This is a genomic window from Arenimonas daejeonensis, from assembly GCF_007993735.1.
Lineage (GTDB): Bacteria > Pseudomonadota > Gammaproteobacteria > Xanthomonadales > Xanthomonadaceae > Arenimonas > Arenimonas daejeonensis.
In genome coordinates this window covers 1-226,641 of record NZ_CP042453.1, presented here as the reverse complement: position 1 = coordinate 226,641, position 226,641 = coordinate 1, and the positions used below count along the sequence as shown (strand labels likewise).

The window sequence follows — 226,641 nt, the reverse complement described above, 5'->3', positions numbered from 1 at the left end:
ATTCTTTTCCTGTGCGAACGCCCAAAACAAAACGCCCCCGGGGCGGAACCCGAGGGCGTTCGCGAGGCCTCGGGAAATCGGGGTGACCGATCTCCCGTGCGTGGGGATCAGTCTGGAATGACGCCGTCCAGCGACCGGCGATGGTTCGCCGGGGCGCACTCGTCCGCGCCGAAGCTTTCGGGCTTCGGAAGTCGCAGGTCGGCGATGTGCGGGCTACGGAGGGTCATGTGTGTTCTGCTTTTTTCTTCGCCGTCATTGGCGAAGGTTGCGCACGATACGCCTTTGTATCGCGCTGTCAATAGGTTTCGGAAAAAAAGTTTCCGGTTCAGAGCCGCTCGATCGCTTCGGCCTTGCCGTCGCGCAGCGCCTGGTCGATCAGGCCCAGCGTTTCGCGGTTGGCGGCGTCGCTGAGGATTTCCATTTCCTTGCCCAGCACTTCCATCTGCGCACCGAGGTCCTCCATCGGCTTGCCGGCGAGTTCCATCTCCTTGCCCAGGGCTTCCAGCGGTGCATGCGCGGCCTCGAGTTGTGCCCCCAGGGTTTCCATGCGTTCGCCCAGTGTCTCCATCTGCGCGCTCACCTGGTCCATCTCTGCACTCAGCCGGTCGCGCTCGGCGTCGTTATCGGCACGCAGCATCGCCTCGGTCAACGGCTCGATGCGTTCGCCCAGTGCGCCCATCTGCTCGCCGAGCTTTTCCATCTCGGCGCTGATCGGTTCGCTGCCGGCAGTGGCGCTTTCCATGCGTTCGCCGATGGCTTCCATCTTCTCGCCGTGCACTTCCATCTGGTCGCCCAAGGCGTCCATCTTGTCGCCGACCGGTTGAGTCGGCTGCCAGGCCTGGCGCGCGCGGGCCACCAGCGCCGGGTCGCGGATGACGTAGGCGCGGCCGTCGCGGCGGAACCAGATGAAGTTGCCGCCGAGCTCGCGGCGCAGTTTGCGCACGTCGGTGATCTGGTCGTAGTGGCCGGTGAACTTGATCGAATCCTCTTCGTTTTCACCGACCACGGCGTAGTCGGTGCCCTGCCCGGCGCGCAACGAAATACGGGTCGGCTCTTCCGCCTTCGCGACGACGTCGGCGGCAACGGCGGCATGGCCCTGCGCGAACACCGTCATGCCGGCGGCGCTGAGCGCGAGGATGGGCAGGGCGAGTTTCCAGCTGAGCGTCTGCTTGCGCGGACGGACAAGGCGTTGGATGCGGGACATGAGTTGACCTCCATGGGCGGCGGGCGCCAGATGCGGGGTGGGGGCGCGGAATTGCGCCAGTTCGTTGAGCGCGAGCGCGAGCCGGCGCGGTTCGCCCAGGGCCTGGGCGGCCAGGTCGTCGGCGATCTGCTCGCGTTCGATGCGGATGCGGCGCGACAGCCACCACACGACCGGGTGGTAGAACAGCAGCGCTTCGACCGCGCTCTGCACCAGGTTCACCAGGTAGTCGTGGCGGCGCACGTGCGCGAGTTCGTGCGCGAGCAGGGCCTCGAGCAGGTCGGCGGGCAGGCGGGCGACCAGCGCGGCCGGCACGATCACCACCGGGCGCCAGATGCGCGCCACGACCGGTCCGTCGAGTTCGTCCACCACGCGCAGCAGCACGCGCCGCGGCAGTTCCATACGTTCGGCCAGCGCATCGAGCTGCGCCTGCCAATAGGGATGCGTGCGGCCATGGCCGGGACCGGCGGCGCGCGCGACCCAGGCCAGGCCCAGGGCCATGCGCAGCGCGAACAGGCCGGTGCCCAGCGACCAGAGCGCGACGATGCCGGGAAGCCAGGGCTGCAGTCGTACGCGCCATGCGCGGCTGTTCTCGACGATCGGCTGGCGCAGGCGTTCGACCACGCCTGCGGTGCCGGGGGCGGCGCCATCGCCCGCAACCAGCAAGACCGACGGCGCGTCGACCGCCGTCGTTCCGCGCAGTACCGTAGCCACCGGCAGTACCAGGCACAGCGCCAGCGCCGCGCAGGCCACGGCATAACGCAGCTGGGGCCGGGCATTGCCCAGCAGCGCCAGCGCCAGTGCGGCGGCCAGCCCGACCAGCAGCCCCTGCCAGAGGAAATGCACCAGCGCCCAGCCGAGCGTGGCGGTGAATCCGGAAAGCGCGGCGATCATTTCCCGTCCTCCTGCAGCAGTTTGCGGATCTCTTCCTTTTCTTCCTTTTGCTGACGTGGCCACGCAGCGCCGCCATCACCAGTTCCTTGCCGGAGCCGGAATAGGCCTTGTGGATCAGGTCCTTGAGCAGGTTGGTGCGCAGCGAATCCTGCTCGTGCGCCGGCGCATAGACATGCGAGCGTTCGCTTTCGTCGCGGACCAGCAGGCCCTTGCCGTGCATGATCTGCAGCAGCCGCAGCACGGTGGCGTAGGCCAGGTCCGGGCGCTCGCGCTGGGCGATCTCGTGCACCTGCTTGGCGGTGGCGGCGCCGAGCGGCCACAGCACGCGCAGCAGGTCCAGTTCGGCCGGGGTGGGCTTGGGCGGGGCGGGTTTGCGGGCCATGTCCATCCGATGCGTGTTGGCGACGGAAGGAAGCCTAGACCGTATAGAACAAATTGTCTAGAACAAATTGTCTATGACTGATGGCACATCCCGGCACCGGAATGCGTTGGTGGGAATATCGATCGCGCCACCGGCCTGGAGTCCGCCATGCCATCGACCAGACTGCCCGACATTCCCTTCGACCAGCTCGCACTGGAGCCCCTGGAGGGCGAGGCGCCACCCGCGCCGGTCACCGGGCGGGCCAGGTTCAGCGCCAATACCCGGGACGGCAACGATCGCCGGCATCATGAGGACCGGCGCGAGAAGCTGCGTTACCAGGCCGACCGGCGGACCAAAGAGGACCGCCGTCCGGCCAGGCGCGATTGGGGCGACAAGGGTCCGCGCTGAACCGGTGGCGGTGCCGTGCCGCCGACGCGATAAAAAACCCTGCTTTTTTGCCCTTCCGGGCTTGGCGGCGCGCTCGACTTGGCCTACATTCGCTGTGCCGGAGGGTTTTCCAGGCACCCCAATAACCCATCAAGCATCAACGGGAACAAAAAACATGGCTACCAAGAAAGCTGCGAAGAAGAAGGCTGCCCCGAAGGCCGCTGCGAAGCCGGCCGCGCCGAAGCCGATCAAGGAAGCGCTCAGCAAGTCGGGCCTGGTCTCGCACATCGCCGAGGCCACCGGTGTTGCCGCCAAGGACGTGCGCGCCGTGCTCGGTTCGCTGGAAGGCGCGGTGCACGGTTCGGTCAGCAAGAAGGGCGCGGGCAGCTTCACCCTGCCGGGCCTGCTGAAGATCACCGTCGTCAACGTGCCGGCCAAGCCGAAGCGCAAGGGCATCAACCCGTTCACCAAGGAAGAGCAGTGGTTCGCCGCCAAGCCGGCCACCGTCAAGGTGAAGGTGCGTCCGCTCAAGAAGCTCAAGGACGCCGCGGCCTGATGACCGCGCGGATGCGCGGCTGACGCCGCCGCATCGCGACAATCACGGGGCGGGTCGCGCAAGCGGCCCGCCCCGTTCCTTTTGCGGCCGGCAACGCAGAATCCCGGGCGCGCGCTTGTGGCGGGCCCGGGCGATGGGCTGCAATGGCGGCCTTCCCCCGCAGGAGATACCCCATGGAATACCGTTATCTCGGCAACTCAGGCTTCCGCGTTCCCGTGCTCAGTTTCGGCACCGGCACCTTCGGCGGCGAGGGCGAGTTCTTCAAGGCCTGGGGCGCCACCGACGTCGCCGAGGCGCGGCGGCTGGTGGACGTCTGCCTGGAGGCGGGCGTGAACATGTTCGACAGCGCCGACATCTATTCCAAGGGCGCGTCGGAATCGATCCTTGGTGAAGCGCTGAAGGGCCGGCCCCGGGACCAGTTGATCATCTCCACCAAGGCGACGTTCCGCTTTGGCGAAGGCGAGAACGAGGTGGGCTCTTCGCGCTACCACCTGCTGCGGTCGGTGGATGCCTCGCTCCGTCGGTTGGGCACCGACTACATCGACCTGTTCCAGCTGCACGGCTACGACGCGCGCACGCCGGCCGAGGAAGTGCTGTCCACGCTCGACGGCCTGGTGCGCGCCGGCAAGATCCGCTATGTCGGCGTCTCGAATTTCAGCGGCTGGCACCTGATGAAGTCGCTGGCCGTCGCCGACCGCCACGGCTGGCCGCGTTATGTCGCGCACCAGGCGTACTACTCGTTGGTCGGCCGCGACTACGAGTGGGAGCTGATGCCGCTGGCTGCCGAAGAAGGCGTCGGCGCCGTGGTCTGGAGTCCGCTGGGCTGGGGGCGCCTGACCGGCAAGATCAGGCGCGGCCAGCCGCTGCCCGCCGGCAGCCGCCTGAACTCCAAGGTGGCCACCGACAATGGCCCGCAGGTCGAGGACGAATACCTCTACCGCGTGGTGGACGCGCTGGACGCGGTCGCCGCCGAAACCGGCAAGACCGTGCCCCAGGTCGCACTGAACTGGGTGCTGCAGCGCCCGACCGTCAGCAGCGTGATCGTGGGTGCGCGCAACGAGGAGCAACTGCGCCAGAACCTGGGGGCGGGCGGCTGGAACCTCAGCGCGGACCAGGTCGCGCGCCTGGATGCCGCCAGCGAGCGGCCCAAGCCGTATCCCTACTGGCACCAGGCCGGTTTCAAGTACCGCAATCCGACGCCGGTCTGATCAGCGTTTGCGCAGGCCCGGCTCCGGGCCTGCGTTGTCCAGTTCCCAGCCCTCGGCCAGCGCCAGGGTCCAGCCTGGTCCCTGCCAGCGGTCGCCGTCGCGGGTTGCCGGTCCGGGCAGGGTGACGCCGCCCCAGCTGTCGGCGATCAGCGCGCCGTCTGAGGCTTCCAGCACGCCCCAGGCATCCACCACGCGCAGCACCGGATACACGGTGCCCTGCGGCGGCAGTGCGAACACCTGGCCGGGATCGAAGGAAATCTTCATCTGCTGGAACGGCAGGTGCACCGTGGGCCCGTCCACCAGCCGCTGGCGCCAGCGCGCGGTGGTTTCCGCCCGTGCCAGCGCGATCGCCTGTTCCTCGGCCAGCACGCCGGCCAGGCCAAGTCGTGTCGCGGTGACATCGGGCAGCTCCTGGCGCGTGGCGGGCGTATCCAGTGCCAGCGCCTGCGCCAGCATCAAGCCCAGGTCCGCATCGGCGTCGAGGCGCTGGCGCCAGCCCGGCGCGTGCCGTTCCAGCAAACGGCCGTAGGCCGGGCCGGAGCCGTAGGCGAAGCTGCGCACGAAGCTGGGCCCGCTTTCGCGGCGCTTGAGATCGGCGGCCAGCCAGGCGTCCAGGTCGTCGCGCCCGCTCAATTGTTCGCCGGTGAACTGGGCCAGGCCTTCGTTGAGTTCCAGCTGGTTCTCCAGCGCGCCGGCATCGGCGTCGAGCCGGCGGCGCCAGGCGCGCGCGGCCAGTGCGTCGGCGATCGCGAGGCGCTCGCTTTCCGGATTCGTGGCGCGCAGGGCGGCGGCCAGCGCGCGCCATTCCATGCGCATCGCCACCCGGCCGTGCACGCTGGCCAGGTGCGCGGGGTTGGGCGAACGCATCGGCAGGCCCAGCGAATCCTGGATGGCATGCCAGGACTCGTGCAGCATCAGCGACCGCCGCGACGCCGGGTCATCCGGCAGCGGCCAGACGATCATCGCCCAGCGCACGCCGTCCCAGTCCAGGGCGGTGTTGGCGATGTTGTGCTGTTCCGGCAGGCGCCCGGTGAAGACGCCGTCCTGCGGCTTCAGCGCGTCGCCCTGTCCGGCCTGGCTGGCGATGACGGTGCGGGTGACGGGGTCGGCGAACAGCAGCGGCACGCACACCTCGCGGCCCCAGAGCGCCTGGGCGTCGGCGTGACAGGTTGCCTGGGCTTCCTCGAAGGCGGCCGCGGCCAGCCGCAGGTCGGGCGGCGCGGCCAGCGCCAATGGGCCGAACCCGGCCAGGCTCAGGAACAGGGGCAGTCTGATCGGCAGTCGCATCACGGCAGCTCACTCAAGGGGGCGGGGCGACGATACGCAGCGAATCTCGTGCGTGCCCCGGTCGTTTCCGCCGGATCCGGGTGATTCCGGCCAGCATTACCAGGATGCCGGACAGCGCGAAGGCGTCGCGTCAGGCGATGGCGCCGGGAGCGTCGCAGCCGTAGACGAGCAGGGGTTCGCCACCGAAGGACTGCCGGCCCTGCGGCATGAGGCCGAGTTTTTCGAGCACGCGCACCGAGCCGGCATTCGCGTCGGTGACGATGGCCAGGATGCGCGGCAGGCCCAGGTGCGAGAAGCCGTGGCGCAGCACCGCGGCGCCCGCTTCGACCGCGTAACCCTGGCCGCGGAACGCCGGCAGGTAGGCGTAGCCGATGTCCGGGTGCGGCAGCGTCTCGCGCCGGACCAGCCCGCACATGCCGATGACCCTGCCGTCGCTGCGCCGTTCGACCCGCCACAGGCCGTAGCCGTTGGCGGCGTAACTGGCGAGGGGTCCTTCAGCGAGATAGCGCAGCGCGTCCTCGTGCGTGCGCACCTGGCGGTCGCCGATGAAGCGCAGGAAATCGGGGTCGTTGAGCAATTCCAGGATGAAGCCGGTGTCGGTGCCGGCCAGTTCGTGCAGGCGCAGCCGTTCGGTTTCCAGGATCAGGTGCGACATCGGGTCTCAGGCCAACCGCGGGTCCAGCGAAGCCGGCACGTGCACGCTGACGCGGTCGCGGCCTTCGCGTTTGGCCCGGTACATGGCCTCGGCGCACGCGCGAGCAGCATCTGGAAGTCGTAGCCGCTGTCGGCCGTGGCGGCGACGCCGAAACTGGCGGTGATGCGGAACTTGGCGCCGGTGTCGGCGGTGTCGATCTGCGCCAGGCGCCTGCGGCAATCCTGTGCCAGCTGCAGGGCCGACGCGGAGTCCGCGCCGGTCAGCAGGAAGGCGAACTCCTCGCCGCCCAGCCGCCCGAACAGGTCGTTCTTGCGGCAGACGCTGCGGCAGGCGGATCCCACCTGCTGGAGCACCCAGTCGCCCGTGGCGTGGCCGTGGCGATCGTTGATGGTCTTGAACTCGTCCAGGTCGAACATCACCAGGGCGCAGGGTCGCGCGTGCGCTGGCAGTATTCGAGTGCGATCCCCGCGCAGCGGCTGAAGTGGTGCCGGTTGCTGACGCCGGTCAGGGTGTCGGTTTCCGACAGGCGACGGAACGAAAGCTGCGTCTTCTTGGTCTTGTAGGCCCAGAAACCGATCGACGCCAGCAGCACGGCCAACAGGGCGATCAGCAGTTGCGTGTTGCGCGCGTTCTGGGTCGCGACCCTGCGTTCGAGCTGCAGCACCTCGTTCTGCTTGTTCAGCAGTTCGATGGTCTGGCTCTTCTGCTGGGTCTCGTGCCTGACCAGCTGGAATGCCAGTTCGCGGGCCTTGACGTTGTCCAGATACGCCTTGTCGGCCTCGGCGAAGTTGCGGTAGTGCTCGAGGGCAGCCACCGGGTCGCCGCGGTCCAGCGCGGTCCGGTACAGCACACGATAGGCCGCGACCAGCGGCAGCGAATGCACGATGCCATGGCTCTGTTCGATTGCCAGCCGCGCATGGTGGTCGGCCTCCTCCACGAAACCTTCCGCCGCGTTGAGTTCGGCCAGCAGCGAATGGATCTCGCCGATCAGGCGGGGGTAGCGGGTGGCCTCGATCTCGCCGAGGCGTTCGTTGAGCGTGCGGATGGCCCGCGCGCGATCACCCTGGTCGGCCCATAGCCTGGCCAGCTGGGCGCGTGCGAAATTCGCGGCAACCGGTTCGTCGACTTCGGTGCAGGCCTGCATGAGGGCGCTGATCGCCGCGTCCTCGCCGGTCAGCGGCCCGAGGTTGTACAGGGACTCCAGGCGCAGGGCGCCGGCGAAGCAGCGGGTGCGCGGGCTGGGGTTGTCCGCCAGCATGCGCTCCGCGAACTCCCTGCCCAGCTCGAACTGCCCGACCTGGTTGTAGATGACGCCTGCCGCCGACCAGCCATGGTGCCGGAGCTCGGCGTCCTGGATGCGGTCTACAAGTGCCAGCGTCTGGTCCAGGTAGCGCAGCCCTTCGGTGAACTCGCGGGTCGCCGCATACCCGTTGACGATGAGCGAGCCGGCGCGGAACTTGATGTTGACGTCGGTGGCTTCGTCGAACAGGGCCTTGGCGGCGGCGATGCCCAGGTCGAACCGGCCGGTGTAGGCCAGGTGGTAGGCCTTGAGATACTGCAGTTGCTGGCGTTGCGAGGGCGTGGCGGCCCCGACGCTGGCGTTGAGTTGTCCCAGCAGCGACTCGAACTGTGCCGGGTCGGCGCTGCGCACGTCCTCCGCCTGGCGCAGCATGGCTTCGAATGCCGGCGACGCCGCGGAACGCGGCGCCGCCAGGCAAAGGGCCATCGCCATCAACAGCAGGAGCAGGCTCCTGTGCATGTGCGCTGCGCCCCGCTTACTCAGTGGCGGCCGTACGGCTGGATGGATTCCTTCTTCTCATCGTCGCCGGGAGCGTCCTGCTGGTCGTCCTTCTTTTCGTCGCCGTCGGCCGGGAAGAGCAGGCACATCATCTTCATGCGCCCGCCCAGCAGGTCGCCGATGGCCGAGGCGTCACGCTGCAGCAGCGCCTGGCGCGGTGCGTCGTCCAGACCCAGCGCATCCACGGCAGCGGCGTAGTCTTCGCCCTGGAGTCGGCTCTTGCCGGCGTCCTGGCCCATGGCTTCGAGAAAAGCGATCACGTTCGTCATCTTCTACTCCCCTTTGCGGTAGTGGTGGATCGGAACTCAGGATGCGGCGAGGGCGTCAAGCTCGGCCAGCCGGGCCAGCATGGCAGGATTCTGCTCCAAGGGCCGGGCCGGCGGCAGCACCAGGGTGGACTGCAGCCTGAGCTCGGCCCGGGCCAGGTCGCCCAGGGCGACAGCCTCGACGCGCGGTGCATTGATCGGCAGGGTCGCGGCCTCGTAGATCGTGCACGGATGGTCCAACGGGTAGTCGGCGGCCAGCAGGTCAACCAGCAGCTGCCGGTAGGCCGCCGGGGTGGCGAACCGGCGGAAGCTGCGGTCGCCGGCGATGCCGGCCTGCCACAGCACCAGGTAGGCCGAGGGGTCGATGCGCCGCCGGTAGAACATCAGCTGGCTGGCTTCGTAGTGCTGGCAGCCGACCGTGCCCGGGTCGATGCCCAGGTCGGCGTACAGACAGTCCTCGGCCGAGATGCCGGGCTCCATGCGGGCCTCGAATCCCTCCGCACGCGCCTTCTCGATGGCCCGGTGCGGCGCCAGCGCGAACACGCCCGGGTGGCCGTAGAAGGCGCCGCAGACCGTCTTTCCCGCGCGCACCTCGGCCAGCATGGCCTCGACCATCTCGCGGTAGGTGTCCTGGCGCGATTTTCCTTCGCCGTAGTAGGGCTGCAGGCTGCGCACGTCGGCGTGCATCTGCTGCAGCCACAGTTCCACCAGCGGATCGGAGACGGCCGCGAACACCACGTCGGCCTGCTCGATGTGGCTGCGCGAACGCGGACTGATGTGCGCGCCCAGCGTCATGCCGAGGCCGACGCAGGCCAGGCTTCCCCGTTTTTCCATGATCCCCGGTGGCCGTCTTGAAAGAGGCCCGTTCAGGTTAGCGGATCGCAGTTGCCTTGTCGCCGGGCCCAGGTTTCCGGGGTCAGTGACCAGCGCTGCGGATGCGGGCCCGGCACCGGATCGCCCGGCTGGAAGCCCAGGCCCTGCATCAGACCGTGCGCCAGGCCGTGGCCGGCGGCGTGGCGCGTGTGCAGCCTTCGCAGGCCGAGTGTGCCGAAGGCGTGGTCGGCCAGGGCGGTGATCGCATCGGTGGCGTAGCCGCGGCCCTGGTGTTCGGGTGGGATCAGGGCGCCGACTTCGCCGCCGCCGGGTTCGTCCAGGTCCAGGCCCAGCAGGCCGACCTGCTCTTGCAGGACGTGGTCGTACAACACCCAGAACAGGCGCTGCGGCGGAACCTGCGCCTGCGCCGCCAGCGCGGCCCGGAAGCCACGCGTCGCCGCGTCGGGCGTCTGCGCCATCGTGATGTGCGCCATGCTCACGGGGTCGGTGTACAGGCGTACGTACAACGCCTCGTCGCCGCTCGCCAGTGGACGCAGCTGCAGGCGCGCGGTCGCGAGCGCCTGGTTCATGCCGCCGTCGCCAGCCGCACCACGCCAGGTCCACCGCCCGCCTGCCGGTCGAAAACGGTATAGCGGCCCGCGAACAGCGGCAGCCCCAGGATCGACTGCTTCGGGAAATGCGGCAGCTGCGCCATCAGCAGGCAGATCGTCTGGCCGGCGTGCAAGGCGTTGTGCGGCCAGTAGTGCGAGGCGGCGATGCGCAGCACGGTGTCGCGGCCGTCCGGCGCTTCCAGGTGCAGGTGCAGGTCGGGCCAGTGGCGTGGGTCGACGGCGTGGTTGGGCAGGCCGCGGTCTTCCCGCAGCGCGGCCTGGCTTTGCGCGACCAGGTCCGGCAGCCGCGCATCGTGCCGGCCCAGCGCCGCGAGCACGGCGGCGTACGTGGACGACTCCAGCACCAGGAAACTGCTGCCGGTATCGAGCAGGGCGTTGCTGTGACGGCTGGCGACGTCGCCGGCGTCCAGTGGCGGCACCGGGATCGGGTCCTGGCCGCCGACCCGCACCGCGCGCAGGTTCGCGTTGTAGTACAGGTCGTGCAGGACCTGCACATCGTGGAAGGCGCCGTGGTAGAGGTGCTGGTGTTCCGGTCCGCCGCCCAGCACCAGTGCGCCGCGGTTGAGCGGGTCGGCAGCCAATGAATGCGGCGAAGCGCGGTCTTCGGTGACGTGCACGACGGCGCGGCCCACGGTCAGCGCGAAACGGTCGCGCAGCACGCCTTCTTCCTCCAGTGCGCTGAACACCGGTGTCAGCGTCGTGCGGGGATGCTTGTGCAGGAAGTCCTTGAACTTCGCCAGGTCCAGGTCGTGCCCGGCGGGAAAGGGCCAGGGCCAGTTCACCGGCGGTTCGACGCCCCGCTGCTGCAGCAGCGTCGACAGGTCGTAGGCCGGATTGAGGTCGCGGTAGGCCAGGCCAAGGATGCCGTCGGCGCCGCGGAAGGGGCGGCCTTCGGACTCGATCAGCGCGAACAGCGCGTCGTCGATGCGCCGCTCGTGGTGGCCGTGGCCAAAACACAGCGCCGAGCGCAATACCGGACCGGCCCAGGCGCCGCCGCCGTAGATCACTTCCTGCGCGTACGGCGTGGCCTGCAGCGTCTCGTCACCGGACGGATCGTACGCACCCTGCAGCCTCGCCAGGCTGCTGCTGCCGGTGTCCAGCACCAGGGTTCGCCGGATGCTGCCCGCTGCCGAAGCGCATCGCCACGGTGTAGGCGCCCTGGGCATGGGCGAGGGTGGTTTCGAGCTCGATCGCGGCGGCGGTCACTCGACGATCGGCTCCGGCTTCAGCGGCATGCGTGGTTCGAACCAGCGCGTGAGGCGGTAGGCAGCCGGCGGGTCGAGATTGCTCAGGCTCACCAGCACCCAGCCCGAGTCGGGGAAGACGCGGAAGTCGGCATTCATCCCATCGGAATCACCGCCATGTCCGTAGCGGCGCAGCGGGCCCTCCCCTACGGTGATGAAGCCGAAGCCGTACCAGTTCTCTTCCATCTGCGGCGATGTGGCTTGCCTGAGCATGGTTGGCGACAACAGCTTGCCGGCCTGCAGCGCCTGCGCGAACTTCAGCAGGTCGCCTACCGTGGTGTAGCCGCCGCCCGCTGCCATGCCGCGCCAGGGCAGCGTTTCAGAGGCATCCACCCAGGTCCCGCTCCTGCGCTGATAAGCAACGGCAAGGCCCTCGACCTTCGACGATTCGGGCTCCGCTCCGGTGCGGGTCATGCCCGCGGGAGCGAAGACCTTGTCCTGAAGCAGCGTGTAGTAGTCCTGTCCGCTGACATTCTCCAGGATGGCGCCAAGCAGAACGAAACCGTAGTTCGAATAGTCAACCTTGGAGCCGGGTGGGAAGGCCGGGCCCTTCGTGCCGTGGTGTTCGAGGTAATCGGCATGCGTGCGCAGCAACTTGCGGTTGTCGGCAAATTCCGCTCCGAAGATGTCGATGCCGCCGGTGCCGCCGGTGTGGGTCAGCAGCTGGTGCAGCGTCACCTTGGCGATCTCGCGGTTCGGATAGCCGGCCAGGTAGGTGTCGACCGTGCCATCGAGTGAGAGCTTCCCCGCTTCGATCAGCTGCAGCACCGCGACCGCGGTGAACATCTTGCCGGCGGACCCGAAGCGAAAACGCGTATCGAGGGTGTTGGCGGTGCCAGCGGTGCGGTCCGCAAGGCCGAGCGCCGCCTGTGCGAGCACCCGGCGGTCGCGGGCGATCAGGTAGGCGCCTGCGAATTCGTCCGCTGCCGCCAGCGCCTCCGCGCGCGCGACCAGGCCAGCGATGGCGGCGTCCGTGTCCAGCCGCGGGATATCCAGGCTCTCCGGCATCACCGACAACAGCTTCGCCGGTTCGCCTGCGTCCACGCTCACTACCAGGCGAACCGGCGCCATGCGGCCATCGCGTTCCTGCACGCGCACGGTCAACCGGCGCGGCTCGCTGGCTTCGACTGCCTGCAGGGTGAAGCCGCCGGTAAAGTCGCGGAAACCAAGGGTGTCGTCCACCGATTCGACCTCGGTGAAGGCCTGTTGCAGGGTTTCCAGTTGCGCCCGGTCGGCCTGGTTGAAGGCCTGCAGCCAGGCGCTGAAGGCGCGGCCGGCCGGCGTGTCCGGCACCTGCGTCCGGGCGTGGGCGAAGGGGGCGGCGCACAGCAGCAGAACCAGGATCCAACGCGCCATCATCGGGTCGGCCTCCGGCAGGGAAGCCCACCCTAATGCCTGCCGGGCCTTGCTGCCAAACCTGACCGATTGCACGGCCCCCGGTTTGGCGTCAGTGTTGGCGCGTCCTGCCAACCGCCACCGCCGCCGTGACCCGCGAACACGACATCCTCCGACGTCTTGAAACCCTCAACGCCATCGGCGTGGCGCTGTCGCACGAACGCGACCTGGCGACCCTGCTCGAACGCATCCTGGAAACCGCTCGCGAATTCGCCAACGCCGACGGCGGCACGCTCTACCGCGTGCAGGGCGACGAGCTGGTGTTCGAGGTGCTGCGCAATCACAGCCTCGGCTTCATCCTGGGCGGGAAACACGGTGCGCCGATCACCTTCAAGCCACTGCCGCTGTACCAGCCCGACGGCCAGCCCAACCACAACATGGTCGTCGCGCACGCCGCGCTCACCGGCCGGACCGTCAACATCCCCGACGCCTACACCGCCGAGGGTTACGACTTCAGCGGCACGCGTGCCTTCGACGCCAGGACCGGTTACCGGTCGAAGTCCTTCCTCACCGTGCCGATGAAGGACCACGACGGCCGGGTGATCGGCGTGCTGCAGCTGATCAACTCCAAGAACGCCGCCGGCGAGGTGGATGCCTTCACCGAGTCCGAGCAGCGGCTGGTGGAGTCGCTGGCCTCGCAGGCGGCGATCGCGCTCAACAACCGCCAGTTGATCGACCAGCTCGAGACCCTGTTCGAGGCCCTGATCAAGCTGGTCAACACCGCCATCGACGAGAAGTCGCCCTATACCGGCGGCCACTGCGAACGCGTGCCGGTGCTGACCAGCCTGCTGGCCGACGCGGCGGCGCGCACCACGGTGGGCCCGCTGGCGTCGTTCACGATGGACGAAGCCGACCGCTACGAACTCAAGATCGCCGGCCTGCTGCACGACTGCGGCAAGATCACCACGCCGGTGCACGTGGTGGACAAGGCCACCAAGCTGCAGACGCTGTTCGACCGCATCGAGCTGATAGACACCCGGTTCGAAGTGCTGAAGCGCGATGCCCAGATCGCCCACCTGCACGGCGAACTCGACGACCGCACCTACGTCGAGCGCCTGGCCCAGCTCGACGCCGACCGCGAAGTCATCCGCCAGGCCAACACCGGCGGCGAATTCATGGACGACGCCAAGGTCAGCGCCATCCACCGCATCGCCGCCCGCACCTGGCGCGGCCCGGACGGCAGCGACCAGCCCTTCCTGTCCGCCGACGAGGTCGAGAACCTCACCATCCGCCGCGGCACGCTCACCGCTGCCGAGCGCGAGATCATCAACCACCACATCGTCATGACCATCCGGCTGCTGGAGGCGCTGCCCTGGCCGGCGCACCTGGCGCGCGTGCCCGAGTACGCCGGCGGCCACCACGAACGTATGGACGGCAAGGGTTATCCGCGCGGCCTGACCCGCGAGCAGATGAGCGTGCCGGCGCGGGTGATGGGCATCGCCGACATCTTCGAGGCGCTCACCGCCAGCGACCGGCCCTACAAACCCGGCAAGACGCTCAGCGAGTCGCTGGCCATCCTGGGCCGCATGAAACTCGACCACCACGTGGACCCGGACCTGTTCGAGGTGTTCCTGCGCGAGCGGGTCTATCTGGATTACGCACGGCGTTTCCTGCCGCCGGAGCAGATCGACGCCATCGACTGGAGCCGCATTCCCGGTGTCCCGCCCGAGCTGGCGGCGGAGCTGGCCGCGGCGGACGCCGCACGGTCGTAGGAGGGGCTTCAGCCCCGAAGCGGTTCGCGCGCTGCGGCCGAGCCTGATCCTGCCGCCGTGTGACGCCGGCGTTCCAGCCACCACAATCCGGCGCTGGCCAGCAGCCAGGCCAGGCCCCAGGCCAGCGTGGGCCGGGCATCGGTGCCGGCGCGCCCGTCGTGGGATCGGGCGCGGCGATGGCCAGGATCTGTGTGGCCGTGCCGATCGCCGCCGCGGCCAGGCCTGGTGTTGCCTCCGCGGCGCGCACGGGGAAGGGCGTGCGGACGTCGGCCTCGATCCGTTCGTGCCAGCCGGCCTGCGTCGGCCAGTAGGCCGCGCAGGCGCGCGTCCCGCTGGCCGGGTCGGGCACCAGCGGGGTTCGCGTGCCATCCGGGGCCAACACGCTGGCGTTTTCGCCCACGCCGCACAGCGCGATGCGTTCGCCGGCGCGTGCGTCATCCGGCACGGGCTTCGATGCCTGGCCCGAGGGCCGCGCCAGGGTGGCGATCGCTTCCGCCCAGAGGCTGCCGTGCGCCGTGCGGCGACCCGCAAGCACCAGGCGGAAGCTGTCCGACAGCGTCCACACCGCGATCCGCCCGCGGCCCTCGGGGCGCCACAGGGCCAGCGGTTCGCCGTCGGGGGCGCGGCGCAGGGCCTGGCCATCGGTGGCGCGCAGGCGCAGCGGCCGACGGCTGAGCAGGGGCGCGGTGTCGGTGGCCTGGGCTTGCGCGTCCGCCACGACGCCCGTTGGCACGCTCGCATCCGCCGATTCGCTGCCCGGCAGGCGCAGGCTGCGGGGGAGGTCGGCGGCCTCCACGGTGAAGCCCCATTCCTGCAGCAGGCGGCGATCGTTTTCGCCCGGATCGGCGGTCAGGCGCAGCAGCACGCCCAGGCCTTCGCGCACGGCGGCGCGCAACACGTTCCGACCCGGTTCGCCCAGGTCGCGCCAGCTGCGTTCGTCGAGCAGCACCAGGTCGAATCCGTGCAGCGTGGCCGGCGTCATCGCCAGCGGCGGATCGCCCAGGTCGACGCCACCGCCCACGGCCATCTGTGTGTGCAGCGCGAGACCGGCATCGCGGGCCCAGCGGCGCAGGTATTTCAGTTCCGGGCCGGGGCCGCCGGCCAGCACCCAGATCTTCAGCGGCGCACCGGCGCGCACGTCCAGCGGCACCGCGAGTTCTTCCAGCGTTTGCCCGTCTTTCGCCTTCAGGCGCAGGCGGTAATCCACGCGTCCGACTGGCCCGGCCCGGCCCAGCAGTCGGAAGCGGCCCGTGTCGTCGGGCACCGCCTGGTCGATCCGTGCGCCGGCCGGATCCAGCAGTTCGATCAGGCCTTGCGTGGCGCCTTCCGCCCGGCCGCTCAGCACGAAGTGTCGACCGCGACCTGCCTGCACCGGCGCATGGAGTTCGACCACGCCGGCCGGCAGCGGCGGCGGCGTGAATTCGATGTCCTGCCCGACGGCCGCGTCCTGGTCGCGCGCCGGCAGGCCGGCGCCGCGCACGCGCAGGGGCGTGGCGCCAGGATGCCGCCGCAGCGCCGTGGCGAGATCGGGCACACGCATGACGCCCGGAATGACGGGGGCTTCGGGCAATGCCACGACGATGCCGCCGGCCTCCGTCGCGGCATCCGCGGTTCGGCTGTCCGCGGTCAACACGGTCAATGACCGGGCACGCGGCGTGCGGTCCGGGGGCAACAGGAAACCGTGGAGCAGGACGGCGCTGGCGATCATGCCGGCCAGGCGCGGGACCGTGCGGCGCCAGGCGCCAGGTTTTCCGCGCGAAGCCATGACGATGCGCAGCCCGGCGACCAGCACGATCGCTGCCAGGACCAGCGCCAGCGCGAAACCGGTGCTCATCGGATTTCCTCCGGCGCCAGTGCATCGAGATAGGCCTGCCCGCGCGCATCCGGCGCGGGGCGCGGCATCGTCGTCGCGGCCGGTTGCGGCAGAAGCGGCCACAGTCGGTCGCGCAGGCGCTGGCGGCAGTCGCTGCAGGCCGGGTCGGCACGTACCACTTCCAGCGCGGCGACCAGGTCCAGCGGATCGGCGAGACGGTGTTCGTTGGCCTGCAGCCAGGTGGCGAAACTTTCCAGCGACGCACCCGCATCGGCGCCCGGCGCCAAGGCCTGCCACAGCGCCAGCGCCGGCACCTCGTCGGCGGTTGCGGCCACCAGGCCGTCGCGACGGTCGCCCAGCCCCTTGCGCTCGCCGCTCATGCGACGGGACTCGTCGATCGGCGGCAACTCCAGCCCGACCCGCGCCAGGTAGATGCGCGACGCCTGCTGCACCTGCTTGATGAAACCCAGCGCGCGGTAGGCATGCGGCAGCGCGCGTTCGGGCTGGCCCTGGCGCAGTTCACCTTCCGACGACCACATCGCGTCCAGCGCCTGCTTCAGCAGCGCGCGTGTTTCCGGTCGAGCAGGGTCGCCGCTTCGGCGTCGTCGTGCGTATGGCCGTATTCCTCCAGCACGTTGATGGCGCCGCCGAAGTCGGCCGGTGCTTCGGCGCCATGGTCGTGGCCGTCGTCTTCGGAATGTTCTTCGCCGCCGGCGGATTCCGGGCCGCCGACGTTCTCCTCGCCGAGGAACTGGCCGTAACGCATGCGCAGGATGCGCTGGTCCACGCCGATGCGGTCCGAGCGCCCGATGAAATCATCGGCGGCCAGCCGCGCGCGTTCGCCGACCAGGGCCTCGGTGTCGATGATGATCTGGCGCTGGCTGCGGAAATAGGCCGGCAGCGCCTTCTTCACCAGGCCTTCCATGCCCGTGGCCTCGGTGGCGGGTGGCATCGGCCAGCGCAGGATGTAGCTGGCGCTGCGGCTGGTCTGCGGGCCGGGCGTGCGGTTGTCGTCCACTTCCAGCCGCACGATCAGGTCATCACCTGGGCCAGGCCGAGTGCGGCCAGGTCGAGCCGGCGCGTGTAGCGGCGCTGCTTGCCGTCGCCTTCGCCGGCCAGTGCGAAACGGCGTTCGCTCACCGTCACCTGCTCGCCGCTGCCCTGGGCAAGGGTGATCAGCAGTCGTGCGTTGCCGAGCCCGTAGTCGTCGCTGGCCTCGAACGACAGCGCCCAGTCGCGCTGGCCGTCGGTGCGCAGCGTGAGGTTGCGTTCGGGCGTGATCACGCGCAGCTGCGGCGGCTGGTCGGCGATCGCGTCCAGGCGGTGCAGGCGGTCGTCCTGCAGCGGCAGCGGGCCGCCGGGCACCAGGCGATACAACGCGGAACGGTCGAGGCGATGTTCGCCGGTCCAGTCCTCGCCTTCGCGCACGAGCACGATCCGGCGGCCGTCATGCAGCACGATCTCGGCCGAGGGCGGCTGCGGTGCGAAGCGCAGGGTCCAACGCAGCAGGGAGCCGGTGGGCGCCTTGTCGGAGAGTTCATTGCCGTCGCGCGCGGGCAGGCCGGTGTAGGCCGGCGGTTCGATCGCCAGGCGTGCGGCCAGCAGGGTGGTGTGCGTCGGGGCTTCTTCGTCGCTGGTGACGGTGACGGGCGCGGGTGCCACCGGTGCTGGCGGCGATGACGGCCACAGCCACAGGCCGGCCGCCAGCAGCAGCGCCGGAATCCAGGCCGACAGCAGCGCGCGCCGCGGCCACGCCGTTCGCAGGTCCGGGGCGGGACCGGTGGCGAGGCGTTCGCGCAGGCGCTCGCGCTGCAGCACCTGCAGGCCGTTGAGCTCCGTGCCGGAGACGAACAGCAGGTCGGCGCTGTCCTCCATGTCGGCGCGGCGGTCGAGGCGGCGCGCGAACCAGCGGTCATCAAGTGCGCGTGCGCCGTGCCAGGCCAGCACCACGATCACGGCGGACAGCGCCAGCGCGGTCCACGCCATCGTGGCGGCCCCGCCGAAACGCCAGGCCGCCGTGACGATCACCGCGGCGGCCGCCAGCGCCAACAGCGCGACGATGCCGGCGTGCCGGCGTCGCGCGGCTGCCATCGCGTGCTGCAGGCGGGACTCGGCGCTCATGCCGTGGCCTCGGGGCGGGCGCGCGTCGCGAACCAGCGTTCGAGCGCGAACAGGGCCAGGATCAGCCACAGCAGCGGCGTGTCCAGTTCGCGCGGGCTTTCCGGGAAACCGGGACCGCCAACCATGGGGGCGTGGTCGGCGGCATCGGCGAGGCGCGGCGGTGCGGGTGGACCGTCCAGCAGCTCGCGCAGGCGCTGCGGGAAATCCGCTTCCAGCAGCGCCGGCAGGCTGGCGGGCGCCAGTGCCTGCTGCAGCTGCGTCACGCGGCCACGGCCCGAGGCGGTGGAGCGCGCCAACACGCGGCCTTCGCCATCGCGCCACACGACCACGCCTGCTTCGGGTTGGGGCCAGGTGGTCTGCGCATCGATCAGGGCATGCCCGCCCGCGGCGATCCATTCGCGCACCGTCGCGGGCAATTCGCCCGGCGCGAGCCAGACCAGCCGGGTCGTGCCGGCCGCGAGCGGGGCTTCGGTACCGGCGATGTCCACTTCGGGCGAAGCGTCATCCGTGCGCCAGGCCCGGGCGGCCGCGCGCAGGTAGCGCAGCGCGGGTTCGTGTTCAGGCGTGTGGCGCACGGCAAACGTGAAGTTTTCCGCACTGACGGGCGGGGTGGGTTCGGGCGTGCCGGCCAGCGGTGCGACGCGCCAGTCCACGGTGCGCGCCAGCTGCGGCCGTGCGCCGTCGGCGATGATCACCGCCGGCACCAGCACCGTCACCGGCGTGGCCGCGGGCAGATCGGCATCGAGCTGGCGCAGCAGGCTGGAAATGGAATCCGTGGTTTGTGGCCGCGGCGTGTCGAGCGTGGAAACCCGGCGCCAGCCAGCGCCGTTCGGTGTTTTCGGGCAGGGAAGGCGCGGCCGCCGGATCGGCGCCGGGTGCGACCAGCAGCCAGGGCGCGTCGCCCGTACCGCCGTAGAGCACGGGTCTGGCGAGCAGCAGTGCCATGGCCGCGACCAGCAACAGGCGCAAGGCCAGCAGCAGCAGGTCTTCGAAGCGCAGTTTCGCGCGTGGCTTGAGCCGCGCCGTCAGCCAGCGCAGCGCCGCGAAGTCGGTGGGGCGCTGTTCCTCGCGCCGCACCAGGTGGACCAGCAGCGGCAGCAGCAGCGCCGCCAGCGCCGCCAGGCCGAGCGGGAACAACAGGCCCAGGCTCATGCGCGCTCCGCCGGGGAGGCAGCCAGCAGGCGTCGCAGCGGCGCGTCCAGCGCTTCGTCCAGCACGTGCGTGGTGTGGCGGATGCCGCTGGCGGCAAGGCGGGCGGCCAGCGTGCGCTGCGCCGCGGCGAAGGCCGCGAGGAAGGCCTCGCGCGCCGAGGCGCCGTCGCTCAGCCGTTCGGCGCCGGATTCGGTGTCGCGGAAGCGGTGGCCACCGCGGAAGGGAAAGTCGCGTTCTTCGGCGGTGAGTATCTGCAGGCTGAGGACTTCGCGGCGTGCGGCCGAGAGGCGTTCACACAGCGCCACGGCGGCCTCGTCGAAGTCGTCGCTGAGCATCAGCACCAGTTGGCCGGCGCCGATGCGTTCCCAGAGCGGGCGCAGCGTGGTTTCCGCAGGCCAGTCGCCATCAGCGCGCAGGCCGTGCAGTTCGAGCAGGCAGCGGTCGCGGTGGCGCGGGCCGGCGCCGGGCGGCACCAGGCGCAGGCCGGCGCCACCGATCGCCGCCAGGCCGAAGCGGTCGCCCTGGCGCAGCGCCAGTTCGAAGATGCAGGCGGCGAGTGCACGTGCCGCGTCCAGGCGCGACCAGCCTGGCCGCGCCGCATCGCCCTGCGCCATCGACGCCGTGCAGTCGACGATCACCCAGGCGGTGAGTGGGCTGTCGCGTTCGGCCTCGCGCACGAAGAACTTGTCGGAGCGTGCGTAGAGCTTCCAGTCGATCTGCCGCAGTTCGTCGCCCGGCTCGTAGGCGCGGTACTGCGCGAACTCCAGGCCCGCGCCGCGGCTGCGGCTGGCGTGCTGGCCGAAACCATGCCCGCCCGTGGTCCGGCGCCCGGCCAGGCGCAGGTCCTTTAGCCGGGCACGCACCGGCGCGGGGATGAAGTCGGGGCCGGACACGGTTCGTCAGCCGGCGAAGGGCACGCCGCGCAGCAGCACGCCGACCACGTCGTCGGCCGATTTCTGTTCGGCCTCGGCGGCGAAGGACAGCAGCAGGCGATGGCGCAGCACCGGCGCGGCCAGCGCGACCACATCCTCGCGGGTGGCGGCGAACCGGCCGTGCAGCAGGGCGCGCGCTTTCGCGGCGAGCACCAGTGACTGCCCGGCACGCGGGCCGGCGCCCCATTTCACGAACTGCTGGATTTCAGGCAACGCGCCCGGCAGCGGCCGGCTGGCGCGCACCAGGCGCGTGATCCAGTCCAGCAGGTCGGCGCCCAGGTGCACCTCGCGCACGCGCGCCTGCAGGGCCAGCACATCCTCGCCGCGCATCACCTGCGGCACCTGTGCCGATTTCGCGCCGGTGGTCTGTTCGATGATGTCGCGCTCCTCGGCTTCGCTCGGGTAATCCACGCGAACGTGCAGCAGGAAACGGTCGAGCTGGGCTTCCGGCAGCGGGTAGGTGCCGGCCTGTTCCAGCGGGTTCTGGGTGGCCAGCACGAAGAAGGGCCTGGGAAGTTCGTGGGTGACGCCGGCGTAGCTGACGGTCTTTTCCTGCATCGCCTCCAGCAGCGCGGCCTGGGTTTTCGGCGGCGTGCGGTTGAGTTCGTCGGCCAGCAGCAGGTTGGTGAACACCGGGCCGGGCTGGAACTTGAAGTGGCGGTGGCCGGTGCCGTGGTCCTCTTCCGGATCTCGGTGCCCAGGATGTCGCTGGGCATCAGGTCGGGCGTGAACTGCACGCGCCGGAACTGCAGTTCCAGCGCCTGGCCCAGCGTGCGCACCAGCAGGGTCTTGCCGAGGCCTGGCACGCCCTCGAGCAGGCAGTGGCCGCCGGCCAGCAGGCCGATCAGCAGCTGTTCGACCACGTCGTGCTGGCCGACGATGGCCTGGCCGATGGCGGCGCGCAGCGGGCCCAGGTGGGCCAGTTGCTGCTGCAGGTCGGTATCGGAATAAGGCAGGTTCATTGGTTGTCCTTGGTCTCAGGCCGTCAGCGCATACATCACGATGTTGACGGCGAACTTGGTGTTGTCCTCGGCCAGCCAGCGCTTGTTGCGCCAGTCGTAGTCCCACTCGCAGCCGTAGTCCTTGTTGCTGTAGAGCACGCCCAGGCGGCCGTCGATCGTGATGCCTTTCAGGTAGTCGTGCACCAGGTCGTCGCCCCAGCCGTTGAGTTCGAAACCGGTGGCGGGCGGGCCGTCGAAGGTAAAGAAGCTGGAATAGATCGGATGCCGCGGCGGCAGCTTCTGCATCGCCTTCGGACCGAAGATGCGCGCCATCTCCTCCTCGAAGGACTTGGCGAACAGGCCGTCGATGTCGTGGTTGCAGTCGTCCACGAACACGAAGCCGCCGCTGCGCACGTAGCGTTCGAAGTTTCGGCGCTCGTCCGGGTTGAACTCCACCAGCTTGTGGCCGGACAGGTAGCAGAACGGCGCCTGCAGCATGCGCGGGTCGGCCAGGGCCAGCACGTGTTCCTTCGGGTCCACGCGCAGCCGGGTGTAGTCGATCAGCGAAGTGATGATGTTCGCGGGCATGCGCTGGTCCACGTCCCAGTCGCCCGAGTCGTACATCAGGCGCGTGAACCAGAAATCGTAGTCGGCGCTGGCCGCGTGCAGCGGGCGCGTGGCGCCGGCGGCAAGGGCGGTGGTGAGGGCGGCGAGGAAGTGGCGGCGGTTCACGGGAGCGCCCTCTCTTGCCGGCAGGTTCGGGCGAAGAGCGTCCCCTCTCCCCGGCCCCTCCCCGCAAGGGGAGAGGGAAGCAGGGCCGAAGCCCCTCTCCCCTTGCGGGAGAGGGGTTGGGGAGAGGGGGAAGTGCGGAGCGGGATTCATGGGAGAGGGCGATGTGGCTTGGCGGCGGGCCCCCTCCTCAACCCTCCCCGCAAGCGGGGGAGGGAGAAGAAGCGTCACACCGCGTCGGACAGGGAGCTGAAGGTGAAGTCGCGCAGCTTCATCGGCGGGATCAGCATCGTGAACGGCGACTCGTCGCCGCTCAGGCGGATCGGTTTGCCCAGTTCTTCGATGTTGTTGAGCATGATCACCGGCGACTCGTTGAAGCGGAAGTTCTTCACCGGGTGCTTGATCTCGCCGTTCTCGATGTAGAAGGTGCCGTCGCGGGTCAGGCCGGTCAGCAGCACGGTCTGCGGGTCCACCAGGCGGATGTACCAGGTGCGCGTGACCAGGATGCCCTTCTGCGTGCCCTTGACCAGCTCGGCGGTGGATTTCGTGCCGCCGGACATGATCAGGTTGCCGGGCTGGCCGACCGCGCGCTTGCCCTTTTCCTTGGCCCAGAAGCGCGAGTACTGCAGGTACTCGACCTTGCCGTCCTTGATGATCGGGTGCTTTTCGCGCGGCAGGCCACTGCCGTCCCAGGGCATCACCGCCACTTCCGGGTGCCAGGGGTCGGCCTCGATGTTCACACGCGGGTCGTACACCTGTTCGCCGAGCTTGGTGCCGCCGCCCTTCTTGGACAGGAAGCTGCGGCCTTCGTCGGCCTGGCGGGCGTCGAAGAAGAACATCATGAAGTTGATCAGGCCGGCGGCTGCGGCCGGTTCCAGGATCACGGTGTACTTGCCCGGCTCCAGCGCCTTGGCCTCGGCCGAGTCGCGCGCCTTCTGGATCGCGGTCTGGATGTCGTCCTCGACCTTGAACTTGCCGACGTCGGCGGCGTTGCGCGCCACCCAGCCGGAGCCGCGGCCGTCCTCGGTGCGCACCGTGCAGGTGTAGTCGAGGTTGGTGGCGCGCTGGTAGCCGAAGTTGCCCTTGGAATTGGCGAAGGCGTAGAAGGTCTGGTCATCCTGCAGGAAGCCGGCGGCGATCAGCTTGTTGTCCTTGCACGGGCCGATGGACGCCGCGGCGACCCTGGCGCGCATCTCCGGGTGATGTCGGCGGTGGCCTGCACGAAGGTCGGGCTGGGGCGGTAGGTCTGCTTGTCGAGGGCCGGCATGTACTCCGGGTTCTCCGGGGCCAGCTTCGCCAGGTCCTCGGCGCGGCGCACCACGCGTTCCAGCGCGGCGTCGTCGAACTCGTTGATGGTGGCGATGCCTTCGCGTTTGCCGTACGCGCACTGCACGATCAGCTGGGTGTCGCTGACCTTGCCGCTGGTCGAGACCGCGTTCAGCGCGAAGCGGATGTTGCCGGTGACGTTGCCGGCCAGCGTGGCGGTGCACTCGTCGGCGGTGGACAGCTTCAGGACCTTGTCCAGGATGGCCTTGGCCTGTTCTTCGGTGTAGATGCTCATGGTCAGGCTCCTGGGCTCAGCCGATGTTGCGGGCGGTGTTGAGGACGTTCATGCCGTTGAAACGGGTCGTGCTCGACCCGTGCGACACGGCCGAGATCTGGCCCGGCTGGCCCTTGCCGTCGAAGAAGCTGCCGCCCAGGCGGTAGTCGGACTCGTCGCAGATGGCCACGCAGGCGTTCCAGAACTCCGGCGTGCGGATCTGGTAGGCCACGTCCTCGAGCATGCGGGTGATCTTGCCGTTCTCGATCTCGTAGAACAGCTGGCCGCCGAACTGGGCGTTGTAGCGCTGCTGGTCGATCGAGAAGGAACCGTCGCCGACGATGTAGATGCCCTTCTCGACGTCCTTGATCATCGCGTCCACGCTCAGCGGCGTCTTGCCCGGCGCCAGCGACACGTTGGCCATGCGCTGGAACTGCACGCTGGACCAGGAGTCGGCGTAGCAGCAGCCGTGCGATTCGCTTTCGCCGATGATGTGGGCCTGGTCGCGGATGGCCTGGTAGTTGACCAGGATGCCGTCCTTGACGAGGTCCCACTTTTTGCACTTCACGCCCTCGTCGTCGTAACCGACGGCACCCAGGCTGCCTTCCTGCACCTTGTCGGCGAACAGGTTGACGATGTTGCTGCCGTACTGGAACTTGTCGCGGCGCTTGTCGAGCGTGGCGAAGCTGGTGCCGGCGTAGTTGGCCTCGTAGCCGAGCACGCGGTCGAGTTCCAGCGGGTGGCCGACGTTTTCGTGGATGGTCAGGTACAGGTTGGTCGGGTCGAGCACCAGGTCGTACTTGCCCGGCTTCACCGACTGCGCGGTCAGCTTCTCGCGCGCCTGTTTGGCGGCCGCGACGGCGTCCTCGACCATGTCGTAGGTGTTGCCATAGTTGATGACACCGTTGGGCGACACGTACTTCTTGCCGCCGCCGTCGAGGTATTCGTAGCCCATGCCCACCGGCGCCGACAGGCCGTCGCGGGTGCGGAACTTGCCACTTTCCTTGTCCACCGCGGTGACGGTGAACGGGGCCCAGATGCGGTGGATGTCCTGGTCGATGTAGCTGCCGTCAGTGGAGGCGAAATACTTCTGCTCGTTGACCAGGAACAGGGTCGAGTTGACGAAGTCGGCGCCGGCCTTCATGGCGGCGGCGTTGACCGCCAGCAGAAGGTCCACCTTGTCCTTGATCGGAACTTCCATCGCGTTCTTCCTGATCGGTGCCTTCCAGCTCACCTCGCCGACGCCCTTGACCGGGGCCAGCTGCACGGGCTTGTCCTGCAGGCTGGAGTTGGCCTTGGCGATGGCGGCGGCCTGGCGCGCCGCGGCGGCGACGCCGGCGGTGCTCAGGTCGCGGGTGGCGGCGAAGCCCCAGGCGCCGTTGGCGATCACGCGGATGCCTACGCCGGTGGATTCGGTGTTCACCACGTTCTGGACCTTGTCCTCGCGGGTGACGACGAACTGCTGCAGGTAGCGGCCGATGCGCACGTCGCAGTAGCTGGCGCCGGCATCGGTGGCGGCCTGCAGGGCGGCGTCGGCGATCGCCTTCTTGATCGCGATGTCGAGGCCGGAAACCAGCTCCTCGGCGGCGATGGCGCGGCTGTAGGGCATCATCAGGCCGGCAAGGCCGACGCCCGAGATCGTCAGGAAGTCTCGTCTGTCCATCGTGTCGCTCCAACGGGGTGGGCTGGGCCGGCGGGCGTTCGCGCCGCCGACGGAGTGAATCAAGCCCGGCCGACTCTGGGCAACACGCCTGGGAGCGTCAAGTGACGAATGGCCTAGGGATCGAGCGACGCCTGCGGTCGGGGTCTTGTTGCGGTGCCTGGCCGCTTGTTCTTGCCGGTATCGGCAGCGGGCGTCGCGGCTGGCCGCACGGCATCGCCGGACGTCGTGGCGGGCGGTGTGGCGGTTTTAGGCGGTTTGGGCGTGGTCGTGTAAACGATGGGCTGTTGCAGCACCGGCGTGACGGCTTCGGAGCAGATCGTCGAGTCCTCGTTGCAGACGCGGTAGGCGGCGGTGAGGCCAGCCTGGGACTTGTCCCGCCATGCGCCCTTGTTCGACACGTTGCCGATGAAGCTGGCACCGCGGTAGATGTCGACCCGCGACGTTCCGCCATTCCAGTTCAGCCAGAGGATGCCGGGCCGGCTCCCGGCCTTGAACAGCCGGGCCTGCAGCCCGGTCGGCCCATTGGTTTCGGGATTGCGCTCGCACTCCCAGGTCTCGAGGATGCGCGGCCCGGTGTCGAGCACGACGAAATCCTGCGGGCGCACCGGCGCCGCCGGCACCGCCTGGTCGAACAGGCGCGAACCGATGCCCAGGCTGGCCCAGGTATGGTCGGTGTAGCGGTCGCTCTCGGCGGTCAGCGCGACATTGCCGCCGTCCGACAGCACGATGCCATAGCGCTGCATGGTGCGCAGGATCACCCGTGCCGCCGGTGGATAGAGGTTCACCGGGAAGTCGGCGCGCAACCGCAGTCGCGAGCCGTAGGGCACGGCGCCTACCGGACCGGTGGGACCACCGGCATGGCTGGCGGGGCGCACGTACTGGCCGTAACGCTTGCCGGAAACGACCGTGCTGGCCATGCGCGGGTTGGGAAGGATGAAGCGGATCGCATGGCCCAGGTCGCCGTTCGCGACCTGCATGGCGGCGTGGACCTCGTCGGCATTGAACAGCAGCGGCGCGATGGGAAAACCCGCGGCATCGGCGCTGGTGCAGTGCTCGCCGCGATTGTCGGCCGGGTAGACCTGCTCGAGCTTCCACACCGCCAGGCACTGCGCCTGCAGCCCGCCGCTGCCGCTGGCATTGGCACGGTAGGCCTCGAACAGCCGGTCGCCCTGCACCACCAGCAGGTGGCAGTCGCCGTTGGCATTCGCGCAGCTCAGGCCGTCCTGGCCCTCGATGGCGGCGTCCAGGGGCACTGGCATCGGCGTGCCGATGGGTTCGCAATCCGGCGCGTAGTACTCGTCGGCCGAGGGGTAGCCGACGATCGTGCGGGTCGGCGCGCCCGCCGGCGCATGAACGATGTGGAAGCTGAAGTCGATCTGCATGCGCCCGAAACCGAAACCGCCCAGCCCGACCCAGGTGTCGATCATGGACGCCGACTGCGGATGCACCGCGGCGTCCGAGATGTCCTGGTGCCACACGGCCTGCGGCGGGAAACGCGGCGGCGGTTCGGCGCGCGCGTCGGCGGCCAGGGCCAGGCTCAACAGCATCAGGGGCCAGCGCAGGGGCGTCATGGGCGATCCGGGCGACGGGCAATGCAAAAAGAATACGCCTGCCGGGGAACCGGGAGGGTGTGTTGTGGTCGGATGAACAGCGTGTTTGGCGGAACTTCAGGCGGAAACCGCCAGCCTGTGTCCCGAACCGTGACCCGCTTCTCAATTCGAGGTGAACAATGGCCAATCGATTCCACTACGGGCCCTGGCTTGCCGGCGTGGTGCTGCTCGCCAGCGGCGCAGCCCTCTGGTTCTACTTCCCGCGTTCCACGCCGGCACCCGCCGCGGAAGCGCCGGCCGCGCTGGCCACCGCACCGGCCGAAGCGCCCGAAGTCCAGCATCCGATCGACCAGGTGCCGGTATTGCCGGAGGAAGCGGTCGAGCCCTTGCCCGCGCTGGCCGACAGCGACGCCGCCGCGCTCGCGGCGCTCGGCGCGCTGATGGGTGGCGCCGATGTGTCCACCTGGCTGGTGTCGGAATACGTCGTGCAGCGCCTGGTCACCACCATCGACAACCTGCCGCGCAGCAGCGTCACCCGCCAGGCCTACGCGGCGAAGCCGATCGCCGGCACGCTGGCGGTGGCCGAAGCCGACGGCAAGCTGTGGCTCGACGCCGGCAACTACGCGCGTTACGACACCGCCGTGGCCGTGTTCGAAGCGGTCGACTCGCGCGCGCTGGTGTCGGCCTACGTGCGCTTCTACCCGCTGTTCCAGCAGGCCTGGCGCGAAGTCGGCGCCGGCGGCGAGTTCAACGACCGCCTGGTCCAGGTGATCGACCACCTGCTGGTCGCGCCGGAAGTCGCCGGCCCGATCGAACTGCAGCGCCCCGCCAACGGCCGGCCGCGGCTGGAGTTCGTGGATCCGCGGCTGGAGGGTGCCTCCGTCGGGCACAAGGCCCTGCTGCGCATCGGGCCTGACCATGCCGTGCGGGTGAAAACGAAGCTGCGCGAACTGCGCGGCCTGCTGGCGGGCAGCGTCCGCAGGGCTGACGACACGCGGCGGACAACAGTTCCGGCCGGGTCCGCGCCTTCCGGAACCGGCGTGCTTGGGGCTGCCGGGGCTGCGTGCTTGCGTTAGGCTGTCGCCCTCACTATCGGTCGGGAACCGGCATGTCGCCGCTGCAGTATCTCGGGCGCCAGCTGGCGACGTTCCTCGCCAAGCCGCGCGATCGCAACAGCCATATCCCCACCAGTCCGTACGGGCTGCTGGCGGCGACGTTGCGCAAGGGCGATGTGGTTCTGGTCGAGGGCAGCAGTCGCTTTGCGTCGGCGATCAAATACCTGACGCAATCCACCTGGTCGCATGCCGCGCTCTATATCGGCGACACGCTGGGGCCGCCACCGGCGGGCGAGGAGCCGCGCGTGCTGGTGGACGTGGACGTGGTCGAGGGCGTGCGCACGATCCCGCTGAGTGCGTTCTCCGGGCTGCACACGCGGATCTGTCGGCCGGTCGGACTGGGTGAGGCCGAGGTGGCCGCGCTGATCCGCTTCATGCTCGATCGCAAGGGCATCACCTACGACCTGAAGAACATCTTCGACCTGGCGCGTTATTTCATCCGCACGCCGCCGATGCCGGGTTCGATGCGCCGGCGCGCACTGGCGCTGGGCAGCGGCGAACCGACCAAGGCGATCTGCTCGACCCTGCTGGCGCAGGCCTTCGCGTCGGTGCGTTATCCGATCCTGCCCGAGGTCGAACTGGTGGACGCCAGGGCGCCCGGCATGGAGCACGCGCGCCGCGAGATCCTGCACATCCGCCACCACAGCCTGTACGCGCCGCGCGATTTCGACGTGTCGCCGTTTTTCGCGGTGGTGAAACCGCGGCTCGAGCAGGGGTTCGATTTCCGCCAGCTCGAATGGCGGGCACCCGACGACGGGGCCGATGCCGCGCCGTTGCCTCAGGGCTTGCCGGAGCCGGCTTCGTCGGCCAGCCGCTTGTCCAGCCAGGACGTGCCGCCGGCGGCGTAGGCGACGCAGGATCGCGGGTCGAACATCGCCTGCGGGTCCTGTTCGCGGCGTGCGAGTTTTTCGAACAGGCCCACCGCGGAAGGATGTGCCGACACCACCAGGTCGCAAGGCAGGGCGGCAACCCTGGCGATGGAGGTGCGCAGCTGCGAAACCTGTCCCGGGTGTTCGCTGAAACGATAGTCCGGCGACGAGACCGCGGTCAGGCTGTCGGCGAACACCAGGTCGCGGCAATCGTCGCCGTCGCAGCTGCGCCAGGTCCAGGTGGTGCCGCCGGGCGTGTGGCCGGGCGTGGCGTGCATCGTGAAGGTGATGCCGCCGACCTGCACGGTGGCGCCGTCCTCGATGGTTTCGACCTCGGCGATCGGCGGATAGTCATTGGCCTTTTCGCCGAACCCGGCCTGCGGGTCGCCGTGCGGCGAATTGCCGCGGCGCATGGCTTCGGCACCGATCGCACTGGTCACCACCGGCGCGCCGGTCAGGCGCTGCAGCGCGGCCAGGCCGCCGGCGTGGTCCCAGTGCGGGTGCGAGTTCAGCAGGAAACGCACGTCGCCGAGCCTGAAGCCCAGCGACTCGATGTTCGCGGCGATCAACGGCGCGCTCTGCGGCAGGCCGCCGTCCATCAGCACCAGGCCCTTGGGCGTGGCGACCAGCACGGCGCTCAGGCCCCGGGTGCCGACGTACCAGCTGTCGCCGTGCAGCCGGAACGGGGCCTGGGGCTCGTTCCAGGCGGCGCAGTTCGAACATTCGATCGGGGTGGTGTCGACGGTGGCCGCGGCGGCGGCCAGCAGCAGGATCTCGATCATCGGAGGAAAGCGGGAGGAGGGGGCGATGATTGTGGCCCGGCCCCGCGCCCCGGCGCGACCCCCAGCGTCGGCCACCGCTTGACGGAGCTGGCGCCCTGGCCGACTGTGGCCGCTGGGCCGGTACCGCGGTGCTGGCCGCCGGGGAGAGCGATGTCGCTGGATACACCAGATACCGGAACCAGGACCGGCACACGCGACTGGCGGCGCAGCCAGGTGGTCGCCGACACCTACCAGCGCTCGAAGCTGGCGGGTTTCCTCTACCTGTTCGGTTGGGCGGTGGTGGCCCTGCTCGGCCATGCCTACGACTTCGAACCCGCGGCGACGCTGGCGATCGGCGCCGCTTTCCTGGCCATGGGCGTACTGCGGCTGCGCCTGCGGCCGCCGGGCACGACCGACACGGCGGCCAACCGGCGCTGGTTGAAGCAATACGCGCTGGTGCTGCCGCTGGCGCCGGCGCTGTGGTCGGCGGTGCAGGTGTGGATCCTGCTGGACCCGCGGTTCGACGGCAGTGCACGCCTGGTCGCGCTGATCGCCACCATCGGTTACGCCACCGTGTTCGTGAACATGTACTCGACCGTGCGCACGCTGTCGGCGATCGGCGCGGCACTGCTGTTCGTGCCGGTGCTGGTGGTTTTGTGGGCCGATCCGCTGCACCGTGCGCTGGCGATCGCGATGTCCTTCTACGCGCTGTACCTGGTCGGGGCGCTGCTGGGCAGCCACGCCGAATACCGGCGCCGGCTGGACCTGGACCAGGCCCTGCGCGAGCAGCGCGACCTGTACGAGCAGCTCAGCCGCACCGATCCGCTGACCGGCGTGTTCAACCGCCGGCACTTCACCGCACGGCTTGAAGCCGCCGCGCAGCAGGCCACGGCGGGCGGCGAGGGGTTTTCGCTGCTGATCCTGGACATCGACCACTTCAAGCGCGTCAACGACCAATTCGGCCATGTCGTCGGAGATGCCTGCCTGGTGGCGGTGGCGGACCGGCTGCAGCGCGCCTTGCCCACGCCCGGGGCCCTGCTGGCGCGGCTGGGCGGCGAAGAGTTCGGCGTGCTGTTGCCCGGCGATCCGGGGTGGCGGTGGCCACGGCCGAGGCCTTCCGGTTCGACTTGTCGCAGCGGCCGCTGGAATGCGAAGGCCGGCGCCTGGACCTCACGGTCAGCATCGGCATCGGCGCCTTCGATCCGGCGGAACACGGCGATGCCGACGGCCTGTACCGCGCCGTGGACCTGGCCCTGTATGCAGCCAAGGCCCATGGCCGCAACCGCGTGCAGGCGATCCGCGCCGACGCCTGAGCGCGCAGGGCTAGAATTGCCGCCTTTCCCGCGGAGCCCCGCCTTGGCCACGTTCGCCGACGATCCTGCCCTCGAGGTGCTGTTCCTGCCGTTCGATGCCGGCGCCCTCTCGTGGCCGGCGCCGGGTGGGACGCTGTTCCTGCGCGCGCGCGCCGGCGTGGCGCTGAACGCCGCCCGCCGGCAGCGCCCGGTCTGCGAGCAGAGCTTCAAACCCTGGGCCGAGGCACTGGAGCGCGATGGCCTGGCGGTGTCGGAATCGAATTCGGGGCGTTTCGCGCGGGTGCTGGTGCTGTCGCCGCGCCAGCGCGACGAATCGCGCGCCCTGCTGGCGCGCGCCGTGGCCCAGGCGGAGGCCGGTGGCGTGGTGGTGGCCTGCGCCGCCAACAAGGAAGGCGCGCGCTCGATGGAGGACGACCTGGTGCGGCTTGCGGGTCCGGTGCACAGCCTGTCCAAGCGTCACTGCCGGGTCTGCTGGACCGCGCCGCTGGGCGATGCGGTGGACCGCGGACTGGCGGACGAGTGGCTGGCGCTGGATGCGCCGCGCCCGATCGCCGACGGTCGCTTCCGCAGCCGGCCGGGCCTGTTCGCCTGGGACCGCATCGACGCGGCATCGGCGCTGCTGGCGGAATGTTTTCCGGCCGATCTCGCCGGACGTGCCGCCGACCTGGGCGCCGGCTGGGGTTACCTGGCGGCGGAACTGCTGGCGCGCTGCCCCGGCATCACGGCGCTGGACCTGTACGAAGCGGAAGCGCGTGCATTGGCGCTGGCGCGTGAAAACCTGTCGGGCGCGCAGGTGCCGCTGTCCTTCCATTGGCACGACGTCGCGGCCGGGCTGCCCGGCGGCGGCTATGACGTGGTCGTGTCCAATCCGCCCTTCCACCAGGGACGCGCCGACGATCCCGAACTCGGGCGCGCCTTCATCGCCGCGGCGGCGCGCGCGCTGCGGCCGGGCGGCCGCTTCTGGCTGGTGGCCAACCGGCACCTGGCCTACGAACAGGCGTTGGCGCGCGGGTTTTCCTCGATGCGCACGGTGCGGGAACACGAAGGTTTCAAGGTGATCGAGGCGGTGAAGGCATGAAACTGGTGAAGCTGATCGCCAACCTGGGTTACGGCAGCCGCAAACAGGTGGCCCTGATGTTCCGCGAAGGCCGCATCACCGACCCGCAGGGCGAGGTGCTGTATGCCGACGACGCGATCGCGCATGCCGACGTGCGCGTGGACGGCGAGCCGCTGGATCCGCCGGCGGGGCTGTTGATCCTGCTGCACAAGCCGACCGGTTACACCTGTTCGACCAAGGATCCCGGCCGCGTCGTGTACGACCTGCTGCCACCGCGCTTCCGCCTGCGTGATCCGGTGCTGTCCACCGTCGGCCGGCTCGACCGCGACACTTCGGGCCTGCTGCTGATGACCGACGATGGTGCGTTGCTGCACCGGATCACTTCACCGAAGTCGCACTTGCCCAAGGTCTACGAGGCGACGCTGGCGCAGGATTTCCGCGGCGACGAGGCCGAGGTGTTCGGAAGCGGCACGCTGCTGCTGGAGTCGGAGAAGACGCCGCTGGCGCCGGCCGGGTTCGAGGCACTGGCGCCCAGGCGCGCGCGAATCACATTGGTCGAGGGCCGTTATCACCAGATCCGGCGCATGTTCGCGGCGGTCGGCAACCACGTCGAAACACTGCACCGGCATTCGCTGGGTGGGCTGGGTCTGGGCGACATGGCGCCCGGGGCCTGGCGGAACTGGGCGAAACCGACCGCGCGGCGATCTTCGGGGCTTCAGCCCCGACGCTCCAGATCAATCCCTGAAATTGTCGAACTGCAGCGGGATCTCAAGCTCGGCCTTGCGCAGCAACGCCATCGCCTCCTGCAGGTCGTCGCGCTTCTTGCCGCTGACCCGCAGCTTGTCGCCGTTGATCTGGGCCTCGACCTTGAGCTTGGCCTCCTTGAGCGTGGCGACGATCTTCTTCGCCAGTTTCTGCTCGATGCCCTGCTTGATGGTGACCTTCTGGCGCGCACCGGCCAGGTTCACCTCGGGCTCGGCCGCCTCCAGGCAGCGGATGTCGATGCCGCGGGCAACCAGGCGCGCGCGCAGGATGTCGAGCATCTGCTTGAGCTGGAAGTCGCTGGGCGCCTTCTGCATGACCACGAAGCCGTCGAGCTCGAAGCTCGCGTCCTGGCCCTTGAAGTCGAAGCGGTTGCCGAGCTCGCGGTTGGCGGTGTCCACGGCATTGGTGAGTTCGTGTTTATCGACTTCCGAAACGACGTCGAAGGAGGGCATGGCGGCGGCGTGATAGTGGGGACGGAGACCGATTCTAAACCGCGGTCGGGTCCGGGGGCAGGCCGGTCAACCTGACTGGCGGGCAACAGTGCCCGGGACAGGAGGAGACATTCAAACCGAATTCAGACGCGGGGTGCAACGTCCGCCCCGTGGATGCAGGCCCGATCCACGGCTGACCCCGAGGTGGAAGATGAACAAGATAATGATGGCTTCACTGGGCTTGCTGCTGGCGGGCGCGACCGCGTTGCCGGTGGCTGCCGACGTCGACAAGCGCCGGGCCGGTGGCGAGCCGTCCTGGCAGGACAGCGGGCGCCAGGGCGACAAGGGCCGTCATCGCGGCGACGGCCGCGACCACCGCCAGGAAAACCGCAGCGAACGCCACGACTACCGCAACGACCGCCGGGACTGGCGCGCCGACAACCGCGACCACCGCTACGACCGCCGTGACGACCGCCGCGACGACTACAGGTATGCCCGTCACGACAACCGCGGCCACCACGACAACCGTTACCGCGACTACCGCGGCGGCCACGGCAACTACGTGCGCCACAACGACCGCCGCTGGAACGGCTACCACTGGTATCCGCAGTACCGCTATCGCGCGCCGGCGCGTTACGTCCATCCGCACGGTTACCGCCCGTACCACTGGCGCGTAGGCCACCGCCTGCCGGCGCCGTACTACCAGCGCCACTACTACGTGGACTACCGCCACTACCACCTGCCGCCGCCGCCCTACGGTTACGGCTGGGTGCGCGTGGACCGCGACGTGGTGCTGGTCGCGTTGGCGACCGGCCTGATCCTCGACGCGCTGTACGGCGTGTACCACTGATCCCGGTCGCGTCACCACGGCAGATATGAAGGGCCGGCCATGCCGGCCCTTCCTTCATCCGGAAACCATGAACGCTGCAGACCGCGGTGCGGGGATGTTCTGACCATTCAACGGCGCTAACGCAACGATTACTTTTTACTCAGCGCGGGTTGTTTTCGTTGTTGCATGGTGGCATCGAAGCCCGAGGCTTCATTCCCCCAAGCGAAAGGAGTGCGACATGAACAAGTTCAACTCGACGGCGCTTGCCGCTTCGTTGACCCTGGCCCTGTCCGGTGCCGCGTTCGCCAGCGCCACAACGCCCCCGACCGACCCGGCCATGATCCCATCGGCCCCCGCCGAGGTCACTTTCGAACAGCTCGACACCGATGCCGACGGCTACGTGAGCAAGACCGACATCCCGGTCGAGCATGAGCTGTCCCTGCAGTTCGCCATCGCCGACAGCAACCAGGACTCGCGCCTGAGCCGCGATGAGTTCAACGCCTACCAGGACCCGCCGGAAGAGGAGGAAGCCGAGGAGTAAACCGGCACACGTCCCCCACGTGGAGCACACGGGCGGCCTTCGGGCCGCCCGTTTTTTCTGGCGGCCGGTCCCGGTCAGGGGCCGAACAGTTCCGGCTGCGGCGGCAGTTCTTCGTGGCGACGGAAGTTGGCCAGGCCCACGCCGACCAGGCGGTAGCGGGTGCGCGCCGGCAGTTCGACCCGCGAACGCAGTTCCAGCGCGATCGCCACCACCTGTTCCAGCGAAGTCGGCGGCTGCTGCGGCGTGAAGCTGCGGGTGAGGATGCGGAAGTCGGAGGTCTTGAGCTTGAGCACCACGGTCCGGCCGCTGCGGTCGGTTTCGCGCGTCGCCGCGGCCCAGGCTTTCCCGGCCAGGTGCGTGATCGCTTCGGTGGTGGCTTCCAGCGGTACGTCGGTGGCGAAGGTGTCTTCGGCCGAGACCTGGGTGGTAGGGCGCTCGCTTTCCACGGCGTGTTCGTCGATGCCGAGCGAGAGTTCGTGCAGGCGCCGGCCCCAGCGGCCAAACCGCCGTTCCAGCTCGACACCGCCGTGCGTGCGCAGCTGGCCCACGGAGCCGATGCCCAGCTGCGCCAGCTTCGCCTCCATCACCTTGCCCACGCCCGGCAGCTTGCCGACCGGCAGCGGCGCCAGGAAGTCGAGCACCATCGCCGGCTTGATCACGAACTGGCCGTCGGGCTTGCGCCAGTCGCTGGCGATCTTGGCCAGGAACTTGTTCGGGGCGATGCCGGCCGAGGCGGTCAGCTTCGTCTCTTCGCGGATTGCATCGCGGATGGCTTCGGCCACCGCCGTCGCGCTGGCCAGGCCCAGCTTGTTCACGGTGACGTCCAGGTAGGCCTCGTCCAGCGACAGCGGCTCGATCAGGTCGGTGTGGCGGGAGAAGATTTCACGCACCTGGCGCGACACCGCCTTGTAGCGCACGAAATCCGGTGGCACGAACACCGCCTCGGGGCACAGCTTCTCGGCCCGCAGCGCCGGCATCGCCGAACGCACGCCGAACCTGCGCGCCTCGTAGCTGGCCGCGCACACCACCGAACGCGCACCGCGCCAGGCCACCACCACCGGCCGGCCGCGCAAGGCCGGGTCGTCGCGCTGTTCGACCGACGCGTAGAACGCATCCATGTCCACGTGCACGATCTTGCGGGGCATGAGCATGGCGGCATTGTCGCGCAGCGCGCACTGGCCGAGCGACCTCCGGCAGCACGTTCTTTCCGGCATGGGGAAGTACTGGAAATGGATCCGCCGGGTCGCGATCACGCTGTCCGTGCTGGCGGTACTGGCTGGCATGGCCTATGGCGCCGTCTTCCTTGCCGTGGAAGCCGCGCTGCAGGTGCCGGCCACCGCGCTGCTGGCGACCACCCGACTGCCGCCCGGCAATGCCGACGAAGGCGCGCGGCTGGCCCGGATACTGGGCTGCCGGGGCTGCCACCGCGACGATCTCGGGGAGGCGTGTTCGCCGAAGTCCCGTACGCCTTCCGGCTGGTGGCGCCGAACCTGACCGAGGCCAGGCATCGTTATTCCGACGCCCACCTCCTGCGCCTGCTGCGCACCGGTGCGAAGCGCGACGGCCGCCTGGCCCTGGTGATGCCCAACAAGGCCTTCCAGCGCCTGCGCGACCAGGACGTGGCAGACCTGATCGCCTACCTGCGCGCAGTGCCGGAGGTGGCGAGCGAACACCCGCCCTCGGAAATCCGGCTGCTGGGCCGTATCGGCATCGTCGCGGGCGAATATTCCCCGGAGGACATGCATGCCGACCCGACCGAGTCGCCGCCGGTGCGCGCCGACCGCAGGGAAGCCGACCGCGGCCGCTACCTTGGTCACGGTGGCCTGCACCGAATGCCACGGCATGGACCTGGCCGGCTACCCGGAGGAAGGCACGCCCGGCCTGGCGGTGGCCAAGGCCTACACGCCCGAGGAATTCGACCGGCTGATGCGCACGGGCATCACCAAGGCCGGCACGGAAAGCACCAGTGGGCTGATGACCGAGATGGGCCGGAAACGCTTCCCGGCCTTCACCGACGAGGAAGTCGCGGCGATCAAGGCCTACCTCGACCGCCGCTGAGCCCGGTCACTCCACGCGTTCACGCAGCGTGGCGCGATAGCGGCGGCTGCAGGGCAGGGTGCTGCCGTCCTTCAGGTGCAGGCGGGCGTCGCCGGTATCCAGCGGTTCGATCATCGCCACGTGGTCGAGGTTGACGATGTGGCTGCGGTGCACCCGCTGGAAACGGCCGGGGTCCAGCCGCGCTTCGAGCGCCGCGATGGTGCTGCGCAGCGGGTAGTCGCGGCCGCGCACCCGCAGGTTCACGTAGTTGCCCGAAGCCTGCAGCGACTCGATGTCGTTGGCGGCGACCAAGAATTCCCGGCCCAGCTTGCGCACCAGGGAACCGTTCCGGTCGCTCGACGGGTTCCACCGGCGGCGTGTCATCGTCGGGTGCGTCGAGCAGGCGGGCCTCGCCCTGCAGGCGCCGCAGCAGGAACCGGTAGACCTCGATCACCACCACCGCCCCGGCGAAGGTGCGGATGTCCTTGATGTATTCGTAGAGCAACTGCCGTGGCCAGGAGCCGAAGTCGTAGCTGTCGCCGGCCCACAGGTAGATCGCCTTGCGGATCGCCACCATGGCGACCACGTGCACCAGGCAATAGGCCAGGCTGGCCAGCGCGTACCAGGGCAGTTGCCGGCGCCAGGTGTCCAGGTGCAGAGGAAAGCGCCGGGTGAACCAGGCCACGGCCGGCACCAGGGCCAGGATGACCAGATTGCTGCTCCACTCCCAGATCGCCGGTTCCATGGGGTGGAATTCGTACCCGGCCCGGGTCAGCTCCATCGTCACCGTGAGGGTGTTGCCGATGGCCGACACCGCCGCGGCGATGACCCAGTAGCCGATCTCGACCCAGCGGCGGTGGGGCAGGTAACGCTCGTACAGGGAGGGGGCGTGGGACGGGGCGGGGTCGGTCATGGCGTCATTCTAGGGGCTGGGCCCGTTCGGGCCGCCTCCGTTCGTCCCTTCGGTCCGCGATTCGTCCCCGGCGGCCCGCCGGGCGTCCCTCCGCGCTGTCCGGGGCGGTCGCGCCCGGGCAGTGTGGCGCCGACTTTCCACGGAGTGACCCATGCAACGCCGCCACGACATCGACGCCCTGCGCGTGCTCGCCCTCGTCTCGCTGATCGCCTACCACTGCGGCATGTTGTACGTGACCGAGTGGGAGTGGCACCTCAAGAGCAGCTACCTGCAGGACTGGCTGCAGTGGCCGATGCTGGCCATGAACCGCTGGCGCATGCCGCTCCTGTTCCTGGTCTCGGGCCTGGCCATCGGCCTGTTCCAGCCCTGGCGGGCGCCGGCCCGCTTCGCCCTGGCCCGCACCTGGCGGCTGTTCGTCCCGCTGGTGTTCGGCATGCTGGTGACGGTTCCGATCCAGCCCTATTGCGAGGGCGTGGCCAATGGCGACCTGGCGCCGGGGTTCTGGAACTTCATGCTCAGCTACTGGGGCGTGCAGCCGTTTCCGCCCGGCCTGGAGCCGGGTCGTTATGACCTGACCTGGAACCATCTCTGGTTCCTGGCCTACCTCTGGATCTACACCCTGGTGCTGACCGCGCTGCTGCCCCTGTTGGAATCCGGGCCGGGACGGCGCGCGCAGTCCTGGGCCGGCGCGCTGCGTGGCTGGAAGCTGGTGCTGCTGCCGGCCCTGCCGCTTGTGCTCTGGCTCAACGTGCTGTTGCCGTCCTTCGGCGACGCCGACCGCAACTTCGTCGACGACTGGTTCCGCAACGCCGAATATTTCACCGTCTTCTTCTATGGCTACGTGTTCGCGCGCTCGGCCGGTTTCTGGGACGAGCTGCTGCGCCTGCGCCGGCCGCTGCTGTGGGCGGCGCTGGCGATGCTGCTGGTCTACGTGCCGCTGCTGAAGTCGGACCTCGAGTTCCCCGAACCGGCGCTGGTGGCGATGCGCTGCCTGCGCGGCCTGTTCGTCTGGACCACGCTGCTGGCCATCCTGGCCTGGAGCCGGCACGTCTTGAACCGCCCGTTCCGCTGGCTGCCCTACGCCAGCGAGGCGGTGTTCCCCGGTACGTGATCCACCAGACCGCGACGGTGCTGCTGGCCTTCTGGCTGGTGCCGATGCAGCTGGGCGCGCCGCTGGAAGCGACGCTCGTGGTCGGCGGCACGCTCGTGGCCTGCCTGCTCGGCCACGAACTCGTGCGCCGGGTCGGCGTGCTGCGGCCGCTGTTCGGCCTCAAGCGGCGGACGGCCTCAGGCCGCCCGCAGCCGGAAACGCTCGCGGTAGTCGGCGGGCGTGAGTGAGGTGGCGCGCTTGAACAGTTTGCGGAAGCTGGAGGAGTCGCTGTAGCCGCAGTGTTCGACGATCTCGTCGAAGCTCAGCAGGGTCGTCTCCAGCAGCGCCTTCGCCCTTTCCACCCGCAGGTGCTGGATGTGGCCCAGCGGCGAATTGCCGTAGTGCTGGCGGAAGTGCCGCAGCAGGCTGCGCTCGCTGGTGCCGCAGGCCTCGGCCAGTTCACCGATGCTCAGTTCGCGGTGCAGTTCCTTCTGCAGGAAATGTTCCGCCTTCTCCGACAGCGAATGGCGCGGGCGTTCGGTCAGCGCCAGGCTGATGTAGGGCGCCTGGCTCTGGCGGTCGGGGTCGATCAGCATCATGCGGCCGGTGTGCTGGGCCAGCGCCGGATCGACATGCCGCGCCAGCAGCTGCAGCACGTAGCTCAGTACCGCGGTGCTGGCGCCGGTGGTGGTGATGTTGCCGTCCTCGACCACCATGCGTTCGATGTCCACCTTCACCCGCGGGTAGCGCTTGCGGAAGGCGGCGTGCAGCCACCAGCTCGAGGTCGCCTCGCGGCCGTCCAGCAGGCCGGCCTCGGCCAGAAGGAAGGTGCCGCAGCAACTGCCCGCCAGCGGCACGCCGCGCAGGTGCATGGCGCGCAGCAGTTCGATTTCCGGACCGTAGCCGCGCAGGCGCTCCAGCAGGTCGTCGGCACTGGAGTGCATGAAACCCGGCACCAGCAGCAGGTCCGGCGTGGCGACCGGCGGTTGCACCGGTCCGATGCTCAGGCCGCCAGTGCCGCTGACCGTGGCCTGGCCGCGGGCGCCGACCAGCACGGTCTGCAGCCGCAGGGTCGTGGCCGGGTCGCGCACTTCCGCCAGCTTCTGCGCGACCCGGAGGATGTCCATCGGTCCGGTCAGGCTGGAGAGGATGCAGCCGTCCATGGCCAGCAGGCCCAGGGTGAAATGCTGCTGGGGGCGGGCGATTTCAGTCAGTGACATAGATGGTTCCCGAGTTCTGCTGCAGCCAGGCGATCAGGCCGACCGGCAGCGCGAGCACGGCCTCGTCGGCGGCGATGGGCTGGCCACATTCGACCAGCCGGATGTGGCCGGGATGACCGGCCGGGAGCGGGGTGGCGGAAGGCGCCACCAGCTGCGGCAGGCCCTCGGCGTTGCGGGTCAGCAGCCACAGGCCGCGGGGTGGCTCCAGGCCGGCCCGGCAGTGTTCGGCGACGCTGAGTTTGCGGTCGTCGCCCTGCAGGGGCAGCAGGCGCCAGGCATTCGCGCCGCGGCTGAGCACCGCGTTGTAGCGCGCGCCTTCGACGAACACGGCCTCGTCGGCGACGGGGGCGGCGGCCCGGGTGGCGGTGGAAACCAGGGTCAGGGACAGCAGGGCAGTGGTGAACAGGCGCTTCATGGGGTTCTCCATGCATTCCGGGTGGGGTCCGGGGCAGGCACAGCGTCTCGCCGGGGTGGGGCCAACGGCAGTGGCGAAAACGCCACTATAAGGGTGAAAACGGACAAACCGCCCGTCCGGGGCGATTTCCGACAGGATCCGGCCCGGCGAACGCTGCCACCAGAACCTGATTCGCCGTTTCCTGTCGTTTCCCGCCACCGGAAACAGGACGGGCCGCTTGCGCGGCCCGTCGGGAGGGGTGCGGCGGTGGCTCAGCCCGCCGGACAGCCTTCGGTGTAATGCAGGTAGGCCCGTACCACGTCGCCCACGTCCATCACCCGTTCCACCCGGCCGCAGGTCAGCACCGGCGGGTTGTCGCGGGCCGGCAGCCACAGCGGGCCGGCGGCTTCGACCGGGGTCTGGCCAGTGGCCGGGGTGACCGACTCGATGTCGCCGGTTTCCATGTCGATCAGGCAGTCGAAGCGATCCATGCCGCTGTCGCGAAGCCGCACCGTGGCCTTGCCGTGGTTCATCGGCCAGGCCGCGGTGACCGCCTCGGTGGCCACGCCGCCGTCCAGGGCGCAGCGGTCGATGGCTTCGGACAGTTCGCCCAGGTAACGCGTCCAGGCGGCTTCCCCGGCGGTGGCGGCGTCGAAAGCAGGTGCGGCCGCCAGGTCCAGGCCGAATTCGACGCTGCAGCAGCCGCTGCCTTCGTTGCCGTCGGCCAGCTTCACCACCGCGCCGAAGGGCGATGCAGGACCGTCGGCCATGGTGTCGAAACACTGGCCCGGCGTGATCATGGCTTCCACCACCGCCGCATCGTCCTCGTCGGTACCGCGGAAGGTGTAGGCGCCGGTGCCGGTGGCTTCCAGCGCGCCGATCAGCGGGATTTCCGCCTCGGGCGTCTTGAGCAGGGCGCTGGCCGTGCTGATGTCCAGCGACCAGAAGGGTTCGTTGCCGCGACACAGGAAGGCGCGTGGCACCTGGCCGGTGGGCGCGGCTTCCGGCACGGGCGCCGGGGTTTCGGCGACGGGCGCTGGCGCGGCAGGGGCGGGGGCTTCCGGCTCAGGCGCCGGTCGGCAGCCGGCGAGCGCGATCACGAGCAGCAGGGGCAGGCAGGCGTGGCGCATCGGTGGTCTCCGGGCAGGGGCGAGCAGACGATGCCGCAGCGGCGTGGCGCCGGCAAGCGCGCCGCGAGCCTGAACGGCTGCCGGCCGGCAGTGACCGCAGCGTCAACCCGACCCGCCGCCGGACGTTTTTTCCAGCACGGGCGGAATGGACCGCCTTCCACGGAGACAACCATGTTCAAGCCCCTGTTCTGCACCGCCCTGGTCCTGGCCAGCGGCGTCGCCCTGGCCCAGTCCGGCGATCCCGACCGCGAGGCGCGCCGCGCCGAATGGCAGGCCAAGGCCGACGCCCGTTTCGCCGAAGCCGACAAGGACGCCGATGGCCGTATCGACAAGGTCGAGGCCCAGGCCTTCGGCGAGCGTTTCAACAAGCATTTCGACCGCATGGACGCCAACAAGGACGGCGAACTGGACAAGCAGGAACTGGCGCAGGCGCGCCACCACGGCCGCAAGGGCCATCACCGCATGCACAGCTACCTGGCGTTCCAGCGTGGCCTGATCAAGGGCATGGACGACGACGGCGACGGCGCGATCAGCCGCGCCGAGCTGGGCGACAAGATGCCGAAGTGGAGCGAGAACTTCGCCACCATCGACACCGATGCCGACGGCAAGCTGAGCCGCGAGGAGTTGCGTGCCTCGGCACGCCAGGCGCACGAAGCGCGCAAGGCGCAGCGCGAAGCTTGAGTCCTGGGCGGGGTTGCGGGGCGGCCGGGGGGCCGCCCCGCTCTTTTTCGTGATGGTGGCCGCCCACGAAGGGTGAAATCCGCCGCAGGGAACTTGCGCGCCGTATCGGGGTCCATGACCCGGGTCACGTCCGACTTCCGGCACAGGCCGGACTGCAACCAAAGGCAGACCCTAGGCATCGGACGGACATGGCCCGCTGTCTCCACGGCCCGACGTTTCCTCTTGCGCTCGGGTTCATCACGAACCCCGCCTGGGTGCGAACAGCACGCGCACCTGATGTGTTTGCGCTCCCCAACGCCCTCCGGTACCCCACGGAGGGCATTTTTTTGCGATGTCCCCGGATGTCCTGCCGGAACGCCGGCACGACGCGCCCAATACGCCTGCGTAGGCGCAGGCCCGCGTCGGAAGCGCTTGGCCGCCGGTGTCGAACAGGGCGAGAATAGCCGCAGACTCTCTTGCGGGATCCAGGTGGAACCATGGCCGAGCTGAAGGAAGCGCGGGTGCCGGATATCGGCGACGACAAGGACGTGCCGGTGATCGAGCTGCTGGTGCAGCCCGGCGACACCGTGAAGAAAGACCAGGGCCTGGTGACGCTGGAATCGGACAAGGCCACGATGGAAGTGCCGGCGCCGTTCGACGGCATCGTGCGCGAACTCAAGGTCAAGATCGGCGACGAGCTGTCGGAAGGGTCGGTGGTGGCGTTGATCGAGCCGGCTGCAGCGGCACCTGCGGGTGACGCCAAGCCTGTGGCGCCCCCACCCCAGCCCTCCCCCGCGAGCGGGGGAGGGAGTGAGGTCGCGGCGAAGGCGGCGATTCCGGCGACGCCCGCACCTGCGACGGCAGCACCGACAGCTGCCGTGGTCGAAACGCCGACCCGTTCGCCGCCGGTCGCCTTCGACGCCGACGCGCTGATGCCCGGCAAGGTGCCGCATGCCAGCCCGGCGGTGCGCCTGTTCGCGCGCGAGCTCGGCGTGGACCTGGCCCAGCTCAGCGGCAGTGCCCGCGCCGGCCGCATCACGAAGGAAGACGTGCAGGCTTTCGTCAAGGCCGCGTTGGCTGGCGGCGGCGCACCACGCGCTTCCGGCGGTGGTGGCGGACTCGACCTGATCCCGTGGCCGAAGGTGGACTTCGCGAAGTTCGGCGCGATCGAAAGCAAGCCGCTCTCGCGCATCCAGAAGCTGTCCGGCGCCAACCTGGCGCGCAACTGGGCCATGATCCCGCATGTCACCCAGCACGACGACGCCGACATCACCGAGATGGAGGCCTTCCGCAAGAAGGGCGAAGAGAACAAGGACACCAAGGTCACGCCGCTGGTGTTCCTGATCAAGGCCGTGGTGGCGGCGCTGAAGAAGTACCCGAACTTCAACGCCTCGCTCGACGGCGACAACCTGGTGCTCAAGCAGTACTTCCACATCGGTATCGCGGTGGACACGCCCGACGGCCTGGTGGTGCCGGTGATCCGCGACGCGGACCGCAAGGGCCTGCTGGAACTGGCGAAGGAACTGGGCGAGATCAGCGCCAAGGCGCGCGACAAGAAGCTGTCGTCGGCCGACATGCAGGGCGGGTGTTTTTCGATCAGCTCGCTGGGCGGCATCGGCGGCACCGGGTTCACGCCGATCATCAATGCGCCGGAAGTCGCCATCCTGGGCGTGTCGCGCAGCGCGATGAAGCCGGTGTGGAACGGCAAGGAGTTCGCGCCGCGGCTGGTGCTGCCGATGAGCCTGAGCTACGACCACCGCGTGATCGACGGCGCCGCCGCCGCGCGTTTCACCGCCTACCTGGCCCAGGTGCTGGGCGATCTGCGCCGGCTGCTGCTCTGATGCCGCATCCGCTGCCCGCCATCCCCGGCCAGCCGCCGGCGCGTGTGCGCGTGGCGGCGGTGCAGTACGGGCAGCACCGGGTGACGGGTTTCGACGGCTTCGCGGCCAAGGTCGAGGAATTCGTGCGGGTCGCCGCTGACTACGGCAGCGACTTCGTGGTGTTTCCCGAACTGTTCACCCTGCAGCTGCTCAGCGCCGAGCTGCGTCTGCTCGACCCCGCCGCGGCGATGGAACGCCTGAGCCAGCACACCGGTGAATTCACCGCCTTGCTGCAGCGGCTGGCGAAGCAGCACCACATCCACATCATCGGCGGCACCCACCCGACCCGTACGCCTGAAGGCACGCTGCGCAACATCTGCTACGTCGCCACCCGCGACGGCCGGCTGCACCGGCGCGACAAGCTGCACATCACGCCCAGCGAAGCCGGCAGCTGGGCGGTGGACGGTGGCGACAGCGCCGGCGTGATCGAAACCGACGCCGGCCCGGTCGGCGTGATGGTCTGTTACGACAGCGAATTCCCCGAACTGGGTCGGCACCTCACCGACCAGGGAGCGTTGATCCTGTTCGTTCCCTATTGCACCGACCTGCGCAGCGGCCACCTGCGGGTGCGCTACAGCTGCCAGGCGCGCGCGGTCGAGAACCAGGTCTACGTGGTCGCGGCCGGCAATGTCGGCCATTGCCCGAACGTCGCCAACTTCGACATCCAGTACGCGCAGTCGGCGGTGTACACGCCCTGCGACACGCCGTTCCCGCCCGAGGGCATCGCCGCCGAGGCCGCGCCGCAGGTGGAACAGCTGGTCTTCGCCGACCTCGACCTGGCCGCGCTGCAGCAGGCGCGCCGCGACGGCACGGTGAAGAACCTGATCGACCGCCGGCCCGAGCTGTACGCGCAGTGGCGCGGCGAAACCAACTGACCCAGGACGGCGCGTCCGCGCGCCAGGCTCAAGGAGAACCACATGGCCAAGATCGAACTGCGGGTGCCCGACCTGGGCGACGACAAGGACGTGCCCGTCATCGAACTGCTGGTCGCCGTCGGCGACACGGTGAAGAAGGACCAGGGCCTGGTGACGCTGGAGTCGGACAAGGCGACGATGGAGGTGCCGGCGAGTGCGGCGGGCAAGATCGTCGAGCTCAAGGTTAAGTTGGGCGACACCGTGTCGGCGGGGGATGTGATCGCGATTGCCGAAAGTGATGCGGCCGCTGAAGCACCCAAAGCGGCCGCCGCGGCACCAGCGAAACCCGCGGCGAGCTCGCCCCCACCCCAGCCCTCCCCGCGAGCGGGGAGGGAGCCAGGTTGCGGTGCCTGCCGCGGCCACCGGCACGGGCCGCAAGGCCGACATCGAATGCCGCATGCTGGTGCTGGGCGCCGGCCCGGGCGGTTACACGGCAGCCTTCCGCTCCGCCGACCTGGGCATGGATACCGTGCTGGTCGAGCGCTACGCGAACCTGGGCGGCGTCTGCCTCAACGTCGGCTGCATCCCGTCCAAGGCCCTGCTGCATGCAGCCGAAGTGTTGACCGAGGCGAAACACGCGGCCGACTTCGGCATCAGTTTCGGCGAGCCGAAGATCGACCTAGACAAACTGCGCGCGCACAAGGACAAGGTCGTCGGCCAGATGGTCAAGGGCCTGTCGGGCATGGCCAAGGCGCGCAAGGTGCGCACGGTGACCGGCACCGGCGTGTTCGTGTCGCCCAATGAAATCGAAGTGTCCGGCGAGGATGGCAAGAAGCTGGTGCGTTTCGAACACTGCATCATCGCGGCGGGTTCGCAGCCGGTGAAACTGCCCGGTTTCCCGTGGGACGACGCGCGTGTGATGGATTCCACCGACGCGTTGTTGCTGGCCGACATACCGAAACAGCTGCTGGTGGTCGGCGGCGGCATCATCGGCCTCGAGATGGCCTGCGTGTATTCGGCGCTGGGCAGCGCCGTCACCGTGGTCGAGTTCATGGACCAGCTGATGCCGGGCGCCGACAAGGATCTGGTCAAGCCGTTGGCCGACCTGCTGAAGAAGCGTGGTGTTGCCGTGCACCTGGGCTGCAAGGTCGCCAAGGTCGACGCGAAGAAGGACGCGCTGCACGCCAGTTTCGAAGGCGGGTCGGTGCCGGCGAACACGAAGTACGACCGCGTGCTGGTGTCGGTAGGCCGCACGCCCAACGGCGGCAAGCTCGACGCGGGCAAGGCCGGTGTCGTCGTTACCGACCGCGGTTTCATCCCCGTGGACCGCCAGATGCGCACCAACGTGCCGCACATCTTCGCCATCGGCGACCTGGTGGGCCAGCCGATGCTGGCGCACAAGGCCACGCACGAGGGCAAGCTGGCCGCCGAAGTCGCCTTCGGCGAGAAGAAGGAATGGGTGGCGCGGGTGATCCCGTCGGTCGCCTACACGGATCCCGAGATCGCCTGGGTGGGCGTCACTGAAACCGAAGCCAAGGCCAAGGGCCTGGCGATCGGCGTCGCCAAGTTCCCTTGGGCCGCCTCCGGCCGCGCGGTCGGCATCGGCCGCACCGAAGGTTTCACCAAGCTGATCTTCGACGAACACACCGACCGCATCATCGGCGCCGGCATCGTCGGCGTGCACGCCGGCGACCTGATCGCCGAACTGGCGCTGGCGATCGAGATGGGCTGCGAAGCCGCCGACATCGGCCACACCATTCACCCGCACCCGACGCTGAGCGAGTCGGTGGGCATGGCGGCCGAGATCCAGGAAGGCAGCATCACCGACCTCTACATCCCGAAGAAAAATGAAAGACACCCGGTGCGTTGCGCCGGGATCGTTCCTGGCGATAGGCCGCCGTACGTGAGGTCGCTTTCCGGGGACGCCGTGAACCCATCCCTGGGGGCTCTTCGAAAACGTCCATGTTTTCGAAGCCCCGGAAAGCGACCTCACGCACGACGACCTGCGGACCGTCCGGGCCGGGCTATCGAGTTCGTGACGGCGCACGCCGGATAAAACGACCACGAGCACTTGATCTACTTGCGCAGCAAGCGCGTCAGTGGAAGGCGACGTAGCACACGCCGCAGAGCACCAGCACGCCGACCAGGTCCAGCACCGCGCCTTCGCGCAGCATGTCCTGCGCCGTGACCTGCCCGCTGCCGTACGCGATCGCATTCGGCGCCGTCGCCACCGGCAGCATGAAACCCACACTGGCCGCCAACACCGCCGGGAACATGAACAGCGCCGGATCCACCCCCACCGCCACCGCCGTCGCCGCCAGGATCGGCATCAACAGCACCGCCGTGGCCGTGTTGCTGGCGATCTCCGACAACAGCACCACCCCGCCGACGATACCCAGCAGCAACAGCGGCAAGGGCAGGGCGTTCAGGCCGGACAGGCTTTCCGCCACCGCCGTGCTCAGGCCCGACGTCTGGAACGCCGACGCCAGCGCGATGCCGCCGCCGAACAGCACCAGCGCGCCCCAGGGGCACCCGTTCCGCCGTTTCCCAGTCCAGCAGCTGGCTGCCGCGGCCATCGGGGATCACGCACAGCGCGACCACGGCCAGCAACGCCACGCTGGCGTCGTTGGCGCCGGGCAGGTTGAGCCAGGTGCTCCAGCCGCCGAAGGGTTCGCTGCGCAGGATCCAGGCCAGTGCAGTCAGCGCGAACACCCACAACACGCGTTTTTCACCCGGCGTCCACTGCCCGCTTTCCGGCAACACCGCCGCCGGCGCTCCGCCAGGCCGCGGCCCAGCCACCAGCCCATCAGCGGCAGGAACAGCAGCACCACCGGGATGCCGATCATCATCCAGTCGATGAAGCCGTAACGGGTGCCGGTGGTTTCCGCATACACCTGCATGAACACCAGGTTCGGCGGCGAACCGATCGGCGTGCCCAGGCCGCCGACGCTGGCGGCATAGGCGATGCACAGGATCAGCGGCGCGTGCAGGCGCTTGTCCGGATAACTTTCCAGGATCGCCAGCGCCACCGGCAGCATCAGCAGCGTGGTCGCGGTGTTGGAGATCCACATGCTGACCACGCCGGTGGCGGCGATGAAACCGTACAGCAGGCTGCGCCCGCTGCCGCCGCCGAAGGCCCGCACCATGCCCAGCGCCAGCCGCCGGTGCGCGCCGCTGCGTTCGAGCGCGCGCGACAGCATGAAACCGCCACCCAGCAGCAGGATCAGTTCATGCCCATAACTCTGGGCGACCTGCTTGGCGTCCAGCACGCCCATCAGCGGCAGTACGGCCAGCGGCAGCAGCGCGGTCACCGGCCCCTTCACCGGCTCCAGGATCCACCAGGTCGCGCACCAGGCCGTCAGGCCGACGGTGACGGCGAGCGCGTGCTCCGCACCGCGGAAACCGAGCAGCAGGTAGATCGCCAGCGCCAGCAATGGGCCGGCGGGCAGGGCGAAGCGGCGCAGGGTCAAAGTCACGGGTACTCCGCGGCGGACGGTACGGGCGGCCACCATACAATGCCGCCCCGTGGCGCCGGAACGTGCCGGCGTTTCAGCAAGCGCAATCCGCGCCTGCCGGAGCGGTAGTGCGCCCGTCTATAATCGGGACTGGTTGCCCGTCGGAGTCGCACCCCATGGCCTCGGTAAAGATCCTGTCCCAGCGCGCCGCGCGGGAATTCGCCGACTTCATGCGGCTCGAATCCTTCGGCGGCGTGCTGTTGGTGATCACCGCGATCCTGGCCCTGATCGCCGCGAACTCGCCGCTGGCGGGCTTGTACGCAGACATCTTCCACGTGCCCGTGCAGGTGCGCATCGGCGAGCTGGACATCAACAAGCCGCTGCTGCTGTGGATCAACGACGGCCTGATGGCCATCTTCTTCCTGCTGGTGGGCCTGGAGCTCAAGCGCGAGATGCTGATCGGCCAGTTCGCCGACAAGAAGCAGATCGCCCTGCCGGCGGCGTGCGCCGTGGCCGGCATGGCCGTGCCGATGGGCATCTACGCCTTCGTGAACTGGGGCGACCCGGTGGCCATGCGCGGCGTCGCCATCCCCGCCGCCACCGACATCGCCTTCGCCCTGGGCGTGCTGGCCCTGCTGGGCTCGCGCGTGCCGCTGGCGCTGAAGATGCTGCTCACCGCGATCGCGGTCGCCGACGACCTCGGCGCGATCATCATCATCGCGCTCTACTACACCAGCCACCTGTCCTTGCTGTCCCTGGGCGTGGTGATCGCCTCCATGGTCCTGCTGATGCTGATCAACCGGCTGGGCGTGACCAAGATCACCGCATACCTGCTGATTGGCGTGGTCATGTGGGTGGCGATGCTCAAGTCCGGCGTGCACGCGACCCTGGCCGGCGTGATGCTGGGCATGACCATCCCGCTGGACAGCGCGAGGAACGATGGCAAGGGCCCGCTGGAACTGCTCGAGGACGCGCTGCACCCCTGGGTCGCCTACGGCATCCTGCCCCTGTTCGCCTTCGCCAACGCCGGCGTGTCGCTGGCCGGGCTCAGCCTGTCCAGCCTGGCCGAGCCGGTGCCGCTCGGCATCGCCCTGGGCCTGTTCGTGGGCAAGCAGGTCGGCATTTTCGGCACCGCCGCGGCGATGATCGGAACCGGCCTGGTGCGCCGCCCGGACGGCGTGACCTGGGGTGGGCTGTATGGCATGTCGATCCTCTGCGGCATCGGATTCACCATGAGCCTGTTCATCGGTGCGCTGTCCTTCGACGCCAGCCACGCCGACCTGCTGGTGGCCAACCGGATCGGCATCCTCTCCGGCTCGCTGGTGGCGGCCCTGTTCGGATATGCCGTACTGGCCTGGCTGCTGCCGCGCAAGACCGGATGAAACGCTGGCTCGTGTTCGGCCTCACGGGCCAGGTGGGCGTCGCACTGCGTGCTGCGCTGGCACCTGGCGAGGCCGGATTGCTTGCCGTATCACGCCAACCACAGGCCGCGGCGCCCGGCCTGGACTGGTTGACCGGCGAGTTCGGCCCCGGACTCGATCCGGGCGAAGGGTTCGATGCGGTACTCAGCCTTGGTCCGCTAGACCGGTTCGCAAGCTGGTTCGAGGCGTGCGGTCTGGCGCCCGAGCGGGTCGTCGCGCTGGGGTCCACAAGCGTTCACAGCAAATCCGGCTCGCCCGATCCCGAGGAGCGCGCGCTTGCGGCGCGGCTCGCCGAAGCGGAGGAGCGGCTCGCCAGTGCCTGCGTGGCCCGCGGCAGCGCGCTGGTACTGCTGCGGCCAACCCTGATCTACGGGGGGCGAGCGGAGCCTGAGCCGGATCGTCGGCCTGGCCCGGCGCTGGCATTGGCTGCCCCTGCCCCGTGACGCCACCGGCCTGCGCCAGCCGGTGCATGCCGGCGACTTGGCGGCGGCGGTGCTGGCCTGTCTGAGGGCGCCGGCACCCCGGGTCGGAAGATATGACCTGCCGGGTGGGGAAACCCTGTCTTACGACGAGATGCTGCGGCGCGTCCTCGCGGTCGCGGCTCCCCGGTCCCGGCTGGTGCGGGTGCCCGGGCCACTGTTCCGGGCCGGTGTCCGGATGCTCACCATGCTGGGTCTGCGGGGGGCGGGCGAGGGCCTGCTGGCGCGATTGAACCGCGATCTGGTGTTCGACGCCGGGCCCGCCGAGCGCGACCTGGGCTATGCGCCGCGGGCCTTCCAGCCCCAGGCAGACATGTTCCGGCCCTGATGCTGCGTCGCAGCAGCGACCCCGCCGGTCGGGACCATACGCGGGAGCATTGCCATTTCCTAACGAACATTTAATATGCCTAGAGGAAATGCTCTAGAGTCTGGGGGAGCCAGAACGCCATGAAGAACAGTTCCATCACGACGCGCCCACAACCGTCGCTTGCGCCCGCCGCCATTGGCGGTGCTCCGAATTCCGCTCGCACGAACCGACCCGAGGAAGCACCCATGAAGAAACTGCACGCACACCACGGGCTGGTCGCTCGTGCCCCGCTGGCTGCCGCCGTCGCGCTCGGCCTGCTGATGGCCCCGGCCGCCCAGGCCTTCGAGTTCTCGCGTGGCGAACTGACCGGCAGCCTGGACACTACCTTGTCCTACGGGTACTCCTGGCGCGTCGACGACCAGGACCCGAACCTGATCGGCAAGTCCTGGTTCAACCCGCTGCTGTGCACCCAGAACGTCCCGCTGGGCCCGATCCCGGTCGGTCCGGGCCGCTGCACGGGCGCCGGTGGCGTGCCGGGTTCGCCGGAGCAGATCGCCGCGCCGGGCCGTTTCTCGGCCAACCGCGACGACGGCAACCTCAAGTACGACGAGGGCGACGCCATCTCCAGCGCCGTCAAGATCACCTCCGAGCTGGGCGTGAACTGGCGCACCTGGGGCGCCTTCATGCGCGCCACGTACTTCTACGATTTCGAGAACGAGGGCCGCGACGACCTGACCGAGATCGCGCAGGACCGCATCGGACAGCGTTTCCGCATGCTCGATGCCTTCATCTACAAGGACTTCGAGCTGGGTGACGACGGCGCCTTGGGCGGCACCGTGCGCGTCGGCCGCCAGGTCGTGAGCTGGGGCGAGGGCACCTTCATCCAGAACGGCATCAACGTGATCAACCCGGTCGACCTGTCCGCGCTGCGCGTGGCCGGCGCCGAGCTGAAGGAAGCCTTCCTGCCGATCGACATGGCCTGGGGCTCGATCAACCTGTCCGAGAACGTCGCGCTCGAAATGCTCTACATGTTCGAGTTCGAGGAAATCGAAGTCGATGCCGCCGGCACCTACTTCAGCTCCAACGACTTCGGCACCCCGGGCGGCACCTACGTGATGCTGGGCTTCGGCACCACGCCGCAGCCGGTCTACAACCCGGAGCGTTTCTTCAGCACCTGCTATGCCGGCCCGGCCGGTTATGCCACCTCCGACCGTTTCGGCGACCTGTCCGCCATCTACGGCCCGGCCACCGCGGCGCAGATCGTGGCGATCGGCTGCGGCAACGCCGTGGGCCGCCTCGAGGACCGGGCCGCCGACGACTCCGGCCAGTACGGCATGGCGTTGCGCTGGTACGCCGAGGCGCTGAATGAAACCGAGTTCGGCTTCTACTTCCTGAACTACCACAGCCGCGTGCCGCTGCTGTCGGGCCGTGCGGTCAACAACCCGGTCGTCGGCGCCGCCTCCGGCCGCTTCTTCGTCGAATACCCGGAAGACATCCAGCTGTTCGGCGTGAGCTGGAACACCACGCTGCCCGGCGGCGTCGCCTGGCAGGGCGAGGTCAGCCACCGCCCGAACGCGCCGCTGCAGGTCGACGACGTCGAGCTGCTGTATGCCGCGCTCAGCCCGCTGAACCCGTTCATCCCGGTGCCGGCGCTGCAGTTCAACAGCCAGCTGGGCCAGTACGCACTGGGCCAGGAAGTCCGTGGCTGGCGCGAGCACGAGATGAGCCAGGTGCAGATGACCTTCACCAAGGCCTTCGCCCAGGTGCTGGGTGCCAACCAGCTGGCCGTGGTCGCCGAAGTCGGTGCCACCGAGGTCTGGGACCTGCCCCCGCACTCCGAGCTGCGTTATGAGGGCGAAGGCACCGACACCGGCGGCGGTTGCGACGTGGCCGACGTGCTGGCGGCCGGCTTCCCGGGCGCCGGCGTGCTGCAGTTCGGCTGCATGCGCAACCCGCAGACGCTGACCGGCGGTTTCCCGACCGCGTTCTCGTGGGGCTATCGCCTGGCCGCCCGCGCCGACTATTCCAGCGCGTTCGGCACCCGCTCACGCTGTCGCCACGCCTGGCGTTCAACCATGACGTCAACGGCATCACCCCGGGACCGGGCGGCAACTTCATGGAAGACCGCAAGTCGCTGACCCTGGGCGTCGAGGCCAACTACCTCAACCAGTGGATCTTCGACCTGAGCTACACGCAGTTCAGCGGCGCCGAGCAGTACAACCAGATCCACGACCGCGACTTCGCGTCGTTCACCGTCAAGTATTCGTTCTGAAGCCACAGGGAGGCAGAGGATGAAAATCAACAAGAAGCACGCCCTGGCCATCATGGTCAGCGCAGCGGTACTCGCCACCGGCATGGCTCAGGCCAAGGTCACGGCTGAAGAAGCCGCCAAGCTCGGCACGACGCTGACCCCGGTCGGTGCCGAGAAGGCCGGCAACGCGGCCGGCACCATCCCTGCATGGGAGGGCGGCATCGTCCGTCCGCCCGCGGGTTTCCGCGTCGGCACCTTCCATCCGGATCCGTTCGCGGCCGACAAGCCGCTGTACTCGGTCACCCGCGCCAACCAGGCGCAGTACGCCAACGTGCTCTCGGCCGGCCAGAAGGCGATGTTCGCCAAGTACCCGACCTTCCGCATGGACGTGTACCCGACCCGCCGCAGCGCCTCGTTCCCGCAGCGCACGTATGACTTCACCAAGCGCAACGCCACCCAGTGCACCCTGGTGGCCGATGGCGAAGGCATCCAGAACTGCGCCGAGGGCATCCGTTCCCGATCCCGAAGACCGCGCACGAGGTCATCTGGAACCACAAGCTCAAGTACAAGGGCCTGTCGGTGATCAGCTACTCGAACCAGGCGGCCCCGACGGCCGGCGGTGCGTTCACGCTGATCAAGCTGCGCGAGGAGATCCTGGGCCTGTACTACAAGCCGGGCAACACCACCGAGAACATCAACAACATCCTGCTGTACTTCAAGCAGGAAGTGCTCGGTCCGGCGCGCCTGGCCGGCCAGGTGCTGCTGGTCCATGAAACGCTGAACGCCAAGGCCGCGCCGCGCCAGGCGTGGGTGTACAACCCGGGGCAGCGCCGCGTGCGCCGCGCCCCGAACGTCGCCTACGACAACCCGGGCACCGCGTCCGACGGCCTGCGCACCAACGACATGACCGACATGTTCAACGGTGCGATGGACCGCTTCACCTGGACCCTGGTCGGCAAGCAGGAAATGCTGGTGCCGTACAACGCCTACCGGGCCCACAGCGACAAGACCAAGGTCAAGGACCTGATCCGCCCGGGCCACCTCAACCCAGACTTCATGCGCTACGAGCTGCATCGCGTGTGGGTGGTCGAGGCCAAGCTCAAGGCCGGCCAGCGCCACATCAACAGCCGCCGCACGTTCTACGTGGACGAGGACAGCTGGCAGATCATGGCCATGGACCACTACGACGGCCAGGGCAACCTGTGGCGTTATTCCGACGCGCCGTCGGTGAACTACTACGAGGTGCCGACCTTCTGGTCCACCCTCGAGACCCACCACGACCTCAAGTCCGGCCGCTACATCACCATGCTGCTGGACAACGAGGACAAGCCGCGCGACTTCGGTTACCAGAGCACCCCGGCGAACTACTCGCCGCAGAACCTGCGCACCGCAGGCGTCCGCTGATCCGAAGCAACTGAACCACCCGCCGCGCCCGCAAGGGCGCGGCGGCGTTCCGGGCCCCGTACCATCCGGGACCAAGGAAGGAGGAAACGATGCCCAGAACCGCCCTTCGCGGCACGCGCCTGTCCGGCGCCCTGCTGCTGGCCTTGGCCCTCCGCTGGCGGCGCAGTCGCCCGAGACGACCGAGGCGGTTGAAGACCCGGCGACTGAAACCGCCGAAGCCGGCATGGCAAGCGATGATGTGGCCACCGAGGCGCCTGTCGCCGAAGCCGCACCCGCCGACCCCGCCCTGCTGGACGCCGAAATCCTGCCGCGCGCCAGCCGCTCGATGCTGCTCGACGCCGTGCGCACCAATGCCGGTTATTTCGTGGTCGGCGAACGTGGCCACGTGCTGGTCTCCGAGGACGGCAAGGCCTGGACCCAGGCCGCCATCCCGACCCGCGCCACCCTGACCTCGATCGCCAGCGCCGACGGCATGCTCTGGGCCGCCGGCCACGACGGCGTGATCGTGCATTCCACCGACGGCGGCCAGACCTGGACCCGCCGCCGCGCCGCGCCCTGGAGCTACGACATCGTCGACCCCAGCGAAGGCGTGCCGGTGATGGACCTGCTGTTCACCGACGCCAGCCACGGCTTCGCCATCGGCGCCTACAGCCTGATGCTGGTCACCACCGATGGCGGTGTCACCCGGAGCCCGCGCAGCGTGCTCGGTGATGCCGACGAGGAAGACGCGCTCGCCGACAGCGGACCGGCGGCCGACACCGGCGACGACTGGACCTTCGACGCCTCCGACCTGGAACTGGATGCCGAGGCCGACCCGCATTTCAACGCCATCACCCGCGCCGGCTCCGGCGACCTGGTGATCGTCGGCGAACGCGGCGCCTTCTTCCGCTCGCGCGACGGCGGCGAGACCTGGGAGCGCAAGCGCCTGCCCTACGAGGGCTCCATGTTCGGCGTGCTGGCCTGGGAGGGCGAGCACCTGCTGGCCTTCGGCCTGCGCGGCAACGTGCTGGAATCGCACGACCTGGGCAGCACCTGGACCGCGGTCGAGACCGGCGTCAGCACCAGCCTGATGGGCGGCCACGCGCTGGCCAACGGCGGTGCGATCCTGGTCGGCGCCAACGGCGTCGTGCTGATGCGCCCCGACGCCGGTTCACCGTTCGTGGCCACCACCTTCGAGACCGCGACCGGCGAAACGCCGCTGCTGTCGAACGTGCTGCCCGCCGGCGACGCCGGATACCTCGTGATCGGCGACAAGGGCGCCGACCTGTACCGCCCGCAGTGACGGAGAAGCAATGAGCCTGCCCAACGCCCAACCCGGCCCGTTCGCCCGCTTCGCCGAGAACATCGTTTTCGGCAACCGGCCGCTGATCCTCATCGTGTTCACCGCGATCACGCTGGCGATGCTGTATTTCGCCAGCCAGCTGAAGGTGGATGCCGGCTTCAAGAAGCAGGTGCCGCTGCAGCACGAGTACATGCAGACCTTCCAGGATTACGAGGCCGAGTTCGGCGGTGCCAACCGCGTGCTCGTGGCCGTGATCGCGAAGGACGGCGACATGTTCGACCAGGAGTTCCTGAAGACCTGGAGAACGTCACCAACGAGGTGATCAACCTCGATTCCACCGACGACGCCCGTTCGCGCTCGCTGTTCACGCCGAACGTGCGCTTCATCGAGGTGGTCGAGGACGGCCTGTCGGGCGGCAACGTCATCCCGCAGACCTTCACCCCGAACGTCGAGGGCTTCACGTCCACGCCCGAGGACTTCCAGGCCATCCGCAGCAACATCATCAAGGCCAACATCGTCGGCCGCCTGGTGGCCAAGGACTGGTCGGGCGCCATGATCTGGGCCGACCTGATCCCGGAAAGCGACGTCAACAAGGTGGACTACCAGCAGGTCGCCGACCAGTTCGAGGCGATCCGCACCAAGTACGAAGACGAGAACCACACCGTCCACATCATCGGTTTCGCCAAGGTCGTCGGCGACATCAGCGACGGCGCGCGTTCGGTCATCAAGTTCTTCGCGCTCACCATCGCCTTCACCTGGCTGCTGCTGTTCCTGTACTCGACCTCGGTCAAGCTGGCCAGCCTGACCGTGGCCGCGGCGCTGGTGTCGGTGGTGTGGATGCTGGGTGCGCTGAAGCTGATGGGCTTCGGCATCGACCCGATGAACATGCTGACGCCGTTCCTGATCTTCGCGATCGCGGTCAGCCACGGCGAGCAGATGATCAACCGCTTCCGCGGCGAGATCTTCTTCGGCGGCCTGGAAGAGGGCACGGTGGAGGAACTGCGCGCCCGTTCCAGGACGCGGTCGAACCGCTGGAAGCCGCCCGCCTGTCGTTCCGCATGCTGCTGATCCCGGGCACCGTGGCATTGCTGGCCGGCTGCATCGGCTTCGGTGCCATCATGGTGATCCCGATCGACATGGTGCGCGAACTGGCGATCACCGCCACGGTCGGCGTCGCCCTGACCATCCTCACCGACCTGGTGCTGTTGCCGGTGCTGCTCAGCTATACCCGGCTGCGCAACCTCGAGCGCAAGCGCGAGTTCCGCCTGCGCCAGCTGACCCGTTTCGACCGCGTGTGGGCCGCGCTGTCCCGGCTGTCCAAGCCCGGCCGGCGCGGCCGCGGCGGTGATCCTGGTCGGTGCGGTGGTGTGGTTCTTCGCCTGGCAGCACGGCAACAAGGTGATGATCGGCGACGCCCAGAAGGGCGTGGCGGAGCTGCGCCCGGATGCCCGCTACAACCAGGACGCGGTGCTGATCGCCGAGAAGTTCGCGCTGGGCGTGGACATCATGAACGTCATCGCCGAAGCCGGCCCGTCGGCCTGCACCACCAGCTATGCCGCGATGGAGCTGATCGACCGCTTCGCCTGGCACATGGAGAACGTCGAGGGCGTCGAGCAGGTGATCACGCTGCCGGCCGCCGCCAAGATCGTCAACGCCGGCTGGAACGACGGCTCGGTGCGCGCTGGCGCGTGCTGCCGCGCGACCCGGACACGCTGCGCCAGGCCACGCAGAGCTTCGAGACCGACTCGGGCCTGCTCAACGCCGACTGCAGCGCGATGCCGATCACCATCTTCACCTCGGACCACCAGGCCACCACCATCGACCGCGTGGTCGCGGCGGTGAAGGACTTCCGCGAGAAGAACAACGCCTACGTGGAAGGCAACCTGCAGGTGAAACTCGCTGCCGAGGCTGCCGAGACCCCGACTTCACCTCCGACCAGGTCAACCTGCGCCTGGCCACCGGCAATGTCGGCGTCGCCGCCGCCACCAACGACACCGTGCGCGAGTCCGAGCACACCATCCTGTACCTGCTGTACGCGGCGGTGTTCGTGATGTGCTGGATCAGCTTCCGCAACCCGCTGGCAGCACTGTGCGTGCTGCTGCCGCTGGTGCTGGTGACCGAGCTGGGCCACTCGCTGATGGTCGAACTGGACATCGGCATGAAGGTCAACACGCTGTGCGTGGTGGCGCTGGGCGTCGGCATCGGCGTGGACTACGGCATCTACATCTTCGCGCGCATGCGCGAGTCGATGCTGCAGGGCCGCACCGTGGCCGAGAGCTATTTCGTCGCGCTCAAGACCACCGGCATCGCGATCTTCTACACCGCGCTGACCCTGGCGGTGGGCGTGGCGATGTGGATCTTCTCGGACCTCAAGTTCCAGGCTGACATGGGCATCATGCTGACCTTCATGTTCGTGGTGAACATGATCGCCGCCATCATCTTCCTGCCGGCCCTGTGCCGCTGGCTGCTGCGGCCGCGCGAGAAGGACGACTGGACGCCCAAGCTGTAAGGGAACGACGAGCGCAACAAGAGAGCGGGCTCCGGCCCGCTTTCTTTTCTGGACTGGCTCAGAGTTCCTCGGCGACCGGCGCCGGGCGCGCCTTGGCCTGGCTGCGCAGGGCGATCACCAGGATGCCGCCCAGGGTCATGGCGCCGCCGATCAGGAGCTTCGGGCCCGGGCGGTCGCCCCAGAAGGCCAGGCCCAGGCCGATCGCGAACACCGGCGTCAGCAGCAGCCACGGCATCACCTTCGCGACCGGGTGGCGCTGGATCAGCGTGTAATAGATGCCGTGCCCGATCAGCGAGGCCACGACCGCTGCGTAGGCCACGCCGATCCAGGCGGTGCTGCTCAAGGCTGGCAACAGGGCGAAACCACCGGGTTCCAGCCACAGGCTGAGTCCCAGCAGCGGGCCGACGCCGATCACCGCCGTCCAGGCCTGCATGCCGTAGCGGTCCACGCCGGCCAGGCCACGCATCAGCACCGTGCCCACCGCCAGGAAAAACGCCGACACCAGCATCAGGCCCAGCGAGGCCGGGTTGTCCAGCACCAGCGGATCGAAACCCAGCACCAGCACGCCGCCAAAACTCAGCGCGATCGCGGTGCCGGTGCGCCAGGCGAAACGTTCCCCAGCAACACCCACGCCAGCAACACCGTCATCGGGATGTAGCTCTGCATCACGATCGCCGGCGACGACAGGTCGCCCGCAAGTTTGAGTGCCCAGAAACTCAGCCCGAAGTGCAGCACACCGGTGCACAGGGCGATCGCAATCAGCCGCGGCCATTGGCCCGGCCCCGGGCGGCGCAGGAAAGCGCCCAGCAGCATCGCCAGCAGTGCCAGGCGCAGGCCGGTGAACAGCAGCGGCGGCATCTCCCGCAGCGCCAGCGCCGAAGTGAGGAAATTTCCGGCCCAGGCCAGGCAGACCAGCAGCGCCAGCAGGAGATCGCGCAGGGGCATCGGAACGTATCGCGCCGGACAGGGGCGCACAGTGTGCCCGATCCGCCGCGACAAGGTCCGCCTTGCCCCTTCGCCGCGCCTGCGGCAAAGTCGGCGGGCGCGTTTGCGCGACTTTCACCTGGGGAAAATTATGGAAGCTGCCGGTGCCGCCATCGGGGCCATGCTGTTGATGTTCGTCGTATTCGTCGTTTTCTACCTGCTGGTCGGCGGATTGATCCTCAAGTTCTCGGTCAAGCTGATCGAGAAATTTTCGCCGTCCTACGGGCGTTCGGTGCTTGCCGTGCTGCTGGCCGGCATCATCAGTTTCGTGGTGTCGGTCGGCCTGACGCTGGTGTTCGGACTGGGCGCCGGCCTGGGCGCGGATGCCGATCCCGAGGCCGCGATGGCGGCCATGGGTGCCATGTCCCTGCTGATCAACCTGGTCAGCATCATCGTCGGCTTCGTGGCGATCGCGTTCTCGATCAACCTGCTGATCAAGCGCCCGGACGGCAGCGCCCTGGGCTTCGGCCGCGCCTGCCTGGTCGCGGTGCTCTACACGGCGATCATGATCGTGCTGTTCGTGATCATCGGCATCGTACTGGCCGTGGTGTTCGGCGCGGCGCTGGTGGGCCTGACCGGCGCGGGGGCCTGAGCAGACCGTGGTGCGCGGGCGGTTCGCCGCCCGCGCACCATCGCCGCGTCAGTGCGACCAGCCGAGCTTGCGGTAGAGCTTGTCCAGGGTCCACAGCGGCCCGACCAGCAGGTAGCTCAGGTCGGTGAAGAAGCTGGGCTTGCGGCCTTCGATCTTGTGGCCGATGAACTGACCGATCCACGCCACCACGAACACGGCCAGCGCCAACCAGCCCAGGTTCGCGCCGCCGATCGTGTCCCACAGCCAGCGGTTGAGGAAACCTAGGGCCACGAACACCACCAGCATGCCCAGCGCCAGCGGTCGCGACAGCCGCCAGTACCAGGCCCAGGCCAGGAACATCGCCACCGCCATCCAGGCGCCGGGCTGGGCGATCGCCGCGGGAATCGGGATGATCCAGAGCCCCGCCGTCACCGACCACAGGATGGCCGGCACACAGACCAGGTGGATGAGCTGGTTGGTCGGGTTGACGTGGTCGCCCGAATAACTGAACAGCCAGCGGTCGATCGGACGGCGCGGATCGTCGATGTCCGCGACTTCGTGGGTGCTTGCCATGGCCGGGCTCCGTACGGGCGGGAATGGCCCATCATAGACCCGGCCCGCGGCCGCGGCATCAGTCCAGGCGGATGTCCGCCAGCCGGTCCAGCGCCTCGGCGTATTTGAGGCGGGTGCCCTCGATCACCCCGGCCGGTACATGCGGCCCGGGCGCCGTCTTGTTCCAGTCCAGCGTTTCCAGGTAGTCGCGCACGAACTGTTTGTCGTAGCTGGGCGGGCTGATGCCGACCCGGTACTGGTCGGCCGGCCAGAAGCGCGAGGAATCCGGCGTCAGCATCTCGTCCATCACGTGCAGCACGCCGTGTTCGTCCAGGCCGAACTCCAGCTTGGTGTCGGCGATGATGATGCCGCGCTCCGCGGCATAGGCCGCCGCGAACTTGTAGATCGCGAGCGTCGCCGCGCGCAGCTGCTCCGCCAGGTCGGCGCCGATCTTTTCCACCACGGCCTCGAAGCTGACGTTCTCGTCGTGGTCGCCGACAGCGGCCTTGGTCGAGGGCGTGAAGATCGGTTCCGGCAGCTGCTGTGCCTGCTGCAGGCCGGCGGGCAGGGTGATGCCGCAGATCGCGCCGGTCTTCTGGTAGTCCTTCCAGCCGCTGCCGATGATGTAGCCGCGGGCGATGGCCTCCACCGGCACCGGCCTGAGCTTCTTGGTCACAACTGCGCGGCGTGCGTACAGCGCGGCATCGACGCCGGCGGGCAGGTTGGCGGCCACGTCCTCGTGGGTGAGGTGGTTGGGCATCAGGTGCGCGGTCTTGTCGAACCAGAAGTTGCTGATCTGGCACAGCATCTCGCCCTTGCCCGGGATCGGGTCCGGCAGCACCACGTCGAAGGCCGACAGCCGGTCGGTGGCCACCATCAGCAGGCGGTTGCCGGGCAGCTCGTAGACGTCGCGGACCTTGCCGCGGTGGATCAGGGGCAGGCCGGGCAGGTCGGAGGTATGCAGGGTGGTGGGCACGGGAGGCTCGGCACGCGGAGGAGGGCGCCATTGTAAAGGGCCGCCGGCCGGGGCGGGACCGCTGCCACCCCCGGAGTTCGCGGTCGGGGCCGGCTGATAGAATCCCGCCATGCTCAAACGCCTGCTGATCCTGCCGTTCGCGGCCGCCTCCCTGGCGGCCTGCGCCGACCCTGCCGCTCCCGCCGCCGCCGCAGCACCTGCCACGGCGCCGGAACGGCCCGCGAAGCTCGGCCTGTGCGTGGCCTGCCACGGCGTGGACGGCGCGAGCCGCGTGGCCGGCACGCCGCACCTGGGCGGCCAGGACCGGCAATACCTCGAGCGCGCCCTGTCCGATTACCGCAGCGGCAAACGCCAGCAGGTGCCGATGACGTCGCTGGCCAACAGCCTGCAGCCGGCGGATGTGCAGGCGCTCGCGGCCTGGTACGCCGCCCAGCCCGGATTCCGGAATGGAGACGCCCGATGAGGTGGTACGGAAAACTGCTGGGTTTCATCGCCGGCTGGCTGCTGCTGCGCCACCCCGCCGGCGCCCTGGTTGGACTGCTGATCGGCCACGCCTTCGACGCCGACTGGTTCCGCCCGAAAAATACGATCCCTATGCGGTGCTCGGCCTGGCCGAGGACGCCAGCGACGGAGAGGTGGATCGCGCCTACCGGCGCCTGATCGCCCAGTACCACCCCGACCGGTTGACCGGTGCCGCCGACGAGCTGCGCCTGCAGGCCGAAGACAAGGCGCGCGAGATCAACGCCGCCTACGACCGCATCCAGAAACTTCGCCGCCAGGCCTGAGGCCCGCCATGTCCGACTGCATCATCGCCCCGTCCATCCTGTCCGCGAACTTCGCCAGGCTCGGCGAGGAAGTGGACAACGTCCTGGCTGCAGGCGCGGACTGGGTGCACTTCGACGTGATGGACAACCATTACGTGCCCAACCTCACCATCGGTCCACTGGTCTGCGAAGCACTGCGCAAGCACGGCGTCACCGCGCCGATCGACGTGCACCTGATGGTGAAGCCGGTCGACCGCATCGTGCCGGACTTCGCCAAGGCCGGAGCCACCCTGATCAGTTTCCATCCCGAGGCCAGCGAACACGTGCACCGCACGGTACAGCTGATCAAGGCCAGCGGCTGCCAGGCCGGCCTGGTGCTGAACCCCGCCACGCCCGTCGAAGTGCTGGACTACGTGCTTCCCGAACTCGACCTGGTGCTGCTGATGTCCGTGAACCCGGGTTTCGGCGGCCAGGCCTTCATTCCCTCGGCGCTGGACAAGCTCAAGCGCGTGCGCGAACGCATCGACAAGCTCGGAAAGAACATCCGCCTGGAGATCGACGGCGGCGTGAAGGCCGACAACATCCGCGAAATCGCCGCGGCCGGCGCCGACACCTTCGTCGCGGGTTCGGCGATCTTCAATGCGCCGGACTACAAGACGGTGATCGCGCAGATGCGCGCCGAAGTGGCGGCTGCGCGACGCTGAAATTCCGCGGGCCGGCGGAAGTGCCGCGCCGCATGCACCGAATCGTTGTCTTCCGGAGTTCCACGATGGCTTTCAAGACCGCCGACCTCTGCGACGCCCACGAAGACCGGGTGCGCGTGCTCGACCTGCCGCTGCGCGACTACGGCGGCCGCATCGCCTTCCATGGCCCGGTCAGCACGGTGCGTGCGCTCGAGGACAACTCGCGTGTGCGCGAAGCCGTGGCGGAGCCCGGCGAAGGCCGCGTGCTGGTGGTGGATGGCGGCGGCTCGACCCGGCGTTCGATGCTGGGCGACAACCTGGCGGCGATGGCGGTGAAAAACGGCTGGGCCGGCGTGCTCGTGCACGGCGTCATCCGCGACACCGACGCCATCGGCCAACTGGCGCTCGGCGTGAAGGCGCTGGGCACCTGCCCGCGCAAGACCGACAAGCTCGGGCAGGGCCTGCGCGATGTCGTGGTCGACCTGGGCGGCGTGATGATCGCGCCCGGTCATCACCTCTACGCCGACGAAGACGGCGTCATCGTGTCGCCCGTGCCGCTGGGTTGAAACCGGCGTCCACCGGCAGCAGGGTGGTGACGTGGCGCAGCGGTCCACGCGCCGCGGTGGCATCGAAGGGCCAGCAGGTCACCAGCAGCAGTTTTCCGCCTTCGTCATGGGTGGCGATGCGGTGCGTGCGCGAGTCCACGACTTCGCGGTGCACCACCACGTAGTCGCGCGGTCCCTGCAGCGTTTCCAGCGTCACCGCCTCACCGGACCGCAGGTCGCGCAGCCAGGCGAAATGGGTGTCGCGGTGGCCGCTGATGATGATGGTGCCCGCGCCACTGCCCGGACGCGCGCTCGATTCCGCCCAGCCCGGGCCGAAGGCCAGCGGCCGGCCGGAATCACCGGCCAGCACGACCTGCGAGATGCCCAGGCGCGCCTGTTCGATGCGTGCGACCGGGTGGGTGTCGGCCCAGGGCCAAGGGCGGTGCGGGGAGCCGTCGTGCTTGCTCGACTCCCCAGGACGAAGCCAGCAACTCCTGGGCGAGCACGGCTTTCGCGGGTATCCAGCTCGCATGAAGGGCCAGCGCCAGTGCGCCGAGCAGCAAGCTTCGTCGGAGCCAGCGTCGCAACTCATGGGGTGGGGCTTCCCTGCCCCGGGAGTCCATCCCTGAAACGGGCCGCGAACGGCGGAAGATCACGGCGCCTCCTGCGCCGTCGGCAACGAAGACAGGGGCATGGGTCGGCGCTGCAGCAGTGGACTGGCATCCGACGGGACGAAGTACCAGTGCATGTGCTGCAGCGCACGTTCGGTGGAGCGCGGGCCGGGATCCGCCTCGGCCGGAGGCGGCGGGGTGTCGCGGCGTTCGACGATCAGGACCATGGCGGTTTCCTCGGGTGTGCGCGTGGGGGCGCGGGTTCGGTCAGGCCTGCGCGGGTTCGCGCAGCAGGCAGAGCAGGACGACGCAGAACAGGCAGGCGATCAGGCGGGGAAACATGGCTCAGCTCCGGGTGCGCAGCAGGACGAGGGCGGACAGGGCCAGCACGAGTGCGATCAGCAGTTCGCGCATCCAGCCGGTGCTGCCCTGGGCGAACGGCAGTGAACCGGCGGGCGTGGCGTTCGCCATCCGCGTGCTGCCCATGGTTTCGTGCTGCGGCCGCGCCGGCGTGCGGTCCACCGCCACCAGGCTGGTGTAGGTGCTGACCAGGCCGTGGCGCAGCGCCACGTCCACCACCTGCGCGCGCAGACTGTCGGCATCACCGCCACGGCGCAGTTCGTCCTCGAGCGAATCGATGCGCGCGCGGGCCCAGAGCCGGCCGATGCCGGGCGAAGGCGTGGCGGCATGGCCGGTCAGCGACACGCGCCGCACCCAGGGGCTGCGGGCGCAGGCCGCGCACGGTGACGGCATCCTCCAGTTTTTCCAGGCGCGCGATCACCTGCACCGCTTCGCCGGCATACAGGTCGGGCACACGCGCCGGGTACATCTCGGCCACGCCTGGCCAGTCCAGCTGCACGTCGCGCATCGCCGGCTTGTCGAGTTTCGCCAGCAGCGCGTCCATGCGCTCGGTGACTTCGTTGACGTCGCGGATCAGGGTCTGGGTGCCGCGGCCGGCTTCGGCGGCCTTGCGCAGGAAGTGGCCGTTCGGCGCGCTGCCGATGCCGACCGGGAACAGGCGCGCTTCGCCGCGCTGCGATTCGATCAGCTGCAGCAGTTCGTCCTCGTTGCCCACCGCGGCGTCGGTCGCCAGCACGACCTGGCGCAGGAAGCCGGCCGGTGCCTGGCCTTCGAAGGCCGCACGCAGTGCCGGCAGCATCTCGGTGCCGCCCTCGGCGCGCAGCGAACGCACGTAGGCGCGTGCCCGGGCCACATTGCCGGGCTCAGCCGGCACCGGCGTGGTGAACAGCACGTCGTAGCTGTCGTCGAAACGCACCACGTTGAAGCGGTCGCCCGGCTGCAGGCGGGCCAGGGCGCGGTCCGCGGCCTCGATCGCCTGTTCCATGGACGCACCGGACATCGAACCCGAGTTGTCGATCACCAGGATGAGTTCCCGCGGCAGCGGCGCGGTCGGCAGGGTCGGCGGCACCAGCATCACCGGGCGAAGTCCTCGCCGGCATGTCGGTCGGTGAACACGGCGCTGCGCGGCGCCTTGCTGGGCACGGGCTCCCAGCGCAGTTCGAAATCGCGGTCGCCGGACTCGACGAGGTGAGCCAGCGTGACCCGGTACGTACGGCCCTCGGCCGCCACGGTCACCGCGTGGGTGGGACTGGTCAGGCTCTGCAGCGGCAGGCCCGGTTCGATCTGTGCGGTCAGCGTCACCGTCGGCGGCAGCGCGGAGCCTCTTTCGATGGCGCCGGCGACCACAGGCAGGGCTTCGGGTGCGTTGGCGACGGCCTGCATCCTGAAATCCGCATCGCCGTTGGCATACAAACTGCCGTCATTGCCGGGCAGGTAGCGCGGCGTCAGCGTCAGCGGCAGGGTCAGCGAGAACACGCCGTCGCGGTAGGCCACAGGCTGCCAGTAGCGCACCTCGATCTCGATCTCTTCGTCCGGGCCGATGTTGGCCACCGCGGTCTGGAACAGGTTCGGGCGGTTCTGCTCGACCAGGCTGGCACGCTGGCCACGCGCGGCCGCGGCGGCGTATTCCGCCTTGGCCTGTTGTTTTTCGCGGATCTCGCCTTCGATCAGCCGCTCGCCGATGCGCAGGGTCAGCGCACCGACCGCGGCATTTTCGGGCAGCGGCAGCAGGTAGCGGCCTTCGCGCCATTCCGCGGTGTCGTTGCGGTAGGTCTGGCGCACGCTCACTTCCGCGAACAGGCCCTGCACCTGCATGTCCACCGAGGTGTCCATGGCCAGGCTGGCGACCCAGCCGTTTTCATCGTGCAGCATCAGGCCTTCGGGCTCCGGGTCGGTGCTCTGGCCGCGCTCGCTGGCGAACGCCGGCAGGCAGGCGAAGACCAGCGCCGCGGCCAGGCTCAGCCACAGGTAGAACCAGATGACGGGCCGAGGCGGCAGCCGGCGGGAGCGGAAGAGGCGAGGTTTGCGGGTTTCGCGCTGGTGCATGGTCGGCTCCTGGGTGTGGAGCCATTGCAAGCGCGCGACCGGTCGCCGCCGGGGCCGGCTTCGGGCAGCCCGGCGATCATTTGTGGCGGTTTGCGGGCAATGCATTGCCGGCGCCGGGGCCGCTGCCCTAGGCTGGCGCCATGTCACGCACCGTCGCCATCGTCGAGGACGAACCCGCCATCCGCGCCAACTACGCCGAGGCCCTGCGCCGCCATGGCTACGGCGTGCAGCCCCATGCCAGTCGCGCCGAGGCGCAGGCCGCGTTCGCGCTGAAGCTGCCGGACCTGGTGATCATTGATGTCGGCCTGGGCGACGAGCCCGAGGGCGGGTTCGATCTCTGCCGTGAACTGCGCGCACGTTCGGCCACGCTGCCGATCCTGTTCCTGACCGCGCGCGACTCCGATTTCGACGTGATTTCAGGTTTGCGGCTCGGCGCCGACGACTACCTGAGCAAGGACACCAGCCTGCCGCAGCTGACCGCGCGCATCCATGCGCTGTTCCGGCGCCTGGATTCGCTGGCGGCGCCGCAGGCGCGCGAGTCGGTGTTCCGGCTGCGCGGGCTGACGCTGGAACTCGAGCGCATGCGCATCACCTGGAACGGCCAGGACGTGGCCCTGACCGTCACCGAATTCTGGATGGTGCATGCCATGGTGCGTTATCCCGGCCACGTGAAGTCGCGCGACCAGCTGATGCGCGAGGCACAGGTCGTAGTGGACGACGCCACCATCACCTCGCACATCAAGCGCATCCGCCGGAAATTCCAGGCGCTGGACGCCGCCTTCGACGAGATCGACACCGTGCACGGCGCCGGTTATCGCTGGCGTGCCTGAATGAGCCTGCGCCTGAAGCTGCTGCTGGTGGCGCTGTCCATCCTGGTGCTGCCCTGGGCTGGCTGGCAGTTCGTGCGGCAGATGGAATTCCTGCTGCGCCAGGGCCAGGAACAGGCGCTGCTGGCTTCGGCCGAAGCACTGGCGCGCAGCGTGGCGGTGCGCCCGGGCCGCCTGCCTGCACCCGGGTCCGGCTGGTTCGTGCACCGCCTCGAGTTCGCGCCGCGCCTGGACGGTGAAGCCAGCGACTGGCAGGGCGCGCAGGCCGAACCCTATGCCTTCGGCGCCGGCCGGCCCTGGTGAACGTCAGCGCCGCGCGCGCCAACGAACGCCTGCACCTGCTGGTCGACGTGCGCGACACCAGCCGCCAGCGCGGCGAGGCGCACTGGCCGGCGGACCTGGAGTTCGACCGCCTGCGGCTGCGGCTGGCGGGCCCGTCCGGCGACCTGCTGCTGCGCCTGGCCAACAGCGAAAGCGGCGAACTGCGCGTGGCCGGCGAAGACGGCCTGCCGCCACCGATCCGCGTCGAGGGCTACTGGCGCGAACATCCGCAGGGTTACACCGTCGAGCTGGCGCTGCCACAGGCTTTCGTCGTGACCGCGCTCGGCGTCGAGGCGCGCGACCTGGACGCCGCCGGCCAGCGCCGCCTCACCGGCAGCCTGGACCGCGACGGCACGCTGCGGGTTCGGCCGCTGCATGCCTATGTCGGTGCGCTGGAACCGGAGCTGCTGGCACTGGCGCCGCCCGGCATGCGCGTCACGGTCACCGACCGCGAAGCCTGGGTGATCGCCCGCGCCGGCCGCCTGCAGGCCGACGATACCGAAGAAGACCTGCTGCCCTGGCGGCGTGGCCTGTACCGGGCCCTGCTGTTCCGCGACGTGCCGGCCGCGGCCGCCGAAACAGCCACGGCACGCCGCCTGGTGCGCAACGAACTGGCCACGGCGATCGCCGGCGAACCGGGCGTGGCCTGGCGCCGCGACCCCTACGGCACGCGCCTGCTGCTGTCGGCCGCGGTACCGCTGCGCGTGGACGGCCAGGTGCGCGCCGCACTGCTGCTGGAACGCTCCAACGACGAGGTGCTGCTGCTCACCGATCGCGCCTTCTCCGGCCTGCTGGGCGTGAGCGTGCTGGCGCTGCTGGCGTCGGGCGGCGTGATGTTCCTGTTCGCTTCGCGCCTGAGCGCGCGCATCCGTCGCCTGCGCGATGCCGCCGAGCGCGCTCTGGACCGCGAGGGCCGGGTGACGCCGTTCCCGCGCACCAGCGCGCGCGACGAGGTCGGCGACCTGTCGCGCAGCTTCGCCAGCCTGCTCGACCAGGTGGCGGCCTACACCGACTACCTGCGTTCGCTTTCGGGCAAGCTCTCGCACGAACTCAACACGCCGCTGGCGATCGTGCGCACGTCGCTGGACAACCTGGATTCGGCCGCGCTGCCGCCGGACGCGCGCACCTACGTCGCCCGCGCCCGTGACGGCGTCGAGCGCATGGGCACGCTGGTGCGGACGATGAGCGAGGTGACGCGCATCGAACACGCCATCGAGTCCTCGGAAGCCGAAGTCTTCGACCTGCGGACGCTGCTGGCCGATTGCGCGGAGGGGTATCGCGAACTGCTGAAGCCTCGCCGCTTCGGCATCGAGCTGCCGTCGGGTCCGCTGCCGCTGCGTGGCGCGCCGGAGCTGGTGGTGCAGGCGCTGGACAAGCTGGTGGACAACGCGCGCGGCTTCTGTCCGGAAGACGGGTGGGTGCGGTTGTCGCTGCATCCGGAAGGCGAGGGCGCACGCCTGGTATTGGCCAACCAGGGCCCGACGGTGCAGGAGGCGATGCGGGCGCGTCTGTTCGATTCGCTGGTCAGTCTGCGCGGCAAGCCGCAGCGGGCGGAGGGCGGGGCGCACCTGGGGTTCGGTCTGTACGTGGTCAGGCTGGTCGCGGAACTGCACCGCGGCCATGCCGAGGCGCGCAATCTGGCCGCGGGTGACGGCGTGGAGTTCGTCCTGCACCTGCGCGGCATGCCCTAGGGCGTGGTCGGGGGCGTCCCTGCCCCCTGCGGTCGTCCCTGGTCAAGCCGGTCGCTCGCGCGCCGATGCAGTCTGCCTCCCGATTGTTTCTTTTCTCCCCGTTCGCTGGCGCACGCAGATCACATGCTCGCGGGCGGTGTGTCCGTGCGCCGGGATCGTTCTCGGCGATAGGCCGCCGTACGTGAGTCGCTTTCCGGGGACGCCGTGAACCCATCCATGGGGGCTCTTCGAAAACGTCCATGTTTTCGAAGCCCCGGAAAGCGACCTCACGCACGACGACCTGCGGACCGTCCGGGCCGGGCCATCGAGTTCGTGAGAACTCGCAACCTGCGACATCCCGGGCTCTTCGTGACCGGAGGGCACGAGCGGGGTTTCAACGGCTCGCGGAGATGAGTCGTGGCGACGGCACGCACACATAGGGGTCACCGAAGCGGAGGCAGGATGCCGTAGCGGCCGCCATCCGCTGGGCAGGACGCCGCTGCGAATGGCGGGCGGGGACCCCTATGTGTGCGGGACGGCGCACGCCGGATCCCACGCCTACGAGCAAGACAGTTCTTCTTGCGCCAAGAGGCGCAAGCCGGGAGGCGCGGCTATACTTCAGGGCGACCCCGCACCGGCCCGACCCGTGATCTCCGCAGAAGAGTTCAAGCGCCTCGCCGCCGAAGGCCACAACCGCATCCCCGTGGTGCGCGAAGTGCTTTCCGACCTTGATACCCCGCTGTCCGTATACCTCAAGCTGGCCGACGGCCCGCACACCTACCTGTTCGAATCGGTGGAAGGCGGCGAGACCTGGGGGCGGTATTCGATCATCGGCCTGCCGGCGCGGCGCACCTATACCTTCCGCGGACACACCCGGAAGTGCGCGAACACGGCGAGCTGACCGAGACCCGCGAGCTCGCCGACCCCCTGGCCGAAGTCGACCGCCTTCGCGAAAGCTTCAAGGTGCCGAAGGTGCCCGACCTGCCGGCCTTCACCGGCGGCCTGGTGGGTTATTTCGGCTTCGAGACCATCGGCTGGATCGAACCGCGGCTGGCCGGCGGCGACAAACCCGACCAGCTGGGCACGCCCGACGCGCTGCTGATGCTGAGCGAAGAAGTGGCGGTGTTCGACAACCTCAAGGGTCGCCTGTACCTGGTCGTGCATGCCGACCCGGCCGAGCCCCAGGCGCATGCCAAGGCCGTGCGCCGGCTCGACGAGCTGGTGTACCGCCTGCGCCATTCCGGCCGCAGCTATCCGGACGTGCTCGACCCCTCGCTGCTGAGCGAACAGGACTTCGTGTCGGGATTCACCCGCGAAGGGTTCCTGGCGGCGGTCGAGAAATCGAAGGAATACATCCGCGCCGGCGACATCTTCCAGGTGGTGCTGAGCCAGCGCCTGAGCGTGCCGTTCCGGGCGCGGCCGGTGGACGTGTACCGTGCGCTGCGCGCGCTCAATCCTTCGCCCTACATGTATTTCCTCGACCTGGGCGGCACCCAGGTGGTGGGCAGTTCGCCCGAGATCCTGGTGCGGCTGCAGGGTGGGGAAGTGACCGTGCGGCCGATTGCCGGCACCCGTCCGCGTGGCGCCACGCACGAACAGGACCAGGCGCTGGAAGCCGAACTGCTGGCCGACCCGAAGGAACGCGCCGAGCACCTGATGCTGATCGACCTGGGCCGCAACGACGTCGGTCGCGTCGCCGAACCGGGCAGCGTGCGGGTGCCGGACCGCTTCATCATCGAACGGTACTCGCACGTCATGCACATCGTCAGCGAAGTGCAGGGACGGCTGCGCGACGGCGTCGGTTTCGCCGAGGTGCTGCGCGCCACCTTCCCGGCCGGCACGGTCAGCGGCGCACCGAAGATCCGCGCGCTGGAGGTGATCCGCGAGCTCGAGCCGGTCAAGCGCAACATCTATTCCGGTGCCGTCGGTTACCTCAACTGGTGGGGCGACGCCGACACCGCCATCGCCATCCGCACCGCGGTGATCCAGGACGGTCGCCTGCATGTGCAGGCAGGCGCCGGCATCGTGCACGACTCCGACCCGCAGAAAGAGTGGGAGGAGACCATGAACAAGGGCCGCGCTCTGTTCCGGGCGGTGGCACAGGCAGCGGGCGGACTCTGAATCAACCAGCCGAGGTGCGCATGATTGGAAAACTGTGGTTGCCAACACTCCTGGCCTTGTCCTGGGCTGCCGCCGCGCAGGCGCAGGTGAACGCCCTGCCGTCCGACCGGCACATCCTCGTCTATGGCGATGCCGAGGCGAGGGCCATTCCGACCGCTTCAAGATCAAGGTCAGTTTCGACGTGGTCGATCCCAGCGCCGATGTCGCCCGACGCAAGGTCGAGGCGCATCTCGGGCAGGTCCTGGAGGCCATCAAGGCCGCTGGCGTGCCTGATGGCGAGATCGTGGCGACCTCGATGCAGATCGAGCCGCGCGAACGCTACGACTCGAAGCGCGAAGACCATGTATTCGAAGGCATCGGCGTGTCGCGCGAACTCACGGCCCGGTTTTCCGACATCGACGCTCTCGAGAAGTTCATCGCCGGGCTGGAAACCTCGAAGGAGGTCCAGGTGTCGGGCATCGAGACCGAACTGCAGGACGAACAGGCGCTGCATCGCGCGTTGCGCGCCAAATCGATCGCATCCGCGCGACTCAAGGCCGAGGGCATGGCGCGCGACTTCGGCGTCAGGTTGGCCGGCCTGTACAGCGTGTCCGACGTGGCGCCCCAGTTCCAATACGGCGTGCGCGAGGGCAGTTGGCCGTCCACCTATCTGTGGACGGAAGACGGTGAGAGCGGGACGCTGGACTCGATCATGGTGACGGGCTCGCGGCTCAAGCGGGTCGCACTCCAGACCGGGTATGTCACCTACAGCGACAAGATCTATGCGGTGTTCCTGATCGCCGACTGAAACAGCCATGGCCGACCTTGCCGCCAGGCTGTTGGAACGTCTCCGCCCCCGCAGTGCCGGCCTGCGCCTGTGGCTGGGCCTGAGTTACGGCGTGCTGGCGGTGGCCCTGGTCGGGGCGCTGTCCCTGCTGGTCGAACGTGCCGCCACCGATAAATTGCGCGAGGACATCGGCCTGCGCCTGGAAGGCACCTCCCGCGCGCTGGCCGATCGCCTGGACGAAGGGCTGTACGAGCGACTGAACGACATGCGTGCCCTGGCCCTGCTGCCGGGCATGGACGAGCCGGTGCGGAACCAGGACCTGCTGCGCGACATGTTCGGGCTGATGCAGCTCAACTATCCCGACTACGCCTGGATCGGCGTGACCGATGCCGAGGGCCGGGTGCGGGTGGCCAGTCGCGGCATGCTGGAAGGCATCAGCGTGGCCCGGCGCCCGTGGTTCCAGGCCGGCCGCAAGGAGCCCTACGTCGGCGACATCCACGAGGCCGTGCTGCTGGCCAAGCTGCTGCCGGTGCAGGGCGACGAGCCCCTGCGCCTGATCGATGTCGCTTCGCCCATCCACGATGACCACGGCGTGGTGATCGGCGTGATCGGTGCGCACCTGTCCTGGCAGTGGGCCGAGTCGCTGCGCCAGGGCCTGCTGCAGCCGCTGATGGCCAACGACCCGGTCGAGATCCTGGTGGTCAACCGCCATGGCGAAGTGGTGCTGGGGCCGAAGGAATGGCGTGACCGCCGGCTGGAGGTTCCCAGCGTCAATGGCGGGCGCCGCGGCACGCATGGCGCCGTGCTGGAAACCTGGCCCGACGGCAATGAATACCTCACCGGTTTCGCGCCCACCGTCGGCCGCAATACTTTCGAATCCCTGGGCTGGGCCGTGCTGGTGCGCAAGGATGCCGCACAGGCCTTCGCGCCGATCGCCGAGCTGCGCCGGCAGATCTGGCTGGCGGCCGCGGCGCTGACCCTGATGTTCCTGCTGGCCGCGACCCTGATGGCGCGCCTGATCGGCGCGCTCCGCTGCGCGCACTGGCCGGCGCCGCCCGGCGCATCCAGGCGGGCGAGCCGGACGCCCGCTTCCCGCGCGAACGCGGCTATCGCGAGGCGCGTCAGCTCACCGGCGCCCTGCGCAACCTGTTCGAAGACCTGACCACGCACCAGCGCGAGCTCACCGAGCTGACCCAGCAGTTGGAACAACGCGTGCGCGAGCGCACCCTGGAACTGAGCGAGGCCAACGCCCAGCTCGAGGTGCTGGCCATGACCGACGCGCTGACCGGCCTGGCCAACCGCCGCCATTTCGGTGACCAGCTGGCGCGCGAGATCACCCGTTGCGCCGAAGCCGGCAAGCCGGTGGCCCTGGTCACGCTCGACATCGACCACTTCAAGGCCATCAACGACCAGTACGGCCATCCCGCCGGCGACGCGGTGCTGCGGCGGGTGGCGATGCTGCTGGAAGAGCAGGTGCGCGGCAGCGACCTGCTGGCGCGCGTCGGCGGCGAGGAGTTCGCGGTGCTGGCGGTCGAAGCCGCCACCAACGAGGCCAGCCAGCTGGGCGAACGCCTGCGCGCCTGCATCGAGAACGCCGGGCCGATCTCGGCCGGGCGCGCCTCGGTGCCGGTGACCATCAGCGTTGGCGTGGCCGTGATGTGGGCCCGACCGGGCGACCTGCTGAAAGCGCCCGAGCGCCTGCTGGCCGCGGCCGACGATGCGCTCTACCGCGCCAAGCGCAATGGCCGGAACCGGGTGGAAGCGGCTGCGCTTTGAGGTCGTGAGTTTCGGCTTGCGATGGGGCGCCGGTGGGTTTCCCGCGCCGCAGCCTGGGTCAGGCGAGCTTGCGGTAGAAGCGCACTACCAGTTCTTCGGCGACCAGCATCACCACGACCACGATGATCAGCGGGACCAGGCCGTGCCAGCGGCCTTCGAAATGCACGTTGTCGCCGAAGGTCAGGGCCAGCGCGTCAAGGATCACGAACTTCGAGCCGAACAGGACGACCCAGGCCAGGAAGTACTTCAGGAAGGTGTTGAATCCGCCGGTCTTGCCCTTGAACAGGCCGATCACCCAGTGTTCGATCGCGATGGTCACCTTCAGCAGGACCTGCAGCAGGATGGCCGCCAGCAGCGAGGTGGTGAAGGTGTCGACGAAGACCCTGTCCCAGTATTCCGCGAACAGGTTCAGGACCACCAGGTCGATCAGGACGGCGGTGAAGTAACGCATGAACCGTCGCTGCTTGTCGGACGGGATGTCGGCCGTTGCCGGCATCAGGTCGATATGGTGATCGGTCATGCCAATACTCCGGTGGGAAGGCCGTGCCTGCAGGCGTCTGCTGCCGAGGATGGAACATCTCTAGGTCATGAGCAAGACAATGACCGTGCCCCAGGTCGTCAGCACCACATGGGCCACCGGGACCGCGCCCGAGTAGCCGATGACCGCCACCGTACTGTCCGATTTCTCCTGCAGGGCCGCCAGTGCCGCCGTGAAGGTCTGGGCGCCGGACATGGCACCCAGCAGCAGCAGCGGATTGATCTTCAGGACGTAGCGACCGAACCACAGGCCGGCCAGCAGCGGCGCCATGGTCACCAGGATGCCGCCCAGCAGCAGGCCGACGCCGGACTCGCGGACCGCGACCACGAAGTGCGGACCCGCACCGATGCCGACCATCGCCACGAACCCGGCGAGCCCGAAGGACTGCATGAACTTCACCGCTCCGTCCGGCACCCGGCCGAACAGCGGCCGGACCGAGCGGATGTAACCCGTGACGATGCCCGACAGCAGCACACCGACGCTGGTGCCGATCGAAACCTGGACCCCGCCGATCGAGAAGGCGGCGGCCGCGCCCGCCAGCGCACCGATCACCACCATCAGGCCCACCGTCACGAAATCGGTGATGTCGGTGGGCTGGATGACGTCGCCCAGCTCTTCCGCAGCGCGGGCCACCGCCTTTTCCGACCCGACCATCTGCAGCACGTCGCCGCGTTCGATCCGGGTCTGGGTGCCCATCGGGATTTCCTGGCCGCCGCGCAGCAGCCGGCGCAGGTAGACCGCGCGCACCAGGTCCGAGGTCGACACCTCGGCGAGGGTGCGCGAGACCCAGCGCGGGTTCGAGACGAAGATCTCGTAGCTGGCCACGGGGATGTCCAGCAGCTCGCGGTCCTCGACCTCTTCGGCATGGTCGCCAAGCAGTTCGATCAGGGTTTCCCGCCGTCCGCTGACCGCCACGATGTCCCCGGCCCGCAGTATTTCGGCCGGCGTGACGGGCAGGATCTCGCCGTCCCGGCGCAGGCGCACCAGGAACAGGCGCGCCGCCGGGTTCACGTGTTCGGCATCGGAAACGCTGCGGCCGACCACCGCCGATCCGGCCGCCACGCGATAGGCGCGCACTTCGAACTGCTTCCAGGCGGAAACGATGCCGTCGCGCTGCCGCTTGATTCCGTACAACGCTTCGAGCGCCAGTGCTTCCTTCTTCAGGTCGATGCGCAGCAGGCGCGGGCCGATTTCCGTGCAGACCAGGATCACGCCGAGGGCGCCGAACACGTAACACAGCGCGTCGGCCACGCCGACATGGGCTTCGAGCGTTTTCCGGGTCGCTTCGTCCAGCGGCAAGGCGTGGATTGCTTCGATCGCCGTGCCCATGGCCGGCGATTCCGTCAGGGCGCCCGACACCAGGCCGGCGGCGAGCCCGGGATCGAGCTGCAGATAGACGGCCACGCCCCAGGCCACAAGAAGTCCCACCACGGGCATGAACACGGCCAGGACCCCGAACCGCCAGCCGTCGCCTTTCATGGCCGCGAAGAACTTGGGTCCCACCTCGTAACCGATGCCGAACAGGAACAGCAGGAACACCAGCGACTTGGCCGTGGCCGACACCGGGATCTCGAACAGCCAGCCCACGAACATGCCGGCGATCAGGGAGCCGGTGGCGCCACCGAGGCTGAAGTTCCCGAACCGGAAGCCACCTATCCAGTAACCGATGCCCAGAGCCAGGTAAACGCCGAGCTCCGGGTACTTCGTCAGCATCTCCGTCAGCCAGCCCATGCGTCGATTCCTTCGATGTCAGAGCGAGGGCGGGTCGTAATAGATCATGACCCGCAGGTCCTGAAGCGAGGTGTTTCCCGGGTCGTTCTGGGACACGTCGGCGTAACGCAGCCGCACCATCAGGCCCTTGAGCACGCCTTCGGGAGGGGCCCATTGCAGGTTGAAGTCCACTTCTTCCTGGAGTACTCGGTCGGGGACACCGGGTCGGAGCCGTCCACGTACAGGCCGTACAGGCTCAGGCCCGGCACGGACTTGAAGGCATAGCTGGCGCGCAGCATCCAGGCATCCTCGCCGTTGCGGTTGAAGTCTTCGACCTGGACGCTGGTGTAGCCCGGGTAGCCACTCCACGGGGCCTGCATGTTGGTGTCGCCACTGGCACTGGTGTAGGCCGTGGTGAAGAGCGCGTTGCCGAAGCTGAGGTCCGCCTTCGCACCCCAGGCGTCGGAGTTGAAGTCGGCGCCACGCAGAAGCTGGTCGCCGGTGGCGCCCTGGTCCGTGTACTGCACCGCGAACGTGAGCTTCGAGTTGTCGGACAGTGTCGCGCCGTATTTACCTTCGGTGTAGAAGATGTTGATGATGTCGTCGCTGTAGTAGTTGATGGCACCGATCGAGAATTCGCCAAGCTTGTAGTTCGCGCCGAGCGCATACACGCCGCGTTCGACTCCAAGCGGGGCGCCGGCATCGGTCGCCATTGACACGAACTCGTCTGAATTCCGTTCCTTGATCTCGTCGAAATAGCCGCCACCGACGCGCCATTCGCCCTTGCCTTCGCCGCCATAGAGGCCCTGCACGGTGATGGCCTCGAACGTGTTGGGGGTCATGCGGCTGTCGTTGCGGTTGATGTAGGGCGTGTCGATGCCACGCCGGCCAAAACTCAGCCGCGTCTTCGGGTTGATGAGGAACTCGCCGTACAGTTCGCCCAGCACGGTGTAGCCATGCTGGCCGGGTTGCAGCAGCAGGGTGCCGTCCTTGTCATCGGGCCCGTGCAGGCGCTGCGAGGTGTAGGCGGTGGCGCCCATGGCGAAGCGTTCGCGGAAGTAGCCGGTCTTGAGTCCGATCGAGCCGCCGAGGGCCCAGGCTTCGCTCTCGCTGTCGTCGTACTTTTCACGATCGAGGTAGTAGGACCGCAGCTGCACGTCCCACTTGGTGTCCTGCCAGGCCTGGCGCCGCGTCTCGCGAACCCATTCGGCATGGGTTTGTTCGGCGAAGCTCTCGTCGAGCGGGGTCTGGCCCTGTTCGGTGGAGCTGTGTACCGGTTCCGCGGGTGGGGCCGCGGTGGCGGCCGACGCCTGGGCCGTGGCGGGGATCGCCGCTTGTGCGGCCGTACCGGCGCTGGCCGGTGCCGGCGTCAATTCGGCGGCCGACGCCGTCCCGGAGAGGGAGGACGGCGTGGCCACCTCCACATCCGTCCCCGGGGGAGGTCGGATGCAGCACTCACGGAAACCGAGCAACACAGCGCCGTCACCGCTGCGGCCAGTACAGTCAACGAACGCTGTGATGTCCTGCTCATATTTCCTCCGTCCCCTGGCTTACTGCGAAAGGACCATCGCGAAATAACCGAACACCGTGTACAGCACGCCGGACACGGCATAGCCGACCGGGAAGCCGACCCACGGCACGCTGCTTCCGACTTCCTTCGCCGCCTCGCGGGCCGGACCGGAGTGCGAGCGCGAACCGGCCACGCCACCCATCAGTACCGCGGGATTGATCTTGAAGAAGTGGTAGCCGATGGCCCAGGTGATGAAGGGCGGGATCGTGCTGGCCACGAAGCCGGCGATGAAGATCTTGAGCGCGATCGCACCGGTCAGCTGCTCGAGCAGCGTGGCACCGGCATTGATGCCGACGATGGCGATGAAGGTCACCAGGCCCAGGTCCTCGAGGATGTTGCGGGCGGCATTCGGCGTGGAGCCGAAGAAACGCAGCCGCGACGCCAGCGACGAGACGAAGATGCCCGACAGCAGCAGGCCACCCGCGTTGCCGAGGCCCACTTCGAAGTCACCGACCGGCACGTTGATCTTGCCGATCAGCAGGCCAAGGACCATGCCGGCCGACAGCGTCAGCAGGTCGGTCGAGGTGCTGGGACGGGCAATCTGGCCCAGTTTGGCGGCCACCTTGTCGATCGTGCCCCTCAGGCCGGCGACATAGACCACGTCGAAGCGCTTCAGGGTGGTCTCGGAACCCAGCGGAATCGGTTCGCCGGCACGTTCGATCCGGTTGATCTGCAGCTGGCCGGCGAAGTCTTCCTTGGCGAAGCTCTTCAGGACCTTGCCGTCGGCCTCCTTCTCGAGCACCAAGGATCTCGGCCTGGTCCAGCGGGATGTTCAGCACCTTGGCATCGGGCACTTCCGGGCCGATCAGGCCCATGTTCGCCGTCAGCTCCTCGAGCCTTCCGCCCAGCGCGATCAGGTCGCCCTGGCGCAGCACGGTCGCCGGGTCGGCGCCGAGGGTCTCGTCACCGCGCACCACATTGACGATCCGGTACTGCGGGTAGGACTGCCGGAAGTCGTGGATGGACTTGCCCGCGACCGCGGCGCTCTCGAGCCGGTAGGCGCGCAGGCTGGCGGCGCGGTAGCCGGTGATGCCGGCGTCATCGACGTTCTTCACGCCGTGCTCGGCTTCGTACTGCTTGGCCGCAGCCGTCGCGTCGATGCCCCACCAGCGCGGCAGGTACTTGCAGACCAGGATGATGCCGACCGTGCCCCAGATGTAGGTCACGCCGTAACCGAGCGCGATCATCGCGGAGATCGATTCAGGCGTGGAGCCCTCCGGGATCTTGTACGCACCCTGCTCGACCGCCATTTCCGCGGTGCCGATCGCCGCCGACATGGTCTGCGAGCCGGCCAGCACGCCACCGGCCGCACCGGCCGGGAGGTCCAGGATGCCGCTCATGAACACGACCAGGAACAGGCCCATGCCGGCGCAGATCACCGCGAGGATGGTGAAGGTGATGCCGTCCTTCTTCAGGCTGTTGAAGAAGGCCGGGCCGACACGCAGGCCGACGCCGTACATGAACAGGTAATAGAAGAGCGACTTGGCGAAGTTGTCGAGCTGCAGCTTGACGCCGTAGGTCGACGCCCACGTGGCGATGGCCGCACCGACGACCACCGCCGCCGCGACCATGCCCAGGCCGTAGCCCTTGACCGAGAACTTGCCGACCCATACCGCCATGCCCACCGTGAAGAACAGCAGGATGTACGGGTTTCCCCAGGAATTCAAAGAACGCTTGCATGGCGTTTTCTCCTTGACGAACCGAAGTCGATTACTTGTCGGATCCGGCTTTTTTGCCGGCGAGGATGGAGGCCTTGATCAGCTTGATGCCCTGCGCGGCGTGGTAGCCGTGGATCTCCTTGACGTCCAGCTTGCGCATGTAGGTGATGGTGTCTGCCGTGATCACCTGGCCGGGAACCATGATCGGGAAACCGGGCGGGTAGGGGATCACGAAGTTGGCCGAAACCATCTCCGGGCCATCCTTCAGCCGCTTGTCGATCTCGGGGCTGGCGAGCTTGACGAACTCGCAGTTCGACTCGTCGTAGGCCATGAAGAACGCGGGGCGCATGTGGCCCTCGTTGCTCTTGCCCTTCGGGTTGTCGCGGAAGGAGTCATGGAAGCGACTGAAGTTCGGCAGGTCCGGCACGTCCTTCATCAGCGACTTCACCCGGGCTGCGAACACCTCCTTGCCCGACGCGCTGGCCTGTTCCTGGCGGCTCTCGATCTCGCGCGCCAGGTCCGCCAGCGCCTTGATCAGCAGCGCCGCGTCGCTGCGCGTGTTGTTGATGTTGGTCTGGACAAGGATGGAGTTGCGGGAGGTCTTGTTGATCTGGATGTCGAAACGTTCGGCCAGCAGTCCCTTGAGCTGGCTGCCGTCGAAACCGCCATCGCCGCAGACCAGGGTCAGGCGGGTCGGGTCGAGCGCGAACTCGTCGGTCTTCCAAGCCTCGATCAGGTCGGTCCAGGTGCCGTGCGGCGGGCCGTAGTCCTTGATGCCGGAGGCGCGGTACTCGGCCGGGATCATTTCCTCCGGCGTCGCCACCCGGAAGTACTTCGAGATCAACGGGTGGGTGTTGATCGACTTCCGAAGCCGTAGCGCCAGGTCGGTCATGTGCATGGTCATGCCATAACCTTCCAGCTCCATCTGCCGGCGCGCGAGGTCGAGCGAGGCGATCAGCTGCAGGTTGGGCGAGGTCGAGGTGTGGGCGAAGAACGCCTCCTCGAACGGGCCCTCGACGTGGTGGAAGTCCTCGTCCCAGATCAACATCATCGAGCCCTGGCGGAAGGACGACATGGACTTGTGGGTGGAATGCGTCTGGTAGACGCGGATCCGCACCTTGTCCGGGTCCGGCAGCAGCGGGATGTCGAGCGACTTGGCGTCCTTGGGGTCGATCTTCGGGTACTTCTTCTTCCATGCCTCGTACTCGGCGCGGTATTCCTTGCTGCGGTAACGCTCGGTCAGCGTCGCCGCCGCGCCCATCGCCGTGCGCATGCGGTGCAGCGGGTTGAACCGGGCGAAACCGAACCAGGCCTCGTCCCACAGGAAGGTCAGGTCCGGCTTGATCGCCAGGCACTCCTCCATCACCTTGCGCGGGTTGTACATGTGCCCGTCGAAGGTGCAGTTGGTCATGTCGATGACCTTGACCCGGTCGAGCTTGCCCTCGGCCTGGCAGTCGAACAGCGCCTGCTTGATCGTGCGCAGCGGCACCGCGCCGTACATCGAGAACGGTGTCAGCGGGAAGGCCTCGACGTAATAGGGTTGCGCGCCGCTGAGCACGAAGCCGTAGTGGTGCGACTTGTGGCAGTTGCGGTCGACCACGACGATGTCGCCCGGCTTGCAGATCGCCTGCACGACGATCTTGTTGGAGGTCGAGGTGCCGTTGGTGCCCAGGTAGGCGCGTTTGGCACCGAAGGCGCGGGCGACGGCTTCCTGGGTCTTCTTGATGTTGCCCGTGGGCTCGAGCAGGCTGTCCAGGCCGCCGGTGGTGGCCGAGGATTCAGCGAACAGGATGTTGGTGCCGTAGAACTGGCCCATGTCGCGGATCCAGTTCGACGCGAACACCGACTTGCCGCGTGCGATCGGCAGCGCGTGGAATGTGCCGATCGGCCGCTGCGCGTACTTCTTCAGGTTGTCGAAATAAGGCGTTTCGAAGCGGTCCCTGATGCCGTCGAGGATCGACAGGTGGATTTCCATCGGCTCTTCGACATGGTGGAACAGCCGGCGGATCGAGCGGGCCTCGTCGCTCGCGGCCAGGGTTTCGGCGGCGCGGTCGGTGAGCAGGTAGAGGTCGAGTTCGGGGCGGACCCGCTTGATGGCCTGGGCCAGGGTGGTCGCCAGGGCGCCGGGCTCGACGCTTTCCGGGTCGACCTTGACGTGGCGGTGGATGTATTCGTGCATGCCCGGGATGTCCAGGCGCGAATCGAAATCGAAGCCGTCGAACAGCACGACCGCCTCGAGGCTGTCGTTCAACATCACCGCCAGCGCGGCGTCCTCGAAGCTGGCCACCTGCACGACGGCGTAGACGAACGGGTCTTCGTCGCGGCGCATGCGCGCGATTTCCTCGCGGTTGCGTGCCCAGTCCGCGGACGGAGTGGGGGTGACGATCAACACCTCGAAATATGGCTTGGCAAGGGCGTGTCCGGTCATGTCCGGCGGCAGTGCGTCCAGCGCATGGCCGTCGCCCTCGTCATCCGAATTCCAGACCTTCTCCGATCGGCGGAAGTCCCCGGAGAGCAGGGCGCCGGACACCTTCTGGACCAGGCGTGCAAAACCGGCCGCGTCCTGCCCGCTGATCAGGTCGGACAGGGTTTCCAGCAGTCGCGGGCCGGGATAGGCCCAGAAATGTTCAAGGCCGCGAACCGCGGCCCATTGTTTCGCGCAATCCGCCTTCCTGGCGGCGGCGGACTTGTCGCCGGCGCCTGCCCAGGCGCGCGCCAGTGCGTTGAGCTGACGCCACTGGTCGGCACGATCGGAAGCGGCGCCGAAGGCCATCGTCAGCGTGGGGGTTGTTCGCTCGCGGGGACTTCATGGTTCCACTCCTCTGATTTGTGCGGGGTTTCCCAGTGTCCCGGGTTCCCGCAAGGGTCGGTCGGTGTCATGCGGTAAGCGAGGGTCCGTCGCGATGAGACATCGCATCGTTGATCGCGCGGATCAGAACGTCGGCGTCGGTGGGTTTGCACAGGTAGGCGTTGGCGCCGCCGGCGAGCGCACGGGCGCGTCCACGGGCGTGTCATGTCCGGTGAGAACGATGACAGGTGGGCGCACATTGCCTTTTGGCAGCGTGTGCAGGGCCTCAAGGACATCGAATCCCGTCATTTCAGGCATATGGAGGTCCAGCACCAGGCAATCCGGTGTCGCTTCGCCGAAAGACTCCAGGAACTCGCCACCGGAACCGTAGACGAGGACATTGAAACCTTCCGAGCGCAGCAACCGCTGCAACGCACGGAGGACATCCGCATCGTCGTCAACGACTGCGACAACAGGGGAGTGTCCCTTCATGGCCGGATGCTAGGTCCGCCCCATTCCCGGGGCTATTGCCCCTTGGCCCAACGTGTGCTTCAGCGTTCGGGGGAAGGATGCCGGCGCGGCCCGCAAGCCGGACCAGTTCCGCCACGGACTTGGTTTCGAGTTTGTGCATGATCCGGGACCGGTGCACCTTCACCGTCTTCTCGACGATGTTCAGGTCGCTGGCGATCTGCTTGCTCAGGCGCCCGGTCAGGACGTAGGGCAGTACTTCGCGTTCCCGCGGCGTGAGTGTCGCGAGCCGGCGTTCTATGCGACGACGTTCGTCCGAGGCTTCGCGCGTGGCCTGGTCCCGGGCGATGGCCAACTTCACCGCGGCCAGCAGCGCCTCCGCGTCCACCGGTTTGGTCAGGAAGTCGACGGCGCCATCCTTCATGGCACAGACACTGGTATGGATGCTGCCGCGTCCGGACAGGAACAGCACCGGCAGGTTGGCGCCTCGCTCCACCAGGGTGTGCTGCAGTTCCAGCCCGTCCAGCCCGGGCATCTCCAGGTCCAGCACGAGGCAGCCGGGCGTGTCGGGGTCGAAGCACTCCAGGAACTCGCCGCCGGAAGCGAACGCGACGGTGTCGAGACCACTGGCGGACAGGATCCGCCCCAGCGCCTTGCGTACGCTCGGATCGTCATCGACGATGAATACGACTGGCTTCATGTCCGGCTCCCCGGCCGACTGATCTCGAAGCTTACCCGCGCGCCGCCGCCGACGGCATTCTCCGCCCAGATCCTGCCCCCGTGCGCGTCGAGGATACTGCGGCAGACGGCCAGGCCCAAGCCCATGCCCTGGGGCTTGGTGGTCTCGAAAGGTTCGAAGATCCGCTGGAGCATGTGCGGCGGGATGCCGGGGCCGTCGTCCTCGACGCTGACCCGGATCGCGCCTTCCGGGGTCTCGAGGGTCCGTACCCGGACGTCGCGGGGAGGGTCGCGGCCCTCCATGGCGTCACAGGCATTGAAGATCAGGTTGACCATCACCTGCTGCAGCTGGATCGGGTCGGCGGAGATGCTAGGGATGTCCGGCATCAGCTCCGCGCCGATCTCGACCCCGCGGTGGATCATGTCGCTGCGGATCAGCCGCAACACGTCGGTGACCAGGGTGTTGATCTCCACCGGCGTGTGGTCGATGTGGCCCTTCTTCAGCAGCGTGCGCATCCGGCGGATCACTTCGCCGGCCCGGCGGTCATCATCGACGATGTCGGCCAGGATATCCTGCAGGTCCTTGGTGTCGGTGGGGTCGTTGGTGAGGATGCGCTGCGCCGCCTGGGCATTGCTCAGGATCGCCGCCAGCGGCTGGTTCAGTTCGTGCGCCAGCGAGCCGGACAGCTCACCGATCATGGTGACGCGGGACAGGTGCGCGAGTTCGTCAAGCTGCTGGGTCGCCTCGGCTTCCGCCTTCTTGCGGGCGCTGATGTCGGTGACGGTGGCCAGGGTATAGACGCCGTCGGCGAATTCGACCTGTTTCAGGCCGACCTCGATCGGCACCTCGCTGCCGTCGCCGCGCAGCCCGAACAGTTCGCGGCCGCTCCCCATCAGCGTCGTGGTGCGCGACGCGAACGCGGAGCGGAGCGCCGCATGGTCGTGGCGGTGGCGTTCCGGGACCAGGGTTTCCAGCAGGCTCCCCTCCAGCGACGCGCGGCTGCGATTGAAGATGGCCGCCACCAGGTCGTTGGCCAGGGTGATGCGGCCTTCTCGGTTGACCAGCATGATGGCGAGCGGTGCCGACTCGAACAGGCTCCGGAAGCCTTCCGCCGCGGTGTGGCCCTCGTTTGCTTTCCTCGCGATGACGCGGATCCTGCGGGGCCGGTTCTGGCCGTCGAATTCGACTTCGCCGCTTGCCGATACCCGGCGCGCGCCGCCAGCCGGCGTGATCTCACGGAACTCGGCCTCGAACTGGCCGTCCGCGAACGCGCGGGACAGGGCCTGTTCGACGGCGGCGCGGTCATCTTCGTGCACGCGTTCGAGCAGGGTCGCGAGCGGGAGGCCGCCCACCGCGACACCGCCCTTCGCGCCCGGCACCGCCGCACCGGTGGCGACGTCCAGCATCCACAGCTCCAGATCGCCGCTGCGCGTGGCCAGCGCGAGGTCGTGCTCCGACCGGGCCGTCTGTTGCCGGGCCTCGCGCAGCTCGTCGGCAAGAAGGGTTGAACGTGAAAGGTCACTGCCGAGCTGGTAGCTGGTCGCGACGACGACCGCCAGGAAGCTCGGCGACCCCAGGAAGGGCACCTTGATCTGTTCGAGCATCATCAACACCGCCGCACCGACCATCACCAGGGTGAAGAACAGCCAGCTTCCGCCGATGACCAGCACCGCCCGGGCCGGTTCGGCGCCGCCCCGGCGCCAGGCCGGGATCATCTTCATCACGATGTAGGCGATCAGCACCAGGGTTGCTGAGCTGGGCCACCGCCACCCAGGGGTTCACCGTGCCTGCGCCGTAGGAAACCTGCTCGCCGCCCCACCACTGGACCTGGCGCACGACTTCGAGGGTGCGGAAGTTGAGGTTTTCGCCGGTCGTGAAGTTCAGGACCAGGCCCAGCACGCGCAGGCCGGCCGCGGCCAGTCCGAGACCGAGGTAGCCGCCGCCCAGCCGCTCATGCAGGAACCAGACGATCGAGAGCACCAGCACCGTCACCGGGACATGCATCCAGCGCAGCAGCGTGCCCAACTGGTCCGGGTCGGTGGCCCGCAGGGCATGGAGTTCCAACAGGGTCAACGCCGCCACGGACAGGGCGGCGAAGGCGAAGGCCAAGTGCGCCCGCGAACCCTGCCGCATCCACACGAAGGCGTGGATGAGGCCCAAGGTGAGCTCGCCGAGGCCATCATTGGCCCGGTGACGTCTACCCAACTCGTCATTCGGACATTCTGGGCCGGGCGCTTCGGACCGGCCTTCCCCTTCAAGAGCCTAACGCACTCTCCGTGAAAGACAGGACATGGTCCGGATGCCCGGCGGCCGATGGGCGTCGGCTATGCTAGCGGGCCTGCTGCCGGACCGGCCGCGGGCCGGGCGGGCCGGCACGCGGCGCCCCGCTTTTACCCGCAAAAGTCACTTCAATCAATCATTTGGGCGCTTCCATGCTGTTGATGATCGACAACTACGACAGCTTCACCTACAACCTCGTGCAGTACTTCGGGGAGCTGGGGCAGGAAGTTGGGGTGGTGCGCAACGACGCCATGACGGTCGAACAGATCGCCGCGCTGAAGCCCGACCGCATCGTGATTTCCCCGGGGCCCTGCACGCCGAACGAGGCGGGCGTGTCGCTGCAGGTGCTGGAGAGGCTTGCCGGCACGGTGCCGATCCTGGGCGTCTGCCTGGGCCACCAGTCGATAGGGCAGGCCTTCGGTGGCGAGGTGGTGCGGGCGCGCACGATCATGCACGGCAAGACCTCGCCGATCCGCCACGGCGGCAAAGGTGTGTTCGCCGGCGTGCCCGACGGCTTCGAGGCCACCCGCTACCACTCGCTGGTGGTGCGCAGGGACACGCTGCCCGACTGCCTGGAGGTGACCGCCTGGACCGAGAACCCGGACGGGTCCCTGGACGAGATCATGGGGCTGCGCCACAAGACCCTGGCGGTCGAAGGCGTGCAGTTCCATCCCGAATCGATCCTGACGCAGCACGGGCACGACCTGCTGCGCAATTTCCTCCAGACAGGTCGGGGTTGAAACCCCTCCCACAGGCTGAGCCGATGCCCATTACTCCGCAGGATGCGCTGCAGCGCATCATCGAGAACCGCGAGATCTTCCACGACGAGATGGTGGAGCTGATGCGCCAGGTGATGCGCGGCGAAGTCTCGCCGGTGCTCACCGCCGCCATCCTCTCAGGCCTGCGGGTCAAGAAGGAGACCGTGGGCGAGATCGCCGGCGCGGCGCGGGTGATGCGCGAGTTCGCGGCCAAGGTGGTCGTGCCCGACGCCCACAACTTCGTCGACATCGTCGGCACCGGCGGCGATGGCGCGCACACCTTCAACATTTCCACCGCCAGCATGTTCGTGGTGGCGGCGGCCGGCGCCAAGGTCGCCAAACATGGCAATCGCAGCGTCTCGTCCAAGTCCGGCAGCGCCGACGTGCTCGAGGCCCTGGGCGCGGTGATCGAGCTGCAGCCCGAACAGGTGTCGGCCTGCATCGCCGAGACCGGCATGGGCTTCATGTTCGCGCCCATCCACCACCCGGCGATGAAGAACGTCGCACCGGTGCGCAAGGAACTGGGCGTGCGCACCATCTTCAACATCCTGGGCCCGCTGACCAACCCGGCCGGCGCGCCCAACATCCTGATGGGCGTGTTCCATCCCGACCTGGTCGGCATCCAGGTGCGCGTACTGCGCAAGCTGGGCGCCAAGCGCGCGCTGGTGGTCTGGGGCCGCGACGGCATGGACGAGATCTCGCTGGGCGGCGCCACCATGGTCGGCGAGCTGCGCGGCGACGACGTGGTCGAGTACGAGATCCACCCCGAGGATTTCGGCATCTCGATGGCCGCCAGCCGCAACCTGCGGGTCGAGAACTCCGCCGAATCGATGGTGCTGCTGAAGGAAGCGCTGGACGGCAAGGACGGCCTGCCGCGCGAGATCGTCGCGCTCAATGCCGGCGCCGCGCTGTACGCCGCCGGCCGCGCGGTGTCGATTGCCGATGGCATCGAGCAGGCGCGCAAGGTGATCACCAACGGCCAGGCCCGCGCCAAACTTGATCAGTTCGTCGCCACCACCCGCCGGCTCGCCGGCAAGTAGGACACCATGGGCAACGGTTTCGCCAGCACGCCAAAGCCGCCGTATTACGCGGTGATCTTCACCAACCAGCGCAGCGACGGCGACCACGGCTACGGTGCCACCGCCGACCGCATGGTCGAGCTGGCGGCGCAGCAGCCCGGCTATCTCGGCGTCGAGAGCGTGCGCGATGCCAGCGGGCTGGGCATCACAGTGAGCTATTGGGAAAGCGAAGCCGCGATCCAGGCCTGGCGCCGCAATGCAGAACACACGCTGGCGCGCGAGCGTGGGCGCACCGATTGGTACGAACACTTCGAACTGCGCGTCGCCAAAGTCGAGCGCGCCTACGGCGGCCCGTAGCCCTTGCTCCTCCCCTGCTTGCAGGGGGAGGTTGGGAGGGGTGGAACTTCGGAGCAAGCACTCACCCCACCCCGGCCCTCCCCCTGCAGGCAGGGGAGGGGGAAGGGCAGAACTGGCTAGAATGCCGGCGCAACGAAAGGATCCAGATGAGCGACATCCTTCAGACCATACTGCGCCGAAAGGCCGAAGAAATCAGCGAACGTTCGGCGCGGGTATCGCTGCGCGAACTGTCCGCGCGCTGCGAGGGCCTGGCGCCGACGCGCGGCTTCGCCGCGGCGCTGCAGGCGAAGATCGCTGCCGGCCTGCCGGCGGTGATCGCCGAGGTGAAGAAGGCCAGCCCGAGCAAGGGCGTGATCCGGCCCGACTTCCATCCCGCGCAGATCGCCGCCAACTATGCACGCGGCGGTGCCGCCTGCCTGTCGGTGCTCACGGACGTCGATTTTTTCCAGGGCGCCGATGACTACCTGGTGCAGGCGCGCGACGCCTGCGCGCTGCCGGTGCTGCGCAAGGACTTCACCATCGACGCTTACCAGGTTTACGAAGCGCGAGCGCTGGGCGCCGACTGCATCCTGCTGATCGTGGCGGCGCTGGGGGATGCGGCGTTGGCGGAGCTTTCCCACCTGGCCATGGACCTTGGGATGGATGTGCTCGTGGAGGTCCATGACATCGACGAACTTGAGCGCGCGCTGCAGGTTGGCGTGCCTCTCATTGGCATCAACAACCGCAGCCTGCGCAGCTTCGAGGTGTCGCTGCAGAACACGCTGGACCTGCGCGCCGCCGTGCCGCGCGACCGGATACTGGTGACCGAAAGCGGCATCGCCACGCCGGCGGACGTGGCCCTGATGCGCGCGAACGACGTGCATGCCTTCCTGGTCGGCGAAACCTTCATGCGCGCGCCGGACCCCGGCGCCGAACTGGCGCGCCTGTTCTCGTGAGCGCAAGACCCGCCGCCGCCGTGCTGTTCGACTTCGACGGCACGCTCGTGCGCGGCGACTGCGCCGCCGCCTGGCTGCGTGGCCTGCTGCGCAGCCATCCGCTGCGCCGGCTGTTGGCGGGCCTGAGTTTCCCGCTGCTGGCGCCGGGTTTCGCCTGGTGGCGCAGCGCCTGGCTGCCGGCCAGTTTCTATACCTGGCTGGCCACGGTCGGCCGCACCGACGAAGCCCTGGCCGAAGCGCGCGAGGATTTCCTGCGCGACTGCGCCGCCCGCCGCGACAGCCTGCTGATCGCGCCCGCGGTGGCGCGGCTGCATGCGCACCTGGCGGCCGGCGATCCGGTGGTGATCGTCACCGGCGCCGAGGCCCGGCTGGCGCGCGACCTCTGGCGCGCCCTCGGGCAGCCGGACGTGCCGGTGGTGGGTTCGACCGTGAAACCCGCGTTTGGCGGCTGGATCGGCGTCGAACACACGATCGGGCCACGCAAGCTGGCGGCATTGGCGCGCCAGGACATCCACCCGCCCTTTGCTGCCGTGTACAGCGACAGCGCGCGCGACCTGCCGCTGTTGTGCGAAACGGCGCGCCCGGTGCTGGTGCGCCCCGACGCCCGCAGCCTCGAACGGGTCGAGCGCCGCCTGCGCGGTGCCTACGAAACGCTCCTGTAGCAGGGGATCAGGCGTCGCCGAGACGCTTCAGGAAACGCAGCGCGCTCTCGCCGAAGCCGCAGGCGCGGTAGAACTCGTGGGCTTCATGACGGTGCGTGGCTGAAGTCAATTCGATGCGCGCGGCGCCGGCCTGGCGGGCGCGCAGTTCGGCCTCGCGCAGCAGCAGGCGGCCGACGCCGCGGCGCTGCTCACTGTCGGACACCACCAGTGCGGTGATCCGGCAGGTGCGGGCGCCCAGCGGCAGGTAGAACATCAGGTCCAGCGCCAGCAGGCCGACCAGGCAGCCGTGGCGGTCGGCGACCAGGATCTGCTGGTCGGGTTCTTCTTCGAGGGCGCGCAGGCGGGCGGCGGCTTCGGCGCGATCGCAGGGGTAACCCAGGACACCCAGCAAGGTGGCGACACCGGCCGCGTCCTGCGCGGACGCGGGGCGGACCAGCAGCGATTCGCCACCGGTGCTCGAGGCCATGGTTCAGCGGGTGCCGTACACCACGATGGTCTTGCCGCGGGCGTGCAGCACACCCTGTTCCTGCAGTTGCTTGAGCACGCGGCCGGCCATTTCACGCGAACAGCCGACGATGCGGGCCAGCTCCTGGCGCGAAACCCGGATCTGGGTGCCCTGCGGGTGCGACAGCGCGTCCGGTTCCTGGCACAGGTCGTTGAGCGTGCGGATGATGCGGCCGCTGACGTCCAGGAAGGCCAGGCGGCTGGCCTTGCGGCTGGTGTCGAGCAGGCGCTTGGAAAGCTGCAGGCCGATGGCATACAGGATGCGCGGGCATTCGGACTGCAGTGGACCGGCGAACAACTGGTGCAGGCGGTCGTAGTTGATCTCGGCCAGCTCGCAGGCGCTGCGGGTGCGGACCACGACCGCCCGCTGGTCGGCGGCGAAGAACAGGCCCATCTCGCCGATGAACTCGCCGGCATTGATGTAACCCAGCACCAGTTCGCGGCCGTCCGGTTCCTCGCTGACCACGCTGAGCGAGCCGCTGACCACGTAATAGAGCGAGGTGGCCGGGGCGCCCGGACGGAAGACATCGGTGCGGGACGGGTAGCGGCGCCGGTGGCAATGGTCGAGGAAGCGGCCCAGCGTCGCCGCGTCGGGCGCGAGCGGACTGTTGACGACCTTGTGCGGCTGGATCGACATCGGTGGACTCCTGTTCAGCGCCATGGCAACGCCCCGGCCCCGGGAAAGGCGTTCAGCTTAGGCTGTGAACGCGGCCCGGGCAATGCTGCGGCCGCCCTGGCGGGCGGAGGTTTCCCCGGGGTCGGTTTGGCCGATAATGCGCCCCCTCGCTCCAACCCCCTCCGCACGCAGGAAAGCCCACGTGGTCAAGCCGCTTCCTCGCCTCAGGCTCCAGGGTTTCAACAACCTGACCAAGGCCCTGAGCTTCAACATCTACGACGTCTGCTACGCGGTGTCGGAGGAACAGCGCCAGCGCTACATCGAGTACATCGATGAGGCCTACAACGCCGAGCGCCTGACCCAGATCCTGACCGACGTGGCGGAGATCATCGGCGCCAACATCCTGAACGTGGCCCGCCAGGACTACGACCCGCAGGGTGCGTCGGTGACCATCCTGATCTCGGAAGAGCCGGTGATCGACAAGAAGGCGGCCGGCAAGGAGCTGATCTCCGACGCCGTGGTCGCGCACCTGGACAAGTCGCACATCACCGTGCACACCTATCCGGAAACGCACCCGCACAACGGCATCGCCACCTTCCGCGCCGACATCGACGTGGCGACCTGCGGCGTCATCTCGCCGCTGAAGGCCCTGAACTACCTGATCGAGAGCTTCGAGTCCGACATCGTGGTGATGGACTACCGCGTGCGCGGCTTCACCCGCGACGTGAAGGGCAAGAAGCACTACATCGACCACAAGATCAACTCGATCCAGGACTTCCTGTCCAAGCCGATCAAGAGCAAGTACGAGATGATCGACGTCAACGTGTACCAGGAGAACCTGTTCCACACGAAGATGCACCTCAAGGAATTCGACCTCGACACCTACCTGTTCGAGGAGAAGGCCAAGAACCTCGGCTTCAAGGACCGCATGCGCATCGAGAACCAGCTCAAGCGCGAGATCGTGGAGCTGTTCAACGGCCACAACCTGGCCGACTGACGAGAGCCCGCGGGACGACCCGCGGCCGGGACCGTTCCCGGCATGGCAGGACCGACGACGGTCCGGAGCGCAGGCTCCGGGCCGTCCTTGTTTTCAGGGCTGTGAAAAGAGAAGGAGAAGGGACATGGCATGGATCTACCTGGCGGTCGCCGGCGTGCTCGAGATCGTCTGGGCCATCGGCCTCAAGTACACCGAAGGGTTCACCCGGCCGTTGGCCAGCACCGTCACGGTGGTGGCGATGGCGGCAAGCATGTGGTGCCTGGCGCTGGCGTTGAAGGAAATCCCGATCGGCACCGGTTACGCAGTCTGGGTCGGCATCGGCGCGGTCGGCACGGCGATCCCAGGGCATCGTGCTGTTCGGCGAATCGGCGGCCTGGCCGCGCCTGGCCTGCGTGGCCCTGATCCTGGCCGGCATCATCGGCCTCAAACTCACCTCGCCTTAAGTCCGGTCCCGCACTAGAGGCGGTAGGCGACGAGCTTCATCAGTTTCGAGCTCAGTGCCATCAGCCGCGGAATGGGCTGGGGCAGCACGCGGGCGCCGGCCAGTTCGGCGTTGTCGGCATGGCGGGCCTCGTCGGCCTTCATGGTGCGGATGATCGCGCGGCTGCGTTGATCGCCGGCGGGCAGGTTTCCCAGGTGCTCGTCCAGGTGGGCCTCGACCTGGCGTTCGGTCTCGACCACGAAACCCAGGTTCCAGCCGTCGCCGCGCAGGCCGGCGGCCAGGCCGATGGCGTAACTGCCGGCGTAGAACAGCGGGTTGAACAGGCTGGGGCGGCTGCCGAGTTCCTGCAGGCGTTCGGCGCACCAGGCCAGGTGGTCGGTTTCCTCCTGGGCGGCGTGTTCGAGCTGGGCGCGGGTGGTGGCGTCGCGGGCCACGGCGGCCTGGCCGACGTACAGCGCCTGCGCACAGACCTCGCCGGTGTGGTTGATGCGCATCAGGCCGGCGGCATGGCGCCGGTCGCTGTCGTCGAGGGCGGGGTCGCGCAGCTCGCCGGCCGGGTTGTCGCGCTCTGCGCGGGCCGGGCCCAGGCTGGTGCCGAGGGCGTGCTGGGCTTCGATCAGCAAGCGGTCGAGTGGGCTGTAGTGGCGGGGCGTGCTCATGCCAGGTGTTCGGCCAGGAAGTCGATCGGGTGCCGGACCGGGATTGTAGTGCCGTCGGCCAGGTGCAGGCGGCAGCCGATGTTGGCCGACAGCAGTTCGGTCGCGCCGCTGGCGGCCAGCGCGTCCAGCAGCGGCTGGCGCAGGGCCGCGGCGCGTGCCGGTTCGGCCAGCTGGTGCAGGCCCGCGGCGCCGCAGCAGCCGGTGTCGGGCAGTTCCACCAGGTCCAGGCCGGGAATGCGCGCCAGCAGGCGGCGCAGCGCGACCTCGCTGCGGACCACGCTGCGCTGGGTGCAGGGCAGGTGCAGGGCGACCCGACGGTTGGCGGCCCTGAAATGCAGTTGCCCGGCTACCCGGTCCAACGTCGCCAGCGCATCCTCGACCGCCGGGCCACCGGCCAGGCTGCGCGCCAGCGTGTCCTGGCAACCGCTGGCGAGGCAGAGCACGCGGGCCTGCCCGGCGAAGGCGGCACGATTGACGGTGGCCAGCCGGGTCGCGGTGGAGGCATCGCCGGCATGTGCCGCCGCGGCACCGCAGCAGGTCTGGCCGGTGGGCTGAACGACCCGCAGTCCCGCGGCCGCCAGCAGCCGGGCCAGGGCGGCGCGGCTGCCTGATTCATAGGTGTCGGCGATGCAGCCTGAAAACAGCGCGACTGATTCCACGGCGTTGGAGGGGGCGGGCAGCGTGACCCGGGCCGGGGGCGGGGCAGGGGCGGACGCCAGGCCGCAGGCAGCAGGCGGCCGAAGGTGCGATACAGGGCCAGCAGGGCTCCCAGCCAGTGGGGCCGGGCCAGCAGGGAGCCGGCCCAGCGTTGTTTCCAGGGGCCGGGCTGACGCTGGGCCTGGGCGGCGCGTGCGCCGACCAGCAGTTCGCCATACGACACACCTGCCGGGCAGACCGGCTCGCAGCGCCGGCAGCCCAGGCAATGGTCCAGATGCCGATCGCCGACCGGCCCCGGCGCCAGCCGGCCCTCGGCCACCGCCTTGATATAGGCGATGCGGCCCCGGGGCGATTCGGCCTCGGTGCGGTCCAGGCGGTAGGTGGGACAATGCGGCAGGCACAGCCCGCACTGGACGCAGCGGTCGGCGAGGGCCGCCAGGCCGTGGGCGGCGGGCGCATCTGGCGCGGCGCTGGGGGCCTGGACCGGTGCTGCGGGCATGCCCGGATGCTAACACGGCGTTAATCCGGGCTTGCACGGGCCGGAAAGGGCCGTTATCATTCCGCTTCTTTCAACCCCGAATTCTTATTGGAGCCGTCATGAAGTCCATGACCGTCAGCGCCAAGCCGGAGACCGTCAAGCAGGACTGGTATGTGGTCGATGCCAGCGGCAAGACGCTTGGTCGCCTGTGCTCGGAACTCGCGCGCCGTCTGCGCGGCAAGCACAAGCCTGTCTACACCCCGCACGTCGATACCGGCGATTACATCGTCGTGATCAATGCCGAGAAGATCCACGTCACCGGCAACAAGCTGCAGGACAAGAAGTACCACCGCTTCACCGGCTACGTCGGCAACCTGAAGACCGAGTCGCTCGGCCAGGCGCTGGACGCCCATCCGGAGCGCGTGATCGAAACCGGCGTCAAGGGCATGCTGCCCAAGAATCCGCTCGGCCGCGCCATGTTCCGCAAGCTCAAGGTCTACAAGGGCTCGGAGCATCCGCATTCCGCCCAGCAGCCGCAGGCTCTGGACTTCAAGGCTTAAGGCATACACATGGCTATCCAGCAGAACTACGGCACCGGCCGTCGCAAGTCCTCCACCGCCCGCGTGTTCCTGCGCGCCGGCAAGGGCGCCATCGTCGTCAACGGCCGTCCGGTCGACGAGTTCTTCGGTCGCGAGACCTCGCGCATGATCGTGCGCCAGCCGCTTGAAGTGACCCAGATGGGCGACAAGTTCGACATCACCGTCACGGTCGAGGGCGGTGGCATCACCGGCCAGGCCGGCGCCATCCGCCTGGGCATCGCCCGCGCGCTGGTCGAGTACAACGAGACGCTGAAGCCGGACCTGCGCAAGGCTGGCCTCATGACCCGCGACGCCCGCGAGGTCGAGCGCAAGAAGGTCGGCCTGCACAAGGCCCGCCGCGCCACCCAGTTCTCGAAGCGCTAATCGCTTCAAGGTCTGGCGGCGACCCCGTATTGGGGGATCGTCTAATGGTAGGACTGCAGACTCTGACTCTGCCTATCTAGGTTCGAATCCTAGTCCCCCAGCCAAATTGAACAGGGCTCCCGAAAGGGGGCCCTTTTCATTTGGGCCGAAGCAGGGGCGGATCGGCCGCTACCCCAATCCTGTCACCGGCGATAGACTCGGGGCATCACGCTCCCGGAGCCGCCTTCATGCCCGTCCCCGCCACCGAACTGGCCCGCCTGTTCCAGCTCGACACCCTGCGCCCGGAAACGCGTGAACAACTGGCCCGCGAGGCCATGGTGTCGGACTACCAGCGGGGCGAGAACGTGTTCGAGGCCGGCGACCTGGACGACGACACCGTGTACCTGCTCGACGGCGAGCTGCGCTGCAGCTATCCCGACGGCCGCAGCGTGGCCCACATCGCCAGTGCGCCGCACGGGCGTTATTCGCTGAACGACGCCGTCCCGCGACGCTTCACCGCCAAGGTGGTGTCCGGCAAGGCGCGCGTCATGCGGCTCGACCGCCGCTACCTGGAAAAGCTGATCACCTGGGACCAGCTCAGCCGCGACGAGAACTACCGCCACTTCGGCGGTTCGCCCGGCGGCAACAACTGGGTGTTCCGCCTGCTGCGCAGCCAGGCCTTCGCACGGCTGCCGACCGGCAACATCGAGAAGATGTTCCAGTTGTTCGAACCGGTGACGGTCAAGCCCAGCGAGATCGTGATGCGCGAGGGCGATCCGCCGGATTATTTCTACGTGGTGCGCGAAGGCACCGCCTCGGTTTCCAAATACCTCGACGGTGCGCCGCAGGTCGTGGCCTACCTGCGCGAGGGCGATACCTTCGGCGAGGACGCGCTGCTTTCCAACCTGCCGCGCAACGCCACGGTGCGCATGATGCAGGGCGGCCAGCTGATGCGGCTGTCGCGCGACGCTTTCGAGGCGGTGCTGAAGCCGCCGATGTTGTCCTGGGTGCTGCCGGCCGAAGCCGCGCGCCTGGCGCAGGCCGGTGCCGTGTTGCTGGACGTACGCATGCCGGAGGAGCACGCGCAGCGTGCGATCGGCGGTTCGATCAACGTGCCGCTGTACCGGTTGCGCGAGGATGTCGCCAGCGTGCTGCCCGGTGGCAGCCGGGTGATCGTGTACTGCAACACGGGCGAGCGTTCGGCCGCCGCGGCGTTCGTGCTCAAGCGCCTGGGGTATGAGGTGAGCGCGCTGCACGGTGGTCTCGGCGCCATGCTGCGCCTGCTGGCGGCGAACGCCCCGGCCTGAGCTTCCCGAGTAGATCAATAGCTCGCTGGCAGATGGTTTTGTGTGCCGGGATCGTTCGTGGCGATAGGCCGCCGTACGTGAGGTCGCTTTCCGGGGACGCCGTGAACCCATCCATGGGGGCTCTTCGAAAACGTCCATGTTTTCGAAGCCCCGGAAAGCGACCTCACGCACGACGACCTGCGGACCGTCCGGGCCGGGCCATCGAGTTCGTGAGAGCTCGCAACCTGCGACATCCCGGGCTCTTCGTGACCGGAGGGCACGAGCGGGGTTTCAACGGCCCGCGAAGATGTGTCGTGGCGTCGGCCTGCACACATAGGGGTCGCCGAAGCGAAGGCAGGATGCCGTAGCGGCCGCCATCCGCTGGGCAGGACGCCGCTGCGAATGGCGGGCGGGGACCCCTATGTGTGCGGGACGGCGCACGCCGGATCAATCGAACACGAGCAAGACAGTTCTTCTTGCGCCCCGAAGGGAGCGCAAGCCCAGCATCAGGTCAGGGGCGCGGCGCCCGCACGAGACCGTTGATGATGACGTCATCGGCCGCACGTGCCGCGAACAGGCCGTTCGCCACCACGCCGACGATCTGGTTCAGCCGTGCCTCCAGCGCCACCGGGTCCTGGATGCGCCAGTTGTGCACGTCCAGGATCCAGTTGCCGTTGTCGGTGACCACCCTTCCCGCCACACCGGCTGCCCGTCCATGTCGGCGATCGCCCGCGCCACGTGGCTGCGCGCCATCGGGATCACCTCCACCGGCAACGGGAACTTGCCCAGCAGTTCCACCTGCTTGGCCTCGTCGATGATGCAGACGAAACGCTCGCTGGCCGCCGCGATGATCTTCTCGCGCGTCAGCGCCGCGCCACCGCCCTTGATCAACCGGTTGTACGGGTCGCACTCGTCGGCGCCGTCCACGTAGAGCTTCAGCGGCCCGACCGCATTGAGGTCGAACACCGGGATGCCGTGCGACTGCAGCTGGCGCGTGCTCTGTTCCGAACTGGACACCGCACCTTCGATGCGCGACTTCATCCGCGCCAGCCCGTCGATGAAGAACGCCACCGTGGATCCGGTGCCGACGCCGACCACGGTGCCGTTTTCGACGAATTCCAGGCCTTCTCGGCGGCGAGTTTCTTCTGTGCGTCGCGGGACATCGGGGCTCCGGAATCTATTCGAGGGAAAGGATGTGCTGGTACTGCGCCGCGCTCACCGGCAGCACCGACAGCCGGTTGCCACGGTTGAGCAGCGCGAATTCGCCGAGCGCTTCGGCTTCGGCCTTGAGCTGCTCGAGCGTGACCACGCGCTTGAGCTTGCGCTTGAAGCCGACGTCCACCAGCCACCAGCGCGGCTCTTCGCGTTTGCTGGCGGGGTCGTAATAGTCGGACTTGGGCATGAACTGGGTCGGGTCCGGATAGACCTCCGACACCACCTCGGCGATGCCGACCACGCCGGGCGCCTCGCAGCTGGAGTGGTAGAACAGGATGGCGTCGCCGACCTGCATGCTCTTCATGAAGTTGCGCGCCTGGTAGTTGCGCACGCCGCTCCAGGGTTCCCGGCCGACCTTCTTCAGGGCGTCGATCGAGAATTCGTCGGGTTCGGATTTCATCAGCCAGTGCTTCATGGCCGGCATTATCCCCTGATCGGCAGGTAGGCGGCTTCGGTGGCGACGGCGTCCAGGGCCACGTCCCAGCTTTCGGCGGCCAGGTCCGGCAGTTCCTGGCAGGCGAAGCCGATGCCGACCAGGCGGGGCGGGGCGGGGCGGTCGCGGCGGAAGGCGAAGGCCCGGTCGTAATAGCCGCCGCCCATGCCCAGCCGGCCGCCGCGACGGTCGAACCCCAGCAGGGGCAGCAGCACCAGGGGACAGGTCCTGCGGGGCCAGGGTGGTTTGTGTCGCGGGTTCGGGGATGCCGTAGCGGTTGGGCTCGAGCGGGTCGCCGGCGCGCCAGGGCGCGAAACGAAGGCCGCCGTCGGCCTGGACGACCGGCAGACACCAGACCTGGCCGGGCGCCAGCCGCAGCTGTACCGCGTGCAGGGGCAGTTCGCCGTTCACGGCCCAGTAGCCGCCGACGTAGCCGGGCTGGCGCAGGTCTTCGCGTTCGCCCAGGTGGCGGGCGACGGCGTCGGCGGCGGCCAGGCGTTCGCCGGGCCTGAGCGCTGCGCGGCGGGCGCGCAGGTCGGCGCGGAGTTGGGCGCGCGTGGGTTGCAGAAGTAGTTCCTCCACCATGCCGATGCGTACGAAACGACCTTGATCCCAGGGATCAAGTGGGTACCCGAACCACCGCTTCAGGCTTTCCGCAACGGGGCGGACATGCACACCGCGGAAGGTGCGGATTCCCGGGTCGTGTTTATGGGACAAGGCGTAATGTTAGGCACGCTGTCAAACACGGCAGAGGACGGCGCGATTATAAGCCGCCCGCCGAAAAAAATAGTGAAATCAGCGCGGGGAATCGAACAGGCCGTCGAGCTTGCGGTTCAGCTCGCCCAGCGTCCGGTTCAGGGCCACGTCCCGCTGCTCGGCGGCCTGCTTGAGCTGCAGCAGTTCGTGCGCCAGGTTCAGTGCGGTGAGCACCGCCACGCGGTCGAGCGCGGCCATGCGGTTGCTGCCGCGCACCTCGCGCATGCGCGCGTCCAGCAGGTGCGCCGCCGCCATCAGGCTTTCGCGCTCGTCCGGTTCGACGCCGACGGTGAACTCGCGGTCGAGGATCTTGACGTTGACCGGCTCGCTCACGCGTTGTGCTCCAGCGACTTGAGCCGCGTGATCATGGCTTCGACCCGGGACCGGGCCTGTTCATTCTTGTTGAGCAGGGCGGCCCGTTCGGCCACCAGCTGTTCCTGGCCCTGGCGCAGGCTGCGGTTCTCCTCGAGCAGGCGACGGTGCTGCTCGGCCAGGCGCTCGAAGCGCTCGGCCAGGGCCTGGAGCTGGGACACGGGGTCGTTCTGGCTCATCGCGGCCACCTTAGGCGCGGCGGGGGATGCGGTCAATACGGCGCCGGGATGGCCGCCACGGTGCTCGGCTGCCAGCTGCGGATGAAGGCCAGGCAGCGGTGCGCGTCCAGCGGCGGCGACAGCCAGAAGCCCTGGATCTCGTCGCAGCCCTGTTCGCGCAGGTAGCTCAGCTGCTGCTCGCTTTCCACGCCCTCGGCGATCACGTTCAGGCCCAGGAGTGGCCCATGGTGATGACGGTGGCGGTGATCGCCTCGTCGTCCGGGTCGCGGGTAAGATCGCCGATGAATTCCTTGTCGATCTTCAGCGTGTCGATCGGCAGCCGCTTCAGGTACACCAGCGAGGAATAGCCGGTGCCGAAGTCGTCGATCGCCAGGGTGACGCCCAACTTGCGCAGCTCGTTGAGCACGTGGGTGGTCTGCTCGGCGTTCTGCATCACCATGGACTCGGTGACTTCCAGCTCGATGCGGTTCGCGGGCACGCCCAGTTCGTGGATCATGTTGCGCAGCTGTTCGGGCAGGTTGCCGCGCAGCAGCTGCAGCACCGACACGTTCACGCCGATCGAGATCTCGTTCAGGCCGTGGCTGCGCCAGCGCTTGAGGGTCTGCAGCGCCTCGCTGAGCACCCAGTCGCCGATCTGCAGGATCAGGCCCGATTCTTCGGCCAGCGGGATGAACACGGTCGGCGGGATCTCGCCCAGCTCGGCGCTGTGCCAGCGCAGCAGCGACTCGACGCCGGTGATGCGGCCGTCGGCCAGGGCCATGCGCGGCTGGTACACGAGGCGGAACTCGCCGCGGTCCAGCGCCTTGCGCAGCGAAGCCAGCACGGTGGCGCGCCGGCGCGACTCCGCGTCCATGGTCTCGTTGTAGATCTGATAGGTGTTCCGGCCCTCGGCCTTGGCCTGGTACATCGCGGTGTCGGCGAACTTCAGCAGGTCGGTCGGCACCAGGGCGTGGTCGGGGTAAAGGCTGATGCCCAGCGACGGCGTGATCGAGACGTCATGGCGCTCGTCCACTTCCAGCGGCATCGAGAACGCGGTGAGGATCTCGCGCGCCATGCGCTCGACCGCCGGGATCGACTCCACGTCCTCCAGCACCACGGTGAACTCGTCGCCGCCCAGGCGCGCGACGGTGTCGGAGGCGCCGACCGTGGCCTGCAGGCGCGTCGCCGCTGCCTTGAGCAGGCGGTCGCCGGCGGCGTGGCCGAGGGAGTCGTTGATGTCCTTGAACCGGTCGAGGTCGAGGAACAGCACCGCCACCCGGGTTTCCTGCCGGCGCGCCCGCACGATCGCCCGGCCCAGGCGTTCGCTCAGCAGCGCGCGGTTCGGCAGGCCGGTCAGCGTGTCGTAGTTGGCCAGGTAGCGCAGTTCCTGCTCGGCGCGCTTCTTGTCGGTGATGTCGTTGACCACGGCGACGAAGTGGCTGCGCAGGCCCATGGCGTCGCGCACCTCGCTCATCTCGATCCAGCCCAGGAACTCCTCGCCGTCCTTGCGCCGCTGCCACATCTCGCCTGCCCAGTGCCCGGTGCGTTCCAGCACGTCGCGCACCCGGCGGTAGAACTCGGCGCTGTGCTGGCTGGAATCGAGCAGGCGGCTGTTCTGGCCGATCACTTCCTCTTCGCTGTAACCGGTGATGCGCGAGAAGGCCGGATTGACCGAGATGAAGCGGAAATCCAGGTCGATCACCGCCACCGCTTCACTCATCGAACGCAGCACTTCCAGCGCCACGCGGCGTTCGCGTTCGGCGCGGCGGATGATGGTGATGTCGCGGGCGGTGCCGGCCATGCGCAGCGGGCTGCCGCTGGAGTCGCGTTCGACCACCTTGCCGCGCGAACGCACCCAGACCCATTCGCCGCGCGCGTTGCGGATGCGGTGTTCGGACTCGAATACGTCACTGTGGCCGACGATGTGTTCCTGCAGCAGTTTCTGCACCCGCGGCAGGTCCTCCGGGTGGATGGAGTGCGTGCGCCAGTCGTCGGTGCTCATCTCCTCGCGACTGCCCTGGCCCAGCAGCTGGTTGGCGCCCAGGCGGTACAGGCTGTTGTCGCGGATGTTCCAGTCCCAGAACTCGTCGCCCGAGCCCCAGAGCGCCAGGTTCAGGCGCTCCTCGCGTTCGCGGATCTCGCCGAGCAGGGATTTTTCCTGGCGCCGGCGCTGGCTCCAGACCCGCCACAGCAGCCAGCTGAGGAACAGCGCGATCGCCAGCAGCACCCCCTGCAGCACCCAGCTCCAGTCCGGTGAAACGGTGGCCGGGGCGGCCGCTGCGAAAGGCGATCCAAGAACGGACGCAGCGCAGGCAACCCTCCTGGCTGCCCGACTCTTGACCCTGTTTCGCCGCTGCGCCATTAGGCCCGGAGGTCCCCTGATTCGATCCGTGCTATCCGGGGCAGTGTAGGGTGGCGCTAACACCGCCACAAGCGGCCTGTCCGGCCTTGCTAGAATGCCGGCACCTTCACGGCACCGATCCCATGTCCGAACCCCTGCTGCCCGACCACGCCGAGATTGCCGCCGAGCTGCGCAGCCTGGAAGCCGGCCTCGAGCCGTCCGAACTGCACGGTTCGCTGTGCGGTTACCTGTCGGGCGGCGGCAAGCACGACCGGCGGACCTGGTTCGCCCAGGTGATGTCCGACCCGCTGCTGTCGGCGCCGGAAACCGATGGACCGCTGGATCGCCTGTACCTCGCCAGCACCCGCCAGCTGGAATCACCCGACTTCGAGTTCGAGCTGCTGCTGCCGCCCGAAGACCGGCCGGTCAGCGAGCGCGGCGATGGCCTGCTGGCCTGGGGCCGGGGCTTCCTTGGCGGCTTCGGCCTGGCCGCCGGCGCCAAGCCGCCCCTGTCCGAAGAGTCGGAGGAAGCGCTGGCGGATCTCGCCCGCATCGCCGCCAGCGACCTGAGCTACGAGGATCCGGAAGCCGACGAGGACGCGCTGGAAGAGGTCTCCGAATTCGTCCGCGTGGCGGTGATGCTGCTGCACAGCGACTGCGTGCTGGGACCCCGGCACCGCCGCAAGCTCAACTGAGCGCCGCCATGATCAAGCCGGCCGAGTTCGCCCGCCGCCGCAAACAGCTGATGCGCATGGCGGACCAGGACGCGATCCTGATCCTGCCCAGCGCGCCGCTGCGCATCCGCAGCCACGACACCCACTATCCCTACCGCCAGGACAGCGACTTCTGGTACCTCAGCGGTTTTCCCGAGCCCGAAGCCGTGCTGGTGCTGGTGCCGGGCCGCAAACACGGCGAGGCCCTGCTGTTCTGCCGCGAACGCGATCCCGAGCGCGAGGCCTGGGACGGTCCGCGCGCCGGACCGGAGGGGGCGGTCGAGGCGTTTGGTTTCGACGACGCCTACCCGATCGCCGACCTGGACGAGATCCTGCCGGGTCTGCTGGAAGGCCGTTCGCGCGTGTACTACCACTTCGGCCGCGACACCGAGTTCGATCTCAAACTGATCGGCTGGGTCAACCGCGTGCGCTCGCAGGTGCGGCACGGCGCCCAGCCGCCGCATGAATTCCTCGAGCTCGGCCACCTGCTGCACGAGCTGCGCCTGTTCAAGAGCCCGGCCGAACTCAAGCTGATGCGCCGCGCCGCCGCCATCGCCTGCGAGGCGCAGGTGGCGGCGATGCGCGCCACCCGTGCCGGTGGCCGTGAATACGAGGTCGAAGCGGCATTGCAGTACGTGTACCGCAGGAACGATGCCGTGGCCGCGTACGAACCCATCGTCGGCGCCGGTGCCAACGCCTGCGTGCTGCACTATCGCGCCAACAACGGGCCGATCGCCGACGGCGACCTGCTGCTGTGCGACGCCGGCGCCGAATACGCCGGTTATGCCTCCGACATCACCCGCACCTGGCCGGTGAACGGAAGGTATTCGAAGGAGCAGCGCGCGCTGTACGAACTCGTGCTGCGCGCACAGGACGCGGCACTCGCGAAGGCGCGCCCGGGCCAGCCCTGGATCGCCGGCCACGACGCCGCGGTGGAAACCCTGACGGACGGCCTATTGTCCCTGGGCCTGCTCAAGGGCACGCTCAAGTCGGCGCTGGCGTCGGCTGCCTACAAGAAGTTCTACATGCACAAGACCGGACACTGGCTGGGCCTGGACGTGCACGACGTCGGCGAATACAAGCTCGCCGGCGACTACCGCGACCTCGAGCCCGGCATGGTCTTCACCATCGAGCCCGGCCTGTACATCGCACCCGGCACCAAGGGCGTGGCCGCCAGGTGGCAGGGCATCGGCATCCGCATCGAGGACGACGTGCTGGTGACCGGCGAAGGCCATGAAGTGCTGACCGAAGCCGTGCCCAAGGACCCCGACGCCGTCGAGGCCGTGCTCGCCACCCGCTGAAGGAGCGTCACATGTACGTGTTGCCGAAAGGCTCGACCGGATTCGCGCCTTTGTTCGGCGCACTGCTGCTTGTTTCGCCGCCGGCCTGGGCCGAGGAAGCCCCGGCCGCCGATCCGCCGCCGATCACCATCGTCAAGGACGGTGGCGTGGCCGATACCTACCGGAGGGAAGGCGCCGCATTCGCCGCCTACGGGCCGGACGAGAAGCAGCCTGCAGCCCCGTCGGAAGCGGTCGAGGACCGAGCCTTGCGCGCGCTCTCCAAGGCCGGCGACATCGAACTGGTGGCCTTGAAGTCCGAGCCTGGCGTGCCGGCCAACCTGTCCTGCGGCAGCGCCTGCGTGGGCGGTTATCCGGTGTCCGGGCGCGTGCCGGTGCGGGCGGTGCAAGAACTGGCGTTCGTGCGCGGGACGGTGGCGGACTGGCTGGCCGGGAAGGCGGAGCCGGCCGGTGCCTGCCTGCCGGTCTTCGGCCATGCCGTGAAGTATTCGCACGACAGCTACCGGTATGAAGTGCTGCTGGCCTACAACTGCGGGCAGTACCGGATATTGCGTGGCGGCGTGCCCGTCGCCGAGGGAAGCGCGACGGACCCGCCCGGGAAAGGCGGCATCGACGCACTGCTCCGGGCGGGTTGAGTCCGGCGGGGCCGCGCGGCGTCCGCGGGCGCCGCGCGACATTCACATGTCGTGTTTGCTGACGTCCAGCCCGCGCGCCTGGTACTGCTTCCAACGTTCGCGCAGCGGCCCGCGCGCCGATTGATCGGCGGGCACCACCTCCAGCACGCGGTCGAAGCCGTCGGGCACGGCCGCGTCGCGCAGGTTCAGCACCAGCGGGCGCAGCGCGGCGTCGTGATCCGGCGCCGCGATCAGCACCGGCACTTCGTCTTCATCCTCGTCGGCGCCGACGATCTGGTGCGGCACGTAGGCATCGGGATCGAACGACCACAGCAGGTCGTCAAGCATTTCCGCCTGCGCCGACGACGCGCACAGCACCAGCATCGGCAGGCCGGCGTCGCTGGCCTTGCGGGCCAGCTCGCAGGCGAGCAGCAACGGCTGCTCGCGGAAACGCGGCTTGCCGATCAGGTAGAAGACGGCGCTGGGCATCAGGCCTGGTCGATCAGCCACTGGGTCAGCAGGCCGACCGGGCGGCCGCTGGCCAGGCCCTTGCGGCCGTCGCCGTTGGACACGCCGGCGATGTCCAGGTGCGCCCAGCGCTGGCCTTCGGTGAAACGCGCCAGGAAGCAGCCTGCGGTGATCGCACCGGCGTTCTTGCCGCCGATGTTGTAGACGTCGGCGAAGGCGGATTCGAGCTGGGTCTGGTACTCGTCCCACAGCGGCAGGCGCCAGGCACGGTCGAACACGGTCTCGCCGGCGTCCAGCAGTTCGTCGGCCAGGTCGTCGTGCTTGCTCATCAGGCCGGCGGCGAACTTGCCCAGGCGACGACGCAGGCGCCGGTGAGCGTGGCCACGTCCACGGTGGCCTGCGGTTCGAAGCGCTGCACGTAGGTCAGCGCGTCGCACAGGATCAGGCGGCCCTCGGCGTCGGTGTTGCCCACTTCGATGGTCTTGCCCGACATCGAGGTCAGGATGTCGCTGGGGCGGTAGGCGTCGGCGTCGGGCATGTTCTCGACCGCCGGCACCACGGTGACCAGGTTGATCGGCAGCTGCATCTTCGCCACGGCGGCGAAGCTGCCGATGACGGTGGCGGCGCCGCACATGTCGAACTTCATCTCCTCGATGCCGCCCTGCACCTTGAGGTTGATGCCGCCGGTGTCGAAGGTGATGCCCTTGCCGACCAGCGCATGCGGCTTGGCATCACCCGCGCCGGTGTACTTGAGCACGATGAGCCGGGGCGCATTGGCCGAACCGCGCGCGACCGCCAGCAGCGAGCCCATGCCCAGTTTTTCCATGTCGGCGCGTTCCAGCACTTCGACCTCGACATTCGCGTGTTCGGCGGCGATGCGGCGCGCGGTGTCGGCCAGGTAGCCCGGGTTGCAGATGTTGGGCGGCAGGTTGCCCAGCTCGCGCGCCAGCTCGACGCCGGCGGCGATGGCGACGCCGCGATCGAACTCGGCGCGGGCTCCGGCGTCACCCGCCAGGGTCAGCACCCGCAGGCCATCGTCGCCGGTCTTGCGGCTGAGGGTGGCGGTGTAGCGGTAGGCGGCGTGGTCGGCGGCGATCGCGGCCTGGCGCAGGTTCCAGCCGGCGTCGCGGCCGGGCACGGTGAGTTCGGTGAGGGTGAGCAGGGCGTGGCCGGCGGGGCCGGTCTTGAGCGCGCGCACCGCGTCGGCGACCGCCTTGAGGTATTGCGGCACACCGAACTTGCCGGCATCGCCCAGGCCGACCACCAGCACGCGCGGCGCGGTCACGCCGGCCAGGTCGGGCAACAGGGTGGTGCGGCCGGTCTTGCCGGACACGTCACCGCGTTCCGCCAGCGCCGCCAGCCGGCCGCCACTGGCGCGGTCCACGGCCTGGGCCGAGGGCGACAGGCTGCCGTCGGCATACAGGCCGACCACGATGCAGTCGGCGTCGGCGGTGGTGGGGTCGGTGCGGTTCAGGCGAAATTCGAGGGCCATGGGTCGTGATTCCGTACAATCGGGGAGTTTCGGGACCGGTGCCGCCCTGGGGGCGGGCGACCGGACTGACCCGGACGATTCTAGCAAGCCCACCCCGCCAAGGCCGCGCAACCGCATGTTGTTGATCGAGCGATACCTGTTGCGCCAGTTCGCCGCCAGTGTCATGGCGGTGGCCGTGGTGCTGATGCTGGTGGGCCTGGGCGGCCTGCTGGTGGACCTGATGAGCGAGATCGCGCGTGGCAAGGTGCCGGCCGGCCTGCTGTTGTCCCAACTTGGCCTGCGTTCGATCCAGGTGCTGCCGATCCTGATGCCGCTGGCGCTGTTCGTCGGCCTGCTGCTGGCCGTCGGCCGCCTCTACGGCGACAGCGAGATGGCCGTGCTGTCGTCGGTGGGCCTAGGCCCGCAGCGGCTGTGGCGGCCGCTGGTGCTGGTGACGCTGCCGGTGGTGCTGGTGGTGGCCGCGGCTTCGTTGTGGCTGGCGCCCTCGGGCGCGCGGCTGGCGCGCGACATGATCCAGACCGCCAACCGGTCCTTCCTGGTCGCCGGACTGGAAGCGGGACGTTTCATGGAACTGCCCGGCCGCGGCGGCATCCTCTATGTCGGCGAGCTCAGCGACGACGGCACCCGGTTCGGCAAGATGTTCGTGCAGTCCGAGCGTGACGGGCGCCTGGACGTGATCACGGCGCACGAGGGCGAGCTGTTCTTCGAGGGCGATACCGGCCGCTACCTGCGCCTGCGCGACGGCTTCCGGGTGGAAGGCCTTCCCACCGGCAAGGATTTCCGGCTGATGCGTTTTGCCCAGAACGAACTGCGCGTGCCCGACCGCGAAGTGGAGGCGGAAGCCGACGAGCTCGAGGCGCGCGCCACCGTCGCGCTGTTCTCCCTGCCCGACGCCGCCTCGCGCGCCGAACTGCACTGGCGCATCGCCACCCCGCTGATGGCGCTGGCGCTGGGTTTCCTGGCGCTGCCGCTGGGCCGCGGCGAGCCGCGGCAGGCGCGTTACGGCCGCATCCTGGCGGCGCTTCTGATCTACATCAACGCCATGGTGCTGCTGATCCTGGGCAAGGGCTGGCTGAGCACCGGCGTGCTGCCGACCTGGATCGGCCTGTGGTGGCTGCTGCTGCCGATGGCGGCGCTGGTGTTCTGGCTGTTCCGCACCGACGGCCGGCTGCGGCGGCCGCGCGGGGCGCGGGCATGAACCTGAACCTGCGTCCGCGCATCGTGGACCTGTACCTGGCGCGCAGCGTGATGCTGGCGACGCTGGGCACCTGGTTCGTGCTGGGCGGCTTCGACGTGATCACGGCCCCGGTGAACGAACTCGACGAGATCGGCGAAGGCGGCTACACGCTCAGCCACGCCGTGCTGTACACCGCCTACACCGTGCCGCGCCGCGCCTACGAGATCTTCCCGACCGCGGCCCTGATCGGCTGCGTGCTGGGCCTGGGCGGCCTGTCGGCGCGTTCGGAACTGACGGCCATGCGTGCGGTCGGCATGTCGCGCCTGCGCATCGGCCTGGGCTCGCTGATGTCGCTCAGCCTGCTGACGGCAGTGATGATGCTCAATGCCGAGACCGTGGCGCCGTTCGGCGAACAGAACGCGCAGGCGGTGGTGAACGCCGCCAAGACCGGCGACGTGGTGGTGGCGCGCGTATCCGGCCTGTGGGCGCGCGAGGGCAATGTCTTCCTCAATGCCCGCGACGGCGTGCGCCGCCAGGCCGACGGCGAGGAGTGGACCGAACTGCAGGGCGTGCGCCTGTTCGAGTTCGACGACGAAGGCCGGCTGCTGTCGCTGGCCGAAGCGCGCCAGGCCGAACACCGCGCCGACGGCTGGGTGCTGCGCGACGTCACCCGCGCGCGTTTCGGCGAACGGTCGGTGCAGAGCGAAACCCTGGCCGAGGAACGCTGGGAAAGCGGCCTGGACGACCAGGCGCTGGCGGCCGCGGCCAAACGCCCGCGTTATCTCAGTGCCGCCGAACTCCAGCGCAACATCACCTACCTGCAGCGCAACGGCCTGGATTCCAAGGCCTTCGAGAACGCCTACTGGGCGCGCTGGTTCTACCCGGTGAACGTGGCGGTGCTGTGCCTGGCGGCGCTGCCGTTCGCCTTCGGCTCGCTGCGTTCGGGTGGCTTTGGCAAACGCCTGTTCATCGCCATCGTCATCGGCGTCGGCTACCTGCTGGCGCAGCGCCTGGTGGTCAGCCTGTCGGACGTGTACCGCTTCGACGCGCGCCTGGCCTACACCCTGCCGCCGGTCGTGCTGATGGGCCTGTGCTGGGGTCTGTTCGCGCGGCGGGAATGAGGCCGCGCGGTCACTGGGGTTTCGCGGGTTCCAGGCGCACCAGCACGGTGCCGCTGGCCAGGTCGTGCCAGGTGCGACGTTCGCGTTCGAACAGGGACCACAGGAAACCCAGGCCGCACAGCGCCAGCGACAGCGTCGCCACCGCGTAACGCAGGCACAGCGCGCGCGCACCGGCCGCGCGGCCATCGGCGGCGATCACTTTCAGTCGCCAGGGCCGCATGCCCAGGGGTCTGGCCGCCACGACGCCAGGAAAGCACCGCATAAGCCCCGGTGACGGCCCACAGCAGCAGCAACTCGATCCACGAACCCGCGCTGCCCGGCACCACCGGCACGCCGCCGCGCGCCAGCAGGAACAGCCCGCTGAGCGCGAACCACAGCGCCAGCACGGGAAAGAAGTCGTAGACCATGGCGAACAGGCGCCAGCCCAGATGGGCCGGGCGCGCGGGAGCAGCGGAGGTGTCGTTCATCGCGACAGCATAGCGGCGCCTCCTGGCCGCCGTTAAGCTGGCGCCATGCCTGCCAGCCGTCCGCCGACCGCCGCGCCCGTGCCCTCGCGTTGCCGGACGTTTCGGCGGCGGACCAGCGGCTGATCGCCGGTTTCCTTGACCGCGCCTGGGCCGAATCCGGTCTGTCGCGCCTGACGCTCGACAGCTACCGGCGCGACCTGGAAGGACTGGCGCGCTGGCTGGCCGCACGCGGCCGCGGCCTGGCCGGCGTGGACCGCCAGGTGTTGTTCGACTACCTGGCCGACCGTACCGGCGCCGGCTACGCCGCGCGCAGCAATGCCCGCCTGCTGTCCTCGCTGCGTGCGTTCTTCGGCCAGCAATTGCGGCTGGGGCTTCGCGAGAACGACCCCACCGCGCTGCTTGACCTGCCAAAACTCGGCCGTTCCCTGCCCAAGGCATTGTCGGAGTCCGAGGTCGAGGCGCTGATCAACGCGCCGTCGCTGGATTCGCCCGCCGGCCTGCGCGACCGCGCCATGGTCGAGCTGATGTACGCCACCGGCCTGCGCGTGAGTGAACTGGTGAACCTGCCCGCCACCGGCGTGAACCTGCGCCAGGGCGTGCTGCGGGTGATGGGCAAGGGCAGCAAGGAGCGCCTGGTGCCCCTGGGCGAGGAAGCCCAGCACTGGCTGGAGCGTTACCTGGCCGAAGCGCGCCCGGCCCTGGCGGGTGGGCGGGCGGTGGCCCCGCTGTTCCCGGGGCGGGCCGGGGCGGCGCTGAGCCGGCAACAGTTCTGGAACGTGGTGAAGCGGCTGGCGGTGACCGCGGGCATCGACCCGGCCCGGGTCAGCCCGCACGGCCTGCGCCACAGTTTCGCCACGCATCTGCTCAACCACGGCGCCGACCTGCGCGCGTTGCAGATGCTGCTCGGGCACAGCTCGCTGTCCACCACCCAGATCTACACGCTGGTGGCGCGCGAGGGCCTCAAACGCCTGCACCAGCAGCACCATCCCCGGGCCTGAGCCGGGCGGGGCCGTGCGACAATCCGCGAACTTTCCGCCCCGCACGGGGTCGGACCCGCACCGAACCCGAGGACGCCCCGCATGCTCCGTCGTTTCCTGCCCGCGCTTGCCCTGTTGGCCAGCCTGTCCGCCTGTGCCGCCGAACCCCAGGCCCAGGCGCCGGCCGCCAAACCGGCGCCGGGCGCCGCAGTCCCGGCCGCCTCGTCCCCGGACGAAGCCGCCCGCGCCGCCATCCTCAGCCTGCTGCCCACGGCCAGGATCACCCACGTCTCCGCCGCGCCGATGGCCGGCTTCCGCGAAGTGGCGATGGATGGCCGCATCTTCTACGTGTCCGACGACGGCCGTTTCCTGATGCAGGGCGCGCTGATCGACGTCGCGCGCCGCGACAACCTGACCGAGGCCAGTGAGGCCGGCCTGCGCAAGGTGGTGCTGGACAAGGTCGGCCCGGACCGTCGCATCGTGTTCGCGGCCGCCGAGCCGAAGCACACCGTCACCGTGTTCACCGACATCGACTGCGGCTACTGCCGGCGCATGCACCAGCAGATGGCCGAGTACAACCGCCTGGGCATCAGCATCGAATACCTGTTCTACCCGCGCGGCGGCCTGGCCTCGGAATCCTTCGACAAGGCGGTGGCGGTGTGGTGCGCCCCGGACCGCCGCAAGGCCATGACTGCCGCCAAGGCCGGCCAGACCCTGCCCAAGGGCAACTGCACCAACCCGGTGACCATGGACTACGAACTGGGCCGCAAGGTCGGCCTGGACGGCACCCCGGCCATCTATTCCGCCAGCGGCCGCCAGATCGGCGGGTACCTGTCGCCGGAGGAAATGCGGGCCCGTCTGGACGAGCTGGCCGCCGCCCCGGCCCGCTGAGCCGGAAAACCGGGCCGAGCGCCCGGCCTTCGTTTACAATACGGCGCTCGTTTCCCACGGAATTGTGCGGACATGATCGTCCTTGAGGGCCTGCCGGCCCTGTCGCCCTTCCGGCGCGACCGTCTCCAAGCCCGCCTGCAGCCCCATGTCGAAGGTCTCCGGATCACCGGGGCCTGGCATATCTACTTCATCGAGCCCGAAGCCGGGGCCTCCCCGACCTGGAAGCGCTCGGCCGCATCCTCGAGGGCTGCACGGCCAGAGAGGCTGCTGAAACCGGGGCCGAGTCCCGCTTCGTCGTGCCGCGCCTGGGCACGCTGTCGCCCCGGCGACAAAGGCCACCGAAATCCTCCGTGGCGCCGGCCTGGCGGTGAAGCGTGTCGAGCGTGGCCTGCGCCTGGACCTGGCCGGCCTGCCGCCCGCCGGTGATGCCGCCTGGCCGAAGCTGGCGCGCGCGCTGCACGACCCGATGACGCAGTCGCTGCTGTCGAGCCGCGATGAGGCTGCCCGCCTGTTCACGGTGCCGGCGCCCGGCCAGCTCGAGCGCGTGCCGCTGTCCAGCCTGGCCGAAGCCAATGGCCGCCTGGGCCTGGCCCTGTCCGACGACGAGATCGAGTACCTGCAGCAGCGTTACACCGAACTCGGTCGCGACCCGTCCGACGCCGAACTGATGATGTTCGCGCAGGCCAATTCCGAACACTGCCGGCACAAGATCTTCAATGCCGACTGGACCCTGGACGGCGAGCCGCAGCCGCTCTCGCTGTTCAAGATGATCAAGAACACCCACGCGCAGTCGCCGCAGCTCACCCTGAGCGCGTACAAGGACAACGCGGCGGTGGTCGAGGGCCATCCGGCCTCGCGTTTCCGCGCCGAGGCCAATGGCGAATACGGCCACAGCGCGCCGATGGATTCGGCCTTCGCCATCAAGGTCGAGACGCACAACCACCCGACCGCGATCTCGCCCTTCCCGGGGGCCGCCACCGGCGCCGGCGGCGAGATCCGCGACGAGGGCGCGACCGGCCGCGGCGGCAAGCCCAAGGCCGGCCTGACCGGGTTCTCGGTCTCGCATCTGCGCATCCCGGGCCTGGAACGCAGCTGGGAAGCCCCGCGCGTGCCGAACCCGCGCATGGCCACGGCGCTGGAGATCATGACCGACGGCCCGATCGGCGCCGCCGCCTTCAACAACGAATTCGGCCGTCCCGCGCTGACCGGCTATTTCCGCAGTTTCGAGCTGCCGACCGACCGGCCTGGCCTGGTGCGCGCCTACGACAAGCCGATCATGCTGGCCGGCGGCCTGGGTGCGATCGATCGCAGCCAAGTGAAGAAGCTCGACCTGCGCCCGGGCGACGCCGTGGTGGTGCTGGGTGGCCCGGCGATGCTGATCGGCCTGGGTGGCGGTGCCGCCTCGTCGGTTGCTTCCGGACAGAGTTCGGAAGACCTGGATTTCGCCTCGGTGCAGCGCGACAACCCCGAGATGCAGCGCCGCTGCCAGGAAGTGATCGACCGCTGCTTCGCCCAGGGCGAACGCAACCCGATCCTGACCGCGCACGACGTCGGCGCCGGCGGCCTGTCCAACGCCATTCCCGAACTGCTGCACGACTCCAACGTCGGCGGCGTGATCGAGATGGCGAAGATCCCCAGCGACGATCCCTCGCTGACGCCGATGCAGCTGTGGTCGAACGAGGCGCAGGAACGTTACGTGCTCGGTGTGGCCGCCGACCGCGTGGCCGATTTCGAGGCGCTGTGCCGGCGCGAACGCGCGGTGTTCGCCGTGGTCGGCTTCGCCACCGCCGAAGAACGCCTGGTGCTGCTGGCGCCCGACGGCAGCAAGCCGATCGACCTGCCGATGGACGTGCTGTTCGGCAAGTCGCCGAAGATGCACCGCGACACCCAGCACACGCCGGCGCCGCGCTGGCCGCGCCTGGATACGGCAAAACTCGACCTGCGCGAAGCCGGCCTGCGCGTGCTCTCGCACCCGACCGTGGCCGCGAAGAATTTCCTGGTCACCATCGGCGACCGCAGCGTCGGCGGCCTGTGCTCGCGCGACCAGATGGTCGGGCCGTGGCAGCTGCCGCTGGCCGACGTCGCGGTCACGCTCACCGGGTTCAACGGCGTCGCCGGCGAAGCCATGGCGGTGGGCGAACGCACGCCGCTGGCCCTGATCGACGCGGCCGCTTCGGCGCGCATGGCGGTCGGCGAGGCCATCACCAACCTCGCCGCCGCGGGCGTCGCCTCGCTGTCGGAAGTGAAGCTGTCCGCCAACTGGATGGCCGCGGCTTCGTTCCCGGGCGAGGACGCGCTGCTGTTCGACGCGGTCAAGGCCGTCGGCATGGAACTGTGCCCGGAACTCGACATCAGCATCCCGGTCGGCAAGGACTCGCTGTCCATGCAGTCGCAGTGGGACGCCCCCGAGGGCGTGCAGAAGTGCGTGTCGCCGGTGTCTCTGGTCGTCACCGCTTTCGCGCGTGTCGCCAACGCGGGCGAAACCCTGGTGCCGGTGCTCGAGCGCGGCGTCGATTCCGAACTCTGGCTGATCGGCCTGGGCGCCGGCGCGCGCCGCATGGGCGGCTCGATCCTGGCGCAGGTGCACGGCAGTTTCGGCGGCGCCAGTCCCGACCTGGACGAACCGCAGCGCCTGCGCGCCTTCTTCGAACTGATCCAGGCCGCGCGTGCCGACAACCTGCTGCTGGCCTACCACGACCGTTCCGACGGTGGCGCCTTCGCGGCGCTGTGCGAGATGGCCTTTGCCGGCCACTGCGGCCTCGACCTCAGCCTCGATGGCTGGGGCGACGATCCGTTCAGCACCCTGTTCAACGAAGAGCTGGGCGCGGTGGTGCAGATCGCCGCCGAGGACCGCGTGGCCTTCGCCGACCTGGTCAACCGGCACGAGCTCACCCACTGCGCGCAGCGCATCGGCAAGCCGACCTCGGCGCCCGTGGTGCGCATCAGCGAAGAACGCGAAGTGCTGGCCGAGTGGACCTGGCAGGAACTGTTCGGGGCCTGGTGGTCGGTGACGCACGCCATCCAGGCGCTGCGCGACGACCCTGCGGGCGCCGACGGCGAACGCGATGCGCGCCTGGACTTCGCCGATCCGGGCCTGAGCCCGAAACTGACGTTCGATCCGGCCGAGGACACCGCCGCGCCCTGGATCCACACCGGCGTGCGCCCGCGCGTGGCGATCCTGCGCGAACAGGGCGTCAACGGCCAGGTGGAAATGGCGGCGGCCTTCGACCGTGCCGGTTTCACCGCGGTGGACGTGCACATGTCCGACCTGATCACGGGTCGCGTGGCGCTGGAATCGTTCAAGGGCCTGGCCGCCTGCGGCGGCTTCAGCTACGGCGACGTGCTGGGCGCGGGCCGCGGCTGGGCCACCTCGATCCTGGAACGGCCGGACCTGCGCGAGCAGTTCGCGCGGTTCTTCGAGCGCGCCGACAGTTTCAGCCTGGGCGTGTGCAATGGCTGCCAGATGCTGGCCCAGCTCAAGGGCCTGGTGCCCGGCGCGGAACACTGGCCGCGGTTCCTGCGCAACCGGAGCGAGCAGTACGAAGCCCGCCTGGCCCAGGTGCAGGTACAGGAGTCGCCCTCGATCCTGTTCGCCGGCATGGCCGGTTCGCGGATTCCAGTGGTGGTGGCGCACGGCGAAGGGTTCGCACGTTTCGACGCACCGGAACACGAGTCCGCGGCGAAGGTCGCCCTGCGTTTCGTCGATGGCCATGGCCAGCCGACCGAAGCCTATCCGGCCAACCCGAACGGTTCACCCGCCGGCATCACCGGCCTGACCAGCCGCGACGGCCGCGCCACGCTGATGATGCCGCACCCGGAACGGGTGTTCCGCACGCTGCAGATGAGCTGGCATCCCGCCGGCTGGGGCGAGGATTCACCGTGGCTGCGGATCTTCCGCAACGCCCGTGCCTGGGTGGATTGACGGCCCGCGGCCCGCACCCGCCCAGCGGCGTGCGGGTCGATGTCAGCCAGGGTGGACAAGGGCAGGCCGCCTGAACCCGCGCGCCACCCAGACCTGATAAATTCCGGGCTCCCCGTCGTGGAGCGCTGCGTGGCTGCTGCTTTCCATAAATCGCCGATTCTGCCGACAGCCGCATCGCCGCGGCGCTGGCGGCGCGTGGCCGGCTCAAGGACGTCGACCTGACGCGGGCCCAGCGCCTGCATGCCGAAGCGGGCGGCTCGTTGTCGGCCCTGCTGCTGCGCCTGGGCATGGTGTCCGAACGCGACATGGCCGAGGCCGCCGCCGAAGTGCTGGGCCTGCCGCTGCTTTCGACCAAGGATTGTCCCGATGCGCCGCCCGCCGGCGTGCAGTTGTCGCTGCGTTTCCTCAAGCAGCTGGCGGTGTGCCCGGTGGGCGAGGGCGACGACCATGTCGAGTTGCTGGTGGCCGAGCCGCAGGATCCCTACGCCGCCGAGGCGGTCGCGCTGGCCACCGGCCGCAGCGTGCGGGTGAAGGTGGGCCTGCGCGCCGAGATCGCCGACCTGATCGAACGTTATTACGGCAGTGGCCGGTCAGCCATGGGCACCATCGTCGAGAACCTCGGCGACGAGGCCGCCGGCGACGAGGCCGATGTCGAACAACTGCGCGACCTCGCGTCCGAAGCGCCGGTGATCCGCCTGGTGAACCTGGTGATCCAGCGCGCGGTCGAGCTGCGCGCCTCCGACATCCACATCGAGCCCTTCGAGAACCGCCTGAAGGTGCGCTATCGGGTGGACGGCGTGCTGGAGGAATCGAATCGCCGCCGGCCAACCTCACCGCCGCGGTGATCTCGCGCATCAAGATCATGGCCAAGCTCAACATCGCCGAGCGCCGGCTGCCGCAGGACGGCCGCATCATGGTGCGCGTGCAGGGCAAGGAACTCGACCTGCGCGTCAGCACCGTGCCGACCGCGCATGGCGAAAGCGTGGTCATGCGCCTGCTGGACCGCGAGTCGGTGGTGCTGGACTTCAAGGCCCCGGGTTTCACCGACGAATTCCTGGACCAGTTCGTCAAGGTGCTCGAACAGCCGCACGGCATCCTGCTGGTCACCGGCCCCACCGGTTCGGGCAAGACCACCACGCTGTACGCCGCGCTCAGCCAGCTCAACACGCCCGACGTGAAGATCATCACCGTCGAGGACCCGGTCGAATACCAGATCGAGGGCATCAACCAGATCCAGGCCAAGCCGCAGATCGGCCTGGACTTCGCCCATGCGCTGCGCAGCATCGTGCGCCAGGACCCCGACATCATCATGATCGGCGAGATGCGCGACCTGGAAACCTCGCGCATCGCCATCCAGTCGGCGCTCACCGGCCACCCGGTGCTGAGCACCCTGCACACCAACAACGCCGCCGGCGGCATCACCCGCATGCTGGACATGGGTGTCGAGGACTACCTGCTGACGTCCACCGTGAACGGCATCCTGGCCCAGCGCCTGGTGCGCCGGATCGAACCCACGCATGCCGAGAAGTACGAGGCGCTGCCGGAAGTGGTGGAGGAATTCGGCCTGCGCCGTTTCCAGCCCGAAGGCCCGATCTTCCTGACCCGGCCCAAACCCTCGGCATTGACGCCGACCGGTTACCTCGGCCGCACCACCATCATGGAATTCTTATGATGGACGACAGCCTGCGCCGGCTGGTGATGCAGCATGCCGGCATGGGCGAGCTGGAAGAGGCGGCGCGTGCCCGCGGCATGCGCACCATGTACGAGGACGGCCTGGTGAAGGCCATGCAGGGCCTGACCACGATCGAGGAAGTCCTGCGCGTCACGCAGGAGGCCTAGGCCGATGGCGCTGTTCCGCTACAAGGCCCTGTCGGCGGCCGGCGAATCCCTCGACGGCCAGATGGAAGCGGCCAGCGCCGAGGAAGTGATTTCGCGGCTGCAGGACCAGGGCCATCTGCCCGTGGAGGCGCGCCGCGCGGATGCCGGTGGCGGGTCGTCGCTGGACACGCTGTTCAAGTCGCGGGAATTCAGCAGCGAACAGGTGCTGCAGTTCACCCAGCAGCTCGCCACCCTGCTGGGCGCGGGCCAGCCGCTGGATCGCGCACTGGGCATCCTGCTGGAACTCCCGGAAAGCCCGCAGGCCCGCCGCGTGGTCGAACGCGTGCGCGAGTCGGTGCGTGGCGGCGCGCCGCTGTCGACCGCGCTGGATCAACAGCACGGCATGTTTTCGCGCCTGTACGTGAACCTGGTGCGCGCCGGCGAAGCGGGCGGCAGCCTGCACGAAAGCCTGCGCCGCCTGGCCGACTACCTCGAGCGCAGCGCGATGCTGCGCGCACGCCTGATCAATGCCCTGGTCTATCCGGCCATCCTGCTGAGCCTGGTGTTCGGTTCGGTGGCCTTCCTGATGGCGGTGGTGGTGCCGCAGTTCCAGGCGCTGTTCGAAAGCATGAACGTCGAACTGCCCCAGTATTCCCGGGTGGTGCTGGAAGTCAGCCTGTTCGTGCGCGACTGGTGGTGGGCGATCCTGGTCGCAGGCATCGCTTTGGCGGTCTGGTTGGCAACGCGTTTCGCCGATCCCGCGACCCGCCGCGCCATCGACGCCCGCCTGCTGTCCTGGCGTTTCCCCGGCGAACTGCTGGCCCGGCTCGACACCGCCCGCCTGGCGCGCACGCTCGGCACCCTGGTGCGCAATGGCGTGCCGCTGCTGACCGCGCTGAACCTGGCGCGCCCGGTGCTGTCGAACCGGGTGCTGGCGGAGGCGGTCGAAGCCGCCGCCGAAGAGGTCAAGACCGGCAGCGGCCTGGGTTACGCGCTGGGCCGGCAGAAACTGTTCCCGCGACTGGCCGTGCACATGGTCCAGGTCGGCGAGGAATCGGGTGAACTCGACACCATGCTGCTCAAGGTCGCCGACACCTTCGACCGCGAATCCGGCGATTCCCTCGAGCGCCTGCTGGCCTGGTCCCCGCCATCATCATCTTCCTCACCGCACTGGTCGGCATCATCGTGCTTTCGGTGCTGCTGCCCATCTACGACCTCACCAACGCCATAGGTTGAATCCCATGCGACGACTCCCCGCTTCCCCCGCAAGCAGGCCCGCGGCATGAGCCTGATCGAAGTCATCATCGTCATCGTACTGATCGGTTCGGTACTGGCCCTGGTCACCAGCCGCATCATGGGCGGCCAGGACCGCGCCAACGTCGGCATCGCCAAGACCCAGCTGATCACGCTGTCGGGCAAGATCGACCAGTTCCGCATGGATACCGGCAAGCTGCCCGACAGTCTCGACCAGCTGGTCAGTGCCAGCGGCATGCCTAACTGGCTGGGCCCGTACGCGAAGAAGGAAGAGCTCAACGACCCCTGGGGCACGGCGATCGCCTACCGCCGGCCGGGCGAATCCGGCCCCTACGAACTGGTCAGCCTCGGCGCCGACGCGCAGCCCGGCGGCGAAAGCGTCAACGCGGACCTGCGCGCCCCCTGAGCGACACGGACCGGCGGCCATGAAATCCGCACGTGGCCTGTCCCTGGTCGAACTGCTGCTGGTGGTGGCGCTGATCGCCGTGCTGGCCGGGCTGGCCGCGGCGGTGATCGGCCAGGCCCTGCCGGGCCAGCAGCTGCGCACGGCGGCGCGCGAGGTCGCCGGCCAGCTGCGCTTCACCCGGGCCCAGGCGATCGCCACCGGCCGCCCGCAGGTCTTCGAGCTTGATGTCATCGGCAAACGCTGGAAGGCCGCCGGCAAACGCGACGGCGAACTGCCCGCTGAGATCGAACTGATCGCCACCACCGCCCGCGAAGAACAACCCGCACGCGAAGTGGCCGCCGTGCGTTTTTCCCGGACGGCGCCGCCACCGGCGGGCGGATCGTGCTCAAGCGCGGCAACGCCGCCTGGCGCGTGGACGTGGCCTGGCTGACCGGTGAAGTCACGCTCAGCCGCGGCGTGGGTGCGCCATGAACCGACAGCGCGGTTTCAGCCTGCTCGAGGTGATGCTGGCCTTCGCCCTGCTGGCGTCGGCGCTGGGCATCCTGATCGCCATCCTCGGGGGTGGCCTGGGCCAGGTGCGTGGTGCCGCCGACGCCAGCCAGGCGACGCTGCACGCGCAGTCGCTGCTCGATGAACTCGGCGTGCTGGAGCCGATCGAGCCGGGCCGCCGCCAGGGCGAATCCGATGACGGCCGCTACCGCTGGACGATGGAGATCACCGAGGCCGAAGATCCGGCGCCGGTGGTGCCGGTTGATCCCGATGCCGCGCCGCTGGAGTCCGCCGGCCGGCAGTTCGCCGGCACGCCGCTGCTCTATCGGATCCAGCTGGACGTGGCCTGGGGCGAGGACGACTACGCCCGCAGCCTGCGCTTCGCCACGCTGCGCGCGCGCCTGCCGCAGCAACCGGTCGGGGCCTTGCCATGAGACGCAGCGCGGGTTTCAGCCTGATCGAGGTGCTGCTGGCGACGGCGCTGCTGGCGGCTGGCATGGCGCTGGCGTTCAGCACCCTGGTCAACGCCACCCGCGCCACCGAGCGCGCCGAGACGATGGCCCAGCGCAGCGAACGCCTGCGCGCCGTGCAGGCCTTCCTGCGCCGCCAGATCGACGGTGCGCTGGCCATTCCCTATGAAGTCGAGACCGGCGCCGGCGAGGCGATGGTGTTCGAGGCCGATCGCAAGCAACTGAAGTTCGTCGCGCCCATGCCCGGCTACCTTTCGCGCGGCGGCCCCTACGTGCAGACCTTCCGGCTGGTGCGCGGCACCGACGGCCTGCGCCTGGAGTTCGACCACCAGTTGCTGACGCCGGATGGCCCGATCGAAAACGAACGCGAGCCCGAAATCCTGCTCGAGGGCATCGCCGAAGGCGGCTTCGCCCTGCGCACGCTGGACGACCAGGGCGAACCGGGGTCCTGGCAGGACGACTGGGACGAGACCGGACAGATTCCACACCTGGTGCGGCTGGAGCTGCGCCTGCACGAACCCGGAGCCTCCTGGCCGACCCTGGTCGCGGCGCCACGGCTGGCAGGCGGCGTGCCGGCGCAGGCGACGCGCGGATTCGGCCCCGGTGGCGGGGAGGGTCAGTGATGCCGCGCATGCGTGGTGCCGCCCTGCTGCTGGTGCTCTGGCTGCTGTTGCTGATGGCCGGCCTGGTGTCGGTGTTCGCGCTCGGCGCGCGCACCGAGGCACTTCAGGGCAGCGCGCTGCGCGCGCAGGTGGCCGGGCGGCTGGCGGCCGAGGCCGGCATCGAAGTGGCGGCGCTGCGTTTGTCGGCGCCGGATGCCAACCAGCGCTGGGTGCCGGACGCGCGCCCGAACAGCTTCCGGTTCGAGGACTACCAGCTCGAGGTGCGCGTGCAGGACGAGGCCGGCAAGTTCGACCTCAATGTCGCCGACGTCCGCCAGTTGGCGGTTCTGATGAGGGTGCTGGGCGTCGAGGAATTCCGCGCGCGCGCCCTGGCCGGTGCGATCCAGGACTGGCGCGATCCCGATCAGCTGCTGGCGGTCGAAGGCGGCGCCGAGGACCGCGACTACGCCGCCGCCGACCTGCCTTACGGCGCCAAGGACCAGCCGTTCACCACGCTGTCGGAACTGCAGCAGCTGCTGGGCATGGACGAGGCTACCTATCGCCTGCTGGTGCCGTACGTCACCGTTTACACCGCGCGGTCGCAGCCGGACCCGAGCTTCGCCCAGGCGCCGGTGCTGCAGGCCATGGGCCTGGACCCGGTGCAGCTGGCGCAGCTGCTGGCGGCCCGCGAGGCCTGGCAGCCGGGGCTTCCGGTCCCGCTGCAGCCCGACGGGACCGCGCTCGCCGTGGTCGGGTCCGGGACGTATAGTGTGGCCAGCCGCGCCACCCGCCCGGACGGCTCCCAGGTCGAAATCACCGCCACACTGCGCATGGGCGCCGGCAGCGGTTTCGGCCAACTGTACGCACCGCTGGCCTGGCGGGCGGGAGAACCCGACTGATGCCCGCCGCAGATCGTTTCGCCACCCTGCTCGAACCCCTGAAAGTGCGCCTGGCCCGCAGTCCGCTGCCGGCATGGACGAACGAGGCCGTGCAGGCATTGCTGTCGCTGTTGCCGGTCCGCTGGCGCGAGGGCATCGAGGGAGACGAGCAGAAACTCTGCGTACTGCGCCGCGACGACCACCTGGAGCTGATCGCCGCCACCCGTCGTGGTGACCAGGTGCTGGGCCCGCTGCCCTTGCACGATGCCGGCGTGCTGCAGGCCGCGCATGCGCGCCTGGAGGCGGCTGCGGTGCCGGTCTGGCTGTTGCTGCCCGCGTCCCAGGTCCTGCGCCGCACGCTTTCACTGCCGGCGGCCGCCGAGCCGCGCCTGCGCGAAGTGCTGGCCTTCGAGCTGGACCGGCAGACCCCCTTCAGCGCCGACCAGGTGAGTTACTCAGGGCCGGGTGCTGTCGCGTGATGCCGCCAGCCAGCAGTTGCAGGTGGAACTGCTGGTGCTGCCGCGTGCACGGCTTGAAGCCGGGCTGCAGGCACTGGGCCCGCTGGCGCAGGGTCTGGCCGGCGTGGATGCGGTGGAAGCCGACGGCCGGCGCCTGGGGCTGAACCTGCTGCCCGACACGCGGCGCGGACAGCGCCGTGATCCCGTGCGCCGCCTGAACACGCTGCTGGCCGGGACGGCGGCGGTCGCGCTGTTCGGCGCACTGCTGCTGTGCCTGCACAACCGCAGCGAGCGCCTGGAAACACTGCAGCGCCAGGTCGCCGCTGCCAACGACGAAGCGCGCCAGGCGCGCGGGCTGCGGAACCAGTTGCTGGTGTCGGCGCAGGCGGCCAATTTCCTGGCCACCACCCGCGCCAACCGGCCGACCATGCTCGAGCTGCTGGACGACCTGACCCGCCGCATTCCCGACGACACCGCGCTGGACAAGCTGGCCGTGAACGGCGGCAAGCTGGTGATGGTGGGGCAGAGCCGCGCCGCGCCGGCCCTGGTGGGACTGCTGCAGGCGTCGCCGCTGCTGTCGGACCCGGCGCTGTCGGGTGCGGTGCAGGCCGACCCGCGCAGTGGGCGCGACCGATTCACCCTCACCGCCGGTGTCGTCGAAAAACCCGTGGAGGCCGGCGATGAAGCCCAACGCTGAGCGCCTGCGCGTGCTCGCCGTCACCATCGCGGTGGTCGCGGGCGTCTATTTCGTGCTGCTGCACTGGTGGTTCACCGCGCCGATGCTGGCGATGGGTGGACAGATCGCCAGCCTGCGCGACGAGGAACTGGCCCTGCGCATGGAGATTGCGCAACGCCCGGCGCTGGAGCGCGAACTCGCGCGGGTGCGCGAGTTCGAGGCCGGCAACCCCGGCTTCCTGCCCGAGGCCAACCTGCAGCTCGCGACCGCGGCCCCAGTGCAGCGGCTGGAATCGGTGGTCGGCGAAGCGAGCCCGCAGGCCACGCGCTGCCAGATCACCGCGCGCACGCCGTCGGAAACGCGCATTGACGAGCCCTTCGTGCGTGCCACCGTGCAGGTGCGGCTGCGTTGCGGCATGGCCGAGCTCGGGGCGGTGCTGCATGCGCTGGAGAGCGGCAGCCCGCAACTGTTCGTGGACAACCTCGACCTGCTGTCGCGTCGCAGCTACCTGGGCGCGGGCCGGGAAGGCGGCGCCATGGACGTCAGTTTCGATCTCTACGGTTACCTGAAGTCGCCCGTGGAGGTGCCGCGTGATTAGTGCGCTGCGGCCACGGGGAGCGGTGCTGGCCGCGCTGGCGCTGTGGGCGGTGTGCCTGTTCGTGCTGGCGGTGGCCGGCCTGGGCGGCCGGGTGGCACCCAGGCCCGATGACACCGCCCTGGTGCCGTCGATGCCGGAAGTCCGCCTGACGGTGGTCGGTTCGCGTCTTGGGCCAGCGACGGATTATCTGGAGGTCGGCGATCGCCCGCTGCTGACCGCTGACCGCCGGCCCGCGCCGATGTCCGACGCCGGAGCAGGCGAGGGCGATAAACCGCTGGAGGTGACGCTGACCAGCGTACTGATTTCCGGCGACGTCAAGCTGGCGATCGTGCAGGTCAAGGACGATGGCAAGAGCCGGCGCGTGCACCTGGGCGAACTGATCGAAGGCACCGCCTGGCGGCTGGTGGAACTGGAACCGCGCAGCGCCGTGTTCGATGGTCCGCAGGGCAGGACCGAACTGGCGCTGAGGGTGTTCGACGGCGGCAGCGGCATGGTGCCGGTGTCGGGCAACCCCGGCGCGGCGCCGGTGGCGGCAGCCGCACCGCCCGAGGCCGATCCTGAAGACAAGGTCGCCGCCGAGCCGGCGCCACCACCGAAGGGCGACGCCGAACCGACCCAGGAACAACAAGTCGAGGCGATCCGTCGCCGCATCGAGGCGCGACGCGCCCAGATTCGCGCCGAAAACGCGCGACGCAACGACCAACAGGTAGAGTAGCCGCATGAATCGAGTTGCCAGATACCGACTGCTGTTCGCGACCGCGCTGCTGGTCCTGCTCGTGGGCTGTGCCACGGCACCGGCGCCGGTGATCAGTCGTGACGGTGACCCGCAGGCCGGCATCGCGCCGGCCGCCGACAGCGCCGGGCCGGTGGATGGCACGGACGTGGTGGCGGTGACCGGGGATCCCTATGCCGCGCAGCTCACGCCGGGCACCGGCCGCGTCATCGACCAGAAGGTCGCCGCCAGCCCGGCGCCGTCGCTCGACATGCCGGGCGAGGCCACCTTCAACTTCGAGGGCGAGCCGGTGCATGCGGTGGTCAAGGCCATCCTTGGCGACCTGCTGCAACAGAACTACGTGATCGCCCCGAACGTGCAGGGCCAGGTGACCCTGGCCACGCCGCGGCCGGTCAACGCCGCCCAGGCCCTGAGCCTGCTGGAGATGGTGCTGGGCTGGAACAACGCCCGCCTGGTCTGGTCCGACGGCCGCTACAACGTGCTGCCGACCGAGCAGGCGATCGCCGGCAACCTGTCGCCGCGCACCGGAACCGCCGGCAATGCCCGTGGTTACGAAGTGCGCGCGGTGCCGCTGCAGTTCATCTCGGCCAGCGAGATGAAGAAGGTGCTCGAGCCCTACGCGCGCCCGAACGCCGTGGTCAACGTCGACAACGCCCGCAACATGATCACCCTGGCCGGCACCCGCAGCGAACTGCAGAACTACCTGCGCACGGTGCAGATCTTCGACGTGGACTGGCTGGCCGGCATGTCGGTGGGCGTGTTCCCGCTGCAGTCCGGCGAAGCGGCGCAGATCGTCGAGGAACTCAACGGCGTGTTCGGCGAGGGTGGCGGCATGCCGGTCTCCGGCATGATCCGTTTCATGCCGTTGCAGGGCCAGAACGCGGTGATGGTGATCACCCCGCAGGCCAAATACCTGCGCGAGGCGCAGGTCTGGATCGAACGGCTGGACGCCGGCGGCGGCGAAGGCGCGCGCCTGTACACCTACGAAGTGCTGTACATGAAGGCAGTGGACCTGGCCGAGCAGCTGAGCAACGTGTTCGGTGGCTCCGGCGGCGGTTCCTCGTCGGAAGGCAGCGCCGGGCCGCCCTCGATGATGCCGGGACTGGAGCCGGTGCGGATCCGGTCCATCGAAACCCCGGCGCCGGATGCCGCCGATCCGAAGGCGCGCGCAGAGAACGCCGCCAACGCATCGGCGTCGGCGTCGCGTGGCGACGGCATCGCGTTGGGCAGCAGCGACGACGTGTCCATCAGCGCGGTCGAGGAATCCAACGCCCTGCTGGTGCGCGCCACGCCGGGTCAATGGGAATCGATCCGCCGCGCGATCGGGCGCCTCGACAACATGCCGCTGCAGGTCCACATCGAGGCGCAGGTGGTCGAGGTCGAACTGGTCGGTGAGCTGCGTTACGGCGTGGACTGGTTCTTCCGCAACGCCGTCCCGAGCACTTTGCTCGAAGGCGGCTCGATCCGCGAACAGGGCGACCTGGGTACCGGCCTGATCTGGAACTTCGTCGGTGGCGATACGGCGGCGATCGTCACGGCGCTGGACAACGCGTCCAACATCCGCATCCTGTCCACGCCATCGGTGCTGGTGCGCAACAACGCCGAGGCCAAGCTCGACGTCGGCACCAAGATCCCGGTCAACAGCACCAGTTTCAACCCGATCGACGGCGGCAGCGACAACGGCACCTACACCCAGGTCCAATACCTCGACACCGGCGTGATCCTGACGGTGACCCCGCGCATCAGCCGCGACGGCACCGTATTCATGGAGATCGAGCAGGAGGTCAGCTCCGCCGGCGCCGCGCGTGCCGACGATCCCACCGGCAATCTGCCGATCAACAAGCGCACCGTCACCACGGAGGCCGCCGTGATGAGCGGCGAGACGGTGATGCTGGGCGGCCTGATCACCGACAGCGTCAGCGACGGCAGTTCCGGCGTGCCGGGCCTGAGCCGGATCCCGGTGTTCGGTGCGTTGTTCGGCGTGAAGTCCCAGGACAAGCGCCGCACGGAGGTGATCGTGCTGGTCACGCCCCGGGTGATCCGCGATCCGGCCGAAGCCCGCAAGCTCACCGACGAATACGGCGAGCGTTTCCGTGCGCTCGAGCCGCTGCGCGAGGCGGAAGCCGATCCCCGCTGACATGCGCCACGCCGTCACCGGATGAACCGGCTTCCCACTGTCGTCCTGCCCATCCACAACGCACTCGAGGCGCTGGACGGCTGCCTGGCTTCGCTGGACCGCACGCTGCCGGCCGGCAGCCGCGTGCTGCTTGCGGACGACGCCTCGTCCGATCCACGCATCGAACCGCTGGCCCAGGGCTGGGCCGGACGCAGCGCGCTGGACGTGCGCTACCTGCGGCGCGAACGCCACCTGGGCCTGTCCGCCAACTGCAATGCCGCGTTCGCGGACACCTGCGACGATGACCTGGTGCTGCTGGACACCGGAACCATCACCACGGCCGGCTGGCTGCAGCAGATCGCCCGCTGCGCCACCAGCGACCCGCGCATCGCCACGGCCACGCCCTGGTCCAACGACGCCGAGATCTGCTCCTTCCCGCGCTTCTGCGAAGCCAACCCGGTACCGGAGCATCCTGACGCGGTGGCCGAGGCTGCCGCCGGCCTGTCGCCGCCGGAGTATCCCGACTTGCCGGCCGCGCCCGGTTTCTGCCTGTACCTGCGGCGGGCGGCGTTGCGCCAGCTGGGTGGATTCGACGCCGAGACCTTCGGCGGCGGCCACGGTGGATACAGCGACTTCTGCCTGCGCGCCGCCGCCATGGGCTGGCGCAACGTGCTGTGCGGGACCGCCTACGTCGCGCGACCGGGCGCCGCGTCGTCGGCGCCGGTGGACCTGGCGGCGGACGGTGATCACCTGGCCCGGCTGCTGGCGCGTTGGCCCGACCACAACGAACGCGTGGCGCGTTTCATCATGGCCGACCCGCTGCGGCCGCTGCGCGCGCGCCTGGCCGACCGGATCGAGGCCCTGGCGCGTTCCGGCCCGCAGCGCGACCTGTTCGGCTAGCATTCCGACATGGCCAAGTCCTTCCTGCCCTTCGCCGGTGGACGCCGCACGCCTGCATGCGTGCGCGGGATCGCCGCGTGAGCAACACCACCCACGACTACCCGGTCACCGGCGACAATGGCGCCCGCGACTTCAGCGCCCGGGACATCGCCGTCATCGTGGTGACCTACGCCAGTGCCAGCACCATCGAGGCCTGCCTGTTCCGGCTGCTGGCCGCCCGCGACGTAGCGCGTGTGGTCGTGATCGACAACGCCTCGCCTGACGACAGCGCCGAGCGCGTTCGGCGCATGGCGCAGCGCGACCCGCGCCTGAGCCTGGTGCGAAACGACGAGAACCGCGGCTTCGGTGCAGCCTGCAACCAGGGTGCCACCGCGGTCTCGCAGCCCTGGGTGGCCTTCGTGAATCCTGACGCCTACGTCGAGCGCGACACGCTGTCGCGCCTGGTGGCGCATGCCATCGCCCGTGCCGGCGCCGGTCTGCTCGGGGTCGAGTTGGTGGACGAGGAGGGTGTCGTGGACCTGTCCTCGCGCCGCAGCGATCCTTCGCTGCGCGAGCAGATGTCCGGGCTGGGCCGGCGCGACGACCTGTACCTGGCGCGACCCGGCACTGGTCGTGCAGCCGGTGGACGCGGTGTCCGGCGCGCTGATGCTGATGCCGCTGGGCCTGTTCGTGCGCCTGGGCGGTTTCGACGAAGGCTACCGCTTGCACGCCGAAGACCTGGACCTGTGCCGGCGCGTACGTGTCGCCGGTTACGAGGTGGTGGTGGCCAACGACCTGCGCGTGACCCATGTGCGCGGGGTGTCCAGCCGCCGCCGGCCGTTGTGGGTGGAATGGCAGAAACACCGCGGGCTGTGGCGCTATTTCAGCAAGTTCGAGTCCGACGAAACACCACCCTGGCAACGGCCGCTGCTGTGGCTGGCGCTGTGGGCGCACTACGTCGTCGCCGCACCGCGGGCCTGGTGGCGCAGCCGCGCGACGGCATGACGCTGGCTTTATGGAACGGAACGGGCCGCTTTCGCGGCCCGTCCGGGTGTGCTTCGCGGAACAATGCCCGATTACTTGAGCGCCTTGTAGCGCAGGCGGTGCGGCCGCGCGCCTTCTTCGCCGAGGCGGCGCTTCTTGTCCTCTTCGTACTCGCGGTAGTTGCCCCAGTAGAACTCCACGTGCGAGTCGCCCTCGAAGGCGATGATGTGGGTGGCGATGCGGTCGAGGAACCAGCGGTCATGCGAGATGACCAGGGCGCAGCCCGGGAACTCGAGCAGCGCGTCTTCCAGCGCACGCAGGGTCTCGATGTCGAGGTCGTTGGACGGTTCGTCGAGCAGCAGCACGTTGCCGCCCTGCAGCAGGGTCTTGGCCATGTGCAGGCGGCCGCGTTCACCGCCCGAGAGCGTGCCGACCAGCTTCTGCTGGTCGCTGCCCTTGAAATTGAAGCGACCGATGTAGGCGCGCGACTGGATCTCGACCTTGCCGATGGTGATGATGTCGCTGCCACCCGACACCGCCTGCCAGACGTTCTTGTCGGCTTCCAGGCGTCGCGGCTCTGGTCCACGTAGGCGATCTTGACGGTGTGGCCGACGTTGACCTCGCCCTTGTCGGGCTTTTCCATGCCGGTGATCATCTTGAACAGCGTCGACTTGCCGGCGCCGTTGGGGCCGATGATGCCGACGATGGCGCCCGGCGGGATGGTGATGTTGAGGTCGTCGATCAGCAGGCGGTCGCCGAAGGACTTCGAGACGTTCTTGAACTCGATCACCTTGTCGCCCAGGCGCTCGCCCGGCGGGATGAAGATCTCGTTGGTCTCGTTGCGCTTCTGGTATTCGACCGACTGCAGGTCTTCCAGGCGCTGCAGGCGGGCCTTTGCCCTTGCTGCGGCCGCCCTTGGCGTTCTGGCGCGACCACTCGAGTTCCTTCTGCAGGGCCTTCTGGCGGCCCTTCTCGGCCGACTCTTCCTGCTTCAGGCGCTCGGTCTTCTGGGTCAGCCATTCGCTGTAGTTGCCCTTCCACGGAATGCCGCGGCCCCGATCGAGCTCCAGGATCCACTCGGCGGCGTTGTCGAGGAAGTAGCGGTCGTGGGTGACGGCCACCACGGTGCCCGGGAAGCGGGTGAGGAACTGTTCCAGCCACTCGACCGACTCGGCGTCGAGGTGGTTGGTGGGTTCGTCGAGCAGCAGCATGTCGGGCTTGGACAGCAGCAGGCGGCACAGCGCGACGCGGCGCTTCTCACCACCGGAGAGCTTGCCGCAGATCGCGTCCCAGGGCGGCAGGCGCAGGGCGTCGGCGGCGATTTCCAGCTGCAGTTCCAGCGTGGCGGCGTCGCCGGTGGCCAGGATGGCCTCCAGGCGCTGCTGCTCGGCGGCGAGCTTGTCGAAGTCGGCGTCTTCTTCCGCGTACGCGGCATAGACCTTGTCCAGCAGCTCCTGCGCGTGCAGCAGGTCGCCCACGCCTTCCTCGACGGCCTGGCGCACGGTGTGTTCGGGATCCAGGCGCGGCTCCTGTTCGAGGTAACCGACCTTGATGCCCGGCTGCGGGCGCGCTTCGCCGGTGAAGTCCTGGTCCACGCCGGCCATGATGCGAAGCACGGTGGACTTGCCCGAACCGTTCAGGCCCAGCAGGCCGATCTTGGCGCCCGGATAGAACGACAGCGAGATGTCCTTGATGATCTGGCGCTTCGGCGGCACGGTCTTGCTGACGCCGATCATGGTGTAGATGTATTGCATCGCGGGCTCTCTTTGGCGCAGGGCGCGGCGGCGCGGTGGTACGGCGCGGCCGGGCGGGGGTGGGGCCGCGCGCAGGGCGCACAGCCGGTCCGGAGTCGGAGGGTGGCGCATTATCGCCCACCCGCCCGCCCACTGCACCCTTCGCCCGGGGATTGCCAGAATTTGCCCGGGGTTGCCCGGGGCGCCTGTTTTCATGCCCCTGCCGCGCTGGGCGGTGATCGTGGGGAGTGCGCCATGCGCATTGGATTGAAACTCGGGCTGGTCGGGTTCCTGCTGCTGTTGCTGCTGGTGCCGCTGGCCATGCTCGATGGCCTCGTGAGCGAGCGGCAGATGCGTGGCGCCGAGGTCGCGCTGGACATCGCCCGCTCCTCGGCCGGCCCGCAGGACCTGGTGGGTCCGCTGCTGCTGGTCGAGGCGCAGAAGATCACCGAGAAAAAACGCGTGGTCAGCCGCGACGGCCACCTGAGCCAGGAAACCGAACGGGCCAGCGAGACCGTGCATTACCTGATAAGTCCCGCGACGCTGGCCGTGGACAACCGCCTGCGCTTCGAACGCCGCGGCCGCAGCCTGTTCACCGTGCCGCTCTACCACGGCGCCCTGAACATCAAGGGCCAGTTCACACACCACCTGCCGCCGGTGGACGAAGGCCAGCTGCGCCCGCTCCGGGCCTGGCTGGTGCTGGGCCTGGGCGACAACCGCGGCGTGCGTTCGCTGGCGATCAAGCTCGATGGCCGGCCGGTCGGCGCCGACCCCGGCACCCGCATCGGCTGGCTGCCCGAAGGCCTGAGCGCCCCGGTGCCGCTGGCCGCGCTCGACCGTCCGCTCGATTTCGACCTGGCCCTGGACCTGAGCGGCACCGGCCATCTGGGCTGGCTGCCGGTCGGCGCCGAAACCACCGTGACCGCCAGCGGCGCCTGGCCGCACCCGGCCTTCGAGGGCCGGCACCTGCCGGAAACCCCGCAGATCGACGACAGCGGCTTCACCGCCCGCTGGGCCGTGTCGCGGCTGTCGAGCCGGGTGCAGCAGGTGCTGGCCGGCTGCCCGCCACTGCACACCGACTGCCCGGACCTGGCCGAGGGCCGCTTCAGCCTGCGCCTGGTCGAGCCGGTGGACCGTTACCTGATGACCGACCGGGCCATGAAGTACGCGCTGCTGTTCCTGGCCCCCCTTGTTCGGCGCCGTGTTCCTGGTCGAGGCCCTGGCCGCGCGGCCGGTGCATTTCGTGCAGTACGGCCTGACCGGGCTGGCGATGGCGATGTTCTACCTGCTGCTGCTGTCGCTGTCGGAGCACGTCGGCTTCGGGCCGGCCTACGCCACCGCGGCGGCGGCCTGCAGCGCACTGATCGGCTACTACCTGAGTGCCGTATTGGGTGGGGCAGGGCGTGGATTGGCCTTCGGGGCGGGCCTTGCGACGCTTTATGGCCTGCTTTATGCGCTGCTGCGCTCCGAGGACCACGCCCTGCTGGTGGGCGCCGGCGTGCTGTTCGCCGCCCTGGCGGCGGTGATGGCGTTGACGCGAAGGGTGGACTGGAATCGCCTTGGCTCGCCGTAAATACCCCTCCCCTGCTGTGCAGGGGAGGTTGGGAGGGGGTGGAACTTCGAGCAAGGGCTCACCCCTCCCCAGCCCTCCCCTGCAAGCAGGGGAGGGAGAAGGGCCGGCGCTAGGCTCAAGTCCCCGCCGGGGCTACAATTTCGCGCTACCAGGCCCTTCAGGAAACGCGCGCCGATGTTCGCCAAGGATATGCAGATTGCCGGTTACGACGATGCCCTGGCCCAGGCCATCGCCCACGAACGCCAGCGCCAGGAAGACCACGTCGAACTGATCGCCTCGGAGAACTACTGCAGCCCGCGCGTGCTGGAAGCCCAGGGCAGCGTGCTGACCAACAAGTACGCCGAGGGGTATCCCGGCAAGCGCTACTACGGCGGCTGCGAATACGTGGACGTGGCCGAGAAGCTGGCGCTGGACCGCCTCAAGCAGCTGTTCGGCGCGCACTACGCCAACGTGCAGCCGCATTCGGGTTCCTCGGCCAACATCGCCGTCTACCTGGCCCTGCTGCAGGCCGGCGACACCGTGCTCGGCATGAGCCTGGCGCACGGCGGCCACCTGACCCACGGCGCCAAGGTCAACTTCAGCGGCAAGCTCTTCAACGCCGTGCAGTACGGCGTGAACGACGCCGGCCTGATCGACTACGACGAAGTGCAGCGCCTGGCCACCGAGCACAAGCCGAAGATGCTGGTCGCCGGGTTCAGTGCCTATTCCCAGATCATCGACTGGGAGCGCATGGCCGCGATCGCCAAGTCGGTGGGCGCCTATTTCTTCGTGGACATGGCGCATGTCGCTGGCCTCGTAGCCGCGGGCATCTATCCGAATCCGGTGCCTTATGCCGACGTCGTCACCTCCACCACGCACAAGACCCTGCGCGGCCCGCGCGGCGGCGTGATCATGGCGCGCGCCAATGAAGTGCTGGAGAAGAAGTTCCAGTCGCTGGTCTTCCCCGGCACCCAGGGCGGCCCGCTGATGCACGTGATCGCCGCCAAGGCGGTCGCGTTCAAGGAAGCGCTGGAGCCAGCCTTCACCGACTACCAGAAGCAGGTCGTCAAGAACGCGCAGGCGATGGCCAAGACGATGATGTCGCGCGGTTACAAGATCGTCTCGGGCGGCACCGAAAACCACCTGATGCTGATCGACCTGATCGGCCGCGACGTCACGGGCAAGGACGCGGAAGCCGCGCTCGGCGCCGCCCACATCACCGTCAACAAGAACGCCGTGCCGGGCGACCCGCGCTCGCCCTTCGTCACCTCGGGCCTGCGCATCGGCACCCCGGCGGTTACCACCCGCGGCTACAAGGAGCCGGAGTGCGTGGCGCTGGCGAACTGGATCTGCGACGTGCTCGACGCGCCGACCGACGAGAACGTGATCGCCGGCGTGCGCGACAACGTCACCAAGCAGTGCCGCGCGTTCCCGGTGTACGGCTGACGGATCCGGATGCACTGCCCCTTCTGCCAGCACGAAGACACCCGCGTGATCGACTCGCGCGTGTCCGAGGACGGGTCCACGATCCGGCGCCGGCGCGAGTGCGAGCAATGCAACGAGCGTTTCAACACCTTCGAGGTGGCCGAACTGAAGCTGCCGTCCATCGTCAAGAGCGATGGACGCCGCGAGGCCTTCGACGAGCGCAAGCTGCGCGTGAGTTTCGACCGCGCGCTGCAGAAACGCCCGGTCTCGGCCGAGCAGATCGACGAGGCCGTGCGTTCGGTGGTGCATTCCCTGCGCCTGAGCGGCGAGCGCGAACTGCCCTCGCTGCGCGTCGGCGAGTTCGTGATGGCCGAGCTGAAGAAGCTCGACCAGGTGGCCTACGTGCGTTTTGCGTCGGTGTACCGCAAGTTCGAGGACGTGCAGGCCTTCCGCGAGGAAATCGAGCGGCTTGAACGCGACCTGCCCGGCCTCGAAGGCCTGCAGCTGCCCCTGCTGGACGTGCCGGGTCCCGACAAGGCCAGGCGCTGAACGCCATGGACATCCGACCACTGGCCGACCACCCCGGTCACGTGCCGGTGCTGGCGCGTTGGCACCATGCGCAGTGGGGGCACCTCTACGAGGACTGGACGCTCGAGGTCGCGGAAGCGGAACTGCGCGACCACGCGACCCGGCGCGACATGCCCACCACGCTGGTCGCCCTCGAAGACGATGAACTGCTCGGTTCCGTCAGCCTGGTCGAAGAAGATGCGCCCGAGCTGCGCAACCACGGCGACGCCTGGCTGGCCAGCCTCTACGTGCGGCCTGAAGCGCGCGGACGCGGCCTGGGTGCCTTGCTGGTGCGTGCGGTGGTGGCCTTCGCCGCCGACCAGCGGGTCGAGCGCCTGTGGCTGTTCACGCCCGAACACGAAAGCTTCTACGCCCGCCTGGGCTGGCGTGCACGCGAATCGGCCACGCTGCGCGGCACGCCCGTTCGCCTGATGGACATCCGCCCCGCATGAACTTCTCCGCCCAGGACCACGCCCACATGGCCCGCGCGCTGCAGCTCGCGGAGCGCGCCGCGTTCACCACCCATCCCAATCCGATGGTGGGCTGCGTGATAGCAGACGGCGAACGCGTGTTCGGCGAAGGCTGGCATGAACGCGCGGGCGAACCGCATGCGGAAGTGCACGCGCTGCGCGCCGCGGGTGCACGCGCCCAGGGCGCCACCGCCTACGTCACGCTGGAGCCGTGTTCGCACCATGGCCGTACGCCGCCCTGCGCCGACGCGCTGGTGGCCGCGGGCGTCACCCGCGTGGTGGCGGCCAGCCGCGATCCGTTCTACCAGGTGGCGGGACAGGGTTTCGCCAAGCTGCAGGCCGCCGGCATCACGGTCGAACACGGCCTGATGGAGGCGGCGGCGCGGCATCTGAACCGCGGTTTCTTCTCGCGCATCGAACGTGGCCGCCCCTGGGTGCGGGTGAAGCTGGGCATGAGCCTGGACGGCCGCACCGCGTTGGCCAGCGGTGAATCCAAGTGGATCACTTCCGAAGCCGCGCGCGCCGATGTGATGCGCTGGCGCGCACGTTCCGGCGCGATCATGACCGGGATCGGCACCGTGCTGGCCGACGATCCGAAACTCACCGTGCGCCTGCCCGAAGGCGAGTCCTTCATGCCACCGTTGCGAGTGGTGCTGGACGAACGCGGCCGCCTGCCGGCGACATCGGCCCTGCTGACCGACGGCGCCGCGCCCACGCTGGCCGTGCACGCCGACGACGTGGTGCCCGATTACGACGACAACGTCAGCGCCTTCGCCGTGCGCCGCGGCGGCCTGGGCCTGGACCTCAACGCCGTGCTGTCGCAGCTGGGCCAGCGCGGCGTCAACGAGCTGCAGGTCGAAGCGGGCGCCACGCTGTCCGGCGCCCTGCTCAAGGCCGGCCTGATCGACGAACTGCTGCTCTACATCGCCCCCGTGCTGCTGGGCGATAAGGGCCGCCCGCTGTTCGCCGGCATCGACCCGGCGACGATGTCGGAGCGGTTGGGGCTGCGCCTGGTCGAGACCCGGCAGGTGGGGCCGGACCTGCGCTTGCTGCTGGCGCCGCAGTAGCAAAATCCTTACGCCCTTTCGGGTTGACTGCGCCGGTCCTGAGGTCGCGGTCAGGCTGAAGCTGATGCGATGTTCGCCCTGAACATCGAGTTGTCACTTGACAACCTGATTCATCGGCCTAAACTCCATGCCCAGAACGCGGCACCCGAAACCTGATGTCGAGGCCGCGTTGGTGCATGCAGAGCGCCACGGCTGGCGCGTCGTGACCGGTGGATCGCACGCCTGGGGAAAGATGTACTGCCCCCTGGAACGACGAATACTGCCGCTGCGGCGAGTTCTGCATCACCAGCATCTGGAGCACGCCTCGCAACGCCGGAACCCACGGCAAGCAGTTGCGGCGTGTGGTGGACCGCTGCTGGCACCAGGCCGCAGCGCAGGCAGCCGGGCGTCCGAACAAAGACGATGAATGATTACGAATTCACCCTGAAGTTCAAGCTGCCGGATCCGAATGCGGATGCCGAAACCCACCTCGAGGCGTTGGCCGAGGCCGGCTGCGAGGACGCACTGGTCGGCATCGGCCAACGCGGCCGCATCGCGTTGGATTTCACGCGGCGTGCGGCCTCGGCCTACGACGCCATCGCCTCGGCCGTGAAGGACGTGAAGCGGGCGATCCCCGGTGCCGAACTGGTCGAGGCCTCGCCCGATTTCGTCGGCCTCACCGACATCGCCGATCTGATCGGCTTTACCCGCCAGAACATGCGCAAGCTGATGCTCGGTCACGCCGCGACCTTTCCGCCCGCGGTGCACGAGGGCAACCCCTCGCTGTGGCACCTTGCCAGCGTGCTGGACTGGCTGGGCGAGGCGCAGTCCCGCCCCGTGGACGGGATTTTGCGAGAGATCGCCCGGACGACGATGGAATTCAACATCGCCCGGCAGGTCAGGGCGTTGCCCGGTGCCGTGCTGCCCAAGGCCCTGGCCCCGTTGATCTAGGAGTCGCGGATAGCTGCGTTGCGGCAGCAGTTCCGGCCGATCCCGGCCCCAGCGCATACAATGACGCCCCCGCCCGCCAACCCGGCCGGCCCCTGGTGTTGCCCATGTTCACTGGCTTGATCCAATCCGTCGGCCGGCTGGTCGCCCGCGAAACCCGCGGTGGCGACCAGCGGTTGCGGTTCTCCTGGCACGATGCCCGCCCACGACATCGCCCTGGGCGAGTCCATCGCCGTCAGCGGCTGCTGCCTGACCGTGGTCGAATTCGACGCCAGCGGCTGGGCCGCGGACGTGTCGAACGAAACCCTGGCCCTGACCACGCTCGGTTCGCTGGAAGAGGGCAGTGCGGTGAACCTGGAACGTTCGCTGCTGCCGACCGACCGCCTTGGCGGCCATCTGGTCTCCGGCCACGTCGACGCCGTCGGCAAAGTGGATAAGGTCTGGGATGACGGCCGCAGCCAGCGCTGGCGTTTCAGCGCACCGGCCTCGGTGCTGCGCTATGTCGCGGTGAAGGGTTCTATCGCGGTGGACGGCACCAGTCTCACCGTGAACGCCGTCGATGCCACCGGGTTCGAAGTGAACCTTAGTGCCGCATACCGTCGCCCACACCGCCTTCGGCGAAACCCAGGTCGGCGCCGCCATCAATCTCGAGGTCGACACCGTCGCCCGTTACGTCGAGCGCCTGCTGGCGGCTCGCGAGGAACAGCCATGAGCTTCGCCCCTGTCCCCGAACTGCTGGAAGAAATCCGCCAGGGCCGCATGGTCGTGATCGTCGATGACGAGGACCGTGAGAACGAAGGCGACCTGATCATGGCCGCCGAGCTGGTCAAACCCAGCGACATCAACTTCATGGTCACCCACGCGCGTGGCCTGGTCTGCCTGTCGCTGACGCGCGAACGCTGCGCCCAGCTGGGCCTGGCGCCGATGGTCCAGACCAATACCGCGCAGTTCCAGACCAACTTCACCGTCAGCATCGAAGCGGCCGAAGGCGTCACCACCGGCATTTCCGCCTACGACCGCGCCCACACCGTGCGCACCGCCGTGCGCCCGGACGCCAAGCCCAGCGACCTGAGCCAGCCCGGCCACATCTTCCCGCTCACCGCGCAGCCCGGCGGCGTGCTGACCCGCGCCGGCCACACCGAAGCCGCCAGCGACCTGCCGATGCTGGCGGGCCTGGAGCCGGCCGGCGTGCTGGTGGAAGTGATGAATGCCGATGGCAGCATGGCGCGGCGCCCGGAACTGGAAGTGTTCGCGCGCGAGCACGGCCTGAAGATGGGCTCGATCGCCGACCTGATCGCCTGGCGCCTGGCCACCGAACACACGGTCGAGCGCATCGACGAGCGTGAGATCGAGACCGAGTTCGGGCCCTTCCGCCTGGTGACCTACCGCGACCGTATCGCCCACGAGCTGCACTTCGCGCTGGTGAAGGGCAGCCCCGGCCGTGAAGTGCCGACCCTGTGCGCGTGCAGGTGGAGAATCCGCTCAGCGATCTGCTGCATTGGCGACGCGACGATTTTGGCGTGGCCGGTACCGATGCCCTGCGCGCGATCGCCAGCGAAGGGCAGGGCGTGATGGTGGTGCTGTCGGAGCCGCGCAATGCCGAGGCCCTGCTGGCGCGCCTGCGCAAGCAGCCGGAGGTGCAGGGCAACCGCAAGGACGTCGGCCAGTGGCGTCGCAACGGCGCCGGCGCACAGATCCTGGCGGATCTCGGCCTGGGCAAGCTGCGTGTTCTCGGCACGCCGCGCCGTCAGGTGGGGCTGGCTGGTTACGGCCTGGAAGTGGTCGAGTACGTCGCGCCTGCCGGCTGATTGCTGTTTTGATGTCGGGACATCGCGCGCGGTTGCGGCGCGCCAGGGCGGTGTGTCGGACAGTCATGCTTCCCAGCGTGGACACATCATGGAACGGCAAGCACGACTAACCTCGCGGTGTGACGGCGTGTTGGTCCAGATCGATGCCGGGCAGCACGAGCGCGCCAGCCTGACGCGGGAGCCGATGGAAAACTGGTCGCACGACGGAGGGGCGTGCGCCGTAATCGCATTTGTCAGTACCCAGTCCGCTGTGGGTACCGTGCTGCGCGTTTCCCGGAGCGCACTCACCACGTGTGAGCTGGGCTCACTGTCTGGACGATCAGGTCTGAAGGGTGAGCCCTGCTGCCGGAATGCCTGGCATGTTGCGTGAGGCCGACATCCTCCGCGAGCGGCGGAAAGGGTGGAAGCAGCTGGTCGAACCGCAATGCGCGCTCACAGGAACCGTGTCCGCGAATACTCGCGAACTGTGATGCGCGTCAAGATATTGAATGCTGAAACAGAGTCGTGCTCCACTCGATGCGTCGGATGTTTGGTCCGACGATTTCGTACCCGCACGACCGGGCATCACTGATCACGCCATCCGGCCGGCGGTGCATAACCTTGTGTTTCAATTTTCGGGGAAAGACATGCGCAATCTGAGCGTAGTTGAGTTGGGTTCCGTCATGGGTGGTGGCACCGGTGGCGAGCTGGCCGCGTCCTGCGCGGCGGGTGCCGGTGCGGCCGCCACGGGCGGCGCGATCGCTGGCGTGGTCACCGGGGGCGTGGGCCTCGCGGCCGCCGTGCTCGGTGGCTGCGCAGGCGGCATCCTCCTGTACTACATCACTGACTGAACAAGGAACGTTGTCATGGTTCGTGAACTTTCTATGCACGAAATTTCCAGTGTCGGCGGTGCTTCCGCCGAAGGCGCTGCGGTGGTGTCCACCGGCGCCCTCGTCGGCTGCGCTGCCGGTGCACTCGCTGGCAGCGTGATGCCCGGCGTCGGCACCGCGATCGGTTGTGTCGCCGGTGCGATCAGCGCCGGTGGCCACACGCTGGTGTTCTGGAACGCGCTGAACTGATCCATTGCGTCGCCTGCCGTCCGGGGCCGGCCCCGGACGGCTTCCCGCCACCCCTTCCTGGGAAGATCATGAACAAATCCATCCTTGTCGCCGTGTGTGGCCTCATCGTGCTGGCCAGCGTGACCATCGGCGTCGTGGTATCACCGGCCTACGGGCTGGGATTCGGCCTCGCTGCCGCAGCCAGTCTGGCCGTTGGCGCATTCGCGCGCCGCCGCCAGGATCGTCGCGGCTGATACGGGCCTTCGGGCAACCATCACGGCCCGGCACCGATTCCGCATGTCCGATTCCCTGTTCCGACAAGAAGTGATGCAGGCGCGCCAGGCGCGCTGGCTGGGCGGCATCGTGCTGGGCCAGCCGGTGTCGCTGTGGCTGCTCACGGGTTTCGCCGTGTTCGCGGCGGCAGCGGTCATCTGCTTCCTCGTGCTTGGCGACTACACCCGGCGCACCCGCGTCACGGGCCAGCTGGTGCCCAGCCTCGGCCTGGCGTCCGTGGCGTCGCCCAGCGCCGGCATACTTTCCGAGGTGCGTGTCGAGGAAGGGCAGCGTGTGCTCGCCGGGGACGTGCTGGCGGTCGTGACCACACCACGTTCGACCCTGGTCGCCGGAAACACCACCGCCGCCCTGCAGGCAGCGATCGCCGAACGCCAGGACGGCGTCGCGCACAGTTATGCCTCCCAGCGTCTTCAGCTCCAGGCACAACAGGCGGGCCTGGCCGCGCAGATCTCAGGCGGCCATGCAGAGCTGCGCCAGATCGAAGCCGAGAGTTTCACCCGTCGCCAGCAGCATGCGCTGGCCGAACAGACGCTGGAGCGCTTCCGCGGCTTGCGCAAGCAGCAGTTCGTCACTGACCTGCAGCTGCAGCAACAACAAACGCTGGCGCTGGAAAAGCTGGGCGAGGCCCAGTCGCTGGAACGCCAGGCACTGGCCCTGCGCCGCCAGCTCGCGCAGCTTGAACAGGCGCGCCAGGAATTGCCGTCCCGCCTGGCGGCGCTCGACGCCGGCGAGCAGCGTGACCGCGCCAGCCTCTCGCAGGAATCGCTGGAAGCCTCGTCACGGGCCGAGGCGGTGATCCAGTCGCCCGTGTCGGGAACCATCAGCACGCTGCTGGGCCAGGCCGGGCAGGCAGTGCAGCCCGGACAGCCGGTGCTCAGCCTGTTGCCCGCGGCCAGCGCGCTCGAGGCGCACCTGATGGTGCCGAGCCGTGCCGTGGGTTTCATCGAGCCAGGCGATCAGGTGCTGCTGCGTTACCAGGCGTTCCCGTACCAGAAGTTCGGCCACCATGGCGGCAAGGTGGTCCGTGTGTCCCGCAGCGCACTGACCGTCGGCGAGCTGGGCACCCTGGTGGGCAACACGCAGGCCGGCGAGCCGTATTACCGGATCGTGGTCGCGCTGGACCGGCCCACCGTACGCGCCTTCGGCCGCGAAGAATCGCTCAAGCCCGGCATGCTGCTCGAGGCCGATATCCTCGGGGAGCAGCGCAAACTTTGGGAATGGGCGATTGAGCCGCTGTACGCGCTCAGCGGCAGCATGGCCTCGGCCCGATGAGCCGCATGAAGCTCATCCTCCAGGCCCAGGCGGCCGAGTGTGGCCTGGCCTGCCTGGCCATGGTCGCCGACCATCATGGTCATCGCACCGACCTTCAGGATCTGCGCCAGCGGTTCCAGCTTTCGCTCAAGGGGGCGTCGCTGACCGGCCTCATCGGCATCGCCCAGGCCCTGGGATTCCAGACCCGCGCCCTGCGCCTGGAGTTGGAGGACATGACCCGCCTGCAGGCCCCGTGCATCCTGCATTGGGACCTGAATCATTTCGTCGTGCTCAGGAAAGTGGGGACGCGCGGCATCACCGTCCTGGACCCGGCGTTCGGCGAACGCACGCTGAGCCACGCGGAAGCCTCGAAACACTTCACGGGGTGGCGCTGGAGTTGACGCCCGGCGCCGACTTCAAGCCGCAGCCGGCGCCGCCAGCGGTGAAGCTGTCCCAGCTCACCGGCCCGGTACGCGGACTCTGGCGGTCGCTGGGCATGATCCTGCTGCTGTCGGTGGCGCTGCAGGTGTTCGTGCTGCTGGCACCGTTTTTCATGCAGTGGGTGGTGGACCAGGCCCCTGTATCGGCCGACCGGGACCTGCTGACCGTCCTGGGCCTGGGCTTCGGTCTGGCCCTGCTGCTGCAGGTGGCGATCGGCGTACTGCGTGGCTGGTCGGTGGTTTTCCTGTCCAGCCGGCTGGGACTGCAGTGGATGGGCAATGTGTTCGCGCACGCGGTGCGCCTGCCCATGTCGTTCTTCGAGAAACGGCACCTCGGCGACGTGGTCTCGCGCATGGGTGCCGTGCAGGCGATCCAGCGCACGCTGACGACGAGTTTCATCGAGGCGCTGATAGACGGCCTGATGGCGGTGGCGACGCTGGCGATGATGCTGCTCTACAGCCCGAAGCTGGCGGCCATCACGTTGGTCGCGGTCGTCCTGTACCTGTGCATGCGCGCGGCCCTGTTCAGGCCACTCCGCACTACGACCGAGAAACAGCTGGTCTGCGCCGCGCAGCAGCAGTCGCACCTTCTGGAGTCGCTGCGCGGCATGCAGAGCGTCAAGGTGGCCGGCCAGGAGCCGCAGCGCCAGGGCAGCTACCAGAACCTGATGGTGGACACCGTGAACCAGGAACTGGGGCTCGCCCGACTGGGCCTGGGCTTCAATACCGCGAGCCAGCTGGTGTTCGGCCTCGAACGTATCGCCGTCATCTGGATCGGCGCCCGCCTGGCCATGGACAGCGTGTTTTCGGTTGGCATGCTGATCGCCTACCTGGCCTACAAGGACCAGTTCGCGGCCCGGGTGTCGGGGTTGATCGACAAGTGGATCGAGTTCCGCATGCTGCGCCTGCACGGCGAGCGCCTGGCCGACATCGTGCTGACGCCGCCCGAACGGGACCTGGCCTCGGACATCGCATCGCTGCCGCCGCCGGACACCCGGATCGAGGTCACGGGGCTGGGCTTCCGGTACGCCGATGGCGAACCGTGGGTGGTCAAGGACTGCAGCTTCACGGTCGAGCCGGGCGAATCGGTGGCCGTGGTGGGTGCGTCCGGCTGCGGCAAGACCACCCTGGTCAAGCTTCTGCTGGGCCTGCTGCCCGCCAGCGAGGGCTCGATCCGGGTGGGCGGGCAGGACATCCACAAGCTGGGGCTGCGCAGCTACCGGGCGCTGGTGGGTGCGGTGATGCAGGACGACCAGCTGTTCGCCGGATCGGTGGCGGAGAACATCGCGTTCGGCGATACCGGGATGGATTTCCCGCGGGTCGAGGCCGCGGCCAGGCTGGCGGCCGTGCACGACGAGATCGCCGCGATGCCCATGGGTTACCACAGCCTGATCGGCGACATGGGCACCACCTTGTCGGGCGGGCAGAAGCAGCGGGTGATCCTGGCCCGCGCGCTGTATCGCGAGCCGCGGCTGCTGTTCCTGGACGAAGCCACCAGCCACCTCGACGTCGAGCGCGAACGGCTGGTCAACGACGCCGTGCGCCGGCTCAGGCTCACCAAGCTGATCATCGCCCACCGGCCGGAGACGATCGCATCGGTGGACCGGGTGCTGGTGATGCACGGCGGGCGGATCGTGCAGGAGGTCAGGACGCCCCACGCCCCGGCCGCCACGCCAGGGCCGCCGGTGGAGACCAGCCCGTCCCCGCTGGAGGTGGCCTAGGCGCCCCCGGCTGCGGCCCGGCCCGGCCGGCGCATCTTGCGGCGCCCGCGGGGTAAACTAGGCCTCTTTTTTCCGGCCCCTTCCCCGATGAGCCATTACGAAGGCGACGTCCAGAGCCCCGGTTCGGCCCGTTACGCCATCATTTCCAGCCGCTGGAACCCGCGCATCACCGATGCGCTGGTGGACGGCGCGCGCCGGGCCTTCCTGGGCAACGGCGTCGCCGCCGAGAACGTGGACGTGATCCGCGTGCCCGGCGCCTGGGAGCTGCCCGTGGCCGCCGCCAACGCCATCGACCGCAACGGCTATGCCGGCGTCGTGGTCCTGGGCTGCGTGGTGCGCGGCGACACCCGCCACTACGAGCAGGTGGCCGACGAGTGCGCCCGTGGCCTGATGCGCGTGGCCCTGGACACCGGCATCCCCGTCGCCAACGGCGTGCTGGCGGTGGACGACTACGCCCACGCCGAGGCCCGCGCCGGTGGCAGCCACGGCAACAAGGGCGAAGAAGCCGCCCCATCATCATCGAGATGGCGAACCTGATCGGAAAAATGGCATGAAACATTCCCGTCCCGACGGCGTTGATCCGCACGCCCGTTCCCGCGCCCGCCGCCGTGCACTGCAGGCGATCTACGCCTGGCAGCTGTCGAACACCGCCATCAACAAGGTGATCGACCAGTTCCGCAACGAGCAGGACATGGAAGTGGCCGACCTCGAATACTTCGAGGACCTGGTGCGTGGCGTGGAGAAGAACCTCGGTTCGCTGGACGAGGCGCTGGCGGCATTCCTGGACCGCGACATCGCCCAGGTGGACCCGATCGAGCGCGCGGTGCTGCGCATCGCCACCTACGAGCTGCGCCACCGCCCCGACGTGCCCTACCGCGTGGTGATCAACGAGGCCATCGAGACCACCAAGCGTTTCGGCAGCGAACATGGCCACACCTACGTCAACGGCGTGCTCGACCATGCCGCCGCCGACTGGCGCAAGGCCGAGGCGCAGGCGCCGCGCAAGCCCTGATGCCGGGCGAGTTCGCCCTCATCGACCGCATCCGCGCACGCGTGCGCGCTCGGCCCGACGTGGTGCTGGGCATTGGCGACGATGCCGCGCTGTTGAGCGTGCCTGCAGGTCAGCAGCTCGTGGTCACCAGTGACACCCTCGTGGCGGGTGTGCATTTCCCCACCGACACTGCGCCCGCCGACATCGGTTGGAAGTCCCTGGCCGTGAACCTGAGTGATCTCGCGGCGATGGCGGCCACGCCGGCGTGGTGCACCCTGGCGTTGACGCTGCCCGAAGCGGAGGATGCGTGGCTGGACGCCTTCCTGGATGGGTTCTTCGAACTGGCGGACGAACACGATGTCTCTTTGGTCGGCGGCGACACCACGCACGGTCCGCTGTCGATCACGATCACCGCACACGGCTTCGTGCCGGAAGGCCAGGCCCTGCGCCGTGATGGCGCGCGGCCCGGCGACGAAGTCTGGGTCACCGGTACGCTGGGCGACGCCGCCGGCGCGCTGCAGCAGTGGCGCGCGCGCGGCCCGGCCAGCGCCAAGCTGCGTTACCGCCTCGACCGGCCCACGCCGCGCCTGGCCGTTGGCCTGGCGCTGCGTGGTCTCGCGACCGCCGGCATTGACCTCAGCGACGGCCTGGCCGCCGATCTCGGGCATGTGCTGGCAGCCAGCGGGCTCGGCGCGCGCATAGACCTGGGTCGCCTGCCGACCTCGCGCACGCTGGCCGATCATTTCGACGAAGCCGCACGCTGGCCGCTGCAGCTCGGTGGTGGCGACGACTACGAACTGTGTTTCACCGCGCCGGCCTCGGCCGCCTTCGCCATCGAACAGGCGTTGGCCGGCTGCGGCGTCGGCGCCAGCGTGATCGGCCAGCTCGAAGCGACGCCGGGCCTGCGTTTCACCACGCCCGAGGGCGCCGACTACACGCCACCCAGCGCCGGGTTCCAGCATTTCCAGGGAGTGCACTGATGGCCGTGCTGCCGGTCGGCACCCGCCGCAAGCTGATGAAACACCCGCTGGGCTGGATCGCGGCCGGTTTCGGTGCGGGCTTTTCGCCCCGCGCGCCCGGTACCGTCGGCAGCCTGGCTGCGCTGCTGCCCTGGTGGTTCCTGATGAAGGACATGCCGCTGCCGGTTTATCTGACGGTGCTGGCTGTCGGATTCGGCATCGGCGTGTGGGCCTCGCACTGGGCCATCGCCCGCACCGGCATCGAGGACCCGTCGCTGGTGGTGTGGGACGAATACATCGGCATGTGGATCGCGCTGCTGTTCCTGCCAACGGGATGGGCCTGGGTCGTGGCGGCGTTCGTGCTGTTCCGTATCTTCGACATCGCCAAACCCTGGCCCGTTTCCTGGGCCGACCGGAAGCTGCACGGCGGCTTCGGCGCGATGTTGGATGATGCGATCGCCGGTGTTTATGCCCTTGCGGTGGTCCAGGCACTGGCCTTTTTCCTACGCGCCTGAGGGCGGGTTTCGCCGCGCCACGGCGTGGCTGCGTGGGCAGACTGCGTGCGTCCCGGGTCGCGGAGTCCGCGCACATGCAGATCAGGTTCCTTGCCGGGTTCTCCGGCTCGACGTCGCGTCATCGCCTGCCTTGTTTCCTGTCGGCAATCGTCCCGGTCCTGCCGTTGTGCGGGATGGCGCGCGGCAGTCGAATTTTCGCGGAATCCTTCCGTAGCGCGGTATCCAGCGACGTGGCCTGTCCGACCAGCGCGGTTTTTTCGCGCCGGTTTCGCGATGCCTCTCCCTTGAACCCGACCCGGGTAAGCAGGGTGTCGTGGGGCCGCCCGCAATCCGCGGGTTTCGCAGGAAGGAAGTGCCATGCGTGAACTGAGTCATGTCGAACTGGAAGCGGTCGGTGGCGGCAACCCGGTCGTGATCGGCGTCATCGTCGTCGGCGGACTGCTGGCTGGTGCGGCGCTGGGCCTGGCGGCCTACGGCGTCAGCCAGGGTTGCAGTGGTTCCGTGGAAATCAGCATGGAATCGATCAAGGTCGAAGTCACCTGCCCGCCCAAGACGAAGTGATCCAAGCACGGGCGTTGGCTGCCGGCAGCCAACGTCCTTTCGGGAGGCACCATGAAAGAACTATTCAAGCACCACCCTGAACTCGTCGGACTGCTGCTCGGCATGGCGGACGCGGTGTTCCGTGCCATCGCGGCCATCGTTTTCGACCCTTCCGAGGGGAGGATGTTCGGTCCGATCCTGGTCGGCAACGTCCACCACCACAACGAGATCCGGGCCTTCGGCCTGGGCACGATGACCTGGTTCGGCATTTCGGCCGTGGTGATCGTGCTGATGTACGCGAGTGTGCGATTTGCCGAACATCTGGCGAAGCCAGGCAATGCCGGATTCCTGTTGAGCCGCGGGCTGATCGGCGCGGTCGGCGGGGTGCTGGTCCTGAACGTGCTCGAGTCGCTGGCGACACAGAAGGTGACCAACTACATCGGCGTGATCCACGGAACGCGATTCACGGCGATCAATTTCGGCGACCTGCTGCTGTGGATAAGCCTGGCCTCGCTGGTGCCGGCCCTGGGCATGGCCTTCGCGCTCTATCTCAGGGATTACCTGCGCACATCGTGACGGTGCGGATCAGGGCATCAGCAAGGTCTGGATCTGGCGGCGCAGCGTCGGGACTACCTCGGACTCGAACCAGGGGTTGTGCATGAACCAGCCGACATTGCGCGGGCTGGGGTGGGGCAGGGGGAACACGGCCGGGGCGTATTCGCCCCAGGCCTGCACGGTGTCGGTGAGCGTCTTCTTGCGGCGTTCGCCCAGGAAATACGCCTGGGCGTACTGGCCGATGGCCAGCACGGTCGCCACGTCGGGCAGCAGCGGCAGCAGGCGCGGGTGCCAGGTGGCGCGGCACTCGGGGCGCGGCGGCAGGTCGCCGCTGGCGCCGCGGCCGGGGTAGCAGAAACCCATCGGAACGATGGCGATCGTCTTCTCGTCGTAGAAGTCAGCCTTGTCCAGGCCCAGCCAGCCACGCAGGCGCACGCCGCTGGCATCGTCCTGGGGCACGCCGCTGCCGTGCACCAGGGTGCCCGGCGCCTGGCCGACGATCAGCAGTTTCGCGGTCGCGCTGGCGCGCAGCACCGGGCGCGGGCCCAGCGGGAGATGTGCTTCGCACAAGCGGCAGGCGCGGATGTCGAGCAACAAGGTGTCCAGCTCGCTGGGGGCGCGCTGGCGGCTCATGGTCCGCCGATGCCCTCGTTGATGTCCGGCGTGGCGCAGAAGTAGCCGCCGCTGTTTTCCGTTTTCTTCGATGGCGCGGCGGCGACCACCGGCGGCAACACCTTGCCCGGATTGAGGATGCCGTCCGGGTCGAACTGCGCCTTGATCGCGCGCATCAGCGCCATCGCGGGCGGACTCAGGGCGCGGGCCAGCAGTTCGCGCTTGGCCAGGCCGATGCCGTGTTCGCCCGAGACCTGGCCGTCGAGCGCGATCACGGCGTCGAACACCGCTTCCAGTGCGATATCTGCGCGTGCGGCCTGGTCGGCATCGGCCGGGTCGTAGAGGATGTTCACGTGCAGGTTGCCGTTGCCGGCGTGGCCGAAACACACGATCGGCAGCGCCTGCGCTTCGGCGGTGGCGCGCACCGCGGCCACCAGATCGGGGATGCGCGACACGGGCACCACCACGTCTTCGTTGATCTTGCCCGGCGCCAGCGTGCGCAGCGCCGGCGACAGGGCCTTGCGCGCGGCCCACAGTTTCTCGCGCGCGGCCTCGTCCGGCGCGCTGGTCACTTCCAGGCAGCCCGGGCCTTGGGCTGCGGCGGTCAGCGCGGCCACGGCGGCATCCAGCATCGTCGCTTCGCCGTCGGCCTCGATCATCAACAGCGCGCCGGCCGCAGGGATATCCGCGCCACCGACCTCGCGCGCCAGCCGCACGCAGTCGCCGTCCATGAATTCCAGCATCGAAGGCGTGACCGGCTGCGCCATCAGCCGCGCCACCGCGGCGGCGGCGCTGGCCACGTCGTCGTACAGCGCGCGCAACGCCCGCCGCTGGCGCCCACGGGCGTCAGCTTCAGCGTGGCCTCGACGATCAGCGCCAGCGTGCCCTCGGACCCGATCAGGATGCGCGACAGGTCGTAACCGCTGGCGCCCTTGGTGGTTGGCGCGCCGAAGCGCACCAGCTCGCCGGTGCCGGTGACGGCGGTGATCGCCAGCACGTTGTCGCGGGTGGCCCCGTATTTCACCGCGCGCGGGCCGCCGGCATTGCAGGCCAGGTTGCCGCCGATGCTGCAGTAGGCGGCACTGGTGGGATCCGGTGGCCAGAACAGGCCGTGCGGCGCCAGCGCAGCCTGCAGGTCACCGTTGAGCAGCCCTGGCTCGACCACGGCCACGCGGTCGCCCGGCCGGATATCCAGCACCCGGTTCATGCGTTCGAACGACACGACCAGCGCATCCTCGCCGGGCACGCTGGCCCCGGTGGTGTTGGTGCCGCGCCCGCGCGCCACGATCGGCAGCTTCGCCGCCCGGCACAGGCGCACGATGGCCTGCACCTGCTGCGCCGTAGTCGGCAGTGCCACCGCCAGCGGCAGGCCCTGGCGGCGGGAGTTGTCGTAGCCGTAGGCCAGCCGTTCCGCGGGATCGGTCAGCAGCCCGTCCGGGCCGAGCAAGGTGGTGAGGTCGCGAGCGAGTTGGGCGGGGAGGGTGGGGCTCATGGTGGGACGATCATAGCCCGAGGGCATTGGCACGACCGGGGGCAACCCGGGATGGCAGCTGTCTGCCGGACCTTGGCCGGTCCATCGCTTCCGGTAACCTGCGCGCACAAGCAAGCGCCCCGGAGGGCAACGGATGATCTGGCTGCTCCACTGGGAATCGGACAATCAGATGCGCCACTGGCCCTGGGCGACCTGGGCCTTGCTGCTGCTGAATGTCGGCGCCTTCATGCTGGCGCCCGGCGGCAGCCCGGAACAGGTCGAGGCCTGGTTCTTGGAGTACGGCCTGGTGCCTGGCGACTGGCGCTGGTACCAGTTCATCACCAGCGCCTTCATGCACGGCGACTGGCTGCACCTGGCCGGCAACATGTTTTTCCTCTGGGTGTTCGGCGACAACGTCGAGGACGCGCTGGGACCGGCGGGCTTCCTGCTGGTCTATGCGCTGGGCGGCCTGGCCGGCGACCTGTTGTTCGTACACGCCAATCCGGAAATGATGATTCCTTCCGTCGGTGCTTCAGGCTGCCTGGCGGCAGTCGCCGGGGCCTACGGTGTGCTCTTCTTCAGCCGGACCATCGACCTCAAGGTGATGGTGCTGGTGTTCCCGGTCTATACGCTGCATGTGCAGGCGCTCTGGGTGCTGCTGTTCTTCTTCGCCGTGGACGTCTTCCGCACGGTGCAGGGGCAGGGCGTGCTCGAGGGCAGCGGAGGCGTCAACTTCGTCGCCCACGGCGCCGGTTTCCTGTTCGGCCTGGTCGTCGGCTCCGTGGCCGTGTCGTATGGCGTGATGCGGCGCTATGAAAGCCTGGCCAACGGGAGTGGTTGGTGGGGCTATGTGCCGGCCAGGCTCGTGGAAGAGGCGCGGCTGGAACAGATCCGCATCATGCAGCGCGAGCGGGCCCGGACGCAGTTCCTGGCGGAGCGTGAGCGGCGCTGAGTCCTCGCCGCCGTCGGCCCGGGGCAATGAACTTCAGACGTCGTCGAGGGTGAAGGCCGCGCGGATCCATCCACAATCGAGCCGATCGTCCTCGCCTTGCGCCGTCACCACGTCGAAACGGCAGGGCGCCTCGGCCAGGCCGCGCTGCCTGGCCAGCCATGCGCGTGCAGCCAGCACGATGCGCCGGCGCTTCCTGAAATCGACGGAACCCGCGCCACCGCCAAAGCGGTCGTCGCGGCGATAGCGCACTTCGACGAACACGACGGTATCGCCGTCGCGCATCACCAGGTCGAGTTCGCCGAAGCGGTAGTTGACGTTGCGCGCGAGGGTGCGCAGGCCGTGGGATTCGAGCAGGGCGCGCGCGGCGTCTTCGGCCGCGGCGCCGGTCGCGCGCCGGTCAGGGGCGGGCGACATCGGGGAACAGGGCGCCGTCCATCGCCGGGCGCGGCCGGCCGCCGCTGAACACCGCCCAGGCCGGGCGGCGCTGGATCGTGCCCAGTCCGTCCATCTGCAGGTCGCCGGTGGCACCGCGCAGCTGCGCGCCGGGATCGGCACTGAGGTGGTCGAGATAGGCCGCCAGTTTCCACGCGTCCATGCCGAAGGCGAACAGGCGCGCGCCACCGCCTGGGCGCTGGGCAGGGTAGTGCCCAGCGTGTCGGGATCGGGCAGGCCGCCGCGCTGGCCCAGCAGCCACGGCAGTTCGGGGTATTCGATGCCGTCGAGTTCGACGTCCATGCGCAGGTTGGCACCCGAGAGGATCAGCGAGGTTGCCACCCGCGGCACGCCCACCAGGCCGGCGGTGTCCATCTGGCTCGACAGCAGGCGCGCCGGTGCCGCCTTCAGGCTCAGGAACAGCGCCTCGGGACGGGTGCCGGCCAGGGCCTGCTGCAGTGCCGGCACGTAGTCGGGGTTGTCTTCGCTGACCGTGACTTCGTTGATGATCTCGCCGCCGCGTTCGCGCAGGCGTTCGCGGAAGGCGCCGAGCGCGCGCTGGGCGTTTTCATCGGCCTGCGTCACCACCAGCACGCGGCGCAGGTTGCGGTCGAGCAGGCGGTCCGCGGCGGCCACGCCTTCTTCTTCCGGCAGCAAGGCGAAGGCCGTGCTGCCCGGCGGCGGCGTGGTGCCCCGGTTGAGCGCGACCACCGGCAGGTCGAGTTCCGGCAGGCCGAACAGGGTGTTCACTTCATCGCGGGTCAGTGGACCGACCAGCATCTGCGCGCCCTCTTCGTTGGCCTGGGCCAGCGCGCGGCGCACGCCGTCGGCGCCCGCGGTGTCGTAGAAACGCAGCCGCGGGCGGCGGCGCTGTTCGGCGTAATAACCGGCCAGCACGCCGTCGCGCACGCTCAGGCCAGCCGCGGCCAGGGGGCCGCTCAGCGGCAGCAGCACGGCCAGCTGTTGTGGCGGACGGTAACCATCGGCTTCCGGCGGCGGCAGCGCCTCCAGGCCCGGCGCCGAAGCGCCGCGATCGTAGGGGCGCGGCAGCGGCAGGCCGCGCTGGGTCAACTGGCGGCCGGCGTAGGCGTACAGCGGATGTCCGACCGGCAGCGCGGCGGCCCCGGCGGCGAGTGCGGCATCGGATTGGGCGGCCAGCAGGCCATCAATGCGGCGCAGGGTGTCGGCGCGCTGATCGCGCGGCAGGGTGCCGAGCATCCAGGCCAGTTCGCCGGCGGCATCAAAATCGCGACCCAGGGCTTCGAACGCCTGCGCACGCAGACCGTGCCAGCGCGGCGCCAGCGACGCCGGCACCGAGTCGCGGCCCTGGTCGAGCAGCTCCAGCGCCTGCGGGTATTTGCCGGCCTGCACCTGGAATCCGGCGTTCAGCAGGTCGTGGCGCAGCGCACCGTCGCCCGCCAGCCGGCGCCGGTTCGACTCACCCCAGGCCTGGCGCGCCGCGCCTTCGTCACCGGCCAGTTGGTACTGCTCGGCCGCGGAAAGCCAGGCCGCGTCGCTTGCGCTGCCCCGGGACGCATTGGCCGCGGCGACCCAGGTGCGCGCCGCTTCGCGGTGGTTGCCATCGGCAGCGAGGCGGTCGGCGTCCTGCTGGGCGGCCACCGGGGCTTCGGGTGACACCGAAACGCTGGCGCAACCGGTGATGGCGAGGACAAGCAGCAGAAGAGCGGATCGCAGCATGGTCGGGGTCCGGGGGATCGATGCCGCTAAGATGATACCCGGTGCACACGGAGGGCGCGGTCATGGCGGTCACACAGGCGGGAACCCTTTACGTGGTGGCGACCCCGATCGGAAACCTGGGCGACCTGACGGCGCGGGCGCGCGAGGTGCTGGCGTCGGTGGCGGCCATCTGCGCCGAAGACACCCGGCATACGCGCCAGCTGCTGGGCGCGGTCGGCATCGACCGGCCGCTGCTGGCCCTGCACGAACACAACGAAGAGGACATCGCCTGGAAGCTGGTGGAGCGGCTGCGTGCGGGCGAAAGCCTGGCGCTGGTGTCGGATGCGGGCACGCCGCTGGTCAGCGATCCCGGTTACCGCCTGGTGCGCGAAGTGCGCGCCGCCGGCCTGCGCGTGAGCCCGGTACCCGGCGCCTGCGCGGCGATCGCGGCGCTGTCGGTGGCGGGCATTCCCAGCGACCGGTTCTGTTTCGAAGGTTTCCTGCCGGCCAAGGCCTCTGGCCGTCGGGAAAAACTCGCCGCACTTTCGGGCGAATCGCGCACGCTGGTGTTCTACGAAAGCTCACACCGCATCGAGGAATCGCTCGCGGACATGGCGGCGGCCTTCGGTGGCGAACGTGAAGCGGTCCTGGCGCGCGAACTGACAAAACTGTTCGAGACTGTGTTCGGCGACACGCTGGACGATCTGATCGCGAAGGTCGCCGCCGACGACAACCAGCGCAAGGGCGAGTTCGTCATCGTCGTGCGCGGCTGCGAGGACGACACCGAAGCGCGCCTGCTCGAGGGCCAGCGCCTGTACGCCAAACTCGCCGAACACCTGAAGCCGTCGCTGGCGGCCAAACTCGCCGCCGACATCAGCGGCGCGCCGCGCAAGGCGCTTTACGGCGGCGGGGAGTGAACGCGGCGCAACCGCAAAACGCCTCTGGCGCGGCACTGTGAGACAATCCGCCACGGCGGAGCCGGCCAAGACAGTCGCGTCGCAGCAATGCGACGAGGAAAGTCCGGGCTCCACAGAGCAGGGTGCCAGGTAACGCCTGGGCGGCGCGAGCCGACGGAAAGTGCAACAGAAAACAAACCGCCGAACGGCCCGCAAGGGTGCGTGGTAAGGGCGAAACGGTGGGGTAAGAGCCCACCGCCCGAGGGGACAACGCCTCGGGGCACGGCAAACCCCACCCGGAGCAAGACCAAATAGGGGTGCTATGGCATGGCTCGTGCCGCACCCGGGTTGGTTGCTTGATCCCAGCGGTGACGCTGGGGCTAGAGGAATGACTGTCCACGACAGAACCCGGCTTAACGGCCGGCTCCGCCACTTTCCTCGCTCCCATCCCGCTCCATCCCCTTGATCTGCGCACCGGGACCTGATCCCGGCCCCTCGGGACATCCCGGGACAAGCCGCGTCCGGGGTCCTGGCAATCTGTGGGCTGTTTCACGGCCTTGGATCAAATCCATGTGAAACAACACTTGCCAAACGGTTCTTAAACCAGACTCTCAAGTTTCGCGCAAAGTCTTGATCCGCCTAGCGAAATTCACCCGAAAACTTCCTTGACAGCCCCCGGGGCAGGTCTAACGTGGGCTTCCGAGGGAATTTCGGGTTTTTCGTGGCTTTTGGTGGATAAGGATTGATCCAGGCGATGTTCCAGGGCGAAACCGCGATCACGATCGACGACAAGGGCCGACTGGCGATTCCCACCGCCCATCGGGACCAGGTCGCGCGTGTGGGCGGCCGCCTGGTGGTCACCTACAACCCCTACGAAGCCGGCTGCCTGTGGCTGTACCCGGAAGCGGCCTGGGAAAAGGTCCGCGACCAGGTCAACGCCCTGCCCAACGCCAAGCGCGTGCACCGCAACCTGCAGCTCAAGCTGGTCGGCGCCGCCACCGTGGTGGAGCCCGACGGCAGCGGCCGCCTGTTGCTGCCCGCCAGCCACCGCAACGCGGCCGGCATCGAGAAAAAGCGGTGCTGCTCGGCATGGGCGGCAAGTTCGAACTGTGGAGCGAGCAGGCACACCTCGCGCAGATCCGTCAGACCATCGGGGAAGACGAGATCAGCGAGGACATGCTCGACCTCAGGCTGTGACGGGCGTGGCCGGGATGCGGGAATCCACGCAGCCCAGCCATCTCCCGGTGATGTTCGCCCAGGTGCTGGAAGGCCTGCGTGTGCTGGGGAATGGCAGGTACCTGGATGGAACCTTCGGCCGCGGCGGCCATGCGCGCGGCGTGCTCGACCGGCTGGGGCCGGATGGACGGCTGTTGGTGATGGACAAGGACCCGGAAGCGATCGCCACCGCCCACGCACTTTTCGGTGCGGACGCGCGCGTCGCCGTCTATCGCGGCTCCTTCGCCGACCTGGCGCACTGGGATGAAACCGCCGCCGGCCTGGACGGCGTGCTGCTGGACCTGGGCGTGTCCTCGCCCCAGCTCGACGTCGCCGAGCGCGGCTTCAGCTTCGCCAAGGACGCCGCTGGACATGCGCATGGACCCGGACTCGGGGAAAGCGCCGCCAACTGGCTGGCCCGCGCCGATGAGCGCGAGATCGCCGACGTGCTGTGGAAGTACGGCGAGGAGAAGCTGAGCCGCAAGATCGCCCGCACCATCGTTGCCCGCCGTGACGACACGCCGCTGCTGCGCACCGCCCAGCTGGCCGAGCTGATCGCCTCGGTGGTCGGCCGCGGCGACAGCAAGATCCACCCGGCCACCCGCAGCTTCCAGGCGATCCGCATCTTCATCAACCGCGAACTCGAAGACCTCGAGCGTGGGCTGGCGGCCGCGCACGACCGCCTGAAGCCCGGCGGCCGGCTGGCGGTGATCAGTTTCCACTCGCTGGAAGACCGCATCGTCAAGCAGTTCATCGCCCGCCACGCCAAGGCGCCCCCGGGCAACCGCCGCATGCCGGTGGAAGTGGCGTTCACGCCGACCCTGGCCGACGTGTCCGGCGCGCTGCGCGCGGAGTCGTCCGAGACCGCGGTCAATCCGCGCGCACGCAGCGCGGTGCTGCGGGTGGCGGAAAAACTCGCGGCGCAGGAGCGGCCATGAGCCTGCGCGTCCTCGTCCTGCTGTTGCTGGTGGCGGGCCTGCTGGGCAGCGCCATCGGCGTGGTCTGGGCACGGCACATCCACCGCCAGGCCTACATCGAACTGAGCACGCTGGAGCGCGCCCGCGACGAGCTGAACATCGAGTTCGGCCGCCTGCAGATCGAACAGGCCACCTGGGCGGAAGCCAACCGCATCGAACAGGTCGCCGGCACCCGCATCGGCATGAAGTTCCCGGAAGACGCCGACATCGTGGTGTTGCGGCCATGAAGACCCGGGCCCGCGTCTACAACCCCCGCCAGCGGCTTTATGCCGTCGGCATCGTGCTCGGCCTGTGCAGCCTGGTGCTGGTGGGTCGCGCCGCCTGGCTGCAGCTGATCAACCCGGGTTTCTACCAGCAGCAGGGCGATGCGCGCTTCCTGCGCGAGGTTGCCGATCGCCACCTCGCGCGGCATGATCACCGACCGCAACGGCGAGCCGCTGGCGGTGTCGTCGCCGGTGGAGTCGGTGTGGGCGAACCCGCAGGAACTGCTGCGGCACCCGGACCGGCTGCCGCAGCTGGCCGAAGCGCTGTCGATCCCGCGCGACGTGCTCGAGAACCGCATCTCGCAGCGCGCCGACAAGGAATTCGTCTACCTGCGCCGGCACATGAACCCGGACGTCGCCACCGCGGTGGTGAACCTGGGCATCCCGGGCGTGTACTCGCAGCGCGAGTTCCGGCGCTTCTACCCGCACGGCGAGGTGATGGCCCACGTGCTGGGCTTCACCAACATCGACGACGCCGGCCAGGAAGGCCTGGAGCTGGCCTTCAACGACTGGCTGACCGGCAAGCCGGGCGCGCAGCGCGTGATCCGCGACCGCCGCGGCCGCACCGTCGAGAACGTGGACCTGGTCAAGGCCGCCGAGCCCGGGCACGACCTGACGCTGTCCATTGACCGCCGCATCCAGTACCTGGCCTACCGCGAGCTGAAGTCCGCGCTGATCGAACACGGCGCGACCAGCGGTTCGGTGGTGGTGCTGGACGTGCCGACCGGCGAGATCCTCGCCATGGTCAACCAGCCTTCGTTCAACCCCAACTCGCAGGGTTCGGCCACGCTCGACGCCAAGCGCAACCGCGCAGTCACCGACGTGGTCGAGCCCGGGTCGGTGATGAAGACCCTGACCTTCGCGGCGGCGATCGAAAGCGGCAAGTTCACTCCGACCACCCTGATCGACACCTCGCCGGGTTACATGACCCTGGCCGGTGGCCATCCGATCCGCGACTTCCGCAACTACGGCGTGCTCAGCCTGACCGGCGTGCTGACCAAGAGTTCGAACGTCGGCGCCACCCGGATCTCGAACGAGCTGACCAGCGAACACCAGTACGACATGTACACGCGCTTCGGCCTGGGCCAGACCAGCGGCAGCGGCTTCCCGGGCGAAGTGACCGGCGTGCTGACCGCACCCAACCGCTGGGGTCCGGCCGAGAAAGCGACCATCAGCTACGGTTACGGCCTGTCGGTGACGCCGCTGCAGCTGGCGCGCGCCTACGCCGCGATCGGCAACGGCGGCCGCCTGCACGAGGCCACCTTCGTCAAGGGCGGCAGCAAGGAAGGCGTGCAGGTGGTGGACCCGGCCATCGCCCGCCAGCTGATGACCATGATGGAAGCGGTGACCGGTCCCGAGGGCACGGCGCGGCGCGCCACGGTGCTGGGCTACCGCGTGGCCGGAAAGACCGGTACTTCGCGCAAGGCCAGCGGCGGCGGATATGCCGCCAAACGTTATGCCGCGGTCTTCGTCGGCCTGGTGCCGGCGAGCAAGCCGCGTTTCGCCATGGCCGTGGTGATCCACGAGCCGCAGGGCCTGGAATACGGCGGCGGCGCAGTGTCGGCGCCGGTGTTCCACCGCGTGATGGAAGGTGCGCTGCGCCTGATGGACGTGCCGCCGGACGACATCGAGCAGTGGTTCACGGCACAGGCCAAGCGCGAAGCGCCGAAGGTGACGACCGCGGCGACGGGGTGCCCGCCGCGTCTCCGCCGGCCGCGGTGAACCCGGTGCCGGAGGTGCTGCGATGAGCCGCGCCCTGCCGCTGCACGCCCTGCTGCAGGACGCCGCACCGCTGCCGCCGGGATTCGATCCGGCCGTGACCGGGCTGAGCGCCGACAGCCGCGACCTGCGTCCGGGCGACGCTTTCGTCGCATTGGCCGGCGCCAGCACCCATGGCCTGCGCCATGCCGCCCAGGCCGAAGCCGCCGGCGCCAGCGTGATCCTGTTCGAGCCGCCGGCGCCGGTCGGAATGCCGGTGCCGGTGCATGCGGTCGCCGTGCCGGGCCTGCGCCAGCGCCAGGGCGAACTGGCCGACCGTTTCTACGGCCAGCCCTCCACGACGCTGTCGGTGGCCGGCGTCACCGGCACCAATGGCAAGACCTCGACCGTGCAATTGATCGCCGAGGCGTTGAGCCTGCGCGGCCTGGCCGCCGGCAGCATCGGCACGCTCGGCGCCGGCCTGCACGGCCAGCTGGTCGCGGGCGAACGCACCACGCCCGACGTGATCGCCGTGCACCGGCTGCTGGCCGACATGCGCGACGCCGGCGCCAGCCATGTGGCCATGGAAGTGTCCTCGCACGCACTGGTGCAGGGCCGGGTGGACGCGGTGGCGTTCCGCATCGCCGTGTTCACCAACCTCACCCGCGATCACCTGGATTTCCACGGCAGCATGGAAGCCTACGGTGCCGCCAAGGCGAAGCTGTTCGGCTGGCCGACGCTGCAGGCGGTGGTGGTCAACCTCGACGATCCGTTCGGCCAGGGGCTGCTGGCGGAAGTGAAGGACGGGGTCCGTCGCATCCTGTTGAGCTCGCGCGGGCACGCCGGCGCCGGGCTGCGTGCGGAATTCATCACGTTGGGGCCTACCGGCCTCGGCTTCGAATTGGTCGAAGACGGCCGCCGGCACGGGATCGTTTCGCCGCTGCTGGGCCGCTTCAACGTCGACAACCTGCTGGCCGTGGCCGGCGTGCTGCGCGCGCTGGACTGGTCCCTGGCCGATATCGCGGCGATGCTGCCGCGGTTGTCGCCGGTGGGCGGCCGCATGAGCCGCGTCGGCGGTACCGGCGGCCTGCCGCTGGTGGTGGTGGACTACGCGCACACGCCCGACGCGCTGCACCAGGCGCTGGCCAGCCTGCGTGAACACACGCCCGGCCGCCTGACCTGCGTGTTCGGCTGCGGCGGTGAACGCGACGCCGGCAAGCGCCCGCAGATGGCCGCCATCGCCCAGGTCGGCGCCGACCGCGTGATCGTCACCGACGACAACCCGCGCGGCGAGGACGGCGACCGCATCGTCGCCGACATCCTGGCCGGGTTTACCCGTACCGACAGCGTCAGCGTGCAGCGCGACCGCGCGCGCGCGATCGCCGACGCACTGCGGGACGCCGGCGCCGGTGACGTGGTCCTGGTCGCCGGCAAGGGCCACGAGCCCTACTATAAGTCGCCGGCGTGCGGCATGCCTTCGACGACCTGCAGGTCGCGCGTGACCTGCTGCAGGCGCGGGAGGGCGGACGATGAGGCCGATCGCGCTGTCGCAGGCCGCACGCTGGGTCGAGGGCCGCCACCTCGGTGCCGAGGCCGAGATCACCTCGGTCGGCATCGACAGCCGCAGCCTGGCGCCCGGCGCGCTGTTCGTCGCCCTGAAGGGCGAACACCACGACGGCCACGACCACGCCGCGCAGGCGCTGGAACGCGGCGCCGCGGCCCTGCTGGTGCATCGCGAAGTTGACTGCGCGCTGCCGCAGGTGCTGTGCGCCGACACCGAGGAAGCGCTGGGCGAACTGGCCGCCGGCGTGCAGCAGGGCCGGCCGGCGGTGGTCGTGGCGATCACCGGCAGCAATGGCAAGACCTCGGTGAAGACGCTGGTGCACGGCATCCTGGCGCGTGCCGGCAAGGCCTACGCCAACCCGGGCAACCGCAACAACCAGATCGGCCTGCCGCTGGCGGTGCTGGATGCGCCGGAAGACGCGCGCTTCGCCATCTATGAAATGGGCGCCGGCCAGCCGGGCGACATCGCTTACCTGGCCTCGATCGCGCCGCCGAACGTGTCGCTGGTGAACAACGTCATGCCCGCGCACATGGAGCGCATGGGCAGCCTGCTGGGCATCGCCGAAACCAAGGGTGCGATCTACGAAGCCCTGCCCGACGACGGCGTGGCCGTGGTCAACGCCGACGACGCCTTCGCTCCGTGGTTCCTGCAGCGCATCGGCGCTCGCCGGGTGCTGCGTTTCGGGCTGGAGAACGACGCCGACGTGCGCGCCAGCGCGGTGTTGCCTACGGCCGAGGGATCGCGTTTCCGCCTGCACACGCCGGCCGGTTCGACCGACATCGTGCTGCCGCTGGCGGGCCGCCACAACGTGATGAACGCGCTGGCCGCGACCGCGCTGGCGCTGGGCGCCGGCGCCGCGCTCGACGACGTCGAGCAGGGCCTGGCCGCCGCCGCGCCCGTGCCCGGCCGGCAGATCCCGCACACGCTGCGCAACGGCGTGGTGCTGGTGGACGACAGCTACAACGCCAATCCCGGTTCTGTTGCCGCGGCGATCGCCGCGCTGGCGCAGACCGGCGGTGAAGCCTGGCTGGTGCTGGGCGACATGAAGGAACTGGGCGAGGGCGCCGAAGCGCTGCATGCCGGCATCGGCCGCCAGGCGCGCGCCGCCGGCATCGCCCGGCTGTGGACCGTGGGCGAACTGAGCGCCGCGGCCAGCCAGGGTTTCGGCGAGGGTGCGCGCCATTTCGAAGACCAGTCCGCGCTGGTCGCGGCCCCGGGTGCGGCACTGCGCGCCGCCGGCCCCGGCCTGCGCTGCCTGGTGAAGGGTTCGCGTTCGAGCGCGATGGACAAGGTGCTGGCGCCTTTGCTCGCCGCCGACAGGGAAGGGGACGCCGACCATGCTGCTTGAACTGGCCCGCTGGATGCACGGGATGGGATGGATGCCGGCGCTGTTCGGCTACATCACCTTCCGCGCCATCCTGGGCGCGCTGACCGCGCTGCTGCTGTCGCTGTGGCTGGGTCCTTACGTAATCGCGCGCCTGGCCCAGCTCAAGGGCGGCCAGCCGATCCGCAGCGACGGTCCGCAGAGCCACTTCTCCAAGGCCGGCACGCCGACCATGGGCGGCACGCTGATCCTGATGACGATCATGCTGTCCACCCTGCTGTGGGCGGACCTGCGCAACCGCTACATCTGGGTGCTGCTGGGCGTGCTGCTGGCCTTCGGCGCCATCGGCTGGCTGGACGACTGGATCAAGATCGTGCGCCGCGATCCCAATGGCCTGAAGTCGCGCCACAAGTACGCGCTGCAGTCGCTGTTCGGGCTGGCGGCGGCGCTGGTGCTGTTCTGGACCGCCGACCACGCCAACAACACCACGCTGTTCCTGCCGCTGCTCAAGGATTTCGCCCTGCCGCTGGGCGCGATGTTCGTGGTGGTGGCGTACTTCTGGATCGTCGGCTTCTCCAACGCGGTGAACCTGACCGACGGCCTGGACGGCCTGGCGATCATGCCGACCGTGCTGGTGGCCGCGGCGCTGGGCATCTTCGCCTACGCCTCGGGCAATGCGGTGTTCTCGCAGTACCTGCAGATCCCGGCGATCCCGGGCGCGGGCGAGATCACCATCTTCTGCGCGGCGATCGCCGGCGCGGGCCTGGGCTTCCTCTGGTTCAACACCTACCCGGCGATGGTGTTCATGGGCGACATCGGCGCGTTGGCGCTGGGCGCGGCGCTGGGCACGATCGCCGTGATCGTCCGGCAGGAAGCCATCCTGGTGCTGATGGGCGGCATCTTCGTCATCGAGACGCTGTCGGTGATGATCCAGGTCGCAAGCTTCAAGCTCACCGGCCGGCGCGTGTTCCGCATGGCGCCGATCCACCACCACTTCGAGCTCAAGGGCTGGCCGGAGCCGCGCGTGATCGTGCGCTTCTGGATCATCTCGGTGATGCTCGTGCTCGTGGGTCTTGCGACCCTGAAGGTGCGCTGAGATGAGCCTCGGCGACCGCACCCACCAGGCCACCAAGCTCGACGCGCTCACCGGGCGCTACGACCCTTGGCTGATGGGCATCGCCCTGGTGCTGGCCAGCCTGGGCGTGGTGATGGTCGCGTCCAGCTCGATCGCCATCGCCGAAGGACTGGACGTCGGGCCGTTCCACTTCCTGACCCGGCACCTGGTGTTCCTGGCCATCGGCATCGGCCTGGCCTGGGTCGTGATGCAGCTGGAACTCAAGCTGGTGGAGAAGTACAGCCAGTGGCTGCTGCTGGGCTGCTTCCTGCTGCTGCTGGCGGTGTTCCTGCCGGGCATCGGCCACACCGTGAACGGCGCGCAGCGCTGGATCAACCTGGGCGTGTCGAACTTCCAGGCGGTGGAAGCGGTGAAGGTGCTGCTGATCATCTGGCTGGCCAGCTACCTGGTGCGATACCGCGACGAGATCGGCAACCGCTGGCCGGCCCTGCTGAAGCCGCTGGGCGTGGCCGGCGCGATCACCGCGATCCTGCTGCTGCAGCCTGACTTCGGTTCGGCGGCGCTGATCCTGGCGATCACCGCCGGCATGGTCTGGCTGGGCGGCGCGCGCATCCTGCACCTGGTGCTGATGGCCTGCCTGGCGCTGCCGGCGCTGGCGCTGGTGGCGGTGGCGGCGCCGTACCGCGTGGCGCGCCTGAAGTCCTTCCTCAATCCCTGGGCCGATCCTTTCGACGACGGCTTCCAGCTGACGCAGGCGCTGATCGCGATCGGCCGCGGCGAGTGGTTCGGCGTCGGCCTGGGCGGCAGCGTGCAAAAGCTCTTTTACCTGCCCGAGGCGCACACCGATTTCATCTTCTCGGTGACGGCCGAGGAGCTGGGCTTCGCCGGGTCGTTCCTGATCATCGCGCTGTTCGCCGCGTTCAGCGCCCGCACCTTCCACATCGGCATGCGCGCGCTGGAGATGCGCCGGCATTTCGCTGGTTTCTGCGCCTTCGGCGTCGGCTTCTGGATCAGCCTGCAGGCCTTCGTCTCGATCGGCGTGAACCTGGGCATCCTGCCGACCAAGGGCCTGACCCTGCCGCTGATTTCGTCCGGTGGCTCCAGCGTGCTGATGACCTGCGTGGCGATCGGCCTGCTGCTGCGCGTGAGCTACGAACTGGACCGCGCCGAGCGCCAGGTGGCGCGCATCCGCGGCGAAGGCAGCATGGTGCCGGACGAAGGCCAGGGCCTGGACGCGGTGATGCCGGCGCAATCTCCCGCCGCCGTCGCGCCGGCGGTGGGCCCGCGCGGTTCGCGCCACCGCATCGAACCCAAGATCGGAGCCGTGGCATGAGCGGCCCCGTGCTGATCCTCGCCGGCGGTACCGGTGGCCACATCTTCCCGGCCTGGCGGTCGCGCAGGCGCTGCGCGCGCGCACGACGTGCCGGTGGTCTGGTTGGGCTCGGCCGGTGGCATGGAAACGCGGCTGGTGCCGCAGGCCGGCATCAGCATCGAGACGATCAGTGTCAGCGGCCTGCGCGGCAAGGGCGTGGCGACCCTGCTCAAGGCGCCGTTCCTGCTGCTGCGTTCGGTCTGGCAGGCGCTGGCCGTGCTGCGCCGGCTGCAGCCGCGCGCCGTGCTGAGCTTCGGCGGTTTTGCCGCCGGTCCGGGTGGCCTGGGCGCATGGCTGCTGCGGCGTCCGCTGCTGGTGCACGAACAGAACGCCGCGCCCGGCCTGACCAATCGGGTGCTGGCGCGTTTCGCGCGGCGCGTGCTGTGCGGGTTCCCGGGTGCGTTCGCGGGTCGGGATGCGGAGACAGTCGGCAATCCGGTGCGTCCGGAAATCGCCGCCGTCGCTGCACCCGCGGCACGCTTCGCCGGCCGCAACGGTCCGGTGCACTTGCTGGTGCTGGGCGGCAGCCAGGGCGCAAACAGCTTGAATGTCTCGCTGCCGCGCATGCTGGCGCGTCTGCCGGAAGCGCAGCGGCCGACAGTGCGGCACCAGTGTGGCGAGCGGCATGCGCAGAAGTGCCGCGAGGTTTATGCGGATGCCGGCGTGCCGGCGAGCGTGGAGCCTTTCATCGCCGACATGGCCGAAGCCTACGGCTGGGCGGATCTGGTGGTGTGCCGCGCCGGCGCGTTGACCCTCGCCGAACTCTGCGCCGCCGGTGTCGGCGCGCTGCTGGTGCCGTTCCCGAACGCAGTGGACGACCACCAGACCCGCAACGCCGAGTCCCTGGTCGAACGGGGCGCCGCGCGCCTGGTGCCGGAAGGCGAGGGTTTCGAGGACCGCCTGTTCGCCGCGGTGGCGCCCGTGCTGGCAGATGCCGCGGCGCGCCTGGCCATGGCCGAAGCCGCGCGTGCGGCCGCGCTGCCGCACGCGGCCGAGACCGTCGCCCGCATCGTCATCGAGGAGGCCCGCGCATGATCCGTCGCCGCCTGCAGGAAACGGGTGACCTGGCGCGCGCCTTCCCGCGCGTGCATTTCATCGGCATCGGCGGCGTCGGCATGAGCGGCATCGCCGAGGTGCTGGTGAACCTGGGTTACCAGGTGTCCGGCTCCGACCAGAACGATTCCGCTTCCACCCGGCGCCTGACGGCGATGGGCGCGACCGTGTTCCGCGGCCACGCCGCCGCCAACATCGCCGGCGCCGACGTGGTCGTGGTGTCGAGCGCGATCCGCGCGGAAAACCCGGAACTGGTGGAAGCGCGTGCCCAGCGCATCCCGGTGGTGCCGCGCGCCGAGATGCTGGCCGAGCTGATGCGCTTCAAGCGCGGCATCGCCATCGCCGGCACCCACGGCAAGACCACGACGACCTCGCTGGTGGCCAGCGTGCTCAGCGAAGGCGGCCTGGACCCGACCTTCGTGATCGGCGGCCAGCTGCTGTCGGCCGGCGCCAATGCGCGCCTGGGTGGCGGTCAGTGGCTGGTGGCGGAAGCCGACGAGAGCGACGGCAGCTTCCTGCGCCTGAACCCGCTGGTGGCCGTGGTCACCAACATCGACGCCGACCACCTGGAAAACTATGGCGGCGACTTCGAGCGCGTGAAGGCCGCCTTCAACGAATTCCTGCATCGCCTGCCGTTCTACGGCCTGGCCGTGCTGTGCGTGGACGACGCCGAAGTCGCCGCGCTGGCGGCGGAGATGCCGCGCCACCTGGTGACCTACGGCATCGAACAGCCGGCGGATGTGTTCGCCCGCGACGTGCGCCAGGAAGGTGCCTGCATGCGCTTCACCCTGCACCTGCCGGAAGGCGTGCCGCACGATGTCACGTTGAACCTGCCGGGCCGGCACAACGTGCTCAATGCCCTGGCCGCCGCCGCGATCGGCTGGCAGCTGGGCGTCGAGCCGGACGCGATCGCGTCGGCGCTGGCGAAGTTCCAGGGCATCGGCCGACGCTTCAACCTCAAGGGCGAACTCGACTTCGGGCGCGGCAAGGCCTTGCTGGTGGACGACTATGGCCACCACCCGCGCGAACTGGAAGCGGTGTTCGCCGCCGCGCGCGGCGGCTGGCCCGACCGCCGCCTGGTGGTGGCCTTCCAGCCGCACCGCTACACCCGCACCCGCGACCTGTTCGACGATTTCGCCGCCGTGCTCTCGAGCGCCGACGCCGTCGTGCTGACCGAGGTGTACCCGGCGGGCGAGGCGCACATCGCCGGCGCCGACGCCAAGTCACTGGCCCGCGCCATCCGCGCCCGCGGCCGCATCGACCCCGTGGTCGCCGGCAGCGCGAAGGAACTGCCGCCCGTGCTGGCCGACGTGCTGGCCGATGGCGACCTGCTGCTGATGATGGGCGCGGGCGACATCGGTTACGTCGCGGCCGACCTGGCCGTGCACGGAATGAATGGAGTGAACAAGGCATGACGCCGATCCCCGCCCCGCGCATCACCGATGCCAAGGCCTTCGGCCGGGTCGCCGTGCTGATGGGCGGCACCAGCGCCGAGCGCGAGGTGTCGCTCGATTCCGGACGCAACGTGCTGGAGGCGCTGCGCGCCCGCGGCATCGACGCGCAGCCGGTGGATGGCATCCCGGCGCTGCTCGATGCCTTGCTGGCGAAGCAGTTCGACCGCGTCTTCAACATCCTGCACGGCAACAAGGGTGGTGGCGAGGACGGCACGCTGCAGGGGCTGCTCGAGGCGCTGGAGGTTCCGTACACGGGATCGGGCGTGCTCGGTTCGGCCCTGGCCATGGACAAGATCCGCACCAAGCAGGTCTGGCTGTCGCTGGGCCTGCCGACGCCGCGCTATGTGCGTCTTGCCAAGGGCGCGAACGTGCATGACGCCGCGCGCGAGCTCGGACTTCCGGTGATCGTGAAGCCGTCCAGCGAAGGTTCTTCGGTCGGCGTGTCGCGCGTGTTCAACGACGCCGACCTCGACGCCGCCGTCGAACTGGCCGCACGGTATCCGGGCGAACTGCTGATGGAACAGCTCGTGGTCGGCGGCGAATACACCGTCGCCGTGCTCGGCGACGCGGCGCTGCCGAGCATCCGCATCGTGCCCGCCGGCGAGTACTACGACTACCACGCCAAGTACCTGGCCGAAGACACCCAGTACCTGTGCCCGGGCCTGGAAGATGCCGCCGCCGAGCGCGAGATGCAGGCGCAGGCCCTGGCCGCCTTCCGCGCCGCCGGCTGCACCGGCTGGGGCCGCGTCGACGTGATGCGCGACCCCGCCGGCAACAACTACCTGCTGGAAGTGAACACCGCGCCGGGCATGACCAGCCATTCGCTGGTGCCCAAGGCTGCCCGGCAGGTCGGCATCGGATTCGAAGACCTGTGCTGGCGCGTGCTCGAAACCAGCCTGGAGGCCGCCCGCGGATGAACGCCTTGCTGCGCATCCTGGCCTGGAGCCTCGCCATCGTGCTGGTGGCGCTGCCGGTCGTGGCCGTGCTCAACGGCTGGATCGCCGGCGAGCGTTGGCCGATGCGCCGGCTTGCCGTCACCGGCGAGTTCCACCAGGTGGACGAGGCCAGGGTACGCGAGGTCGTGCTGCCGCTGGTGCAGCGTGGCTTCTTCGCCGTGGACCTGGACCAGGTGCGCGACGCCGTCGCGGGCCTGGCCTGGGTCGAAAAGGTCGAGGTGCGCAAGCGCTGGCCGGACCGGCTCGAAGTGAGCCTGAGCGAACACACGCCGGTGGCGCGCTGGGGCGACGACCGCATGTTGTCCGAAGACGGCGAGCTGTTCGCTGCGCCATCCGGTGCCGGCGCCAGCCTGCCGCTGTTCGAGGGGCCCGAGGCGCGGGCCAGCGAACTGATGTCCTTCCACAGCCTGGCGCGGCCGCTGTTCCTGCCGATCGGTCTTCGGGTCGAGACCGTGCGCCTGAGTCCGCGCGGCAGCTGGAGCCTGCGCCTGGACGACGGCACCGAGATCGAGGCCGGCCGCGGCGACCCGCAGGTGCGGCTGGCACGGTTCGCGCGACTGCTGCCGCAGCTGCGCGCCAACGACCCGCGCGTGCTCGCGCGCGCCGACCTCCGCTACACCAACGGTTTCGCCCTCGTCTGGAAGGACGTGCCGGCGCCGCCGTCGCTTCCCCGGTATCCCCGTTTCCGCAGCACAGGCCAACACATGAACCGCAAAGGCGACAAGTCGCTGATCGTCGGGCTCGACATCGGCACCTCCAAAGTCACCGCCCTGGTGGGCGAGTACTCGCCCGGCCACGAGATCGAGGTGATCGGCATCGGTTCGCACGAATCGCGCGGCATGAAACGCGGCGTGGTGGTGGACATCGAGTCCACCGTGCAGTCGATCCAGCGTGCGGTCGAGGAGGCCGAGCTGATGGCCGGCTGCGAGATCCGCTCGGTGTACGCATCGATCACCGGCAGCCACACCCAGTGCCGCAACTCGCCGGGCATCGTGCCGGTGGCCGGTGGCGAAGTGACCTACGCCGACCTCGACCGCGTGCTCGAGGCTGCCAAGGCCGTGGCCGTGCCGGCCGACCAGAAGATCCTGCACGCCATCGCCCAGGAATACATCGTCGACAACTCGCAGGAAGGCATCCGCAACCCCGTGGGCATGTCCGGCGTGCGCCTGGAAGTGCGTGCGCACCTGGTCACCGGCGCGCAGTCGGCCGCCAGCAACGTGATGAAGTGCGTGCAGCGCTGCGGCCTGCAGGTGGACGACCTGATCCTGAGCTCGCTGGCCTCGAGCACCGCGGTGCTGACCGCCGACGAGCGCGAGCTGGGCGTGGTGCTGGTGGACATCGGCGCCGGCACCACCGACATCGCGGTGTTCGTGCAGGGTGCGATCCGTCATTCCGCGTCGCTGCCGATCGCCGGCGACCAGGTCACCAACGACATCGCACACCTGCTGCGCACGCCGACGCCGGAAGCCGAGCAGATCAAGGTGCGCTACGCCTGCGCGCTGGCGCAGCTGGCCACCGCCGAGGAATCGATCCAGGTGCCGAGCGTGGGCGATCGCCCGCCGCGTCGCCTGGCGCGCCAGGCGCTCGCCGAAGCGGTGCAGAACCGCTACGAGGAGATCTTCGAGATGGTGCAGGCCGAACTGCGCCGCTCCGGCTTCGAGGAGCTGGTGCGCGCCGGGCTGGTGTTGACCGGTGGCGCCTCGCGCATGGAAGGCGTGGTCGAACTCGCGGAAGAAATGCTGCACATGCCGGTGCGCGTGGGCATTCCCCAGCACGTCAGCGGCCTCGGCGAAGTGGTCGGCAACCCGGTGCATGCCACCGGCGTCGGCCTGCTGCTCTGGGGCAGCCAGATTGAAAACCCCGTCGTCCGGCGCTGTCGGCCGGCAAGGCGGGGACGGTTTGGACGAAGTTCAAGAACTGGTACCGAGGTGAGTTCTGAGCATCGTCGTAGTGGTCGCAATACGAGCTTGAAACAACAACAAACAGAAAACCCCTGGATCGAATCACGGAGGACGAGGACATGGCACATTTCGAACTGATCGAGAAGCTGGCACCCAATGCGGTCATCAAGGTGATCGGCGTCGGCGGCGGCGGCGGCAACGCGGTCGCGCACATGGTCAACGCGGGCGTGGAAGGCGTGGAGTTCATCACCGCCAACACCGACGCGCAGGCCATCAAGCAGTGCGGCGCCAAGCTGCAGCTGCAGCTGGGCGGCAACGTCACCAAGGGCCTGGGCGCCGGCGCCAATCCCGAGGTCGGCCGCCAGGCCGCGCTCGAGGACCGCGAACGCATCGTCGAGGCGCTGGAAGGCGCCGACATGGTGTTCATCACCGCCGGCATGGGCGGCGGCACGGGCACCGGCGCGGCGCCGGTCGTGGCGCAGCTGGCCAAGGAGATGGGCATCCTGACGGTGGCCGTCATCACCAAGCCGTTCCCGTTCGAGGGTCGCCGCCGCATGCAGGTCGCGCTCAAGGGCATCGAGGAACTGAGCCATCACTGCGACTCGCTGATCACCATCCCGAACGAAAAGCTCATCACCGTGCTCGGCCGCCAGGCGACCATGGTGCAGGCCTTCCGCGCCGCCAACGACGTGCTGCTGGGCGCCGTGAAGGGCATCGCCGACCTGATCGTCAGCCCGGGCCTGATCAACGTGGACTTCGCCGACGTCCGCACCGTCATGTCCGAGATGGGCCTGGCGATGATGGGCACAGGTGTCGCCCGCGGCGACGACCGCGCCCAGGCCGCCGCCGAGGCCGCCATCAGCAATCCGCTGCTGGACGAGGTCAACCTGTCGGGCGCCAACGGCGTGCTGGTCAACATCACCGCCGGCCCGGACTTCACCATGGCCGAGTTCGATGAGATCGGCCGCACCATCGAGGACTTCGCCTCCGAGGACGCCACCGTCGTCATCGGCACCTCGCTGGACCCGGACATGCAGGACGAAGTGCGCGTCACCGTGGTGGCCACCGGCCTGAACCGCGGCGCCGTGCGCCAGACCGTGCGCGTGCCGGAGAAGGAGGTGCACCGCGCCCCGGTCAAGCTGGTCCGCAACGCCAGCACCGGCCAGGTGGACTACGACGCCATGGCCAACGTGAACGCCGCTCCGTCCGCGGGCCACCTGGGCCTGCGTGCGGGCCGCAGCCACGAGCCGGCCTCGGCGGCTTCCACCGCCCTGAACGACATCGCCACCGACCACAGCTACCTGGACATCCCGGCCTTCCTGCGTCGCCAGGCGGACTGAGACCCGGACCGACCCGGTCCACGCCGGCGCGGGCCGTCCGCGCCGCCGGACCGGACGAGCAAGGGGGTCGCCCCGTGGGCTGTCCGACCAGACAGCCCAGGAAGCGGCTCCGCCGACCCATCCAGGAAGGGTGGGTCGGGTGGGACCACCCGCGGAACAGGCGGTGTGGCTGCAATCCCCAGGGGGTCAGGAATCCTTGGCCCGCCGTGCAGCGGCGGGCCTTTTTCCGGCCAGGGGGTGGCAGCGGTATCAGGGACGATTGGTCAATTTCTGTGACTGCTGTTGCAATTCTGGGACGGTGCTCATGTTGTTATGTTTTCGTTCAGAGCTCCGTGTGCTATGGTTCCCAGCGGTTTGCGCGCTCCTGCCCCGGAGAACGCCACAAAAATGATTAGACAAAGAACCCTAAAGAACGTCATCCGCGCCACCGGCGTCGGCCTGCACAGTGGTGAGAAGGTCTACATGACCTTGCGCCCGGCTGCGCCCGATACCGGCATCGTGTTCCGACGCGTTGACTTCGACACCCCGGTGGAAATCCACGCCAAGGCCGAGAAGGTCGGCGACACCAGCCTGTGCACTGCGCTGGTCCAGGCAACACCCGGGTGATGACGATCGAGCACCTGCTGTCGGCGATGGCCGGGCTGGGCATCGACAATGCCTATGTGGATCTGTCCACGGCCGAGGTGCCGATCATGGACGGTTCGGCCGGTCCCTTCGTGTTCCTGCTGCAGTCGGCGGGCATCGAAGAGCAGAACAAGGCCAAGCGCTTCATCCGCATCAAGAAGCCGATCAAGGTCGAGGACGGCGACAAGTGGGCCCGTTTCGAACCCTTCGAGGGGTTCAAGGTCGGTTTCACCATCGACTTCGCCCATCCGATCTTCAACAAGTCCACGTCCAGCACCGAGATCGACTTCTCCACGACTTCGTTCGTGAAGGAAGTCAGCCGGGCCCGGACCTTCGGCTTCATGAAGGACATCGAGTTCCTGCGCGAGCGCAACCTGGCGCTGGGCGGCTCGATGGACAACGCCATCGTCCTGGACGATTACCGCGTGCTCAACGAGGACGGCCTGCGTTACGAGGACGAGTTCGTGAAGCACAAGATCCTCGACGCCATCGGCGACCTGTACCTGCTGGGCCACAGCCTGATCGGCGCCTTCTACGGCTACAAGTCCGGCCACGCCCTCAACAACCAGCTGCTGCGGGCCCTGCTGGCCGACACCTCGGCCTGGGAAGAGGTCACCTTCGAGGATCCGGCCCTGGCGCCGATCTCGTACGCGCACCCGGCGCAGGCAGTCTGAGAACCCCGTCACGTTTCATCACGGGGCTTTAACTTCCAGTTAACGACAGGCACCGTTCCACGGGGCATCATGCCCCGTCGGTCGATGACCGGGCATGGGCAGCCAGCCGCAGAAGCTGGGCCCGGAGCTCGGGATCGGAGACCGATTGGGCGGTGGCCCGCAGTGAATCGCGGACTGCCTCGGAGAGTGGCTTCGCATTGCCGGTTCCCGAGGGGATAGCGGGAATGGGCGGTGACACTTTCACCACCAGCGTCCTGGCCTTGAGCCCGGCCGCGGCGGCGGCGTCCAGCAGGGCGTCCGCGTGCAGCCGCAGCTTGGCCTTCCAGACCGGGGCGCTGACCAAGGAATACCAAGTTCTTGTCATCCACATTGGCCAGCTTGCATTGGCCGGCCAAGGTGGCGGGGAGACTCTGGCGCAGCAACGGGTCAAGGGCGTCCAACCACCGGGCGCGTTCGACCAGGCTGGCCAGCCCGGAAACGGACAGCGCCTCGAGCGCTTGCCGGGGAAGGGCGGCCGGTGCGGCACCGCGGACGTTGTTTTTGAATGGGTCAGACATGATGAATGTCATCATCGCAGCAAATTTCCTTCGATCGCCAAAAAAGCTGGCGTTCGATCAACCCAAGGTGGCAGGCATCGCTCTCGGCGCAATCGCGCTGGTGCTGGCCACCGCATTCGGTCTGGGGTACCTGGCGCGTGGCGCCAACGGTGCCGCCCTCGCCGAAATCAGCCGGCTCCAGGCCGAGCTGGACCAGCAGCAGATCGCCCTGACCCAGGCCCGCGACGAAGCGCAGCGCGAGGTCAACGCCATCGCCGCCCGCGTCGGCGAGCTCCAGGCCCAGGCCAACCGCCTCAATGCCCTCGGCGACCGCCTGACCCGCGTCGGCAAGCTCAAGGACGGCGAGTTCAATTTTGGTGAGCTGCCCGGCCAGGGCGGTTCCGAGTCCGCCGCCGACGTCCCGTCCGGCGACCTGCTGTCCAGCCTCGATTCCCTGCAGTCCCAATTCGCACATTCCGGCCGCCAGCTTTCCGTGCTCGAGGCCCTGCTGTTCGACCAGAAGCTCGAGAGCAAGCGCACCCCGGCCGGCATGCCCGCCCCGGGCTACATCTCCTCCGGATACGGTGGCCGCAACGATCCCTTCGGCCGCGGCCGCGCCCACCACCTGGGCATCGACATCGACGCCAACACCGGCGACCCGGTCACCGCCGCCGCCGAGGGCGTGATCAGCTTCTCCGGCGTGCGCCGCGGCTACGGCAACGTGGTCGAGATCGACCACGGCAACGGCTACAAGACCCTGTACGCGCACAACTCGGCCAACCTGGTGCGCGCCGGCGACGTGGTCCGCGCCGGCCAGCAGATCGCCAAGGTCGGCTCCACCGGCCGCTCCACGGGTTCGCACCTGCACTTCGAAGTGAAGTTGAACGGCCGCCAGGTCAACCCGCGCCAGTACCTGGGCAAGGTCCGCGGCTGAGCCACGCGGACCGGGCTTGATAGTCCGGACCCCGTCCCCAAGTTAGACTAGACGGCCGCGACGCCCCCTGGGCTGCCGCGGCCTTTTCATTCGCGCCTGGCGCGGTCCCCGATCACCAACCGGCTTTTCCAATGCTCAACAGCTTGCTCACCCGCATCTTCGGCAGCCGCAACGAGCGACTGCTGCGCCAGTTCCAGAAGAACGTCGCCCGCATCAATGCGTTGGAGCCTGAGCTGGTACAGCTCGATGACGGCGCGCTGCGCGCCAAGACCGACGAGTTCCGCCGCCGCATCGCCGATGGTGCCACGCTCGATTCCCTGCTGCCGGAAGCCTTCGCCGTCTGCCGCGAAGCCTCGCGCCGTGCGTTGGGCCTGCGTCATTACGACGTGCAGCTGATCGGTGGCATGGTGCTGCATTCGGGCCGCATCGCCGAGATGCGCACCGGCGAAGGCAAGACCCTGGTCGCCACCCTGCCGGTCTACCTCAATGCGCTGGCCGGCAAAGGCGTGCACGTGGTGACGGTGAACGACTACCTGGCCAAGCGCGACTCGGCCTGGATGGGCAAGCTCTACAACTTCCTGGGCCTGAGCGTGGGCGTGGTCTACCCGGGCATGCCGCATTCGGACAAGAAGGGCGCCTACGGCGCCGACATCACCTACGGCACCAACAACGAATACGGCTTCGACTACCTGCGCGACAACATGGCGCTGTCCAAGGAAGACCGGTTCCAGCGTGGCCTGTTCTTCGCCATCGTCGACGAAGTCGACTCGATCCTGATCGACGAGGCGCGCACGCCGCTGATCATTTCCGGTCCGGCCGACGAATCCCCCGAACTTTACGTCAAGACCAACCGCATCGTCCCGAAGCTGGTGAAGCAGGAGACGGAAGACGGCGAGGGCGATTACTGGGTGGACGAGAAGGGCAAGCAGGCCCACCTGTCCGAACAGGGCATGGAGCATGCCGAGGAGCTGCTGCGCGAGGCCGGCATCCTGGACGCCGACGACAGCCTGTATTCGGGCAACAACCTGGCGGTGGTGCACCACCTCAATGCCGCGCTGCGTGCGCACGCGCTGTTCCAGCGCGACGTGGATTACATCGTGCGCGACGGCGAGGTGATCATCGTCGACGAGTTCACCGGCCGCACCCTGGCGGGTCGCCGCTGGTCCGACGGCCTGCACCAGGCGATCGAGGCCAAGGAAGGCGTGCCGATCCAGCGCGAGAACCAGACGCTGGCCTCGATCACCTTCCAGAACTACTTCCGCATGTACGGCAAGCTGGCCGGCATGACCGGCACGGCCGATACCGAGGCCTTCGAGTTCCAGACCATCTACAGCCTGGAGGTCGCGGTGATCCCGACCCACCGGCCGATGGTTCGCAAGGACCACCCGGACCTGGTCTACCTGGCCCGCCCGGCCAAGTACAACGCCGTGATCGAGGACATCAAGGACTGCCATGGCCGCGGCCAGCCGGTGCTGGTGGGCACGACCTCGATCGAGACCTCCGAACTGCTGTCGGCCCAGCTCAAGCAGGCCGGTATTCCGCATGAAGTGCTCAACGCCAAGCAGCACGAGCGCGAAGCGCAGATCGTCGCCGACGCCGGCAAGCCCAAGGCCGTCACCATCGCCACCAACATGGCCGGCCGCGGCACCGACATCGTGCTGGGCGGTTCGCTTGAGGCCGAGCTGCACAAGCTGCCGGCCGACGCGCCGCCGTCCGAGCGCACGCGCCTGAAGAACGAGTGGCAGAAGCGCCACGACGAAGTGCTGGCCCTGGGCGGCCTGCACATCATCGGCACCGAACGCCACGAAAGCCGCCGCATCGACAACCAGCTGCGCGGCCGCGCCGGCCGCCAGGGCGACCCGGGTTCGTCCCGCTTCTACCTGTCGCTGGAAGACAACCTGATGCGCATCTTCGCCGCCGACTGGGTGCAGAAGGCGATGCGCGGCATGGGCATGAAGGAGGACGACGTCATCGAGTCCGGCCTGGTGACCAAGCAGATCCAGAACGCCCAGCGCAAGGTCGAGGCCCACAACTTCGACATCCGCAAGAACCTGCTCGACTTCGACGACGTCGCCAACGACCAGCGCAAGGTGATCTACCAGCAGCGCAACGAACTGCTGGAGTCGGATTCGGTGGAAGAGTCGGTGCAGGCGATCCGCGAGGACGTCGTCACCGAAACCGTGTACCGCTTCGTGCCCGCCGATTCGATCGACGAGCAATGGGACCTGCCGGGCCTGGAGCGCGCGCTGGCCGATGAGTTCGGCGTGGTCGTGGACCTGCAGACGCCCGCCCGGACCGAGGAGGCGATCGACGCCGAGCGCATCCTGGCGCTGGCGCTACAGGCCGTCGAAGGCCTGTTCGCCGACAAGCAGGCCCAGCTCGGCCCGGAGATGATGCGTCACCTGGAAAAGCACCTGATGCTCAACGTGCTCGACCAGAACTGGAAGGAACACCTGGCACGCATGGACTACCTGCGCCAGGGCATCCACCTGCGCGGCTACGCCCAGAAGCAGCCCAAGCAGGAATACAAGCGCGAGAGTTTCGAGCTGTTCGGCGAGATGCTGGCCAAGGTCAAGTCGGAAGTGGTGTCGCTGCTGGCGCGCGTGCGCATCCGCAGCGAGGAGGAGGTCGCCGCGATGGAGGCCGCCGAGCGCCAGAAGCTGCAGGCCAAGTCACGCGACATGCAGTTCCAGCATCCCGAGACCGGCGGTTACGGCGCCGACGAGGAAGCCGAGCAGGCCCAGGCGCTCGCCGCCCAGGGCCAGGGCGTGCTGGCCGCCGGCCCGGTGACCCGCGATGGCCCGAAGGTCGGCCGCAACGACCCCTGCCCCTGCGGCAGCGGCAAGAAGTACAAGCAGTGCCACGGGCGCCTGGACTGATCCAGGCGCACGCCACGCATGCCGGCCGACCGACCTAAGCCCGTCCACGTCGTCGCGGCCGTGCTGCGCGACGCGCGCGGACGCATCCTGCTGGCCCGGCGCACCGCCGGGCGCGACCTGGCCGGTGCCTGGGAATTTCCGGGTGGCAAGGTCGAGCCGGGCGAAACCGCCCTGCAGGCCCTGGATCGCGAGCTGCATGAAGAGCTCGGCATCCGCGTCCAGGCGGCCGAGCCCCTGATCGCCGTGCCTCAGGCCTACCCGGCCAAGCGCATCGTGCTGGACGTCTTCACCGTGACGGCCTTCGAGGGCACGCCGCGCGGCCGCGAGCGCCAGGCCCTGGCCTGGGCCCCCCGAAAAACTGTCCAGCTACCCGATGCCGCCGGCCGACCGGCCGGTGGTCGCCGCCCTGACGGCGCCGGGCAGGTACCTGATCAGCCCCGACGTGCCGGAACGCGGCCCATTCCTGTCGCGCCTCGATCGCGCCCTGGCGGCCGGTGCCCGCCGGATACAGCTGCGTGCCCGCGGCCTGGCCCCGGCCGCGCTGGCCGACCTGGCCCGTGATGCCGGCCTGCGCTGCCGGATGCAGGGCGCCGAACTGCTGGTCAACGGCGAACCCGGCCTGGCCGCGGACCTCGGTCTGGGACTGCACCTGCGGGCGTCCCAGCTGATGAGCCTGCAGGCCCGCCCGCTGCCACCTGGCCAGACGGTGGCCGCGTCCTGCCACAACGCCGAAGAACTGGCCCAGGCCGAACAGCTGGGGCTGGACTTCGTGGTGCTGGGGCCGGTGCGTGCCACCGAGAGCCATCCCGAGGCGACGCCCCTGGGCTGGGAGCGGTTCTCCGCGTTGAGGGAGTCGGTATCGCTGCCGATCTACGCCCTGGGCGGGATGAAGTCCGCCGACCTCGGCACGGCCCGCCGGCACGGCGCACAGGGCGTGGCCGGCATCCGCAACCTCTGGCCGCGCTGAGTCCCGTCAGCCGGCCAGACGGCGGTAGCGGGCGTCCAGGCGCGACACGATCCCGGCCAGCGAGTCCAGCGGCCCGTCGTTGACGATCACGTCATCGGCCAACGCCAGCCGATCGGACCGGCTGGCCTGGGCGGTGACCATGCGCCGGGCCATACCATCGTCCACACCGTCGCGTTGCATCAGTCGTTGCCGCTGGACCGCTTCAGGGATGTCCACGACCAGGATCCGGTCCAGCCAGGGGTAGGCCGTGCGTCCGCCGCCTTCGGCCAGCAGGGGAATGGCGACGACGACGTACGGACCGGGAGCGGCCCGGCAGGCGGACTCGAGCCAGGTGCGGATGCGGGGGTGGAGGAGGGCTTCCAGGGTCTTGCGGGCTTCAGGATCGGCGAACACCCGCTCGCGCATGGCGGCGCGGTCCAGGCGACCATCGCCCGCGAGGCTGGCGGGGCCGAAATGGTCAGCGATCTGCTGCAGTGCCGGCTGGCCGGGCTCCACCACGGCCCGGGCCGCGACATCGGCGTCCGCCACGACCACGCCCAGCGAAGCGAAGGCGTCGGTGACCGCGGACTTGCCGGACGCCACGCCGCCGGTGACTGCGACGACGTAGGCGGCCATGGCTCAGTTCAGGCCGGAGAAGTCACGGTAGGCCTGCAGCAGCTGCGGCCCCCAGATCAGCTGCACCCAGCCCGCGGCGGCGAGGTAGGGGCCGAACGGGATCGGCGTCGCCCGGTCCTGGCCACGCAGGCCGATCCAGAGCGAACCGACGATGGCACCGATGAAGGAGGACATCAGCACGATCGGCAGGATGCCCGAGGCGCCGCACCAGGCCCCGAGGGCCGCCAGCAGCTTGAAGTCGCCGTGGCCCATGCCCTCCTTGCCGGTCAGCTTCTTGAAGCCCCAGTACACGCTCCACAGGCTCAGGTAGCCGGCCAGGGCACCGTAGATGGCCTGGATGGGCGAAACGAAGAGGGTGATCGTGGACAGTCCCAGGCCGATCCAGAGCAGGGGGTAGGTGAGCTGGTCGGGCAGCAGGGTGGTGCGCAGGTCGATGCCGGCCAGGGCGATCAGCAAGGCGGTGAAGACGATGGCCGCCAGGGCCTCGGGGCCGACGCCGAAGCGCCAGACGCAGGCCGCGAACAGCAGGCCGGTGATCAGTTCCACCGCCGGGTACTGCCAGGAAATCGCCGTGCCGCAACCGCGGCAGCGGCCGCGCAGCAGGACGAAGCTCAGGACCGGGATGTTTTCCCAGGGCGCCAGCCGGTGCCCGCATTTCGGGCAAGCAGACCGCTGCACCACGATGTCCGGCGGCGCCGGTTCGTAGTGTTCGGACAACTCCAGCAGTTCCCGGCTGTCCCGCCGCCACTCCCATTCCAGGCGCGGCGGCAGGCGCAGGATCACCACATTGAGGAAGCTGCCGATCAGCAGGCCGAAGACAAGCGCCAGCCCGAGCGCCAGCGCGGGCGTGGAAGCGAGGGTGTCCAGCATTCCCGGGTCAGCCGACGGTCGCCGCCAGCTTGAAGATGGGCAGGTACATGCCGATCACCATGCCGCCGACCAGGACGCCGATGACGACCATGATGAAGGGCTCGATCAGGCTGGCCAGGGCATCCACGGAGTTGTTCACTTCCTGCTCGTAGAACTCGGCCACCTTCAGCAGCATCGTATCCAGCGCGCCGGCCTCTTCGCCGATGGCGGTCATCTGCACCACCATGTGCGGGAACAGGTTGACCTGCTTCATGGCCACGTTGAGCTGGTAGCCGACCGAGACGTCGTCGCGGATGCGCTTGACCGCATCGTTGTAGACGATGCTGCCGGTGGCGCCGCCGACGGTGTCGAGCGCCTCGACCAGCGGCACACCGGCCTTGAAGGTCAGGGCCAGGGTGCGGGCGAAGCGGGCGATGGCGGACTGGTGCAGGATCTGGCCGATGACCGGCAGCTTGAGCATCAGTCGGTCGACGTTGCGCTCGAGGCTCGGCGACCGCTTGTAGATGAACAGGAAGCCGAAGATCGCACCAACCACGCCAGCGAGGATCAGCCACCACCATGCGGTCAGGAACCGGGAGGCATTCACGATCATCTGCGTGAAGGCCGGCAGGTCCGCGCCGAAGCCTTTGAATACCTCCTCGAACTGCGGCACCACGTAGATCAGCAGGATCGCGCTGACCAGGATCGCCACCGCGATCACCGCGGCCGGGTAGAACAGCGCCTTCTTGATCTTGCCCTTCAGCGCTTCGGTGCGCTCCTTGTAGGTGGCGACCGTGTCCAGCACCGTATCCAGCACGCCGGCGCCTTCGCCGGCTCGCGTCAGGTTCCGGTAAAGCAGGTCGAACTGCACCGGGTGCCGGGCCATCGCCTCGCTCAGCGAGCTGCCGCCGGCGATGTTGTCGCGGATGTCGATCAGCATGTCGCGCATGCGCGGGTTCTTCTGGCCCGAGGCCAGGATCTCGAAGCTCTGCACCATCGGCACGCCCGACTGCAGCATCGTGGCGATCTGGCGGCTGAACACCGAGATGTCCTGGGCGCTGATGCTCTTGCCGGCGGAACCGAACAGCGGCTTGGACTTGGTCCTCACGACCGTCGGGTTGATGCCCTGCCTGCGCAGTTCGGCACGAAGCAGGTTGGCGTTCTTCGAAGTGGTTTCCCCCTTCATCTTGACGCCGCGCTTGTCGGTGCCCTCCCAGAAGAACTGCTCCATCGCGTTGGCACGCGTCGCGGGGTCTTGGCTGCTGTGGTCGCCATGGCTTAGTCCTTGGTCACGCGGTTGATTTCAGCCAGGCTGGTGACGCCCTGCCTGGCCTTGAAGAGGGCGGATTGGCGCAGGTCGCGCACGCCCGCTTGCTGCGATGCTTCGGCAATCTGCAGGGCATTGCCGCCCTCCAGGATGATCTGCTGGATGTTCTCGGCCATCGGCATCACCTGGTAGATGCCGACGCGGCCCTTGTAGCCGTCGTTGCAGTCTTCGCAGCCACCCGGCTCGTACAGGGTGACGCCCGCCCGGATGTCCTCGGCCGTGAAGCCTTCGGCCAGGAGCGCGTTCTCGGGCAGGGTGATCGGCTTCTTGCAGGCGTCGTGCAGGCGCCGGGCCAGTCGCTGGGCGATGATGATGGTCACCGACGAGGTGATGTTGTAGGGCGCGATGCCCATGTTCATCAGGCGCGAGACCGTCTGCGGCGCGTCGTTGGTGTGCAGGGTGGACAGCACCAGGTGGCCGGTCTGCGCCGCCTTGACGGCGATCTCGGCGGTCTCGAGGTCGCGGATCTCGCCGACCATGATCACGTCCGGGTCCTGTCGCAGGAAGCTGCGCAGGGCCGCCGCGAAGGTCATGCCCTTCTTGACGTTCATCTGCACCTGGTTGATGCCCGGGACGCGGATTTCGACCGGGTCCTCGGCGGTGGAGATGTTGCGCTCCTCGGTGTTTAGGATGTTCAGGCCGGTGTACAGCGACACCGTCTTGCCCGAGCCGGTGGGGCCGGTGACCAAAATCATGCCGTAGGGTTTGGCCAGGGCGTCCAGGTAGAGCTGTTTCTGGTCTTCCTCGTAGCCCAGCTTGTCGATGCCCAGCTTGGCGGCGCTGCCGTCGAGCAGGCGCAGCACGACCTTCTCGCCGAACAGGGTGGGGCAGGTGGACACGCGGAAGTCCATCTGCTTGGTCTTGGAGATGTTGAGCTTGATGCGGCCGTCCTGCGGTAGGCGGCGTTCGGCGATGTCTAACTGCGCCATGACCTTGAGGCGGGCGGTGATGCGCGGGTGCAGCTTGACCGGGGCCTTGGCCACGCCGCGCAGGATGCCGTCCATGCGCAGGCGGACCCGGAACTCGGTTTCGTAAGGTTCGAAATGGATATCCGAGGCGCCGCGCTTGATGGCGTCCAGCAGCACCTTGTTGACGAAACGCACCACCGGGGTGTCGTCGCCGCCCTTGGTGTCCGCCATGTTGTCATTGGCATCGTCGTCGCCGCCGGTGGACTCGAGGTTCTCCAGGCCCTCGTCGTCGCCCATGCTGTCGCCCATGCTGTCGCTGGCGGTCAGGGCGAGTTCGATGGTCTTACGGAGCTTGTCCTCGTCGACCAGGATGGGCTCGACCGTCAGGTTGGCAGCGAACTTGATCTCGTCCAGGGCGCGGGTATTGGTCGGGTCGGCGATGCCGACGAACAGGCGGTTGCCGCGCTTGAACAGCGGCAGGGCCTGGTGCTTGGTGATCAGCTCCTCGCTGACCAGCTTGGTCGCGGCCTGGTTCAGGTCCAGGGCGGCGCTGTCGAACAGGGGCATGCCGAACTCGACGGCATTGGCCCCGGCGATATGGGCCGCCGTGACCAGCTTTTTCTCGAGCAGGTACAGGTGGACCGGCCGCTTCTGCTTGCTGGCCTCGTCCAGGGCCTTGCGGGCATCGGCCTCGCCCAGGGCGCCGTCCAGCACAAGGCGCCGGGCAATGCCGGTGATCCCCACCAGGTTGGCAGTCGCGTTGGCGTTCACTCTGCTCCCCAGAGCCGCGCGGATGCGGCAACTGTACCCGAAAATCGGCCGCTGGCCAGCCTCTTGCAAGGCTTTCTTATAGTCGGATGGGGGATGGGATGCGGTAAGCTTCGGGCGGACAGCATAGGGGTGGCCATGAAGGTCAGTGTGGTGTTGCCTGCCAAAAACGAGGCCGAGGGGCTCCGGCGGACACTGCCGGCCCTACGGGCGGTCCTGCCCGAGGCCGAGGTCATCGTCGTAGACGACGGGTCCACGGACGAAACCGCCGCGGTGGCCCGTGGCCTGGGGGCTAGGGTGCTCAGTTCACCATACTCCATGGGAAATGGAGCTGCCATCAAGCGCGGCGCCAGGGCTGCGACCGGCGAGATCATCGTGTTCATGGATGCCGACGGTCAGCATGATCCGGCCCTGATACCCGGGTTGCTCGAGCGGCTCGGCCAGGGTTATGACATGGCGGTGGGGGCCAGGGACGGTGCCGGGCAGGCCAGCCTCGGCAGGGGCCTGGCGAACGGCTTCTACAACCGACTGGCCAGCTGGATGACTGGACACCGGATCGAAGACCTCACCTCGGGTTTCCGGGCGGCCCGTGCGAACCGGTTTCGTGAGTTCTTGCACCTTCTGCCCAACGGGTTCAGTTATCCCACGACCAGCACCATGGCCTTCTTCCGTAGCGCTTACGCCGTGGCCTATGTTCCTGTGAGGGTCGACAAGCGAGTTGGTGTCGCCAGCCATATCCGTCCGCTAAGGGATGGGATGCGCTTTCTCCTGATCATCTTCAAGATCGCCACGCTTTACTCGCCGCTGAAGCTCTTCCTGCCGGCCGCGTCGCTTTTCGGGCTCGTTGGCATCGGTTACTACGCCTATACGTATGTGACGATGGGCCGGTTTACGAACATGAGCACGCTGCTGTTCAGCGCAGCGGTCATCATCTTCCTCATCGGACTTGTCTCGGAACAGATCACGTCGTTGACTTACGGTCGCAAGGACGACGAACTGGAACAAGGGCGGGAATGAGTCCGGTGCAGGCTGCTGGTGGCGACGTGGTCCGCTCTGCCTTGTTTGGGACTGTTGCGATCTCGGCGGGTTGGGTGCCCCCGTTGCGTTACCTGCTGAGACGCCGTCGGATCATGCGGCTACTCAGCCCCTTGCCGGCCGGTCGTCTGGTCGAGGTTGGATGCGGAGGTGGAGCGCTGCTCGACGAACTCTCTGCCATGGGGCACCAGGCCGTGGGTGTGGAGTCATCTCCCCGTGCGCTTGCTGTCGCGTCGGCCCTGGCGGAAGCCACAGGAGGCCGCCAGCGGCTGCTGGCGGCACCGGATCCGGATTGGGACCGACAGGTTGACCTGGTCTGTTCCTTCGATGTGCTCGAGCATATCGAGAACGACCGTCAGGCTCTTGACGAATGGCTGTCCTGGCTTCGCCCCGGCGGATTGCTGTGCCTATCGGTGCCTGCCCATCGACACCGTTGGAGCGCGGGGGACGAATGGGCCGGCCACTACCGACGCTACGATCGCGAGGACTTTCTTGGACTTCTGTCGGGCCGGGGCCTGCGGATCGAGCATCTGGAATGTTATGGATTCCCGGTGGCGAACCTCACGGAGTGGTTGGGCGCCCGGACCTATCGGCGCCTGTTGGCCGAACGCGATGCCGGTGTCTCCCGTCGTGAAGCGACGGCAGGCAGCGGCGTGGACCGACGCGACTCGAAAGCGCTTTTTCGTTGGCTCGATTCTTGGCCGGGTAGAGCCTGCCTCCGCCTGGCATTGGGCAGCCAGGCCCTGTTCGCCAGAACCGACCTGGGGAGCGGATACCTGGTGCTGGCCCGCAAGCTGTGAACCGCCTGCGCCGATGGCTGGGGTGGGCTCTCGCGGCGGCGCTGGCGACCTATTTCGTCTGGTTCGCATCCCGCAATCTGGATACCCGGACCCTCGCGATGCTCGGTTCGGCGAAGGTGCTGGCGGCAGTCGTCGCCGCCGCACTGCTCTACGCGACCATCATTCCCGTCACGGCCTGGGCCTGGGTTCGCCTGTTGGCTCGCCAGGACGAGAATTGGCGGGCTGGACAGCTTGCGGTAATGCTGGGGCGTATCCAGCTGGCCAAGTACATTCCCGGCAACGTCGCCCAGCACGCACTGCGCGCGACCCTTGCACTCCAGGCCGGCATGGGCGGGCGTGCGTTGACGGTCACCGTCGTGCAGGAAACGGTCCTGGCAATCGCCGCGAGCGTGCTGGTCGGAGTGGCCGCGTTGGCGATCTCCGCTCCGGGGCTGGAGCAGTTGCCGGAGTCGTCGCGACGGTGGCTGTTTTCAGCGGGCATCGCGCTGGCGGTGCTCGTGTTGGTTCTTTCCCTGTTCGACCTTCCTCCCGACCGACTCAGGGCCAGTCGATTCCGGCTGGCCAGAGCGCTGGCTGGCTTCGGTGGGTTGCCGGGGGCAAGTACCGTAGTACCGGCACTGGCCGCCTACGCCTTGAACTACCTGGTGATCGGCGTCGGGCTATGGCTTGTTGCGCGCGCTGCAGGAGCCCCCACAGCCTTGGATCTTCCGGTGGCTACTGCTGTTTTCGCACTTGCGTGGCTGCTCGGCTTCCTTGCCCCTGGCGCACCCGCCGGGCTGGGCATGAGGGAAGGAATCATGACGCTGCTGTTGGCCGGCGTAGTGCCGGCCTCTGACGCATTGGCGTTCGTGCTCCTGGCCCGCGTGGTCACGCTGGTGGGCGACGCTCTGATCTACCTGACCAGCATGGGTGCCATCCTGGCCAGCGGCCCCGGACCCCGCAAGGAGGCGTGATGAAACTGGAACTTGAGCCTACCGGCGAGCGGATGATCGAGGATGCATACCGCAGTTCGGTGGGCGCCTACGTCATTTACCTGATGCACAGCGCCAGCTACGCTTTTGCCGACCCGTACTGCCGCGGGCGGCGCGTGCTCGACCTGGGCTGTGGCAGCGGCTACGGAAGCCATCGTATCTCTGCCAGTGCCGCCTCCGTGGTGGGTGTGGACGTGGCGGAGGAGGCGATTGGCTTCGCTCGTGCCCGCTATGCCGCGCCGAACCTCGAGTTCAAGCAGATTGGCCAGGGAGGCAGGCTCCTTTTGACGATGCGACCTTCGATGTCGTGCTGTCTTTCCAGGTCATCGAACATGTTGAGGATGACGTGGGCTACTTGCAGGAGGCCCGCCGCGTCCTCAGGCCAGGCGGCGTGTTAATCCTGATTACCCCGGATCGACGACACCGCCTGTTGCCGGGGCAAAAACCCTGGAATCGCTGGCATCTCCGGGAGTACTCCTTGGAAAGGCTTGCGCACACGGTGTCCCGGGTGCTGTCGGTCGAGTCCCGGATGCGCATGGGCGCCCCGGACGAGGTGGCATCGCACGAAATCCGCCGGTACCGCAAGACCAAGTGGTTGACGTTGCCGTTGACGCTGCCTTTTATGCCGGAATTCCTGCGCCGCCGGGGCCTGGATGCCATGCACCGGATAAAGGGCATGGGCGGCCCGGTCAAGGCAGAAACTTCGGTGTCGGCAGACGTTGACTTCGGATTCGGGGAGGACGTGTTTGTCATCGGGGAGGACGTTCCGAACCCGCTGAACATCGTCCTAGTCGCGCGCAAGTCGGCGTGGGTCATGCCCGTCGTGCACGTAGCGGGTACTGGGCTCCGCGGAAGCGGATACCCCAATGCCACGGAGACGATCCGCCTACTTCGCGACCGCTTGGGGGTCGAGGTAAGGGACCGCGCGCTGGCTTCCTGAAGGAGCGGTGCTCTGGCGGTCGGCAAGTGGTATCGCATCGGCGGTGGCAATGCTTTCGAAGCTCAGCATCCTCAATGGCCTGGAGGCCTGCCGGGTGCTGTTCGTGGCCCGCCATCGCAGTGACTGGGTCTACGCCCCCTATCCATCGGTTTTCCTGTTGTGGTGGCTGTCCTGGGTGCCGAGGAGGATTCGTCCGAGAGTGGTTTCGGATGCATATGTTTCGCTTTGGGACGCGGCCTTCAGGGATCGAAATGCAGCATCGGAAGGCAGCTTGGTGTCGCGCCTTGTAAGGCGATTCGAGTCAAGGTCGTTGCGAGCCGCCGAACTGGTGCTCGTGGACACTTGCGCCAACAAGGCATGGTTCATTTCGGATTTTGGGGTCGAGCCCGAGCGGATCCGCGTCGTCCCGCTTGCGATACGCATCCCGGAACCGACGACGGATCAGCAGGCCGGGCGTTCGGATCCGCCAAGCCCACTGAGCGTGCTCTTCGTGGGAACCCTGGTGCCCCTGCACGGCATACGGATCGTGGCAGATGCCGTCCGACGGCTGGCGAAATCCCGAGCAAACGTCACTTTCCATTTCATCGGAGATGGTCAGGACAGAGAGCTGCTGGAAGCTTTGTGTGCCGAGATGGGCGGTAATGTCGTCACTTGGGACCGGACCTGGAAATCAACTGACGAAATCTACGACAGCATGCGATCGGCACATGTCTGTCTGGGAGTTTTCGGAGGTGGCGGAAAGGCGTCACGCGTGCTTCCTTTCAAGGTCTACATGGCGCTCGCGGCAGGCCGTGCGGTCGTGACCCAGGCGGATTGGTCGTTGCCTGACGGCGTGCCACCGCCCCCGGTAATCAAGGTCGCGGCGGACGGCGCGAGCCTCGCCGAAGCCCTCGACGGCCTTTCCAGGGATCGCTCTGGCCTTCGCTCCTTGTCGGAACAGGCGGAAGGATACTTCCAGCGCCATCTGGGAGTCGCATCGATCGCCACTGCCTGGAGGTCGATTCTGGATCCCGGCCGCCCCGGCGGAAGTGGATCAAGCCAGTCCTGATGTCCTCGCGCCTCCCGTCATTTGTCTTCCACCAGGTGGCGTTCGCGGGCGACGCGCGCAGCCGCCTCGAAGAACCGGAATTTTCCGTCGGCTGCCAACGCCCAGAGCAGTTGTTGGGCGTAACGGGGCGTCATGGTCGGGCTGGACATCGCGGCCACGTAGAGTCGCTCGGCCAGGTCCTCGTCGTGGAGGTAATTCTCGGCATGGTTTGCGAAGCCAAGGTAGGCCTCGGCCGTGGATCCCCCGCGCAGGGCCAGAATTTCATAGGCCCTTGCCAGCTTGGCGTCGTCCAGGTCCAGGCCTTCAAATCGTTCCTTGATCAGTCCGGAGACGGCCATGGTTTCCTGCGGCCCGAGGGGGCGGGTTTGCAGCTTGGTGTACAAGCTCTCCCACCACGCATCCTGCACGGGTCGTCCATGGGCCACTGCAAGCAGGATCAACCCCTGCTCCGGCAGCGGCGAGGCGCCAGGAAGCGACATGCCGCGTTGGAACTCCTTCATCGCGAAGTCCACGTAGAGTGAGCTCGAATCCCGTGTTGCGAGACGGGCATAGATGGCGCCAAGGTCGCTGCTGGCGCGCGACGATGTCGGATTCCGGGCTGCCATGTCCATGGCCAGCACTACCGGGTCGCCCCAGGTGGCCGCACGGATCCAACCTAGCGCACCAACAAGCAGGACGGCGACAGCGGCACCTGTGATGGCCGCTTCGGGACTGGGTTTCCATTGCAGGTGTCGCATAAACCCCACCACGCTCAGCAGAAATCCCAGCAGAGCGAAATAGTTCCGATGCTCAAATGCCAGCTCCAGGTTGACGGCGCCGCTGGTCAGGGCATGAGGCACGAAGAACCAGAATATTCCAAGTGCAAGGACGGGCGCCCTGCTCCGGAGGGCGCACGCTGCTGTCAGCAATGAAAGCAACAGGATGGCGCCCAGCGCGGTCGTTGGCGGCGAAAACAGTCCGGTCGACTTCGGATAGTTGTCGTAATAGAAGGGCATGTGGTCGGGCAGCGGCACCAACATTTGCCCCAGGTACATTGGCAGGACGCGGAACTGGGTCACTGCCCGTTCGTATAGCGTGAAATCCCGGTTGGCGAAGTCGCTGGGTGCGCCGAAACGAGGAACCACTAGTCCGAAATAGCCCAGGAGCCCAATCGCGACAATGGCGCCGTAGGCCCATTTCAGTTGGCGCGTCGTCCTTGCGCTCTCGGCCTTGAAACGAAGGATCGTGAGTTCCAACGCAAGCGTGTAGAGCGGGAAGAGGACGGCATTCTCCTTTGCAAGAAGCCCGACGCCCGCCACCAGGCCGGAGCCCACCAGCCAGGTCCAGCCCCCTTGCCTTCGATTTGCCGACGCCGACCATGAAGGTAGCAAAGCAGTCCGGCCAGGATGAAGAAAGTGGAAAGCATCTCCATTCGCTGGACGATGTATAGAACCGAGGAAATCTGCAGCGGATGCACTGCCCAGAGCAGCGCGACCAGCACGGGGGCCCACGTGGGCCAGGGGCGCGGGCTGCCCAACGAATGAAGCAGGTGCCGGCACAGGAAAAGGACCAGCATTGCGTTGGCGATATGGACAAGCAGGCTATGGATCTTGAAGGCCAGTGGAGACCGGCCGCCCAACGCGTAATCGACAGCGAATCCCATCGTGGACAAGGGGCGGCCGATACTGCCTTCATAGGCACCAGCGGCCCGCTTCAGGCTGTCCCAGTCCAGGATTCGGCGTGCACCTTCTTGTTTGAAACGATATTGGCGAAATCGTCGAATATGAAATCACCGCCCAGGCCCGGGTAAAAGACCAGGACGGTTATCGCGACCAGCAGGGCCAGTGTTGGGTAGGTCCAGGGTGGCCGGATGCTGGATGTCATTTCTTTCGCTCCCCTTCTGGAGTTCCGGCGGTGATGGCGGTTTGCCGCAAGGCATAGGCGTCCATGGCGCTGGCGGCATCCGGATAACCCTCGCTACGCAAGTGCGCTGCCAATTCGCCGGCCAGGCCCGGCGCGCCGCCAGAGTGATCTACAGCGAGTTCGAAGAACTGCGAAGCAAGGCGCGTGTCCCCGAGCTTCACCAATGCATGCAGGCCAAAAGCAAAATACTGGGTCGGTGGCAGAGTCATTCTGCGTGCGAGCACGATGTATGCATCGGCCAGGCGGGTGTCGTCGATCGGCATATCCTGGTTGCGCAGGTCGAGCAGGCTGGTCACCACGCTCATTTCCTGTGGGCCGATGGGCTGGGTCTCGAGCTTGGTGATGATTCCGTCCCACCATTCCGGTTTGGCGGGCATCCCTCGCCTTGCCGACAGGATTACCAGCCCCTGTTCGGGAATCGGCGAAGCTCCCGGAATGGCGGCCGCCCTTTCGTACTCCTTCTCGGCCATCTGCAGAAAGAGGGTGTCTTGGCCAGAAGTGGCCATCAGCAGGTAGTTGTCCGCCAGGTTCGTGCTGGCCCGGGGCGACCCCGGGTTGTTCTGCGCCAACTCCATCGCCAGGTGCAGGGACGAGCCCCAGGTCGCCGATCGAAGCATTCCAAGTCCCGCCAGGCCCGCAATCAGCACGAAGCCCAGAATCGTCCGCAGCGATCGGCTTGGCAGCCGGCGAAGCCCGAGATCCGCCAGCGCAAATACCGCCAGCAAAACGCCCAGGACGGCGAAATAGTTGCGATGTTCGAATACAAGTTCCAGCGGTAGGTAACTGCTGGTGATGACATGTGCCAGCAAGAACCACATCACGCCGAGTGCATAGAGCGGTAACCGGTGCCGGCTCCACCAGGCGGAAGCAGCCAGCAGCATCAACAAGATTGCGCCCGTAAGCGTCGTCGCCGGCGCGAGCAAGCCCGTGGATGCGGGGAAGTTGTCGTAGTAGAAGAGGTATGCCCCAGGCGTCGGGAAAACGATCCAGCCCAGGTACATTGGAACGACGCGAGCCTGGGTCAGTACCCGTTCGATCGCGGAATAACCTCGGATTGCGTAAACCGATTCGTCGACGAACCCGGGCAAGAACGCCGCAGCAACGACGACTCCCAGGCTGACCCCCGCAGCAAAGGCGATTCGCCATGCGCGAGCCGTCCGGGGGCGTGGGCACGGAACCGGAGGATTGTCAGCTCAAGGGCGAGCGCATAGACGGGAAACAATGCGGCGGTTTCCTTGCACGCCAACCCCAACGCGACCAAGGGAGGGCAAATGGCCAGCAGCGGCCATCCGCGACGGCCTTCGGCCTGGCGCGTTCGGCCGGCCAGGTAGAAGAGAAGTGCCAGGAGCACGAAAAGAAGCGACAGCGTCTCCATTCGCTGTACGACGTAGAGCACGGTGGACACTTGGAGCGGGTGTGTCGCCCAGGCGGCGGCAATCAGTCCGGCCATGATCCGATCGCGTTCGACCACCGCACCGGGAAGCAGGGACAAAATGCGTTGAAGCAGCACGAACACGAGCAGCGCATTGACCAAATGGACTGCCAAGCCGGAGATCTTGTAACCCAGTGGATTTCCGCCCCAGAACGCGTAGTCCAGCGCGAAGCTGAGCATCGGCAGGGGCCGGCCGATGCCGTGCCGAAACGATGTCAGCGCCTGCATCAGGGATTCGCGGGTGATCTCCGTTGCCTGCACTGCAGGCTGGTGGACGACGTTTGGATAGTCATCGAACAGAAAGCCACCCCCAAGGCCCGGGACATAAACGAACGATACGAGTAAAGCGACGGCAAGGCCGATGAGGCCTGCCCGGAAGCGAAGGGGGTGTTCATCGATACGGGACGCGGGGCCAGTCAGGAACTGGTGCCATTATCGCCCGTGTCACGACCTCGAAGGAGGTCAGGGAGTGTCGCAGCCGAGCGGCCGGTGCTTTGGCGACACGATGTCCGTCTGGCAGTCCCACGACCCCGATGCATTGCGCTGGAGCGTAACGACCTTGCCGGATATGACCGGATTGCCCGCCAGCTGGCAGCGGATGTACCCATCTGCGCCCGGGCTGAGCGAAATAGCGCATCGGGTCGTGCTGCTCGAGAGACCGATGTCATCTGTGTTGTAGGACGAGATGCCTTCGGCCAGCAGTTTGGTCTCGAACGCGCTCTTGCCCGCGGAGATATCGGCCAATCCGGCCGTGGTCTGCGCGCGGATGTTGTAGTCCTGGTAGGCCGGGATCGCTATGGCCGCGAGGATCGCGATGATCGCTACGACGATCATGAGCTCGATCAGAGTGAAGCCTTGCTGCAGTTGCTTGCGTCGCATGGCGATTCGTCCCCAGGTCCGAAGTTGGCCTTTGCGTGGGCGGGGGTGGGGGGTCCCAGCGGGAAAGGCCATTATGAAGCTGGAGGGGTCGAATGACCCCTCCAGCCCGGTTGTTGCAGGTCGATCAGTTGCAGCCGGTCGGCAGGTACTTCGCATCCAGGCCCGGGATGGTGCAGTTGTAGGCGCCCGAGGTGGTGCGGGTCAGCGTGACGACCTTGGTCACAACCTTCGGGTTGCCCAGCAGGGTGCACTTGATGGTGCCGGTGGCGGCGCCAGCGACGGCGATAGCCGAGCAACGGGCGGTCGAACCGCGCAGACCGATCGCGTCCGTGGTGTTGAAGGTGGTGGAACCGCGGTTGATCTTCTCTTCGAACGCGGTCACGCCGCCACGGATGTCGGACAGGCCGGCAGCGACCTGCGAACGGGCAATGTAGTCCTGATACGCCGGCAGCGCGATCGCGGCCAGGATGGCGATGATCGCGACCACGATCATCAGCTCGATCAGGGTGAAGCCTTTCTGGATCTTCTTCATGGGTAAATCCCCTAGGTGGATTGTGATTGCGGGACGGAGTCGGCGTTCCTTTCCATGGTCCGCCTTCCCAAGCCTGCTGTTTGACTGAAGCATCAACTGTGCCAGCCGACAAGGACGTGCACAGGCCGGAATATAGGCATAGGGATGAACGCAAGGCTAGCCTAAGACGGGACAATTCCACGCGAAACTGCGACCAATGTCACAAAGTGACCTCACGGGTCACATTCTGACCCCCGGGGGCGCCGGATCGCTCGGTACCGCGAGGCGGGTTCATCCTTCAATTCAGCTATCCTCCCCGACGTCGGGACCACCGTGGGGAAGCCAGCACATGCGAGCGCGTTTTTGGGGGCTGGAGCGAATTTTGCTCGCCTTGTTCGTTGCGTCCGGGTTCGCCGGTCTAATCTATCAATCGATCTGGTCGCACTATCTCGGCTTGACGCTCGGGCATGCCGCCTATGCCCAGACGCTGGTGCTCGGGATATTCATGGGCGGCATGGCACTGGGTGCCTGGCTGGTGAGCCGTTGGGGCATTCGCTGGCAGCGGCTGATCTTTGCCTACGCGATGGTGGAGCTGGCGATTGGCGTGGCAGGCCTGGCCTTCCACCCCGTTTTCCAAGCCTACACTCATCTGTCCCAGGATCTGGTGTATCCGGCGCTCCAGTCCGTTCCCGGCGTGCGCACATGGCAATGGGTGACGGCAGCCCTGCTGATCGCGCCCCAGAGCATCCTGCTTGGCATGACGTTTCCGCTGATGAGCGGTGGCTACCTGCGCGTCGCCCCACGCGCAGATGGTGAAATTCTTGGCGGGCTGTACTTCACTAACAGCATCGGCGCTGCGTTCGGCGCACTGGTCGCCACGTTCGCGCTGTTGCCATGGGTGGGGATGCCAGGTGCGATCACCATCGCCGGGTTGGTGAACCTGATGGTGGGCGTCCTGTCCTGGCTCGTGTCGCGCCGGGCGGATGTGCAGGTTTCCGCCAGCGCCCCACCGCCGCCCGCAGTTCCGGAGATGGAGGGAGAGCAACGGCCCGAAACACGGGCATCATGATCATGGTTGCCGCGGCTATCACCGGCGCCAGTTCGTTCGTCTACGAGATTGGCTGGGTGCGCATGCTCAATCAATCGCTGGGAACGACGGTGCATTCCTTCGAGTTGATGCTTGCAGCCTTCATTTTCGGTCTTGCCTTCGGCGGGCTTTGGATCCGTCGTCGCAGCAAGCACGTGGGTGATCCGATCGCGTACGCCGGTCATGCCCAGGTCTGGATGGGTATTGCGGCCTTGGCCTCCATTCCTGTGTTCAGCCAGAGCTTCCGGTGGGTGGGAGCAATGGTTGGCGCGCTGCCAAAGACCGAATTGGGCTATGTGCTCTTCAGCCTGGGAAGTGGCGCGATCGCCCTGTTGGTAATGTTCCCGGCGGCGTTCTTCGCTGGCATGACGTTGCCCTTGTTCACCATGGCTCTGCTCCGGCGAGGGGCCGGGGAAGCGAGCATCGGGCGTGTCTACGCCGCCAATACCCTTGGCGCCATCGTCGGCGTGCTGCTTGCGGTGCACGTGTTGATCCCGTTGCTCGGCCTACGCCTGGCCGTAGTGCTGGCGGCGATAGCCGACATTGTCCTTGGCGTTCTCTTGCTCTGGCGCTTCACAGACCGACCGATGGTCCGGCGCAGCGGCGTCCTTGCCGCCGTCGGCCTAGTTGTTGTCGCCCTGAGCCTGAGTTTCGGAAAGCTGGACCCGCGCGAACTCGCGTCGGGCGTATTCAGGCACGGCAACGCGACATTGGGCGAGAACACGGACGTTCCCTATTTTCGCGACGGCAAGACGGCATCGGTGTCGTTCATGACGCGCGGTACGATCGGGATCATCGCCACCAACGGCAAACCGGATGCCTCCATCCAGCTTCTGAACGGCGGCATGCCCACGGATGACGAAATCACCATGGTCATGATGGCCACGTTGCCGCTGGCCATGCATCCGTCACCGAAGGAGATCGCGGTCATTGGCTGGGGTTCCGGGCTGAGCACGCACACGTTGCTTGGCAGCGGTCTGCCTGAGCGGGTGGACACGATCGAAATCGAGCAGGCCATGTACATCGGCGCGAGCAATTTCGGCAGCCGTGTCCAGCGGGCCTACCAAGACCCCAGGTCGAAGCTCCACATCGACGACGCGAGGACCTATTTCTCTACTGGCCAGCGCAAATACGACGTCATCCTCTCCGAGCCATCGAACCCGTGGGTAAGCGGCGTGGCCAGCTTGTTCACGAAAGAGTTCTACGCCTTCCTGCGCAGCCATCTGCGCGACGGAGGCATCGGGGTCCAGTGGATCCAGTCGTACGAGCTGAGCGATGAACTGCTCGCCACCATGGTGGCCGCCCTGGTCGCCGAATTCCCCTACGTCGACGCCTATACGACCAACGGCGCCGACTTGCTGTTTGTCGTCAGCGCCGAGCCACTGCCGCCGATGGACTTCTCGCGTCTGCTTGATGCGCCGCTCACCCCGGAGCTCCAGCGCGTGGGCCTTTCCGGCATCGCGGACGTCAATGTCCGCAAGGTGGGGTCCCGCGCGACCCTGGAAACGTTCGTGGCTCTCTATGGCGCGCAACCGCACTCCGACTTCTATCCGGTGGTGTCGCTCCGCGCCCCTCGGAGCCGCTACCTTGGCGACGGCGTTACCTATTTCCAGAATCTCATGCGCGCGGGGCTGCCCGTGCTGGACATCACCGCCGGGAGGGAAATGCCGGGTCTGGCCGACGCCGTGGACCGCGCCGCCGAGGGTGTTGGCACCATGGACTATTGGCGGGCCCGGTTCATCCGGGATGCCTTGATGGAAGGTCGTACCGAAGAGCTTGCGGCTTCCGAGGCAGAGCTGGTCAAGCACGCGGATTTGCTCAAGCGGCTTTCCTCGTCGACGGTCGAACCCGGCGCGATGGACGACTGGATGGTGTCGGCAGCCGTGGTGGCCGACTATTCGATCGCCTATTTGGCGGCCGACGCCCATGAAGGCGTATGGACCGAACCGGTCTGGATCGACTTGGCCAATCAGCCGGCGGAGGTGACAGCGGTGATGGCCGCCTATGCGGCGGCGGCGATGCGCGACGGACCGGCCATGCGCGAGGCCGGACTCCGGGCATTGGCCCAGCTAGACCCAGGCCGACCGACCGGCGTGAGGGAGCAGATGCTTGTGGTCGCGATTCTTGGTGCTATCGCCGAAGGTGATCTCGAGGGAGCCATGGCCATCGAGCGCGATTACGGCCGGCAGACTCCGCCGGCAGCCTACGGCTTCATCCGGTCCTATCTGCTTGCCTGGTCGGACACGCAACGGAGTGATTGAACGACGTCCTGGTGGTCACTCCATCCCCAGCTTCTTGAGCTTGTACCGCAATGCGCGGAACGTGATGCCCAACTGCGCGGCAGTTTTGGTCTTGTTGTAGCGGTTGGCCTCCAGCGCCTTCTGGATGGTGTCGCGCTCCATCTGCTCGATGGCGTCCGGCAGGGCGGTGCCATCGGGGCCGAAACTGGCGGGCGAGGGCGCTGCCGTCGCCCGCAGCGGCACATCCGCCTCCTGCCCGATCAGGCTGTCCACCTGCGGCAGGTAGAGGTCGGCGACTTCGATCAGGTGGCCTTCGCACAGCGCCACGGCGCGCTCCAGGATGTTCTCCAGTTCGCGCACGTTGCCCGGGAAGGGATAGGCGCTCAGGGCCGCTTCCGCTTCTTCCGACAGGCCGGGCAGGGCCTCGGCCTGGTTGCCGGCCAGCCGCTGCAGGATGGCGCCGGCGATCGGCGCGATGTCCTCGCGGCGCTGGCGCAGCGGCGGCACCTGCAGCTCGATCACGTTGATGCGGTAGTACAGGTCGTGGCGGAACTTGCCGTCCTCGACCAGCCTGCCCAGGTTCTTGTGGGTGGCCGAGAGGATGCGCACGTCCACCGGCAGCTCGGCCGGGGCGCCGACCGGGCGCACGGTCTTCTCCTGGATCACGCGCAGCAGCTTGACCTGCATGTGCAGCGGCAGCTCCGCCACTTCGTCCAGGAACAGGGTGCCGCCCCGGGCGGCCTGGAACAGGCCTTCCTTGTCGGCATGCGCGCCGGTGAAGCTGCCCTTCTTGTGGCCGAACAGCTCGCTCTCCATCAGCTCCGACGGGATCGCGCCACAGTTCACCGGCACGAAGGCGCCGCCGGCGCGCGAGCCCTGTTCGTGGATCAGGCGCGCCACCAGTTCCTTGCCGACACCGGATTCGCCACTGATGTAGACCGGCGCCTGGCTGCGGGCGACCCGGCCGATGGTCTGGCGCAGCTGCTGCATGCGTGCCGACTCGCCCAGCAGGCGGGCGCTGGCCGGGCTGGCCGTGCGGCGCTGCTCGTTAAGGCCCAGCGCGTGCTGCACCAGCCGGCGCAGCACCGCCAGGTCCACGGGTTTGGTGACGAAGTCGAAGGCGCCGGCCTTGAGCGCATGCACGGCGGCTTCTACGTTGCCGAAGGCGGTGATCATCGCCACCGGGGTGTCCGGGTAGCGCTGTGCGATCAGTTCGATCAGCTCCTGTCCCGAGCCGTCGGGCAGGCGCATGTCGGTGAGACACAGGTCGTAGCTGGCCTGGGCCAGCTGGGCGCGGGCACTGGTGAGGTCGGCCGCGGTGTCCACGCGCAGGCCCATGCGGCCCAGTGTCAGCACCAGCAATTCCCTGATGTCGCGTTCGTCATCGACTACTAGGGCGCTGCGGGGGTGGCCATGCGGTACCGGAGGCTGGAAGGCCCCTACACCTTAGCCGAAACCGCCCGTTTCAGGCCAGATTGAGCCTTCCGGCGCCCGCCTCGTCCTGCATCAGGGTCATGCCGGGCGGCATGACGATGCGGAAGCAACTGCCCCCGCCCGGCACCCCTGGTAGCTGAGGGTGCACTGGTTGGCCTCGCACAGCTGCTGGGCGATGTAGAGCCCCAGCCCCGTGCCGTGTTCGCTGGTCGTATAGAAGGGGTGAAGATCCGCTCAGCCACTCCGGGCGGGATGCCGGGGCCCCGGTCGAGTACGTTGATTTCGGGCGGCACCCCGGGCGGGCCGCTGCGCACGGCCACGGTCACCTTGGCCGGCTCGCCCGGCATGCGGCCGTACGTAAGCGCGTTCTGGACAAGAATCGTCAGCACCTGGTGCAGGTGCCGGGGTCGGCCATGGCCAGGGTGCTGCGCTCGCTCACCGACTGCAGGATGTCGGTTTCCAGCGGGTGGCTGGCCCGGTATTCGTCCACGAAGCGGCGGGCGAACTGGCCGATGTCCACCGTTTCGGGCTGGGAGCGCTCGCGCCGGGCCAGGCCCAGGATGTCCTGGACAATGCCGTTCATGCGCTGGCACTGGGTGTGGATGATTTCCAGCAGCCGGCGGTCGGCCTCGGGCAGCCCGGTCGCCTCTTCCAGCAGTTGCACCGAGTAGTTGATGGCCGCCAGCGGGTTGCGGATCTCGTGGGCGATGCTGGCCGACAGCCGGCCCAGGGTGGCCAGGGTCAGTTCCTCGGCCCGGTCGGAGAAGATCCGGCTGTCCTCCAGGAAGATCAGGAAGAGGTTGTCGGTCAGGCTCAGGGAGACGAAGCGCGGCAACACCTCCGGGGCGCCGTCGGCCAGGGTCATGGGTCGCGGGATCTCGCTGCGGCCGCCGCGCCAGCGGCCCAGGCTCTTGTGCAGCTCGGGAGCGATGTCGGCCAGGTGGCGGCGGTCGGGCGAGGGTTTGCCCAGCAGGGCCCAGGCCGCCTCGTTGCAGACCTTGACCAGGTGGTCGCCGTCCACGACCAGGATGCCGGTGCGCATGCGCCGGATCACCAGTTCGTTGATCTCGGCCTGGTTGGCCAGCTCCTCGCCGCGTTTTTCCGCCAGCGCCTGGGATTCGGTCACCTGGCGGCTCAGCAGCTCGCAGAGCACGGCGGTGGCCAGGTAGGTGACGCTGAACATCACCGACTCGGCGACGGGGCGGGCGTTGAGCGGATCGAAGGCGCGGTAGTAGAGGCTGTCGGCCAGCACCGCCAGCGCCGCCGCCGAGGCGAAACCCAGGCCGGCACGCTGCGGCAGGATCAGCGCCCCCGCGCCGACGTTGAACAGCATCAGCAGGGCGATGCCGCCCTGGCCGCCGGTGGTGGTGGCCAGGGTGCCGGCCACCACCAGGATGTCCAGGCCCAGTCCGATCGCCGTCTGCTGGGGGGCGGGCATCAGGCTGCGATGGCTGGCGATCAGCAGGGCGATCGCCGCGACCATGTAGAGCACGACGATGCTCTGCAGGATCCCCGGCTCGCGGACGGCCAGCAGTATCTCGCCGGCAGGGCTGAAGGCGACAAGGCCCAGCAGCGCCGCTTCCAGCACCCGGTACAGGGTGAAGAAATACAGCTCGCGTCGCTGCGGGGCTTGCGGCTGGGGTTTCCGGGGGTGCGCGCCATGGCGGGAGTATGCCACCGGCGCCGGCGCAGGCCCTGCCAGCAAGTCAGGGCAGGCGTTTTGCCTTTGACGGGGGGTCGGCGACAATACCGCCCCTCGCTCGCGCCCCTCCCCACACAGGTAGCCGCATGAACTTCCACGAATACCAGGCGAAGCAGCTGTTCGCCGACTACGGCATTGCCGTCCCGGCCGGGCGCGTCGCCCGCACTCCCGAAGAAGCCGTGGATGCGGCCAAGGCCATCGGCGGCGACTTCTGGGTCGTCAAGGCGCAGATCCACGCCGGCGGCCGCGGCAAGGCCGGTGGCGTCAAGCTGGCCAAGACCCTGGACCAGGTGCGCGAGTACGCCAAGGCGATGCTCGGCACCAAGATGGAAACCTACCAGACGGCCGGCGTCGCCCTGCCGGTGGATTCGGTGCTGGTGACCCAGGCCACCGACATCGCCAAGGAGCTCTACCTGTCGGTGCTGGTGGACCGCGGCAGCAAGTCCATCACCTTCATCGCCTCCAGCGACGGCGGCGTCGAGATCGAGAAGACGGCCGAAGAGAACCCGGACGCGATCAAGACCCTCAACGTCAACTTCGTCCAGGGCCTGCAGCCCTACCAGTGCCGCGAACTCGGCTTCGCCCTGGGCCTGAACGCCAGGCAGGTGAACCAGCTGAGCAAGATCATGCTGGGCCTGTTCCGCCTGTTCAACGAAAAGGACCTGGCGCTGGTCGAACTCAACCCGCTGGCCATCCTCACCAACGGCGACCTGGCCGTGCTCGACGGCAAGATCAACTCCGACGACAACGCCACCTTCCGCCACCCGGAACTGGCGGCGATGCGCGACATCCGCCAGGAAGACGAGACCGAGGTGCTGGCCAGCCAGCACGACCTGAACTACGTCACCATGGACGGCAACATCGGCTGCATGGTCAACGGCGCCGGCCTGGCGATGGCGACGATGGACGTGATCTCGAACAACGGTGGTTCGCCGGCGAACTTCCTGGACGTCGGCGGCGGCGCCAACAAGGAACGCGTGACCGAGGCGTTCAAGCTGATCCTGCGCGACCCGGAAGTGAAGGCGATCTTCGTCAACATCTTCGGCGGCATCGTGCGCTGCGACATGATCGCCGAGGGCATCATCGCCGCGGTGAAGGAAGTGGACGTCAAGGTGCCGGTGGTCGTGCGCCTGGAAGGCACGAACGTGGAAAAGGGCAAGGAGATCCTCAAGAACTCCGGCCTGGCCATCATCCCCGCCGACGACATCAACGACGGCGCCAAGAAGGCCGTCGCGGCCGCCGCCTGAGACCTTAGGACAAAGCACACATGAGCGTTTTGATCGACAAGAACACCAAGGTCATCGTCCAGGGCTTCACCGGCCAGCAGGGCACCTTCCACGCCGAACAGATGGTCGAGTACGGCACCCAGGTCGTCGGCGGCGTGACCCCGGGCAAGGGCGGCACCACCCACATCGGCCTGCCGGTGTTCAACACCGTGCGCGAGGCCGTTGACGAGACCGGCGCCGATGCTTCCGTGATCTACGTGCCGCCGCCGTTCGCGGCCGACGCGATCCTGGAAGCGGCCGACGCCGGCATCCGCGTCATCGTCTGCATCACCGAGGGCATCCCGGTGCTGGACATGCTGCGCGTGAAGAACACCCTGGCCGGCTACGACGACGTCGTGCTGGTCGGCCCGAACTGCCCCGGCGTCATCACCCCGGGCCAGTGCAAGATCGGCATCATGCCGGGCCACATCCACATGCCGGGCAAGGTCGGCATCGTGTCGCGTTCCGGCACGCTGACCTATGAAGCGGTCAAGCAGACCACCGACGCGGGCCTGGGCCAGTCCACCTGCATCGGCATCGGCGGCGACCCGATCAACGGCACCAACTTCATCGACGCGCTCAAGCTCTTCCAGGAGGACCCGCAGACCGAGGCCATCATCATGGTCGGCGAGATCGGCGGCAGCGCCGAGGAAGAAGCGGCCGAGTTCATCGCCCAGTACGTGACCAAGCCCGTGGTCGGCTTCATCGCCGGCGCCTCGGCCCCGGCCGGCAAGCGCATGGGCCACGCCGGTGCGATCGCGTCGGGCGGGCAGGGCACCGCGGCCGGCAAGTTCGCCGCGCTCGAGAAGGCCGGCGTCACCACGGTGAAGTCGCCGGGTGACCTGGGCCAGGCCGTGGCGGCCCGCCTGGCTGCGAAGAAGTAAGATTGCGTCACCGCAACGACCCGAAGGGCCGCCTCGTGCGGCCCTTCGTCGTTCTGGCCCCGACCGGCACCCGCCGGCGCACCTAGTGGAGTGCTGATGTCACGTTCGCTGCGCATCGCCCTGGCCCAGTTCGATTTCCCCGTCGGCGCCGTGGAATCCAACACGCAGCGCATCCGGGCGTTGATCGCCGAGGCGCGCGATGTGCACGGGGCCGACCTGGTGCTGTTCCCGGAACTGGCGGTCTCCGGTTATCCGCCCGAAGACCTGCTGCTGCGGCCGGCTTTCCTGGCCGCCTGCGAACGGGCGATCCACGCCATCGCCGCTGCCTGCACCGGCATCACGGCCGTGGTCGGCTGGCCGCAGGCCGCCGGGTCGGTGGTCTATAACGCCGCCAGCGTGCTGCGCGACGGCGCGGTCGAGCTGACCTATCGCAAGCGCGAGCTGCCCAACTACGCGGTGTTCGACGAGCGCCGCTATTTTTCCGTTGACCCCGACGGCGGCGCCTGCACCTTCGAACTCAAGGGCGTGACCGTCGGTCTGGTGATCTGCGAGGACCTGTGGTTCGCCGAACCGCTCGCCGAAACGGCGGCCCTGGGCGCCGAGCTGGTGGTGGTGCCGAACGCCTCGCCGTTCGAGAGCGACAAGACCGCCCAGCGCGACTCCCTGCTGGCCCAGCGCGTGCAGGAGACCGGCGTGGCGCTGGCCTATCTGAATGTCGTGGGCGGGCAGGATGAGCTGGTGTTCGACGGCGCCTCGGTGCTGGCCGATGGCGACGGCGGCGTGCACCCGGCGGCGCGGGCCTTCGAGGACCACTGGCTGGTCGCCGACTTCGATGCCGACTGTCGTCGCTTCACGCCCGTGCGCTGGCCGGCGGAGGACGACGAGAGCCGGGAATCGCTGGCCTGGCGCGCCATCGTGCGCGGCATCCGCGACTACTGCGGCAAGAACGGTTTCGACCGGGTCTGGCTGGGCCTGTCAGGCGGCATCGACTCCGGCCTGGTGCTGGCGCTGGCGGTGGACGCGCTCGGCGCCCGCAACGTCGCTGCCGTACGCCTGCCCTCGCGCTACACCTCGGACCTGAGCAATGACCTGGCCGATGAACAGGCCCGCCTGCTGGGCGTGCGCCTGGAGACGGTGGCGATCGAGGCGCCGTTCACCGGCTTCCTGCAGGCGCTGTCGCCGCTGTTCGAGGGCCTGGCGCCGGGCATCGCCGAAGAGAACCTGCAGTCGCGCAGCCGCGGCGCGCTGATGATGGCGCTGAGCAACCGTTTCGGCGGCCTGCTGCTGACCACCGGCAACAAGAGCGAATACGCCGTCGGCTACGCCACCATCTACGGCGACATGTGCGGGGCTTCGCGCCGATCAAGGACCTGTACAAGACCGAGGTGCAGGCGCTGTGCCGCTGGCGCAACGCGCAGTCGCCGGCCATCCCGGAACAGGTCATCACCCGGCCACCCTCGGCCGAGCTGCGCGAGAACCAGACCGACCAGGACTCGCTGCCGCCCTACGAGGTGCTCGACGGCATCCTCCTGCGCCACGTGGACCAGGAGCAATCGCTGGCCGAGATCGTCGCCGCGGGCTTTGACCACGCCACGGTGGAGCGCGTGCTCCGGCTGGTGCGCATCAACGAGTGGAAGCGCCGGCAGTCCGCGCCCGGCCCCAAGCTCTCGCGCCGGGCCTTCGGCCGCGAGCGCCGTTACCCGATCACCTCGGGCTGGCGCGACTGAAACAAAAACGCCGCCCGGAGGCGGCGTTCCGGCAGGGCGGCAAGGCGCGGCTCAATCGCCGTCGAAGGGGTTCATGCGGCTGAAGAAGCCGTCTTCCTTCGGCCAGCGGCCGTTGTCCAGGTAGTCGTGGTCCGGGTAGTTCTGCTCGAGCACGCGGCGCGCGTCCGCCGCCAGGGTTTCCTGGCCGAGCTTGGTATAGGCGGCGGCCATCAGGGCCACGGCGTCGCCGTCGTATTCGCTCTGCGGGTAGGTCTGCAGGATGTACTTGCCGCGGTTGGCGGCGGCCACGTAGGCGTCGCGGCGCAGGTAATACAGGCCGACGTTGATCTCGTAGCGCGCCAGCAGGTTGCGCAGGTAGATCATGCGCTGGCGGGCGTCGGGCGCGTAGCGGCTGTTCGGGTAGCGGCGCACGACGTCGGCGAAGTCGTTGAGGCTCTGGGTCGGAGCACCCAGGTCGCGCGACGACATGTCCTGCTGTGCCATGCGCAACAGCAGGCCGGAGCTGCGGTCGAAGTTGATCAGCGCCTTCAGGTAATAGGCGTAGTCGATATGGCGGTGCGTCGGGTAGGTGCGGATGAAGCGGTTGATGGCCGAGGTCGCTTCCTCGGTGGCGGCCTGCTTGTGCAGCACGTAGGCCAGCTCGAGCTGGGCCTGCTCGCTGTAGGCACCGTACGGGAAGCGCGCGACCAGGCGCTGGTAATAGCGGGTGGCGCGGTTGTAGTTGCCGCCTTCCATCGAGGTCTTGCCCTCGCGGTACATCTCTTCCACCGGCAGGGTTTCGGTGGGTTCTTCCTTGTCGCCGCCGAACATCTTGCCCAGGGTTTGGCAGCCCGGAAGGGTCGCCAGCAGTGCCAGGACGAGGAAAACGCGGAAAAGGCCGGACAGTCGGGTCATCAGGAGGGCAGGTCAGGGCGCTGGAGGCAGCGAGTTCGGGGATAATACCGGAAAGCCCGCTGTCGCCTCCATGAATGGGGCCGGCCCCGCCCCAGGCCCCACGAGACGCCATCCCATGCCCCAGACCCCTCCGCACGACATTGATGACGGCGAGCGCGAACTGCTCGAATCCAGCATCCCGCTGGGTTCGGCCGGCCGCCGTTTCGACCAGGTGTTGGCCGAACTGTTCCCCGATTTCTCGCGCTCCCGGCTGACCGAATGGATCAAGTCCGGCGACGCGCTGCTCGGTGGCCGCCTGGTCAAGCCCAAGGAAGCCGTGCGCGGCGGCGAGGCCGTCACCCTGTCGGTGAAGATGGAGATCGAGACCGACGCGCTGGCCGAGGACATCCCGCTCGAGATCCTGTACCAGGACGAGGACGTGCTGGTGGTGAACAAACCCGCCGGCCTGGTCGTGCACCCCGGCGCCGGCAACCCGCGCGGCACGATGGTGAACGCCCTGCTGCATTTCGACGCCCGCCTGGCGGAACTGCCGCGTGCCGGCATCGTGCACCGCCTGGACAAGGACACCTCGGGCCTGATGGTGGTCGCACGCACGCTGCGCGCCCACACCTCGCTGGTCGAGCAATTGTCCGGCCGCGAGGTCCACCGCCAGTACCTGGCGGTGGTGCAGGGCACGATGGTGGCCGGCACCACCATCAATGCGCCGATCGGCCGGCATCCCACCGACCGGGTGCGGATGGCGGTGGTGAAGGAGGGGCTCGGGCGCGACGCGATCACGCATTACCGCGTGCGCGAGAAGTTCCGTGCCCACACCCTCGTCGAATGCCGCCTCGAAACCGGCCGCACGCACCAGATCCGCGTGCACATGGCCCATGTGCGCCACCAGATCGTCGGCGACCCGCTGTACGGCGGATCGTTCCGGCTGCCCAAGGCCGCCACCGAGGCGCTGGCCGCGCGCCTGCACGGCTTCCGCCGCCAGGCCCTGCACGCCGAGAAGCTGACCTTCAGACACCCGGCCACAGGCGAACCGGTGGCCTGCGAGGCGCCGATGCCCGACGACATGCAGGGCCTGCTGCTGGACCTGCGCGCCGACACCGCGGCCGCGAAGAAATAGGCCGGCGATGGCGGCCCCGGCCTGGTTCGACGCCGACTGGCCCGCGCCGCCGGGTCTGCGCGCCCTGACCACCCTGCGTTCGGGTGAGGGTGTGTCGCCGCCGCCCTTCGACCGCTTCAACCTGGGCCTGCGCTGCGGCGACGACCCCGTGCTGGCGCAGCGCAACCGCGACCTGTTGTCCGGATGGCTGGCCCTGCCGTCGCCCCCGCACTGGCTGCACCAGGTGCACGGCACCCGCGTGCTGCGTTTCGAGGCCGTACCGCCGGCGGGCGACGACGAGCCCGAGGCCGATGCCGCCGTCACCTCGGTGCCGGGGGTCGTGCTGGCCATCCTCACCGCCGACTGCCTGCCCGTGGTGTTCGCCGCCCGCGACGGCCGCGAAATCGCGGTGGCGCATGCCGGCTGGCGCGGCCTGGCCGCGGGCATGCTGGAAGCCACGGTGGCGGCGATGCACACGCCGGCGCAGGACGTGATTGCCTGGCTGGGTCCGGCCGCGGGCCCGCAGGCCTACGAAATCGGCAGCGAAGTGCGCGAAGCATTCGTCGCGCAGGACCCCGGTGCCGTCACGGCCTTCATCGACACCCGCCCCGGCCACTGGCGCGTGGACCTGTACGCGCTGGCGCGTCGCCGCCTGGCCGCGTTGGGTGTGCATGACGTCCACGGCGGCGCCCTGTGCACGATCTCCGATCCGGCCCGCTTCTACTCCCATCGTCGCGACGGCCGCAGTGGCCGACTCGCCACCCTCGCCTGGATCTCGCCTTGAACACCGCCACACGCCGCCTGCCCTGGATCGCCGCCGGCGATCTCAACGGATTTTTCGGGCTGGTGGTGGACAACCTGTCCATCCTCGGGTTCCTGTCGGCCGCGCTGATCGGCCTGTTCGGTTTTCCCGCCGACGTGGTGTTCCAGAAGATGTTCCCGGGCACGGCGCTGGGCGTGCTGGTCGGCAACCTGATCTACACGGCGATGGCGCGCCGGCTGGCGCGCCGCACCGGCCGCGACGACGTCACCGCGATGCCGCTGGGCCTGGACGCGCCGACCAGCATCGGCCTGGCCCTGCTGGTGCTCGGCCCCGCCTATGCCACCATGCGGCACGAAGGCATCGCCGAACACGACGCCGCCATCGCCACCTGGCAGCTCGGCATGGCGGCGATGATGGTGATGGGCGCCTTCAAGTTCGTACTGTCCTTCTTCGGCGGCTGGGTGCAGCGGCTGGTGCCGCGCGCCGGCCTGCTGGGTTCGATCGCCGGCATCGCGCTGATGCTGATGGGGTTCCTGCCGCTGCTGGAAACCTTCAAGGTGCCGGTGGTCGGTTTCGTCACACTGGGTTTGCTGCTTTACGCGCTGGTGGCGCGGGGTCCGGTGCCGTGGCGCGTGCCCGGTGTGCTGTTCGCCTTCGTGGTCGGCACCTTGCTCTATTACGGACTCGGCGCCGCCGGCCTGTCGCCTGGATTCGCCTGGCCCGGCGGGCTGAGCGCGATGCCGTCGCTGCCCTGGCCGACGCTCGGCTTCATTGACGGCCTGCCGCGGGTGATGCCCTACCTGCCGCTGGTGCTGCCCTTCGGCCTGCTGATGGTGGTTGGCGGCATCAACGTCACCGAAAGCGCGCGCGGCGGGCGACGACTACCGCACGCGCGACATCCTGCTCACCGAAGCTTTCTCCACGCTGATCGCCGGCCTGTGCGGCGGCGTCGCGCAGACCACGCCCTATATCGGCCAGCCGGCCTACAAGCGCATGGGTGCACGCAGCGGCTACACGCTGCTGACCGGCCTGTTCATCGGTCTGGGCGGCATGCTCGGCCTGGTCTCGGGACTGGTGGAACTGCTGCCGCTGGCGGTGCTGGCGCCGATCATCGTGTTCGTGGCGATCGACATCACCGTGCAGTCCTTCCAGGCCACGCCGCATAAACATGCACCGGCGGTGGTGCTGGCCTTCTTCCCGCCGATCGCCTACCTGATGGCGATCAAGCTGGGCAATCCGGGCATCGTGCCGTCCGAGCGTTTCGCTGAACTGTTTTCCGCGCCAGGCCACGGGCTGCCGGAGCTGGCGATCATCGTGATGCTGGGCAACGGCTTCATCATCACTTCGATGCTGTGGGCGACGGCGCTGGCGGCGATGATCGACCAGCGGCCGCGCCGTGCGGCCGGCGCGCTGGCCGTGGCTGCCGTCTTCTCGGTCTTCGGCGTCATCCACTCGGTGCGTCCGGACGGGGGCTGGTGCTGCCCTGGACGCTGGAAGGCCAGGCGCTGGTGATGGCCGCGCAGTTCACCGCGGCCTACCTGGTGCTGGCGGGGATTCTGCTGCTCCTGTCCTTGCAGCCGGCCCGTCCGGTGTCCGGAACCGAGGGCTGAAACCGGCGCGGTCGCGGCTTGAATCCGGCCGTCCGCGACCGCATCTGACGAACATCGCGGCCCGCTGCGGGCTGCCCCGTTCCGAGGATTTCCGCATGCGCATGGACAAACTGACCTCGCGCTTCCAGCAGGCCCTGGGCGATGCCCAGTCGCTGGCGATCGGCCGCGACCACAACCTGATCGAACCGGCACACCTGCTGGTGGCCCTGCTCGACCAGCAGGGTGGCAGCACGCGCCCGTTGCTGGCCCAGGCCGGCATCAACGCCGCCGCCCTGCGCCAGCGCCTGGGCGAGGCGCTGGACAAATTGCCCAAGGTCAGCGGCCAGGCCGGCGAGGTCTCGGTCGGCAACGACCTGGGGCGCCTGCTCAATGTCTGCGACAAGCTGGCCCAGCAGCGCGGTGATGCCTTCATTGCCAGCGAGCTGTTCGTGCTGGCCTGCCTCGACGACAAGGGCGCCGCGGGCCAGGCGCTGAAGGCCGCCGGTGCGCAGAAGAACGCCATCGAACAGGCGATCGAGGCGTTGCGTGGCGGCGAAAAGGTGGCCGATGCCAATGCCGAAGAGAACCGGCAGGCACTCGAGAAGTACACGATCGACCTGACCGCGCGCGCCGAGAGCGGAAAACTCGACCCCGTCATTGGCCGCGACGAGGAAATCCGCCGCACCATCCAGGTGCTGCAGCGACGCACCAAGAACAACCCCGTGCTGATCGGCGAACCCGGCGTCGGCAAGACCGCGATCGTGGAAGGCCTGGCCCAGCGCATCGTCAACGGCGAAGTGCCCGAGGGCCTGCGCGGCCGCCGCGTGCTGAGCCTGGACATGGGTGCGCTGATCGCCGGCGCCAAGTACCGCGGCGAGTTCGAGGAGCGGCTCAAGGGCGTGCTCAGCGACCTGAGCAAGCAGGAAGGGCAGGTGATCCTGTTCATCGACGAATTGCACACCATGGTCGGCGCCGGCAAGGCCGAAGGTTCGATGGACGCCGGCAACATGCTCAAGCCGGCGCTGGCACGCGGCGAGCTGCATTGCATCGGCGCCACCACGCTGGACGAATACCGCAAGTACGTCGAGAAGGACGCCGCGCTGGAGCGCCGCTTCCAGAAGGTGTTCGTCGGCGAGCCCTCGGTCGAGGACACCATTGCCATCCTGCGTGGCCTGAAAGAGCGTTACGCCGTGCACCACGGCGTCGAGATCACCGACCCGGCGATCGTCGCCGCGGCCACGCTGAGCCATCGTTACATCGCCGACCGCCAGTTGCCCGACAAGGCCATCGACCTGATGGACGAGGCGGCCTCGCGCATCCGCATGGAGATCGACTCCAAGCCCGAGGAGATGGACCGCAAGGAACGCCGCCTGATCCAGCTCAAGATCCAGCGCGAGGCGCTGAAGAAGGAGAAGGACAGCGAGTCGAAGCAGCGCCTGGCCGACCTCGAGGCCGAGATCGCCACGCTCGAGCGCGAGTTCAACGACCTGGAAGAGATCTGGAAGGCCGAGAAGGCCACGCTGACCGGCGCCACCAGGGTCAAGGAGCAACTCGAACAGGCGCGGCTGGAACTGGAGGCGGCGCACCGCCACCAGGATTTCGCCAAGGCCAGCGAGATCCAGTACGGCCGCATCCCCGAACTGGAGAAGCAGCTCGCCGCCGCGCAGGAAGTCGAGCACAAGGGCTTCCAGCTGCTGCAGGACAAGGTCACCGCCGAAGAGATCGCCGAGGTGGTGTCGCGCTGGACCGGCATCCCGGTCAGCAAGATGCTCGAAGGCGAACGCGAGAAGCTGCTGAAGATGGAGGACGCGCTGCACCAGCGCGTGGTCGGCCAGCACGAGGCGGTGAAGGCCGTGTCGGACGCCATCCGCCGCTCGCGCGCGGGCCTGTCCGATCCGAACCGCCCGAACGGCAGCTTCCTGTTCCTGGGCCCGACCGGCGTCGGCAAGACCGAACTGTGCAAGGCGCTCGCCGGTTTCCTGTTCGACACCGAGGACGCCATGGTGCGCATCGACATGAGCGAGTTCATGGAGAAACACTCCGTGGCCCGCCTGATCGGCGCGCCCCCGGGTTATGTCGGTTACGAAGAGGGCGGTTACCTCACCGAAGCCGTGCGTCGCCGGCCGTACTCGGTGCTGCTGCTCGATGAGGTCGAGAAGGCGCACCCGGATGTCTTCAACATCCTGCTGCAGGTGCTCGACGACGGCCGCCTGACCGACGGCCAGGGCCGCACCGTGGACTTCCGCAACACCGTCATCGTGATGACCTCGAACCTGGGCAGCCAACAGATCCAGGAGCTGAGCGGCGAGGGCGACGCGGCCTACGTGCAGATGAAGGCGGCGGTGATGGGCGTGGTGCAGTCGCACTTCCGCCCGGAGTTCATCAACCGCCTCGACGAGATCGTGGTGTTCCACCCGCTGGGCCGCGAGCAGATCCAGTCCATCGCCCGCATCCAGACCGCCTACCTCTCGAAGCGGCTGGCCGAACGCCAGATCCGTCTCGAGATCGACGACAGCGCGCTCTCGCTGCTGGGCAATGTCGGTTTCGACCCGGTCTACGGCGCGCGGCCGCTCAAGCGCGCGATCCAGCAGCAGCTGGAAAACCCGCTGGCGCAGAAGATCCTGTCCGGCGAATTCGGCCAGGGCGACACGGTGCGGGTGGTGGCGGAAGCCGGCACCTGGTCTTCCGCAAGAACTGATCAAATCGACGCCGACCCCGGATTCAGGCAGGGCGCGACTTGCGGAACGGCGGAGCGGACAGCGCCATCTCGGCCATGCTGTGCGCCAGTTCCTTTTCGGCCAGCACCGCGCCGTCGGCGCCGTGCGCGAGCAGGTGCTTGACCTCGCGCTCGCTGTGCGCGCGGGCCAGGATCGTCAGCTCCGGATTGAGCTTGCGCAGCCGGTCGACCACTTCGCCGGCTTCCAACGGCTGAGGGATCGCCAGCACGACGAGTTTCGCGCCGACCGGCGCTGCCTCGTCGAGCACGCGCGGCGAAGCGGCGTTGCCTCGGATCGCCGGGATTCCGGCAGCGCGCGCCTTGCGCACGAGGTCGATGTCGTCGTCGATCACCACCAGCGGCACGTCGCGTTCGCGCAGCAGGCGGGCGATCTCGCTGCCGACGCGGCCGAAACCGATCAGGATCGCGTGCCCCTCCTGGGGGATCGGCGGGCCGATGCGTTCGGGCTCCTGCGACGGCGCGGCGGCAGCTGCGGCGGCGGCATCGGCCGCGTCGCTGGCGACGCGGATCGCCTTGGCGGCCGAGGCCTTGCGCGCCTCATGCAGGTCCAGGGCGGCGAAGATCAGAGGATTGGCGATGATGGAAAGCAGTGCGCCGGCGAGGACCAGGTCGCGGCCTTCCGGCGGCAGGATGCTCAACGCGACGCCGAGCCCGGCGAGAATGAACGAGAATTCGCCGATCTGCGCCAGGCTAGCGGAGATCGTCAGGGCGGTCGAGTTCGGATGCCCGAACGCACGCACGATCACGTAGGCCGCCAGCGACTTTCCGACCGTGATGATGAGGAACGTCGCGATCACCGGCAGCGGTTGCTCCACCAGGATCATCGGGTCGAACAGCATGCCCACCGAGACGAAGAACAGCACGGCGAACGCGTCGCGCAGAGGCAGCGAGTCGCTCGCCGCCTTGTGGCTCAGGTCGCCGCTGAGCAGCATGCCGGCGAAGAACGCGCCGAGCGCGAACGAGACCCCGAACAGCTTCGCCGACCCGAACGCGACGCCGAGCGCGATCGCCAGCACCGAAAGCGTGAACAGCTCGCGCTCGCCGAAACCGGCGACACGTTCGAGCAGCCACGGGATCACCCGCTTGCCGACCACCATCATGAACGTGACGAAGGCGCCGACCTTGAGCAGCGTCCAGCCCAGCGACGCCGCGATCGAACCGGCCGTGGGCGGACCCTCTTCGCCGCTCACTCCGCCGAGCGCGCCAGCCAGCGCCGGCAGCAGCACCAGCGCGACCACCATCACCGGGTCCTCGACGATCAACCAGCCGACCGCGATCTTGCCGCGCTTGGTCTCCAGCAGCCGCCGGTCCTCCATCGCCCGCAGCAGTACCACGGTACTCGCGACCGACAGCGCCAGGCCGAAGACCAGGCCCTGCATCACCGGCCAGCCGAGGAACCACGCCAGGCCCCAGCCCATCAGCGTCGCCACGGTGATCTGCACGATCGCGCCCGGAATCGCGATCGTCTTGACCTCCAGGAGGTCCTCGACCGAGAAGTGCAGGCCGACACCGAACATCAGCAGGATCACACCGATTTCCGACAGCTCCATCGCCAGTTCCATGTCGCCGACGAAGCCGGGCGTGAACGGTCCGACGACCACGCCTGCGACCAGGTAGCCGACGATCGGCGAGAGCCTGAGGCGATGGGCGAGCAGGCCCAGCACGAAGGCCAGCACCAGGCCGACGGCGAGCAGCGAAATCAGGGGGTCTGATGGGGCATCAGCAATCCAGAGGGGGTGGCCCGATTATTGCTTCCCGAGCCCCTCCGGGGCAAACCGCAGGGGGCGCCGGCTGCTAGAATGCGCGCCCCCGCGTCGCCGCCCGGATCCATTCGTCCATGATCGCTTTCCGCAACTTCGCCCTGCGCCGCGGCGAACGCCTGCTGCTGTCCCAGGTTGACCTCGCCCTGCACGCCGGCTGGCGCGTGGGCGTGATCGGCCGCAACGGCTGCGGCAAGTCGAGCCTGTTCGCGACCATCCTGGGCGAACACGACGCCGACATGGGCGACATCGACCTGCCGGGCAAGGTGCGCATCGCCAGCGTCTCGCAGGAAACGCCGTCGCTGCCGGATGCGGCGATCGACTTCGTGCTCTCCGGCGACACCGAGCTGCACGAGGTGATGCAGGCGGAAGCGAAGGCGATGGAAGCCGAGGACTGGGACGGCGTCGCCGCCGCGCACCAGCGCCTGGCCGAGATCAACGGTTACGACGGCACCGCGCGCGCCGGCAAGCTGCTGCACGGCCTGGGTTTCCCGGCGGAAACGCACAATACGCCGGTGTCGGATTTTTCCGGCGGCTGGCGCGTGCGCCTGAACCTGGCCCGGGCGCTGATGATGCCTTCGGACCTGATGCTGCTCGACGAACCCACCAACCACCTCGACCTCGATGCGGTGCTGTGGCTGGAACAGTGGCTGCTGAAGTACCCGGGCACGCTGCTGATGATCTCGCACGACCGCGAGTTCCTAGACGGCCTGAGCACGCACACGCTGCACCTGCATGAAGGCCGCGCCAAGCTCTACGCCGGCGACTACACCAGCTTCGAGCGCCAGCGTGCCGAACACCTGCGCCAGCAGCAGATCTCGCACGAGAAGGAACAGGCCGAGCGCGCCCACCTGCAGAGCTTCATCGACCGTTTCAAGGCCCAGGCCAGCAAGGCCCGCCAGGCCCAGAGCCGCATGAAGCGCCTGGCCAAGCTCACCGGCACCGAGGCCGTGCGCGCCGAGCGCAGTTTCCGCATCGCCTTCGCCACGCCGCCGAAGCTGCCGCATTCGCTGATCCGGCTCAACCATGTGGATGCCGGTTACCCCCTCTCAACCCTCCCCGCTTGCGGGGAGGGCAGGGTGGGGGTGAAGATTCTCGCGGATGTCGGCTTCGGCCTCGAGGCCGGCGACCGCATCGGCCTGCTCGGTCCCAACGGCGCCGGCAAGTCGACGCTGGTGAAGACCCTGGTCGGCGAACTGCCGCTGCTGAACGGCGAACGGGTCGCGCACCCGGACCTGCGCATCGGCTACTTCGCCCAGCACACGGTCGAGAGCCTGCACGAGGGCCAGAGCCCGCTGTGGCACCTGAAGGAGCTGGCGCCGAACGCCGGCGAGCAGCAGCTGCGCAATTTCCTCGGCCGCTGGAATTTCGTCGGCGACCGCGCCTTCGAAAGCGTGGACGGTTTCTCCGGCGGCGAACGCGCGCGCCTGGCGCTGGCGCTGATCGCCTTCCTCGAGCCGAACGTGCTGCTGCTCGACGAACCGACCAACCACCTCGACCTGGACATGCGCGAAGCACTGGCCGAGGCGCTGAGCGATTTCCCCGGCGCGATCGTGCTGGTCTCGCACGACCGCCACCTGATCGGCCTGGTCTGCGAATCCTTCTGGCGCGTGGCCGACGGCAAGGTCGAGGAGTTCAACGGCGACCTGGACGAATACGCCGCCTGGCTGCGCAGCCGCAACAACGAACCGAAGGCGGTAAAAGCCGTCGCCGCGAAGCCGGCCCCGGCGCCGAAGCCGGTGCGCACGAAGCAGGAAACCGATGCCGCCGGCAAACGCCTGAAGCAGGTCGAAGCGCGCATCGCCGCGCTTCAGACCGAACTCGGCCAGATCGAGTCCCAGCTCGCCGACCCCACCATCTACGGCAACGATGGCGGCATCGAGATCGCGCAGCTGGCGCAGCGCCAGGGCGAACTGGCCGCCGAGAAGGACACGCTGGAAGCCGAATGGCTCGAACTGTACGAGGCCGTCGGCGCCTGAAGGCTTGGACGCGGCGGGACCCGCCCACCAGGCCAGCGTGGATCAGTCGGCGCCGCCGGCCCTGCCGCGCGCACTGCGCGTGGCGGCGATCGGGATGACATTGGCGACGGTGGGCATGGGGCTGGCCTCCTGGTGATCGGTGCTGGCGGCCACCGCCGCCAGGAAGTCGCGGCCCCAGCGGTCCACGTCGTGTTCCTCGACGATTCCGAACAATTGCCGCAGCCGGCCGTCGGCCTCGTCCGGATGCATCGCCAGCGCCTGCGCAAGAGCCGCGGTGAGGTCTGCCGGATCATGCGGATTGGTCAGCAGCGCGCCCTTGAGTTCGGCGGCGGCACCGGCGAATTCGGACAGCACGAGCACGCCGCGTCCGCCCTCGAGGCCCTGCGTGGCGACGAATTCCTTGGCCACCAGGTTCAGGCCGTCGCGCAGCGGCGTGATCCACATGACATCGGCGGCGGCGTAGTGCGCCACCACTTCCTCGAACGGCAGCGGCCGGGCGAAAAAACGCACCGGCGTCCAGTCCAGGCGTGAATGTTTGCCGTTGATGCGGCCGACCGCCTGTTCGATCTGGGTCTGCAGCTGGCGGTAGATCGTCATCTCCTTCGCCGCCGGCACGCAGATCACCACCAGGTGACCTTGCCCTGCAGTTGCGGCTGGGCTTCGAGCAGGCGGTCGAAGGCCTCGAGTTTCTCCAGCGTGCCCTTGGTGTAGTCCAGGCGTTCGATCGACAGCACCAGCTTGCGCGGGCTGATCTCGCGGCGCAGTTTCTCCAGGCCGTTGCGCACCGCCGGCTGGGCCAGCACCGAGCGGATGCGGCCCAGGTCGGTGCCGACCGGGTGCGCGCCCAGGCCGATCTCGCGGCCGTGGATGCGCAGCCGCGTGGTCATGGTGTCCAGGCCGACCGCGCAGCCGTAGGTCAGGAAACGTGGCGCGCAGGATTCGCGTGCCAGCACCTCGGTCGGCATCGCGCCGCGCACCACGTCAACGAAGTTCTCCACCTGGCGCGGGATGTGGAAGCCGATGTAGTCGCAGCTGAGCAGGCTGCCCAGGATCTCGCGCCGCCAGGGCACCACGTTGAAGATGTCGGCCGAAGGGAAATAGGTGTGGTGGAAGAAGGCGATCTTCAGGTCCGGGCGCAGTTCGCGCAGGCGGCCGGGCACCATCCACAGGTTGTAGTCGTGCAGCCAGACGGTGGCGCCGGGTGCGGCCTCGGCGGCGGCGGCTTCGGCGAAGCGCCGGTTGACGCGCAGGAAGATCTTCCAGTCCTCCTCGCGGAAGCGCGCGCGCTCCCAGAAGGTGTGCAGCATCGGCCAGAAGGCTTCCTTCGAGAAACGCTTGTAGAACGCGTCCACCTCGGCCTTGCTCAGCGGCACGCGTACGGCGGTGAGCTGCGGGTAGTTGTCGGCGTCCACCGACGTGTGGGTTTCGAACGCACCCTGTTTCGGGTCGTCGATGCTCCAGGCCACCCAGGACCCGGCCTGGCCCTTGCCGAAGAAGCTGAGCAGGCTGGGGATGATGCCGTTGGGCGAACTCGGGCGGCGGCGCACCAGCGCACCGTTCTCGACGGCCTCTTCGTACGGCAGGCGGTGGTAGACCATCACCAGGTCGGCCTTGCCGTGTTCCGTGTCCGCGCTGGCCGGGCGTGCCGATTCGTCGCCGGCGAGCAGGCCGAAATGTTCGATCGCCTCGAGGATGCCGCCGCAGCCGGGCGCCTCGGCGTGCAGCACATGGTCGAGTTCGCGGGTGGCGTCCAGCAGCGCCGGTTCGGATTCGCCCACGCAGACGCCGCGGAAGCCGGCTTCGTACATGGACAGGTCGTTGAGCGTGTCGCCGGCCACCAGGATGCGTTCGCGCGGCAGCCGCAGCTGGGCCGCCAGCGCGGCCAGGGTGCGGCCCTTGTCGGTCCGCGGCGGCAGGATGTCGAGATAGAGGTCGGCCGAGTAGAGCACCGAACAACCCAGGTCGCGGGCCGCGCGCTCGATGCCGGCGCGTTGCGGTTCCAGTGCCCCGGGTTCACAGAAATAGGAGCAGCGGCGTTCCTGCGGCACGTCCTGGCGCTGCAGGGCGGGGAATTCGCGCATGGCTTCGGCGACCGGGCGCTCGCCCGGCCAGCGCGCGTCGATGGTCGACTGCAGTGGCTGCAGTGGCTGCAGGCTGCGGCCGTCCACCACGGTCGCGCCGACATCGCAGATCAGATAGTCCGGTCGCGGCAGGGCGGGGTCGGACAGCAGGGGCATCACCGCTTCCAGGCCGCGGCCGGTGATCCAGGCCAGGCGGATGCGCGGGTGTTCGTCCACCAGGCGGTACAGGTGCTGGCGCGCCAGCGGGTCGCCCGCCAGGAAGGTGCCGTCGAGGTCGGTGGCCAGGATCAGGTGGGGCGTGTCGTCACGTTCAACGGGCAGCGTTTTTTTCTGGGTGCTCAACGGTCTTCCTTGCGGGGTGGGTCGGATTCGGTTTCAGCCAGCAGCCCGAGCGCGCCGGGGGTGGTGCGCAGCATCGGATGAAACTGCGCCGGATGCGGGCGGGCGCGGCGGTGCGCGGTCAGGCGCAGCAGCAGATAGAAGGTCAGCAGCCCGAACACGCCGGCGAAGAACAGTGGAAGCGCCGTCGGCCCGAAGTGGCTCATGCCCTGGCCGGCCAGGGCCGGGCCGAACATCGCGCCGATGCCGTGCACGAGAAGCAGACTGCTGCAGCCTGCCAGCAGGTCGTCGGCGGGCAGGGTGTCGAGCATGTGCGCGACGCTCATCGGGTAGATCGAAAACGCCAGGCCGCCGTAGGCGAAAAACGCCGCGAACAGCACACCCGGCGACCAGGTCGTGACCGCGCCGGCGGCCAGCGCCACGCCGGCGGCCAGTGCGCAGGCCAGGGCCAGGCCGATGCGCCGGTCCACGCGGTCGGACAAACGTCCCAGCGGCCACTGCAGCAGGGCGCCGCCCATGATGGTGGCGACCATGAACCAGGCGATGCCGCTGCGGTCCAGGCCCAGTTGCGCGGCATAGGCCGGGCCCAGGCCCCAGAACGCGCCCATCGCCACCCCGGACAGCCCGGCGCTGGCCGCTGCCGCCGGTGCGGTGCGGTAGAGCCGGGCCAGGCCCAGCCGCGGTGTCGGCGGGAAACTCGGCTGCGCCAGCCGGGTCAGCGTCACCGGCAGTGCCGCCGCGCAGACCAGGATCGCCACCAGGCTGAACAGGGCGAAGCCGCGGTCCACGCCCAGGCCCAGCAGCAGCTGGCCACCGGCCAGCGCCGTCAGGTTCACCGCCATGTAGATCGCGAAGATGCGGCTGCGGTGTTCGGGCTGGGGCTGGGCATTGAGCCAGCTCTCGATCACCGTGTACAGCCCCACCAGGGCCACGCCGGTGAGCACGCGCAGGCCGAACCAGGCCCAGGATCCACCCACAGCGGGTGCAGCAGCACCGCGATCGCACACAAGCCGGTGCAGAACGCGAAGGCGCGGACATGGCCGATCCGGCCGATCAGCGGCGGCGCGGTATAGGTGCCCAGGAAAAAACCGGCGAAGTAGCCGGACATCACCAGGCCCAGGGTCTGTTCGTCGAAGCCCTCCAGCCCGCCGCGCACCGCCAGCAAGGTTCCCAGGAGGCCGCTGCCCGTAAGGAGCAGCGCCACGCCCGCCAGCAGGGCGGTCAGGGGCAGCACCACGGATATCATCGTTTGTCCTGTTTTTGCAGGGCCGCGAATTGTAACACATTGATCTGATTGAAAAATTAACCTAGATTCAGTCACTTGCCGGCCGCGCGCCCCGTGCCTGGGCTTGAACTCGTGCCGCCCATACCCACTAATGCGCGCACTCGGCCCCGGCCCCCAAGATTCCGCGACACATGCCCATCTACGCCTTTGAATGCGCCCAGTGCGGCCACACCTTCGACCGCCTGCAGAAGATGTCCGACCCGGACCCCACCACCTGCCCGGCCTGTGGCGCCGAAGCGGTGGGGCGCCAGCTGACCGCGCCCAGCTTCCGCCTGGCCGGCGGTGGCTGGTACGAAACCGACTTCAAGAAGGACGGCGACAGGAAGCGCAACCTGGCCGAGGGTTCGACCGGCAAAGCCGAGGCCAAGCCCGAGCCGTCCCCGGCTCCGGCCGCGGCCGCCAAACCCGCCGATCCCAAACCCGCCGGCTGAGCCGGTTGCCCGGCTCCAGCGGGGCGGGGTAGGGTCGGGCCATGAAAATCCTCCCGACCGCGAGCCTGCTCGCCACCGCCCTGCTGCTGGCCGCCTGCGCCAGTGCGCCGAAGAACGAACCCGTCGTCGCGATCCCGGGCCTGCCCGAACCGCTGCCGCCACCCGCCATGGACGATGCCGGCGTCACCGCCGCGCCGGCCGACGCCTTCATGGCCGCCATCGCCCGCCATTGCGGCCAGGCTTTCGCCGGCAGGGTGGTGGTGGACGAACCCGCCAGCGCCGACAACCCCTTCGCCGGCAAGGCGCTGGTGATGCACGTGCGCGAATGCGGCCCGGACGCGCTGCGGGTGCCTTTCCATGTCGGCGACGACCATTCGCGCACCTGGGTGCTGACCCGCACGCCGGCCGGCCTGCGCCTCAAGCACGACCACCGCCACGCCGACGGCAGCCCCGATGCGGTGACGATGTACGGCGGCGACACCGACAGCGCCGGCACCGCGATCCGCCAGGCCTTCCCGGTTGACGCCGAATCGGTGGCGATGTTCGAGCGCGAGGGCCTGAAGGCCTCGGTCACCAACACCTGGGCCATGGAGATCGAGCCCGGCAAACGGTTCCTGTATGAACTCGCGCGCCCGGGTGGCCGCCTGTTCCAGGTCGAGTTCGACCTGACGCAGCCGGTGCCGCCCCCGCCGGCGCCCCGGGGCAGCGCGATCCAGTAGCCCTGACCGGGCGGGATCGCAGCCCAGGCTCCGGGCCTTGGGCCCTGATTTGCGGCCATGGCCGCGCGGGCCCTAAAATTCAACACTTTCCGCCGCCCGTCCGGGCCGGCGCACCCTTCCGGAGTTTCCATGCGCAGCCATTTCTGCGGCCTCGTCGACGAGTCGATGATCGGCCAGACCGTCACCCTTTGCGGCTGGGCCGACGTCGCCCGCGACCTGGGCGGCCTGTGCTTCATCGACCTGCGCGACCACGAGGGCATCGTCCAGGTGGTGGCCGAGCCGTCCGACGACGCCGGCAACGCCGCCGTCGTGGCCGCGGCGTCGAAGGTGCATTACGAGGACTGCCTGCGCATCACCGGCGTGGTGCGCGCGCGCCATTCGGTGAACGACAGGATCCGCACCGGCAAGGTCGAAGTGCTGGCGACGGAAATCGAGGTGCTGAACAAGGCCGAGCCGCTGCCTTTCCATGCGCACGAGAACGCCGGCGAAGAAACCCGCCTGAAGTACCGCTACCTCGACCTGCGCCGCCCCGAGATGCAGAAGATGATGCGCACGCGCATCAAGCTGGTGCAGGCGCTGCGCCGCTTCCTCGACGCGCGCGGTTTCCATGGACATCGAGACGCCGATCCTGACCAAGGCCACGCCGGAAGGCGCACGCGACTTCCTGGTGCCCGCGCGCATGCATCCGGGCGAGTTCTACGCTTTGCCGCAGTCGCCGCAGCTGTTCAAGCAGATCCTGATGGTGGCCGGCTTCGACCGCTACTACCAGATCGCGCGCTGCTTCCGCGACGAGGCCCTGCGCGCCGACCGGCAGCTCGAGTTCACCCAGCTGGACATGGAGTTCGCGTGGGTGCGCGAGGCCGACGTGCAGGATGAAGTCGAGGGCATGATCCGCGCGATCTTCAAGGAAGTGATCGACGCCGATCTCGACGCCACCTTCCCGCGCCTGACCTGGGCCGAGGCCATGCGCCGCTTCGGTTCCGACAAACCCGACCTGCGCAATCCGCTGGAACTGGTGGACGTGGCGGAGCTGGTGAAGGGCTGCGAGTTCAAGGTCTTCACCGACGCCGCGAATGATCCCGACGGCCGCGTGGCCGCGCTGCGCATCCCGGGCGGCGCGTCGCTGAGCCGCAAGCAGATCGACGAATACGCCGCGCACGCCGCCAAGTACGGCGCCAAGGGCCTGGCCTACGCCAAGCTCGACGAGAACGGCGCGGTGAACTCACCGGTCGCCAAGTTCTTCGCCGAAGACGCGTTCGCCGCGCTGCTGGCCGCGACCGGTGCGCAGAAGGGCGACATCGTCTTCTTCGGCGCCGGCGGCTACAACAGGACCAGCGACTTCATGGGCGCGGTGCGCCTGAAGGCCGGCAAGGACTTCAACCTGGTGGCCGATGGCTGGAAGCCGCTGTGGGTCACCGATTTCCCGATGTTCGAGTGGGACGACGAGGCGTCGCGTTTCGTGGCGCTGCACCACCCTTTCACCGCGCCCGCCATCGACGACATCGCCGAACTCAAGGCCAATGCGCGCATCGCCGTTTCGCGCGGTTACGACATGGTGCTCAACGGCAACGAGATCGGCGGCGGTTCGATCCGCATCCATCGTTCCGACATGCAGAGCGCGGTGTTCGAGCTGCTGGGCATCGGCGCCGAGGAGGCCGAGGGCAAGTTCGGCTTCCTGCTCGACGCGCTGCGCTTCGGCGCGCCGCCGCATGGCGGCATCGCCTTCGGCATCGACCGCATCGCCGCGCTGATGGCCGGCACCGAGTCCATCCGCGACGTCATCGCGTTCCCGAAGACCACCACCGCGCAGTGCCTGATGACCGGCGCGCCGTCGCCGGTGCCGGACGCGCAGCTGGCCGAAGTGCACGTGATGGTGCGGCCGAAGGCCGAATAATCGGGTGCAGATCCGTCGCGCCACGCCCGCCGACGCCGAGGCGCTCTCACGGATCGCCGAGCGCACTTTCGTCGAGGCCTTCGGACATCTTTATCCGGCCGAGGACCTCGAGGCGTTCCTGCGCGAGTCCTATGCGGTGGATCGCCAGCGCGTGATCCTGGAGACGCCGGGTTACGCGGTCTGGCTGCTGGAGCACGAAGGCGAAATCGTCGGCCACGCCGCGGCCGGCCCCTGTGGCCTGCCGAACCCGGACGTGAAGCCCGGCGACGGCGAGCTCAAGCGCCTGTACGTGTTGCGCGAGCACCAGAACGGCGGTTGGGGCGGGCGGCTGTTCCATATGGTGATGGACTGGCTGCTGGCCGACGGCCCGCGCACGCTGTGGATCGGCGTGTGGTCGGAGAACGTTGGCGCGCAGCGGTTCTACGCCCGGCACGGCTTCGTTAAAGTCGGCGAACATGAGTTCCCGGTCGGGCGCGTGGTCGATCGCGAGTTTACTTTGCGGCGGGACGCCGGCTGACGTTTCGTAGTCGCGGTGTCTGGCGCCGTCATCACCGCGGAAGTGAAGTGCTCTTTCTGCTCAGTGAAGCCTCATTTCGCAGAAAGAGCCCTTCACTTCCACGGCGCTGCCGGTGCATTTCACCCGGATCGCTGATTGGAGGGCCGGTGCGGCATCGGCGCTCGGCGTACGCGTGCGGGTTCGCGGGCTTCCGCGTGTGCGATCTTTCCTGCGCATCACGTTTGGCTAAGGCGGGCAACGCGAAAAGCCGGCGGCTCGCCCATCGCGGGCGCGTTCCCCTGAACGCGTCTGGTGCCTTCGGGGCGAGATTGGGTTGTAGGCGAGCGCGGTGCTTCTGGCGAAAATCGGGCAGGGGTGTGCGGCGCATCGCGCCGCCCGCCTTTCGCCGCTCCGCGGCGAGCACTCCTTCCGCACTTGCCCCAATGGCACCAGACGCGTTCAGGGGAACGCGCCGCGACGTGACGCGGTGTGGAGAAGGGGCTCGTCCCGTTTAACCGCGAGATCCGCAGGAAAGATCGCACACGCGGAAGCCCGCCAAGCCACACGCGTATGCAGGGCGCCTATGCCCCCAAGAACTCCGTCACGAAACCGCGCCGACACGACCGGCAGCGCCGGGGAAGTGGATACCTCTTTCTGCGAAATAAAAGGCTTCACTGAGCAGAAAGAGGTATCCACTTCCCCGGTGTTGCCGGCCCAGATAAGTGGGCAAACAAAGGCAGGCCTCAAGCCCCCCCAGCCGCAGATCAGCCCAAATCCCCGCCATCCCGGCTTAGACTCCGCCCTGGTCCCGACCCGAGCCGCGCCCTGAGCGACACGCCCCGCCAACACGTCGTCCTGCTGCATGGCGTCTGGATGCGCGGCCTGAGCCTGGTGCCGCTTGCGCGCCGGCTCGAAGCACGGGGATTCACGACGCACCGGTTCGACTACGCCAGCCTGTTCCAGTGGCCGGGAGCGACTGTCGACCGCCTGGCCGCGGAACTTCGATCGCTTGCGCCCGGCCCGGTGCACCTGGTCGGCCACAGCCTGGGCGGCCTGATGGCGCTGGAAACGCTTTCCTGTCATGCCGGCCTGCCGCCTGGGCGGGTGGTCTGCCTGGGCTCGCCGCTGGCGGGCAGCAGTGCCGCCCGCGGCATGGCCATGAACCATCTTTCGCCCCTGCTGGGTCGCAGCGCCACCTTGTTGAAAGCGGGTCTGGTCAACGTGCCCAGCGGCCGCGAGGTCGGGGTGGTCGCGGGGTCGCGGGCCGCGGGCCTGGGCAGGCTGTTCGGTGCTTTCGACGGACCCAGCGACGGCACCGTGGCCGTCTGGGAAACCCGCCTGCCGGGCCTGGCCGACCATCGAGTGCTGCCGGTCAGCCACACCGGCATGATCTTTTCGGCCCCGGTGGCCGAACTGGCCGCGGGTTTCCTGCGCGACGGCCGGTTTCCGGCCTGAGGCGGGGACCCCGGCGGCCGTATAATCGCCGCTTCGCACACGATCAAGCAGGGTTCCATGGGCAGATTGATGGCCATCGAAGGGCGCAAGAACGCCCAGGGACGCCAAACGCGGCAAGGTCTTCACCAAGATCATCCGCGAGATTTCCACCGCCGCACGCCTGGGCGGCGGCGACCCCAAGTCCAACCCGCGCCTGCGCACCGCCGTGGACAAGGGCCTGGCTGTGAACATGTCGCGCGACGTGCTGGAACGCGCCATCAAGAAGGCCACCGGCGAACTCGAGGGCGTGAGTTACGAGGAAATCCGCTACGAAGGTTATGCACCGGGCGGCGTCGCGGTGATCGTCGACTGCCTGACCGACAACAAGGTGCGCACCGTCGCCGACGTGCGGCATGCCTTCAACAAGTGCGGCGGCAACCTCGGCACCGACGGTTCGGTTGCCTTCATGTTCAAGAAGCTGGGCGTGCTCAGCTTCGGCCCGGGCAGCAGCGAGGACGCGATCACCGAGGCCGCCATCGAGGCCGGCGCCGACGATGTGGCCAGCTATCCGGAAGACGGCCTGATCGAAGTTTTGACCGCGCCCGAATCCTTCGAAGCGGTGAAAGCCGCCATGGCCGCAGCAGGCTTCGTGCCGCTGGATGCCGAGGTGACGATGCGCGCCGGGAACGACATCGCGGTGACCGGCGACACCGCGCTGCAGGTCAAGAAGATGCTCGACATGCTCGAGGACCTGGACGACGTGCAGAACGTCTACTCCAACGCCGACCTGGGCGACGCCGCCTACCAGTGACCCGCATCCTCGGCATCGATCCGGGTTCGCAGCGCACCGGCATCGGCCTGATCGATGTCGACGCCGCGGGCAGGTGCGCCTACGTGCACTGCCAGGCGCTGAACCTGCTGGTGGACACCGACGACTTCCCGGCACGGCTGGGCAAGCTGGTGTTCGACCTGGAGGAAGTGCTGGACCAATGGCAGCCGACGGTGGTCGCCATCGAATCGGTGTTCATGGACAAGTCCGCGACCTCGGCGCTCAAGCTCGGCCACGCCCGCGGCGCCGCGATCGCCACGGTGGTGCGCCGCGGCCTCTCGGTCAGCGAGTACGCGCCACGCCTGATCAAGCAGTCCCTGGTCGGCAGCGGCGCCGCCGACAAGACCCAGGTGCAGCACATGGTCCGCCTGTTGCTCAATCTGGGCGAACAGAAACTGCAGGCGGATGCCGCCGACGCGCTCGCGGTCGCACTGACGCACGCCCACACCAGCGCCACCGCCGGCCGTTCCGGCCTGACGGCTGCATTGCTGAGGCGTCGCAGGTGAGCGCGCACAGACAAACTCCCTCCCCTGCTTGCAGGGGAGGGCTGGGGAGGGGTGAGTGCTTGCTCCGAAGTTCCACCCCCTCCCAACCTCCCCCTGCGAGCAGGGGGAGGGGCCAAGCTCCGGAGTAAACGAAGAATGATCGGTAGATTGAAGGGATTGCTGGTCTACAAGGCGCCGCCGGCCCTGATGGTGGACGTGGGCGGCGTGGGCTACGAGCTGTCGGCGCCGATGAGCACCTTCTACGACCTGCCCGAGGTCGGTCGCGAGGTCACGCTGTTCACCCATTACGCGGTGAAGGAAGACGGCGTCGCGCTGTACGGCTTCCTCACCGAATCCGAGCGCCGGCTGTTCCGCGAGGTGCAGAAGGTGACCGGCGTCGGCGCCAAGATCGCGCTGGCCGTGCTGTCCGGTGCCAGCGTGGACGATTTCGCGCGCCTGGTGCAGTCCGGCGACATCACCGCGTTGACCCGCATTCCCGGCATCGGCAAGAAGACCGCCGAGCGCATGGTGGTCGAACTGCGCGACCGCGCGGCCGATTTCGCCGGCGGCGGCATTGCCGTGGTCACCGGCAAGGGCGGCGCGGTGCCGGCCGACCCGGTCGCGGAAGCCAGCGTGGCCCTGACCCAGCTGGGCTACAAGCCGGCCGAAGTGCAGCGCATGCTCAAGCAGGCCGAACCCGGCGACAGCGCCGAGGACATCATCCGCAAGGCCTTGAAGTCGGTCCTGCGCGGCTGAAAAAGACCGGCCGGAAGGCCGGCTGGCAGCAGTTTCCCTGCCATAATCGACGCCCATGGAAGACACCCGCGTCATCGCCCCCGCCGCCACCCGCGAAGACGACCTGGCCGAGGCCAGCATCCGGCCCAAGCGGCTGGACGACTACTTGGGCCAGCAGCCCGTCCGCGAACAGCTCAAGATCGCCATCGAGGCCGCCAAGGGCCGCGGCGAGGCCATGGACCACGTGCTGATCTTCGGGCCGCCGGGCCTGGGCAAGACCACGCTCAGCCACGTCATCGCCAACGAACTGGGCGTGAACCTGCGCCAGACCTCGGGCCCGGTGATCGAACGCGCCGGCGACCTGGCCGCGCTGCTGACCAACCTGCAGCCGCACGACGTGCTGTTCGTCGACGAGATCCACCGCCTCTCGCCCGTGGTCGAGGAAGTGCTGTACCCGGCGATGGAGGACTTCCAGATCGACATCATGATCGGCGAGGGCCCCGCCGCCCGCTCGATCAAGCTCGACCTGCCGCCCTTCACCCTGATCGGCGCCACCACCCGCGCCGGCCTGCTCACCGCGCCCCTGCGCGACCGTTTCGGCATCGTCCAGCGGCTGGAGTTCTACAGCGCCGAGGAGCTGACGCGGATCGTGCGCCGTTCGGCCACCATCCTGGGCATCGAATGCGCTCCGGACGGGGCGGGTGAGATCGCCCGCCGCAGCCGCGGCACGCCCCGCATCGCCAACCGCCTGTTGCGCCGCGTGCGCGACTTCGCCCAGGTGCGCGCCGGCGGCGTGATCACCCGCGAAGTGGCCGACGACGCGATGGCGATGCTGAAGGTGGACGCCGAGGGTTTCGACCAGCTCGACCGCCGCATGCTGGCCATGATCATCGAGAACTTCGAGGGTGGCCCGGTCGGCGTCGAATCGCTGGCCGCGGCCCTGAGCGAGGAGCGCGGCACGCTGGAGGACGTCATCGAGCCCTACCTGATCCAGCAGGGTTACCTGGTCCGCAGCGCGCGCGGCCGTTTGGTGACCCACAAGGCCTATACCCATCTCGGCCTGAAAGCCCCGAAAAAACAGCCGAATCCCGATCTTTTCGAGACATGAACGGCGATCCGTTCAGCTTCCCGATAAGGGTCTACTGGGAGGATACCGACGCTGGCGGGGTGGTCTATCACGCCAGCTACGTGCGGTTATGGAGCGCGCGCGCACCGAATGGCTGCGCGCCCAGGGGTGGGACAGCAGGCCCTGCGCGAAAGCGAGGACCTGGTCCTGGTCATCCGCGACATGAACATCGACTTCCACAAACCCGCGAAACTCGACGACGAACTGAGGGTCAGTGCCGTCATGACCGAGCGCCGCAAAGCCAGCCTGCTGATCGAGCAGGAGATCACCCGGGGTGGCCAGGCCCTGGTCCGCGCGACGGTACGCGTGGCCTGCCTGACCGCTTCCAGCTTCAAACCGCGGCCGCTGCCCGAGTGGCTGGCCGCGGACCCATCCTGAATCCGGAGTCCCAGCGATGTCGTTGACCCATGCCCTGATCCTTGCCGCCGCGCCGGTGACCGAACTGCCGCCCGAGGCGCTTCCGGCCGCCGCCGACGCCGCCGCGGAAGCGGGCAGCCACGGCATCAGCTACGTGCAGCTGCTGTTGCAGGCCAGCCTGCCGGTGCAGGTGATCATGCTGCTGCTGGCGCTGGGCTCGCTGCTGAGCTGGGTGATCATCTTCCGCAAGAACCGCATCTACGTGCGCGCCACCGACGAGGCCGACGAGTTCGAGACCCGCTTCTGGTCGGGTGTGGACCTGACCCAGCTCTACCGCTCGGCCACCGACCGCAACCGGGTGGTGTCGGGCCTGGAGGCGATCTTCGAGGCCGGCTTCCGTGAATACGCCCGCCTGCGCCAGAAGAAGGGCCTCGACGGCCGAACCCAGCTCGAAGGCGCCCAGCGCGCCATGCGCGCCACCTTCGCGCGTGAAGTGGACCGCCTGGAACACAACCTCGAGCTGCTGGCGAACATCGGTTCCACCGCGCCGTATGTCGGCCTGGTCGGCACCGTGTTCGGCATCATGGTGACCATGCATGGCCTGTCCACCGAGGCCAGCGCCTCGATCGCCGCGGTCGCGCCGGGCATTTCCGAAGCGCTGTTCGCCACTGCCATGGGCCTGTTCGTGGCCATCCCGGCGGTCTGGGCCTACAACCGCTTCGCCACCCGGGTCGAACGGCTGAGCGTGCGCTACGAATCCTTCGCCGAGGAGTTCTCCTCGATCCTGCAGCGGCAGTCCCACGTCGAGGAGTGAGCGGCCAACCCCGTTTCCTTCGACCACACGTTGAGAGCTGACGCATGTCCGCCACCATCACCCGCCACCGCCAGCGCAAGAAGCTCAAGGCCGACATCAACGTCGTGCCCTACATCGACGTGATGCTGGTGCTGCTGATCATCTTCATGGTGACCGCGCCGCTGCTGAACCTGGGCGTGGACGTCGAATTGCCGCAGGCCAACGCCAAGCCGGTGCAGCAGCAGAAGGAACCGGTGATCGTCTCGGTCACCGCCGACGGCGCCTACACGCTCAAGCTCGAGGGCGGCGCCAACGAACCGATCGACGCCACCACGCTGCAGGCCAAGGTCGCGGCCTTCGTGCGCGCCAATCCCGACGTGCCGGTGTTCGTCGCCGGCGCGCGTGATGCCGACTATTCCACCGTGTTCGACACCATGGTCCTGCTGCAGCAGGCCGGGGTGCCGCGCGTGGGCCTGATGGGACAACCCGCGGACAAGTGATGCACGCCGAGGCCATCCGCCAGCACGAAGGCAATGACGAGCTGCTGATGCCGGTGCTGATGGCGCTGGCGCTGCACGTGGCCATCGTCGTGCTGCTGTTGCTGGCCGGCTGGTGGCAGCCGATCCCCAAGGTGGTGTCCGTGGCGGGCCCTGTCGTCGAGGCCGCGCTGGTCGTGTCGCCCTCGGACGTGCGCGTGGCGGAGCAGGCCGCCCAGGAAGCCCCGAAGCCCGCCGAACGCGCCCCGGTCGAAACCGCGCCGCCGCCGCAGCCGTTGCCGGCCCCGCAGCCCCAGACAGCACCCGAACAGGTGCAGCCCAAGCCGCAGGAAGCCCAGCCCGAACCCGCGCCGGTGGACCAGGAAGCGGTCGCCCGCCTGGCGCTGGAGCAGCAGCAGGCCGAGGAGCGCGAAGAGCAGGAAGCCAAGCGCCGCCAGGAACAGATCGACCTGACCGAACGCGAGAAGCAGGCAGAAGCCGAACGCAAGCAGCGCCTGCGCGCCCAGCTCGAGGAAATCCGCAAGGAACGCGAAGCCGCCGAGCGCCGCACCAAGATGGAAGAGCAGCGCCTGCAGCAACTGGCTGACGCCCAGGCCAAGCCCACGCCGCAACCGCAACCCGCGCGCGAGCCGGTGCAGGCCGGCGGCAACAACGGCACCGACACCGACCTGGCGGCGCGGTACGCGCTGGCCCTGCACCAGACCGCGCAGTTGAACTGGAACCGCGCGCTCGCACCCGAACAGGTGGCCTGCAAGGTGCGCTTCACCCAGATCCCCGGCGGCGACGTGATCGACGTGCAGTTCCTGTCCTGCGGCTTCGATGCCCAGGGCCGCGAGTCGGTCGAACGTGCGCTGCGCCGCTCGCCCATGCCGTACGCCGGTTTCGAACCCGTGTTCCAGCGACAGATCGACCTGACGTTCTGCTACCCCGAAGAGGCCTGCCCACGATGAGACGTTTCCTTTCCTTCCTGGCGCTCGCGCTGTTGCTGCCCGCGGGCCTGGTCCGCGCCCAGGGCCTGGACATCGGCCTGGTCACCGGCAACGAATCCGCGCTGCCGATCGCGGTCGTGCCGATGCCCTACCCGGCACCAGCGTCGCCCCCGACACCGACATCGCCGCGGTGATCCGCGCCGACCTCAACCGCTCCGGGCAGTTCCGCGCCCTGATCGAACAGGACGTGATCGAAAAGCCCATCCGCGGCAGCGAGATCAAGTTCCCGACCTGGCGCGTGCTCAAGCAGGACTTCATCGTGGTCGGCCGGGTGCTCGACAGCGCCGACGGCGGCTACCGGGTCGAATACGAACTCTATGACGTCGCCAAGCAGGAACGCCTGCTGGGCATGGCGGTGGACGGCCACGCGCGCGGCATGCGCGGCGTCGCGCACCAGATCGCCGACCAGATCTACGAAAAGATCCTCGGCGTGCGCGGCGCGTTCTGGACCCGCATCGCCTACGTGATCGCCAATGGCGTGGGCGAGGGCACGCGTTATTCGCTGGTGCTGGCCGACGCCGACGGCTTCAATCCGCACGTGCTGATCCCCAACCGCGCCGAGCCGATCCTGTCGCCGGCGTGGAGCCCGGACGGCCGCAAGGTCGCCTTCGTCAGCTTCCGCCGCGGCAACTCCTCGGTCTACATCATCGACATCTACAGCGGCGTCGGCTTCGAGACGCCCATCGCTTCGTTCAAGGGCATCAACGGCGCACCGTCGTTCTCGCCCGACGGCCGCAAGCTGGCGCTGACCCTGTCCAAGTCCGGCAACCCCGAGATCTACGTGATGGACCTGGCCAGCCAGCAGCTGACCCAGATCACCCGCCACTACGGCATCGACACCGAGGCGGTCTGGACCCCGGACGGCCAGTCCCTGGTCTTCACCTCGGACCGGGCCGGCAAGCCGCAGCTCTACCAGGTGCCCGCCACGGGCGGTGAGGCGACCCGCCTCAGCTTCGCCGGCGATTCCAACGCAAAGGCCAGTATTTCCTTTGACGGCAAGAAGATAGCTATGGCGCAGGGCACTGGAAACGTTTATCGTATTGCCGTTCTTGACCGCAGCTTCGGCGGTGCGGGTCGCTGGCAGACACTGTCGCCGGGCAACCTCGACGAGTCGCCCAGCTTCGCCCCCAACGCCAGCATGCTGCTGTACGCCACGAAGGAAGGCCGTCGTGGCGTGCTGTACGCGGCTTCGGCCGACGGTCGGGTCAGGCAGCGATTGGTATTGGCTGATGGTGACGTCCGGGAGCCCGCCTGGTCACCTTATCGGCAGAAGTAATTAGGACGGGCCACACAACAACAAGCTCCATCACTGCATTCCGAAAATCGAGAGGGTTCCCCATGAATACCGCCACCCGCGTGCTGCTTGCCGCTTCCATCGTCATCGCCCTTGCCGCCTGCTCCAAGAAGGTCAAGGAAGAAGCCCCGACCCCCGAGCCGACCCCGACCCCGGTCGCCCCGGTGGACGACGGCCGTTATTCGCCGGAAGACCTGGACACCGACGCCTGCCTGCGTCAGCGCACCGTGTACTTCGACTTCGACCAGGACACCCTGCGTCCGGAGTTCCAGGCCATCATGGCCTGCCACGCCAAGTACCTGACCGACCGTCCGGAATCGCGCGTCACGCTGGAAGGCAACGCCGACGAGCGCGGCACCCGCGAGTACAACCTGGGACTGGGCGAGCGCCGTGGCAATGCCGTCTCCGGCGCCCTGCAGGGTGCGGGTGGTTCGGCCGGCCAGATCACCGTCGTGTCCTACGGTGAAGAGCGTCCGACCTGCACCGACACCAGCGAGACCTGCTGGCAGCAGAACCGCCGCGTCGAAATCGTCTACACCGCGAAGTAAGCGATGGGACGTCAGCGCATCCTCTGCGTTGTCACCGTGGTGGCCGCCCTCGTGGCGGCCACCCCGGCCATGGCCCAGCGTTTGAGCCTGGCCGAACGTGTCACCCTGCTCGAGAACGCCGCCAACGCCCAGAACCAGAGCGCCGGCCAGGCCAATCTCGAAGCCCAGAACCGCATCGTCGAGCTGCAGAGCGAAGTCCGCTCCCTGCGTGGCCTCGTCGAGACGCTGCAGAATGAAATCGAGCAGCTCAAGCAGAACAACCGCCAGCAGTACATCGACCTCGACGGCCGCCTGAGCCGGCTGGAGGGCGGTGCACCGGCTGCTGCGGCCTCCCCTGATTCCGCAGCCGCGGCGCCTGCCGCTGCTGCCAGCACTTCCGCTCCGGCGGCAAGCGCCACCACCGAGACGGCCGCTCCGGTCGATCCCGCCGCCGAGCAGGCCACCTACCAGGCCGCGCTCGACGCCCTGGTCGAGCGTTACGAAGCCGCCGACTCCGCCCGCCTGTTCCAGTCCTTCATCCAGGACTATCCGGAGAGCGCGCTGCTGCCCAACGCCTACTATTGGCTGGGCGAAAGTTATTACGTCACCCAGAACTACGAGCTGGCGCTGCAGGCCTTCCAGACCCTGCTGGGCCAGTACGCCGGCTCGCGCAAGGAAGCCGACGCGCTGCTCAAGACGGGTTATTGCCAGATCGCCCTGGGCCAGCGTGGCGAAGGCGAAGCGACCCTGCGCGACGTGATCTCGCGTTACCCGGGCACCGATCCGGCCGCGAAGGCCGAGAGCCGCCTGCGCACGCTCGCCCTCGAAAACCGCTGAGCCCGGCCCCGCGCCGGCGAATGTCATGCAAACCCCGGCCGCCGAGCGCCTGCGCCTGACCGAAATCTTCCTGTCCGTGCAGGGCGAAGCCCGCGCGGTCGGCTGGCCCACCGTGTTCGTGCGCCTCACCGGCTGCCCGCTGCGCTGCCAGTACTGCGACACCGCCTACGCCTTCCACGGCGGCGAGTGGTGGGACATCGAGACGATCCTGGCCGAAGTGGCGAAACACGGCGTGCGCCACGTCTGCGTCACCGGTGGCGAGCCGCTGGCGCAGAAGCGTTGCCTGGCCCTGCTGGAAAAACTCTGCGACGCCGGCTATGAGGTGTCGCTGGAAACCTCGGGCGCAATCGACATCGCCGGCGTGGACCCGCGCGTGAGCCGCGTGGTGGACCTCAAGACGCCGGGCTCGAAGGAAATGCACCGCAACCGGCTGGAAAACCTGCCGCTGCTGACCGTGCACGACCAGGTGAAGTTCGTCGTCTGCGACCGCGCCGACTACGAATGGGCGCGCGGCATGGTCGCCGAACACGCACTGCCGGAGCGCTGCGAGGTGCTGTTTTCGCCTTCGTTCGGCCAGGTGGCGCCGCGCGAGCTGGCCGAGTGGATACTGGCCGACAAACTCCCGGTGCGGTTCCAGATGCAGCTGCACAAGCAATTGTGGGGCGATGCGCAGGGGCGCTGAAGTGCGGCCCGGGCACGAGTTCATGCGGATAGAGCGAAGATGAAAAAAGCAGTCGTACTGGTCTCGGGTGGCATGGATTCGGCGGTGGTGCTGGCGCTGGCGCGCGAGCAGGGTTTCGCCTGCCATGCGCTCAGCGTGTCGTACGGCCAGCGCCACACCTCCGAACTCGCCGCCGCGGCCGAACTGGCGGCCAGTCAGGGCGCGGCCGAGCACAAGGTGGTGACGGTGGACCTGCGCAGCATCGGCGGCTCGGCGCTCACCGCCGACATCGCCGTGCCGGAAGCCGCCGCCGCCGGCATTCCCATCACCTACGTGCCGGCGCGCAACACCATCATGCTGTCGATCGCCCTGGGCTGGGCCGAGGTGCTGGGTGCCGACGACCTGTTCTGCGGCGTGAACGCGGTGGATTATTCGGGCTATCCCGACTGCCGCCCGGAGTTCATCGCCGCCTTCCAGGCCCTGGCCAACCTGGCCACCCAGGCCGGCGTCGAAGGCCATCGCCTGAAGGTGCATGCGCCGCTGATCCGGATGTCCAAGGCGCAGATCGCGCTCGAGGGCCAGCGCCTGGGCCTGGATTTCAGCCGCACGGTGTCGTGTTACCAGGCCGATGCCGAGGGCCGCGCCTGCGGCAAGTGCGATGCCTGCCGCCTGCGCGCCGAGGGCTTCGCCGCCGCCGGCCTGGCCGACCCCACGCGCTACGCGCCGCGCGGCTGATGGGTTAGAATTGCCGCCCTGCGCGGCTAGCGCAGGGTATTCAAACAGTTGGGCCGTTAGCTCAGTCGGTAGAGCAGAAGACTTTTAATCTT

The 226,641-nt window shown here is 68.6% G+C and carries 183 protein-coding genes, 1 tRNA gene, 2 other RNA genes and 48 pseudogenes; 149 read left to right on the top strand and 85 right to left on the bottom strand.

From position 1 onward, the window contains the following. Positions 1-325: 325 nt before the first annotated feature. Both FRZ33_RS01120 and FRZ33_RS17490 read right to left on the bottom strand, forming a co-directional pair. On the bottom strand, positions 326-2,095 hold the full coding sequence (locus FRZ33_RS01120; RefSeq protein WP_146907079.1) for a M56 family metallopeptidase: 1,770 nt from the start codon (positions 2,093-2,095) through the stop codon (positions 326-328). Positions 2,096-2,213: 118 nt separating this feature from the next. Further along, positions 2,214-2,477: pseudogene (locus tag FRZ33_RS17490) on the bottom strand (BlaI/MecI/CopY family transcriptional regulator); the annotation flags it as partial. Between the two features lie 147 nt (positions 2,478-2,624). Here FRZ33_RS17490 and FRZ33_RS01110 point away from each other — a divergent pair. From FRZ33_RS01110 to FRZ33_RS01100, 3 genes are all read left to right on the top strand, one after another. Further along, on the top strand, positions 2,625-2,864 hold the full coding sequence (locus FRZ33_RS01110) for a hypothetical protein (RefSeq protein WP_146907078.1): 240 nt from the start codon (positions 2,625-2,627) through the stop codon (positions 2,862-2,864). A 154-nt stretch (positions 2,865-3,018) separates the two neighbouring features. Continuing rightward, entirely contained in the window at positions 3,019-3,399 is a 381-nt protein-coding gene (locus FRZ33_RS01105) for an HU family DNA-binding protein (RefSeq protein WP_146907077.1), read from the top strand. Positions 3,400-3,572: 173 nt separating this feature from the next. Then, on the top strand, positions 3,573-4,607 hold the full coding sequence (locus FRZ33_RS01100) for an aldo/keto reductase (RefSeq protein ID WP_146907076.1): 1,035 nt from the start codon (positions 3,573-3,575) through the stop codon (positions 4,605-4,607). On the opposite strand, the gene FRZ33_RS01095 is transcribed toward FRZ33_RS01100, so the two are convergent. The 9 genes from FRZ33_RS01095 to FRZ33_RS01055 form a co-directional block, all read right to left on the bottom strand. Continuing rightward, on the bottom strand, positions 4,608-5,894 hold the full coding sequence (locus FRZ33_RS01095) for a hypothetical protein (protein WP_146907075.1): 1,287 nt from the start codon (positions 5,892-5,894) through the stop codon (positions 4,608-4,610). A gap of 130 nt (positions 5,895-6,024) precedes the next feature. Continuing rightward, positions 6,025-6,549, bottom strand: coding sequence for a GNAT family N-acetyltransferase (locus FRZ33_RS01090; RefSeq protein ID WP_146907074.1), 525 nt, complete (start codon positions 6,547-6,549; stop codon positions 6,025-6,027). Further along, complete coding sequence (locus FRZ33_RS01085; RefSeq protein ID WP_146907073.1) at positions 6,537-6,965, bottom strand: GGDEF domain-containing protein; 429 nt, start codon at positions 6,963-6,965, stop codon at positions 6,537-6,539. Before FRZ33_RS01085 ends, FRZ33_RS01090 begins: the two co-directional genes overlap by 13 nt. Next, on the bottom strand, positions 6,965-8,308 hold the full coding sequence (locus FRZ33_RS01080; RefSeq protein WP_146907072.1) for a hypothetical protein: 1,344 nt from the start codon (positions 8,306-8,308) through the stop codon (positions 6,965-6,967). Before FRZ33_RS01080 ends, FRZ33_RS01085 begins: the two co-directional genes overlap by 1 nt. A 20-nt stretch (positions 8,309-8,328) precedes the next feature. After that, the gene (locus FRZ33_RS01075) at positions 8,329-8,616 is read right to left on the bottom strand and encodes a hypothetical protein (protein WP_146907071.1); all 288 of its coding nucleotides are present in this window, start codon (positions 8,614-8,616) and stop codon (positions 8,329-8,331) included. Positions 8,617-8,652: 36 nt separating this feature from the next. Continuing rightward, positions 8,653-9,447: an SAM-dependent methyltransferase gene (locus FRZ33_RS01070; RefSeq protein WP_146907070.1), complete on the bottom strand. Its 795-nt coding sequence runs from the start codon at positions 9,445-9,447 to the stop codon at positions 8,653-8,655. Between the two features lie 32 nt (positions 9,448-9,479). Next, positions 9,480-10,016, bottom strand: coding sequence for a GNAT family N-acetyltransferase (locus FRZ33_RS01065; protein WP_146907069.1), 537 nt, complete (start codon positions 10,014-10,016; stop codon positions 9,480-9,482). Then, on the bottom strand, positions 10,013-11,161 hold the full coding sequence (locus tag FRZ33_RS01060; RefSeq protein ID WP_158637039.1) for a pepsin-like aspartic protease: 1,149 nt from the start codon (positions 11,159-11,161) through the stop codon (positions 10,013-10,015). The genes FRZ33_RS01065 and FRZ33_RS01060 overlap by 4 nt, the downstream gene beginning before the upstream one ends. A 99-nt stretch (positions 11,162-11,260) precedes the next feature. Next, positions 11,261-12,733: a serine hydrolase domain-containing protein gene (locus FRZ33_RS01055; RefSeq protein WP_146907067.1), complete on the bottom strand. Its 1,473-nt coding sequence runs from the start codon at positions 12,731-12,733 to the stop codon at positions 11,261-11,263. 53 nt (positions 12,734-12,786) lie between these two features. On the opposite strand from FRZ33_RS01055, the gene FRZ33_RS01050 reads away from it, so the two are divergent. Then, positions 12,787-14,409 (top strand): HD family phosphohydrolase, encoded by a 1,623-nt coding sequence (locus FRZ33_RS01050; protein WP_146907066.1) that lies wholly within the window; start codon positions 12,787-12,789, stop codon positions 14,407-14,409. A gap of 1,830 nt (positions 14,410-16,239) precedes the next feature. Here the strand turns inward: FRZ33_RS01050 and FRZ33_RS01045 are convergent. From FRZ33_RS01045 to FRZ33_RS01010, 8 genes and pseudogenes are all read right to left on the bottom strand, one after another. Further along, positions 16,240-18,343, bottom strand: a pseudogene (locus FRZ33_RS01045) (hypothetical protein). A gap of 558 nt (positions 18,344-18,901) precedes the next feature. After that, complete coding sequence (locus FRZ33_RS01040) at positions 18,902-19,495, bottom strand: BatA domain-containing protein (RefSeq protein ID WP_146907065.1); 594 nt, start codon at positions 19,493-19,495, stop codon at positions 18,902-18,904. Further along, positions 19,492-20,388 (bottom strand): DUF58 domain-containing protein, encoded by an 897-nt coding sequence (locus FRZ33_RS01035; RefSeq protein WP_146907064.1) that lies wholly within the window; start codon positions 20,386-20,388, stop codon positions 19,492-19,494. The genes FRZ33_RS01040 and FRZ33_RS01035 overlap by 4 nt, the downstream gene beginning before the upstream one ends. Positions 20,389-20,394: 6 nt before the next feature. Beyond that, positions 20,395-21,389: pseudogene (locus FRZ33_RS01030) on the bottom strand (AAA family ATPase). A 15-nt stretch (positions 21,390-21,404) separates the two neighbouring features. Next, positions 21,405-21,992: a DUF4159 domain-containing protein gene (locus tag FRZ33_RS01025; RefSeq protein WP_174754995.1), complete on the bottom strand. Its 588-nt coding sequence runs from the start codon at positions 21,990-21,992 to the stop codon at positions 21,405-21,407. Between the two features lie 332 nt (positions 21,993-22,324). Continuing rightward, a pseudogene (locus FRZ33_RS01020) lies at positions 22,325-23,658 on the bottom strand (TldD/PmbA family protein). A gap of 16 nt (positions 23,659-23,674) precedes the next feature. Next, positions 23,675-25,300 carry a TldD/PmbA family protein gene (locus FRZ33_RS01015; RefSeq protein ID WP_146907062.1) on the bottom strand — a complete coding sequence of 542 codons (1,626 nt, stop codon included), beginning with the start codon at positions 25,298-25,300 and terminating at the stop codon, positions 23,675-23,677. Positions 25,301-25,413: 113 nt separating this feature from the next. Then, on the bottom strand, positions 25,414-26,871 hold the full coding sequence (locus tag FRZ33_RS01010; protein WP_146907061.1) for a hypothetical protein: 1,458 nt from the start codon (positions 26,869-26,871) through the stop codon (positions 25,414-25,416). A gap of 158 nt (positions 26,872-27,029) precedes the next feature. On the opposite strand from FRZ33_RS01010, the gene FRZ33_RS01005 reads away from it, so the two are divergent. Both FRZ33_RS01005 and FRZ33_RS01000 read left to right on the top strand, forming a co-directional pair. After that, positions 27,030-27,926, top strand: a complete 897-nt coding sequence (locus tag FRZ33_RS01005; RefSeq protein ID WP_146907060.1) for a DUF3014 domain-containing protein — start codon at positions 27,030-27,032, stop codon at positions 27,924-27,926. A gap of 32 nt (positions 27,927-27,958) precedes the next feature. Then, the gene (locus FRZ33_RS01000; RefSeq protein WP_146907059.1) at positions 27,959-28,813 is read left to right on the top strand and encodes a C40 family peptidase; all 855 of its coding nucleotides are present in this window, start codon (positions 27,959-27,961) and stop codon (positions 28,811-28,813) included. Here the strand turns inward: FRZ33_RS01000 and bla are convergent. Continuing rightward, positions 28,744-29,616 carry a subclass B3 metallo-beta-lactamase gene (gene bla / locus FRZ33_RS00995; RefSeq protein WP_158637038.1) on the bottom strand — a complete coding sequence of 291 codons (873 nt, stop codon included), beginning with the start codon at positions 29,614-29,616 and terminating at the stop codon, positions 28,744-28,746. The genes FRZ33_RS01000 and bla overlap by 70 nt on opposite strands. Positions 29,617-29,766: 150 nt before the next feature. Between bla and FRZ33_RS17180 the strand changes: the two are divergent. The 3 genes and pseudogenes from FRZ33_RS17180 to FRZ33_RS00985 all read left to right on the top strand — a co-directional run. Continuing rightward, positions 29,767-30,666, top strand: a pseudogene (locus FRZ33_RS17180) (GGDEF domain-containing protein); the annotation flags it as partial. A 285-nt stretch (positions 30,667-30,951) separates the two neighbouring features. Then, entirely contained in the window at positions 30,952-31,986 is a 1,035-nt protein-coding gene (locus tag FRZ33_RS15675) for a class I SAM-dependent methyltransferase (protein ID WP_227977969.1), read from the top strand. Next, a pseudogene (locus FRZ33_RS00985) lies at positions 31,983-32,710 on the top strand (pseudouridine synthase). Before FRZ33_RS15675 ends, FRZ33_RS00985 begins: the two are co-directional and overlap by 4 nt. On the opposite strand, the gene FRZ33_RS00980 reads toward FRZ33_RS00985, so the two are convergent. After that, a complete protein-coding gene (locus FRZ33_RS00980) occupies positions 32,700-33,182 on the bottom strand; it encodes a YajQ family cyclic di-GMP-binding protein (protein WP_146910541.1) in 483 nt (160 codons plus the stop codon). The pseudogene FRZ33_RS00985 and the gene FRZ33_RS00980 overlap by 11 nt on opposite strands. A gap of 190 nt (positions 33,183-33,372) precedes the next feature. Between FRZ33_RS00980 and FRZ33_RS00975 the strand changes: the two genes are divergently transcribed. Next, positions 33,373-34,011 carry an RcnB family protein gene (locus FRZ33_RS00975; protein ID WP_146907056.1) on the top strand — a complete coding sequence of 213 codons (639 nt, stop codon included), beginning with the start codon at positions 33,373-33,375 and terminating at the stop codon, positions 34,009-34,011. 217 nt (positions 34,012-34,228) lie between these two features. Beyond that, complete coding sequence (locus tag FRZ33_RS00970) at positions 34,229-34,531, top strand: EF-hand domain-containing protein (RefSeq protein WP_146907055.1); 303 nt, start codon at positions 34,229-34,231, stop codon at positions 34,529-34,531. A 74-nt stretch (positions 34,532-34,605) separates the two neighbouring features. On the opposite strand, the gene dinB is transcribed toward FRZ33_RS00970, so the two are convergent. Continuing rightward, positions 34,606-35,682, bottom strand: coding sequence for a DNA polymerase IV (dinB, locus tag FRZ33_RS00965; RefSeq protein ID WP_146907054.1), 1,077 nt, complete (start codon positions 35,680-35,682; stop codon positions 34,606-34,608). On the opposite strand from dinB, the gene FRZ33_RS00960 reads away from it, so the two are divergent. Further along, positions 35,675-36,025 carry a hypothetical protein gene (locus FRZ33_RS00960; RefSeq protein WP_146907053.1) on the top strand — a complete coding sequence of 117 codons (351 nt, stop codon included), beginning with the start codon at positions 35,675-35,677 and terminating at the stop codon, positions 36,023-36,025. The two genes, dinB and FRZ33_RS00960, sit on opposite strands and share 8 nt — an antisense overlap. A 249-nt stretch (positions 36,026-36,274) precedes the next feature. Continuing rightward, positions 36,275-36,589, top strand: coding sequence for a c-type cytochrome (locus FRZ33_RS00955; RefSeq protein WP_146907052.1), 315 nt, complete (start codon positions 36,275-36,277; stop codon positions 36,587-36,589). A 6-nt stretch (positions 36,590-36,595) separates the two neighbouring features. Here the strand turns inward: FRZ33_RS00955 and FRZ33_RS00950 are convergent. Continuing rightward, a pseudogene (locus FRZ33_RS00950) lies at positions 36,596-37,481 on the bottom strand (LytTR family DNA-binding domain-containing protein). Between the two features lie 151 nt (positions 37,482-37,632). On the opposite strand from FRZ33_RS00950, the pseudogene FRZ33_RS00945 reads away from it, so the two are divergent. Continuing rightward, positions 37,633-38,819: pseudogene (locus FRZ33_RS00945) on the top strand (acyltransferase family protein). Here FRZ33_RS00945 and FRZ33_RS00940 read toward each other — a convergent pair. From FRZ33_RS00940 to FRZ33_RS00930, 3 genes are all read right to left on the bottom strand, one after another. Then, a complete protein-coding gene (locus tag FRZ33_RS00940) occupies positions 38,769-39,791 on the bottom strand; it encodes a GlxA family transcriptional regulator (protein WP_146907051.1) in 1,023 nt (340 codons plus the stop codon). The pseudogene FRZ33_RS00945 and the gene FRZ33_RS00940 overlap by 51 nt on opposite strands. Beyond that, on the bottom strand, positions 39,778-40,206 hold the full coding sequence (locus FRZ33_RS00935; protein ID WP_146907050.1) for a hypothetical protein: 429 nt from the start codon (positions 40,204-40,206) through the stop codon (positions 39,778-39,780). Before FRZ33_RS00935 ends, FRZ33_RS00940 begins: the two co-directional genes overlap by 14 nt. A 251-nt stretch (positions 40,207-40,457) precedes the next feature. Further along, on the bottom strand, positions 40,458-41,315 hold the full coding sequence (locus FRZ33_RS00930; RefSeq protein WP_146907049.1) for a hypothetical protein: 858 nt from the start codon (positions 41,313-41,315) through the stop codon (positions 40,458-40,460). A gap of 171 nt (positions 41,316-41,486) precedes the next feature. Here FRZ33_RS00930 and FRZ33_RS00925 point away from each other — a divergent pair, with 171 nt between their 5' ends. The 4 genes and pseudogenes from FRZ33_RS00925 to lpdA form a co-directional block, all read left to right on the top strand. Next, a complete protein-coding gene (locus FRZ33_RS00925) occupies positions 41,487-41,996 on the top strand; it encodes an EF-hand domain-containing protein (protein ID WP_158637035.1) in 510 nt (169 codons plus the stop codon). Positions 41,997-42,472: 476 nt separating this feature from the next. Further along, the gene (gene aceF / locus FRZ33_RS00920) at positions 42,473-43,816 is read left to right on the top strand and encodes a dihydrolipoyllysine-residue acetyltransferase (protein ID WP_146907047.1); all 1,344 of its coding nucleotides are present in this window, start codon (positions 42,473-42,475) and stop codon (positions 43,814-43,816) included. Further along, complete coding sequence (locus FRZ33_RS00915; RefSeq protein WP_146907046.1) at positions 43,816-44,730, top strand: carbon-nitrogen hydrolase family protein; 915 nt, start codon at positions 43,816-43,818, stop codon at positions 44,728-44,730. The genes aceF and FRZ33_RS00915 overlap by 1 nt, the downstream gene beginning before the upstream one ends. Positions 44,731-44,772: 42 nt before the next feature. Further along, positions 44,773-46,555 (top strand): annotated as a pseudogene (lpdA, locus tag FRZ33_RS00910) (dihydrolipoyl dehydrogenase); the annotation flags it as partial. A gap of 250 nt (positions 46,556-46,805) precedes the next feature. On the opposite strand, the gene FRZ33_RS15670 reads toward lpdA, so the two are convergent. Further along, on the bottom strand, positions 46,806-47,285 hold the full coding sequence (locus tag FRZ33_RS15670; RefSeq protein ID WP_227977968.1) for an SLC13 family permease: 480 nt from the start codon (positions 47,283-47,285) through the stop codon (positions 46,806-46,808). Between the two features lie 123 nt (positions 47,286-47,408). After that, positions 47,409-48,185 (bottom strand): SLC13 family permease, encoded by a 777-nt coding sequence (locus tag FRZ33_RS15665; protein ID WP_227977965.1) that lies wholly within the window; start codon positions 48,183-48,185, stop codon positions 47,409-47,411. Between the two features lie 155 nt (positions 48,186-48,340). Here FRZ33_RS15665 and nhaA point away from each other — a divergent pair, with 155 nt between their 5' ends. The 11 genes and pseudogenes from nhaA to FRZ33_RS14995 all read left to right on the top strand — a co-directional run bounded on the left by nhaA (position 48,341) and on the right by FRZ33_RS14995 (position 57,817). Then, the gene (gene nhaA, locus FRZ33_RS00900) at positions 48,341-49,546 is read left to right on the top strand and encodes a Na+/H+ antiporter NhaA (RefSeq protein WP_146907045.1); all 1,206 of its coding nucleotides are present in this window, start codon (positions 48,341-48,343) and stop codon (positions 49,544-49,546) included. Continuing rightward, entirely contained in the window at positions 49,543-50,028 is a 486-nt protein-coding gene (locus FRZ33_RS00895; protein ID WP_146907044.1) for a hypothetical protein, read from the top strand. The genes nhaA and FRZ33_RS00895 overlap by 4 nt, the downstream gene beginning before the upstream one ends. Before the next feature lie 22 nt (positions 50,029-50,050). Beyond that, the gene (locus FRZ33_RS00890; protein WP_158637034.1) at positions 50,051-50,392 is read left to right on the top strand and encodes a Rossmann-fold NAD(P)-binding domain-containing protein; all 342 of its coding nucleotides are present in this window, start codon (positions 50,051-50,053) and stop codon (positions 50,390-50,392) included. A gap of 224 nt (positions 50,393-50,616) precedes the next feature. Beyond that, positions 50,617-52,509 carry a DUF1302 domain-containing protein gene (locus tag FRZ33_RS00885; RefSeq protein WP_158637033.1) on the top strand — a complete coding sequence of 631 codons (1,893 nt, stop codon included), beginning with the start codon at positions 50,617-50,619 and terminating at the stop codon, positions 52,507-52,509. After that, positions 52,422-52,643, top strand: a complete 222-nt coding sequence (locus FRZ33_RS16610) for a DUF1302 family protein (RefSeq protein WP_265468743.1) — start codon at positions 52,422-52,424, stop codon at positions 52,641-52,643. Before FRZ33_RS00885 ends, FRZ33_RS16610 begins: the two co-directional genes overlap by 88 nt. Before the next feature lie 19 nt (positions 52,644-52,662). Then, positions 52,663-54,026 (top strand): annotated as a pseudogene (locus tag FRZ33_RS00875) (DUF1329 domain-containing protein). Positions 54,027-54,249: 223 nt separating this feature from the next. Next, positions 54,250-55,308, top strand: a complete 1,059-nt coding sequence (locus FRZ33_RS00870) for a WD40/YVTN/BNR-like repeat-containing protein (protein WP_146907040.1) — start codon at positions 54,250-54,252, stop codon at positions 55,306-55,308. 10 nt (positions 55,309-55,318) lie between these two features. Further along, on the top strand, positions 55,319-55,630 hold the full coding sequence (locus FRZ33_RS00865; RefSeq protein ID WP_146907039.1) for a hypothetical protein: 312 nt from the start codon (positions 55,319-55,321) through the stop codon (positions 55,628-55,630). Beyond that, positions 55,627-56,376, top strand: a complete 750-nt coding sequence (locus tag FRZ33_RS00860; protein WP_146907038.1) for an MMPL family transporter — start codon at positions 55,627-55,629, stop codon at positions 56,374-56,376. Before FRZ33_RS00865 ends, FRZ33_RS00860 begins: the two co-directional genes overlap by 4 nt. Continuing rightward, positions 56,367-57,359 carry an RND transporter family protein gene (locus FRZ33_RS15000; protein WP_158637031.1) on the top strand — a complete coding sequence of 331 codons (993 nt, stop codon included), beginning with the start codon at positions 56,367-56,369 and terminating at the stop codon, positions 57,357-57,359. Before FRZ33_RS00860 ends, FRZ33_RS15000 begins: the two co-directional genes overlap by 10 nt. Continuing rightward, complete coding sequence (locus FRZ33_RS14995) at positions 57,305-57,817, top strand: MMPL family transporter (protein ID WP_158637030.1); 513 nt, start codon at positions 57,305-57,307, stop codon at positions 57,815-57,817. Before FRZ33_RS15000 ends, FRZ33_RS14995 begins: the two co-directional genes overlap by 55 nt. Before the next feature lie 58 nt (positions 57,818-57,875). Here FRZ33_RS14995 and FRZ33_RS00850 read toward each other — a convergent pair whose 3' ends face one another. Both FRZ33_RS00850 and FRZ33_RS00845 read right to left on the bottom strand, forming a co-directional pair. After that, entirely contained in the window at positions 57,876-58,448 is a 573-nt protein-coding gene (locus FRZ33_RS00850; protein WP_146907036.1) for a DMT family transporter, read from the bottom strand. After that, positions 58,394-58,762 (bottom strand): EamA family transporter, encoded by a 369-nt coding sequence (locus FRZ33_RS00845; RefSeq protein WP_146907035.1) that lies wholly within the window; start codon positions 58,760-58,762, stop codon positions 58,394-58,396. The genes FRZ33_RS00850 and FRZ33_RS00845 overlap by 55 nt, the downstream gene beginning before the upstream one ends. Positions 58,763-58,892: 130 nt before the next feature. On the opposite strand from FRZ33_RS00845, the gene FRZ33_RS00840 reads away from it, so the two are divergent. Then, on the top strand, positions 58,893-59,393 hold the full coding sequence (locus FRZ33_RS00840; RefSeq protein ID WP_146907034.1) for a hypothetical protein: 501 nt from the start codon (positions 58,893-58,895) through the stop codon (positions 59,391-59,393). A 48-nt stretch (positions 59,394-59,441) separates the two neighbouring features. Here the strand turns inward: FRZ33_RS00840 and FRZ33_RS00835 are convergent, their stop codons facing one another. Both FRZ33_RS00835 and FRZ33_RS00830 read right to left on the bottom strand, forming a co-directional pair. Next, on the bottom strand, positions 59,442-59,945 hold the full coding sequence (locus tag FRZ33_RS00835) for an Mpo1 family 2-hydroxy fatty acid dioxygenase (protein ID WP_146907033.1): 504 nt from the start codon (positions 59,943-59,945) through the stop codon (positions 59,442-59,444). Positions 59,946-60,003: 58 nt separating this feature from the next. Next, positions 60,004-60,900, bottom strand: a complete 897-nt coding sequence (locus FRZ33_RS00830) for a phosphoribosylaminoimidazolesuccinocarboxamide synthase (RefSeq protein WP_146907032.1) — start codon at positions 60,898-60,900, stop codon at positions 60,004-60,006. Between the two features lie 109 nt (positions 60,901-61,009). On the opposite strand from FRZ33_RS00830, the gene FRZ33_RS00825 reads away from it, so the two are divergent. The 4 genes and pseudogenes from FRZ33_RS00825 (at position 61,010) to rraA (ending at position 62,913) form a co-directional block, all read left to right on the top strand. Continuing rightward, a complete protein-coding gene (locus FRZ33_RS00825) occupies positions 61,010-61,363 on the top strand; it encodes a c-type cytochrome (RefSeq protein WP_146907031.1) in 354 nt (117 codons plus the stop codon). Beyond that, a pseudogene (locus tag FRZ33_RS00820) lies at positions 61,360-61,685 on the top strand (J domain-containing protein). Before FRZ33_RS00825 ends, FRZ33_RS00820 begins: the two are co-directional and overlap by 4 nt. Before the next feature lie 8 nt (positions 61,686-61,693). Beyond that, positions 61,694-62,368, top strand: coding sequence for a ribulose-phosphate 3-epimerase (rpe, locus tag FRZ33_RS00815; RefSeq protein ID WP_146907030.1), 675 nt, complete (start codon positions 61,694-61,696; stop codon positions 62,366-62,368). Between the two features lie 65 nt (positions 62,369-62,433). Next, positions 62,434-62,913, top strand: coding sequence for a ribonuclease E activity regulator RraA (rraA, locus tag FRZ33_RS00810; protein WP_146907029.1), 480 nt, complete (start codon positions 62,434-62,436; stop codon positions 62,911-62,913). Here the strand turns inward: rraA and FRZ33_RS00805 are convergent. The 5 genes from FRZ33_RS00805 to FRZ33_RS00785 all read right to left on the bottom strand — a co-directional run bounded on the left by FRZ33_RS00805 (position 62,885) and on the right by FRZ33_RS00785 (position 65,909). Then, positions 62,885-63,424 carry a sortase domain-containing protein gene (locus FRZ33_RS00805; RefSeq protein WP_227977962.1) on the bottom strand — a complete coding sequence of 180 codons (540 nt, stop codon included), beginning with the start codon at positions 63,422-63,424 and terminating at the stop codon, positions 62,885-62,887. The two genes, rraA and FRZ33_RS00805, sit on opposite strands and share 29 nt — an antisense overlap. Before the next feature lie 120 nt (positions 63,425-63,544). Beyond that, the gene (locus FRZ33_RS00800) at positions 63,545-63,730 is read right to left on the bottom strand and encodes a hypothetical protein (protein ID WP_146907028.1); all 186 of its coding nucleotides are present in this window, start codon (positions 63,728-63,730) and stop codon (positions 63,545-63,547) included. Between the two features lie 118 nt (positions 63,731-63,848). Next, positions 63,849-64,208, bottom strand: coding sequence for a hypothetical protein (locus tag FRZ33_RS00795; RefSeq protein WP_146907027.1), 360 nt, complete (start codon positions 64,206-64,208; stop codon positions 63,849-63,851). Further along, complete coding sequence (locus FRZ33_RS00790) at positions 64,105-64,938, bottom strand: VWA domain-containing protein (protein ID WP_146907026.1); 834 nt, start codon at positions 64,936-64,938, stop codon at positions 64,105-64,107. Before FRZ33_RS00790 ends, FRZ33_RS00795 begins: the two co-directional genes overlap by 104 nt. Then, positions 64,938-65,909 carry a VIT domain-containing protein gene (locus FRZ33_RS00785; RefSeq protein ID WP_158637029.1) on the bottom strand — a complete coding sequence of 324 codons (972 nt, stop codon included), beginning with the start codon at positions 65,907-65,909 and terminating at the stop codon, positions 64,938-64,940. The genes FRZ33_RS00790 and FRZ33_RS00785 overlap by 1 nt, the downstream gene beginning before the upstream one ends. Before the next feature lie 140 nt (positions 65,910-66,049). Here FRZ33_RS00785 and pdsR point away from each other — a divergent pair, with 140 nt between their 5' ends. The 7 genes and pseudogenes from pdsR (at position 66,050) to FRZ33_RS00750 (ending at position 73,390) form a co-directional block, all read left to right on the top strand. Further along, positions 66,050-66,739, top strand: a complete 690-nt coding sequence (gene pdsR / locus FRZ33_RS00780; protein WP_146907024.1) for a proteobacterial dedicated sortase system response regulator — start codon at positions 66,050-66,052, stop codon at positions 66,737-66,739. Next, entirely contained in the window at positions 66,740-67,039 is a 300-nt protein-coding gene (locus FRZ33_RS00775) for a DOMON domain-containing protein (RefSeq protein ID WP_146907023.1), read from the top strand. It abuts the gene before it with no gap. Continuing rightward, on the top strand, positions 67,036-68,748 hold the full coding sequence (locus tag FRZ33_RS00770) for an ATP-binding protein (protein WP_146907022.1): 1,713 nt from the start codon (positions 67,036-67,038) through the stop codon (positions 68,746-68,748). The genes FRZ33_RS00775 and FRZ33_RS00770 overlap by 4 nt, the downstream gene beginning before the upstream one ends. Positions 68,749-69,373: 625 nt before the next feature. Next, positions 69,374-70,848: pseudogene (gene trpE, locus FRZ33_RS00765) on the top strand (anthranilate synthase component I). A gap of 34 nt (positions 70,849-70,882) precedes the next feature. Then, positions 70,883-71,635: an SIMPL domain-containing protein gene (locus FRZ33_RS00760; RefSeq protein WP_146907021.1), complete on the top strand. Its 753-nt coding sequence runs from the start codon at positions 70,883-70,885 to the stop codon at positions 71,633-71,635. A gap of 7 nt (positions 71,636-71,642) precedes the next feature. Beyond that, positions 71,643-72,776, top strand: coding sequence for a cache domain-containing protein (locus FRZ33_RS00755; RefSeq protein ID WP_146907020.1), 1,134 nt, complete (start codon positions 71,643-71,645; stop codon positions 72,774-72,776). 50 nt (positions 72,777-72,826) lie between these two features. Beyond that, a complete protein-coding gene (locus tag FRZ33_RS00750; protein ID WP_146907019.1) occupies positions 72,827-73,390 on the top strand; it encodes a GGDEF domain-containing protein in 564 nt (187 codons plus the stop codon). Positions 73,391-73,448: 58 nt separating this feature from the next. Here the strand turns inward: FRZ33_RS00750 and FRZ33_RS00745 are convergent, their stop codons facing one another. The 10 genes from FRZ33_RS00745 to FRZ33_RS15655 form a co-directional block, all read right to left on the bottom strand. Beyond that, on the bottom strand, positions 73,449-73,910 hold the full coding sequence (locus tag FRZ33_RS00745) for a hypothetical protein (protein WP_146907018.1): 462 nt from the start codon (positions 73,908-73,910) through the stop codon (positions 73,449-73,451). Positions 73,911-73,970: 60 nt separating this feature from the next. Next, positions 73,971-75,659, bottom strand: a complete 1,689-nt coding sequence (locus FRZ33_RS00740; protein WP_146907017.1) for an aspartate-alanine antiporter-like transporter — start codon at positions 75,657-75,659, stop codon at positions 73,971-73,973. 119 nt (positions 75,660-75,778) lie between these two features. Further along, on the bottom strand, positions 75,779-77,056 hold the full coding sequence (locus FRZ33_RS00735; protein WP_146907016.1) for an OprD family outer membrane porin: 1,278 nt from the start codon (positions 77,054-77,056) through the stop codon (positions 75,779-75,781). 132 nt (positions 77,057-77,188) lie between these two features. Beyond that, the gene (locus tag FRZ33_RS15660) at positions 77,189-77,701 is read right to left on the bottom strand and encodes an aspartate-alanine antiporter-like transporter (protein WP_227977960.1); all 513 of its coding nucleotides are present in this window, start codon (positions 77,699-77,701) and stop codon (positions 77,189-77,191) included. Beyond that, on the bottom strand, positions 77,655-78,875 hold the full coding sequence (locus FRZ33_RS00730; protein ID WP_227977958.1) for an aspartate-alanine antiporter-like transporter: 1,221 nt from the start codon (positions 78,873-78,875) through the stop codon (positions 77,655-77,657). Before FRZ33_RS00730 ends, FRZ33_RS15660 begins: the two co-directional genes overlap by 47 nt. Before the next feature lie 43 nt (positions 78,876-78,918). Further along, positions 78,919-81,639 (bottom strand): aminotransferase class I/II-fold pyridoxal phosphate-dependent enzyme, encoded by a 2,721-nt coding sequence (locus tag FRZ33_RS00725; RefSeq protein ID WP_146907015.1) that lies wholly within the window; start codon positions 81,637-81,639, stop codon positions 78,919-78,921. 159 nt (positions 81,640-81,798) lie between these two features. Then, positions 81,799-82,146, bottom strand: a complete 348-nt coding sequence (locus FRZ33_RS00720) for a response regulator transcription factor (protein ID WP_146907014.1) — start codon at positions 82,144-82,146, stop codon at positions 81,799-81,801. Beyond that, positions 82,112-82,822, bottom strand: a complete 711-nt coding sequence (locus FRZ33_RS00715; RefSeq protein WP_146907013.1) for a response regulator transcription factor — start codon at positions 82,820-82,822, stop codon at positions 82,112-82,114. The genes FRZ33_RS00720 and FRZ33_RS00715 overlap by 35 nt, the downstream gene beginning before the upstream one ends. Continuing rightward, positions 82,819-84,207 carry a PAS domain-containing sensor histidine kinase gene (locus FRZ33_RS00710; protein WP_227978227.1) on the bottom strand — a complete coding sequence of 463 codons (1,389 nt, stop codon included), beginning with the start codon at positions 84,205-84,207 and terminating at the stop codon, positions 82,819-82,821. Before FRZ33_RS00710 ends, FRZ33_RS00715 begins: the two co-directional genes overlap by 4 nt. 112 nt (positions 84,208-84,319) lie before the next feature. After that, positions 84,320-84,961: a hypothetical protein gene (locus FRZ33_RS15655; protein ID WP_227977956.1), complete on the bottom strand. Its 642-nt coding sequence runs from the start codon at positions 84,959-84,961 to the stop codon at positions 84,320-84,322. 272 nt (positions 84,962-85,233) lie between these two features. Between FRZ33_RS15655 and FRZ33_RS00705 the strand changes: the two genes are divergently transcribed. The 5 genes from FRZ33_RS00705 (at position 85,234) to FRZ33_RS00685 (ending at position 88,812) form a co-directional block, all read left to right on the top strand. Then, positions 85,234-85,821 (top strand): anthranilate synthase component II, encoded by a 588-nt coding sequence (locus FRZ33_RS00705; protein WP_146907011.1) that lies wholly within the window; start codon positions 85,234-85,236, stop codon positions 85,819-85,821. Between the two features lie 23 nt (positions 85,822-85,844). Continuing rightward, entirely contained in the window at positions 85,845-86,879 is a 1,035-nt protein-coding gene (trpD, locus tag FRZ33_RS00700) for an anthranilate phosphoribosyltransferase (RefSeq protein WP_146907010.1), read from the top strand. 6 nt (positions 86,880-86,885) lie between these two features. Further along, positions 86,886-87,215, top strand: a complete 330-nt coding sequence (locus FRZ33_RS00695; protein WP_146907009.1) for an antibiotic biosynthesis monooxygenase family protein — start codon at positions 86,886-86,888, stop codon at positions 87,213-87,215. A gap of 146 nt (positions 87,216-87,361) precedes the next feature. Continuing rightward, positions 87,362-88,150, top strand: coding sequence for an indole-3-glycerol phosphate synthase TrpC (gene trpC / locus FRZ33_RS00690; protein WP_146907008.1), 789 nt, complete (start codon positions 87,362-87,364; stop codon positions 88,148-88,150). Continuing rightward, positions 88,147-88,812, top strand: coding sequence for a haloacid dehalogenase-like hydrolase (locus FRZ33_RS00685; protein ID WP_146907007.1), 666 nt, complete (start codon positions 88,147-88,149; stop codon positions 88,810-88,812). The genes trpC and FRZ33_RS00685 overlap by 4 nt, the downstream gene beginning before the upstream one ends. 7 nt (positions 88,813-88,819) lie before the next feature. On the opposite strand, the gene FRZ33_RS00680 is transcribed toward FRZ33_RS00685, so the two are convergent. Then, entirely contained in the window at positions 88,820-89,278 is a 459-nt protein-coding gene (locus FRZ33_RS00680) for a GNAT family N-acetyltransferase (RefSeq protein ID WP_146907006.1), read from the bottom strand. Positions 89,279-89,281: 3 nt separating this feature from the next. Beyond that, the gene (crp, locus tag FRZ33_RS00675; protein WP_146907005.1) at positions 89,282-89,953 is read right to left on the bottom strand and encodes a cAMP-activated global transcriptional regulator CRP; all 672 of its coding nucleotides are present in this window, start codon (positions 89,951-89,953) and stop codon (positions 89,282-89,284) included. Between the two features lie 181 nt (positions 89,954-90,134). On the opposite strand from crp, the gene speD reads away from it, so the two are divergent. Next, positions 90,135-90,929 carry an adenosylmethionine decarboxylase gene (gene speD / locus FRZ33_RS00670; RefSeq protein WP_043800313.1) on the top strand — a complete coding sequence of 265 codons (795 nt, stop codon included), beginning with the start codon at positions 90,135-90,137 and terminating at the stop codon, positions 90,927-90,929. A gap of 124 nt (positions 90,930-91,053) precedes the next feature. Beyond that, positions 91,054-91,372, top strand: a pseudogene (gene sugE / locus FRZ33_RS00665) (quaternary ammonium compound efflux SMR transporter SugE). A 13-nt stretch (positions 91,373-91,385) separates the two neighbouring features. Here sugE and coq7 read toward each other — a convergent pair. The 3 genes and pseudogenes from coq7 to FRZ33_RS00650 form a co-directional block, all read right to left on the bottom strand. Continuing rightward, entirely contained in the window at positions 91,386-92,030 is a 645-nt protein-coding gene (gene coq7, locus FRZ33_RS00660) for a 2-polyprenyl-3-methyl-6-methoxy-1,4-benzoquinone monooxygenase (protein WP_146907004.1), read from the bottom strand. Further along, complete coding sequence (locus tag FRZ33_RS00655; protein ID WP_158637027.1) at positions 92,027-92,689, bottom strand: (Fe-S)-binding protein; 663 nt, start codon at positions 92,687-92,689, stop codon at positions 92,027-92,029. Before FRZ33_RS00655 ends, coq7 begins: the two co-directional genes overlap by 4 nt. A 221-nt stretch (positions 92,690-92,910) precedes the next feature. Beyond that, positions 92,911-93,186: pseudogene (locus FRZ33_RS00650) on the bottom strand (4Fe-4S dicluster domain-containing protein); the annotation flags it as partial. 107 nt (positions 93,187-93,293) lie between these two features. Between FRZ33_RS00650 and rplM the strand changes: the two are divergent. From rplM to FRZ33_RS00630, 4 genes are all read left to right on the top strand, one after another. Next, positions 93,294-93,725, top strand: coding sequence for a 50S ribosomal protein L13 (gene rplM / locus FRZ33_RS00645; protein WP_146910540.1), 432 nt, complete (start codon positions 93,294-93,296; stop codon positions 93,723-93,725). A gap of 9 nt (positions 93,726-93,734) precedes the next feature. Continuing rightward, positions 93,735-94,127 (top strand): 30S ribosomal protein S9, encoded by a 393-nt coding sequence (rpsI, locus tag FRZ33_RS00640; protein ID WP_146907002.1) that lies wholly within the window; start codon positions 93,735-93,737, stop codon positions 94,125-94,127. A 30-nt stretch (positions 94,128-94,157) separates the two neighbouring features. Continuing rightward, positions 94,158-94,231, top strand: a tRNA-Gln gene (locus FRZ33_RS00635). Positions 94,232-94,354: 123 nt separating this feature from the next. Continuing rightward, positions 94,355-95,413 (top strand): cyclic nucleotide-binding domain-containing protein, encoded by a 1,059-nt coding sequence (locus FRZ33_RS00630; RefSeq protein WP_146907001.1) that lies wholly within the window; start codon positions 94,355-94,357, stop codon positions 95,411-95,413. Between the two features lie 490 nt (positions 95,414-95,903). Here the strand turns inward: FRZ33_RS00630 and rpiA are convergent. The 7 genes and pseudogenes from rpiA to FRZ33_RS00590 all read right to left on the bottom strand — a co-directional run bounded on the left by rpiA (position 95,904) and on the right by FRZ33_RS00590 (position 100,328). Further along, positions 95,904-96,490: pseudogene (gene rpiA, locus FRZ33_RS00625) on the bottom strand (ribose-5-phosphate isomerase RpiA). 79 nt (positions 96,491-96,569) lie between these two features. Then, positions 96,570-97,022 carry an EVE domain-containing protein gene (locus tag FRZ33_RS00620; protein ID WP_425480603.1) on the bottom strand — a complete coding sequence of 151 codons (453 nt, stop codon included), beginning with the start codon at positions 97,020-97,022 and terminating at the stop codon, positions 96,570-96,572. Positions 97,023-97,030: 8 nt separating this feature from the next. After that, positions 97,031-97,625 (bottom strand): annotated as a pseudogene (locus tag FRZ33_RS17410) (5-formyltetrahydrofolate cyclo-ligase). Continuing rightward, positions 97,612-97,797: non-coding RNA, 6S RNA (gene ssrS, locus FRZ33_RS00610), on the bottom strand. Before ssrS ends, FRZ33_RS17410 begins: the two are co-directional and overlap by 14 nt. A gap of 38 nt (positions 97,798-97,835) precedes the next feature. Continuing rightward, positions 97,836-98,129: a cell division protein ZapA gene (locus FRZ33_RS00605; protein WP_146906999.1), complete on the bottom strand. Its 294-nt coding sequence runs from the start codon at positions 98,127-98,129 to the stop codon at positions 97,836-97,838. Then, complete coding sequence (locus tag FRZ33_RS00600) at positions 98,126-98,347, bottom strand: TIGR02449 family protein (RefSeq protein ID WP_146906998.1); 222 nt, start codon at positions 98,345-98,347, stop codon at positions 98,126-98,128. Before FRZ33_RS00600 ends, FRZ33_RS00605 begins: the two co-directional genes overlap by 4 nt. Positions 98,348-98,379: 32 nt before the next feature. Beyond that, positions 98,380-100,328, bottom strand: a pseudogene (locus FRZ33_RS00590) (putative bifunctional diguanylate cyclase/phosphodiesterase). A 482-nt stretch (positions 100,329-100,810) separates the two neighbouring features. On the opposite strand from FRZ33_RS00590, the gene FRZ33_RS00585 reads away from it, so the two are divergent. The 3 genes from FRZ33_RS00585 to FRZ33_RS00575 are packed head-to-tail and all read left to right on the top strand — an operon-like array spanning position 100,811 to position 103,313. Next, complete coding sequence (locus tag FRZ33_RS00585) at positions 100,811-101,362, top strand: UPF0149 family protein (protein ID WP_146906995.1); 552 nt, start codon at positions 100,811-100,813, stop codon at positions 101,360-101,362. Positions 101,363-101,370: 8 nt separating this feature from the next. Then, positions 101,371-102,681, top strand: a complete 1,311-nt coding sequence (locus tag FRZ33_RS00580; protein WP_146906994.1) for an aminopeptidase P N-terminal domain-containing protein — start codon at positions 101,371-101,373, stop codon at positions 102,679-102,681. 11 nt (positions 102,682-102,692) lie between these two features. Beyond that, positions 102,693-103,313 carry a DUF411 domain-containing protein gene (locus FRZ33_RS00575; RefSeq protein ID WP_146906993.1) on the top strand — a complete coding sequence of 207 codons (621 nt, stop codon included), beginning with the start codon at positions 102,693-102,695 and terminating at the stop codon, positions 103,311-103,313. A gap of 42 nt (positions 103,314-103,355) precedes the next feature. Here the strand turns inward: FRZ33_RS00575 and FRZ33_RS00570 are convergent, their stop codons facing one another. Together FRZ33_RS00570 and FRZ33_RS00565 are read right to left on the bottom strand one after the other, a co-directional pair. Beyond that, positions 103,356-103,781, bottom strand: coding sequence for a DNA polymerase III subunit chi (locus FRZ33_RS00570; protein WP_146906992.1), 426 nt, complete (start codon positions 103,779-103,781; stop codon positions 103,356-103,358). Further along, positions 103,781-105,252: pseudogene (locus FRZ33_RS00565) on the bottom strand (leucyl aminopeptidase). Before FRZ33_RS00565 ends, FRZ33_RS00570 begins: the two are co-directional and overlap by 1 nt. 115 nt (positions 105,253-105,367) lie before the next feature. Between FRZ33_RS00565 and lptF the strand changes: the two are divergent. Next, entirely contained in the window at positions 105,368-106,450 is a 1,083-nt protein-coding gene (gene lptF / locus FRZ33_RS00560; protein ID WP_146906991.1) for an LPS export ABC transporter permease LptF, read from the top strand. Beyond that, the gene (gene lptG / locus FRZ33_RS00555; RefSeq protein ID WP_227977952.1) at positions 106,447-107,550 is read left to right on the top strand and encodes an LPS export ABC transporter permease LptG; all 1,104 of its coding nucleotides are present in this window, start codon (positions 106,447-106,449) and stop codon (positions 107,548-107,550) included. Before lptF ends, lptG begins: the two co-directional genes overlap by 4 nt. A gap of 10 nt (positions 107,551-107,560) precedes the next feature. Here the strand turns inward: lptG and FRZ33_RS00550 are convergent. Beyond that, a pseudogene (locus tag FRZ33_RS00550) lies at positions 107,561-108,017 on the bottom strand (RDD family protein). Between the two features lie 89 nt (positions 108,018-108,106). On the opposite strand from FRZ33_RS00550, the gene xerD reads away from it, so the two are divergent. From xerD to FRZ33_RS17400, 18 genes and pseudogenes are all read left to right on the top strand, one after another. Continuing rightward, positions 108,107-109,015 carry a site-specific tyrosine recombinase XerD gene (gene xerD, locus FRZ33_RS00545; protein ID WP_146906990.1) on the top strand — a complete coding sequence of 303 codons (909 nt, stop codon included), beginning with the start codon at positions 108,107-108,109 and terminating at the stop codon, positions 109,013-109,015. Positions 109,016-109,096: 81 nt separating this feature from the next. Next, positions 109,097-109,885: a DsbC family protein gene (locus FRZ33_RS00540; RefSeq protein ID WP_146906989.1), complete on the top strand. Its 789-nt coding sequence runs from the start codon at positions 109,097-109,099 to the stop codon at positions 109,883-109,885. Positions 109,886-109,957: 72 nt separating this feature from the next. Continuing rightward, positions 109,958-113,807, top strand: a pseudogene (purL, locus tag FRZ33_RS00535) (phosphoribosylformylglycinamidine synthase). Between the two features lie 149 nt (positions 113,808-113,956). Continuing rightward, positions 113,957-115,646: pseudogene (gene gspE, locus FRZ33_RS00530) on the top strand (type II secretion system ATPase GspE). Positions 115,647-115,650: 4 nt separating this feature from the next. Next, positions 115,651-116,861, top strand: a pseudogene (locus FRZ33_RS00525) (type II secretion system F family protein). Positions 116,862-116,886: 25 nt separating this feature from the next. Beyond that, positions 116,887-117,285 (top strand): annotated as a pseudogene (gspG, locus tag FRZ33_RS00520) (type II secretion system major pseudopilin GspG); the annotation flags it as partial. A gap of 19 nt (positions 117,286-117,304) precedes the next feature. Further along, positions 117,305-117,756: pseudogene (gene xpsH, locus FRZ33_RS00515) on the top strand (type II secretion system protein XpsH). Continuing rightward, the gene (locus tag FRZ33_RS00510; RefSeq protein WP_146906987.1) at positions 117,753-118,208 is read left to right on the top strand and encodes a type IV pilus modification PilV family protein; all 456 of its coding nucleotides are present in this window, start codon (positions 117,753-117,755) and stop codon (positions 118,206-118,208) included. The pseudogene xpsH and the gene FRZ33_RS00510 overlap by 4 nt, the downstream one beginning before the upstream one ends. Further along, positions 118,205-118,867 carry a prepilin-type N-terminal cleavage/methylation domain-containing protein gene (locus tag FRZ33_RS00505; RefSeq protein ID WP_146906986.1) on the top strand — a complete coding sequence of 221 codons (663 nt, stop codon included), beginning with the start codon at positions 118,205-118,207 and terminating at the stop codon, positions 118,865-118,867. The genes FRZ33_RS00510 and FRZ33_RS00505 overlap by 4 nt, the downstream gene beginning before the upstream one ends. Beyond that, a complete protein-coding gene (locus tag FRZ33_RS00500) occupies positions 118,867-119,745 on the top strand; it encodes a type II secretion system minor pseudopilin (protein ID WP_146906985.1) in 879 nt (292 codons plus the stop codon). The genes FRZ33_RS00505 and FRZ33_RS00500 overlap by 1 nt, the downstream gene beginning before the upstream one ends. Then, the gene (locus FRZ33_RS00495; protein ID WP_146906984.1) at positions 119,745-120,203 is read left to right on the top strand and encodes a hypothetical protein; all 459 of its coding nucleotides are present in this window, start codon (positions 119,745-119,747) and stop codon (positions 120,201-120,203) included. The genes FRZ33_RS00500 and FRZ33_RS00495 overlap by 1 nt, the downstream gene beginning before the upstream one ends. Beyond that, on the top strand, positions 120,190-120,879 hold the full coding sequence (locus FRZ33_RS00490) for a PilN domain-containing protein (RefSeq protein ID WP_146906983.1): 690 nt from the start codon (positions 120,190-120,192) through the stop codon (positions 120,877-120,879). Before FRZ33_RS00495 ends, FRZ33_RS00490 begins: the two co-directional genes overlap by 14 nt. Beyond that, the gene (gspM, locus tag FRZ33_RS00485) at positions 120,863-121,456 is read left to right on the top strand and encodes a type II secretion system protein GspM (protein WP_146906982.1); all 594 of its coding nucleotides are present in this window, start codon (positions 120,863-120,865) and stop codon (positions 121,454-121,456) included. Before FRZ33_RS00490 ends, gspM begins: the two co-directional genes overlap by 17 nt. Next, positions 121,449-122,171: a hypothetical protein gene (locus tag FRZ33_RS00480; RefSeq protein ID WP_146906981.1), complete on the top strand. Its 723-nt coding sequence runs from the start codon at positions 121,449-121,451 to the stop codon at positions 122,169-122,171. The genes gspM and FRZ33_RS00480 overlap by 8 nt, the downstream gene beginning before the upstream one ends. A 4-nt stretch (positions 122,172-122,175) precedes the next feature. Beyond that, positions 122,176-124,326, top strand: coding sequence for a type II secretion system secretin GspD (gene gspD, locus FRZ33_RS00475; protein ID WP_146906980.1), 2,151 nt, complete (start codon positions 122,176-122,178; stop codon positions 124,324-124,326). A gap of 21 nt (positions 124,327-124,347) precedes the next feature. Further along, positions 124,348-125,205, top strand: coding sequence for a glycosyltransferase family 2 protein (locus tag FRZ33_RS00470; protein ID WP_146906979.1), 858 nt, complete (start codon positions 124,348-124,350; stop codon positions 125,203-125,205). A 56-nt stretch (positions 125,206-125,261) separates the two neighbouring features. Continuing rightward, positions 125,262-125,789 (top strand): annotated as a pseudogene (locus tag FRZ33_RS17405) (glycosyltransferase); the annotation flags it as partial. Next, on the top strand, positions 125,713-126,189 hold the full coding sequence (locus FRZ33_RS17400) for a glycosyltransferase family 2 protein (protein WP_425480602.1): 477 nt from the start codon (positions 125,713-125,715) through the stop codon (positions 126,187-126,189). The pseudogene FRZ33_RS17405 and the gene FRZ33_RS17400, both read left to right, overlap by 77 nt. A 71-nt stretch (positions 126,190-126,260) precedes the next feature. Here the strand turns inward: FRZ33_RS17400 and ettA are convergent. Beyond that, positions 126,261-127,922: pseudogene (ettA, locus tag FRZ33_RS00460) on the bottom strand (energy-dependent translational throttle protein EttA). A 234-nt stretch (positions 127,923-128,156) separates the two neighbouring features. Between ettA and FRZ33_RS00455 the strand changes: the two are divergent. The 19 genes and pseudogenes from FRZ33_RS00455 to FRZ33_RS00365 all read left to right on the top strand — a co-directional run bounded on the left by FRZ33_RS00455 (position 128,157) and on the right by FRZ33_RS00365 (position 144,041). Further along, positions 128,157-129,587, top strand: a complete 1,431-nt coding sequence (locus tag FRZ33_RS00455) for an inner membrane CreD family protein (RefSeq protein ID WP_146906978.1) — start codon at positions 128,157-128,159, stop codon at positions 129,585-129,587. A gap of 61 nt (positions 129,588-129,648) precedes the next feature. Next, positions 129,649-130,899 carry a serine hydroxymethyltransferase gene (gene glyA / locus FRZ33_RS00450; protein ID WP_146906977.1) on the top strand — a complete coding sequence of 417 codons (1,251 nt, stop codon included), beginning with the start codon at positions 129,649-129,651 and terminating at the stop codon, positions 130,897-130,899. A gap of 9 nt (positions 130,900-130,908) precedes the next feature. After that, on the top strand, positions 130,909-131,427 hold the full coding sequence (gene nrdR, locus FRZ33_RS00445; protein ID WP_146906976.1) for a transcriptional regulator NrdR: 519 nt from the start codon (positions 130,909-130,911) through the stop codon (positions 131,425-131,427). A gap of 5 nt (positions 131,428-131,432) precedes the next feature. Further along, a complete protein-coding gene (locus FRZ33_RS00440) occupies positions 131,433-131,897 on the top strand; it encodes a GNAT family N-acetyltransferase (RefSeq protein ID WP_146906975.1) in 465 nt (154 codons plus the stop codon). Beyond that, positions 131,894-132,982 carry a bifunctional diaminohydroxyphosphoribosylaminopyrimidine deaminase/5-amino-6-(5-phosphoribosylamino)uracil reductase RibD gene (ribD, locus tag FRZ33_RS00435; protein ID WP_146906974.1) on the top strand — a complete coding sequence of 363 codons (1,089 nt, stop codon included), beginning with the start codon at positions 131,894-131,896 and terminating at the stop codon, positions 132,980-132,982. The genes FRZ33_RS00440 and ribD overlap by 4 nt, the downstream gene beginning before the upstream one ends. Positions 132,983-133,384: 402 nt before the next feature. After that, entirely contained in the window at positions 133,385-133,912 is a 528-nt protein-coding gene (locus FRZ33_RS00425) for a DNA-binding protein (protein ID WP_146906973.1), read from the top strand. 104 nt (positions 133,913-134,016) lie between these two features. Further along, positions 134,017-134,621 (top strand): annotated as a pseudogene (locus tag FRZ33_RS00420) (riboflavin synthase). Continuing rightward, a pseudogene (gene ribB, locus FRZ33_RS00415) lies at positions 134,618-135,717 on the top strand (3,4-dihydroxy-2-butanone-4-phosphate synthase). The pseudogenes FRZ33_RS00420 and ribB overlap by 4 nt, the downstream one beginning before the upstream one ends. A gap of 488 nt (positions 135,718-136,205) precedes the next feature. Beyond that, positions 136,206-136,547 carry a hypothetical protein gene (locus FRZ33_RS00410; RefSeq protein ID WP_146906972.1) on the top strand — a complete coding sequence of 114 codons (342 nt, stop codon included), beginning with the start codon at positions 136,206-136,208 and terminating at the stop codon, positions 136,545-136,547. Between the two features lie 84 nt (positions 136,548-136,631). Next, entirely contained in the window at positions 136,632-136,775 is a 144-nt protein-coding gene (locus tag FRZ33_RS00405) for a hypothetical protein (RefSeq protein ID WP_158637024.1), read from the top strand. Between the two features lie 68 nt (positions 136,776-136,843). Continuing rightward, positions 136,844-137,008, top strand: a complete 165-nt coding sequence (locus tag FRZ33_RS14990; RefSeq protein WP_158637023.1) for a hypothetical protein — start codon at positions 136,844-136,846, stop codon at positions 137,006-137,008. A gap of 43 nt (positions 137,009-137,051) precedes the next feature. After that, complete coding sequence (locus FRZ33_RS00400; RefSeq protein WP_146906970.1) at positions 137,052-138,320, top strand: HlyD family secretion protein; 1,269 nt, start codon at positions 137,052-137,054, stop codon at positions 138,318-138,320. A 5-nt stretch (positions 138,321-138,325) separates the two neighbouring features. Continuing rightward, positions 138,326-140,460: pseudogene (locus tag FRZ33_RS00395) on the top strand (peptidase domain-containing ABC transporter). Between the two features lie 87 nt (positions 140,461-140,547). Next, positions 140,548-140,997, top strand: coding sequence for a 6,7-dimethyl-8-ribityllumazine synthase (gene ribH, locus FRZ33_RS00390; protein ID WP_174754928.1), 450 nt, complete (start codon positions 140,548-140,550; stop codon positions 140,995-140,997). 13 nt (positions 140,998-141,010) lie between these two features. Beyond that, a complete protein-coding gene (gene nusB / locus FRZ33_RS00385) occupies positions 141,011-141,472 on the top strand; it encodes a transcription antitermination factor NusB (protein WP_146906969.1) in 462 nt (153 codons plus the stop codon). Then, positions 141,472-142,431: a thiamine-phosphate kinase gene (gene thiL, locus FRZ33_RS00380; RefSeq protein WP_146906968.1), complete on the top strand. Its 960-nt coding sequence runs from the start codon at positions 141,472-141,474 to the stop codon at positions 142,429-142,431. Before nusB ends, thiL begins: the two co-directional genes overlap by 1 nt. Continuing rightward, complete coding sequence (locus FRZ33_RS00375) at positions 142,431-142,925, top strand: phosphatidylglycerophosphatase A family protein (protein WP_146906967.1); 495 nt, start codon at positions 142,431-142,433, stop codon at positions 142,923-142,925. The genes thiL and FRZ33_RS00375 overlap by 1 nt, the downstream gene beginning before the upstream one ends. A gap of 357 nt (positions 142,926-143,282) precedes the next feature. Beyond that, complete coding sequence (locus tag FRZ33_RS00370) at positions 143,283-143,486, top strand: hypothetical protein (protein WP_146906966.1); 204 nt, start codon at positions 143,283-143,285, stop codon at positions 143,484-143,486. A gap of 51 nt (positions 143,487-143,537) precedes the next feature. Next, positions 143,538-144,041 (top strand): hypothetical protein, encoded by a 504-nt coding sequence (locus FRZ33_RS00365; RefSeq protein ID WP_146906965.1) that lies wholly within the window; start codon positions 143,538-143,540, stop codon positions 144,039-144,041. Between the two features lie 9 nt (positions 144,042-144,050). Here FRZ33_RS00365 and FRZ33_RS00360 read toward each other — a convergent pair whose 3' ends face one another. Further along, on the bottom strand, positions 144,051-144,653 hold the full coding sequence (locus FRZ33_RS00360; RefSeq protein ID WP_146906964.1) for a uracil-DNA glycosylase family protein: 603 nt from the start codon (positions 144,651-144,653) through the stop codon (positions 144,051-144,053). Positions 144,654-144,745: 92 nt separating this feature from the next. Beyond that, positions 144,746-146,124: pseudogene (locus FRZ33_RS00355) on the bottom strand (FAD-binding oxidoreductase); the annotation flags it as partial. Positions 146,125-146,257: 133 nt separating this feature from the next. Between FRZ33_RS00355 and FRZ33_RS00350 the strand changes: the two are divergent. Beyond that, positions 146,258-147,055 carry a rhomboid family intramembrane serine protease gene (locus FRZ33_RS00350; RefSeq protein WP_146906963.1) on the top strand — a complete coding sequence of 266 codons (798 nt, stop codon included), beginning with the start codon at positions 146,258-146,260 and terminating at the stop codon, positions 147,053-147,055. 33 nt (positions 147,056-147,088) lie between these two features. On the opposite strand, the gene FRZ33_RS15650 is transcribed toward FRZ33_RS00350, so the two are convergent. The 3 genes and pseudogenes from FRZ33_RS15650 to FRZ33_RS17480 form a co-directional block, all read right to left on the bottom strand. Beyond that, positions 147,089-147,469 carry a YraN family protein gene (locus FRZ33_RS15650; RefSeq protein ID WP_227977950.1) on the bottom strand — a complete coding sequence of 127 codons (381 nt, stop codon included), beginning with the start codon at positions 147,467-147,469 and terminating at the stop codon, positions 147,089-147,091. Then, complete coding sequence (locus tag FRZ33_RS17485) at positions 147,453-147,650, bottom strand: hypothetical protein (RefSeq protein ID WP_425480621.1); 198 nt, start codon at positions 147,648-147,650, stop codon at positions 147,453-147,455. Before FRZ33_RS17485 ends, FRZ33_RS15650 begins: the two co-directional genes overlap by 17 nt. A 179-nt stretch (positions 147,651-147,829) precedes the next feature. Further along, positions 147,830-148,705: pseudogene (locus tag FRZ33_RS17480) on the bottom strand (penicillin-binding protein activator); the annotation flags it as partial. A 542-nt stretch (positions 148,706-149,247) separates the two neighbouring features. Here FRZ33_RS17480 and rsmI point away from each other — a divergent pair. From rsmI to lpxC, 17 genes and pseudogenes are all read left to right on the top strand, one after another. After that, complete coding sequence (gene rsmI, locus FRZ33_RS00340; RefSeq protein WP_146906961.1) at positions 149,248-150,081, top strand: 16S rRNA (cytidine(1402)-2'-O)-methyltransferase; 834 nt, start codon at positions 149,248-149,250, stop codon at positions 150,079-150,081. Positions 150,082-150,138: 57 nt separating this feature from the next. Further along, positions 150,139-150,492, top strand: an RNA gene (rnpB, locus tag FRZ33_RS00335) — RNase P RNA component class A. A gap of 313 nt (positions 150,493-150,805) precedes the next feature. Beyond that, positions 150,806-151,257, top strand: a pseudogene (gene mraZ, locus FRZ33_RS00330) (division/cell wall cluster transcriptional repressor MraZ). 14 nt (positions 151,258-151,271) lie between these two features. Beyond that, entirely contained in the window at positions 151,272-152,213 is a 942-nt protein-coding gene (rsmH, locus tag FRZ33_RS00325; RefSeq protein ID WP_158637022.1) for a 16S rRNA (cytosine(1402)-N(4))-methyltransferase RsmH, read from the top strand. 2 nt (positions 152,214-152,215) lie between these two features. Next, positions 152,216-152,479, top strand: coding sequence for a cell division protein FtsL (gene ftsL, locus FRZ33_RS00320; RefSeq protein ID WP_146910538.1), 264 nt, complete (start codon positions 152,216-152,218; stop codon positions 152,477-152,479). Then, positions 152,476-154,237 (top strand): annotated as a pseudogene (locus tag FRZ33_RS00315) (peptidoglycan D,D-transpeptidase FtsI family protein). The gene ftsL and the pseudogene FRZ33_RS00315 overlap by 4 nt, the downstream one beginning before the upstream one ends. A gap of 22 nt (positions 154,238-154,259) precedes the next feature. Further along, positions 154,260-155,746: pseudogene (locus FRZ33_RS00310) on the top strand (UDP-N-acetylmuramoyl-L-alanyl-D-glutamate--2,6-diaminopimelate ligase). Next, a complete protein-coding gene (locus tag FRZ33_RS00305; RefSeq protein ID WP_146906959.1) occupies positions 155,743-157,125 on the top strand; it encodes a UDP-N-acetylmuramoyl-tripeptide--D-alanyl-D-alanine ligase in 1,383 nt (460 codons plus the stop codon). Before FRZ33_RS00310 ends, FRZ33_RS00305 begins: the two are co-directional and overlap by 4 nt. Then, positions 157,115-158,197: a phospho-N-acetylmuramoyl-pentapeptide-transferase gene (gene mraY, locus FRZ33_RS00300; protein ID WP_146906958.1), complete on the top strand. Its 1,083-nt coding sequence runs from the start codon at positions 157,115-157,117 to the stop codon at positions 158,195-158,197. The genes FRZ33_RS00305 and mraY overlap by 11 nt, the downstream gene beginning before the upstream one ends. A 1-nt stretch (position 158,198) precedes the next feature. After that, entirely contained in the window at positions 158,199-159,509 is a 1,311-nt protein-coding gene (gene ftsW, locus FRZ33_RS00295) for a putative lipid II flippase FtsW (RefSeq protein WP_146906957.1), read from the top strand. Then, a pseudogene (murG, locus tag FRZ33_RS00290) lies at positions 159,506-160,583 on the top strand (undecaprenyldiphospho-muramoylpentapeptide beta-N-acetylglucosaminyltransferase). Before ftsW ends, murG begins: the two are co-directional and overlap by 4 nt. Continuing rightward, positions 160,580-162,016, top strand: a complete 1,437-nt coding sequence (murC, locus tag FRZ33_RS00285) for a UDP-N-acetylmuramate--L-alanine ligase (protein WP_425480601.1) — start codon at positions 160,580-160,582, stop codon at positions 162,014-162,016. The pseudogene murG and the gene murC overlap by 4 nt, the downstream one beginning before the upstream one ends. Then, on the top strand, positions 162,013-162,972 hold the full coding sequence (locus FRZ33_RS00280; RefSeq protein ID WP_146906956.1) for a D-alanine--D-alanine ligase: 960 nt from the start codon (positions 162,013-162,015) through the stop codon (positions 162,970-162,972). The genes murC and FRZ33_RS00280 overlap by 4 nt, the downstream gene beginning before the upstream one ends. Beyond that, a pseudogene (locus tag FRZ33_RS15645) lies at positions 162,969-163,739 on the top strand (cell division protein FtsQ/DivIB); the annotation flags it as partial. The gene FRZ33_RS00280 and the pseudogene FRZ33_RS15645, both read left to right, overlap by 4 nt. Then, a pseudogene (gene ftsA, locus FRZ33_RS15640) lies at positions 163,716-164,950 on the top strand (cell division protein FtsA). The pseudogenes FRZ33_RS15645 and ftsA, both read left to right, overlap by 24 nt. Positions 164,951-165,031: 81 nt before the next feature. Continuing rightward, positions 165,032-166,252 (top strand): cell division protein FtsZ, encoded by a 1,221-nt coding sequence (gene ftsZ, locus FRZ33_RS00270; protein WP_146906954.1) that lies wholly within the window; start codon positions 165,032-165,034, stop codon positions 166,250-166,252. 387 nt (positions 166,253-166,639) lie between these two features. Further along, a pseudogene (gene lpxC, locus FRZ33_RS00265) lies at positions 166,640-167,550 on the top strand (UDP-3-O-acyl-N-acetylglucosamine deacetylase). A 67-nt stretch (positions 167,551-167,617) separates the two neighbouring features. Here the strand turns inward: lpxC and FRZ33_RS00260 are convergent. After that, positions 167,618-167,893: a hypothetical protein gene (locus tag FRZ33_RS00260; protein WP_146906953.1), complete on the bottom strand. Its 276-nt coding sequence runs from the start codon at positions 167,891-167,893 to the stop codon at positions 167,618-167,620. A 281-nt stretch (positions 167,894-168,174) separates the two neighbouring features. On the opposite strand from FRZ33_RS00260, the gene FRZ33_RS00255 reads away from it, so the two are divergent. The 3 genes and pseudogenes from FRZ33_RS00255 to FRZ33_RS00245 all read left to right on the top strand — a co-directional run bounded on the left by FRZ33_RS00255 (position 168,175) and on the right by FRZ33_RS00245 (position 172,866). After that, positions 168,175-169,020, top strand: a complete 846-nt coding sequence (locus FRZ33_RS00255; protein ID WP_227977948.1) for a peptidoglycan DD-metalloendopeptidase family protein — start codon at positions 168,175-168,177, stop codon at positions 169,018-169,020. Between the two features lie 131 nt (positions 169,021-169,151). Next, positions 169,152-171,899, top strand: coding sequence for a preprotein translocase subunit SecA (secA, locus tag FRZ33_RS00250; RefSeq protein WP_146906951.1), 2,748 nt, complete (start codon positions 169,152-169,154; stop codon positions 171,897-171,899). An 18-nt stretch (positions 171,900-171,917) separates the two neighbouring features. Next, a pseudogene (locus tag FRZ33_RS00245) lies at positions 171,918-172,866 on the top strand (Nudix family hydrolase). A gap of 6 nt (positions 172,867-172,872) precedes the next feature. On the opposite strand, the gene coaE reads toward FRZ33_RS00245, so the two are convergent. From coaE to pilB, 4 genes are read right to left on the bottom strand one after another with little or no spacing between them, the layout of a single operon-like run. After that, positions 172,873-173,481: a dephospho-CoA kinase gene (gene coaE / locus FRZ33_RS00240; RefSeq protein WP_146906950.1), complete on the bottom strand. Its 609-nt coding sequence runs from the start codon at positions 173,479-173,481 to the stop codon at positions 172,873-172,875. A 3-nt stretch (positions 173,482-173,484) separates the two neighbouring features. Then, the gene (locus FRZ33_RS00235) at positions 173,485-174,348 is read right to left on the bottom strand and encodes a prepilin peptidase (RefSeq protein ID WP_425480642.1); all 864 of its coding nucleotides are present in this window, start codon (positions 174,346-174,348) and stop codon (positions 173,485-173,487) included. A 10-nt stretch (positions 174,349-174,358) separates the two neighbouring features. Continuing rightward, positions 174,359-175,561 carry a type II secretion system F family protein gene (locus tag FRZ33_RS00230; RefSeq protein ID WP_146906948.1) on the bottom strand — a complete coding sequence of 401 codons (1,203 nt, stop codon included), beginning with the start codon at positions 175,559-175,561 and terminating at the stop codon, positions 174,359-174,361. 47 nt (positions 175,562-175,608) lie between these two features. Further along, the gene (gene pilB, locus FRZ33_RS00225; RefSeq protein WP_146906947.1) at positions 175,609-177,336 is read right to left on the bottom strand and encodes a type IV-A pilus assembly ATPase PilB; all 1,728 of its coding nucleotides are present in this window, start codon (positions 177,334-177,336) and stop codon (positions 175,609-175,611) included. Positions 177,337-177,471: 135 nt separating this feature from the next. On the opposite strand from pilB, the gene FRZ33_RS00220 reads away from it, so the two are divergent. From FRZ33_RS00220 to FRZ33_RS00195, 6 genes are read left to right on the top strand one after another with little or no spacing between them, the layout of a single operon-like run. Then, positions 177,472-178,350, top strand: a complete 879-nt coding sequence (locus tag FRZ33_RS00220; RefSeq protein ID WP_146906946.1) for a glycosyltransferase family 2 protein — start codon at positions 177,472-177,474, stop codon at positions 178,348-178,350. After that, entirely contained in the window at positions 178,347-179,168 is an 822-nt protein-coding gene (locus tag FRZ33_RS00215; protein ID WP_146906945.1) for a class I SAM-dependent methyltransferase, read from the top strand. The genes FRZ33_RS00220 and FRZ33_RS00215 overlap by 4 nt, the downstream gene beginning before the upstream one ends. Further along, positions 179,165-180,121: a lysylphosphatidylglycerol synthase domain-containing protein gene (locus tag FRZ33_RS00210; RefSeq protein ID WP_158637021.1), complete on the top strand. Its 957-nt coding sequence runs from the start codon at positions 179,165-179,167 to the stop codon at positions 180,119-180,121. Before FRZ33_RS00215 ends, FRZ33_RS00210 begins: the two co-directional genes overlap by 4 nt. After that, positions 180,121-180,537 carry a class I SAM-dependent methyltransferase gene (locus FRZ33_RS16595; RefSeq protein ID WP_146906943.1) on the top strand — a complete coding sequence of 139 codons (417 nt, stop codon included), beginning with the start codon at positions 180,121-180,123 and terminating at the stop codon, positions 180,535-180,537. The genes FRZ33_RS00210 and FRZ33_RS16595 overlap by 1 nt, the downstream gene beginning before the upstream one ends. Then, positions 180,447-181,079 (top strand): class I SAM-dependent methyltransferase, encoded by a 633-nt coding sequence (locus tag FRZ33_RS00200; protein WP_146906942.1) that lies wholly within the window; start codon positions 180,447-180,449, stop codon positions 181,077-181,079. The genes FRZ33_RS16595 and FRZ33_RS00200 overlap by 91 nt, the downstream gene beginning before the upstream one ends. Before the next feature lie 49 nt (positions 181,080-181,128). Continuing rightward, a complete protein-coding gene (locus tag FRZ33_RS00195; protein WP_146906941.1) occupies positions 181,129-182,127 on the top strand; it encodes a glycosyltransferase family 4 protein in 999 nt (332 codons plus the stop codon). A 17-nt stretch (positions 182,128-182,144) separates the two neighbouring features. On the opposite strand, the gene FRZ33_RS00190 is transcribed toward FRZ33_RS00195, so the two are convergent. The 6 genes from FRZ33_RS00190 to FRZ33_RS00170 form a co-directional block, all read right to left on the bottom strand. Continuing rightward, positions 182,145-183,440, bottom strand: a complete 1,296-nt coding sequence (locus FRZ33_RS00190; RefSeq protein ID WP_146906940.1) for a hypothetical protein — start codon at positions 183,438-183,440, stop codon at positions 182,145-182,147. Between the two features lie 379 nt (positions 183,441-183,819). Next, on the bottom strand, positions 183,820-183,990 hold the full coding sequence (locus FRZ33_RS14985) for a hypothetical protein (RefSeq protein ID WP_158637020.1): 171 nt from the start codon (positions 183,988-183,990) through the stop codon (positions 183,820-183,822). Then, on the bottom strand, positions 183,987-185,030 hold the full coding sequence (locus tag FRZ33_RS00185; RefSeq protein WP_146906939.1) for a hypothetical protein: 1,044 nt from the start codon (positions 185,028-185,030) through the stop codon (positions 183,987-183,989). Before FRZ33_RS00185 ends, FRZ33_RS14985 begins: the two co-directional genes overlap by 4 nt. Positions 185,031-185,050: 20 nt before the next feature. Continuing rightward, positions 185,051-185,689, bottom strand: coding sequence for a hypothetical protein (locus FRZ33_RS00180; protein WP_146906938.1), 639 nt, complete (start codon positions 185,687-185,689; stop codon positions 185,051-185,053). Positions 185,690-185,923: 234 nt separating this feature from the next. Next, entirely contained in the window at positions 185,924-186,340 is a 417-nt protein-coding gene (locus FRZ33_RS00175; protein ID WP_146906937.1) for a pilin, read from the bottom strand. Between the two features lie 124 nt (positions 186,341-186,464). Further along, a complete protein-coding gene (locus FRZ33_RS00170; RefSeq protein WP_146906936.1) occupies positions 186,465-186,872 on the bottom strand; it encodes a pilin in 408 nt (135 codons plus the stop codon). Positions 186,873-187,233: 361 nt separating this feature from the next. On the opposite strand from FRZ33_RS00170, the gene FRZ33_RS14980 reads away from it, so the two are divergent. Together FRZ33_RS14980 and FRZ33_RS00165 are read left to right on the top strand one after the other, a co-directional pair. Continuing rightward, a complete protein-coding gene (locus FRZ33_RS14980) occupies positions 187,234-187,920 on the top strand; it encodes a spermidine synthase family protein (RefSeq protein WP_158637019.1) in 687 nt (228 codons plus the stop codon). Further along, complete coding sequence (locus tag FRZ33_RS00165) at positions 187,917-190,199, top strand: spermidine synthase (RefSeq protein WP_158637018.1); 2,283 nt, start codon at positions 187,917-187,919, stop codon at positions 190,197-190,199. The genes FRZ33_RS14980 and FRZ33_RS00165 overlap by 4 nt, the downstream gene beginning before the upstream one ends. 15 nt (positions 190,200-190,214) lie before the next feature. Here FRZ33_RS00165 and FRZ33_RS00160 read toward each other — a convergent pair whose 3' ends face one another. Together FRZ33_RS00160 and FRZ33_RS00155 are read right to left on the bottom strand one after the other, a co-directional pair. Further along, positions 190,215-191,540 (bottom strand): sigma-54-dependent transcriptional regulator, encoded by a 1,326-nt coding sequence (locus FRZ33_RS00160; protein ID WP_425480600.1) that lies wholly within the window; start codon positions 191,538-191,540, stop codon positions 190,215-190,217. A 103-nt stretch (positions 191,541-191,643) separates the two neighbouring features. Then, positions 191,644-193,290 (bottom strand): annotated as a pseudogene (locus FRZ33_RS00155) (sensor histidine kinase). A 110-nt stretch (positions 193,291-193,400) separates the two neighbouring features. Between FRZ33_RS00155 and sucC the strand changes: the two are divergent. The 3 genes and pseudogenes from sucC to FRZ33_RS00140 all read left to right on the top strand — a co-directional run bounded on the left by sucC (position 193,401) and on the right by FRZ33_RS00140 (position 197,190). Then, positions 193,401-194,561, top strand: coding sequence for an ADP-forming succinate--CoA ligase subunit beta (sucC, locus tag FRZ33_RS00150; protein ID WP_146906934.1), 1,161 nt, complete (start codon positions 193,401-193,403; stop codon positions 194,559-194,561). Positions 194,562-194,581: 20 nt separating this feature from the next. Further along, positions 194,582-195,463 carry a succinate--CoA ligase subunit alpha gene (gene sucD / locus FRZ33_RS00145; protein ID WP_146906933.1) on the top strand — a complete coding sequence of 294 codons (882 nt, stop codon included), beginning with the start codon at positions 194,582-194,584 and terminating at the stop codon, positions 195,461-195,463. Between the two features lie 96 nt (positions 195,464-195,559). Continuing rightward, positions 195,560-197,190 (top strand): annotated as a pseudogene (locus FRZ33_RS00140) (NAD+ synthase). A 51-nt stretch (positions 197,191-197,241) separates the two neighbouring features. Here FRZ33_RS00140 and FRZ33_RS00135 read toward each other — a convergent pair. After that, positions 197,242-198,084: an outer membrane protein assembly factor BamD gene (locus FRZ33_RS00135; protein WP_146906932.1), complete on the bottom strand. Its 843-nt coding sequence runs from the start codon at positions 198,082-198,084 to the stop codon at positions 197,242-197,244. Between the two features lie 115 nt (positions 198,085-198,199). Here FRZ33_RS00135 and rluD point away from each other — a divergent pair, with 115 nt between their 5' ends. The 4 genes and pseudogenes from rluD to clpB all read left to right on the top strand — a co-directional run bounded on the left by rluD (position 198,200) and on the right by clpB (position 204,369). After that, positions 198,200-199,198: a 23S rRNA pseudouridine(1911/1915/1917) synthase RluD gene (rluD, locus tag FRZ33_RS00130; RefSeq protein WP_146906931.1), complete on the top strand. Its 999-nt coding sequence runs from the start codon at positions 198,200-198,202 to the stop codon at positions 199,196-199,198. A 7-nt stretch (positions 199,199-199,205) separates the two neighbouring features. Next, a complete protein-coding gene (gene pgeF / locus FRZ33_RS00125; RefSeq protein ID WP_146906930.1) occupies positions 199,206-199,961 on the top strand; it encodes a peptidoglycan editing factor PgeF in 756 nt (251 codons plus the stop codon). Next, a pseudogene (locus FRZ33_RS00120) lies at positions 199,946-201,550 on the top strand (SulP family inorganic anion transporter). Before pgeF ends, FRZ33_RS00120 begins: the two are co-directional and overlap by 16 nt. Positions 201,551-201,645: 95 nt before the next feature. After that, positions 201,646-204,369, top strand: a complete 2,724-nt coding sequence (clpB, locus tag FRZ33_RS00115) for an ATP-dependent chaperone ClpB (RefSeq protein ID WP_146906929.1) — start codon at positions 201,646-201,648, stop codon at positions 204,367-204,369. On the opposite strand, the gene FRZ33_RS00110 is transcribed toward clpB, so the two are convergent. Beyond that, the gene (locus tag FRZ33_RS00110; RefSeq protein ID WP_146906928.1) at positions 204,251-205,969 is read right to left on the bottom strand and encodes a cation:proton antiporter domain-containing protein; all 1,719 of its coding nucleotides are present in this window, start codon (positions 205,967-205,969) and stop codon (positions 204,251-204,253) included. The two genes, clpB and FRZ33_RS00110, sit on opposite strands and share 119 nt — an antisense overlap. Positions 205,970-206,103: 134 nt before the next feature. Between FRZ33_RS00110 and FRZ33_RS00105 the strand changes: the two genes are divergently transcribed. Continuing rightward, entirely contained in the window at positions 206,104-208,005 is a 1,902-nt protein-coding gene (locus FRZ33_RS00105) for an ABC-F family ATP-binding cassette domain-containing protein (protein WP_146906927.1), read from the top strand. 42 nt (positions 208,006-208,047) lie between these two features. Here the strand turns inward: FRZ33_RS00105 and ggpS are convergent. Together ggpS and FRZ33_RS00095 are read right to left on the bottom strand one after the other, a co-directional pair. Beyond that, positions 208,048-210,428, bottom strand: a pseudogene (gene ggpS / locus FRZ33_RS00100) (glucosylglycerol-phosphate synthase). Continuing rightward, a pseudogene (locus FRZ33_RS00095) lies at positions 210,425-211,659 on the bottom strand (MFS transporter). Before FRZ33_RS00095 ends, ggpS begins: the two co-directional pseudogenes overlap by 4 nt. A gap of 182 nt (positions 211,660-211,841) precedes the next feature. Between FRZ33_RS00095 and FRZ33_RS00090 the strand changes: the two are divergent. The 18 genes and pseudogenes from FRZ33_RS00090 (at position 211,842) to queC (ending at position 226,549) form a co-directional block, all read left to right on the top strand. Continuing rightward, positions 211,842-212,141, top strand: a complete 300-nt coding sequence (locus tag FRZ33_RS00090) for an FmdB family zinc ribbon protein (RefSeq protein ID WP_146906926.1) — start codon at positions 211,842-211,844, stop codon at positions 212,139-212,141. Positions 212,142-212,308: 167 nt separating this feature from the next. Continuing rightward, on the top strand, positions 212,309-212,860 hold the full coding sequence (locus FRZ33_RS00085; protein WP_146910536.1) for a hypothetical protein: 552 nt from the start codon (positions 212,309-212,311) through the stop codon (positions 212,858-212,860). Between the two features lie 129 nt (positions 212,861-212,989). After that, positions 212,990-214,754, top strand: a pseudogene (gene aspS, locus FRZ33_RS00080) (aspartate--tRNA ligase). A 4-nt stretch (positions 214,755-214,758) separates the two neighbouring features. Next, positions 214,759-215,271 carry a GNAT family N-acetyltransferase gene (locus FRZ33_RS00075; protein WP_146906925.1) on the top strand — a complete coding sequence of 171 codons (513 nt, stop codon included), beginning with the start codon at positions 214,759-214,761 and terminating at the stop codon, positions 215,269-215,271. 804 nt (positions 215,272-216,075) lie between these two features. Continuing rightward, on the top strand, positions 216,076-216,705 hold the full coding sequence (locus tag FRZ33_RS00070) for an esterase/lipase family protein (RefSeq protein WP_227978363.1): 630 nt from the start codon (positions 216,076-216,078) through the stop codon (positions 216,703-216,705). Positions 216,706-216,762: 57 nt separating this feature from the next. Beyond that, positions 216,763-217,495 (top strand): annotated as a pseudogene (locus tag FRZ33_RS00065) (YebC/PmpR family DNA-binding transcriptional regulator). Then, a complete protein-coding gene (gene ruvC / locus FRZ33_RS00060; RefSeq protein ID WP_146906923.1) occupies positions 217,492-218,019 on the top strand; it encodes a crossover junction endodeoxyribonuclease RuvC in 528 nt (175 codons plus the stop codon). The pseudogene FRZ33_RS00065 and the gene ruvC overlap by 4 nt, the downstream one beginning before the upstream one ends. A 135-nt stretch (positions 218,020-218,154) precedes the next feature. Then, a complete protein-coding gene (gene ruvA, locus FRZ33_RS00055; protein ID WP_146906922.1) occupies positions 218,155-218,754 on the top strand; it encodes a Holliday junction branch migration protein RuvA in 600 nt (199 codons plus the stop codon). 55 nt (positions 218,755-218,809) lie between these two features. Next, positions 218,810-219,841, top strand: a complete 1,032-nt coding sequence (gene ruvB / locus FRZ33_RS00050) for a Holliday junction branch migration DNA helicase RuvB (protein WP_146906921.1) — start codon at positions 218,810-218,812, stop codon at positions 219,839-219,841. Beyond that, positions 219,838-220,237, top strand: a pseudogene (gene ybgC, locus FRZ33_RS00045) (tol-pal system-associated acyl-CoA thioesterase). The gene ruvB and the pseudogene ybgC overlap by 4 nt, the downstream one beginning before the upstream one ends. A 16-nt stretch (positions 220,238-220,253) precedes the next feature. Then, positions 220,254-221,030, top strand: coding sequence for a protein TolQ (gene tolQ / locus FRZ33_RS00040; protein ID WP_146906920.1), 777 nt, complete (start codon positions 220,254-220,256; stop codon positions 221,028-221,030). 44 nt (positions 221,031-221,074) lie between these two features. After that, entirely contained in the window at positions 221,075-221,509 is a 435-nt protein-coding gene (gene tolR, locus FRZ33_RS00035; RefSeq protein WP_146906919.1) for a protein TolR, read from the top strand. After that, a complete protein-coding gene (locus FRZ33_RS00030) occupies positions 221,509-222,456 on the top strand; it encodes a protein TolA (RefSeq protein ID WP_146906918.1) in 948 nt (315 codons plus the stop codon). The genes tolR and FRZ33_RS00030 overlap by 1 nt, the downstream gene beginning before the upstream one ends. Continuing rightward, positions 222,453-223,771 (top strand): annotated as a pseudogene (tolB, locus tag FRZ33_RS00025) (Tol-Pal system beta propeller repeat protein TolB). The gene FRZ33_RS00030 and the pseudogene tolB overlap by 4 nt, the downstream one beginning before the upstream one ends. A 62-nt stretch (positions 223,772-223,833) precedes the next feature. Next, complete coding sequence (gene pal, locus FRZ33_RS00020; protein ID WP_146906917.1) at positions 223,834-224,337, top strand: peptidoglycan-associated lipoprotein Pal; 504 nt, start codon at positions 223,834-223,836, stop codon at positions 224,335-224,337. Between the two features lie 3 nt (positions 224,338-224,340). Further along, positions 224,341-225,153 carry a tol-pal system protein YbgF gene (gene ybgF / locus FRZ33_RS00015; RefSeq protein ID WP_146906916.1) on the top strand — a complete coding sequence of 271 codons (813 nt, stop codon included), beginning with the start codon at positions 224,341-224,343 and terminating at the stop codon, positions 225,151-225,153. Positions 225,154-225,178: 25 nt separating this feature from the next. Further along, on the top strand, positions 225,179-225,835 hold the full coding sequence (queE, locus tag FRZ33_RS00010) for a 7-carboxy-7-deazaguanine synthase QueE (protein WP_146906915.1): 657 nt from the start codon (positions 225,179-225,181) through the stop codon (positions 225,833-225,835). 39 nt (positions 225,836-225,874) lie between these two features. Further along, complete coding sequence (gene queC / locus FRZ33_RS00005; protein ID WP_146906914.1) at positions 225,875-226,549, top strand: 7-cyano-7-deazaguanine synthase QueC; 675 nt, start codon at positions 225,875-225,877, stop codon at positions 226,547-226,549. Positions 226,550-226,641: the final 92 nt, after the last annotated feature.

What these genes read in the sequence shown, in the direction of transcription:
- FRZ33_RS16595 (WP_146906943.1), top strand. Translation starts at nt 180,121, where the DNA reads ATGAAACTGGAACTTGAGCCTACCGGCGAGCGGATGATCGAGGATGCA.
- FRZ33_RS00370 (WP_146906966.1), top strand. Translation starts at nt 143,283, where the DNA reads ATGCGTGAACTGAGTCATGTCGAACTGGAAGCGGTCGGTGGCGGCAAC.
- tolQ (WP_146906920.1), top strand. Translation starts at nt 220,254, where the DNA reads ATGTCGTTGACCCATGCCCTGATCCTTGCCGCCGCGCCGGTGACCGAA.
- FRZ33_RS00835 (WP_146907033.1), bottom strand. Translation starts at nt 59,945, where the DNA reads ATGGCAAGCACCCACGAAGTCGCGGACATCGACGATCCGCGCCGTCCG.
- sucC (WP_146906934.1), top strand. Translation starts at nt 193,401, where the DNA reads ATGAACTTCCACGAATACCAGGCGAAGCAGCTGTTCGCCGACTACGGC.
- FRZ33_RS01015 (WP_146907062.1), bottom strand. Translation starts at nt 25,300, where the DNA reads ATGGACAGACGAGACTTCCTGACGATCTCGGGCGTCGGCCTTGCCGGC.
- FRZ33_RS00940 (WP_146907051.1), bottom strand. Translation starts at nt 39,791, where the DNA reads ATGTCACTGACTGAAATCGCCCGCCCCCAGCAGCATTTCACCCTGGGC.
- FRZ33_RS01070 (WP_146907070.1), bottom strand. Translation starts at nt 9,447, where the DNA reads ATGGAAAAACGGGGAAGCCTGGCCTGCGTCGGCCTCGGCATGACGCTG.
- FRZ33_RS00440 (WP_146906975.1), top strand. Translation starts at nt 131,433, where the DNA reads ATGGACATCCGACCACTGGCCGACCACCCCGGTCACGTGCCGGTGCTG.
- queC (WP_146906914.1), top strand. Translation starts at nt 225,875, where the DNA reads ATGAAAAAAGCAGTCGTACTGGTCTCGGGTGGCATGGATTCGGCGGTG.
- FRZ33_RS00305 (WP_146906959.1), top strand. Translation starts at nt 155,743, where the DNA reads ATGAGGCCGATCGCGCTGTCGCAGGCCGCACGCTGGGTCGAGGGCCGC.
- nrdR (WP_146906976.1), top strand. Translation starts at nt 130,909, where the DNA reads ATGCACTGCCCCTTCTGCCAGCACGAAGACACCCGCGTGATCGACTCG.
- FRZ33_RS00090 (WP_146906926.1), top strand. Translation starts at nt 211,842, where the DNA reads ATGCCCATCTACGCCTTTGAATGCGCCCAGTGCGGCCACACCTTCGAC.
- glyA (WP_146906977.1), top strand. Translation starts at nt 129,649, where the DNA reads ATGTTCGCCAAGGATATGCAGATTGCCGGTTACGACGATGCCCTGGCC.
- thiL (WP_146906968.1), top strand. Translation starts at nt 141,472, where the DNA reads ATGCCGGGCGAGTTCGCCCTCATCGACCGCATCCGCGCACGCGTGCGC.
- FRZ33_RS00165 (WP_158637018.1), top strand. Translation starts at nt 187,917, where the DNA reads ATGATCATGGTTGCCGCGGCTATCACCGGCGCCAGTTCGTTCGTCTAC.
- FRZ33_RS00800 (WP_146907028.1), bottom strand. Translation starts at nt 63,730, where the DNA reads ATGGTCCTGATCGTCGAACGCCGCGACACCCCGCCGCCTCCGGCCGAG.
- FRZ33_RS00955 (WP_146907052.1), top strand. Translation starts at nt 36,275, where the DNA reads ATGCCGACCCGACCGAGTCGCCGCCGGTGCGCGCCGACCGCAGGGAAG.
- rpsI (WP_146907002.1), top strand. Translation starts at nt 93,735, where the DNA reads ATGGCTATCCAGCAGAACTACGGCACCGGCCGTCGCAAGTCCTCCACC.
- rsmI (WP_146906961.1), top strand. Translation starts at nt 149,248, where the DNA reads ATGGCGGTCACACAGGCGGGAACCCTTTACGTGGTGGCGACCCCGATC.
- ftsW (WP_146906957.1), top strand. Translation starts at nt 158,199, where the DNA reads ATGAGCCTCGGCGACCGCACCCACCAGGCCACCAAGCTCGACGCGCTC.
- FRZ33_RS00170 (WP_146906936.1), bottom strand. Translation starts at nt 186,872, where the DNA reads ATGAAGAAGATCCAGAAAGGCTTCACCCTGATCGAGCTGATGATCGTG.
- FRZ33_RS00585 (WP_146906995.1), top strand. Translation starts at nt 100,811, where the DNA reads ATGTCCGAACCCCTGCTGCCCGACCACGCCGAGATTGCCGCCGAGCTG.
- FRZ33_RS00410 (WP_146906972.1), top strand. Translation starts at nt 136,206, where the DNA reads ATGCTGAAACAGAGTCGTGCTCCACTCGATGCGTCGGATGTTTGGTCC.
- sucD (WP_146906933.1), top strand. Translation starts at nt 194,582, where the DNA reads ATGAGCGTTTTGATCGACAAGAACACCAAGGTCATCGTCCAGGGCTTC.
- FRZ33_RS00680 (WP_146907006.1), bottom strand. Translation starts at nt 89,278, where the DNA reads ATGGCCTCGAGCACCGGTGGCGAATCGCTGCTGGTCCGCCCCGCGTCC.
- FRZ33_RS01005 (WP_146907060.1), top strand. Translation starts at nt 27,030, where the DNA reads ATGGCCAATCGATTCCACTACGGGCCCTGGCTTGCCGGCGTGGTGCTG.
- FRZ33_RS00725 (WP_146907015.1), bottom strand. Translation starts at nt 81,639, where the DNA reads ATGGCCTTCGGCGCCGCTTCCGATCGTGCCGACCAGTGGCGTCAGCTC.
- nusB (WP_146906969.1), top strand. Translation starts at nt 141,011, where the DNA reads ATGAAACATTCCCGTCCCGACGGCGTTGATCCGCACGCCCGTTCCCGC.
- FRZ33_RS00580 (WP_146906994.1), top strand. Translation starts at nt 101,371, where the DNA reads ATGATCAAGCCGGCCGAGTTCGCCCGCCGCCGCAAACAGCTGATGCGC.
- FRZ33_RS00845 (WP_146907035.1), bottom strand. Translation starts at nt 58,762, where the DNA reads ATGCCCCTGCGCGATCTCCTGCTGGCGCTGCTGGTCTGCCTGGCCTGG.
- FRZ33_RS00350 (WP_146906963.1), top strand. Translation starts at nt 146,258, where the DNA reads ATGATCTGGCTGCTCCACTGGGAATCGGACAATCAGATGCGCCACTGG.
- rplM (WP_146910540.1), top strand. Translation starts at nt 93,294, where the DNA reads ATGACCGTCAGCGCCAAGCCGGAGACCGTCAAGCAGGACTGGTATGTG.
- FRZ33_RS14990 (WP_158637023.1), top strand. Translation starts at nt 136,844, where the DNA reads ATGAACAAATCCATCCTTGTCGCCGTGTGTGGCCTCATCGTGCTGGCC.
- aceF (WP_146907047.1), top strand. Translation starts at nt 42,473, where the DNA reads ATGGCCGAGCTGAAGGAAGCGCGGGTGCCGGATATCGGCGACGACAAG.
- murC (WP_425480601.1), top strand. Translation starts at nt 160,580, where the DNA reads ATGATCCGTCGCCGCCTGCAGGAAACGGGTGACCTGGCGCGCGCCTTC.
- FRZ33_RS17485 (WP_425480621.1), bottom strand. Translation starts at nt 147,650, where the DNA reads ATGGACGCGTGGAAACTGGCGGCCTATCTCGACCACCTCAGTGCCGAT.
- FRZ33_RS00915 (WP_146907046.1), top strand. Translation starts at nt 43,816, where the DNA reads ATGCCGCATCCGCTGCCCGCCATCCCCGGCCAGCCGCCGGCGCGTGTG.
- FRZ33_RS00375 (WP_146906967.1), top strand. Translation starts at nt 142,431, where the DNA reads ATGGCCGTGCTGCCGGTCGGCACCCGCCGCAAGCTGATGAAACACCCG.
- secA (WP_146906951.1), top strand. Translation starts at nt 169,152, where the DNA reads ATGCTCAACAGCTTGCTCACCCGCATCTTCGGCAGCCGCAACGAGCGA.
- nhaA (WP_146907045.1), top strand. Translation starts at nt 48,341, where the DNA reads ATGGCCTCGGTAAAGATCCTGTCCCAGCGCGCCGCGCGGGAATTCGCC.
- coaE (WP_146906950.1), bottom strand. Translation starts at nt 173,481, where the DNA reads ATGGCCGCCTACGTCGTCGCAGTCACCGGCGGCGTGGCGTCCGGCAAG.
- FRZ33_RS00695 (WP_146907009.1), top strand. Translation starts at nt 86,886, where the DNA reads ATGGGCAACGGTTTCGCCAGCACGCCAAAGCCGCCGTATTACGCGGTG.
- FRZ33_RS01010 (WP_146907061.1), bottom strand. Translation starts at nt 26,871, where the DNA reads ATGACGCCCCTGCGCTGGCCCCTGATGCTGTTGAGCCTGGCCCTGGCC.
- rsmH (WP_158637022.1), top strand. Translation starts at nt 151,272, where the DNA reads ATGCGGGAATCCACGCAGCCCAGCCATCTCCCGGTGATGTTCGCCCAG.
- pal (WP_146906917.1), top strand. Translation starts at nt 223,834, where the DNA reads ATGAATACCGCCACCCGCGTGCTGCTTGCCGCTTCCATCGTCATCGCC.
- FRZ33_RS01040 (WP_146907065.1), bottom strand. Translation starts at nt 19,495, where the DNA reads ATGAGCCTGGGCCTGTTGTTCCCGCTCGGCCTGGCGGCGCTGGCGGCG.
- FRZ33_RS00030 (WP_146906918.1), top strand. Translation starts at nt 221,509, where the DNA reads ATGCACGCCGAGGCCATCCGCCAGCACGAAGGCAATGACGAGCTGCTG.
- FRZ33_RS00740 (WP_146907017.1), bottom strand. Translation starts at nt 75,659, where the DNA reads ATGGGCTGGCTGACGGAGATGCTGACGAAGTACCCGGAGCTCGGCGTT.
- FRZ33_RS00620 (WP_425480603.1), bottom strand. Translation starts at nt 97,022, where the DNA reads ATGAAGCACTGGCTGATGAAATCCGAACCCGACGAATTCTCGATCGAC.
- FRZ33_RS01100 (WP_146907076.1), top strand. Translation starts at nt 3,573, where the DNA reads ATGGAATACCGTTATCTCGGCAACTCAGGCTTCCGCGTTCCCGTGCTC.
- FRZ33_RS15660 (WP_227977960.1), bottom strand. Translation starts at nt 77,701, where the DNA reads ATGGTCCTTGGCCTGCTGATCGGCAAGATCAACGTGCCGGTCGGTGAC.
- FRZ33_RS00085 (WP_146910536.1), top strand. Translation starts at nt 212,309, where the DNA reads ATGGACGATGCCGGCGTCACCGCCGCGCCGGCCGACGCCTTCATGGCC.
- FRZ33_RS00935 (WP_146907050.1), bottom strand. Translation starts at nt 40,206, where the DNA reads ATGAAGCGCCTGTTCACCACTGCCCTGCTGTCCCTGACCCTGGTTTCC.
- FRZ33_RS00575 (WP_146906993.1), top strand. Translation starts at nt 102,693, where the DNA reads ATGTACGTGTTGCCGAAAGGCTCGACCGGATTCGCGCCTTTGTTCGGC.
- FRZ33_RS00540 (WP_146906989.1), top strand. Translation starts at nt 109,097, where the DNA reads ATGCTCCGTCGTTTCCTGCCCGCGCTTGCCCTGTTGGCCAGCCTGTCC.
- bla (WP_158637038.1), bottom strand. Translation starts at nt 29,616, where the DNA reads ATGATCGAGATCCTGCTGCTGGCCGCCGCCGCGGCCACCGTCGACACC.
- pdsR (WP_146907024.1), top strand. Translation starts at nt 66,050, where the DNA reads ATGTCACGCACCGTCGCCATCGTCGAGGACGAACCCGCCATCCGCGCC.
- FRZ33_RS00705 (WP_146907011.1), top strand. Translation starts at nt 85,234, where the DNA reads ATGCTGTTGATGATCGACAACTACGACAGCTTCACCTACAACCTCGTG.
- FRZ33_RS00775 (WP_146907023.1), top strand. Translation starts at nt 66,740, where the DNA reads ATGAGCCTGCGCCTGAAGCTGCTGCTGGTGGCGCTGTCCATCCTGGTG.
- FRZ33_RS00510 (WP_146906987.1), top strand. Translation starts at nt 117,753, where the DNA reads ATGAACCGACAGCGCGGTTTCAGCCTGCTCGAGGTGATGCTGGCCTTC.
- FRZ33_RS01000 (WP_146907059.1), top strand. Translation starts at nt 27,959, where the DNA reads ATGTCGCCGCTGCAGTATCTCGGGCGCCAGCTGGCGACGTTCCTCGCC.
- FRZ33_RS00755 (WP_146907020.1), top strand. Translation starts at nt 71,643, where the DNA reads ATGGCCGACCTTGCCGCCAGGCTGTTGGAACGTCTCCGCCCCCGCAGT.
- ybgF (WP_146906916.1), top strand. Translation starts at nt 224,341, where the DNA reads ATGGGACGTCAGCGCATCCTCTGCGTTGTCACCGTGGTGGCCGCCCTC.
- coq7 (WP_146907004.1), bottom strand. Translation starts at nt 92,030, where the DNA reads ATGAGCACGCCCCGCCACTACAGCCCACTCGACCGCTTGCTGATCGAA.
- FRZ33_RS00885 (WP_158637033.1), top strand. Translation starts at nt 50,617, where the DNA reads ATGAAGAAACTGCACGCACACCACGGGCTGGTCGCTCGTGCCCCGCTG.
- FRZ33_RS01110 (WP_146907078.1), top strand. Translation starts at nt 2,625, where the DNA reads ATGCCATCGACCAGACTGCCCGACATTCCCTTCGACCAGCTCGCACTG.
- FRZ33_RS00570 (WP_146906992.1), bottom strand. Translation starts at nt 103,781, where the DNA reads ATGCCCAGCGCCGTCTTCTACCTGATCGGCAAGCCGCGTTTCCGCGAG.
- FRZ33_RS01095 (WP_146907075.1), bottom strand. Translation starts at nt 5,894, where the DNA reads ATGCGACTGCCGATCAGACTGCCCCTGTTCCTGAGCCTGGCCGGGTTC.
- FRZ33_RS00425 (WP_146906973.1), top strand. Translation starts at nt 133,385, where the DNA reads ATGAATGATTACGAATTCACCCTGAAGTTCAAGCTGCCGGATCCGAAT.
- FRZ33_RS00980 (WP_146910541.1), bottom strand. Translation starts at nt 33,182, where the DNA reads ATGCCCTCCTTCGACGTCGTTTCGGAAGTCGATAAACACGAACTCACC.
- FRZ33_RS00230 (WP_146906948.1), bottom strand. Translation starts at nt 175,561, where the DNA reads ATGGAGCAGTTCTTCTGGGAGGGCACCGACAAGCGCGGCGTCAAGATG.
- FRZ33_RS00180 (WP_146906938.1), bottom strand. Translation starts at nt 185,689, where the DNA reads ATGCAGGCGCTGACATCGTTTCGGCACGGCATCGGCCGGCCCCTGCCG.
- FRZ33_RS01080 (WP_146907072.1), bottom strand. Translation starts at nt 8,308, where the DNA reads ATGCACAGGAGCCTGCTCCTGCTGTTGATGGCGATGGCCCTTTGCCTG.
- trpC (WP_146907008.1), top strand. Translation starts at nt 87,362, where the DNA reads ATGAGCGACATCCTTCAGACCATACTGCGCCGAAAGGCCGAAGAAATC.
- FRZ33_RS15670 (WP_227977968.1), bottom strand. Translation starts at nt 47,285, where the DNA reads ATGGCCGCGGCAGCCAGCTGCTGGACTGGGAAACGGCGGAACGGGTGC.
- rpe (WP_146907030.1), top strand. Translation starts at nt 61,694, where the DNA reads ATGTCCGACTGCATCATCGCCCCGTCCATCCTGTCCGCGAACTTCGCC.
- FRZ33_RS00175 (WP_146906937.1), bottom strand. Translation starts at nt 186,340, where the DNA reads ATGCGACGCAAGCAACTGCAGCAAGGCTTCACTCTGATCGAGCTCATG.
- FRZ33_RS00785 (WP_158637029.1), bottom strand. Translation starts at nt 65,909, where the DNA reads ATGCACCAGCGCGAAACCCGCAAACCTCGCCTCTTCCGCTCCCGCCGG.
- FRZ33_RS00220 (WP_146906946.1), top strand. Translation starts at nt 177,472, where the DNA reads ATGAAGGTCAGTGTGGTGTTGCCTGCCAAAAACGAGGCCGAGGGGCTC.
- tolR (WP_146906919.1), top strand. Translation starts at nt 221,075, where the DNA reads ATGTCCGCCACCATCACCCGCCACCGCCAGCGCAAGAAGCTCAAGGCC.
- FRZ33_RS00960 (WP_146907053.1), top strand. Translation starts at nt 35,675, where the DNA reads ATGAGCATGGCGGCATTGTCGCGCAGCGCGCACTGGCCGAGCGACCTC.
- FRZ33_RS01025 (WP_174754995.1), bottom strand. Translation starts at nt 21,992, where the DNA reads ATGTACGACTCGGGCGACTGGGACGTGGACCAGCGCATGCCCGCGAAC.
- rluD (WP_146906931.1), top strand. Translation starts at nt 198,200, where the DNA reads ATGCCCCAGACCCCTCCGCACGACATTGATGACGGCGAGCGCGAACTG.
- FRZ33_RS00790 (WP_146907026.1), bottom strand. Translation starts at nt 64,938, where the DNA reads ATGCTGGTGCCGCCGACCCTGCCGACCGCGCCGCTGCCGCGGGAACTC.
- FRZ33_RS01105 (WP_146907077.1), top strand. Translation starts at nt 3,019, where the DNA reads ATGGCTACCAAGAAAGCTGCGAAGAAGAAGGCTGCCCCGAAGGCCGCT.
- FRZ33_RS00720 (WP_146907014.1), bottom strand. Translation starts at nt 82,146, where the DNA reads ATGAAGGGACACTCCCCTGTTGTCGCAGTCGTTGACGACGATGCGGAT.
- crp (WP_146907005.1), bottom strand. Translation starts at nt 89,953, where the DNA reads ATGTCGATCCAGCCGCACAAGGTCGTCAACAGTCCGCTCGCGCCCGAC.
- FRZ33_RS00895 (WP_146907044.1), top strand. Translation starts at nt 49,543, where the DNA reads ATGAAACGCTGGCTCGTGTTCGGCCTCACGGGCCAGGTGGGCGTCGCA.
- ruvB (WP_146906921.1), top strand. Translation starts at nt 218,810, where the DNA reads ATGGAAGACACCCGCGTCATCGCCCCCGCCGCCACCCGCGAAGACGAC.
- FRZ33_RS15650 (WP_227977950.1), bottom strand. Translation starts at nt 147,469, where the DNA reads ATGTCGCCCGCCCCTGACCGGCGCGCGACCGGCGCCGCGGCCGAAGAC.
- FRZ33_RS00400 (WP_146906970.1), top strand. Translation starts at nt 137,052, where the DNA reads ATGTCCGATTCCCTGTTCCGACAAGAAGTGATGCAGGCGCGCCAGGCG.
- lptF (WP_146906991.1), top strand. Translation starts at nt 105,368, where the DNA reads ATGTTGTTGATCGAGCGATACCTGTTGCGCCAGTTCGCCGCCAGTGTC.
- mraY (WP_146906958.1), top strand. Translation starts at nt 157,115, where the DNA reads ATGCTGCTTGAACTGGCCCGCTGGATGCACGGGATGGGATGGATGCCG.
- ribD (WP_146906974.1), top strand. Translation starts at nt 131,894, where the DNA reads ATGAACTTCTCCGCCCAGGACCACGCCCACATGGCCCGCGCGCTGCAG.
- gspM (WP_146906982.1), top strand. Translation starts at nt 120,863, where the DNA reads ATGAAGCCCAACGCTGAGCGCCTGCGCGTGCTCGCCGTCACCATCGCG.
- ftsZ (WP_146906954.1), top strand. Translation starts at nt 165,032, where the DNA reads ATGGCACATTTCGAACTGATCGAGAAGCTGGCACCCAATGCGGTCATC.
- FRZ33_RS00630 (WP_146907001.1), top strand. Translation starts at nt 94,355, where the DNA reads ATGCCCGTCCCCGCCACCGAACTGGCCCGCCTGTTCCAGCTCGACACC.
- FRZ33_RS00840 (WP_146907034.1), top strand. Translation starts at nt 58,893, where the DNA reads ATGGAAGCTGCCGGTGCCGCCATCGGGGCCATGCTGTTGATGTTCGTC.
- FRZ33_RS00710 (WP_227978227.1), bottom strand. Translation starts at nt 84,207, where the DNA reads ATGCTGGACGTCGCCACCGGTGCGGCGGTGCCGGGCGCGAAGGGCGGT.
- FRZ33_RS00360 (WP_146906964.1), bottom strand. Translation starts at nt 144,653, where the DNA reads ATGAGCCGCCAGCGCGCCCCCAGCGAGCTGGACACCTTGTTGCTCGAC.
- ribH (WP_174754928.1), top strand. Translation starts at nt 140,548, where the DNA reads ATGAGCCATTACGAAGGCGACGTCCAGAGCCCCGGTTCGGCCCGTTAC.
- FRZ33_RS00825 (WP_146907031.1), top strand. Translation starts at nt 61,010, where the DNA reads ATGCTCAAACGCCTGCTGATCCTGCCGTTCGCGGCCGCCTCCCTGGCG.
- FRZ33_RS00715 (WP_146907013.1), bottom strand. Translation starts at nt 82,822, where the DNA reads ATGAAGCCAGTCGTATTCATCGTCGATGACGATCCGAGCGTACGCAAG.
- FRZ33_RS00930 (WP_146907049.1), bottom strand. Translation starts at nt 41,315, where the DNA reads ATGCGCCACGCCTGCCTGCCCCTGCTGCTCGTGATCGCGCTCGCCGGC.
- FRZ33_RS00600 (WP_146906998.1), bottom strand. Translation starts at nt 98,347, where the DNA reads ATGAGCCAGAACGACCCCGTGTCCCAGCTCCAGGCCCTGGCCGAGCGC.
- FRZ33_RS01065 (WP_146907069.1), bottom strand. Translation starts at nt 10,016, where the DNA reads ATGAACCAGGCGCTCGCGACCGCGCGCCTGCAGCTGCGTCCACTGGCG.
- ruvA (WP_146906922.1), top strand. Translation starts at nt 218,155, where the DNA reads ATGATCGGTAGATTGAAGGGATTGCTGGTCTACAAGGCGCCGCCGGCC.
- trpD (WP_146907010.1), top strand. Translation starts at nt 85,845, where the DNA reads ATGCCCATTACTCCGCAGGATGCGCTGCAGCGCATCATCGAGAACCGC.
- FRZ33_RS01090 (WP_146907074.1), bottom strand. Translation starts at nt 6,549, where the DNA reads ATGTCGCACCTGATCCTGGAAACCGAACGGCTGCGCCTGCACGAACTG.
- FRZ33_RS00470 (WP_146906979.1), top strand. Translation starts at nt 124,348, where the DNA reads ATGAACCGGCTTCCCACTGTCGTCCTGCCCATCCACAACGCACTCGAG.
- FRZ33_RS00185 (WP_146906939.1), bottom strand. Translation starts at nt 185,030, where the DNA reads ATGTACCTGGGCTGGATCGTTTTCCCGACGCCTGGGGCATACCTCTTC.
- pgeF (WP_146906930.1), top strand. Translation starts at nt 199,206, where the DNA reads ATGGCGGCCCCGGCCTGGTTCGACGCCGACTGGCCCGCGCCGCCGGGT.
- FRZ33_RS15000 (WP_158637031.1), top strand. Translation starts at nt 56,367, where the DNA reads ATGCTGCTGATCCCGGGCACCGTGGCATTGCTGGCCGGCTGCATCGGC.
- FRZ33_RS00135 (WP_146906932.1), bottom strand. Translation starts at nt 198,084, where the DNA reads ATGACCCGACTGTCCGGCCTTTTCCGCGTTTTCCTCGTCCTGGCACTG.
- gspD (WP_146906980.1), top strand. Translation starts at nt 122,176, where the DNA reads ATGAATCGAGTTGCCAGATACCGACTGCTGTTCGCGACCGCGCTGCTG.
- FRZ33_RS00975 (WP_146907056.1), top strand. Translation starts at nt 33,373, where the DNA reads ATGAACAAGATAATGATGGCTTCACTGGGCTTGCTGCTGGCGGGCGCG.
- FRZ33_RS00865 (WP_146907039.1), top strand. Translation starts at nt 55,319, where the DNA reads ATGAGCCTGCCCAACGCCCAACCCGGCCCGTTCGCCCGCTTCGCCGAG.
- FRZ33_RS00455 (WP_146906978.1), top strand. Translation starts at nt 128,157, where the DNA reads ATGCGCATTGGATTGAAACTCGGGCTGGTCGGGTTCCTGCTGCTGTTG.
- rraA (WP_146907029.1), top strand. Translation starts at nt 62,434, where the DNA reads ATGGCTTTCAAGACCGCCGACCTCTGCGACGCCCACGAAGACCGGGTG.
- clpB (WP_146906929.1), top strand. Translation starts at nt 201,646, where the DNA reads ATGCGCATGGACAAACTGACCTCGCGCTTCCAGCAGGCCCTGGGCGAT.
- FRZ33_RS00495 (WP_146906984.1), top strand. Translation starts at nt 119,745, where the DNA reads ATGCCCGCCGCAGATCGTTTCGCCACCCTGCTCGAACCCCTGAAAGTG.
- queE (WP_146906915.1), top strand. Translation starts at nt 225,179, where the DNA reads ATGCAAACCCCGGCCGCCGAGCGCCTGCGCCTGACCGAAATCTTCCTG.
- FRZ33_RS00805 (WP_227977962.1), bottom strand. Translation starts at nt 63,424, where the DNA reads ATGCGAGCTGGATACCCGCGAAAGCCGTGCTCGCCCAGGAGTTGCTGG.
- FRZ33_RS00505 (WP_146906986.1), top strand. Translation starts at nt 118,205, where the DNA reads ATGAGACGCAGCGCGGGTTTCAGCCTGATCGAGGTGCTGCTGGCGACG.
- FRZ33_RS00745 (WP_146907018.1), bottom strand. Translation starts at nt 73,910, where the DNA reads ATGACCGATCACCATATCGACCTGATGCCGGCAACGGCCGACATCCCG.
- FRZ33_RS00870 (WP_146907040.1), top strand. Translation starts at nt 54,250, where the DNA reads ATGGCAAGCGATGATGTGGCCACCGAGGCGCCTGTCGCCGAAGCCGCA.
- FRZ33_RS01085 (WP_146907073.1), bottom strand. Translation starts at nt 6,965, where the DNA reads ATGTTCGACCTGGACGAGTTCAAGACCATCAACGATCGCCACGGCCAC.
- FRZ33_RS00105 (WP_146906927.1), top strand. Translation starts at nt 206,104, where the DNA reads ATGATCGCTTTCCGCAACTTCGCCCTGCGCCGCGGCGAACGCCTGCTG.
- FRZ33_RS00365 (WP_146906965.1), top strand. Translation starts at nt 143,538, where the DNA reads ATGAAAGAACTATTCAAGCACCACCCTGAACTCGTCGGACTGCTGCTC.
- FRZ33_RS00970 (WP_146907055.1), top strand. Translation starts at nt 34,229, where the DNA reads ATGAACAAGTTCAACTCGACGGCGCTTGCCGCTTCGTTGACCCTGGCC.
- FRZ33_RS00925 (WP_158637035.1), top strand. Translation starts at nt 41,487, where the DNA reads ATGTTCAAGCCCCTGTTCTGCACCGCCCTGGTCCTGGCCAGCGGCGTC.
- FRZ33_RS14985 (WP_158637020.1), bottom strand. Translation starts at nt 183,990, where the DNA reads ATGACATCCAGCATCCGGCCACCCTGGACCTACCCAACACTGGCCCTG.
- FRZ33_RS00215 (WP_146906945.1), top strand. Translation starts at nt 178,347, where the DNA reads ATGAGTCCGGTGCAGGCTGCTGGTGGCGACGTGGTCCGCTCTGCCTTG.
- FRZ33_RS00500 (WP_146906985.1), top strand. Translation starts at nt 118,867, where the DNA reads ATGCCGCGCATGCGTGGTGCCGCCCTGCTGCTGGTGCTCTGGCTGCTG.
- FRZ33_RS01120 (WP_146907079.1), bottom strand. Translation starts at nt 2,095, where the DNA reads ATGATCGCCGCGCTTTCCGGATTCACCGCCACGCTCGGCTGGGCGCTG.
- FRZ33_RS01075 (WP_146907071.1), bottom strand. Translation starts at nt 8,616, where the DNA reads ATGACGAACGTGATCGCTTTTCTCGAAGCCATGGGCCAGGACGCCGGC.
- lptG (WP_227977952.1), top strand. Translation starts at nt 106,447, where the DNA reads ATGAACCTGAACCTGCGTCCGCGCATCGTGGACCTGTACCTGGCGCGC.
- FRZ33_RS00280 (WP_146906956.1), top strand. Translation starts at nt 162,013, where the DNA reads ATGACGCCGATCCCCGCCCCGCGCATCACCGATGCCAAGGCCTTCGGC.
- dinB (WP_146907054.1), bottom strand. Translation starts at nt 35,682, where the DNA reads ATGCTCATGCCCCGCAAGATCGTGCACGTGGACATGGATGCGTTCTAC.
- FRZ33_RS00195 (WP_146906941.1), top strand. Translation starts at nt 181,129, where the DNA reads ATGCTTTCGAAGCTCAGCATCCTCAATGGCCTGGAGGCCTGCCGGGTG.